This window comes from Pleomorphomonas sp. NRK KF1 (genome assembly GCF_023721755.1).
In the GTDB taxonomy this organism is placed as follows: domain Bacteria; phylum Pseudomonadota; class Alphaproteobacteria; order Rhizobiales; family Pleomorphomonadaceae; genus Pleomorphomonas.
Genome location: NZ_JAMDLH010000005.1, coordinates 56,221 through 282,162 on the forward strand (window position 1 = coordinate 56,221; position 225,942 = coordinate 282,162).

Consider the following 225,942-nt stretch of genomic DNA (forward strand, 5'->3'; position numbering starts at 1 on the left):
AAGGCGTTGGAGTTGCGGATGAGACCGGTGCGCGGGTTGGGACTGCCCGGCAGGCCAATGCCGACGCTCCCCGTCTCGCCGGTCGCCGTCTCCACGTGCTTCACCAGTTCGACCACCGCCCGGATCGAGGCGTCATAGTCCTCGCGCGGCGTCGGGATGCGGTGCCGGATAAGCTCGACGCCCAGGACATTGAGGCCGATCACCTCCATCTTCGTCCCGCCCCAGTCGATCCCGATGTACATTACCCTTCCTCCCTGAACCTCGCCTCAAGCCGCATTCCGCGACAATCGAGAGCAAATCAACTGCCGTCGAGTTTCTCGGCCCGACGAAGGTCGGGGAAGACCACCGACCACAAACCGGCAACGACGAGCGTGCCGACGCCGCCGAACACCACCGCCGGCACGGTGCCGATCAGCGCCGCCATGCTGCCGGCGCGGAACTCGCCGAGTTCGTTGGAGGCGCCGACGAACACCATGTTGACCGCCGAGACGCGACCGCGCAACTCGTCGGGTGTGGCGAGCTGGATGAGCGTCTCGCGCACGTAGACCGAGATCATGTCGCCGGCTCCCATCAGGCCGAGGCAGAGGATGGACAGCCACGGCGTCACCGACACGCCGAACACCACCGTTGCAAGGCCGAACAGCGCGACGCCCAGGAACATCTTCACGCCGGCCATGGCCTTGATCGGAAAGCGCGCCAGGAAGGCCGCCACCAGGATGGCGCCGATGCCGGGCGCTGCCCGCATCATGCCGAGACCGGCCGGACCGAGCACCAGGATGTCGGAGGCATAGACCGGCATCAGCGCCACGGCGCCGCCGAGCAGCACCGCGAAAAGATCGAGCGAGATGGCGCCGAGCACCAGCCGGTTGGAAAAGACATAGCGGAAGCCGGCCGACACCGCCTGCCAGGCAGGCTCCTTCTCGCCCTGCTTCACGATGATCGGCGGCATTGCCAGCATCAGCACCACAGCAGCAGCGAGCAGCACCACCGCCGTGCCGAAGGCGGCGAGCTCGGAAATCCCGTAGAGCAGACCACCGGCCACAGGCCCGCCGATGGCCGCAACCTGCCAGGATGACGACACCCAGCCGATGGCGTTGGCGAGCGCTTCGCGCGGCACGAGGTTCGGCACCACCGATTGCATGGCCGGCCCCATGAAGGCCCGGGCGATGCCCATCACCAGAAGGATGACATAGATCGGCATGACGCTCGGCGATGCCGTCCACGACAGCACGAACAGCCAGATGGCGGCGGCGGCTTCGATGCCGAAGCAGGCGATGATGATCAACCGGCGCGACACCCGGTCGGCCACCGTGCCGGTGATCAGCACCAGCAGAAAGGCCGGCAGGAACTGCATCAGCCCGACATAGCCGAGGGCCATCGGATCATGGGTGAGGTCGTAGACCTTCCAGCCGACGGCGACCACGACGATCTGAATGGCGAAGGTGGCGAACAGGCGGGCCAGCCAATAGAGAAGATAAGGCCGGTGGGCGAAGGCATTCGGCGAGGGCTGATGGCTCATGGGGGCACTCGGGCACCGCGGCTCGGGAGTGGCGGACGGTGACTTGTGATCCAGAACGGAGCGCCGAACAAGCCTCCCAAGCCGCCTTGCGGTTCGGTTGCGCAACCGACGCCGGCCGCTTCACACTTCCTCGCGCCGCGCCCGGCGTACGGCCAGCCGATGCCGCCCTTCCAGGAAGGCGAGCAGCGCCAGGGCGAAGAGAAGCGGCACCACGAAATAGATGAGACGAAACAGGATCAACGCGGCCGCGACATCCGGCCGGTGGGCGATGCCGAGCCCGGTCACCACCGTCGCCTCGAACACGCCGACGCCGCCGGGCGTGTTGGCGGCCATGCCGGCCAGAAAGCCGATGGAATAGGTGACGAGATAGCGGGCGGCGTCCGGCACCGCGTCGGGCGGCAGCAGGACGTAGAGCGTGCCGCACGCCGCGAGCAGGTCGAAGGCCCCGGCGAGCACCATGAGGAAGGCCGGCTTCGCCTTGGGCATGCGCACGACCATGCCGCTGACCCGGATCGCCCGCCGCTTGCGCGCCAGCCACAAGATGAAGCTCGAAAGAGCCACCAGGACGACGAGACCGACCAGACGGTCGATATAGTGGTGGGGGAAGACCGGGTATTGCGTCGTCGGCTCCAGCGTCAACGCAAGGCCGAGGACGAACAGGATGCCGGACCACATGGTCAGCCAGCTCATGACGATCAGCCTCGCCACCACCGAGAAGCTGACGCCGACCATGGAATAGATGCGGTAGCGGGCACCACCACCCGACAGCAGCGGAAAGCCGAGCGTGTTGGCGAAGACGTTGGCGATGAGCCCCCCGAACACCGCCCGCGCCAGACTGACCGAACTCGTATAGTTGAGGGCGTGAAGCGCCAGAAGGTCGTAGGTCGCCAACGCGGCAAGGCCGCAGAAGGTGAAGACGAAGGCCAGCACGAAGCGGTGGGCCGGCAGCGCCAGGGCGGCGTTGTGGATGTCGGCGAACGACATCTTGGTCGCCATATCCCACAGCACCCAGACGGCGCCGGCAATCAGCACCACGGCAATGACCGGACCAATCCACCTCACGGCAAGCGCAAACCGCCCCGGTGACGCCTCCGCGCTGGTATGGTCTTCGGTGGGATCGCTCAAGTCCTGTCGTCTCCATCAGGCAAGGCGGATCCGGGTGCGCGCGGCCCGAGCCTATGGTCTCTCATTTAGAGCGCCAGCCATCAAACGCAACCGCTTTTTCCGACGGGCAGAAATGACGGCGCGCAGGTCTGCCCGGCGGCACCGTCACCGTTCGTCGTCGACGTCATCGTCGTCGTTGCGGGGCATATCGAGGGTTTTGGACGGCGAACTGGGCTTGGCGGGCCGCCCCATTCTGCCGATATCCGCCTGGGATGCGTGCGCAACCGACGTCGCACCGGGCGTCGCCGCGTTTGCCTCCCCGGCGCCTTCGGCGAACCAGACCTTGGTCTGCGGGAAGGGAATCTCGATGCCGCGCTCGTCGAAGACCTGCTTGACGATCTCGCTGTAGAGACGCCCGGTGGCCCACTGTTCGCCGGGCAGCGTCTTGATGCGCGCCCTGACGGAGATGCTGCTCGGGCCGAAGGCGACGAGTCCGTGCATCTCCAGCGGGTCGAGAACGACAGCGCCGCGCGGGCTTTCCATCAGCCGGTCGAACGCTTCCTGCATGGCGGCCTTCACCGCCTCGATGTCTTCCTTGTAGGCGACGTCGATCACCGCCACGTGGAACGAGAAGCCGCGCATGGCATTGGAGACGCTGGTCACCGAGGAGAAGGGGACGATGTGATAGACCCCGTCCAGATCGCGAATGCCGACCGAGCGGATGGTCAGTCGGTCCACGGCGCCGGTGATCCCGGCCACAGTGACCACATCCCCCTCGTTCATGGCGTTCTCGAACTGGATGAAGGCGCCGGTGATGATGTCCTGCACCAGCTTCTGCGAGCCGAAGCCGACGGCAAGGCCGACGACGCCGGCACCGGCCACCAGCGGAGCGATATCGACGCCGAGCTGGGACAGCGTCAGCATGGCCGCGATGATCACGAGGACGATCGAGAACGCATTGCGGAACAGCGACAGCAGCGTGCGGGTCCGTGCGTTGGTGATTCGGCCGAGCGAGGGATTGAGACGATACTCGACCCAGCTCGAAGCGGCGAGCCATATGCCGCCGGCGGCGAGCAGGATGATGGCCGCCGACAGGATGCGGCCGACGGCCTCGGTCCCGCCGTCCGACTGGAACCAGGCAATGAGATCCATGACGCCCCAGCTCTGCAGCAGCACCGCCACCACGATCGCCACCAGCAGCATGCGCATGGCGCGGAAGAACAGCGGCACCATCATGTTGAGCCGCGCTTCCAGGAGGGGCAGCGTCTTCTTGACGTCGGCTGGCAGGCGGATGCCGCCGGAAATGGCATGGGACAGCAGGCTGTCGACGAGACCGCCGACGATGATGGCAAAGACCGTCTCGACCGTCGCCCAGGCCATGTAGTCCACGGCGTCGAACGGCCGGCTCACCCAGAGGACGAAGGCCACGGCCAGATAGACGATGACGATGACGTTCCAGCCGTGGATGAGAAGCGCCAGGATCGTGCGCAGGACCGAACTCTTCACCGGCTCGAGCAGGGGGAACAGGCCGTTCCTCACTTCTTCCCGCTTCACCGACACCAGGATCGTGGCGCCGATGAGCGTTATCAGAACGACGGCGAGGCGGAAGCCGATACCCACCGAAAAGCCGATCGCCTTGTTGACCAGCGGATGGGCCACCAGCACGCCATAACCAAGGAAACTGATCAGCCGGCTGAGCCACAGATACCAGAAGCGAGCAGTCGCCGGTTCCAGATTGACCACCTTGAGGGCGGGCCGGCGATACTGGAGAATCGAGGCAAGACAGCTTTTCAGGAACTCGATCAGCACGAAGGCATCGATGAAGAGGCTCTGCATCAGGTCCATGCGTCCGCCACCCGACGCGGCGATGGCATAGGCCGACGTGCCGAACCATGCGAGGCCGATCACGGCCCAATCGATGAGGAGAGCGAGGCCACTCCAGACCACCCGTCGCGGCAGAGGCTTGTTCCTGGCTGCCCTTTCGACGGCGCCAAGCGGAAAGCGGGCGATGAAGCGGGCAACCGTCAGCGTGGCGAAGGCGAAGACGATGAGGATGGCAAGCGCAAGGCCCTGCTCCTGCACCCCCTCCCAGTTGACCGCGGCGCTGCCATCGAAAAGGCGCGTCAGGTTGCCGAGGCCGCGACCGATTTTCAGCACCACCTCGACGACCTGTCGCGACAGATCCTGCGTCACCGACCCGATCTCGCGGGCGAGCGGCACGGTTGGAGCGTCGGTGGCCTCCGTCGCGGCCGCCTCGCCCGAAGGGGCAGCGGCATCGCCCGCTTCCGGCTGGGCCAGCTTCTCGAGTTCGCCGATCAGGGCGGCCCGCGCCGCGTCGTCCTTCAGGATATCGACCAGCGCCTTCGCCGCCTCCGGAGAGGTCGCGGGCGCCGCGGTCGAGGTGGTGTCTGCAGGCTGGGGCGTCAGCGAAAGGCCGGGAATGGTCTGCGCCGACGCGCCAACGGGAAGCGCGAGGACCAGAATCAGGGCGAGTAGTCGGAAAAAGGGCATGATTCGCTGGATCATCCGGCCAAACTGACGTCCTGTCTTGCCCAAAAGAGGGCAGGCGCGCAACCCAACCACTTGGGGCAACGCGCCTTCAACCCTCAAGTTCCTCCCGCAGCATCTCAAGCCGCAGCCATTCTTCCTCGGCAGCGGCCAAAGCCGCCTCGGTAGCCGCGAGCTTTTCGGTCGCCGCGGCGAACTGCTTGGGGTCGCGCCCGTAAAGGCCTGGATCGTCGAGCACGGCGTGAAGGCGCTTCGCCTCCTCCGACAACGCCTCGATCCGCCCCGGCAGCGTCTCAAGGGCATGCTTATCCTTGAAGCTGAGCTTCGAGCGAGCCTTGGGCGCGGCAGCCGTCGCCGCTTCCTTCTTCGGCGCAGCGGCGACCTTATCGGTCTTCCGCGCCTCGACGCCCTTGCCACGCTGGGCGAGCATATCGGTATAGCCGCCGGCATATTCGAGCCAGCGCCCGTCGCCCTCGCTCATCACCACCGAGGCGACGACGCGGTCGAGAAAGTCGCGGTCGTGGCTGATGACGATGATCGTGCCGCCATAGTCGGCGAGCAACTCCTCAAGCAGGTCGAGCGTTTCGAGATCGAGGTCGTTGGTCGGCTCGTCGAGCACCAGCATGTTGGACGGCTTGGCAAGCGCCCGCGCCAACATGACCCGGCCGCGCTCGCCGCCCGACAGCGCCGAGAGCGGCGTCCGCGCCTGTTCGGGAGAGAACAGGAAGTCCTTCATGTAGCCGATGACGTGGCGCTTCTCCTCGCCGATCACCACCCAGTCGCCCTTGCCCTCGGTGAGGGCATCGGCCAGCGTGGTCTCGGGATCGAGGCTGTCGCGCTTCTGCTCCAGCGTCTGCATGTCGAGGGAGAGACCGAGCTTGACGGTGCCGCTGTCGGGTTCAAGATCTCCGGTGAGGAGCCTCAACAGCGTTGTCTTGCCGGCGCCGTTCGGACCGACGATGCCGATGCGGTCGCCGCGCGCCACACGGATCGAGAAGTCCTTGACGATCGGCCGCTCGCCGAAGGCCTTGGAGATCGACTTGGCCTCGATCACCAGCTTGGACGACGCCTCGGCCTCGGCGGCCGCCATCTTGACCGAACCCTGCGGACCACGATGTTCGCGCTTTGCCTTGCGGAGGTCGGCAAGCATGTCGACGCGACGGACGTTGCGCTTGCGGCGGGCCGTGACGCCATAGCGCATCCAGTGCTCCTCCGCCTCGATCTTGCGGTCGAGCTTGACGAGCTCGCGCTCCTCCTCCTCCAGCACCTGGTCGCGCCAGGCTTCGAAATGGGAGAAGCCACGATCCAGCGTGCGCGTCACGCCGCGATCTAGCCAGACGGTGGTTCGCGACAGGTTCTCGAGGAACCGCCGGTCATGCGAGATCAGCACCATGGCCGACTTCATGCCCTTCAGCTCGCTTTCCAGCCATTCGATGGCCGGCAGGTCGAGATGGTTGGTCGGCTCGTCGAGCAGCAGGATATCGGGCTCGGGCGCCAGAACGTGAGCCAGGGCCGCCCGGCGCGTCTCGCCCCCGGACAAGGATGCCGTCGACTCGTTGCCGGTCATGCCGAGTTCGTTGAGAAGGTAGAGCGCCCGATAATGATCGTCGCCCGGCGCCAGACCTGATTCCACGTAGTCGAGCGTCGTCTTGAAGGCGGAGAGGTCGGGCTCCTGCTTGAGGTAGCGCACCGTCTTGCCGGGCTGGAAAAAGCGCTCGCCGTCATCGGCCTCGACGAGACCGGCGGCGATCTTGAGCAAGGTCGACTTGCCCGAGCCGTTTCGCCCCACCAGCGTGATGCGATCGCCCTCGCCCACCGTCAGGTCGGCGCCGGTGAGAAGCGGCGTTGCGCCGAAGGTCAGGCGAATGTTCTTGAGAAACAGAACCGGAGGAGAAGCCATGTCGGATATCGTTCCAGTCAGCCGCGCAGCGTGAAAGCGTCTTCGGCGAGACGCTCGACGATCTCGCGCAGTGCTTTCCTCGACGGACCGGCCGCCGCAACCTGCCGCGACACGTTGGGTAGCGTGCGCTTGGCGGCCGCCCGGCCGAAACGCGATCGGAGGTCGGCCATGGTGGCGCCCTGCGCACCGATGCCGGGCGCAAGGATCAGCGATGTCGGCAACCGCTCCAGCACCTCGTCGGCGTCGTCGAGCGTCGCCCCGACCACCGCGCCGCAAGGGCCATTGCCCGTCTTGCCGAGCGCATCCCGATTGAAGGCGGTGAGATCGTCGGCGAGCGCATCGGCCACCGTACGGTCGTCTTCCTGGCGGGCCGTCTGAAGCTGGATGCCATCGGGGTTCGACGAGCGCACGACGACGAAGAGGCCCGCCCCGTGCTCGACGGCGCGCTTGACCACCGGACTGAGCGAACCCGACCCCATGTAGGCGCCGAGCGTGATGGCATCGACGGGCGTGCCGGCATCCTCGCCGATCCAGGCGGCGGCATAGGCCTCGATGGTGTGGCCGATGTCCATCCGCTTGATATCGGCGATCACCAGCGCATCGGCCGAGCGGGCATGGCCGATCACCTCGGCCGCCGACTTCAGGCCCTGCCAGCCGAAGCGCTCGAAGAAGGCGATCTGCGGCTTGAACACGCCGACGAGGTCGCCCACCGCCTCGACCATCTCCAGGCCGAAGACGCGCACGCCCTCGGCGCTATAGGGCAGATCCCACGCCTTCAGCGTTTCCGGCGCCGGGTCGATGCCGACGGTGAGCGGCGAACGACGGTCGGCGACCGCCTCGAAACGATCGGCGAAGGAAATGACGGACATGTCGGCTCTCCGGATTGGGCTTTCGGCAGGCGATATAGCGCATCGCACGGAAAAGTGGGAACCGGTTTTCCGTGAAAGCGCGACCGTCGGGCGATTGATGCCTACACCGGCGCCTGGCGCAGGTACCAGCTTTTCGGCCTCGTCAGTCCCTGGAACCCCAGCGGCGACAGTGCGGCGCCGCGCCCGGTGTCCTTGACCCCGGTCCAGGTCAGCGCCGGATCGAGATAGTCGCAGCGGTTGGCGAACACGGTACCGGTTTCGAGTTCCTGACCGATCGCCTCGGCGGCGTCGAGATCCTCGGTCCAGAGCGAGCAGGTAAGCCCGTACTTGGAATCGTTCATCAGGGCCACCGCCTCGGCATCGTCCCTGACCTTCATGATGCCGACGGCCGGTCCGAAGGTTTCCTCTGTCATGAAGGCCATCTGGTGGTTGACGGAGGTCAGCACCTGCGGCGCGATGTAGGGTGTACCCTCAGCGTCGGTCGGGAACGACTTTGGGTCGACATGCGCGACCGCTCCGCCGCGCAGCGCCGCCGCGATCTGCTCTCGCACTGTCGCCGCGCCGCGTGCGCGCGCCATCGGCCCCAGCGTCACGGCAGGGTCCGTCGGATTGCCGAGCACGTATTTCCTGGCGAGGTCGACGAGACCGGCGACGAAGTCATCGTAGACCTTCTCGTGCACATAGACCCGCTCGATGCCGCAGCAACACTGCCCCGAATTGAAAAAGGCGCCGTCGGCGACATTCTCGATGGCAAAGTCCAGCTTGGCATCGGGCCGCACATAGGCCGGGTCCTTGCCGCCGAGCTCCAGATTGACGGCGATGAACGTTCCAACTGCCGCCCGCTCCATGGCCACGCCACCAGCCACGGAACCGGTGAAGGCCACCATGTCGGCCTTGCGGGCGGCGATGGCCGCCGCCGTCTGGTCGTGGCTGAGCACGATATGCTGGAACACGCCCTCCGGCAGGCCCGCCGCGTCGAAGGCATCCTGAAAGCGTTCCGCCACCAGAAGCGTCTGGTCGGAATGCTTCAGCACCACGGTGTTGCCGGCCATCAGCGCCGGCATCACCGAGTTGACGGTGGTGAGATAGGGATAGTTCCAGGGCGCCACCACGAAGACCACGCCAAGCGGCTCGCGATTGATGTAGCGATGGGCGCCACGCCCACCGAACTCAAGGCCGCTGTCGAGGGGCGCGAGGCTCGCAGCGGCGATGTTCGCCATGTGGCGCGTGCGCTGCTCGACGCCGTTGAGCTCGTATGGCGTGAAGCGGATCGGTCGCCCCATCTGCCAGGTCAGTTCCTCGGCGATGCGCGGCCGCATGGCCAGCATGGCATCGAGCGCCTTCAGGCAATAATCGATGCGCGTCTCGAGCGGCAGCCGCGCCCATCCCTTCTGGGCGTCGCGAGCGAGTCGGAACACGCGGTTCATCTCGGCTTCCGTGGCGATCGGCCGCTCGGCATAAACCGAGCCGTCCACAGGCGACACGAGCGTCATGAGGTCGGACATGAGAAGCGCTCCATTGGTTCCGGACCGACAACAGGATGCAGGCCCTGAGAGCGCCTATCTCTGCATGCCCGCACCCGGCGATCAAGGGAGAGCTCCGATAACGCAACGGGGCGCCGAAGAGGGCGCCCCGCAGACATTGTCTTGCCCTGAAGGCTCACTCCGCCGGAGCCGGCTCCTCCGTGCCGGGCCCACCCCCGCCGTTGGCATGGGCGATGGCGAACTCCTCTTCCGGCGACAGGATCAGCTTGTGGCGGCCGATGATCGCGAAATAGGCGATGGCAACGGCAAACCACACCGCCACCCAGAGCACGCCCTTGGAGAAGTTGGGATCCTGCACCTGATAATAGAGGGTGACCACGGCGATGACGATCGTCAGCACGGCGCCGGGAATGCCAAGCGGGCTCTTGTAGGGGCGCTCGATGTCCGGTTGGTTGATCCTGAGCATGATGAAGGAAATGGCCTGCATGATGTAGGAGAACATGGCGCCGAACACCGCCATGTTGAGCAGCACCGAACCGATCGCCGCTCCGCCCTCGGCAGCACCGAGCGAAAACCAGATCACCATCATGACCAACAGGCCGGCGATGGAGCCTGTGACCATGGCGACGTGCGGCGTCTTGTACCTGGCGTGGGTGAACGACAGGGCAGTCGGGAAATAGCCGGCGCGCGACAGCGAATAGACCTGCCGACCCTGCGCATAGAGGATGGTGTGGAACGAGGCGATCAGGCCGGTCAGCGCCACGATGCCAAGCACGACCACGCCGCCATCGCCGTAGACGGCACGGAAGCCGTCGAGCAGCGGTTCGAGCGAGGAGCCGAGGTGGAACGAACCGACACCGGCGACCGCCGGGTTGAGCAGCACGATCATGAAGGCCGAGAGGATCAGCGTGGAAATGCCGAGGATGATGCCCTTGGGCATGTCGCGCTTGGGATCGACCGATTCCTCGGCGGCCAGCGGCAGCTGCTCGATGGCAAGGAACAGCCAGACGGCGAAGGGCAACGTGGCGAGAACGCCGGAGAAGCCGAACGGGAACCACTCGCCACCGCCTTCCGGCAGCGCGATGGCGGCGCCATCGGGACCGACGCCGATGTTGAGCGCCCAGCGCGAAAAATCCATGTTCGGGATGGCGCTCACCCAGAAGAACACCAGGACCGCCAGCGACAACACCGTCACCACCAGCGTCACCTTGAACGAGAGCTCAAGTCCGAACACGTTCAGCCCCAGGAAGATCGCATAGAAAACGATCCAGACGAGCGGCGAATAGGCAGCGTCGAGGCCGAGGATGGAGTTTACGTAGGCGGTGATGAAGGTGACGATCACCGCCGGCGTGATGACATACTCGACATTCTCGCAAAGGCCGGTGATGAAACCGCCCCACGGCCCCATGGCCGTGCGTGCGAAAGAATAGGCGGCGCCGGTGTGCGGCAGCGCCGGGCTCATCTCGGCGATCGAGAAGGTCAGACCGAGGTACATGACGGCGATGATGGCGCCGGCGGCCAGCATGCCACCCCAGCCGCCGGTGGCAAAACCGAAGTTCCAGCCCGAGAAATGGCCGGAAATCACGGCGCCGACGCCCAGCGCCCAGAGCGACCAGATGCCGGCATAGCGCGACAGGTGTCGCTGCTCGAAATAGCTCGCGTCAGCCTTCTTGTAGCTGACGCTTCCTTCAGACGTGGACATTGAGTTCCCCTTTTCTTTTTCAGTGGCCCCACGCGCGGCACAACCTCAAGGCCGGTGCCCGTTCCCCGCCGAAGCGGGTCCCTGCGAACGGCAAGCGCGGAAGCTGAGGTTCTCTTTGCAAGGATCATGCTACTTTTGGCCAATAGCCGGTCGGTCTCCGCTTGCGCAAGAGCCACCCTGCGGCTAGCCGATAGCTTTGAGGGAACCCAAGGAGCAGCCCATGGCACCTATCATCTTCGTCCTGGGCGGCGCCCGTTCCGGCAAGAGCCGCTTCGCCGAACAGCGGACACGCGCTTTTGCCGCGAGTGAGAACGTCTACATAGCCACCGCCGAGTGCCGCGATGAGGAAATGGAAAAGCGGATCGCCCTCCACCGAGAGCGGCGAGGCGCCGACTGGCGGACGATCGAGGCGCCGCACCTGCTAACCGAGACCCTGTCCGCGGAAGCGAGAAGTGACCGGGCGATCCTCGTCGACTGCCTGACGCTCTGGCTGACCAACCGTCTGCTTGCCGACGCCGACCTTCAAGCCGAGGGCGACGGCCTTGCGACCGTACTCGGCGCGATCTCGGGACCGGTCGTCCTGGTATCGAACGAAGTCGGGTTGTCCATCGTCCCGGAGAACGCGCTCGCCCGTCGCTTCCGAGACGAAGCCGGCCGACTCAATCAGGCAATCGCCGCCGTTGCCGATGAAGCCTGGTTCGTTGCCGCCGGTCTGCCGCTGAGGCTGAAGTGATCCGAACGGCTGAGCATCTGAAGACACAATGCATCAGACCAACGGGGCGATTTGCTCGCAGGCAAGTGTGATATAAGTTTAATCAAAATTAACTATGACGAGGATGCAAAGGCCTGGGGAGTCACGGCCATCATGCATGATTTTGGGACATCGATGACGATTTCCATATGGCATGCGGCTTGCAGCCGGGTTTTTCGTGGCCTGCGCTGACGCTGAGCTTTGCGCTGGTTGCATGGGCTTCCCGCTTTTCAGGCAGGCGACTCGGCTTGCAGGATTAGGGGAAATCCACTAGCTTGGTAAATGTTTTGTTATCTCGGAGTGATCGTTGCGGCGGTTTGAGCCGGACCTTTTCCGAAGTTTTTTGAAGTTCATTTTGCCTTTTGGGGGATGTAATGCGTCTAACGGACCTTACCCAGGATTTTTCCAAGGGCGGCGCCGAGAGTTCGTCGGGATTGCGCAAACTGACGCCGGCCGAAGGCGGATCTTCCGCCCGCTATATGGCTTCCGCCAGCAAGGTACGCGTCACCTCAACGTCGGCCTTTTCGGCCGGTCAGGCGATGGCGTTGGCGTCCTTCGGCGGAGCCACTCTTGATCACGAAGAAGTCGAGACCCAAGTCAACTGGCGGCCCGCGCATCTCGTCGCGAAGCGGCTGGTCGATGTCGTAGGGGCCGCTTTCGGCCTGCTCCTGCTGTCTCCGCTTCTGATCGCGGTCGCCGCGATCATCAAGCTCACCAGCGTGGGGCCGGTATTCTTCCGCCAGGAGAGAACGGGGCTCGGCAACAAGCCCTTCCAGATTCTCAAGTTCCGGTCGATGTACACCGATCGCTGCGATCTTTCGGGCGTCGCCCAGACTGTTGCCGACGATCCCCGCGTAACGCCGATCGGCCGCATCATTCGCAAGACCAACATCGACGAGCTGCCGCAGCTCATCAACGTCCTGCTGGGCGACATGTCCCTGGTCGGCCCTCGCCCGCACGTCCCGGGCATGCTGGCCGCCGGCGTCCGCTACGAGGAACTCGTGATCGGCTACGAGCGCCGGCACGCCATGCGTCCCGGCATCACCGGCCTCGCTCAGGCCAACGGCTTGCGCGGCCCGACCACCGAGGTGGAGCCGTCGGTTATGCGCGTGGTGCGCGACATCGAGTATATTCGCAACTTCTCGATCTGGCTGGACATCCGCATCCTCTTCCGCACCGTGATCAACGAGATCCTGCGCGGCAAGGGATTCTAGCCGCTTCGTCGGCTTGAACTACGCCCCGCCGGCTTTCGACAACGAGGCGTAGAAATCGGAACATGACGGCCGGGTCGGTGCGCTTTTACAGTCTCACCCACATACGCGGGTTGTCCGGCGACTGCATCGCGATGAACCGATAACCGGTAGCACTCCAGGGCTTGACCAGGGAGTTGAGGTTATCCAGCACGAAGTCGCCGCGGTCGGTGCGCACCATCAACACCGCGTGAGACTCACCCCGCCGGGTCACGACGCTCGTCATCAAGAGGGACGAACTCGGAAATCCCTTGCGCAGCAGCGCGGCCCGCTTTGTCAGTGCGTAATCCTCGCAATCGCCCGAAGACCCGCCGATTTTCCAAACGTCGACGCGACCGGACTCGGCCTTCGGCCGCATCGCACCGTTGACTTGGCGATTGACGCGGTCAATCAAGGCGAGCGTCTCAATGGTCATCCGCACGTTGCCGGACGACACCCCCACATTACGCGCCCGCTGAACCTTGCAGGCGGACGGAATGGTTGCGCACATCACATAGAAGCCGGATGGACCAAGCGTGGCCCCCTTGGCATTGACCTTTCCGGCAACAGGCAAATCCAGGCTCTGCTTAGGAACATTCAGGAAGCCGGCCGAGGCCACCTGAGGAAAGAGCCCCACGACAGCGGAAACAACCAGCGTCCGGATCAACTTGTTCATGTCAACAAACTCCGCCAAGTCTTAAGTGGGGCCAGTTGACCATATTTCTTTTGAGATTCTGTTAGTCAGCGTGGACAACGAATTCGCATGACCAAGCAGAGAACTCGAAACAAATACAATTCAAATTTTAAGTAAATCCTCGGCTCAGACGTTAACCACATCCTGAAGTCGGAGCGGGCCGGCGAGGGTCGACAAAGGGAGGCAATCGAGGAACCAAGCACCGAGCTGACCGGAGAAAATTCCCGGATTTCTCTGCATTCCCAAGGCGCAGCGTCATTCGGCAGCGCACCCGGATACCAAATCAGGAAAAACACGCAGGAGACAGAAAACTCCCCTTGCACGCGCTCAACTACTTAATGTAAACTATCTGAAAATGTGGCGGCAGGTGGGAGCATCGACGCTCCAATTTGATGCAACTTTATAGGAGACAATCGATATGACCAGACTTTTCCTTTCCGCCTCGCTTGGCGCCGCGATGGCTTTGTCGTCAGTTGCGAACGGCTTTGCCGCCACCACGGCGACTGGCCTGATCAGCGAACTCCAGGGCACCGGTGTCGACACCGCTTACGTGACGGCCGCGCAGGGCGCCTGTTCGTCCGGCAGCGCCTCCCAGTGCATTCTGGCCCTTCAGGCGCTGTTGAATGCTCTGCCGGCCAATGTGCCCGCCAGCGTGGTGGCCGAGGTAACTGAGTACGTGACGACGACCGCCGGTAGCCGCGCGGATGTCGTGGCGAGCCCCCAGTTGGTCAGCCTCAACAATTCGCTCAGCGAACTTGGCGCATCTCAGGTCACCGGCTCCGTGACTCCCGATGATGGCGCGGCCAGCCCCGGCGCCTGATTGAGTTTGCCGCTGCGAGAACAGGGGCACACATGCCATCTCGAAAACCGTGGCTCTCGAAACACAGGGCCACGGTTTTTTTGTATCGACCCGTTGGTTGTGGGTTGGTGCTGAGTTTGTCATGGGCGAAGGTACTCTTCATTCAGGGGGGGAACCTTGCCCATACGGGACTAAATTTCGCGTACTTCTCGCACGACAGCGCCGCATTTCGCTCGGTATAGCTTGGTCGGCGGCGTGATTTCGGTCATAGTGATCGCGCGTGAGTAGATTCAAGGAAGTTTTCTCCAAATGGATTCATCCGAGTTCGATGTTCGCAACGCAATTGGTCTCGTCCGTCGCCAGATTTGGCTAATTCTTTCAACTGTTCTGATTATCGTCGGTTTGGCAGCCGTCTATGTTTTCCTGCAGACACCGACTTACACCGCGTCGACGCTGATCCTGGTCGACCCTCGCCAGAAGAACGCCCTCGACCCGGAAAGCCAGATGTCGCTTCTGCCCACCGACAACGCGCGGGTTGAAAGCGAAGTCGAGATTTTGAAGTCGCCGTCGACCCAGATCGAGGCGATCTCCCGTCTGGGCCTCGTCAAGGATCCCGAGTTCGGCGTCAGGCTCAGCACCGTCGACCGCTTGATGGTCTTCTTCAAGATCAAGACGATGGAAAACCTGCTGGCCGACACCGATGCCCAGTTGCGCTCTGTGCTGACCCGCTTTTCCGACAACATCACCATCGCCCGTCGCGGTCTGACCTACGTCATCAGCGTGTCCGCCACCTCGGCCGACCCCGCCAAGGCGGCGCTGATTGCCAATACCCTGTCGTCGACCTACATCGACGCCCAGGTTGACGCCAAGATTTCCAACGCCCTCAGCGTGCGCGACGCACTCAACCGGCGCCTCGTTCAGGCATCGACGACCATCAACGAGAACGAGAACCGCATCGACGCCTTCGTCAACGAGAACATCGAAAAGGTCTCGAACGAGAGCACTCGCGCCGACATCTCCGCCATGCGCGCCAGCCTGGAGGCTCTCAAGGCCGAGAGCGTGTCGGCACAGTCGTTGCAGGCGAGCGTTGCCACCCTCGCCGCCAACAAGGACTGGGACGGTATCGCCGCTCAATTGCGATCGGATACGGTCAGCCAGATCAAGGCCGAACGCGACAAGGTTCTGGCCGACATTGGCAATGTAGCCGCCGGCTCCAATCGGGAAAACAACCTGCGCGCCAGCCTCGCCGAACTCGACAAGCGCTTGGCCGATCAGGTGAATGTAGAACTCAGTACACTGTCCGATCGCGTCAAGACGGCCCAGCAGGAACAGGACCGGCTTCGCACCTCCATCCGCGACACCGTCCTATCCAGCAACCTTTCCAACGACGTCATGGTCAAGATCTACGAACTCCAGCAGGAGTCGTCGGTCGCCAAGACGCTTTACCAGGACCTGTTGCAACGCCTGCGCGGCGTGGAAACGCAGGCCGACCTGCAGCTCGCCGACAGCCGCATCGTGTCCTCGGCGCTCCCCCCCGACCAGCCGAGCGCGCCGAAGACCAAGCTGATCCTAACCCTGGCGCTCGTCGCAGGCCTGGGCCTGGGCTTGGGGTTGGCCTTCCTCAACGAGAACTTCATCGGCGGCTTCACCTCCGACCAGCAGTTCGAGGCGGTGCTCGGCGTGCCGGTCATCTCCTCCATTCCGCTGCTGTCGCGCGCCGGGCGCTCGATCACCGAGAGATCGCAGGTGGCTAGCGAGCTTCTCGACCATCCACTGACCGCCTACAGCGAGTCGATCCGGCGAATTCGGCTCGGCCTTGAGAACATGCTGAGGCGCAAGTTGCAGGATAAGGCCCGCGAGGGCGGGTTGATCGTCATGGTTGGCTCGGCCATCCCCGGCGAGGGCAAGACCACCACGGCCATCGCCATCGCCCGCGCCTTCGCGATGTCCGGCAAGCGCGTCCTCCTCGTCGACTGCGACCTCCGGCGTCCGTCCGTTGCCCCTTCCCTGGAGCTGACGCCGGAGAACGGTCTGGCCGACTACCTGACGCTGTCACTCGACTCCCAGTCCATCCGCCAGTTCGTCACCAAGGACAAGGTCCCGGGCCTCGACATGATTGTCGGCAAGAACACCCACCGAACCTCCACCGACAGTCTGATCGAAACGGCTCAGTTCAACCTTCTGATGGAGCTTGCCAAGGAGCGCTTCGAGATCATCGTGCTCGACACGCCGCCGATCCTGCCGGTCGTCGACGCCCAGTACCTTGCGACCCGCGCCGACATCGTCGCGCTGGTCGTTCACTGGGCTTCGACCTCCCAGCGCGACGTCCGCTCGGCCATCAACGACCTCAGGACCACCGCCGGCGATGACCTGCCGATCGCCGCCGTGCTATCCAAGGCCGAACTCGGCGTCGGATCCTATCGTAACAAGTACAATAGCTACTACTATTACGCGCCGGAAAGCTGATTGCGGCCAACCACCGGATTCTGTGTCCAAGAAGTGGGATAGCGGCGCCTCGGGCGTTCGCTGCCCATGTTTGCCGAGAAGCATTTCCGCCGCAGCGATCTCTATCCTGCGTTGACCTCCGGAGCCACCAAGACTAGAGCTTGCCATCCCCACGCTTGACGGAGCCGCCCGTGAAGCTCTTGCTGACACTGATCGTCGCTTGCTCCATCGTCTCGTCGCCCACACTCGCCGACGACTCGTCGAGCGCCGGAAGCCGCGCAGTCGCCGTCCGTGTAACCACCGCCAAGCTGGAACCGTACGCCGAAACGCTGATTCTGACCGGCGAGATCCGGGCACGCACGTCCTCCCAACTCTCGTTCCGTGTCTCCGGGCGGATCGCAGAACGATTTGTCGGGGTTGGCGATCACGTCAATGCTGGCGATCTCCTCGCCCGCCTCGATCCCAGCCAGCAGCAGGCTGACGTCGCCAACGCGGAGGCGGCGCTCGCTGCCGCACAAGCCGGCGCCCGTCAGGCCGTGTCGGCCTTCGATCGCCAAAAATCACTGCTCGACAAGGGCTTTACCACACAATCGGCATTCGATGCCGCCATGAAGGCGGTGCGGACGACCGCCGGTACGGTCGAATCCGCGCAGGCGGCTCTCGATATTGCCCGCGCCAATCTCGCCTACACCGAGCTTCGTGCCGACACCGACGGCGCCGTCACCACCCGAACGGCCGATGCAGGCGAGATTGCCGCCGCCGCTCGACCGATTTTCGTTATCGCCGACGATGGCCCGCGCGATGCTGTCTTCGACGTTTACGAGCAGCTGTTCCTGTCGATCAGCGAGTTGCCGGAGGTCACCGTCGGTCTCGTCAAGGATCCATCCCTCACGGTGTCGGGCAAGGTAAGGGAGATTTCCCCGACCGTCGAGACACGGACAGGCACCGTGCGCGTGAAGGTCGATGTCGGCACGCCGCCGGCGGCCATGAGTCTCGGCGCCCCGGTCACCGGCCGCATCGAAGGACGCAAGACGTCGGCCGTGTTACTGCCGGCCAGCGCGTTGGCCGAGAAAGACGGTGCCGCCGCGGTCTGGGTGGTGGCTCCCGACGGCAAGACTGCCGAGCGTCGTCCTGTCGGCATCCTCGCCTATACGACCAAGGACATTGTGGTCGAAACGGGGGTTGCCGAAGGCGATCGCGTCGTCACCGATGGCGTCAAGCTGCTCCGCCCCGGAGCGACCGTGGAGATCGTCGGGGAGGAGGCGCCATGACCCGCAGCTTGCTCCTCGCATTTCTGGCCGGCCTTGTGCTGGCCGCCTGTCAGGAAGAGACGGCGCCCCCACCGCCGGTGCGCCCCATCCTGTCGTCCCGGGTGGCGATCGATGCGGCCGACCAGCAGTCCTTCGTCGGAACGGTCGAAGCGCGCGACAAGGTCGATCTGGGATTTCAGGTCCTCGGCCGGCTGCTGACGAGAACCGTCGACGTCGGCGACACGGTTCGTTCCGGCGAGGTCATCGCCACCATTGATGCCACCACGCTCGATCTCGCCGTCCGGTCGGCCGAGGCCGCGCTCGGCAACCGGCGGGCCGAACGCGAGAACGCAGCAGCGACCGTCACCCGCGTCGAGGCATTGCGCGCCAGCGGAACCGCGGCGGAAGCCAGCCTGGAAGACGCTCGCACCGCCTATGACGCAGCGGACGCCGCCGTTCGCCAAGCGGAAGCCGATCTTGCCAAGGCGCGTGACGCGCTGGGATATGCGGAACTCAGGGCCGGCTTCGACGGCATCGTCACCGCAACCGGTGCCGAACCCGGCCAGACGGTGGCGGCCGGCGAAAGCATCGTCACCATCGCCAAACCCGATCCCCGCGACGCCGTCATCGACGTGCCCGACTGGCTGGTGAGCACGCTGCCCCCGGCCGCACCTTTCGTCGTCGCTCCCCAGATCGCCCCCGACCAGCCGATCCTGGGCCGGCTCAGGGAAATCGCACCCGACGCCGACCCCCTGACGCGCACCCGCCGCCTCAAGATCGCGTTGTCTGAGCCACCCAGCCTGTTCCGCCTCGGGACCACCGTCGAGGTGCGGGCCGACCGGCAGGCAAGCCCGAACATCACCCTGCCCGAAACGGCCATACTCACGCGAGACGGTGAGGCCTTCGTCTGGGTCGTCTCCGTCGACGAGACAAGCACCGCCCCTCGGCGCGAGGGCACCGTCGCCTTGAGGAAAGTGGCCACTGCGCCGGCTGATCAAGGGCGTCTCCGCATCGTCTCCGGGCTTTCCGCTGGTGAACGGGTTGCGATCGCGGGTGTTCACAGCCTTCAGGACGGCCAGCAGGTCATCGTGCCGGCGGACGGCCCGGGGGGCACCGAGGGAGACGCGCTGTGAAGAGGTTCAATCTCTCGGACTGGTCGCTCGATCACAAGTCCCTCGTCTGGTACTTCATGATCGTCTTCACGCTGTTCGGCGTGTTCTCCTACATCAATCTCGGCCGGGAGGAGGATCCCTCCTTCACCATCAAGACCATGGTGGTCCAGGCCTATTGGCCCGGCGCATCGGTCACCGAGATGACCCGACAGGTCACCGATCGCATCGAGAAGAAACTCCAGGAGCTGCCGAACCTCGATTTCACGCGCAACTTGACGCGCCCCGGCGTCACCACGGTCTTCGTCAACCTGCGCAACGACACCAAGGCGGCCGACGTCGACGGCACCTGGGTCAGGGTGCGCAATCTCGTCTCCGACATTCGCGCCGAACTGCCGGACGGCGTGGTCGGCCCGTTTTTCAACGACGACTTCGGCGACGTCTACGGCAATATCTACGCGCTGACCGCCGATGGCTTCACGCCGCGCCAGCTCCGCGACTATGCCGAGGATATTCGCACCCGCATCCTTTCGGTCGAGAACGTCGGCAAGGTCGACATCGTCGGCGCCGAGGACGAGGTCATCTACCTCGAGTTCTCGCCGCGTCAGCTCGCCGCCTACGGCGTCGACGAGAAGGCGGTGCTGACAACCCTTGCCGAACAGAACGCCGTCAATCCCTCGGGGACCATCGAGACCGGTTCCGAACGCGTGTCGGTCAGGGTGTCGGGCGAGTTCCGCTCGGAGAAAAGCATCGAGGCGGTCAATCTCCGCGTCAACGGGCGCTTCTTCCGCCTGTCCGACGTGGCGAAGATCACCCGTGGCTACGCCGATCCGCCAACCGAGCTGTTTCGCTACAACGGCGAACCGGCCATCGGCATCGCCATCGGCATGCGCGCTGGCGCCAACCTCCTGAAATTCGGTGACGCGCTTCGGACCGAGATGGCAAAGATCGAGGCCGAGCTGCCGATCGGCATCACCGTGCACCAGGTCGCCGATCAGCCGAAACTGGTGGAGAAGGCGGTGTCCGGCTTCACCCAGGCGCTGTTCGAGGCGGTCGCCATCGTTCTTCTGGTCAGCTTCGTCAGCCTCGGCCTCCGCGCCGGCGTTGTGGTGGCCTTGTCCATTCCGCTGGTGCTCGCCATCACCTTCATGGTGATGGAAGCGTCGGCCATCTCGCTGCAACGCGTGTCGCTCGGCGCGCTGATCATCGCGCTCGGCCTTCTGGTCGACGACGCCATGATCGCCGTCGAGATGATGGTCGCGCGCCTCGAGAAGGGCGACAGTCTCAGGAAGGCGGCCACCGCCGTCTACACCTCCACCGCCTTTCCGATGCTGACCGGCACGCTGGTGACGGTGGCCGGCTTCATTCCCGTCGGCCTCAACTCGTCGATGGCCGGCGAGTTCACTTTCACCATGTTCGTCGTCATCGCCGTATCGCTGCTGGTGTCCTGGATCGTTGCGGTCGTGTTCACGCCGCTCATCGGCGTAACCGTGCTCCCGGCGAAACTCAAGCACCAGAAGTCCGAGAAAACCGGCTTTACCAAGGGCTTCGAGCGTCTGCTCATCCTGGGGCTCCGCAATCGCATCATCGTCATCGGCCTGACACTCCTGGCCTTCGGTGCTTCGCTCTACGGTCTCACCCATGTCCAGCAGCAGTTCTTCCCCGACAGCGATCGCTCCGAGCTGATCGTCGATTTCACGCTGCCGCAGAACGCCGCCATCGAGGAAACGGCCCGCATCGTCTCCCGCTTCGAAACGGACATGCTGGCCGGCAAGGACGGCGTCGATCACTGGTCGTCCTATATCGGGCGCGGCGCGGTGCGCTTCCTGCTCACCTTCGACCAGGAACCGGCCGCCCCCTATTTCGGCCAGATCGTCGTCGTCACCCGGGACGAGGAAACGCGTGATCGCCTCAAGGCGGCGTTCTCCGACTATCTTCACCGTGCCTTCCCCGGCGTCGACAGCTTCGTCCGCCTCCTGGAAATCGGCCCGCCAGTCGGCCGGCCCGTCGCCTACCGTCTTTCGGGGCCGGATATCGAAAGCGTGCGGGAGGCTTCCGGCCGTCTCGCCGCCATCATCGCGACCAACCCTCACGTCGACAATGTCGCGGCCGACTGGGGCGAGCCCGGCCGCGTCGTCAAGGTCGACGTCATGCAAGACAAGGCGCGGCTGCTCGGCGTCTCCTCGCAGGACATCTCCAACGCGCTCTACAGCATCATCGGCGGCGCCACGGTCACCAAGATCCGCGACGACATCTACCAGATCGACGTCATCGGCCGGGCCGTGCCCGAAGAACGCAACTCCATCGAGACCCTGAAGAACCTCCAGCTCGCCACGCAGACCGGATCGAGCGTGCCGCTCGCCGCCGTCGCCAACCTGCATTATGAGCTTGAGCAGCCGGTGGTTTGGAGTCGCAACCGCCTGCCGACCGTCACCGTCAAGGCGGCGCGAGCCGACGCAACCCAGGCAGACACCATCGTCGATCAGCTACAGCCTGATATCGAGGCCTTCACCGCCACCCTGCCGGCAGGTTACAAGGTGGAAACGGCCGGTTCGGCCGAAGAGTCGCAGAAGGCGATGGCGCCGATCGTCGACGTCGTACCCTTGATGGCCTTCATCATGCTCACGGTGCTGATGATCCAGCTCCAGAGCTTCAGTCGCCTGGTGCTGGTGGTTGCGGTTGCGCCGCTGGCGTTGATCGGCGTGGTGGCAGCCCTTCTCCCGACGGGCGCACCGCTCGGCTTCGTCGCCATTCTCGGTGTGCTGGCGCTGATCGGCATCCTCATCCGAAACTCGGTGATCCTGGTCGACCAGATCGAGCGGTTGCGGGCCGAAGGCATGCCGGCATGGAATGCCGTGATCGAGGCGACCGGCCACCGCTTCCGGCCCATCGTGCTGACGGCATTGGCGGCCAGCCTCGGCCTCATTCCGATCGCCAACGAGGTGTTCTGGCAACCGATGGCCTTCGCCATGATGGGCGGCATCATCGTCGGCACGGCCCTGACGCTGATCTTCCTGCCGGCTCTCTACGTCACCTGGTTCCGCATCCGCGAGGAAAGGACCGAGGATCCGGCACCGGCCGCCCCTCTCGAAACCTAGCCACCGAAAGGGGCCGCGTTCTCCCGAGCGGCCCCGGCTCATAAGCCCGTCAGGCGGCGGACAGCGTTTTGCGCAGATCGTTGAGCTTGCCGACGCTGCCGGCGATGTCGTCGCGCGAGATGCAGGTCGTGCCGCCGACGAAGATGTCGACAAGACCGCTGCCATAGTCGCGGATATTCTGCGTGGACACCCGGCCATCGATGCTGATCGCCGTGTCGCAGCCGCGAGCGTCGATCAGCCCGCGCAACTCGCGGATCTTGCGGTCCGCGAAGGTGGCCTGCTTCTCGCCCTTGTTCCAGGCGTAACCGGGATTGATCAGCATCAGCAGAACGGCGTCGCACTTCTCGATGACGCAGTCGAGCATGCTCACCGGGGTCGCGGGCTTGAGCGCCACGCCGGCCCTGACGCCCTTGGCGCGGATTCGGTTGAGCTGGTTGTCGACATGCCGCTCCGATTCCTGGTGGAAGATCAGTTGCTCGACGCCGATGTCCATCAGCTCGTCGACAAAATAGTCGTTGTCGGTCGCCATCAGATGCACATCGAACTTCAGCTTGGTGAGTTGACGCAGACGACGAACGGTCTCGAGACCGAGCGGCAGACTGGGGCTGAAGTGACCATCGATGATGTCGACGTGCAGAACCTCGATGCCAGCCGCCTCGCAGGCTCTCACCTGGGCTTCCAGATTGCAGAGGTCGAGGCAGATCAGAGAGGGCGCCACGAGGCAGGAATTACGCCAGGAAAAGGTCATCGGACACCTTCCATTTTGATGAGAGACAGGATTTCGTCGCGCGTTGGCAAAGCGGTGATCGCTCCCTTGCGGCGCACGCAGAGCGAACCGGCCGCCGCCCCATAAGCGGCAGCGTCACGCAGCAAGTTGAGAGAAAGGTCGCCGACACACGACACCCCGCGATTGACGAGATGCGACAGGAAGGCGCCCCAGAAGGCATCGCCGGCACCGGTTGCGTCGACCGCCACGGCCGGCACCGGCGGCACGTCGATGGTCTCACCGGCGAAATGACAGCGCGCGCCACGCGCACCCAGCGTTTCAACGGCAACGGCGATGCCATGCGTTTTCAGACAACCGGCGAGTCCTGCCGCCCCACCGACCAGATGAACCTCTTCCTCGGACACCTTGAGGAGATCCACGAAGGGCAGCGCCTCGCCGATCCTGGCAATGGCATCGCGTTCATAGAACCAAAGCGGTGCCCGATAGTTGACGTCGAAGGATACAAGTTTGCTGCGCTCGCGGGCGAGGCGCAGTGCCTCGAGCGTCGCCTCGACGGATGGCGATCGAGACAGCGAGCACGAGCCGATGTGAACGATTGTCGCTGCGTCGACCACCTCGGGACGGATGTCTGCAGGGGTCAGCAGCATGTCGGCGCCCGGCTTACGAACGAATGTGAAGCTGCGCTCCCCATCCTTGCCGAGCGTGACGAAGGTCATTGTCGTCACCGCGTCGTCGGTCAGTCTTTTCAGCGCCACTTCGACGCCGTTCTCTTCGAGCGTTGCGACAAGAAAGCGGCCGAAGTCGTCATTGCCCATCATGCCAAGAAAGGCAGCCGATGCCCCGTTTCGCTTCGCGGCTATGGCGACATTGGCAGGCGCGCCGCCGGCATTGCGCAGATAGCTGCCCGGCTCCGAGCCGGGAAGAAAATCGATGACCATTTCGCCGATGCAAAGGAGATCCACAAGCCACACTCCTCTGGCCTTCTCGCCAGACTCTTGAACAAGCCCCACCGCCCGGGATCGGACGGAACCGGACTCGTCCGAGGATGCCGGACTTACGGCCATACCGATCCTCTGGCCGGTTCCTTACGGAGCCGGCCAAGGAAAGATGATGGCGGTTCGGACCAGCTAACGATCGTCAGGCAGCCGGCGGATACTCGGTGCACAGCAGCCGATAGGGCGCCTCGTCCTCCTCGATCTTCGGGAAGCGCGGATATTGTTCGAGGAAACGATTGTCGGTGTTGTCATCGTTGCACATGGAGACTTCACCGATCAGCACCGACCCCGTACCCGGTTCGACGATGAACTCGTGGTAGTAGTAGGGGTAGAAGGTGAGGCTCTCGCCCGGCTTGATGAGAATATCCTCGCCGGCCTTGACCTGGTAGCGGCGGCCGTCGCGGTTGATCTCGACATCAGTATCGGCCATCTCGCCATCCTTGGTGGCATTGTAGAGACGGAAGATCAGGTTGCCGCCACCACGATTGATGATGTCTTCCATCTTCGACCAATGGAAATGCATCGGGGACACCTGCCCCTCCTCGATCATGATGATCTTCTCGGCATAGGTCTTGGTGTACTTCTTGTTCTTGACGTTGCCGTTGCGCAGCGTGATCAGCGCAATGCCGAGTTCGGCATACTTGCCCATGCCATAGTCGGTGACGTCCCAGCCGAGCATGTTGTCGCGGATCTCGTCATACTCATGTCCGGCCGTCTTCCACTCTTCGGGTGTCCAATGCAGGAACGGCGGCAGCGCGAACCTGTAGTCGCCGAGCATCTGCTCCATACGGCGGATGGCGCCGTTGATTTCGGATCTTTTCATCAGGAGTTCCTCCAGTTCATCGGCGCGACAGCCGACGTGCTTCATTCTGAACGCGGTCGATATCCTCATCGCCGTCGAGAACGGTGATGGTCAGTTCGAAGGTTTCCTTGGCCTGCGGGGGCAGCATGTGCAGATCGCCGGCGGAGACATGATGCGGCCGGCCGTAGACCGACGAGTTGGCGGGCTCCAGGCCCACGGCGTAATCGCCGGCCGCCATCGACTTCCATTGCATGAAGTAGGGCAGCGCCTTGCGATTGAAGTCGAGGCGGACACCGAGCTTCAGCTCGGGGTTGACGAGGGCAGCGAAGGTGTTGCCCGCCGCGTCGGCGGCCAGCTCATGCAGGAACACGTACTCCGGCTCGTTTTCCAAAGGCGCCGCCACCGATGCCCAGTCGTCCAGGTGCGGCCGGCTGGTCTCGTCACGCGGGCGCGTCTCAAGGGCCGGCAGGACCAGGCGAGCCGCCTCCGACAACAACGGGTGACCGACATTGAAATGATAGAGCAGCATCAGCGGCTCGGGTCGAAACGCTTGGTTCTCGACTTCATCGACGATCCGGACGATGCGTTCGCCCAGACGGGTTTCGATCGATCGCCGCAACACGAGATTCTCGCCGAACAGCTCGGCTTCGCGGATCTCGCCGGACACGCGCAGCACGTAGTCGTCGCCATCCCAGAAGGCGTCGGCCGCCCGATGCTCGGCCGGCGTCGTGCGGATGCGCCCATGCATCGGGTAGTCCTTGCCATCCAGGGTGCAAGGCGCACAGATGTTCTCATAGCCCGCCGTGAAAAGCATGCCGCCCATGATCGACCGCTGGGCTTCCGCGCCATGCGTGTCGTAAGCGGTCCGACCGATCAGGCCCGGCTTCGACAGGAAGTTGAAGCCGACCCCGCGATAGCTGAAGTCGCCAATATCCAGCCCCTTGTCGGCCAGCACGTCGAAGGCGAGCGGTCCATTCCGGACCGCGTAGGCAGTGAGGCCGTCGGCCCTTCCCTCGCGGTAGGTCAGAGTGCGGACGGACGCCAGCTGCTGCATGCTCCCCGTCCGAGCCAGCATGTCTCGTTTGGAAAGGGTGGTCACTCGAGGTTGGCGTGGTATTGCCACAGCCCCTTCAGGTCGAGCTTGCGCTCGTCGATGATCATTTTGGCGACGATGTCGCCGAAGAGAAGCAGCGATTGCTCGAACAGCGAGGTCATCGGTTGCCGGGAATCGATCTCGTCATCGAGATAGAGCTTGGTGCGGACCGGAATGCGCACCATGAAATCGGCGACCTCCCGCATGTCCGATTGCGGATTGGACCCGATGTGCACCACCTTCGCCCCGACCGTCTTGGCCTTGCGCGCGATGGCCACGGGGAACAGCGACGACCCGCTGCCCGAGCCGACGATCAGGAGATCCTTCGGCGTAATGGCCGGTTCGGTGATGGCGCCCACATAGGTAATGGCGATACCGAGATGGGCGAAGCGCTTGGTCATCGCCTGCAGCGCCAGGAGCACGCGCCCGACGCCCACCACGAAGACCTTGTCGGCGGCGAGCAAGGCGTCGACGAAGGCCTGAACCTGGGCAGGATCGATCCGGTCGAGCGTCCGGGAAAGCTCCTCGACCACCAGATGCGAGGTGTCGCGGAACACGCTTTCATAGGGTTGCACGATGTTTCTCCGATGGAGTTCGACTTGAAGGGGAGAGGGCACGGCGGAGCGGAGGAGGAGGCGCGCCGTGCCCCGTCGTCGGCGGGGTCAGCCCCGCCGTGCGTTCATGGCCTGAACCTGGTAGATCAACACGGCGCCGAGGATCAGCAGGGCGCGGGCGACGTACTGCCAGTATTCGTCGATGTTGAGCAGCGTCATGCCGTTGAGCATGATCGACAGGAACAGCACGCCGACGAAGGTGCCCCAGACGCGGCCCTTGCCGCCCATCAGGCTGACGCCGCCGATGACGCAGGCGGTGATCACGGTGAACTCCCAGGTAACGCCGACCGTCGGGTTGCCGGCCTGGATCTGGCTCGACACCATGATCGCCGACAGCACGGTGAAGACGCCGATCATCGACATCACGGCCATGCGGATACCGAGCACGTTGATGCCCGAGAGCCGCGCCGACTCGGCGTTGCCGCCGACCGCGTAGGCCGACTTGCCGAAGACCGTGTAGCGCGAAATGAACCAGGTGATGATGAAGACCAGCAGGAAGACGAAGGCCTGGAAGGGAATGCCGAAAATGGCGCCCGAGCCGAAGAAGAAGAACCAATCCGGATAGGGCGTCACCGGGAAGCTGCCGGTCAGGAGGTAGGCGCCGCCGCGGAAGGCGGCCATCCAGGCCAGCGTGGTGATGAAGGTCGGCACGGCGAGCACATGGCGCACCCAGCCGGTGAACATGCCGGCGAGGATGGCGATGCCGAAGCAGAGCACGACGCCGATGACGATCGAGATCTCGGCCGACCAACCCGCGGTGGTCATGCTGTCGGTGACCACGGCGAGCAGGCAGCCGAAGAAGGCCAGCCCCGACCCGACGGAAATGTCGATTTCCCCGAGGATCAGCACGAACGTCATGCCGAAGGCGATGATGCCGGTCATGGCCGCGTTGCGCAGGATGTTCATCCAGTTGTCCCAGGTCGCGAAACCGGGGGCCGTGAAGGCCAGCAACAGGATGATCGCCAGCAAGATGGCTTCGAGCACGAAATCGGACAGCTTGAAGAAGGGCCGGCGCGTGGCGGCGAGAGGCGCAAAGCTGCCCTTGCCTTTGCCGGTAGTATCACTTGTGGTCATTTCGCCATCTCTCCCATGCACATGGCGTACAATGTCTCGATCGGCGTGTTCTCCGGCTCCAGGACTTCACCGATGAAGCGCCCCGCCTCCATGATCAGGATGCGATGGCAGACCTCCAGCAGCTCCTCGAGTTCGGAAGATACGAAGACGACGCTCAGCCCGCGGCGTGACAAGTCCCACATGATCTGGAAGATCTGCTGCTTGGCGACGATGTCGATGCCGCGCGTCGGCTCGTCGAAGAACACCACCTTGGGGTCGGTGTTGAGCCAATTGCCCACGACGACCTTCTGCTGATTGCCGCCCGACAGGGACTGCACCTCCTGCAAGGCGTCCGACACTTTGATCTGCAGGCGCCCGATCCACTTCTCGGCGACCGGCGCCTGCAGGAAGTGGCTGAGGAAGCCTCGCTGGCCGACTTCGTCGAGGCTGGCTAGGCACAGATTGTCCTCGATGGACATGATCTGGATAAGGCCTTCCTCCTTGCGATTTTCCATCGTCATGGCGAGGCCGAGCTTCTTCATGCGGGTCACCGTCGGTCGCCGCACCTCGGTTCCGTTCAGAACGATCGTGCCCCCGTCGATGGCGTCGGCACCGAAGATGCCGCGCAGCAACTCGCTGCGACCGGCGCCGAGCATGCCGGCGATACCGAGAATTTCTCCGGCGCGCAGATCGAAGCTGATGTCCTCGTACTTGTCCTTGCGGTGAAGGTCCGTGACCTTCAGGCGGATCTCCTCGCCGACCTTGAGGTCGGCCGGCCGACTCTGGAGGGTCGTCTCGCCGAACATCATGTCGACGATGACTTTCGGCGTGGCGACGTCGATCGGCACGGTCCCGACCAGCCGGCCGTCGCGCAGCACCGTCACGTAGTCGGCAACGCTGCGAATTTCGTTCAGCTTGTGGGTGATGAAGATGATCGCAACGCCCTTCTCGCGCAGCGACCGAACCACCTCAAGCAGGCTGTTGATCTCGTGGCGGGCGAGCGCGGAGGTCGGCTCGTCCAGAAGCAGGACGCGCGGATTGAGCGACATCGCCTTGGCGATCTCGATGACCTGGCGCTGGCCGACGGAAAGCTCGGAGATTTTCCGCGTGACGGGAATGTCGATCCTGAGCGATGTCAGGATGTCCTGGACGTGCGCGTTGGTCTTCTTCCAGTCGACGGTAATGTCGCCCGGCCCCATGGTGGGGAAACGACCGAGCATGATGTTTTCGGCCACCGTGAAGTCCAGGATCAGGCTGAGTTCCTGATAGACGACGGCGATGCCGGCCGCGTTGGCATCCGCCGGTCCCTTGAACCTGGCCTCGACGCCGTCGATCCGGATCTCGCCGGATGTCGGGACGACCGCTCCCGACAGGCATTTGACGAAGGTGCTCTTTCCCGACCCGTTCTTGCCCAGGAGGGCGTAGACTTTTCCGCCGTCGAAGGCGGCGGAAAAGTCGTCGAGAGCGAGGACCCCGGGATAGGCTTTCGTCAGATTGCTGATTTCAAGCTTTGCGGGTCCCATCATCCGTTCCTAACCTCGGTTACTTGACGGTCTTGGCGTACTCGGCAACCGCCTCGGGGTTGGCGCGCGAGAGCGTCAGGCCTGGAACGATGATCTCCTTGTCGACCGCCTCGCCCTTCAGCGACTTGATCGCGTTTTCCATGGCCAGCGCGCCGATCTTGAACGGATCCTGGGCGGTGGAGGCCTGGAGGATGTTGTCGTCCGACTTCAGGAAGCCGACGATCTGCTTGTCGAGATCGATGCCGAACACCGGGATCTTCTTGCCGGAGTTCTTGACGGCGAGAACCGCGCCGATCAGGCCACCGGCGTTGCAGCCGTACATGAGATCGATATCAGGATGAGCCGTGATAATGTCGGCAGCCTTCTTGATGGCCTCCTCCGCGACGGGCGAGGAAGCCTCGGCCACCAGCGTCACGCCGGGAATATCCTTGATTTCGTTCCAGAAACCGTCCTGGCGCGCATTGCTTTCCGGAGGGAGCTGGGCCTTGTAGTTGATGATGGCGACCTTGATCTCCTTCTTGTCGCCGTAGTGGGCCTTGATGTAGGCGGCAGCTTCCTTGCCGCTTCCGGCGCCGAGCAGGGTGTTGTCCGACATCACGGTGGACACCGGGAAGTCGGCAGCCAGCTTGTTGTTGAAGCTGACGATCTTGATGCCCTTGTCGTTGGCGGCCTTGACGGCCGGGATCGAGGCGGCAGCCGGATCGAGATAGGTGATGGCGATGGCATCGACGCCGCGCGCGGCGTAGGTGTTGACCACCTCGACTTCCTTGCTGATCTGGTTCGAGGTGTTGGACGTCAACAGGTTGACGCCTTCCTTCTCGGCCACCGACTTCATGCCGAGCAGCGTCGTCTTCATGAACTGGTCTTCCTGGAAGACGATACCGGCAACCGTGAACTTGTCAGCGGCCTGCGCGACGACAGGCAGCATGAAGACGGCAGCAAGCGCCGCCGTGACGAATTTCTTCATCGAAGAACCTCCCAAGGATCGCGGATAGTGACAGGTCGTCCCGTGCCGTTCACGGGAACCTCACCGTCTGGCGGCGTACCGAACCTCCCCGGCACGCGACGAAGACATATAGCACCGATTTTCGTATTCGCAATACAAAATCAAAAAATATTGAAAGTAACTTATAGTATATAATGCCAAAGAATCAGTTTATCGCGGCGTAAAGCCGCGTTTTAGGGAAATCTACATAAATCTAGATCAATCTATTGGCGATCGTCCCCCGACCCTTGAAGGGCTCGCACCGACTGCCGATGAACAATCTCCGTCCGAAGCATCGCGGCTTGGGAGGAGCCTTCTCCATTGATCTCGGCCAGCAGCAGATTCATCGCCAAACGGCCCAATTCATAGGTTGGGCGCCGTATGACGGTCAGAGGCGGTGTGAACACCGATACCCATGGCGGGTCGTCGAACAGGATCAGCGACAGATCTCGTCCGATTTCGAGACCGATCTCTCTTGCAGCGGCAATGCAGCCGATCGCCATCTCTTCGTTGGTCGCCAAAATGGCCGTCGGCCGCGGCTCGTCCTTGAGGATCGCCATCGCCGCCGCCCTGGCGTGCTGGAACTCGCCCCGGCTGTAGCGCATCCATTTGTGCGTGGGAGTGATCCCGGCCTCCGCCAGCCCGACGGTACCGCCATGCATGCGTGCTTCCGCCGTCCAGACGATATCCGGAGGCTCCTTGGTGGTGTGACCCACAGCCGCCGCCGTCGCCACCATCAGGCCGATGCGGCGATGGCCGCAGGCGACGAAGTGGCGAACCGCCTCGCGCGAAGCGGCAAAGTCGTCGGTGGTGACCGAACTGATCTTCAGCCCCTCGACATAACGGTCGAGCAGGACGATAGGCACCGAGAGACCGCCCTCCTCAGGCTGGAGATGGCTGAAGTGCCGACGGGACGAGGGAACCACCACCATGCCGTCGACGCGCTTTTCCACCAGCACGCGAATGGCGTCGCGCTCAGCCTCGAGATCGTCGCCGGTGTTGAGCACCAGGATCTGGTAGTCGGACGAAGCGGCGGTATCGATGATGGCGCGGATCGACGTGCTGAAGAAGGAGTTGGAGATGTCGGCGACAACCACGCCAATGGTCAACGTGCGCCCCGACCGCATGGAGCGCGCCAGTTCGTTGACTCGATAGTTGAGCGCCTCGGCGGCGGCCAGCACCTTGGCCCGAGTTTCCTTCGTGACCAGGCCATAGTTGCCAAGCGCCCGGGCGGCAGTCGCGCGCGACACGTTCGCACGTTGGGCGACATCGATCAGCCGCGCTCGCTTGCGCGCACCATCGCCGATATCGCCGGACTTGCCGTCGTCCATGCCTTCTTCTCCCCCGAACGGAAACGGGCCAATCGCCTGCGTCGTCAAATGAGAACGATCTCATTTCTGCGCGAACGTGTCACAGACACCCCGAGCTGTCAATACTGATGAAGTATCTATGTAGTCGGCCTCTTCTACGACTTTCGGAGGTACGCTAGACTACGAGTCACGCTTCCAGAGCGGTGAGGAGAGAGCCCCAGGCTTCGGCACGGCGGGAATCTACGCCCTGGACAAAGAAAGCGATGGGATCGAACTCATTCCAGCGGACAACAGTTCGCGCTCCGCACGACATTCACACTCCGGAAGAGGTCCGGAGCAAGGAGGACAATCAACATGAAGCTTCAGCTCGCGCTGGACGACATTTCGACCGACGAGGCACTGGCCCTGCTCGACCGCGTGCATCCGTTCATCGACATCGTCGAGGTCGGCACGCCGTTCCTGCTGGAGGAGGGACTGCGGCCCGTACGGCTCTTCCGGTCCCGTTACCCCGATCTGCCCGTGCTGGCCGATGCCAAGATCATGGACGCCGGCCACTACGAGGCTCGACAGGCCTTTGCCGCCGGTGCCGCCTACGTGACGGTGCTCGGCGTCACCGATCTCCTGACCGTCAAGGGATGTCTCGAGGTGGCGACCGAGTTCGGCGGCACGGTGGTCGCCGACATGATCTGCGTCGAGGATCTGCCGAAGCGGGTCCGGCAGTTGGAAGACCTCGGCATGAAGGCCCTGGCGGTCCACACCGGCGTCGATCAGCAGGCCGCCGGTCGCACGCCGGCCGACGAACTCGCGGTGATGAAGCAGGCGTCGCGACAGTCCGAGCTGTTCGTGGCCGGTGGCATCACCCCCGCGACGCTATCCCGATACATCGATCTCGGCGCCGATGTCGCCATCGTGGGGAGCGGCATCCGGCATGCCCCCGATCCGGTGAGCGCCGCCGAGGAGCTTGCCCGATTGGCGCGGCGTTGACGACAACAGAGGAAAGGGAAGAGATCATGAGCATAGCCGACTTCACCGGCACGATCCTCGACGAACTGCGCTCGGTCCTGTCGAGAGTTCCGGCGGCCGAGGCCGACGCCTTCGTCGCCGACATCCTGTCGGCAAGGCGGATCTTCGTGGCTGGCGCCGGACGGTCCGGCCTCGCCGGACGCGCCTTCGCCATGCGGCTGATGCACTTCGGCTTCGATGCCTTCGTGATCGGCGAGATCGCCACCCCGGCCTATTCGGCGGATGACCTGCTCGTTGTCTGCTCCGGATCGGGCGAGACGGGGAGCCTCGTGTCCATCGCGGAGAAGGCGCGGCGGATCGGCGGCAAGATCGCGCTGGTCACGATCGTTCCCGAGTCCAGCATCGGCAGGCTCGCTGACCGGCGCCTGACTCTGCCGGCACCGTCGCCAAAGGCGAAGGCCGGAGAAACGGTCCGGTCGGTCCAGCCTATGGGCTCGCTCTTCGAACAGGCGGTCCTGCTGTTCCTCGATGCCGTCGTCCTTGAGCTGATGTCGCGGCGCGGCGTAATCAGCGAAGAGATGTTCACCCGACACGCCAATCTGGAATAACGACTGACAAACGCCCATCGACGCGAAGCCGCCTCGCGGACGCGCAAAAGCCGACGACGTCAGATCGAAAGCGTCGGCCGGAAAGCGTCGCGGATCGTCTCGATCGCCGCGATGCGGCGGATTTCCGCCTCGACGAAGGCATCGTCCCTGAGGCGGGCCGGGCGCTCGATGGCGAGGCGGGCAACGATCCGGCCCGGGCGGCCGGACAGAACGACGGCCTGGTCGGCCAGCCGCACCGCCTCGGACAGGTCGTGCGTCACCAGCACCACCGTCACGCCACGCTCCTGTGCATCCAGGCGGACGAGTTGCTGCATCTCGCGCGACAGGCCGACATCGAGCGCCGAGAAGGCTTCATCGAGCAGCAAGAGGTCGGGCTCGACCGCGAGGGCGCGCGCCAGCGCCACCCGCTTCTTCATGCCGCCGGACAGCTGATGCGGATAAAGGCCGGCCTCGCTGTGACCGAGGCCCACCTTGACCAGCATCGAACGCGCCCGCGCGAGCCGGTCGGCCCGCGCCAGACGCGTTCCGGCGAGACCGAAGGCCACGTTGCCGCGCGCCGTCCGCCAGGGCAGAAGGAGCGGGTCCTGAAAGACGAAGGCGGGGCGCTCGAACGGCCGCTCGACACGGCCGGCGTCGGGGACGAGAAGACCGCCCAGGATATGAAGCAGCGTCGTCTTGCCCCTCCCCGACGGTCCGAGAATGGCGAGGACATTCCCCTTCGGCACCCAAATCTCGATGTCGTCGAGCACCCTCGCGCCGGCAAAGCCGTGCCCGATGCCGCTTGCCGTGAGCGCGCCCTCCTGGCTCATGCGGCCTCTCCCGGCAGGCCGCGCCGCCACGTCTCGAAATGCCGGCGGACCGGCTCGATGACGAGACGATCGACAACGAGCAGCAGAGCCACCACCACGATCACCCAGGCCATGGTCTTGGCGGTATCGACTTCGGCGCGGGCCGCCGCCAGGCCGTCGCCGATACCACCGGCGCCCGACAGCAGCTCGGCCATCACCGCCACCTTCCAGCTCATGGCCAGGGCCGTGCCGAGAGCCGGCAGCAGGTAGGACAGCACGTGCGGCAGGTAGACGTCGGCGATCATCGCCCCGAGCGGCACGCGGAAGGCGCGAGCCATCGTGCGGAGCCCGCCGTCGACCGTCCGCGTCCCTTGCGTCGCCGCCGCGAACACCACCGGCCCCACGGCGACCGCCACCGAGAAGGTGGCTGCGAGGCCTGACCCACCAAACCACAGGAGCGACAGCACTACCCAGGCGATGGCCGGCACGCCGATCAGCATGGTGGCCATCGGTTGAAGCATGGACCGGACCGGCATCGAGCGACCAGCGATCCCGCCCAAAAGCGAGCCGGTCAGCGTCGCGGCGAGAAAGCCCGAAAGTGCGTCGCGCGCCGTCGTGACGACGGCCGGCCACAGATCCCCACTGGCGGCAACATGCCCAAGGGCGGTCAACGTCGACAGAGGTGACGGCAACACGAAATCGCCATAGGCGCGATGGCCGATCTCCCACAATGTCACGACGATGGCGAGTCCCAGTGCCGCCCAGAGGCGTTCGCCACCGCCGACGAGCCGGCGCCAGGCGTTGTTCGCCATCTTCTATGATCCCCAATAGAAGGCAGCGTCCGGCAGATGGCCGGCGACAATGTCGGGCGACAACGTCATGAGAGCCCTGAAATAGGCTTCAAGGTCGGCCTTGGCATCGAGCGCCGACGCGACATTCAGCCGAAAGCGCGGCAGCGAGGCCTCGACGATGGGTACGGGCAGCTTCAGTGGATCGGCGATCAGAGCGGCCGCCGCCTTCGGCTCTTCCGCGACCCAACCTGCCGCCGCGACCGACGCGGCATGCAGCGCCGCGACGACATCGGGGTGGGCATCGAGGAAACGCTCGGTCACCGCGAGGCCGGCCTGCGGAATGCCGGCCGGCCGGCCGCTGTGGGCCGAGTAGAGTTCGGTTATGTCGAGGGCACGGGAAACGGAAACGCCTGCTTGTTTCGCCTTGATCTCGGCGGCGCTGGCCGCCGGTTCCGGCAGAACGGCGGCGTCGGCCTTGCCGGCCAGCAGCAGAGGCACAGCCTCGGCCGACGTGCCGACATAGGAAAGGGTAACGTCCCGGTCCGGATCGAGCCCGGCCGACTTGAGCACGAAACGGGTGAGAAGATCGGGCGCGTCGTTCTTGGCGCCAACCAGCAGTGTCTTGCCGCGAAGATCCTCGACGCTGTCGAGGCGCACGCCCTGGCCGGCAAAGACGTAGAGCAGCCCCCAGGTCAGCACGTTGACGAGCCGGACCCCGGCGCCGCGATTGAAGAGATTGGCGGCGGCATAGGTCGGCGCCGCGAACAGCGCCATGTCGCCCGAGACCACGCCCGCCCGCATCTGATCGGCCGTGCGCCAGACCTCGAAGCGCGCATCGCCGACCAGCGGCGTCAACGCTCCCGAGGCGACGGCGCGCGCCAGCACGACCGAGGGCGAGGCCGGCATGCCCCAGACCGTCAGGCGATCGAGGGTGGCGGCATCCGCCCGGGTCAGGGCCGGCAACCCGACAAGACCGGCCGCGATGGCCGCGCACTCGATGAAACGGCGGCGGCTCATGCCGACAGCCATGGAGGAAACTGTCATGATCGAACCTGAAATCGACGATCTGGCCACATCTTGAGAGGCGTTCTCATTACACTAGACCAATTCGCCCGCCGGGGAAATCGTTCGCCAAACATCGTGCATCGGAGGAACAACGAACTGGAAACCAAGATATTCCGATGATTTACGGATAGGGCTTCACCCTAATACGCAATAATGCGTAACACGAAAGCTGAGAACGGGAAGCATCTAAATCGAAAAAGAGAAAAAGCAACTACGTAGACCGCCTCGTTTGACTTTCCTCATTGCTGTTTGCATGGCAGATGCCTATGGAACGCATGATACGGACACATTTCCCCGAAGGTCGCTCGCCTGTGACAGACTTATGGGGGAACGCCCAACCAAATGGGGGTGGCAGCATGGCACAGGTTGTTTATGGCGTGTGGGACGGCGTCGTCCACGATTACCGCCAGGGAAAGGCCGTGGAGGGCGCGACGCCTCCCGATCTGAAGGACTTCGAGGTTTTCGACGAAGGCAACCCGATCCGCGCTTTCGTGGCCGATCGCGGCTTCTTCGTCTTTGACGAAAAGGTCAACCTGCTCGACACCTTCTGGCAGTATCTCAGCAAGGCCGCGGCGGAATCTTGCGGCAAGTGCACCCCCTGCCGCATGGGCACCGTCTTGGTGCGCGACGCGCTCGGCGCCATGCGCCGTGGCCTCGAGGCCGATCTCAGCCTCGACGAGATCGCCGCCATGGCCGAGCAGATGCGCGCCACCTCGCTCTGCGGTCTCGGCCAGTCCTGCGGCACCGCGCTCGGCAAGGCCATTGCCGCCTTCCGCGACGAGTTCGAGGCCGAACTCGCCACGAAGGAGCCGGCCCGTCAGCAGCACGCCATGAGCTACATGACGGCGCCCTGCATCGAGGCCTGTCCGTCCAAGGTCAACGTCCCCCGCTACATCGACTACATCCGCGACGGCAAGCCCGAGCATTCGCTCGGCGTCATCCTGCAGAAATACCCGATGGCCGCCACCTGCAGCCGCGTCTGCGTCCGCTTCTGCGAGGCGGCCTGCCGCCGCAAGATGGTCGACGAGGCGGTCGGCATCAAGATCCTGAAGCGCTATGTCGCCGAGTATCAGACCGGCGCCCATCCGCTGGTGTTCTCCAAGGAGATGATCGCCAACGTCCTGCCGGAAGATCAGCGCGTCGCCGTCGTCGGCGCCGGCCCGGCCGGCGTGTCCTGCGCCTATCACCTGTTGATGCGCGGCTATCACGTCGACATCTACGAGGCCCAGGGCGAGATGGGCGGCATGGCCGCCATCGGCATCCCGTCCTACCGCCTGCCGAAGGATGTTCTGCTCAACGAGATGAACGCCATCACCAAGCTTGGCGGCCGCTTCTTCTTCAACCAGCGCCTCGGCAAGGACTTCTCGGTCGATGACCTGATGCAGCGCGGCTACAAGTCGGTGTTCCTCGCCCTCGGTTGCCAGGAAGGCACCAAGATGGGTTGCGAGAACGAGGACACCAGCCTCGAGGGTTACGAGTCCGGCGTCGGCTTCCTGCTCAAGGTCCACGACCACGTGGCCGGCATCAAGACGCACGACATCGATGGCGAAGTGGTCGTCGTCGGCGGCGGCAACGTCGCCATGGACTGCGTCCGCTCGGCCATCCGCATGGGCGCCAAGAAGGTCCACCTCGTCTATCGTCGCACCGAGGCCGACATGCCGGCCGACCACGAGGAAGTCGTGGCCGCCCATGCCGAAGGCATCGAGTTCCACGTGCTGACCAACCCGCTCGCCATCATCTCGGAGAACGGCAAGGTCACCGGCGTCAAGCTCACCAAGATGGAGCAGACGGAAATGGACGCCAAGGGGCGCCGCAACGTGCGGCCGATCCCCGGCAGCGAGTACGTCATGCCCTGCTCGGTGGTGATCGCCGCCATCGGCCAGCAGGTCGACACCGGCTCGGTCAAGCCCGAGGACGGCGTCGAGATGAGCAAGTGGAACTGGGTCGTCGCCAACAAGGAGACGCTCGCCACGTCGCGGCCGGGCGTGTTCGCCGGTGGCGACTGCTACCTCGGCCCCTCGACGCTGATCGCCGCCATGGCCGACGGCCTCAAGGCCGCCCGCAACATCGACGACTACCTGCGCCGGGGTTCGACCCGCTTCTTCCCGCGCTCCCGCATGCGCAAGATCCTGGAGAACAACAAGCTGTTCTCCAACGATTGCATCGAGGTGCCGGTCAAGAACGAGTACCGCGTCCACCATCCGGAACTGTCGCCGGAAGTGCGCAAGACCATGTTCGGGGAAGTCGAGCAGATCATCAGCTCGGAGGACGCCTACAAGGAGTCCATGCGCTGCATGCGCTGCTACCGCATCTATTCCGTGATCACCGAACACTCCATCCCCGAAGGAGCGGCGTGAGACCATGTGCAACGTCGAAACCCTCATCCCCGTCGGCGCCGAGGCGACGATCAACGTCAAGATCAACGGCAAGGCCATCACGGCCTATCCGAACGAGACGATCCTCGCCGCCGCCCGCCGGCACGACTTCTACATCCCGACGCTGTGCGAGCTGGCGGATATCGACCACACGCCCGGCACCTGCCGCGTGTGCCTGGTCGAGATCCAGATGCCGGGCCAGGCCAACACCCACATGGTGACGGCCTGCAACACGCCGGTTAAGGAAGGCCTCGCCATCGAGACCCGCACCAAGAAGGTGCGCGACATGCAGAAGCTGCAGGTCGAACTCCTGATGGCCGACCACCTTCAGGACTGCGCGACCTGCATCCGTCACGGCTCTTGCGAGCTGCAGGACGTGGCGCAGTTCGTCGGCCTCAAGGAAAACCGCTTCTTCGACCCGATCCGCGTCGCCGCTCGCGAGGTCGACCGCTCGTCGCCCGCCATGGTTCGCGACATGACCAAGTGCATTCGCTGCCAGCGGTGCGTCGCGGTCTGCCGCAACTACCAGGAAGTCGACGCGCTAGTCGTCACCGGCACCGGCCTCGACACGGCGGTCGGCCTGCGTCACGGCAAGAACCAGAAGGACTCGACCTGCGTCACCTGCGGCCAGTGCGTGCTCGTCTGCCCGACCGGTGCCCTCGCCGAGAAGGACGAGACCGATCGCGTCCTCGACTACATCTACGATCCGGAGATCACCACCGTCCTCCAGTTCGCGCCGGCCATCCGCGTCGGCTTCGGCGAGGAGTTCGGCATGGCGCCGGGCACCAACGTCGAGGGGCAGATCATCGCCGCCGCTCGCAAGCTGGGTATTGACGTGGTGCTCGACACCAACTTCGGCGCCGACGTGGTGATCATGGAGGAAGGCACCGAGCTTCTGCATCGTCTGGGCGAGAAGAAGAAGCCGACCATCACCTCCTGCTGCCCGGCCTGGATCAACTTCGCCGAGATCCACTATCCGGAACTCCTGCCGATGCTGTCCTCCACCCGCTCCCCGCAGGCGGTGGTCGGCGCCATCGCCAAGAGCTATCTGCCGGGAAAGATGGGGCTCGATCCGAAGCAGATTCGCGTCATCTCCATCATGCCCTGCACGGCCAAGAAGGACGAGATCGTCCGGCCGCAGCTCGGCGAGGACGGAATGCCGGATGTCGACGTCGTGCTGACGACGCGCGAGTTCGCCCGTCTCCTGAAGCGCGAGGGACTTGATCTCTCCACCATGGAGAAGTCGACCTTCGACAACCCCTACATGAGCGAGTACACCGGCGCCGGCGCCATCTTCGGCACCACCGGCGGCGTCATGGAAGCGGCGCTCCGCACCGTCTACAAGGTCGTCAACGGCAAGGAACTCGACAAGATCGAACTGACCCAGCTGCGCGGCTTCGAGGGCGTGCGTTCGGCCACCGTCGACCTCGGCGGCAACATCGGCGAAGTGAAGATCGCCATGGCCCACGGCCTTGGCGAGACCCGCGCCCTGATGGAAGCGATCAAGGCCGGTGAAGCCGACTTCGACTTCATCGAGATCATGGCTTGCCCCGGCGGCTGCGTCGACGGCGGCGGCACGCTCCGCTCCAAGAAGCAGTACCTGCCCTACGCCCTCAAGCGGCGCGAAACGATGTTCAACATCGACCGCAACGCCAAGGTGCGTCAGTCGCACAACAACGAGCAGGTCAAGGCCCTCTACCGCGACTTCCTGGGTTCCCCGAACTCCGAGAAGGCGCATCACCTCCTCCACACGTTCTACAACGACCGCAAGGCCGAGATGGAACTGACGGTCAAGGAGATCTGGGGCGAGATCAAGATGAGCACCATGATCTACTGAGATCGGGCGCTCCGAGGGAATGGAGACCGGGCGGCGGGGCAACCTGCCGCCCGTTTTCTTTTGTCGCTCTCAAGAAAACCGCGAGAACACCAAGGCCGCGTTGACGCCGCCAAAGCCGAAGGCGTTGGAGAGCACGTGATCGACGGAGGCGGGGCGGGCTGCTCCGGCAACCAGATCGAATCCCTCCGCTTCGACCATCGGCCGCTCGATGTTGAGGCCGGCCGGCAGGGTCTGGTGGCGCAGCGTCAGGATCGAGAAGATCGCCTCGATGGCGCCGGCTGCCCCCAGCATATGCCCGGTGGCCGACTTGGTGGAACTGACGGGTACGCCACCGCCGGCCATACCGAACACCGACATGAGAGCGGCAAGCTCCGCCGCATCGCCAACCGGCGTCGAGGTGGCATGAGCGTTGACATAGCCGATGGCGCCGGGCTCAAGACCGGCCATCTCGAGCGCCAGCCGCATGGCGCGCGCCGCCTCGCGTCCATCCGACCATCCGGCAGTGACGTGATGGGCGTCGGTGGTCGTGCCATAGCCCGAAACGATGGCGTGTGGCGTCGCTCCGCGCGCCTCGGCATGCGACAGCTTTTCGATCACCAAGGCCGCCGCACCTTCGGACAAAACGAAACCGTCATGATCGGCATCGAAGGGCCGCGACGCCCGCCACGGTTCACCGTTGAAGTTGAACGACAGCGCCTTCGCCGCCGTGAACCCGCCGATGGCCACCGGATCGACGCAACCCTCGCTGCCACCGCAGAGCGCGATGTCCGCCTCGCCACTCCGGATCATGCGTACGGCGTCGCCGATCGCCTGGGCCGACGCGGCGCAGGCAGTGACCGGCGCGCCCGAGGGCCCACGAAAGCCGAAGCGGATCGACACCTGGCCGGCGGCGAGATTCGGCAGGAAGGATGGCACGACGAACGGCGACAACCGCCGGACGCCATCGGTTCGGACTGTCTCGCTCGCAGCGGTGATCGCCGGCACGCCGCCGACACCAGTGGCGATCACCGTCGCCGTCCGCATCCGTTCGGCCTCGCTCTCCGGATGCCAGCCCGCCTGTTCGAGCGCCTCCGATGCCGCCGCCATGGCGTAGTGGATGAAAAGGTCGGTGCGCCTGAGTTCACGCGGATCCATGGCGGTCTCGGGATCGAAGCCGCCCGGTTCGTCGCGCCCGGGAACGAGGCCGGCAATGCGGCACTTCCATCCCTCGGTGTCAAAGCGGTCGTTTCTCCGGATGCCACTGTCACCGGCGATCAGACGCTTCCAGATGGTCTCGACGCCGGCGCCCAGCGGAGACACCGCCCCCATACCAGTCACGACGATCGGCTCCTGCATGTCCGCCTCCATGTGTAGGAGCACTGTGCATATACACTATTGGAGTATGAGGCAAGCTGCCGTGACTGTCAGCGAGAGAACCGCCTGCTGATCTTGAGGTAGGTCTCGGTTTCTTCCGGTGAGCTGCTCCCCTTGAGAGCCGCCTGTGCCGCCTGCCATTCGAGGATCAAACGGTCGAGCAGCCGCTCGCCCTCCTCGGTCAGCTCACTAATCCGCGTATTGCCGCCAGCACTATCCAGTCGCCGCACCAGCCCCTTCGTTTCGAGCCGATCCAGATTGCGGATCAAGCTGGTGCGATCGAGATGGATGCGGGACGACAAAGCCCCCACCGTGGCGCCGGGATTGTAGCGAATGGCGGCGAGCAGCGAGAACTGCTGCACCGTGACACCGAACGGCTTCAGCTTGGCGTCGTAGCGCCGAACCAGCGCACGCGCCGCCGCAACGGTGTTGAGCACAAGGCAATTCGCAAGATCGTCGGGCAGAGACATGGGTCATGCTTGCACGCGCCGCGCGGCCAAAGTCAAGCAACACCCGGCAGGTGCGAGAAAGCCCCCGACCGCGGGATCGAGGGCTCTTCTCGTCATGGACGTTCAGATCAGCCGGCGTTGAGCGCCAGCACCCGGTTGACCGCCGACACCACAGCGGACAGCGACGCGGTGACGATGTTGGTGTTGATGCCGACGCCATGCAGCTTGCCGCCGGGATGCTTCAGCTCGACATAGGCGATGGCCGAGGCATCGGAGCCCTGCTGGAGCGAATGCTCGGAGTAGTCGGCCACCGACACGGGGATGCCGATGTAGACCGACAGCGCATGCACGAAACCGTCGATCGGACCGTTGCCGTGCCCCTCGATGGTGCGTGAAACGCCGCCGTCGACGATCTCGGCGACACAGATGCGCCGCCCCTTCACTTCCGTGTCCGGGAAAGTGTGGTGATCGACGAACTTGAGCCGACCGTCCGGCTGGTCGACGTAGAGCTGCATGAAGCGCTCGTAGATGCGCTGCGAACTGAGCTCGCGCCCCTCGCGGTCGGTGATCGCCTGGATGTCCTCGCGGAACTCCACCTGCAACGCGCGCGGCAGGTTGATGCCGTGGTCGTTCTGCATGAGGTAGGCGATGCCGCCCTTGCCCGACTGCGAGTTGATGCGGATGATCGCCTCGTAGGAGCGGCCGACGTCCTGCGGATCGATCGGCAGATAGGGCACTTCCCAGACGCCGGTGTTCGACGCCTTCATGGCCTTCAGGCCCTTGTTGATGGCGTCCTGGTGCGAGCCGGAGAAGGCGGTGTAGACGAGTTCGCCAACGTAAGGGTGCCGCTCGGGTACCTTCATCTGGTTGGAATACTCGAACACGTCGCGGATGCGCTCGATGTTCGAGCAGTCGAGGCCGGGATCGACCCCTTGCGTGAACATGTTGAGCGCCATGGTGACGACGTCGACGTTGCCGGTGCGCTCGCCGTTGCCGAACAGCGTGCCCTCGACGCGATCGGCGCCGGCCATCAGCGCCAGCTCGGCGGCGGCGACACCGGTGCCGCGATCGTTGTGCGGATGCAGCGAGATCAGCACGGAGTCGCGCCGGTCGATGTTGCGGCTCATCCACTCGATCTGGTCGGCGTAGACGTTGGGTGTCGCCATCTCGACGGTGGACGGCAGATTGAGGATCAGCTTGTTCTCCGGCGTCGGATCGATGATCTCGATCACCGCATTGGAGATTTCCAGCGCCACTTCCAGCTCGGTGCCGGTGAAACTCTCCGGCGAATACTCGAAGCGGAAGCCGCCACCGGCCTTGGCCGCCATGTCGGCGATCAGCTTGGCGCCGTCGACGGCGATCTGCTTGATCCCGGACACGTCCTTGCCGAACACCACGCGCCGCTGCAAATGACTGGTGGAATTGTAGAAATGGACGATCGGCTGCTTGGCACCCTGCAGAGCCTCGAAGGTGCGGACGATCAGCTCCGGCCGGCACTGCACCAGCACCTGCAGCGATACGTCGTCCGGCGCGCCACCTTCCTCCACGCACCAGCGGGCGAAGTCGAAGTCGGTCTGCGAAGCGGAAGGAAAGCCGATCTCGATTTCCTTGAAGCCCATCTCCAGCAGCAGGCGGAACATGTGGGCCTTGCGGTCGTGGCCCATGGGATCGACCAGCGCCTGATTGCCGTCGCGCAGGTCCACCGAGCACCAGATCGGCGCCTTGTCGATCACCTTGCCCGGCCAGGTGCGATCGCTGAGATTGATGGGGGTGAAAGGGCGGTACTTGGTGGAAGCGATGGGCATGCCCACCCGGTCGCGGCTCATCCCGTTCTGAAAGGTATCGGTCATGATGACTTCACTCGTCTCTGGCTGGCGCCTGGAGCCGGCCGCGTCGCTCATCGACGTCAGAAGGCGGCATCAGGCGCAAATAATCACACGTTGGGTTGAGTACGAGAGAGCTCATGGCCAGCGGCGGGCTATCGGCCGCCGGGCGCTCCCTCACTGGACCCGGCAACCGCAGATAAGGCCGAGACGAAGAAGCGAGCCGAGCATCCGTGCGCGATCCCCGGGGGCGGTGCCCTCGGCGGAGATATGGCGCGAGATGTCGTGCGTCGTGATCATGGAAAGGGCTATACCCGTAGAAATGCGACCTGACAAGGGCTCAGATGCCCCGCCAGCGCGTCAACGCTTCTCCAGGATCGACGCCGAGCCAGGTGAGCACGCGCGCCACCATCTCGCGGACCATGTCGTCGATGGTCTCGGGCTTGCTGTAGAAGGGCGGCACCGGCGGCGCCACCATGGCGCCCATGCGGGTCAGCATCAGCATGGAGTTGAGATGCGCCTCGGTCAGCGGCGCCTCGCGCGGCAGGACCACCAAACGCCGCCGCTCCTTCAGCATCACGTCGCCGGCCCGCGTCAGCAGGTTGTCACCGAAGCCGTGGGCGAGCGCCGAAAGCGTCCGCATCGAGCAGGGAACGACGGCCATGGCCTCGGCGCCGAACGAGCCGGAGGCGATCGAGGCGCCGAGGTTGTCGATGTCGTGCACGACGGCGGCAAGCCGCCGCAGCTCCTGGAGGCCGGCCGGCCCGAGCTCATGGGCGACGGTTCGCTCGCCGCCTGGCGTAATCACCAGATGCGTCTCGACGCCCGCCGCGCCGAGCTGCCGCAGAACCTCGCGTCCGAGCACTGCGCCCGAAGCGCCGCTGATGCCGACGACGACCTTCATGGTGTCGCTCCGAACAGCTCTGTCCAACGGGCGTCGACCGCCGTCTTCACCGCCTCGTCCATCGTCATCACCCGCCCCCACTCGCGGCTGGTCTCGGCGCCGATCTTGTTCGTCGCGTCGATGCCCATCTTGCCACCGAGGCCTTCGAGCGGCGAGGCGAAATCTAGGTGATCCATCGGGGTGCGGTTCAGCACCAACGTGTCGCGGGCCGGATCGGCACGCGTCGCCACCGCCCACATCACGTCCGACCACGAACGCACGTCAATGTCGTCGTCGACGACGATCACCATCTTGGTCATGGTGAACTGCGGCAGCAGCGACCAGAAGCCCATCATCACCCGCCGCGCTTGGCCGGCGAAGCGCTTGTCGATGGAGATGACCGCAACGCGATATGAGCATGTCTCCGGCGGCAGCCAGAGGTCGCGGATCTCCGGTATCGCCTCGATCAGCAGCGGCTTGAACACGTCTGCCAGCGCGTCGCCCATCACTGCCGGTTCGTCCGGCGCCCGTCCGGTGAAGGTGGTGAGATAGGGCGCCCCCTCGCGCACCCGCATCGCGGTGAGCCGGAACACGACATGCCGCTCCGGCGGATTGTAGTAGCCGGTATGATCGCCGAAGGGCCCTTCCATCGCCGTGTCGCCGGCGGTGATCGTCCCTTCGAGGACGATTTCGGCCGACGCCGGCACATGCAGCGGAATGGTCCGGCAAGCCGTCATGGAAAGGCGAGAGCCGGCAATCAGGCCGGCCAGCGACAGCTCCGTCACGCCCTCGGGAGCTGGCATGACGGTGGCCAGAATGGTCGCCGGATCGGCGCCGATCACCACCGCCACCGGCATGGTCTCGCCGGCCTTCAGCCATTGGCGATGATGCTGAGCGCCACCGCGCATCGGCAACCAGCGCATGATGGCGCTCGTCTTGTCGAGCACCTGCATGCGGTAGGCGCCAAGATTGTAGCTGTTGAGATCATCCGCGCCGGGCGCGCGGGTCACCACCAGGGGCCACGTGATCAGCGGACCGGCATCGCCCGGCCAGCAGGTCTGGATGGGGAGCGCCGAGAGATCGACGGGCAGGTCGCGCCAGCGACCGCGATCGCCGACGATCTTCGGCCGGGCGTTGAGCGCCGCGCGCGCCACCGGCCACAGGCTGGCAGTCTCGCCCAGCGAGCGCGGTGGCTTCGGCGAGCGCAGGAAGGCCATCATGCGGCCAAGCCGAGCAAGACCGGCCTCATCGGTGCCGAGCCCCGCCGCAACGCGCGCGCGGGTTCCGAACAGGTTGGCCACGACCGGCATGGAAGACGGCTTGCCGTCAACGGTAGGCTTGGAAAACCGGAGAACCGGCCCGCCCGCCTCGATCACCCGCCGATGAATCTCCGTGACTTCCAGCCGCATGTCGACCGGCGCCGCCACGTCACGGACATCTCCTTGCTTTTCCAGAAAATCGAGAAAACTGGTGAGATCGGGAAAGCGAGGCAGGCTGCGGCTGAACATTTCGACTATTCCGACATCTTCCATCAGGTGCGTCGCGAAAGGCCTCAGGCCCCACCCCTCTCTCCAGCTCTCCCCCACAAGGGGGGAGAGGGCTCCGATTGGTTCTTTCCAGAACTTGAGACGAACTCGGGTTCTGGATGTTTGCCTCAACGAACCCTCTCCCCCTTGTGGGGGAGAGCTGGAGAGAGGGGTGGCGAGCGCCCAGCGTTGACCACTCTCGCCAGAGACATAACACCTTCTCGCCAATCGAACAGACTGCCACAGGAAAAACCGGTGCGTCTTTGAGCTATGACAAAAACATGAGCAGCGGTCTGTCCTAAGCTCACCGTCTTAGAAATGGATAATGCGATGGCCGAACATTTCCGGGGCGAACTGCCCAGACTTCTCCGCATCCTGGCGGCGCCGGCCGGCTTTCTGCCGCTCGGGCCGGCGCTGACGCTGGCCGTCCGCCGATTCGCGCGTCGCAAGCCGGCCGTCTTCGACCGGTTGGGCGAGTACGGCAAGTGCTCGTTCCTGATCGAGCCATCCGACCTCGATTTCAGCTTCCTGATGGTGCCGGACGGGGTGCGCTCCGAAGTGAGATGCATGCGCCGCCGGGCCACCCAACCGGCGGACGTGACGGTGCGGGCACCCCTCCTCGTGCTGCTCGGCCTGCTCGATGGCACCCTCGACGGCGATGCCATGTTCTTCAACCGGGCGATTTCGGTCTCCGGACGCACCGACTCGCTGGTGGCGCTTCGCAACGCCATCGAGGACGCCGAGCTGACGCCGGCCGATTTCGTCGGCGCCACCGGCGGCCTCGGCAAGCTGGTCGATCGCTCGGTGATCGGCGGCCTCGGCCTTGCCCGCCGCTTCACCGGTTCGCCGATCCCCGGAGAGCCGTCATGAGTCTGGAACTGGTCTGCCCCGCCGGCACCCCGTCGGCCTTGCGCGCCGCCGTCGAGGCCGGCGCCCATTCGGTCTACTGCGGCTTCCGCGACGAGACCAACGCCCGCAACTTCCCCGGCCTCAATTTCTCGCCCGACGAGATGATCGAGGGCGTCCGCTTCGCCCACGCGCATGGCGCCAAGGTGCTGGTGGCGATCAACACCTTCGCCAAGGCCGGTGCCATGGATGCCTGGAAGGCGGCGCTCGCCAATGCCGAGAAGGCCGGTGCCGACGCGGTGATTCTCGCCGACCTCGCCGTGCTCGACCACGCGGCTACGCATCATCCCAACCTCCGCCTGCACCTCTCCGTGCAGGCGGCCGCGGCAACCCCCGAAGCCATCGCCTTCTACGCCGACACCTTCGGCGTCAAGCGCGTCGTCATGCCGCGCGTCCTCTCCGTCGAGGAGATCGCCAAGCTCAACGCCGCCATCGACGTGGAAACCGAGGCCTTCGTCTTCGGCGGCCTTTGCCCGATGACCGAGGGCCGCTGCTCGCTGTCGTCCTATGCCACCGGCAAATCGCCTAACCTTACCGGCGTCTGTTCACCGCCCGAGCATGTCGCCTATTCGGAAGACAGGAACGGAACGGCGACCCGCCTCAACGGTTTCACCATCGACCGCTTCGGCGCTGGCGAGCAGGCGGGTTACCCGACGCTGTGCAAGGGCCGCTTCGTGGCCGGCGGTAAGACCTCCTATCTCTTCGAGGACCCCGTCAGCCTCAACGCCGCGAGCCTGATCGCCGCCTTCGCCAAGGCTGGAATCACGGCGCTCAAGATCGAGGGGCGCCAGCGTGGCAAGGGCTATGTCACCGAGGTGGTGCGCACTTTCCGCGCCGCCGTGGACGCCATCGACGCCGGGGGCACCGAAGTCGAGGTCGGGCGCCTGCTCGCCGGCCTCGTCGAGGGCGGCCGCCAGACCTCGGGTGCCTACAAGAAGACGTGGCGCTGAGCCGGAGATGACAATGACCAAGACCGGCCTCACCCTCGGCCCCGTTCTCTTCAACTGGTCCCCCGACCGGCTTCGCGACTTCTACGCCCGCATCGCCGACGAGGCCGATGTCGATCGCGTCCATCTGGGCGAGGTCGTCTGCGGCAAGCGCCAGCCGTTCACCGACGGTCTCTGGCCGGAGCTGATCGAGCGGCTGCAGTCAGCGGGCAAGGAGGTCGTGCTATCGACCCTCGCCCTGCCCTACAATCCACGTGAGCGCGCTTCCGTCGTCGACTTCTGCAAGGTCGGCGAACTCGCCGAGATCAATGACCTCACCGCCCTGCCCTCCGTGGCCGGCAAGCCGTTCCTCGTCGGCCCCTTCGTCAACGTCTACAACGAGGGTGCCGCTCGTTTCCTGGCCGGACGCGGCGCCACCGGCATCTGCCTGCCGGTCGAGCTGCCGATCGCCTCTGTCGCCATCATCGCTGGCGCGCTGCCCGACGTGGAGTTCGAGCTGTTCGCCTTCGGCCGCTTGCCGTTGGCGCTCTCCGGCCGCTGCTACCACGCCCGCCTGCATGGACTGCACAAGGACGGCTGCCAGTTCGTCTGCGATCGCGACCCGGACGGCCTCTCCGTCGACACATTGGACGGCCAGCAGTTTCTCGCCATCAACGGCATACAGACACTGTCGAACGGCGTCGAAGCCTTCTGCCCGACACCGGAAAAACTCGCCGAGCTTGGCGTTCGCCGTCTGCGGCTGTCGCCCCACACCGTCGACATGGTGGCGGTCAGCCGCGTTTACCGGGCGCTGCTCGACGGCAAGGCCAGCCGAGGCGAAACGCTTGCCGCACTAAAGGGCCTGAACCTTCCCGGCGAACTCGTCGATGGCTTCACGCGCGGCCAGCCCGGGAGCGCCCGCGTGGAAATGGCATGACGAAGCTCGATCCGTTCCGCGTCGCCTTCGTTCTGGCGGCGCTGACGGCGCTCAGGGCAATCGGTCCGGATATAGCCCCTGGGATCGGCGATATTGCCACCCATCCCAACGAACTGATCTTCGGTTTCTTCAGCATCCAGCTGTTCGGGTTTCTGACCGTGGCGCTGCCGCGCTGGATCGGCCGGCCAATCACGCCGGTCCCGATGCTCTGGGCCGTTCTCGTCGCCCACGCAGCGACATTCGCCTGGGGGTGCGTCGATCTGGAACTGGCTGGTTTCCTGCGAGCTTTGGTGACGCTGTGCGGCGTCATTCTCCTGCTGTCGGTCACGCCACCCGGCAAGACGGCCGAAACGCTTCCCATTCTCGGCCTTGCCGCCCTGCATGGACTGCTCGGCATCCCGGTGTTCCTCTATGAATGGCCTGAGGCCACCATGGCCGGCCTCGCAGTCATCGTGCTGATCTGCATCGAGGTGTCGAACCGCATCGGCATCGCCGTGCTGGCGGTAGCGCGCGAGCGGGCGGGATATCCCAAACTCAAGCCCGTTCCGACCGTCATCGCCCTGCCGCAGCGTATGTTCACCATCCTGGCGCTGGCACTCTGGGGGCTGGGCTGGAACGCCGGTTGGCCGGCGCTGGCCGCCTTCCTGTTCGGCGTCGCCTGGCTCGTTCACATCCAGCCCTGGCGCATCAAGCCTTATGCCGGATGCGTCATTCTGGCGGTCGGCCTTCTCTGGAAGAGGCTCGCCTTTCTGCTCCTGGCGCTGATGGATCTCGGCATCGCCGACATTTCCCCTTTCGCCGTCATTCATGCCTTCGCCGTCGGCGGCCTGGTGACGCTCGCCATCGGCATCGCCACCTCCATCGTCCGCAAGAAGGACAAGCGATCCCTGATGCCCTCGCTGCTTGCCGACGTCATCTATGTGGCGATCGCCGGTGCGGCGATTGCCCGCGTCGGCGCTGCCATCGACTTCTCGCTCTACGATACGCTCATACCCCTGGCCCGATGGAGCTGGGCGGTCGCCTTCCTAGGGTACATTCTGTTTACGCTGCGCGGCGCCATCTGGCCGCCAGCCACGACCAAGGTATAGCCCAGCCGAGCACATGAAGACGCCGAAACGCCCACCATGCAAATACGGCAACCCAGACCGTAAAAAACCAACGTCTTGAAGAACATAGGTCAGCTTGAAAACTTGACCTTCTTCGGACTATTCTCGTTAACAAGAAGCGCGTAATTTCCCTTACGCAAGACAGGTCAGAAGCAGGCATTTCGAGCCGGCCACTGGAAAATCGATGCAGACCGACAACCCGTTGAGCGCAGTCGTCGAACGTCTCCTGAAAGATGGCCGTGGCCGTCTGCTCGGCCAGCGCTCGTTGCGCGCCGGGCAGATCGTCTATGGCGGCGACGAGGCCGCCGACGGCGATCTCCTGATCGTTCGTTCCGGTCGGCTGCGCTGCTTCACGTCGTTCGAGGGCAAGGAGCTGACGCTCTACATGCTGGAGGCCGGCGATGCGATTTACCTGCATGGCGGCGCCATGCTGGAAGTGCGCACGGCTTCCGATGTCGTGCTCGCCTCGCCCGCCGCCTTCCGGCAACTCGTGCTGGCCGAACCCGAGCTGGCGCTCGCCGTTTTGCCGGCCCTCGACCGTCTGGCGCAGAAGTCGATCCGCATGATCGAGGACATCGCCTTCCACGGCGTCAAGCATCGGCTCATCCGCGTGCTCTGCGACACCGCCGACAGGATCGGGCGTCCGGCCGAGGAAGGCATCGTCATCGACCATCTGCCCAACGCCGAGGATTTTGCCATGCAGATCGGCGCGACAAGGCAGTCGGTCTCAACCGTCATCGCCGAGCTGGTCCGCTCGGGCATCCTCTACCGCTTCGGCGGCGGTTCGATGGTGATCTCCGATCTCGGCCGTCTGCGCCGCGAGCTCGCCGACGTCCGCTGACGCCATTCCAGGAGTTTCCGACCATGTGCAGCGATTGCGGCTGCGGCAGCAAGGCCGCCACCACCACCATTCCCGTCGTCGAAAACCTCCTGTCGGAGAACGACCGGATCGCCTCCCATATCCGCGAACACCTCGACGCCCACGGCGTGCTGTCGATCAACCTGATGTCGTCGCCCGGTTCGGGCAAGACGCAGCTTCTCGAAGCGACCATCGCCGCGCTCCCGAAGGGCATTCGCGTCGCGGTCGTCGAGGGCGACCTTGAGACCGAGAACGACGCCGACCGCATCCGCCGTCACGGTGTGCCGGCGGTTCAGATCACCACCGGCGTCACCTGCCATCTCGACGCGGTGATGATCCACGACGCCTTGCATGTTCTCGATCTCGATGACATCGACGTGCTGTTCGTCGAGAATGTCGGCAACCTCGTCTGCCCCGCCGACTTCGACGTCGGCCAGCACCACGACGTCGTGCTGCTGTCGGTGACCGAAGGCGACGACAAGCCGGACAAGTACCCAGTGATCTTCCGCAAGGCCGACCTAGTGCTGCTCACCAAGACCGACCTGCTGCCGGCCATCGACGAATTCTCGACGGAGCGCGCCCGCGCCGCCGTCGGCCGCGTCCACGGCCCCGGCCCGGTGCTGGAAGTCTCGGCCAAGAAGGGCGCCGGCCTCGACGCCTGGACGCAATGGATCGTCGACCGCCTCGCCGAGCGGCGGCAGGCGATGGAGCGCGCCTGACGTTCAGCTCTTCGCCGCCTCAAAGCTCTCGATATAGAGTTCGCGTCCGGTCAGCACCTCGGCGTCGGACCCACCGCAGCCCGAGCAGACGAACTGGTACTTCTCCACCTGGAACACCGTGCCGCAGCTCCGGCATTTCGCGGTAACGCCGACCTCGTCGATGTCGAGCCGCGCGCCCTCTGCCAGGGTGCCTTCCGCGAAGATCTCGAAAGCCAGCCGGATCTGGCGGCTGTCGATGCCGCGCAGCTTGCCGATCTTCAGTCGAACGGCAACCACCCGATCGACGCCGTTCTGCTTGGCATGTTCGGTCAGGATACGCATCAGCCCTTCGACGACCGCGGTTTCATGCATCGACAAGTCCTCTCTAGTCTGTCCGCTTCATCTATCCCAATCGCTGCCTCGGTGGGAATACTTGTCCGTGAAATGACGAATTTTCCGGCCATTTGTTGCAAGCCACTCGCAACAAAAGGGAATCCCTTGGATTCTGCATGGCGGGAATGCACAAAGCTGTATCGGACATACTACTTAGAAAATGCCCTCAAATCGCCACTTAAATCCTTTTGAAGCACGCGATTCGAGACAGGTCCAAACGGCAGACAACAAAGCAAATATCTGATTTCTCTATCGTTTATATCCTGACAATAATATGAATGTAAATATCATTTTTACTTCCGACAGCAAAGCATTGGCGTCGTGGGAATGCGTATATGTCGGCTAGCCGACATACCCTAGTGGATGCTGTGATTAACGTCATCCATGACAGCCAAGATGCATGCCTGCGGAAGGATCTCCACTCATGCTCTCCCTCACTCAGATCGACCCGATGGCGCTGGCCTGGATGGGCGCGGTCTTCCTGTTCTTCGGCGAAGTCGCCGCCCTCATGAGCCTGCCGAGCCTGGTACGTGTCGTCGTCTGGTCGACCGTCGCCGAGATCGGTTACATCCTGATCGGTATCGGCCTCGGTGGTGAAGCCGGCCTGACCGGCGCCTACATGCACTTTGGCTATCAGGTCATCATGCGTGGCCTCGTGATTGCCGCCGGCTGGTACATCATCCGCCGCACCGGCTCGTCGCGCCTCGACGACCTCGCCGGCTCCGGCCATCGCATGCCGGTCGCCGCCACGTTGTTCGGCTTCGGCATGTTCTCCGTGATGGGCCTCTCGCCCTTCAAGGGATCCTTCTCCAAGTTCCTGGTGCTCTATGCCGCCATCGAGCAGGGCCACTGGGCCATCGCTCTGATCGGTACCGCCGCGTCGATCGTCGCCGCCTACTATTATCTGGTGGTGATCCAGCGCGTCTGCTTCGAGCATCCGGCGCGCCGCGTCGAGCTTGCCAGTGCTCCCGGCCTCGCCCTCCCCATCGCCTGGGCGCTCGCCGCCGTCACCGCGCTGATCTCGGTGTTCCCGCTGCCCTTCCAGCACGCCGCTGAAGCGCTGGCCGGTGCCGCCGGTGGCGTTCCCGAGTTCGAGTCGCCCTGGGCTCTGCTCGTTCTCGTGCCCTACATCGGCGCCTTCGCCGTCTACGGTCTCGGCCACGTTTCGAACCGCGCGCGCGACATCGGTGCCGTGATCCTCGCCGTTGCCACTCTAGCCCTCGTGGTGTTCGATACGAGCCTTGATCCGGCTTCCCGCGTCTTCGCGCTGGTGTTCGCCGGCATCTCCTCCGTGATGATCGTCTACTCCGTCGGCTACATGGCCCGCTCCGAGTGGACCAACCGCTACTACTTCTTCGCCTTCCTGATGATCGGCTCGCTGCTCGGCCTCACCACCGCGCACGAGATGGGCAACTTCTACGTCTACTGGGAGCTGATGACCTGGACCTCCTACTTCCTGGTCATTCACGAGCAGAACCAGAAGTCGCTCCGCGCCGGCCTCATCTACTTCATGATGTGCGCTTCCGGCGCCTATCTGATGCACTTCGGCATCCTGCTGACGCACGCCGAGATCGGTTCCTTCGAGTTCGCCGCGCTGGCCGAGAAGGTCGGTACGATCTCGCCGCTCGCCGGCCTCGTCATCGCGCTGTGCTTCTTCGCCGGTTTCGCGGTGAAGGCGGGCGTGTGGCCGGTCCATAGCTGGCTGCCCATCGCCCATCCGGCCGCGCCGTCGTCCATCTCCGGTCCGCTGTCCGGTATCCTGACCAAGGCCGGCGTGTTCGGCCTCGTCAAGGTGCTGTTCATCGTCATCGGCGTGCCGGCACTCTCGACCTTCACCGGTTGGGGCCTCAGCCTTGAAGTGGTTCTGATCGGCCTTGGCCTGATCACGCTCCTCTACGGCGAGATCCGCGCCCTGTTCGAGACCGAGATCAAGCGGATGCTGGCCTTCTCGACGCTCGCCCAAGTCGGCGAAATCGTCGCGGTGCTCGGCATCGGCACGGCGCTCGCCACCGACGCCAGCCTCCTGCACGTCACCAACCACGCGGTGATGAAGACCCTGCTGTTCTTCGCCGCCGGCGCCTTCATCATGCAGACGGGCCGGCGCAACATCGCCGACCTCGCCGGCATCGGCCGCGTCATGCCCTTCACGGCCGGCTGCTACGCGCTTGCCACCGTGTCGATCATGGGCCTGCCGCCCTTCTCGGGCTTCGTCTCGAAGTTCCTGATGGTCTACGCGGCGGCGGAAGCCGGCCACTACGAGGTGGCGACCGGCCTCCTGGTTGGCGGCATCATCGCCGTCGTCTACTATCTCCGCGTCGTCGGCATGCTGTTCTTCCGCCCCTGGACGGGTGAAGCCGGCATCAAGGAGGCCCCGCTCTCCATGCTGGTCGCCGTTGGCGTTCTCGCCGCCGCGATCATCTTCGGCGGCTTCGTGCCTTCGTTCCAGCTCGATCTCGTCGGTGCCGTCGGTGCCGAGGTGGCTGCTCGCAGCGGTCTTGCCGCAGCGGTTCTGCCGAGCCTCGTCATGACCTGGACGCTGCCTGCCACCATCGCCTTCCTCGGCGCCGTGGCGGTGTGGCTTGTTGGCCGCAAGTCGGTCCAGCAGGCCGGATGGCTTGCCGTGGCGGTGCTGGTCGTGGCCTTCCTGGCGGTCATCTTCACCGCTCCGGCCTACGACACTCTGTCCTTCTGGTTCGCGGTGCTGATCGCCGGCGTCGGCGCGCTCAACATGCTGCACGCCACCGCCTATCTGGCCCATAACCACGCCCAGCCGCGCTTCTTTGCGGCCTTCGGCATCATGATCGCCGGTCTCCTGGGCATGACGGCGGCCAAGGACATCTTCACCTTCTTCGGTTTCTGGGAGCTGATGTCGAGCTGGGCGCTCTGGGCGGCCATCATCCATGAGGAGAACGACGAGGCGCGGAGGGAAGGCTTCAAGTACTTCTTCTTCAACACCGTCGGCGCCTCCTTCATGTTCCTCGGCGTCGCGGCGCTCGCCGCACATGCCGGCACCTTCGATCTGGTCGAGATCGGCCAGAAGGCGCTCGACATGCCGCTCATGACGCTGGCCATCGGCATCGTCCCGGTGTTCATCGGCCTCGTCATGAAGGCTGCCATGCTGCCCGTCCGCATCGACGTGCAGATGCACCCGGCACTCGCCCCCACTCCGGTCTCCGGCTACATCTCGGCAGTCCTGCTGAAGTCGGGTCCGTGGGGTGTGCTGAAGCTGTTCAGCCTGTTCGGCGGCAGCGCGGTGTTCCTGCGCCTCGGCGGGGAGATCGGCGGCGTTCCGGCGCTGATGGACATCATCGCCATCATCGCGGGCATCACCGTCGTCTACGCCGGCGCCATGGCCGTGGTTCAGAACGGCATCAAGCTGTTGCTGATCTACTCCACCGTCAGCCAGCTCGGCTACGTGCTGATGGCGCTCTGCCTCGGCACCTCGCTCGGCGTTGCCGGCGGCCTGTTCCACTTCGTCAACCACATGTTCCTCAAGGACACGCTGTTCCTCGTGGCCGGCGCCGTCATGGTGAAGAGCCATGCCAGCCAGCTCGACGAACTCGGCGGCCTCGGCCGGAAGATGCCGATCACCTTCGGCTTCTTCCTGTTCGCGGGCCTGTCGCTGGCCGGCGTGCCGCCGCTCAATGGCTTCTCCTCGAAGTGGATGATCTTCTCCGCCGCCTTCGAGAGTGGCCACTGGGCGCTTGCCACGGGCGCCATGGTGTCGTCGCTGTTCACGCTCGCCGCCGTGCTGAAGTTCGCCCACGCCGCCTTCATGGGCGCGCCGACGGCGAAGGCCCTCGAGGCCGAGGAAGCGCCGCTGTCCATGCTGGTGCCCATGGGCATCCTGGTGGGCGCCAGCGTCCTGCTCGGCTTCTTCCCGGGCCTCGCCCTGGTGCCGATCGCCACAATGCAGACCGAACTCGGCCTCGCCCCGATCGACGCCTCGATCTTCGGCCCGCTGCCGGGCGCCGGTGGCTGGAGCCCGTTCGCCCTCAGCGTCCTGGTTCTGATCGTCGCGGCGTTGTTCATCCCCTGGATGCGCCTTGCCCACCGCGGCATCCAGAAGAGTGGCCTGCACTTCGCTGGCGCCACGCCCAATGACTTCCTGCCGGAGGCCGGCGGTCGTGTCGGCGCCGTCAACCTGTTCGAGTCCCCGACCGCTGCCATCCGCGGCCTCCTGGCGAGCAAGCCCGCCAAGGCCAAAGAACAGCACTGACGGGAGAGGAGAGACTCAATATGTCCAACCAGATCGCTATCTTGCTGGCGGTGCTCCTCTTCCCAGGTGGAGTCTTCGCCCTCGCCTTCGGCCTTGCCATGAAGGGTGTCGACCGCCGCGTCGCCGCCCGCCTGCAGAGCCGTGTCGGACCGCCGCTGTTGCAGCCGTTCTTCGATATCATCAAGCTCGGCTTCAAGCGCACCATGGTGCCGGCCGCCGCCAATCAGACGGTGTTCCTCTACACCCCGCTCGTCGGCGTCGTCTCCATGCTGATCGCCGCCGCCCTGGTGCCGATCACCTCGGTCTACGCGCCGGACCCCGCCATCGGCAACCTGCTGGTTCTGCTCTACCTGCTGATGATTCCCGGCATCGTGCTGATGATCGCCGGCTCGGCTTCCGGTTCGCCCTACGGCGCCATCGGCTTCTCCCGCGAGATGGCCCTGATGATCGCCTACGAGGGCCCGCTGGTGCTGATCGCCGCCGCCGTCGCCATCCGCACCGGAGTGGGCATGGGCGGCTGGGCCACCTTCTCGCTGAACGACATTGTCGCCTATCAGCAGGCCCACGGCTCCTTCCTGTTCGATCCGGTGATGTGGCCTGCGGTCGCCGCCTTCTGCTTCTTCTACCCGGCCAACCTCGGCATCGTTCCCTTCGACATCCCGGAGGCCGAAACCGAAGTGCTGGAAGGCCCGCTGCTTGAGTACTCCGGCCCGGTGCTGGCGTTGTTCAAGATCATGTCGGCGTTGAAGAAGGTGGTCGTTCTGAGCCTCGGCATCGCCCTGTTCTTCCCGGCTGCCCCCGCCAACATCGCCGCCGGCTTCCTGGTGTGGCTCATCAAGATGGCTGTGCTGATGCTGGTCGGCATCACCGCGGTCCGCCTGTCCATGGGCCGCATGCGCATCGACCAGGCCTTCGTGTTCTTTCTGAAGTGGCCGCTGCTGCTCGCCGTGGCGAGCCTCGCAGTCGTCGTCGTGGTTTGAGGAGGTCTAGATGGGCCTGATACCTGATTTCAAGCAGATCGCCACGCGCTCGCCCTGGATCTACCGGATCAACGCCGGCTCCTGCAACGGCTGCGACGTGGAAATGGCGACCACCGCCTTGATCCCCCGCTACGACATCGAGCGTCTCGGCTGCCAGTACTGCGGCAGTCCCAAGCACGCCGACATCGTGCTGATCTCCGGTCCGCTCACCGTCCGCGTCAAGGATGCCGTGCTGCGCATGTACGAGGAGATCCCAGATCCGAAGGTGACAGTGGCGGTCGGCGTCTGCCCGATCTCCGGCGGCATCTTCCGCGAAAGCTACGCCGTGCTGGCGCCGATCGACCAGTACATTCCGATCGACGTCAACGTGCCCGGCTGTCCGCCCCGGCCGCAGGCGATCATCGCCGGCGTCGCCAAGGCCATCGCAATCTGGCGCGAGCGTCTCTGAGGAAAGGTCCCAAGATGAACTTCCTGACGATTTTCGCCCGCAACCTGAAGCAGGGCCCTCAGACCGAAGCCTTCCCCCTGGGGCCGGCCTTCACGCCCGATCGCCTGCGCGGCCGTATCGAGTTCAAGGCGGAAAGCTGCGAAGGCTGCCGCATCTGCGAGCGCGTTTGCCCGGCCAACGCCATCCGCTTCGCCAAGACGCCCGACGGCATGACCTTCGACTGCTGGCACAACACCTGCGTTTTCTGCGGCAATTGCGAGTTCTATTGCCCGACGGACGCCATCCATCAGACCAACGACTGGGACCTCTCCCACGTCAATGCCGACAAGTTCGACATGGTGGAGCATGGCCTGATCCCCAACCAGACCTGCGTCGACTGCGGCGCCACGGCGCTCAATACGGCACCGATGGTGAAAAACGCCAAACCGCCGCTCAGTGCCGAGGAATATACTGAGCTGCGCGCGCGCTGCCCGAAGTGCCGCGCCAAGTATCTCAAGAACCGGAAGGTCCCAGCATGAGCCGCCTACCGCAAGACCTGGAAGCCCGCCTCACCGCCGCGGCGCCGGCCGGCATCGAGTACTCGGCCGACACCGACCAGTACGGCGTCACCGTCGCCTGGTTGGGTCTCGCCAGCGCTGCCGATCTGTCACCCGTCGCCGCCCTGCTCAAGGAGCTGGGTGCGCGCCTGTCCATGATCACCTGCACCCAGCCTTCCGCCCCCGAAGAGGAGGAGGAAGACGAGGACGAGGAGAGCGAGGACGGCGAAGAGAAGGCCGAGGCCGCTCCCAAGGAGACGCCCAAGACGTTCGGCGGCACGCCGCTCGACGGTACCTCCTACGAGATCGACTATCACTTCGACATCGCCGGCGACGCACTGACCATCATCGCTTATGTGCCGCAGGGTGGCAGCATCGCCTCGCTGACGCCGCTGTTCCGCAATGCCGACTGGCATGAGCGCGAAATGATGGAACTCTATGCCGTCAAGGTGACCGATCATCCCGATCCGCGTCGCCTGTTCCTCGACGCGTCCGTCGACGGCGCCGTCCTCGAGCGGCTGATTCCGTTCTCGACGCTGGTCAACGCCGCCAGCACCAAGGGCCTGTGGGAGCGCCTCACCGCCGCCGGAAAGAAGGGTGCAGCATGAGCACGCACGACGTACCCGAAACCTTCAGCATTCCCGTCGGCCCGCTTCACGTGGCCCTCGAGGAACCGATGTACTTCAAGATCGATGTGAAGGGCGAGACCGTCAGCCACATCGACATCAACGCCGGTCATGCCCACCGCGGCATCGAGTATCTGACCACCAAGCGGACGATGTACCAGAACGTGGTGCTGACCGAGCGCATCTGCTCGCTCTGCTCCAACAGTCATCCGCAGACCTTCGCCATGGCGGCCGAGAAGATCGCCGGCATCGAGGTCCCGGAGCGCGGCATCTACCTGCGCACCGTTGCCGACGAGATGAAGCGCGTCACCTCGCACCTGTTCAACGTGGCGCTGCTCGTCCACCTCGTGGGCTACGAAACCTACTTCATGCACATGATGCAGGTGCGCGAGATCGGCCAGGACATGCTGGAGTCGATCTTCGGTAATCGCCAGGACATCGGCGCCATGTGCATCGGTGGCGTCCGCTACGACCTTGACGACAAGTCGATCGCCTACATCAAGGGCGCTCTCGACAAGATCGAGGCCGAGACCAAGGACATCATCAAGACCTTCAAGACCAACGGCTCCATCCTGCGCCGCACCAAGGGCGTGGGCGTGCTCACCCATGCCGACGCCATCACCTGCGGTGTCGTCGGTCCGGTGGCCCGCGCCTCCGGCATCGACTACGACGTGCGCCGCGAAGCGCCGTATGCCGCCTATGATCGACTGCCGCTCGTGGTGCATTCGTTGACCGACGGCGACGTCTGGTCGCGCGCCATGGTCCGTCTCGAGGAAATCCTGACCTCGATCGACCTCCTGCGTGTCTGCCTGCGCGATCTGCCTGGCGGCCCGGTCAACATCAACGACCGCCCGGACATTCCGCCCGGACAGGCAGTGACCCGCAGCGAGGCGCCGCGTGGCGAGGTGATCTATTATCTCCGCACCAACGACACGCCGCAGCCCGAGCGCGTCAAGTGGCGTGTGCCGACGTTCATGAACTGGGATAGCCTGCGCTTCATGCTTCAGGACGCCAAGGTCGCGGACGTCGCCATGATCGTCAACAGCATCGATCCCTGCCTTTCCTGCACGGAACGCTGAGGACGGTCATCCGGGAAGTTGCCAACTTTTCGGATCACGCAAAAGCGCGAAAACTCAGCCGAGAGCAAGGGTGCTATCCGCTTGCTCCGGCAACCCGAGATCGGGGACGCACAAAAAACGGACAACGCGTTCCCGTGAACAACCAAGAGGAGTGACACCCATGGCCTTTATGATCGAGACGGACACCTGCACCTCCTGCGGCGCTTGCGAAGACGAATGCCCCAACAAGGCGATCAGCCATAAGGGCAAGGTCTATTCGATCAACGCCAAGAAGTGCACCGAGTGCGAAGGCCACTTCGACACGCAGCAGTGCGCCGAAGTCTGCCCGTCGGGCTCGTGCGTTCCGGCCGCCGCCTGAGGCAGCTTTTCCGAAGGCGCCGCGACCGGCGCCTTCCCACGATATCGAGAGGGAGCGGATGCCCATGGGCGCCGCTCCCTTTCTTTTGGACAGTGCGGCGACCGCAAGACGCGATGCGGGTCGCCAGTGGCCGATTACTCGATCATGATCCAGAGCGATCCATTGCCGAAGTGCAGGTCGAGGCGCCGGCTGAACCAGCGACCGTTCAGCACTCTCTCGATCAGATGCCGCTTGTCTGCCTCGGGGATCGACCCGTCGGCCTCCATCTCAGCCAGGACGTCGTCATAACGCGTCCGCTCCTCGGTCATCTCGATGATGGCCTTCTCCGCATCGGCATCGACCACGAGTTGGGTCGGACCGCTTGTCGCCGACACCCAAGGCTTCCATGCGACAAGGCCCTCGCCGTTGGGATCGCCGGTCCTCAGGAAGTTACCGAGGTAACGCCCCAGCTTGTCCGAGAGGTCGCGGGCGCCGGAGTTGTCGAAGGCAGCGGGGAAACTCGCCGAGAAGCCGCTGGTGGCCGACGTCACGAACGGGATCCATACGCCATGGAAGGAACCGTAGACCTTGGCCATGCGCTCGCCGACGATGGCGGGGTTGCCGCCCCATCCGATCCGCAGCGTGTAGAGGGGCGCCTTGTAGCTTGCGAACATCGCCTCCGCAGACTCCTGAGCGTTGAACAGCTCGTAAAGCTTGCTGCCGTAGTCGTTCGCGAAGGCGTAGGCCCGCAGCTTGGCGGCGTCGTCCATCAACTCGTCGTCCTTGAGGACGGCGAACTCAGGATCGCTGCGCGCGAAGAGCGAGAACTCCTTCGAGCTGGTCAGCATGATCAGCGGCACGGAGTTGTAGTTCGCCGTGGCAAAACCGTCCTTGGGCAGAACCGCCCCATCGCTGAAAAGGTGCGGGAACACCGTCATGCGGATACCGGCATTGGTCATGAGCCCTGCGAGACGGTCGGCAGCCAAACCGCGCAGATAACCGCCGACATCGGGAGAGGAGGTGAGCAGCCACTGATAGGCCTCGTCCTCATCCGCCTTGACCTTGTCGGCCACCACGAGCGGCGCCAGCGCCCTGGCCGTGAGCTTGGCGCTCGCCTGGCGATCGGCGATGGTCATGCCGCCACTGATGGAGATCGCCTTCTGGAACTGCCCCTTGAAAATCGGCGAGATCAGCATTGCCATGACGTCACGACCGCCCGCCGAGAAGCCTGAAACCGTGATGTTGCCGCCGTCGCCGCCAAAGGCATCAATGTTGGCCTTGATCCATTTCAACGACTGCGAGATGTCGAGAAGCGAGAAGTTGCCCGAGTTTTCCTCGGCGCTGCCGGTTCTGAGCGCCGGCAGGCCGTTGAACCCAAGCAAGCCAAGCCTGTAGTTGACGGAGACGACCACCGCGTTGACTGTCACAGCGAGGTGTCTGGCGTCGAGCTCCTGGCTGGTACCGCCCTGGTTGTTGCCGCCGTGGATGTAGACCAGCACCGGCAATCCGGTTTCCGGGCTGTTGGGGCGGTAGATGTCGAGCGTCAGGCAGTCTTCGCTGCCCACGAGCTTGCCGGCTTGGAGCTGCGGACAGAGGGCGCCGCCTTTGGTCGCATCAAAGCTGCCCGATGACGCTGCCAGCGGCTGAGGCGCCTTCCACCGAAGGGCGCCGACAGGCGGCTCGGCATAGGGAATGCCGAGCCAAAGCAGGGTCGCGCCGTCGTTGACCTCGCTGCCGGAAACCTTGCCGGATGTGAGATCCTGGACAGTTCCCTGACGGTAGGACGGCGCTCCGGCGGCCGGCGCCGCCCAAAGGGGGATGGCGAGCAGCAGCGCCCCCAGCAGAGTCGCGGCGAGCCGCGACGCAACCGTCTTTTCTTTCCGGAATTCCATGAATGGGTCCTCCCTTGTCGGCGGGCCTCCAGCACCGCTTTCAACTCCCTCCGGTGCAAGCATCCTCTCCAAATGCCCCGGAACTGCCTCGAAAGGCACGGTGCGGCTGCCGAAGGAGCCGCACCGCTTCCTGTCTGACGCGAACTGTGCCGTTCAGCCCTTCTTCTCGGCCTCCAACATGCGGTCGTTGTAGCCGAACAGATAGGTGGCGATGGCCGCGCCGAAATAGGCGACGGCGACGGTGATTAGGAAGGTGACGAAGCCCTCGCCCATGAACACCGGCAGGGTCAGCAGTCCCGGAGGCGCCATGGCATGGGAGGCGGCGCCCGCCACCGCAACCACCGCGCCGCCCAGAACGCCGGCGACGATGCCGATGATGAAGGGACGCTTGAAGCGCAGGTTGACGCCGTAGATCGCCGGCTCGGTGATGCCGAAGATGCCGGAGGCGGCGGCGGCGGCGGCGATCGCCTTCATCTGGGGATCCCTGGTCTTCAGGAACACGCCGAGCGTCGCGCCGGCCTGAGCGAAGATGGCGGGCGTGACCGAAGCGGCGAGGCCGTCCTGCTTGAACACCGTCATGTTGTTGAGCATGACCGGGACGAGCCCCCAATGCAGGCCGAAGATCACCAGGATCTGCCAAAGACCGCCGAAAATGGCGCCGGCCAGGATCGGATTCACGCCGAACAGCCAGATATAGGCGGAGGCGAAGGCGCCACTCAGCATGGTCGCGGCCGGGCCGATGACCAGCAGCGTCGCCGGAACGATCAGGCCGATGGAAATCATCGGACCGAGGAACGGCCGCACGGCGGAGTGCAGGATACCGACGCTGAACTTCTCGAGTTTCGACATTACGTAGATGGCAAGAATGATCGGGATGACCGTCGACGTGTAGTTGATCGGAACGAACGTAATCCCGAACATCGTGGTCGAGTCGCCCGCCTTGGCCAGCGCGATGATGTCGGGATAGATGAGCGCGCCGGCAATCACCATGGCCACATAGGGGTTGCATTCGAAGCGGCGAGCCGAGGTGACGGCGAGCAGCATCGGCAGGAAGTAGAACACGCTGTCCGACGCAGCGTTGAGCACGGCGTGCGTCCCCGAGGCCGGATCGAGCCAACCCGCGGCGGTGGCGATCATCATCAGGCCCTTCAGCATGCCGCCGCCGCACAGCGCGGTCAGCATCGGCGCGAAGATGCCGGAGATGGTGGCGATCGCCACGTCGAGCCATTGCTTGGGAGTCTTGCCGGTGCCTGCCTTTTCGCCCGGAACGGCCGCTTCCGTGGCCTGCACCTGGGCCGGCTTCGCGTCGGCATTGATGCTCGTCACCTTGCTGATGGCGTCGAACACGTCCGGGACGGTGTTGCCGATCACCACCTGATACTGGCCGCCGCTCTGCACCACGGCGACGACCCCCTTGATCGCCTGCAAGGCGGCCTTGTCGGCCTTAGCCTCGTCTTTCAACGTGAAGCGGAGCCGGGTGGCGCAATGCACCAGCGCGCTCACGTTGGCCTCGCCGCCGACAGCGGCGACGATGGCCTTTGCCATCCCATTCAGATCATTCGACACGGTAATCCCCCCAAAGAGACTCGCAGGTTCCTCGCTGCACTGCGTTCGATGGATGCGGAGCCGCTTTGACTGCCAAACGGGCAAAAAAAAACCTGAGCCGACCGACATTCGGTCGAACCCAGGTTTTGCCCGCGATCGCGGTTACAATCCCGACATCCATCTGGCGCACTGCCAGCTTGCATCAAGGCTAATTGGCGGTTACCGGAGCGTCAAGTAAGCATTTGTCCTCGTAGGAGTCCACGGTCTTCGGAGAGGCCACAAGTTCGGGGTGGCTGTACTTTCGACGCAAGACAAAGCGCGCCTCTTTGCAACCAAAGACCTTTCGCGAGAAACCTTCGGACGCTCGCAGTTGGGATTGCGTTGGATTTCGCCGCAAGATATGTTGGCAAAATGGATTGTAACCGCTTCGGCGGGCAAAACCTGACACCGTGCCGGGAGAGCGCGGAGTCGGGTTTTTTTGTGTTTGCCGGCCCGCTGGGCTGATCGGCGCGACAGTCCGGGGGAAACGCGAACACTGCGGGAGGGGGGCTTCCATGCGGATCGTCAAGGTATTCAACAACAACGTCGCCCTCGTAAAGGACGACACCGGCCATGAACTGGTGGTTCAAGGGCGAGGCTTGGCGTTCCAGGCCCGCCCCGGCGATCGCCTGGACCAGACGCTGGTCGAACGGCGCTTCCTGCCCGAAGCGACCGGGACGCCGGAACAGTTGGCCGAGCGAGTTGCCGACATCCCACCGGAACTCATCGCCGTTGCCGAGAAGATCCTGGCCCTCGGCCCCGATTTCGGCCTGGAGCTCGACCGCCGGGCCACCGTTGCGCTCGCCGACCACATTTCCATTGCCCTCCGACGGGCCGTCGCCGGTCAGATGCTCGACAATCCGCTCGAATGGGAAGTGCGCATCCTCTACCTGCGCGAGGTCAACCTGGGCCTGCATGCGCTCGACGTGATCCACCGGCATTCCGGCATCCGGCTGCCGCAAGGCGAAGCGGTGCCGCTCGCCCTGCATTTCGTCAACGCCCAGGCCGGCGCCCAGGTGCTGAGCGAAGCGGTGCGCACCGCCCGGCTCATCCGCGACATCCTCGCCATCATCGCCGACGAGTACGGCCCCGCCTTCGCCGCGCGCCCTCCCTACAGCGAAGCCCGCTTTGCGACGCACCTGCGCTACCTGTTCCTGAGCCACCTCGCCGGCAGCAAGCATGCGCCGCTGATCGCCGAACTGGCAAAGTCCTACCGCCAGGAAGAGCCGCGCGCCTTCACCTGCGCCACACGCATCGCCGACCACCTGACGAGCAAGATGGGCTGGCACATCGGCGACGATGAAACGGTCTATCTGGCGCTGCACATCCAGCGCATGACCGCCGTCGACAAGCCCGGTGTCACCTGAGGAACGCACCCGAGCAGCCACTCCGGCGAATTGCGGACACCCCACACCCTCCCTTGACAGCCGTGTTCCATCGTCATTAGCCTTCAGACAAATAACGCGGCGCCTGTCGCCGATACGGGATTGTGACCGCTTCGCGGGCAACACCCGAGCCAGCCGGAGGGATCCGGCTGCTCGGGTTTTTTTGTGCCCAAGTCTTCCCGTACCGGCCTCCCGCCGCCGACACGCAACGCAAGACAAGGACTCCCATCATGACGACTCTGAGCTTCCCGCAAGACTTCCTCTGGGGCGGCGCCATTGCTGCCAATCAGGCAGAAGGCGGCTGGAACGAGGGCGGCAAGGGGCTGTCGCTGTCGGATCTGACGCGAGGCGGCCTCCTGCACGGCAAGATCGATGCGACCGTCGACCCAACCGCCTACTATCCGTCCCACCAGGCGATCGACTTCTACCATCGCTATCCCCAGGACATCGCCCTGTTCGCCGAGATGGGCTTCAAGTGCCTCAGGACCTCGATCGCCTGGAGCCGCATCTTCCCGAAGGGTGACGAACAGGAACCGAACGAGGCGGGCCTCGCCTTCTACGACAACCTGTTCGACGAAATGCTGAGACACGGCATAAAGCCCGTCGTCACCCTGTCGCACTACGAGACACCGGTGCATCTGATCCGTGCCTACGGCGGCTGGACGAACCGCAAGCTGATCGCATTCTTCGAGCGCTACGTCCGCGTCATCTTCAAGCGCTTCGGAGGCAAGGTCGGCCACTTCATGGGCTTCAACGAGATCAACATGGCCTCGGTGATCCCGCTGGCCGCTGCCGCCATCGAAATCCCCGAGGGCCTTTCGGAAGCCGCCAGGCAGACGATGATCTTCCAGGCGACACACCACATGTTCGTCGCCTCGGCGCTCGCCGCCAAGGCCTGCCACGAACTGGCGCCGTCGGCCAGGTTCGGCTGCATGCTGCAGATGGGCGGCATCTATCCCGCCACCTGCAAGCCGGATGACGTCTTCGCCACCATGCAGGTACGCCGCCGCACCTTGCTCTATTCGGATGTTCTGCTGCGTGGCGCCTACCCCAGCTTCGCCTGGCGTCTGTTCGCCGAAGCCGGCATCCAGCTTGAAATCGCCGACGGCGACCTCGACATCATCAAGGCCCACACCGCCGACTTCTTCGGCTTCAGCTACTACTCAACCACCACCTTCACCGCCGACCTGCCCGTCATGGGACATACCGGCGGCATCGACGGCATCGACAATCCCTATCTCACCAAGTCCGACTGGGGGTGGGCGATCGATCCCAAGGGCTTGCGCTATGTCTGCAACGAGCTGTGGGACCGCTATCAGAAGCCGCTGTTCATCGTCGAGAACGGCCTCGGCGCCGTCGATGTCGTCAAGGACGACGGCAGCATCGAGGACGACTACCGCATTGCCTACCTCGACAGCCACCTGCGCGAGATCGCCGAGGCCATCGCCGATGGCTGCGAGATGATCGGCTACACGTGGTGGGGCCCCATCGACATCGTCAGCGCCGGCACCGGCGAGATGAGGAAGCGCTACGGTTTCATCCATGTCGACCGCGACAACGAAGGCCACGGCACGCTCCAGCGGCGACGCAAGAAGAGCTTCCACCACTACAAGGCCGTCATCGCCAGCAACGGCGCCTCGATCCTCGGCGATTGATGTCACCACCCGAGTAGCCGACCCAAGCAGATGAGGCCCACCGTGTCCGCTCTTCAGTTGCTATCCCCGCTCGCCGGCCGCAGCATGCCCCTCGCCGACAGTCCCGACCCTGTGTTCTCGGCTGGCCTGATCGGCAAGGGAATCGCGATCGATCCGAGCGTGGGCGAGCTAAGAGCCCCGTGCGACGGTACCGTGGCCGCGACGCATGCGTCGGGCCACGCCGTGACGGTCAGGTCCGACGGTGGCGCCGAGGTGCTGATCCATCTCGGCGTCGACACCGTCAACCTCGGCGGGGCCGGCTTCACGGTGCATGTCGTCGAAGGGCAGAGAGTGTCGGCCGGCGACCGGCTGGTCAGCTTCGACATCGCCGCCATCAAGCCGAACGTCACTTCCATGGTGTCGATGATGGTGGTAGCCAACGGCGAGGCCTTCTCCGTCGTCTCGACGGCAACCGGCCGCGACGTCGCCTTCGGCGAACCGGTGATGACGGTCGAGCCTGTGGACAACCGGTCTGCCGAAGCTGCCGGCGATGGCGAAGTGGTCGAACTGTCGCTGCCGCTCTCCATCGCCCATGGCCTGCACGCCCGCCCGGCGGCGGTGCTCGCCAACGCCGCCAAGGCGCACGGCGGCGCGGTAACCGTCACCTGCCGCGGCAACACAGCCAACGCCAAGAGCGTGGTCGCCCTGATGGGCCTCGGCACGCGTTTCGGCGACCTTCTGGAGATACGGATAGAAGGACCGGGCGCCGACGCTACGGCCGACAATCTGCTCGATCTCGTCCTGTCCGGCCTTGGCGACCCCATCGCCGATGGGCCGGCACCGGACGAGGAAACGACGCTTCCCGTTTCGAACCTCGCCGACAGCGCCCGGCGGCCCGGGGCGGAGAGAGAGCCCGACTTCGAGCCCGGAGCCAACGCCGTCATCCGTGGCCGTTCGGCCGTGGTCGGCCTCGCCGCCGGTTCTGTGACGCGACGCAATCGCGATGTCGTCGACCTGCCGCGCAACGGCGCCGGTGCGACCTCCGAACGCCAGCGCCTCGCCGCCGCGCTGGCAGCGGTGAAGGCGCGTCTTGCCGTCGAAGCCAACGGTCCCCACGGCGCCATTGCCGCCGCCCATCGAGAACTGCTCGACGACCCCGGCCTGATCGAGGCGGCCGAAGCCGACATCGCCGCCGGCCGTTCGGCGGAATGGGCCTGGAACGCCGCCTGCGTCGGTCAGGCCGAGTTGCTCGCCTCGCTTTCGGATGCCCGCATGGCCGAGCGTGCCGCCGACATGTGCGATATCGCGGCACAAGTACTGGCCGCGCTGGCCGGCCGCTCGGGCATTTCCGGCCTGTCGGCGCTGCCGGCCGGCTCCATCGTGCTCGCCGACGAGATACTGCCGTCGGAAATGGCCGGACTTGCGGTGGGTCACATCGCGGCCCTGCTGATGCGGAACGGTGGACCGACGTCGCACGCAGCGATCATCGCCGCCGGCCTCGGCATTCCCACCGTGGTCGCGCTGGGTGCCGACGCCGACCGCGTTCCCGATGGCGCCACCGTGGTGGTCGACGCCGGCCTCGGCCAGATCACCGTCTTTCCGAGCGATCAGGCCCTGGACCTGGCCAACAGGCGGATCGGCGAATGGGCCGACAGCCGGGCCATCCAGCGCGCCAATGCCCATGCGGACTGCCACCTGGCCGATGGCACCCGCATCGAGATCTTCGCCAATCTCGGCGAAGTGGGCGAAGGCGCACTGGCCGTCAGCGAGGGCGCCGAGGGCTGCGGCCTGCTGCGAACCGAGTTCCTGTTCCAGAAGCGCTCCTCGGCGCCAAGCGAGGATGAACAGCTCGCCCAGTATCAGGCCATAGCCGACGAGCTCGGCAGCCGCCCCCTGATCATCCGAACCCTCGACGTCGGCGGGGACAAGCCGCTCGCCTATCTCCCGCTGCCGAAGGAGGACAACCCGTTCCTTGGCCTGCGCGGCGTACGGGTATCCCTCGTCCAGCCGGACCTCTTGCGCACGCAGGTGCGCGCCATCCTCAGGGTCAAGCCTTATGGCGTCGCCCGCATCATGGTGCCGATGGTCGCATCGGTCGCGGAGATGATCGCCGTTCGTGCCATCGTCGATGAGGAAAGACAGGCCCTTGGCCGCGCAGAACCGATCGAGGTCGGCGCCATGATCGAGATTCCGGCTGCCGCCGTCGCCGCGGCGCAGCTCGCCGAGGTCTGCGACTTCTTCTCGGTCGGCACCAACGATCTCACGCAATATGCGCTTGCCATGGATCGCGGCAATCCCACGGTCGCGCCCGGCATCGATGCCCTGCATCCCGGCGTGCTCGGCCTGATAAGGCTCGCTGCCGAAGGGGCGACGAAACGCGGGCGCCTTCTGGCGGTATGCGGCGGCGCGGCGTCCGACCCGGTCTCGGCGCCGATCCTGGTCGGGCTCGGCGTGCGCGAACTCTCCGTCGCCCCGGCTGCCATTCCCGAGATCAAGGCAACCCTGTCGGCACTAACCTTGTCAAGGTGCGAGGCGGTCGCGGCCGCGGCGCTCCGAGCGACCGGAGCCGATGAGGTGAGAGCAATGGCCGCTATGAACTCCCCCGGCCAGCCGGACTAGCCTTGCCCTACCTGTCGGGATCCATGGCGTCGAGGAAGGTGGTCATGTCGTCCTCGCCGCCATCAGGCGCACTGCCGACCATGACGGCGACGGCAAAGGCGATGGCGGAGGAAGTCTCGGTGTGGGTCGCTGCGCCGGCCCGCAGGTTCATCACCAGCGTCGGGCAAAGGAACAGCGCGAGGCGGATGGCCTCTCGCCAGTCGGCCGGTAGCAAGCCGCGCGCCTTGAGGGTGGCGAGCAGCGGCCTCCAGACCAGCTCGGCCTTGGCCGCAAGCAACGTCCGCCGCAAATCGGTCAATGCCCAGTCGGTATCTATCGACAGCATCCCCTCGCCAAGCCTGACCGACGCTGAGAACCGCCGCGTCGCCTCGGCCGGATCGTAGAGCCAGAGCGGGTGAGCGAACACGTTGTGAAAGGTCGCCTTTGCCTCGGCCATCAGGGACGGCACATGTTCGCCGGCAAAGGCCGGATCGTAGAAGCTGAGCGTCGGCCCCTCGCCGTACCAGACGTTGGCGTTGTGTGCGTCGCCATGCGCCACCACGCCGCCGGCATCGGCGAGCAGTTCCGGCTTTAACCGAGCCCTCGCCGCGGCAAACAGTTCGCCGACCGTTTGGCGATAGGCGCGTCCGTTGATCACGAGACGGCGCGCCGCGAAATCGGCCCACGCAAGTTCGAGGCCCGGCAGGCGCACCGTCTGGCCGAGGTAGAAGCTCGCCAAGCGGCCACCGGGAAAGCGCCGCCCCGGCATGTCGACGAGGCGATCGTGAAACAGGCGATGGATCGGTTCGGCCGCCGCTTCGGCGGGCGTCAGCGGATGCAGACTGTCGAGATAAACGCGGGCGATCGCCGCATCGAGGCCACGCTCGGCAGTGACGGCATCCGCTTCGCCCGTCAGGTCCCGACGCCCGTCGAGCGCAGCGACATCGAGCGCCCTGAGCACGTCGGAGAAGCGCGGATCGGACCGGCGGCGATAGACCAGCACCTGCTCGCCCGGCAAGTTGGAGACGAACACCGGCATGTCCACCGGCAGGCCGGCACGAGCCAGGATGTCGGCGCGATAATACTCGCCTGTCATCGCCTCCTCGCCATCTTCCTGATGGAACTTGAAGAAATAGTCGGCGCCATCCGCCGAGAAGAAGCCGTTCAGCGAATTAAGGCTGTACTGGTCGCGATTGATGGCGACACCTTCGGCCACAAGACCGAACAGATCGGCGAAAAGCGCCGTCAGCGCAGCGGTCGCCGCGCCCTCGTCGGTGGAGGCTAGGCGACGGATCTCGGCAGTGCGGCTCGGTGCGATCATACCGTCCCCGGCTTGATGATGGTCTTGAGACCGACCGAACGACCGGCCAGAAGACGCTCGTAAGCAGCCGGCACGTCGGCGAGATGGATGGTCTCGTCGATCAGAGCCAACAGGCGGCTTTCCAGCTTCGGCATCAGGGCCACAGCCTCCGGCAACTCGGTGGTAAAGGCATGGCAGCCAGCAAGAGCGATTTCCCGCTCCACCAGCCTCACAGGGTCGACGGCAAGGCTGCCGTGGCCGATGCCGACCAGAGCCAGCGTTCCGCCCGGCGAAACGAGATCGAGAAGCCCATCGATAACTGCAGGGCTCCCGGTCGCATCGAGCACCGCCAGCAAAGAGGCACCGCCAAGCGCTGCCGAAACGGCATCGGCTGTGAGATCGACGACACGGGCTCCTGTCACCTCGGCCACGCGCGCCGCCCGGTCGGCATTGCGGTCGGCCACCAGCAACGGTCCGTCGTTCCGTTCGGCAAGGACGAGCGCGGCGAGACCGCCGATCGGCCCGCAACCAGCAATCAGCACCGGCGAACCAGCAGGCACGGCCAAGCGCTTCACCGCATGCAGCGCCACTGCCAATGGCTCGGCCATGGCGAGCGCGGCCGCCTCGACCTCGGCCGGCGCCTTGACCAGCAAGGTGGCAGGCAACACCACTTCCTCGGCAAAGCCGCCGTCGCAGGCCTCACCGACGAAGCCGAGCTTCTCGCAGACATTCGGCCGGCCGCCACGGCAAGCCGCGCAGACGCCGCAGGTGACGCGCGAATCCGCAACCACCGCATCGCCGACCGATAGGCCGACGACGCCCTCGCCCAGCACCCGCACCGTGCCGGCGAACTCATGGCCGGCCACCGACGGCGACCGGCTGATCCAGGGGCCGGTGCGGAAGTTGTGAAGGTCCGAGCCGCAGATGCCGGCGGCCGTCACGGCAATCCGAACCTCTTCGGACTTGGGAGCCGGAGGCGGCGCGATGTCTTCGACCCTCAGGTCGCCTGCTGCATAAAGGCGGACGGCCTTCATCACTCAGCCCTTGAGATAGGCGTCGCGCACCGACGACACCGCCTGTTCGTGCGAGGAGAAGCCCTCGTAGCGCGCCAGGACACGGGCGGTGTGGGCGAGTTCCGGATAGGCCCCAGCCGTCACGTAGCCGATCGACGCGCGCTTGACGAAGTCGAACACCGACAGCGGCCCCCAGGTGCGCGCCCAGCGGCTGGTCGGCAGCACGGCGTTGGGGCCGAGGCCGAAGTTGGCGATAGACACCGGCGTATACGGCCCCATCAGGATCTCCGCCGCCTCGGTGATCTTGCCGAGATGGGCGTAGGGGTCGGTGGACAGGATCTCGAGGTGCTCCGGCGCATAGGCGTTAACGAAGGCATGGCTCTCCTCGACCGACGAGGTCAGGATGATACCGCCGAAGGCACCACCGAGCACCTTCTTGGAGAACTCGACCCGCTGCGGCGTCATGCGCGCCCAGTGCTCGGGCAGAGCGGCCAGCGCCTCCTCGGCGACCCGGCGCGAGTGGGTGACGATATAGGCCGACGAATCCGGTCCATGCTCGGCCTCGATCAGCACGTCGAGGGCGGCGAGACCGCCATGCACGGTGTCGTCGGCGAAGATGATCGCCTCCGACGGGCCGGCGGGCAGGCCGGCATCGATGACGCCCGACAACAGGCGCTTGGCCGCCACCACCCACGGGCTGCCGGGGCCGACGATCTTCAGCGCCGGCTTCACCGTCTCAGTGCCGAAGGCGACGGCCGCCACGGCCTGCGCGCCGCCAACCTTGTAGACCGTCTCCACACCGGCGAGGCGGGCGGCAACCAGCGTTGCCGCATCGACCGAGCCATCCGGCGTCGGCGGGGTGACGATGGCGAGATCCGGCACACCGGCGACCACGGCCGGCACCGCCGTCATCATGGTCACCGACGGGAAGGCGCCCTTGCCGCGCGGAATGTAGAGCGCCACCGACTTGATGGGCGTCACCCGGTCACCGGCGAAGGCGCCGGGACGGATCTCCTTCAGCCACATCGCCTCGGGCTTCTGCTCCTCATGGAAGCGACGGATGTTCTCGATACCATAGCGGATCGCCTCCACCACCTCCGGCTCCACCGCCTTGAAGGCGGCGTCGAACTCGGCCTCGGTCGCCTTCAGTGCGCCGGGCTTGACCTCCGCCTTGTCGAGCTCGCGGGCGAAGCGATGAAGCGCCGCGTCACCTTCGGTCTTCACCGCCTCGATGATCGGACCGACCTTGTCGAGGAAGAAGGTGAGGTCGGTTTCCGAGCGCTTGAGCAGGGCGGCGCGGCCCGCTTCGTCGAGCTTGGCAAAGTCGTGGAAGGAAACGTCGGTCATGGGTGCGGTCCTCGAACGGCGGGCGCTTTTCGCGCCTTCATTTGGATTTCAGGAAAATGTCCAGCCCGACCAGCCAGTCGAGCAGCGCGATGGCGATGGCGGCGACGGCAATGAACACCACGGATATGGCGGCGAGATCGGGCGTGATGATCGAGCGGATGGAATTGTAGATCTGAACCGGCAGCGTGACGATGCGCGCGTCGACGAGCAGCAGCGACACCAGGAACTCGTTGAGCGCCAGGATGAACATCAGGAGCGCGCCGGTGATGATGCCGGGAGTCACGGCGGGAACGGTCACCGCCAGGAAGGTCGATAGCGGCGGCGCGCCGCAGTTGGCGGCGGCAAGTTCGAGATCCGGATCGAGGCCAGCGGCGCTGGCCGTCACCGCCCAGATCATGAATGGCAGATTGATCACCGCACAGGCGATCCCCACAGGCCACAGTTGGCCGAGCAGCCCCCACTTGCCGAAGATCAGCATCAGGCCGATGCCGGAGCCGATCAGCGGCACGGTGAACGGCAACAGCAGGTAGATTTGAACGCCCGCAGCGAAACGCACGCGATATTTCGCCAAGGCAATGCCGGCCAGCGTTCCCGTGGGGATGGAGATCGCCGTGCAGATGGTGGCGACGATCGCCGAACGGAAAAAGGCGTCGCGCAAATCGGTAGCGCCGGCAATCGCCGCATACCACTTGAGCGACAACCCCTCGGGCGGAAAGGTGATCATGTTGCCGGCGGTGAAGGACGCGCCGAGAACGACGAGCGTTGGCGCCGACAGCATCACCAGCGCGGCGATAACGAAGCCCCAGAGGGTCACGGCCTTGGATCGGTCGCCCTTCACTTCGACCTCCCCATGGCCAGCGTCCCGGCTCCGAACAAGGCGAACACAACGCCGACCATGATCGAGCCGACGGCGACCAGCAGCAGCGCCAGCGTCGCCCCCATGCCCTGATCCGAGGTCCGGAAGAACTGGTCGTAGATGGCGTTGGCGATGAAGTCCTGCGAGCCACCGCCGAGAATGGCAGGAATGGCGAAATCGGTGAGCGACAGCGTCATCACCACCAGCCCGGCGCCGATGAAACCGGGCTTGGCAAGCGGCAGCACGACGTGGATGAAGGTCCTCACCCAGTTGGCGCCCAGCGAACCGGCCGCCGACTCCATTTCTTCGGGAATGGCGGTGAGCGCCGGCGCCAACATCAGCACGGCAAACGGCAGCATGTACTGCACGAGGCCGAACAGCACGGCCGGATAGTTGTAGAGAAGCCGGATCGGCGCCACCCCGACAAGGCCAAGCGCCTCGTTGACCATGCCTTGCGAGCCCAGGATGATCAGCCAGCCATAGGCGCGCACCACCTGCCCGATGAAGAAGGGCAGGAACAGGGCGATCAGCAGGAACTTGCGCAGGGCCGCCGAGCGCGTCCGCACCATGACGTAGGAGTAGGGAAAGGCGAAGACGAGCGTGATCACCGTGACGATCAGCGAGCCGATCAGGCTGCGGCTCGCCACCGTGAAGAACAGCTTCTCAGTGAAGGCGCGATCGTAGTTCGCCAGCGAGTAATCATCTGATGGCAGGAAGGTCGCGGTGTCCAGCGTCCGGAACGAACCGTCGGCCATGTCCCAGAGGCCGAGCACCAGAAGCCCCACCAATACGACGGCCGGCATCAGCATCAGCCAGGGCACGGCAGCCGAGAAACTGCGCGGCCAGACGGCGGCAGCGACAGCCTCCACGGCATCCATCAGGCGCCAGGACAGGGGATAGGAGGTACGGCTCGGACGCATCGTTCGGTCTGGTCTTCCTGAAAGGCGGTCCGCCACTCCGAAAGCGACGGACCTTGCGAAAACGGAGCCTGGATCAGCCCTGCATGATTTCCTTGAACTTGCCGAACCACTCGCTCTCATGCTCGACCTGCACCTTGGAGGAGATGCGGATCAGCTTCTTGAAATCGGCTTCCGTGGTCGGATAGGACGGATCGCCAACAAGATCGGCCGGCGGATTGACGCCCGGCACCACCCCCGGCAGGCCGAGCCCGTCGAGCCAGACTTGCTGCGCATCCTTGGTGATGGCGAAGTTGATGTATTGCTTGGCCCAGTAGAGCTCGTTCTCCGGCAGCCCCTTCGGGATCCACAGGCCATCGGTATCGTACTTGGCGCCCTCTTCGGGAACGGTCCAGGCGATGTCGACGCCGTTCGCCTTGGCTTCGCGGGCATTGGTCGAGATGGTGCAGGCCGCGTCGATCTCGCCCTTCTGGAACCAGGCGGTGAAGTCCGGATCCTCGCCGAGCAGCGGCTCTTGCTCCTTGATCTTGGCGATGAAGTCCCAAGCCGCCTGCATGTTGTCCGGGATGTCCTCAAGCTTGCCGCCGCCGGCCACCTGGGCCGGGAAGTGGAAGCCGATGCCGTCGTTGTAGAGCGCGATGCGCCCCTTCAGCTTGGGATCGAGCAGATCCTTCCACGACTTCGGCGCGCCATCGGGGAAGGCGCTCGGCCGATAAGCCAGCACGTAGACGTAGCCGTAGGTGTTGACGATCGGATAGCCGTCGAGGCCGACCGGCTTGGCAAGCTCCGTCACGTTGGCAAGGTTGGACAGATCGGAGAGATCTTCCGTCACGCCACGCAAGGCCGACTTGGTGGCGTTGGTCGTCGTGTCCCAGTTGATGTGGATCGGCGGCACGCGCTTCTGCGCCACGGCGGCCCACACCTTGGGCTGGATTTCATTGTCTTCGGTCAGGTCGTGACGAACGGCGATGCCGGTCGCCTCGGTGAAGGGATCGGAAACGCCCTTCTTGAGGCTGTCGACCCAGGAGCCGCCCCAGGCGCGGACGATGATCTCCTTGGGCTTTTCCGGTTCGGCGGCGAAGGCGCGGCCGAACGGCATGCCGACGAGGCCGGCGGCACCGGCAAGGCCGACGCCCTGCAGGAAACGGCGACGGCCGAGATTGAGGAAGGGCTTGGACGGTCCAGTCATTGTCGTTCTCCTCTGGCTTTGCTTTCTTGGTGCTGGTCTGCTCAATCCCCGAAGACCAGTACATCCTTCACGTTCCACCCCAGCGCGACGGTCGAACCCACGTCGTGCTGGCTGTGGGTCACGGGGTCATGATCGAAGACGCGCAGCGTCGTCCCCCCGAGGTCGGGCACTGCCACCTCGTAGACGACCCGTTCGCCCTCGAAAATCGCATCGGTGACGGTTCCGCCGAACACCGTGTCGACATCGCCCAGCGTCTCACGTCCACCGCCGATCCGGATCTGCTCGGCCCTGAGGGCGCCCCGCGCCGAAACGCCGGCCGCCGGACGGAAGCCGTTGCCGGTCCGACCGGCAAGTCCGGGCCGTTCGAAGGCGATCAGGTCGCCGTCGACGCTCGCTACCACGCCGTCGATGAAGTTGGTGACGCCGATGAAGTTGGCGACGAAGGCATTCTTCGGCTGACGGTAGGTGGCTTCGGGCCGAGCCTTCTGCTGGATGCGCCCGTGGTCCATGACGATGATCTCGTCAGAAACCACCAGGGCCTCGCGCTGGTCGTGCGTCACGTTGATGGTGGTGACGTCGAGTTCGCGCTGGATGCGACGGAACTCCAGCTGCATCTCCTCGCGAAGCTTGCGGTCAAGCGCGGCAAGCGGCTCGTCGAGCAGCAGCAGGTCCGGCTCGAAGACGAGGGCGCGGGCGATGGCGACGCGCTGCTGCTGACCGCCGGAGAGCTCGTGGATGCGGCGGTCGCCCAGTTTCCCGAGCTTGACGAGATCGAGATAGCGGTGAACGCGGTCGGGAATGGTGCGCGCGTCGAACCGGCGCATCCTCAAGGGAAAGGCGACATTCTCGGCGGCCGTCATGTGCGGAAACAGGGCGAGTTTCTGAAACACCATGCCGATCGACCGCTTGTGCGGCGGCACGCTGCCGACGGCGAGGCCGTTGATGAACACTTCTCCCGAGGTCGGCCGGCCGAAACCCGCGATCATCCGGAGCAGCGTCGTCTTGCCCGAGCCCGACGGGCCGAGAATGGTGAGGAAACGACCCTTTTCCAGATCGAACGTGGCATCGCGCACCGCATGAACGCCGTCGAACACCATGTTGACGTCTCGAACCGACACCGCAAATGGTGCTTCGACTGCTGTCGCCGCTATGTGCGTCATCCCCGTACTCTCTGCCCTTACGTTTCGGCACCCCGTCCCCACAGGGAATGCCGCAGTACCATATACATCTCTAGACAGGCCGTCACTCGTCTATGGTGTCATTTTTATGCACGCCTCAAATTGAGGCAAGATAGCCGCCATCCACTGGAATGCATTGGCCTGTCACGTAGGCAGATGCATCGGATGCCAAGAAAATGACCGCACCAGCGAGATCGTCCAACGCTCCGAAGCGGCCGAGCGGGATCTTGGCCAGCATCGACGTCTGCCAGGCATCATTGCGGTAGAAGACGTCGGTCATCGCCGTCCGGAAGTAGCCGGGCGCCACGGCATTGACGCGGATCCCAAGGCCGGCCCACTCGGTAGCGAGCGCTTGCGTCATGCCGAGAATGCCGGCCTTCGACGAGCCATAGGGGACGGCGGTCGGCACGCCGACATAGCTGGTAAGGGAGGCAAGATTGACAATCGCACCACCCCGCCCGTCGGCCTGCATCCGCCGCGCTGCCGCCTGCGCCACAAAGAAGGCGCCCTTGAGATTGGTGTCGACCACCCGGTCCCAAACGTCCTCTTCGATATCGAGCGACGGCGTCACCTCCTCGTAGCCGGCATTGTTGACCACAATGTCCAGACCACCGAGATCCTCGGCGGCCCGCTCCACGACAGTCCGACTGCCGGCCACATCGCGCACATCATGAGCGAGCGCAACGACCTGCCGTCCAAGCGCTTCGATGGCAGCGGAGGTCTCGCCGAGCGAACTCGCGTTGCGGGCGGTAATGGCAACGTCGGCGCCGGCCCCGGCCAGCGCGACGGCAATAGCCTGGCCAATGCCGCGACTCGCCCCGGTCACCAGCGCCTTGCGACCTTCGAGATTGAAGAGAGCGAGCGGTGACATGGGAAAACTCCGGCAGAACAGAACACGCCGGCCCTCCCCGAGCAGCCAGCGGCCGGCAATGCACCATTTCCCGGCTATGATGTCCATAGACGTAATGCCGAATTTCGATGGCATATTCGGATTTCGCGCAGCTGTCTTGCGCAAGCTGATCATCGCCCGCAAAGGTGACGGCTTGCGAATAACTTGCATCGCGGCCGAGGTTGTCTATACATATGAACCCAACAATCACGTCAGGTACCGCGATGGCCACCCGCCTGTTCCGCAACGCCCGCCTCGTCACCATGGCCGCCCCCTTCGACATAATGCCGATGGAGCAGGCGGCGATCGTGTCCGTCGACGGCCGCATCGCCTACGCCGGCCCGGAAATCCAAGCACCGGCTATCCCGCCCGAAGCTGAAATCACCGATCTCGGCGGGCGGCTGGTCACGCCTGGTCTCATCGACTGCCACACCCATCTCGTCCACGGCGGCAACCGCGCGCATGAGTTCGAGCTGCGACTGGCGGGCGCCAGCTACGAAGAGATAGCCCACGCCGGCGGTGGCATCGTCTCGACCGTCACCGCCACCCGCTCCGCCGGCGAAGACGGATTGGTGGAAACCGCCCTGCCCCGGCTCGACCACCTGATCGCCCAGGGCGTCACCACGGTCGAAGTGAAGTCGGGCTACGGCCTCACCCTCGACAGCGAGCAAGCCCAACTCCGCGCCGCCCGCCGTCTTGCCGCAAAGCGCAAGGTGACGGTCAGCACGAGCTTTCTCGGCGCCCATGCGCTGCCACCCGAGTTCAAGAGCGATCGCGCCGGCTATCTGGCGCTGGTCCGCGACGAGATGCTGCCGGCCATGGCGTCGGAAGGACTGGCCGACTGCGTCGACGCCTTCTGCGAGAGCATTGCCTTCTCGCCCGAGGAAGTGGACGACCTGTTCACCGCCGCCCGGCGTCTGGGCCTCAAGGTCAGGCTTCACGCCGACCAGTTGTCCGATCTCGGCGGCGCGGCGCTCGCCGCCCGTCACGGCGCCCTGTCGGCCGATCATCTCGAACACACCGACGAGGCCGGCGCCGCCGCCATGGCCGCCGCCGGCACCGTTGCCGTGCTTTTGCCAGGCGCGTTCTACTTCATTCGCGAGACCAAGCTGCCGCCGGTCGACCATTTCCGCAAGCATGGCACGAAGATCGCCATCGCCACCGACTGCAACCCCGGCACGTCGCCGCTGACCTCGCCGCTGCTCGTCATGAACATGGCGGCGACACTGTTCCGCCTGACGGTGGCCGAATGCCTTGGCGGAATGACCATCCACGCCGCCGCCGCCCTCGGCCTTGCCGAGCACACCGGATCGATAGAGCCCGGCAAATGGTGCGACCTTGCTGTCTGGGACGTCGAACGGCCGGCCGAACTCGTCTACCGCATAGGCTTCAACCCGCTCGCCGCCCGCTACTGGAGAGGTGAATGAAAGACACTCCGATCCTACACCGTCTCGACCCCGGCGCGCTGCCGCTGTCGGTCTGGCGCGCCATCTATTTCGGCGACAGCGCAACCATCGACGCTGCCGCGCGCGGCCCGGTCGACAAGGCCGCCGCCGCCATCGAGGCGATCATCGGCAAGGGCGACCCGGTCTACGGCGTCAACACCGGCTTCGGCAAGCTCGCCTCGGTGCGCATCGACGCCGCCGATCTCGAAACGCTCCAGCGCAACATCGTGTTGTCGCACGCGGCCGGCGTCGGTGAGCCGCTTCCCGTGCCCGTGGTGCGCTTGATCATGGCGCTGAAGCTGGCCAGCCTTGCCCAGGGCGCCTCCGGCGTCCGTTGGGAAACGCTGGAGCAGCTCGCCGCCTGTCTCGAGCGCGGCCTGATCCCGGTCATCCCCGGCCAGGGTTCGGTCGGCGCCTCCGGCGATCTCGCCCCGCTCGCCCACATGACGGCGGCGCTGATGGGCGTCGGGCAGATGTTCGTCGACGGACGCCCCGTCGACGCCGCCGCCGCGCTGGAAGCCAACGGCCTCAGGCCGCTCGTTCTCGGCCCCAAGGAAGGGCTGGCGCTTCTCAATGGAACGCAAGTGTCGACGGCGCTGGCTCTGGCCGGCCTATTCGAGACCGAGCGCGTCTTCCAGGCTGCTCTCGTCACCGGCGCCCTTTCCGTCGACGCCGCCAAAGGCTCCGACGGCCCCTTCGATCCGCGCATCCATCTGTTGCGCCGCCACAAGGGTCAGATCGACGTTGCCGCCAGCCTGCGCGCCCTGCTGTCGGGCTCGGCCATCCGCGCCTCGCATCTCGACGACCACGGTCGCGTTCAGGATCCCTATTGCCTGCGCTGTCAGCCGCAGGTGATGGGCGCCTGCCTCGATCTTCTCCGGCAGGCAGCGGCAACGCTGAACGACGAGGCCAATGGCGTTTCCGACAACCCGCTGGTGTTCACCGATACCGGCGAGGTGATCTCGGGCGGCAACTTCCACGCCGAACCCGTGGCCTTTGCCGCCGACATCATCGCTCTCGCCATCTGCGAAATCGGCTCGATCGCCGAGCGGCGGATCGCCATGCTGGTCGACCCGGCGCTCAGCGGACTTCCGGCCTTCCTGACGCCGAAGCCCGGCCTCAACTCGGGCTTCATGATCCCGCAGGTGACGGCGGCGGCCCTCGTTTCCGAAAACAAGCAGATGGCCCATCCTGCCTCGGTCGACTCCATTCCGACGTCGGCAAACCAGGAAGACCACGTTTCCATGGCCGCCCACGGTGCCCGTCGCCTCCTCGCCATGGCGAGGAATGCCGCAAACGCCATCGGCATCGAGTATCTTGCCGCCGCGCAGGGCATCGGCTTCCACGCGCCGCTCGGCACCTCGAAGCCACTGGCCGCAACGATCGACCTGCTACGCGCCGACGTGCCCCGGCTCGCCGACGACCGACATTTCTCGCCGGACATGGAGGCGGCCACCCGCCTCGTCACCTCCGGCAAGCTCGCCGCCACTGTCGGAAGCAGCCTCCTGCCGGAACTGGTGCAAGAATGAGCGACGCGACAACCGATCCGGTCATCCGGCGCGGGAACGCGCCACTCGTTCTTTCCATGCCTCATGTCGGCACGGCGATCCCCGAGGATATCGAGGCGCGTCTCGTGTCGCCCTGGCTGGCGAGAAAGGACGCCGACTGGTGGATCGACCAGCTCTATGAGTTCGCCGGCGAGCTCGACGCCACCATCGTCCGCGCCCACTGGTCGCGCACCGTGATCGACCTCAATCGCGATCCCAGCGGCGCGTCGCTTTATCCGGGACAGGCCACCACCGGACTCTGCCCCGTCGAAAGCTTCGATGGCGAGCCGCTCTATCGCCCCGGAGAAGAGCCCGGAGCCGAGGAGATCGAGGCGCGTACCGATCTCTATTTCCGGCCCTACCATGAGGCACTGTCCGATGAGATTAGCCGGCTACGCAAATCGAATGAGCGGGTGGTTCTCTACGACTGCCACTCCATTCGTTCCGCCATTCCTCGCTTATTTGCCGGCAAAATACCGGTCTTCAATCTGGGCACCAACAGCGGTGCCGCCGCCGATTCCGACCTTATAGAGCGGGCTTGCGCCGCGATTGCCGCCTCCGGTCGCAGCCATGTTGTCGATGGCCGCTTCAAGGGTGGCTACATCACCCGTCATTATGGCCAGCCGGAGCACAGCGTCCATGCGCTGCAGATGGAGCTCGCCTGCCGCGGCTATATGCGCGAAAGTCTGGGCCCGGTCAGCGAGGCCAACTGGCCGATCGCCTTCGACCCCGTGTTCGCAGGACCGACGCGGCTGACGTTGCGAGCTGTACTGGTGGCCTGCTTGATCTTCGCAAGGGGCTGAGGCTCATTCGACGACCCGAAGCAAGCGCTTGGCGGATGGACCGGGCAGCGGGATGACATCGACGGCGACCGTCAGGCTATGGGCGCCCGAGGCGACGATGACGCCATCGAGCGGCGAAACGTCGGAATAGTCGCGTCCGATGGCGAGAACGAGATGATCCTCGCCGGCCATGATGCCGTTGGTCGGGTCAAGCCCCACCCAGCCGGCCTCCCCGCCACACCACACCTCCACCCAGGCATGGGTGGCATCTGCCCCCTCAAGCCTCTCCTTGCCGGGCGGCGGTTCGGTGCGGAGATAGCCGGAAACGTAGCGTGCCGGCAGCGCAATACCCCTGAGGCCGGCGATCATGACATGGGCGAAGTCCTGGCAGACGCCCTTTCTCGCGGCGAAAGCATCCGACGGCCTAGTGTCGGCATCCGTGGCGCCGAGCACATAGGCGAAATCTCCCTTGATCCGCTTCATGAGCTCGATCGCCCCTTCCAGCATGGATCGCCGAGCAGAGAACGACTGGGCGGCATAGCGGGTGATGGCGGCATCGAGAGGCACCGACGGCGAGACGAACAGACCATGCACCGGCGAGTCCGGGCCGAGGTCGCGGCTTGCCACCGCGAGTGTACGAACTTCGTCTGCCGATGGCGTCAGCGCGGCGAGATATGGCTCGACTGGCCGCACTTCCACCTCGGCTTCGAGGCGAACGACCAATTCGTCATGCGGTCGGTCAAGAGCGAAATGGCAGATGCGGTTGCCGAAGAAATCCAGGGTCTCCCGCCGCTCCGACGGCATGGGGGCGATGGAAAGCATCGCCTTGCGCACCGTCTGCCCCTTGCGGTCCACCGGCAACAGCCGGGCGACATGGCTCGAATAGGGGACTGCCGCCGCGTAGGCGTAGCGCGTCTGCTGGCGCAACTCGTAGATCATTCGAGTTCCTCCAGCCGCACTTCGCTGGGGCGTTGGGTGAAGAAGCGATCGGTCACAAGGCCGGACAGCCGCAACAACCGGTTGATGATCTTGTCGACATCCCGCGTTTCGAGCTTCTCGGCTGCCGTATTGGCGAGCCGCGCGTCAAGCTTGCGGGCAAGGCGCAGAAGCTCCACGGGGCGCCCGTCGACCCGGGTGGCCGGCAATGCCTCCAGATGCTCGACGATACGCGCCGTCTGGAAGGCGACCGAACGCGGGTTGGCATCGTCCAGCATCAAGAGGTCGATCACCGGCAAGGGGGCCGGTCGCATGACGTAGCGCCAGCGATAGGTGATCTGGCTGTCGCCTGCCTCAAGAGCGAGATCGAGCGCCTCGGTCGAGGGCGCTTCGAGGGCGAACTGACGGACCAAGCCCGCCGTGGTGAGCGCCCGCTCGATCCGGCGGCCGAGATCGAGGAACCGCCAGCCCATGGCGCGGTTCATGTTCTCCGAGGCAAGGCCGGCGAAGGCAGCAATGCGTCGCAGGCCGTGATTGACCTCGTCGAGCATCTGGACAGGGGTGAGGCGCCGCCGGCCCATGCTCTCGAACAGGACAGCGATTTCCGTCACCGCCCGGAAAGCGTCCGGCGCCAGGCGGTCGCGAATGGCCGAGCCGGCGGCCCGTGCCGCGCCGGTCAGCGCCGGCAGGCCGGAGGGAGACGCGGGGTCGCCCAGCGCCGCGGCGACAAGCTGGACCGGCGTCCCCTCGCGTTCGAGATCGATGGCGCCGATGAACCGCAAATGGTCGGTCAGCGCCCGGATGATCGGCTGGTCGGCATCGCCACCGGCCTCCACCAGTCTGTTGATAAGCGCGCGTAGAAGACGCAGGGTACCTTCCGACCGTTCCAGATAACGGGCGAGCCAATAGAGATTGTCCGCCGAACGCGACGGCAGCGTACCGGTGGATCGGCGAATGGATACGCGATCCGGTTGAGGCAGCAGCGAAACCTCTCTGACCGGCGCATCGGACAGAACCCAAACGTCGGCCGTCTCGGCCCCTTGCTGCATGGACACGAGGCGGGCGTCGCTCGACCCCGATATGCGGCAGAAACCGCCAGGCATCACCACCCAGTCCCGATCGCCGACGGCGGCCACGAACAGGCGCAGCACAAAAGGCTTGGGCACCAGGCGGTTGCCGTCCCAGACCGGCATGGTGGAAAGGCCGACATTCTCCTGGCCGACCACGTCGAGGCCGCGTGTCTCGATCAGATCCCGCGCCACCTGCCCCTCGGCCTTGGTCATGGCCGCGCCAAGCTTGCTCCAGAAGGGCAACCCCGGCAGAGGCCCGGAGAAGGCCGAGGCGATGGCCATGCGGTCGAAACCGGCGAGCACCGCCTGCCGCTCCGCCTCCTGCCCGCACCACCATGTGGCGAGGTTCGGCAGCGTCAGCTCCTCGCCGAGCAGATGCCGGCAGAGCGCCGGCATGAACCCCATCAGGGCCCGCGACTCGGCAACGCCGGAACCGAGCGCGTTGGTGACGTCGACATTTGCCGAGCGAACCGCCTGCACGAGGCCCGGCACACCGAGCGCCGAAGCCGTACGGAGTTCGAGGGGATCGGCAAAATCGCCGTCGAGGCGCCGCCACAGCGCATCGATGCGCTTGAGACCGGAAACCGTACGCACATAGACGGCATCGCCACGCACCGTCAGGTCGCCGCCTTCCACCAGCAGAAAGCCGAGGTAGCGGGCGAGATAGGCATGCTCGAAATAGGTCTCGTTGAGCCGGCCCGGCGTCAGCAGACCAACCCGCGCCTCGGCATTGGCGTTGAGGGCGCCGAGATCGTCGCGAAACGCCTGGAAGAACGGCGCGAGCCGCTCGACATTGAGCCCGCGCGCCACCTCCGGCAGTGCCCGCGTCACCGCCAACCGGTTCTCCAGCGCGTAGCCGGCGCCGGACGGCGCCTGCGCGCGGTCGCTCAGCACCCACCAGCGTCCATCGGGGCCCCGGCCGAGATCAACGGCGAAAAAGCGCAGGAAACGGCCGCCCTTCGGCACGACACCGACCATCGGTCTCAGAAAATCGGGACTTCCGGCAATGGCGGCGGCCGGTATCACGCCGTCGCGCGCAAGCCGCCCTGCACCATAGACATCGGCGAGCAGCGCCTCCGTGAGACGGGCGCGCTGAATGGCCCCGGCCGATAGCGCAGCCCACTCCGATTGGGAAATGAGAAGCGGCAGCGGCGTCAGCGGCCACGGCCGTTCGGCGCCGGCCGGGTCGTCATAGACGCGAAAGAACACGCCCGAGCTTTTGAGCTGCTGCTCTGTGCCGGCAAAGGCCTCGCGCACGCCATCCTCGCCGAGATCGGCGAGCCGCTGCAAAAAGGAAGGCCAGGGCCCGCGCAACGTGCCATCGGGCGCCATCATCTCGTCATAGGCGCCGGCAAGCGGCTTGTAGCCTCGCGTCAGCAAACCGGATCCGGCTTTCTGTCCGGCAGAGGGCGGATCGGGCTGAAGCTGACTCATCGGGTTTCCGGCGTGGGCGACAGTTGGGCTGTCAAGTTAAGCAGACCGGCGCGGCATCGCCAAGATGGCCACCCGTCGGTCCCGTTTCATATGCCGGTGGGCCGCCGGAGGTCGAGCGTCGTCGAGAACTCGCCCGGCACTTCCTCGACAGGCAGGTTCACAGCCCCCAGCGAATGCCCAAAGTCCTGAAAGCGCGCAAGCCGCCGCGCCTCGGCCTCGTAGGCGTTGACGGGGAAGGTCTCGTAGTTGCGACCACCGGGATGGGCGACGAAATAGGTGGCGCCGCCCAGCGAGCGCTTCGACCAGCGATCGGCGATTTCGAAGGTCAGCGGTGCATTGACCGGCAGCACCGGATGGATGCCGCTGGCCGGCTGCCACGCCTTGAAGCGAACACCGCCGACATAGTCCCCGATACGGCCGGCCGCAGCAACCGGCACGCGCCGCCCGTTGCAGGCAAGGACATGCCGGGCTGGATCGAAGCCGGAAACGCGCGCCTGCAACCTCTCCACCGAGCTGTCGACGAAGCGTACCGTGCCACCGGCGGCTCCCTGCTCGCCGGTGACATGCCAGGGCTCGAGCGCGCCCCTGAGTTCGAGGGATACGCCCTGCCGGTTGACGGTGCCGAAATAGGGAAAGCGGAATTCGCGCTGGGCGTCATACCAAACCGACTCCATGGGATAGCCGGCTCGGTTGAGGTCGGCGATCACCTCGAGAAAGTCCTGCCAGACGAAATGCTCCAGCATGAAGCGGTCGAACAGCGCCGTGCCGTGACGGGTGAAACTACCTTGCTGCGGCTCCTTCCAGAACCAGGCGATCAGCGCCCGGAGCAGAAGCTGCTGGGCGAGCGACATGCGCGCGTCCGGCGGCATCTCGAAAGATCGGAACTCGACAAGGCCCAGTCGACCTGTCGGACCGTCCGGCGAAAACAGCTTGTCGATGCAGATTTCCGAGCGGTGGGTGTTGCCGGTGACATCGGTCAGAAGATTGCGGAACAGGCGATCGACCAGCCAAGGCAAAGGCGCAGCCCCTTCGCCCGGCGCAGGTACCTGGGCAAGCGCGATCTCAAGCTCGTAGAGGGCGTCATGCCGCGCCTCGTCGATGCGCGGCGCCTGGCTCGTCGGCCCGATGAACAGACCCGAGAACAGGTAGCTGAGTGACGGATGTCGTTGCCAGTAGAGGACGAGGCTTTTGAGAAGGTCGGGCCGGCGAAGAAACGGGCTATCGGACGGTGACGCGCCGCCAACCACGACGTGGTTGCCACCGCCGGTGCCGGTGTGGCGGCCATCGATCATGAACTTGTCCGTGCCGAGGCGGGAGAGCCTCGCCTCCTCGTAGACCGTCGAGGTGATGGCAACGCAATCCCTCCAGCCGGCGGCCGGGTGGACGTTGACCTCGATGACGCCGGGATCGGGCGCAACTCGGATGACGTTGAGGCGCGGATCGTGCGGTGGCGGATAGCCCTCGATATGAACGGGCAGCCCGAGGTCCTCGGCCGTGGATTCCACAGCGGTGAGAAGCTCGAGGTAATCGTCCGCGCCGGCCACCGGTGGCATGAACACGCAGAGCCGGCCATTCCTAGGTTCGACGCTCATGGCCGTGCGGACGGCTTCGCCGTCGCCGGTCATCCACTGGTCGACGCGCGGATCGTCGGTTGCCTGCTCGCGGGAGTGCTCATAGGCCGTGGCCAGCTGATCGGGATCCGGCAGATCCGGGAGTTCGCCCATCAGGTCGCGATCGACATGGAAGGGATAGGCGGCCGGCGGCACCCATGGAAGCGAGGCGAGCGGCAAACGAAAGCCGGCCGGAGAGTCGCCCGGAAGAAGGTAGAGCTTGCCGCGCCGGAAGTTCCAGACCTCCGACAGCCAGCCCCTGCCGGCCGCTCCTTGCCAGCGCTGCACCGGCAGCACATAGGCGCTGGGCGTCCTAAGCCCCCGTTCGAACACCCGCGCGATGCGGGCGCGCTCCTCCGGATCGTCGAGTTTGCTGTCCTCGGCGGTGACATTGTCCGGCAACCCGGATTCCTTCAGTATCCAGTGGGCCGGGTCCTCGTAGGCCGGCACGGCGCAGCGACCGGACACGCCAAGCCGGCGGGCAATGCCACGAGCCAATGCGCAGGCGCCCTCCTCATTGGCCGGTGCGAGCTCGGCTTCCGGCGCGACGAGGTCGAGATTGCGCCAGATCGGCTTGCCGTCCTTGCGCCAGTAGAGCGAGAACGTCCAGCGCGGCAGGCTCTCGCCCGGGTACCACTTGCCTTGTCCATAGTGCAGGAAGCCGCCCGGCGCGAAGCGAGCGGCAAGGCGACGGATCAACTCATCGGCCCGGCCCCGCTTGGTGGGGCCGACGGCGGCTGTGTTCCACTCCTCCGACTGGTAGTCGTCGATCGAGACGAAGGTCGGCTCCCCCCCCATGGTGAGACGAACGTCGCCGGCCGCGAGATCGGCATCCACCGCCTCGCCCAACTGGTCGAGACGCTCCCAAGCGTCATCGGAGAAGGGCCAGGTGACTCGTGGTCGCTCGTCGATACGCGCGATCTTCATCTCGAAGAAGAACTCGGCCTTCGTGTCGGGCGGCGCGCTGAAGGAGCCGACGATGGGCGCCGCCGAGCGATAGTGCGGCGTGGCGGCGAGCGGAATATGGCTCTCTCCGGTCAAAAGACCCGAAGTGGGATCGAGGCCGATCCAGCCGGCGCCGGGAATGTAGACCTCCGCCCAGGCATGAAGATCGGTGAAATCGACGTCGGTGCCCGACGGACCGTCGAGCGCCTTGACGTCGGGCTTGAGCTGGATGAGGTAGCCCGAGACGAAACGAGCGGCGAGGCCGAGCCGGCGCAGAAGCTGCACCAGGAGCCAGCCGCTGTCGCGGCACGATCCCGCCCGGCGCGTCAGCGTCTCCTCGGGACTTTGCACGCCCGGCTCAAGACGGATCTCATAGCCGATGTGCTGCTGGAGCGCCTGATTCACCGCAACGACGAAATCCGTGGTCTGCTTGCGTTCGCGCGGAATCGCCGCGAGATAGGCCTCGAAGAGCTCCCCCTCCTCCTCGCATTCGAGAAACGGGGCAAGGTCCTTGGCGAGATCCGGCACGTAGGTGAACGGCCAGGTCTCGGCATAATCCTCGATGAAGAAATCGAACGGATTGTAGACCGCCATCTCGGCGAGCAGGTCGACGCTCACGGAGAATTCGGACGTCGGCTCGGGAAAGACGAACCGGGCCAGCCAGTTGCCGTGCGGATCCTGCTGCCAATTGACGAAGTGGTTCTCCGGCGTGACCTTCAGCGCATAGGCCGGCACGGCGGTGCGGCTGTGCGGCGCAGGCCTCAGACGCACCAACTGAGGAGAGAGAACGACCGGCTTGTCATAGACATAGCGGGTGACGTGCGTCAGCTTGGTCAGGACAGCCATCATCTCTCCCTGCGGTCGCATTGAGCGCGACCGCATTTAAGGGCGAAACAGCCATCCGGGAAAGCCCTGAGCTTGGGCTATACCTGCTCGCTTTCTAGGCAAACCGTCAGGACTTGCGCGACAGAGGATCGATGACGATGTCGTAGAGTTTGGAAACTGACGGCGTGGCGATCTCTTCGTAGAGCGCGCTGTCTGTCGGCAGCCCGGTGGCAGCGGCGTCGACAGGCGGCGGAACGACCCAGCGCAGGCGATCCCAGCCGCGGCTCTGCCCCTCGACCTTCAGCACCTCGACGAACTTGCGGCCGATGCCGCGGTTGCGGAACTCCGGCAGGACGTAGATGTCCTCGAGATGGCCGACCCGATGACCCGACATGGTGTCCGGCAGATCGAAGAACACGGCAAAGCCGACCAGCTCTTCATCGACGAAGGCACCCAGCACTTCCGTTGCCGGATCGACGGCGAGAAGCTCGGCGTAATACTCGTCCGGACGGCGCGGCGCCCCGCGCTTCATTGCCTGGGCATAGGCGGCGATGATCGGCGCCAGCTTGTGGGCGTCCGCCTGGGTGACAGCGGCAATCGTCAGCGACATGGTCAAAAGTCCCCCGGAAAAGCGACACTTACGCGTGACACCAGCATTACTTGCCCCATGCCGGCGGCTTGGGCAAGGCTGAGACGAAGCGAGTTGCGTTTTTTGTGGCGGAAGCGAGCATCGCCCGCTCACGGCGGCGTGACGGCCTCCGGGCTGGTCATCGCCGATCCCCGCCGCTATCGTCGCGACGGATTCGGGAAAGCTGGGAGGCAAGCCGCGATGAGCGACATCTTCGACCATTTCCATCGCCAGGCCGAGGCCTGCCGAGCCATGGGCTCCCCATTCACCGCCCGCCTTGCCGACCTCGCGCCCCGCTTTCTCGACCAGACGACGCTGACCGGCCGCCGCATCCTCGCCTGGAACGGTCACGCCGGCGAAGACGCCGTGCCGCTCCGCCTGTTCGGCGGCCTGCATCGTCTCGTCTTGACCCGACGCGACGCCGGCCTCGCAGCCGTCTACCCGCCGACCGACGTGTCGGACGAAACGCTCGCCGCCGCCGTCAGCGCCGCCATCGGCCGGCACGACCACGACCTTCATGACATCCTGATGAGCCCGCCGCAGACCAATGAGGTCGGCCGGTCGGCCATGCTTCTGCCCGGCTTCCTCTGGCTCGCCCGCCGCTTCGGTCCCAAGCTCGACATCCTGGAAATCGGCGCCAGCGCAGGCCTCAACCTTCACTGGGACGACTACGCCTATCGCTACGGCGATACCCGCTGGGGCAAGACGAAAGCCCCCCTCGAACTCGCCCCCGACTGTGACGCCCCGCCACCGCTCGATGCCGCCGTCGAGGTGGTTCGCCGCAGAGCCTGTGATCTTGCTCCACTCGATCCGGCCGACGCGGAACACCGCACGCGGCTTCTGTCCTATGTCTGGGCCGACCAGACGGAACGCAAGGCACGGCTCAACGCCGCCCTCGATCACGCCGCCGCCCGGCGCGAGCGTGTCGAGATGGCCGACGCCGCCGAATTCCTCGCCCGCGAACTGGCCAAACCGCCGGAAGACGGAGCGCTGCGTGTCGTCGTCCACTCGATCTTCTGGCAATACCTCGCCGATCCTGCCCGTCTCGGCATCCAGACAGCCATGCTGAGGGCTGCCGAGACGGCGCCGCTCGCCTGGCTGCGACTGGAGGCGGACGGCCAGACGCCCGGTGCCGGCCTCCTGGTCACGCTTTTCCCTTCGGGCGAGCACCACGTCCTGGCGCGCGGCGACTTCCATGGTCGCTGGCTGCGCTGGCTGGGCGAGCAATGAAAAAGGCCGGAGCGCCAGGCCCCGGCCTTTTCTTGCAAATGATCCCGCGCGCCGCAGCGCCACGTCACTTGAAGTCGCGGATGTCCACGAAGTGGCCGGCGATGGCCGCCGCCGCCGCCATGGCCGGCGACACAAGATGCGTGCGGCCCATATAGCCCTGACGTCCTTCGAAGTTGCGGTTCGAGGTGGAGGCGCAACGCTCGCCCGGCGCCAGCTTGTCGGGGTTCATGGCAAGGCACATCGAGCAGCCCGGCTCGCGCCACTCGAAACCCGCCTCGATGAAGATCTTGTCGAGGCCTTCCGCTTCCGCCTGTTCCTTGACGAGGCCGGACCCCGGCACGATCATCGCCAGCTTGATCGAGGAGGCCACCTTGCGCCCCTTGGCGACGGCGGCGGCAGCCCGGAGATCCTCGATGCGGCCATTGGTGCAGGAGCCGACAAACACCTTGTCGAGGGCGATGTCGGTCATCTTCTGGCCGGGCTTGAGACCCATGTAGTCGAGCGCGCGCCACTTGGAGGCGCGCTTGGTCTCATCGGCGATGGTGTCCGGATTGGGCACCACACCGGTGATCGCCACGACGTCCTCCGGGCTGGTGCCCCAACTGACGATCGGCGGCAGGCTGGCGGCATCCAGCGTCACCACCTTGTCGAAATGGGCGCCTTCGTCGGTATAGAGGGTCTTCCAGTAGGCCATGGCGCGTTCCAGCGCCTCGCCCGTCGGCGCCTTCGGGCGACCGGCGATATAGGCATAGGTCGTCTCGTCCGGCGCGATCAGGCCGGCACGGGCGCCACCCTCGATCGACATGTTGCAGACGGTCATGCGGCCTTCCATGGAAAGGTCGCGGATCGCCTCGCCGGCATATTCGATGACGTGGCCGGTACCACCGGCCGTGCCGATCTCGCCGATGATCGCCAGCACTATGTCCTTGGCAGTGACGCCGGCCGGCGCCTTGCCGTCGACGCGTACCAGCATGTTCTTCGCCTTCTTCTGGATCAGCGTCTGCGTGGCGAGCACATGCTCGACCTCGGAGGTGCCGATACCATGGGCGAGCGCGCCGAAGGCGCCATGCGTCGAGGTGTGGCTGTCACCGCAGACGATGGTCATGCCCGGCAGCGTGAAGCCCTGCTCGGGGCCAACCACGTGCACGACGCCCTGCCGCCTGTCGAGCTCGTTGTAATACTCGACGCCGAACTCGGCGGCGTTGATGGCGAGCTGGGCAACCTGGTCGCGGCTCTCGGGATCCTCGATGCCCTTGCTGCGGTCGGTGGTCGGCACGTTGTGGTCGACGACGGCAAGCGTCTTGCCCGGCTGGTGCACCTTGCGGCCAGCCGTCCTCAAGCCCTCGAAGGCCTGCGGGCTGGTCACCTCGTGCACGAGATGACGGTCGATGTAGAGCAACGACGTGCCGTCGGCCTGCGTCTCGACCACGTGGTCGTCGAAGATCTTGTCGTAGAGGGTACGGGGCTTGGCGGTCATGATGATCGGACTTTCGATTCCGTGGGGCGGGCGAACCTCACCCCTGATCTGTCTGGAAAGCAGTAGAAGGGTCCGGCAGCGCCGGCCATCATCTCAGGGCCGGAGTCGGCTGTCGCCGGTCTGCCGCGCCAGAAACCGCCACGGCAGGCGCGCGTGATCGTGGGCCGGGAAATAATCGGCCGACGTCGGCAGGCGCGTGATCTGCGGCTTCGCGTTCATGACCCGCTCTATACTGAAAAACCGGGGCGCCGACAATCGGCGATGTGATAGCATCCCGACAGAGAAGAGGACCGCAAGCATGACCCAACTGGCCGAGACGCCCATGAGCGTCGATCAGTTCCTGCACTGGCAGGAGACGCAGGAGGAGCGCCACGAGCTGGTGGATGGCCGGCCACGACTGATGACGGGCGGAAGCATTGCTCACGGCGATATTATCGGCAACGTCTTTTCTTCCCTTCGGGAATCTCTTCGCGACAAGCCGTGCAAGGCTCGTATGGAAGTGGCCGTCGCCACCCCCAGAGGAAACGTCCGCTATCCCGATGTCATGGTCGACTGCGGCCCGAGCGCCCCGGCAGACCATATCGCCACCGGACCGGCCGTGGTGATCGAAGTGGTGTCACCGGGCTCGCTCACCACCGACTATCTTCAGAAGCCGCGCGACTATGCCTCCATTCCGACCATCTCCACCTATGTCATCTTGAACCAGGACGTCATGCGTGCAGCTGTGCTGCGCCGGGCGGGAGGCGAACTCATCCTCGAGGGTGAGGCAATGGGACACGAAGGTCTAGTCGATCTGCCCGAAATTGGCGTGCGCCTATCCCTTGCCGACATTTACGAAGGCTTGGAGCTCAAGGAATAGCTCAAAAAAGAAGCGCCCAGCCTCGGGGGAAGGCTGGGCGCGGCGCTAGGGATCAGCGCGGGCCGGGAGGGGAGCCCGACCGACGGCCACCGCCGCTGGCGAGACGGGGGGCAGTGCCTTATGGGCGATGCCGTCATGACCATGATTTGGTGCGACATCCCCCGAAAACAAGAGCACCGGAGTTAACAACCCCGTGAGCGGCCCTCCGATCGCCGAAAGTCGAATACCTCAGCCGACCAGCGCCTCGAACTCGGCCAGGATTGCCGCGCCCATGGCGCGGGTGTCGACGGTGGCCTCGCCTTTCTGGGCGATGTCCTTGGTCCGAAGCCCCTTGCCGAGCACGCGGGCGATCGCCTCGTCCAGCTTGCCGGCGAGATCGATCAGGCCGAAGGAATAGCGCAGCGCCATGCCGAAAGAGGCGATCATGGCGATCGGGTTGGCCGCGCCGGTGCCGGCGATGTCGGGCGCCGAGCCGTGGACGGGCTCGTAGAGCGCCTTGCGCTTGCCGGTCGCCGCGTCGGGCGCGCCGAGCGAGGCCGAGGGCAGCATGCCCAGCGAACCGGTCAACATGGCGCCGATGTCGGAGAGAACGTCGCCGAACAGGTTGTCGGTCAGGATGACGTCGAACTGCTTGGGATAGCGGACGAGCTGCATGGCGCAGTTGTCGGCCAGGATATGATCGAGCTTGACGTCGGCATACTCTTCCTTGCCGACCTTGGTCACCACCTGGTTCCACAGCACGCCCGACTTCATGACGTTGCGCTTCTCGGCCGAGGAAACGCGGCCGTTGCGGGCCTTGGCGAGGTCGAAGGCGACGCGGGCGATGCGCTCGATCTCGTGGGTGGTGTAGACCTGCGTGTCGACGGCGCGCTTCTCGCCGTTCTCCAGCGTGACGATTTCCTTCGGCTCGCCGAAGTAGACGCCGCCGGTCAGCTCGCGCACGATCAGGATGTCGAGGCCTTCGACCACCTCGCGCTTCAGCGACGAGGCGTCGGCCAGCGCCGGATAGCAGATCGCCGGACGCAGGTTGGCGAACAGGCCGAGATCCTTGCGAAGACGCAGCAGACCGGCTTCGGGGCGGCAGTCATAGGGAACGCTGTCCCACTTGGGACCACCGACGGCACCGAACAGCACGGCATCGGCGGCAAGCGCCTTGGCCATGTCGGCCTCGGAGATGGCAGCGCCGTGGGCGTCATAGGCCGAACCGCCGACCAGACCGCGATCGAGCGAGAAGTCGGTCAGGCCCTTGCGGTTCAGAAACGCGATGATCGTCTCGACCTCGGCCATGATTTCCGGGCCGATGCCGTCGCCGGGCAGCAGGAACAGCGAATTCTTTGCCATCGTCGCATCCTCAAGAACAGAAAGCAGGGCGCACGGCCTCGTCCGGCCGGCTTCGGCCGTTAGCCGTAATCGCCTTGCCGTCAAGGTTCAAGGGGCAAGCGTACCGGAGAGGACGGTGAAATCTCCGCTCTCGTGATCGAGCACATGAAGTTCGCCCTCCGAGACGTCGAACCAGGCGCCATGCAGCGCCAGCGCGCCAGTCTCGACACGGTTCTTGACGAACGGATAGGCGAGAAGGTTCTTGAGCGACGACTTGATCGCTTCGTGCTCCAGCGCCGTGTAGCGCAGCCCCGGGGCGATCGCATGGTCGCACCGCACCCGCTCGGCAGTGTCGTCCAACACCGAAACCCACTTGCCGATGAAGTCGGTCGGCGTCAGGGGATCGCGGCTGTCGAGCGCCGCCGCGATACCGCCGCAGCGGCCGTGCCCCATCACCACGATATGGCGGACGGCGAGCGCCATCACGGCGAATTCGAGCGCGGCGGAGGTGCCATGCGTCTCACCGTCCGGTGTGTAGGGCGGCACGATGTTGGCGACGTTGCGGACGACGAAGATCTCGCCCGGACCGGCGTCGAAGATCACCTCGGGCGAAACGCGGCTGTCCGAGCAACCGATGATCATGATCCGCGGCTTCTGGCCCTCGGCGGCGAGCCGCTTGTAGCGCTCGTTCTCGCTTGGATACCGCCCCTCCCGGAAAGCCTCGTAGCCTGTCGTCAGACGCCCCGGGAAGGAGGCGGGGAGTTTCGGGCTGAGAGGAGCTTTCGGTTCGGTCATCGGCGAAAATCCGGCTGGAGGGACGGAGAGACGAAGTCTCCGCGGACGTGTTATACGGAAGTATACTTATAAGCGTCAATCATGGCGCGCTTCACAAGGTCTCGATCCCCGAGGGACGCGCGACGGGGCGGCGCGGCGTGGCGAGCCGACGAATGTCGACCATAGCCATCGGCCGAACCAGTGCCTCCTGCTGATCCACCAGTTCCAACTCGCGCCCGCCCGCCTTCACCGACCGGGCAATGACCTCGAAGGTCGAGGCCGATGCGACCGCGAGAGCCGCTTCCTCGGACGCGCCCCCGATCAGCCGCGACAGGAACAGGGCCGCGAACAGGTCGCCCGTCCCGTTGGGGGCGCCCTCGACCATCTGGTTCTCGGCAACGATGGTCTCGGTCGCCGTGACGAGCGCCGCCGCTATCTTTCCGCTCATCAGGGCCGGCGCCGAGGTGACGACGACACGCTTCGGTCCGAGAGCGCGGGCTGCCGAGGCGATCTCGCCCAGCGTCTCGACCGGCCGCCCCGTCAGCCAGCCAAGTTCGAAGCGATTGGGCGTTGCGATGTCGGCAATGGCGACCAGGCGATCGCGCTGGGCAGCAGCAACCGGTTCAGGAACATAGAGACCACCCGTACCGCCGGTGGTCATGTCACCGATGACGGGATCGGCGAGGTGAAGGGCCTGCGGATTGGCTGCCCTGACGGCGGCGACCAGCCCGGCAGCGGCGTCCGCCTGTCCGGCCGAACCGAGATATCCGGTGATGATGCCACCGACTTCCGACAGCCAGGGTGCGCGAGCAAGATCGGCGCAGAGCGCGGCGAAATCGGCTTCAGGCAAGGCCATGCGATGAGCGCGGCCGTGGCCGGGATGCCAGGGCAGGATGACCGTCGGCAAGGTCCATACGCGGTGACCGAGCCGCTCCAGCGCAAAGGCGGCGCGCGCGCCCACGGATCCACGGGCAACGAAGGAGGAAAGAACGATGACGGCGGGACGGCTCATGGTCGGCAGCTTTTCCCTTGCGGCGGCGACGGCTTGGCGAGGCGACGGCCCTCCGTTTAGCCTATGATCAATCGCCGCACACCTCGAATCAGCCGATGCCGACCGAAAAACCCGCCAACTCGATACATGACCTGTTCGGAGAGGCTGCCCCCCGCCCCGCTGCCGGCGGCGAAGTGGTGCAGGTTCTGACGCCGGTCGGTCTCGACCTGTCCTATTCCTACCGGGTACCGCACGGAATGGTGGTCGTGCCCGGCTCGATCGTTCAGGTGCCGCTCGGTCCGCGCAAGGTGGTCGGCGTCGTCACCGCCGAACCGGCGGAGCTCCAGGCCTCCTCGAACCGCCTGCGTCCCATCGAGATCGCCTTCGATGCGCCGCCGCTGACAGCGGAGATGCTCACCTTCGTCGACTGGGTCGCCCGCTACACGCTGACGCCGCGTGGCATGGTGATGCGAATGGTGCTGCGCGCGCCGGACGCGCTGGAGCCGGAACCGCCTTTGCGCGGGCTCGTGGCGACAAATGCCGCACCCGAGCGTCTCACCGACGCCCGCCGACGGGTGTTGGCGCTGCTCGCCGAGAACGAGGGACAAGCCTGGACGCGCGCAGGCCTCGCAGCAGCGGCTGGCGTCTCCCCGTCGGTCGTCGAGGGACTGGTGACTGCCGGCGCGCTGGCCGAAGTGGAACTGCCTCCCGGCCGGCCGTTTCGCACGCCCGATCCCGACTTCAATCCCATCGCCCTCACCCCCGACCAGACCGCCGCCGTTGCCCAACTGCGCGAAGCCCAGGACAACGGCGTGACGCTGATCGACGGCGTCACCGGCTCCGGCAAGACCGAGGTCTACCTGGAAGCGGTCGCCGACGCGCTGAGGGCCGGCCGGCAGGCGCTGATCCTGGTCCCGGAAATCGCGCTGACCCGCGCTTTCCTTGAGCGCTTCTCCGAGCGTTTCGGCGCCCTGCCGGCGGAATGGCATTCGGACGTCACCCCGAAGATGCGCGCCCGCACCTGGCGGGCGGTGGCTCTTGGCGAGGCGCGCGTTGTCGTCGGGGCTCGTTCGGCCCTGTTCCTGCCCTTTGCCGACCTCGGCCTGATCGTCGTCGACGAGGAACACGACGGCGCCTACAAGCAGGAAGAATGGGCTAGCTATCATGCCCGCGACATGGCGGTCGTGCGCGGTCGACTGGAAAAGGTCCCCGTCATCCTCGCCTCGGCGACGCCCTCGCTCGAAAGTCGCGTCAACGCCGAGCGCGGCCGTTATCGCCACTTGGTGCTGCCAGCCCGAGCCACGGGGCGCGATCTTCCCAGCCTTTACGCCATCGACATGCGCAAGGCCGGCCCGCCGCGCGGCCGCTTTCTCGCCCCCGGTCTCGTCGCCGCCATCCGCGAGGTGACTGAGCGCGGCGAACAGGCCATGCTGTTCCTCAATCGGCGCGGCTATGCGCCGCTCACGCTCTGCCGGTCCTGCGGCCACCGCTTCCAGTGCCCGCAATGTTCCGCCTGGCTGGTGGAACACCGCTTCAGGGGTCGGCTCGTCTGTCATCACTGCGGCCACACGGTTCCCCGGCCCGAGGCGTGCCCCTCCTGCGGTACGCTCGACAGCCTCGTCGCCTGCGGCCCCGGCGTCGAGCGCATCGCCGAGGAGATGCAAACCCTGCTCCCCGACAAGCGCACCGTGGTCCTGTCGTCGGACATCGGCGGCGGCATCCAGCGCCTCAAGGCGGAGTTCGAGGCGGTGGCCAAGGGCGAGTGCGACATCGTCGTCGGCACGCAGATGGTGGCCAAGGGGCACACCTTCCCCAAACTGACGCTGGTCGGCGTCGTCGATGCCGACCTGGGCCTGTCCCAAGGCGATCCGCGCGCCGCCGAACGCACTTTCCAGCTGCTGGCCCAGGTCACCGGGCGCGCCGGCCGCGTCATCGGCAAGGGTCTCGGCCTGCTCCAGACCTATGCGCCGGAAAGCCCGGTGATCGAAGCGCTCATATCGGGAGACGCCGAGCGCTTCTACCGGACGGAGCTTACCGAGCGTGAACGGTCGGCCATGCCGCCTTTCGGCCGCCTCGCGGCGATCCTGGTATCCGGCCCAACCAGGGAGCTGGCCGAGGACCACGCCCGCCACCTCGCCCGCATGGCGCCGCGAGATCCCTCCGTCGAGGTGCTGGGCCCGGCCGAGGCGGCGCTCGCCGTGGTGCGCGGCCGTCACCGCTTCCGCCTCATTGCCCACTCCGGCCGCGACACCGACCTTTCCGCCTACATGCGCGCCTGGATCGCCGCCGCCGACCGGCCGACGCGCGGCGTCGAGGCTTATGTCGACGTCGATCCGCAAAACTTCCTTTGATCGCCGCAAAACCGGCGCTCAACCCCACCTAAAACGATAAACTATTCGACTTTAGGATGAGGTTTTTTTAAGGGGATGTCCCAAGCGGCCATTTACCTAAGGATATCCGCGCAAAACGCGGAATTCCTGAATCCAGTGAACGCGTTGCGTGAGGGAAAGTCCTGTGATAGACGGAGCCAAGTTCGCTGCGGGGCCGTGCGCCGTGCCGCCGTCGTATTCTATTCTGCGAATTTCTTCAAAGCGTTCAAACGGGTGAACCTTTGATGGTTCGCACCGATGAGGGGTTCTTACGTGAGCGAAGCGGAAACGATGGTCTTCGGGGTCGCCGAGCGGTATGCAACGGCCCTGTTCGAACTGGCGAGCGAGACCGGCGAGCTCGATATCGTCGAGGCGGACATCGCCCGTTTCGAGACCCTCCGCCGGGAAAGCGCTGACCTTCGCCGACTGATGAAGTCGCTTGTCTTCAGCAACGAAGATCAGGTCCGGGCAATTGGCGCCGTGGTCGAGGCTGCCGGCCTTGGACAGACCCTGACCAACTTCATCAAGCTCGTCGCCTCCAACAACCGCCTTTCGGCGATGGCCGACATGTTTCGTGGCTTCCGTCAGTTGCTCGCTGACCGACGCGGCGAAGTGACGGCCGGCATCGCCTCGGCGATCCCCCTTTCCGACAGCCAGCTCGCCGACATCAAGCGCGCGCTGGCCGACATATCCGGCAAGTCGGTTCATGTTGAACTCGAGGTCGACCCGTCGTTGATCGGCGGTCTCGTCGTCAAACTGGGTTCGCGCATGATCGACACGTCGCTCAAAACGAAACTCGACGCACTCAAGATTGCATTGAAAGAGGTCGGCTGATGGATATCCGCGCCGCGGAAATTTCCGCAATCCTCAAGGAGCAGATCAAGAACTTCGGCCGCAACGCCGAAGTATCCGAGGTCGGCCAGGTTCTTTCCGTGGGTGACGGCATCGCCCGCGTCTACGGTCTCGACAACGTCCAGGCGGGCGAGATGGTCGAGTTCCCCGGCGGCATTCGCGGCATGGCGCTCAACCTCGAGAGCGACAACGTCGGCGTCGTCATCTTCGGCTCCGACCGCGACATCAAGGAAGGCGACACCGTCAAGCGGACCGGCGCCATCGTCGACGTGCCGGTCGGTCGTGGCCTGCTCGGCCGCGTCGTCGACGCCCTCGGCAATCCCATCGACGGCAAGGGCCCGATCGAGTACGAGACGCGCGCCCGCGTCGACGTCAAGGCGCCCGGCATCATCCCCCGCAAGTCGGTGCATGAGCCGATGTCGACCGGTCTCAAGGCCATCGACGCCATGATCCCGATCGGCCGTGGCCAGCGCGAGCTCGTCATCGGCGACCGCCAGACCGGCAAGACCGCGATCATTCTCGACACCTTCCTCAATCAGAAGTCCCTGCACGAGGGTGACGACGAGAAGCACAAGCTCTACTGCGTCTACGTCGCCATCGGCCAGAAGCGCTCCACCGTCGCCCAGTTCGTCAAGAAGCTGGAAGACGCCGGCGCGCTCAAGTACTCGATCGTCGTCGCCGCCACGGCCTCCGATCCGGCCCCGATGCAGTACATCGCCCCGTTCGCCGGTTGCGCCATGGGCGAGTATTTCCGCGACAACGGCATGCACGCGCTGATCGCCTACGACGACCTCACCAAGCAGGCCGTCGCCTACCGCCAGATGTCGCTGCTGCTGCGCCGTCCGCCGGGACGCGAAGCCTTCCCCGGCGACGTGTTCTACCTGCACTCCCGCCTGCTCGAGCGCGCCGCCAAGCTCAACGACGAGAATGGCTCCGGTTCGCTCACCGCCCTGCCGGTCATCGAGACCCAGGCCAACGACGTGTCGGCCTACATCCCGACCAACGTCATCTCGATCACCGACGGCCAGATCTTCCTTGAGACCTCGCTGTTCTACCAGGGCATCCGCCCGGCGGTGAACGTCGGCCTCTCGGTGTCGCGCGTCGGCTCGTCCGCCCAGATCAAGGCGATGAAGCAGGTTGCCGGCACCATCAAGGGCGAGCTTGCCCAGTATCGCGAGATGGCGGCCTTCGCTCAGTTCGGCTCCGACCTCGACGCGTCGACGCAGCGCCTGCTCAACCGTGGCGCCCGGCTGACCGAGCTCCTGAAGCAGCCGCAGTTCTCGCCGCTGAAGACGCAGGAAGAAGTGGCCGTGATCTTCGCCGGCGTGTCGGGCTTCCTCGATCCGCTGCCGCTCAGCAAGGTCCGTCCGTTCGAGGACGGCCTGCTCCGCTACCTGCGCGAGAAGCATTCCGACATCCTGGAGCGCATCTGGGCCGAGAAGCAGCTCTCCGACGAGCTTCGCGGCAAGCTCCACGACGCGATTTCCAATTTCGCCAGGACCTTTGCCTGACGCGAACGCCGGATGAACCGAGGGGGGCGAAAGCCGCCCTCCTCTCCCGCGCCCCGATGCCCCTCGGGCAGGAGCCGATATGGCCAGCTTGAAAGAACTCAAGAACCGCATCGCTTCGGTGAAGGCGACGCAGAAGATCACCAAGGCGATGCAGATGGTCGCCGCGGCGAAGCTTCGTCGCGCGCAGGAGGCGGCGGTCGCCGCCCGTCCCTACGCCCACCGTCTTGGCGCGGTGGTTGCCAACCTTGCCAGCGCCATGGCGGGCCGCGACGACGCACCGCTTCTTCTCGCCGGCACCGGACGCGACGAGGTCCACCTTCTCGTCGTCTGCACCGCCGAACGCGGCCTCTGCGGTGGCTTCAATTCGTCGATCGTCCGTCTGGCCCGCGAGCATGCCGCCAGCCTGCTCGCCGCCGGCAAGACCGTGAAGATCCTCACCGTCGGCAAGAAGGGCGCCGATGCCCTGAAGCGCGAGCACGGCAACCGCATGATCGACCGTGTCGAGCTTCGCGGCGTGAAGACTGTCGGCTTCGACATCGCCGTCGATCTCGGCAAGCGCATCGTCGACCTCTATGAGGCGGGCGAGTTCGACGTCTGCACGTTGTTCTACTCGGAATTCAAGTCGGTCATCCAGCAGATCCCCACGGCCAAGCAGTTGCTGCCTGTCAAGGTGGACGCACCGGCCGCCGCCCTGGAGACCGACTACGAGTTCGAGCCGGACGAGGCCGAAATCCTTGAAACCATGCTGCCGCGCTACATCTCGGTCACGCTGTTCTCCGCGCTCCTGGAGAACGCGGCCGGCGAGATGGGCGCCAAGATGACTGCCATGGACAACGCGACGCGTAACGCCGGCGAGATGATCGATCGTCTGTCGATCACCTACAACCGCACGCGTCAGGCCAAGATCACCACCGAACTCGTTGAAATCATTTCGGGCGCCGAGGCGCTCTGACCGTAACTCGATCAAGGACCACATCGATGGCTGAAACGCATATCGGACGGATCACCCAGGTCATCGGCGCCGTCGTCGACGTCAAGTTCGACGAACATCTGCCGGCGATCCTGAACGCGCTCGAGACGAAGAACGGTGAGCACCGCCTCGTGCTCGAGGTTGCCCAGCACCTCGGCGAGAACACCGTCCGCACCATCGCCATGGATACCACCGAGGGCCTCGTGCGCGGCCAGGAAGTGGTCGACACCGGCGCGCCGATCTCGGTGCCGGTGGGCGACGCCTGCCTCGGCCGCATCATGAACGTCATCGGCGAGCCGGTTGACGAAGTCGGCCCGATCGTCGGCGAGAGCAAGCGCGCCATCCACCAGGAAGCGCCCGACTACACCGACCAGTCGACGGAAGCCGAAATTCTGGTGACCGGCATCAAGGTCGTCGACCTGCTCGCGCCCTACGCCCGTGGCGGCAAAATCGGCCTGTTCGGCGGCGCCGGCGTCGGCAAGACCGTGCTGATCCAGGAGCTGATCAACAACGTCGCCAAGGCGCACGGCGGTTACTCGGTGTTCGCCGGCGTCGGCGAGCGTACCCGCGAGGGCAACGACCTCTATCACGAGATGATCGAGTCGGGCGTCAACAAGGATCCGCGCGAGCATGGCGGTTCGACCGACGGTTCCAAGTGCGCCCTCGTTTATGGCCAGATGAACGAGCCGCCGGGTGCCCGCGCCCGCGTCGCGCTGGCCGGTCTCACCGTCGCCGAGCATTTCCGCGACAAGGGCCAGGACGTGCTGTTCTTCGTGGACAACATCTTCCGCTTCACCCAGGCCGGTTCGGAAGTGTCGGCTCTGCTCGGCCGCATTCCTTCGGCGGTGGGCTACCAGCCGACGCTCGCCACCGACATGGGCGCGATGCAGGAACGCATCACCACCACCAACAAGGGTTCGATCACCTCGGTGCAGGCCATCTACGTGCCGGCCGACGACCTGACCGACCCGGCGCCGGCCACTTCGTTCGCCCATCTGGACGCCACGACCGTGCTGAACCGCGCCATCTCCGAGAAGGGCATCTACCCGGCCGTCGATCCGCTGGACTCGACCTCGCGCATGCTCGACCCGCAGATCGTCGGTGAAGAGCACTACGCCGTCGCCCGCCAGGTGCAGCAGATCCTGCAGAAGTACAAGGGTCTGCAGGACATCATCGCCATCCTCGGCATGGACGAGCTCTCGGAAGAGGACAAGCTGACGGTGGCGCGCGCCCGCAAGATCGAGCGATTCCTGAGCCAGCCGTTCCACGTCGCCGAAGTGTTCACCGGCTCGCCCGGCAAGCTCGTCGCTCTCGAAGACACGATCAAGGGCTTCAAGGGGCTCTGCGAAGGCCTCTACGACCATCTGCCGGAAGCGGCCTTCTACATGGTTGGCACCATCGACGATGCCGTCGAGAAGGCCCAGCGCCTCGCCGCTCAGGCGGCCTGATGATCTGATCGGGCGGGGCGGCCATGGCCGCCCGCCTTCTTCGGCGCCGTCGCGCCGGACCTATGCATTGACCGGCCAAAATGGCCGTCGGAGCGGTTCCCGAAGCTTGGAACTGCCAGAAAACACCGTTGGGAGCGCCGGATGGCAACCTTCAAGTTCGAGCTCGTCAGCCCTGAGCGCCTGATTCTGTCGATCGACGCCGATCAGGTGGACCTGCCCGGCAGCGAGGGCGACTTTGGCGTGCTCGCCGGTCACGCGCCGTTCCTGACCACGCTGAAGACCGGTATCGTCACCGTCAAGGCCGGCGGCGTTTCCAGCCGCATCTACGTGCGCGGCGGCTTTGCCGACGTCAACGCATCCGGCCTCAGCGTTCTGGCCGAGAAGGCGGTGCCGGAGGCCGAGTTCGATCCGGCCGTCGCCGCGTCGGAAGTGGCCGCCGCCGAAGCCGTTCTCGCCGAAGCGAAGAGCGAAGAGGCCAAGGATCGCGCGATCGCCGCGCTCGATCAGGCAAAGACCGCCATCGCCGCCCTCGCCTGACGGCCTGAGTGCATGCGAGAAACGCGACGGCAAGCCCTCATTCGGTGATGACGGCGTCGAACTGGTCGGTCGTTGCGAAGTATGCCGGCTTGATCTTCTCGAGCTTGCTTGAATCGATCACCAGATAGCTCAGGCCGGCGCGCGCCAGCACCGCCTGCTTGATCGGCACTTCATGAAAGTTCGAGCAGGTGGCGCCATGCTGCGAATGCAGCCCACCGGCCGACAAGAAGGCTTTGCTGATCCCCAGCCGCTCGACCGACCGGAGCGCCTCGTCGCCGGAAAAGGTCTGCGATGACGCGTGAAACAGCCCTCCCAGCAGAATCAGGTTGGTGTTCGGTCGCTTCATGACGCGCTCGGCAACGTTCATGGCGTAGGTGATGACGGTCAGCTTGCCGGACAGTGGCAGATATTCGGTCATCCGGGGCGTCGTGGTCCCGCAATCGATGAAGATCGTGTCGTCCGGCTCCACCAGCCGCGACGCCTTCTGGCACGCCAGATCCTTTGCCTCGGAATGGGTGTCGGCTTCTGCATCAAGACGATAGGTGGAGCGCTCGCTGCCCGCCGGCAGGATGTAGCCGCCGAGGTAGCTGAACAGATGCGGCGCCGATGCAAGGTCTCGCCGCACGGTCATTTCCGACACGCCGAGATGGCTTGCCGCATCGCTGAGATGCAGCACGCCAGCATCCTTCAACCTGTCATCGAGGCGCTCTAGGCGTTCGGCCTTCTTCACTGGATGTCCTCGCCGCTTGCAGGCCTTTCAATCCACCTTTCCCCTTGACTCGTCAAGGCCACTATGAAACCTTCCAAACAATTCTTGTTAGAATCATAACATCTCGGCCGGATGGAGGCCTGAAAGTGGAAGAATCAAAACACAATTCGGTTGGAAATTCGCAGACTCTGGCCGGCATGATCGACCACACGATTCTGAAGCCCGAAGCGACGAGGGTCGAGGTGGCGCGACTTTGCGAGGAGGCAATCGCCCATGGTTTCGCCTCGGTTTGCGTCAATGCCGTTCACGCCCGCTTCGTGGCCGATCGGCTGAAGGGCAGCAAAGTGAAGACTTGCGTCGTGGTCGGGTTCCCGCTCGGCGCCTCCGGGGCCGCCGCCAAGGCCGATGAAGCCTCTCGGGCCATCGCCGACGGAGCAGACGAGATCGACATGGTGATCGATGTTGGCGCTTTGCTCGAAGGCGATCTCGACCGCTTCCGCGCCGATATCGCCGCCGTCAGGCAGGCGACGGCCGGCAAGCTGCTGAAGGTCATCATCGAAACCTGTCTCTTGAACGACGCTCAGAAGGAAACGGCCTGCCAGATCTCCAAGGAGCTCGGCGCCGACTTCGTGAAGACATCCACCGGTTTCTCGACGGGTGGCGCGACTGTGGAGGATATCGCGCTGATGCGTCGGGTGGTCGGTCCGGACATGGGAGTGAAGGCTTCCGGCGGTGTTCGCACCGCCGAGACTGCGTGGGCCATGGTGGAAGCCGGGGCCACGCGCATAGGTGCCAGCGCCAGTATCGCCATTGTCGGCGGCGCCGGTAAGGGAGGCCCGGCCGGATACTGACGGGCCTTTGACAATCGATCTCTTGGGAGGAGACGACACAATGAGGAAGACACTGATATCGCTGGCCGCCGGCCTTTCCATGCTGGCTCTGCCGGCCTTCGCCGACGGCGTCGTCGACGTAAGCCAGGCCCGCAAGGACATCACGGCCGACGCCGCCGGCAAGACCTTCTCGATCGCCACGGTGGTCAAGGTCGACGGCATCGCCTGGTTCGATCGCATGCGCGATGGCGTCAAGCAGTTCGGCGACGACACCGGACACGACGTCTGGCAGGTCGGCCCGAGCCAGGCCGACGCGGCGGCTCAGGTGCAGCTGATCGAGAACCTGATCGCCCAGGGCGTCGACGCCATCTGCGTCGTTCCCTTCTCGGTGGAAGCCGTCGAGCCCGTGCTCCAGAAGGCTCGCGATCGCGGCATCGTGGTGATCGCCCACGAAGCCTCCAATCTCAAGAACGCTGACTACGTGCTCGAAGCCTTCGACAATAGGGCCTACGGCGCCAAGCTGATGGAAGTCCTCGGCAAGTCCATGGGCGGCAAGGGCAAGTACCTCGCCACCGTCGGCAGCCTGACCTCGCAGTCGCAGAACGAGTGGATCGACGGCGCCATCGCCTACCAGAAGGAACACTTCCCCGACATGGCGCTCGCCACCGAGCGTCTCGAGACCTATGACGACGCCAACACCGACTACAACCGCCTGTCCGAAGCCCTGACGACCTATCCGGACGTCACCGGCATCGTCGGCGGCCCGATGCCGACCTCGGCCGGCGCCGGTCGTCTGATCGCCGAACGCGGTCTCAAGGACAAGGTGTTCTTCGCCGGTACCGGCCTGCCGTCGGTGGCGGGCAAGTACCTGCAAGACGGCGACATCCAGTACATCCAGTTCTGGGATCCGGCCGTTGCCGCCTACGCCATGAACACGCTCGCCGTCATGGCGCTGAGCGAGAAGAAGGATGAGATCAAGGCCGGTCTCAACCTCGGCCTCAAGGGCTACGAGAGCCTGACGACGCCGGAAGGCGCCTCCCCCAACCTGCTCTATGGCCAGGGCTGGGTCGGCGTCACCAAGGACAACATGGCCGACTACAACTTCTGACGGACGATGTGGGGAGCGACGGCAAGTCCGCCGTTCCCCATGCCTTGCGTGACAATCCCGGTTCGACGAGGCGGCCCATGCGGCCGGCCCTCGCAGCCGCTCGCCACGCCATTCATCCCAAAGGTCGTTCCCGTTCGGAAATCGAAGCGCACACCATGGCCGAACCCCTGATCGAACTCCGCGCCGTCACAAAGCGCTTTCCTGGCATGAAGGCGCTCGACGGCGTCGATTTCCAGATCTTCCCCGCCGAAATCGTCTGCCTTGCCGGCGAGAACGGCTCCGGCAAATCCACCCTCATCAAGATCGTCTCCGGCGTCTACGACTTCGACGAAGGCGACCTCCTCATCGACGGCAAACCGGTGGCCGGTCTTGGTCCGCGCGACGCCATCGCCGCCGGCATCCAGGTCATCTACCAGGACTTCTCGCTGTTCCCCAGCCTGACCGTCGCCGAGAACCTCGCCCTCAACCGGCTGCTCAGCGAAGGCAAGACCTTCGTCGATCCCAAGCGTCGCCGCCAGCTCGGCGCCGAAGCCTTGGCCCGGCTCGACGTGGCGATCGATCTCGACGCCACGGTCGGCACCCTCTCGACCGCCGACCGACAGATCGTCGCTATCGCTCGCGCGCTGATGAGCGAGACGCGCCTCCTGATCATGGACGAGCCGACCACGGCGCTGACCGGCCGCGAGGTCGACCGCCTGTTCTCCATCGTCCGCGAAATCCAGGCCAAGGGCATCGCCGTGCTGTTCGTCAGCCACAAGATGCGCGAGATGCTGGAAATTTCCGAACGCATCACCGTCTTCCGCAACGGCCGCAAGGTCGAGGAAGGCCCGACCGGTGAATTCAACGAGGCGCGCATCACCCGCGCCATGACCGGCCACGACATCGGCCACGAGCGGCACGTCTGGACCGGCGACGACAGCGAGGAGCCCCGGCTTTCGGTGCGTGGCCTTTCCGTCGGAGACACCGTGCGCGGCGTCGATCTCGACCTTCACCGGGGCGAGATCGTCGGCCTCAGCGGCCTGCTCGGATCCGGTCGCACCGAGCTTGCCATGGCCCTGTTCGGCATGGAACCGCACAGCGGCGACATCCGCCTCGACGGCGCACCGCTCAGTCTGGAAAGCGTGCAGGACGCCGTCGCCGCCGGCATCGCCTATGTGCCTGAAGACCGCCTTTCCGAAGGCCTGTTCATGCGACAGCCGATCGCCCGCAACGTCATCGCCAGCGCCATCGGCAGGGCGACGCGCGGTCCGTTCCTCGACCATGAACGGCTCAACGCCCTGGCCGAACAGACCGTGTCCGACATGCGCATCGCCACGCCGGACATCGAAAAGCACGCCGGCCAGCTTTCCGGCGGCAATCAACAGCGCGTCGTCATCGGCCGCTGGTTGCTGACCAATCCCAAAGTGCTGATTCTCAACGGCCCCACCGTGGGCGTCGATGTCGGTTCCAAGGCCGAGATCCATCGGCGTATCCGCGAGTTGGCCGCCAGCACCGGTCTCGCCGTGCTGATGATCTCCGACGACGTGCCCGAACTCATTCAGAATTGCAATCGCATCCTGCTGATGCACCGGGGCGAGATCGTCGATCGACTCGACACGCGAAGCGTCGAAGAAGACGACATCCATGGCCGCCTGAAGGGTCTGCGCTGATGACCTCTGTTTCCAAACTTCTGCGCCGGTCCGAAACGGCGGTGCTCGCCATCCTCATCGTCGTGATGATCGTAATCGGCGTGATCAACCCGGCCTTCTGGCAGGCCGACAACCTGTTCAATCTTCTGAGGGCCAACGTCGTCATCGGCATCATGGCGCTCAGCGTGCTGACCGTGATGATTTCCGGCGGCATCGACGTCTCCTTCCCCGCCTTCGCCGTCGCCGCCATGTACCTGACGGTCATCGCCATGAATGCGATGGGCTATCAGGGCGTGGTTCTGCCGTTCATCGGCGCAACGGTGATCGGCCTTCTCTGCGGCCTGGCCAATGCCTTCTTCATCCACACCTTCCGGATGATCCCGCTGATCGTCACGCTCGGCTCGGCATCGGTGGTGCGCGGCCTGCTGCTCGGGCTTGTCGGCACGTCGATCATCAACATCGATCGCATGCCGCCCTCATTGATCGCCTTCGGCAGCAGCACCATCGAGATCGGCGGCAGCAAGCTGTCCCTGATGATCTTCATCTACCTCGGCATCGCCCTGCTGATGTGGCTGTTCCTGACGCGCACCATGGCCGGCCGCGCCATTTTCGCCTACGGCGACGATGCCGAGTCCGCCAAGCGCGTCGGCTTCAACACCCGCCGCACTGTCTATCTGGTCTACGGCCTTGCCGGCGCTCTGGCAGGCTTTGCCGGACTCCTTCACGCCTCGATGATCTGGCTCGCCAACCCGCGCGATTTCGTCGGCTACGAGCTCGACGTCATCGCCGCCGTGGTGCTGGGAGGCGCCTCGATCTTCGGTGGCCGTGGCTCGGTGTTCGGCACCATTCTCGGCGTCTTCATGCTGACGCTCATCAAGAACAGCCTGATCATCATGCGCATCGACAACACCTGGCAAGGCGTCGTCGTCGGTTGCGTCATCGTCATCGCCACGGCCCTCACCGCCTGGCGTGACCGCAAGGCGCTCGTGTGAAAGCCAGATCCATGAACAAGCTCACCGACCTCCGTCGCTTCGTCAATCGCGACAACAACATCCTCCAGCTCCTGATCATCACAGCGGTGATCTTTCTGCTGATGTCGGCGCTGGAGCCGAACAAGTTCCTGCGCTACTACAACTTCGAATCCATCAGCTTCATCTTTCCCGAGCTGGGTATCGTGGCCATCGCCATGATGCTGGCCATGCTGACCGGCGGCATCGACCTTTCGGTGATCGGCATCGCCAACCTCGCCGGCATCCTGGCCGGCGTGTTCTTCACCCGCCTCTACCCCGCCGCCCCCGAGGCCGGCGCGGCGGCCGAGCTGATGCGCGTCATCGCCGGCGTCGTCCTTGCGCTCGGCGTCGGGTTGCTCGCCGGCACCCTCAACGGCCTGCTGATCGCCAAGGTGAGGATCACGCCCATCCTCGCAACGCTCGGCACCGGGCAGATCTTCACCGGCCTCTGCATGGTGCTGACCGGCGGGCCGGCCATCGTGGGCTTTCCGGCGTGGTGGGGCTTCATCGGCAACGGCAAGATCCTGGGCATCGCCGTGCCGCTGGTCCTGTTCCTGGTGGTGGTCGTGGCGATCGCCGTCATGCTGACGAAGACGCCCTTCGGCCTCAACCTGTTCCTGATCGGCACCAACCCGCGCGCCGCCGTGTTCGCCGGCCTCCGAACGGAACGCATGGTGCTCTACTCCTACATGCTGAGTGGAACTCTGGCCGCTCTGGCCGGCATCGTGCTCTCGGGTCGCACCAACGCCGCCAAGTCCGACTACGGCACCTCCTATCTCCTCCAGGCGGTGCTCATCTCGGTGCTGGGCGGCACCAATCCGGCTGGCGGCAAGGGAACGGTGCTCGGCGTTTCCATCGCCGTCATCGCACTGATGCTGCTCGCCTCCGGCTTCCAGATGATGCGTTTCTCCAACCACCTCATCGATTTCATCTGGGGCGGCTTCCTGCTGCTCGTCATGGTGATCAACGTTTTGAGGAATCGCGGCAAATGACCCTCTTCCATCTCTCCCGCGCCGCCTTCGACGAGGTCGAGCGCCCGGCCGTCGAACACGCCTCGCTCAAGGCCAGCCTGTTCCGCTATTCCACCGGGATCGAGGCGATCCGTCTGGAAAACGCCCGTGGATCGCTGATCGTCCTACCCTATCTCGGACAGATGATCTGGCAAGCCGCCTTCGACGGCGTCGACCTGACCATGAAGAGCATCTTCAAGGCACCACGCCGCGTACCGACGATCGGCGAAACCTACGGCTGCTTCGCCTTCCACTCGGGCCTGCTGCGCAACGGCGTCCCCGGCCCCGCCGACAATCATCCTTCGCATGGCGAAATGCCCTGCGCCGCCATGGACTGGGCCGGTATCGAGACGGGCAGCGACGATCGCGGCGACTATCTCCGCGTCGTCGGCAGCTATGAGTACGCCATGGGCTTCGGGTCGCATTACGAAGCCCGTCCGTCAGTGACGCTGCGCGCCGGCTCCGCGCGCTTCGACATGGCGATGGAGGTGACGAACCTGTCGGCCGGCGACCCGATGGACCTCATGTATATGTGCCACGTCAACTACGCCTTCAGCGAGGGCGCCGAGATCCTGCAACAGGCGCCCTTCACGCCCGATCGCACGGCGACGCGCACGGCCGTGCCGGCACATGTGAGGCCCAACCCGGACTATCTGGCCCGCGTCGCTGCGCTGGCCGCCGACCCTGCCGGCAGCCGCGTCATCCGCAAGGCCGACGGCTACGACCCCGAGCAGGTGTTCTATCTGCGCGGCCTCGCCACCGACGCCGCCGGCGATACCCGCCTGATGATGCGCCGGCCCGAAGGCGATGCCTTCTTCGCCCGTTACAACACCACCGACTTCCCCAAGACGGTGCGGTGGATCCTGGCCGGTCACGACCAGCAGGTGGCCGCCTTCGCGCTGCCGTCGACCTGCGAGCCGGAAGGCTACACGGCGGAAAAGCAGAAGGGCAACGTCCGCAGCCTCGCCGCCGGCGAGACCGCCCGCTTCACCGTCGAGCTCGGCCATCTCGATGCCGGGGAATGCCGTCGAGAAGCCGAGCGCATGGCAGGCTGATCGCCGCCGCAAGCAACAGTCGGCCGCGCCCCGGGGACGGGCAGCGGACAACCGGAGGAAAAGATGTCGAAGATCGCCGTTGTCGGCTCCAACATGATGGACCTGATCACCTATGTGAACCGCATGCCGCTGCGCGGCGAGACCATCGAAGCGCCAACCTTCGAAATGGGCCACGGCGGCAAGGGCGCCAACCAGGCGATCGCGGCGGCAAGGCTCGGTTCGAGCGTCGCGATGGTGACCCGCGTCGGTGACGATGCCTTCGCCGACGCGACGATCGCCAACTTCCAGCGCAACGGCATCGACACCACCCACGTGTTGCGGACGTCGGGCCGCTCGTCGGGCGTGGCGCCGATCTTCGTGGAACCGTCGGGCGAGAACTCGATCCTGATCGTCAAGGGCGCCAACGCCGATCTGACGCCGGCCGACGTCGATGCCGCTATCCCTGTCCTCAAGGGATGCAAGCTGATCCTGATGCAGATGGAGGTCCCGGTCGAAACCGTCTACCACACGGTTCTCAAGGCCAAGGAACTCGGCGTGCCGACGCTGCTCAACCCTGCCCCCGCCGCCGCGGACCTCGACGTGGCGCGTCTTGCCGACCTTGCCTTCCTGACCCCCAACGAGACCGAGCTGGCAACGCTGACCGGCCTCCCGGTCAACAATGAGCATGAAGCGGAGGTGGCCGCGCGGTCGCTGATCGAACGCGGCATCGGCACAGTGGTGGTCACCATGGGCGGCCGAGGCGCCCTTCTGGTCGATGCCGCCGGCACGCGTCGGATCTCGCCGGTCAAGGTGGAGCCCGTCGACACCACAGGCGCCGGCGACGCCTTCATAGGCGCTTTCGCCCACTTCCATTCCGAAGGCTTGCCAATCTTCGAAGCGCTGACCGAAGCGGCGAAATATGCCGCCGACTCGATCACTCGGCGCGGCACTCAGCGTTCCTACGCGACACTGACCGATTTCCGCGCCCGGTTCCCCTGAGCGGCGCAAGCTCGACAGTCGTCACGTGCCGGCGATCCCCGCAAGGGCCGCCGGCATTTTTCCAGTGTCCATCCCTAGGGCCGGATGCCCGGCGGAAAGCACATGTTCCCCTTCCCGAGGGAACTGCCTTCCCTATCGTTCGTTGTGTCAATGCCAGCCAGCGGAAGATTGCTCCCCAAGACGCAATCTGCCGGAGGCTTGGCCATTCGCTTGAACGGTTTGCATGGGGGTAAGAAAATGGACGACGCAAGCATCGGCTGGATCGCAGCCATCATTATCGGCGGCCTCGCGGGCTGGATTGCCTCTGGACTGATGAAGACCGATACGGGTCTCTTCCTGAACATCGTGCTCGGAATCATCGGCGCGGCCATTGCGAGTTTCCTGTTCGGGATCCTCGGCATCTCGTTCGGCGGCTGGATCGGCTACCTGATCGCCGGCGTCCTTGGCGCCAGCATCCTGATCGGAGTCATCAGGGCAGTCAAACGATAGGTTTGGACAGCCGGAAAATGGCGTCCCGGAAGGGATTCGAACCCCTGACCTACGGTTTAGGAAACCGTTGCTCTATCCTGCTGAGCTACCGGGACGCGGTGCGGCCGGACCAAGCGTCCGGCCGCTTTGGCTCATCTAGCAAATCGAGGGCGGCTTTGACAGCCCCTTTTCGAAACCCGCATGCCATGATGGGAAGGCAGCCTTGTCATCGAGTGGGATAGGCATGTAGCGCGACATTCGCTAGAGTCGGATGCTTCTGAGACCCTTTCATGCTTCGACCGGTCGTCGCGCTCTGCCTTCTCATGTTCTTGTTGGCGGCCTCGCCGGCCGACTCCGAAGAAACATGCGCTGACGGATCTTTCACGCCGACCCATCGCGTCGAAGCCGCCCTCCCGCCTCGGGCGGCCACCATCCGTCCCGTGGTGACGTTGACCCCGCTGCAGGCGGCCAGCCCCGAGCTCGTCGTCGTTCTGGACGGCGTGGTTCTTCCGGCCAGGGCGGGCGCTTTGGCGCGGACCACTCAGACCGGAATCCTCTCTGACCTTCATGGCGTACCCACCGCGTTCGTCGCTTCGACCGAGGAACCGGACCGGCATGGACGCCTTCATGGCATCCTCCGTCTTGAGAACGGTGGCGGCCTGGCCGAACGGCTTCTCGCGGCAGGAGCCGGCGTCGCCGATGTGTCCTTTGCGCCCTGCGCCGCGCGCTTTCTTGCCGCCGAAGCCAAGGCGCGAGCGGAAAAACGTGGTATTTGGCGGCAAAGCCGGATATGGACAAACCTGAATGCGGCGGCAACTGGCCTGCCCGACTTCGTGCTCGGTCGTGGCAAGGTCGCCTCGATTGGCCGATCGGGCCGAACAACCTATATCAATTTCGGCGACAACTTCCGAACGGATGCCACGGTGCGCCTTCGAGAAGCCTTGACGTCGGCGCTGGTTGTCGCCGGACGACCACCGGAGAGCCTCTCCGGGCGGATGGTTGAGGTTCGTGGTTGGGCTCGCTGGCGCAACGGCCTCGATCTTGAACTCGATACGCCCGCAGCCTTGCGGCTGTTGGACGAAGCGGCAGAGAATGGAGCGGACTAGAAGGTGATGGTCGGACGGATGGGTAGAACGGGCAATCTCTGCTGGTTCGCGTCGAGAGCCGCAGCTCTGGCGATCGCCCTGTCGCTCGCCGGCTGTCTGGGGCTTTCCGGCGAGGATGGCGGCATTTCCGCCGAACAGCTGGCCGCCTCTGCCGTCCCGCAAGGCAAGATCGACCCCAACGAGGTGGCGATTGCCGAGCGGGAGCACCCCAAGATCGTCGCGGCCTTTGGCGGTACCTACGAGGATCGCGAGGCCGAACTGGCGATCGCCAGCGTCGTCGGGCGGCTGGTTGCCGCCAGCCCAGAGCCTTGGCGCAGCTATCGCGTCACCATCCTCAACTCACCGGCCGTCAACGCTTTCGCCCTTCCCGGCGGATACGTCTACGTCACGCGCGGTCTCCTGGCGCTGGCCAGCGACACGGCGGAAGTGGCCGCCGTGATCTCCCACGAGATGGCCCACGTCACGGCGCGGCACGCCTATCTGCGCGCCCAGAAGGCCGAGGCCGCCGCCGTGGCCAGCCAGGCCGTGCAGGACGTGGTGCAGGACCCGGCCGTCCAGCGCGTGGCCCTCGCCTCGACCCAGGTGTCGCTGGCTCGGTTCTCTCAGATTCAGGAGCTCGAGGCCGACCGAGTGGGTATCGCAACGCTGGCAAAGGCCGGCTTCGATCCGTTCGGTTCGCCCCGCTTCCTGACCTCGATGTCGCGTCTCGCGGCCTGGAAAAACGGCTTGCCCGAAGACGACACCGGCGCCATCGACTTCCTCTCTTCGCACCCGTCGACGCCCGAACGCCTCGCCCAGGCGCAAGAGGTCGCAAAGGCGACCGGCGTCACCAACGGCGAGGTCGACCGTGACGGCTATCTCTCGCGCATCGACGGCATCATGTATGGCGACGATCCGAACGAAGGCTACGTGCGCGGCCGTCAGTTCCTGCATGCCAAGCTGGGCTTCGCCTTCGAGGTCCCGGACGGCTTCCTGATCGACAACACGTCCAAGGCGGTGCTGGCCACCAATGCCGACGGCGTAGCCATGCGCTTCGACGGCGCCAACGTCGCCGCCGGAAGCGACCTCGTCGAGTATATCAACTCCGGCTGGGTCAACGGTCTTGACCGCCAGTCGGTGCGAACCGTGTCGATCGCCGGCCTGCCGGCCGCCGTCGCCTCTGCCTCGGCGCGCGGCTTCACCTACCGGATCGCGGTCGTTCGCTTCAACGACCAGGCCTTCCGCTTCCTGTTCGCGACGCGCGGCGACGCCGCCGTGCTCGACAGCACCTTTGCCTCCACCGTCGCATCCTTCCGCTCGCTGTCGGAGGCCGAGAAGGCGTCGCTGGCCCCGTTGCGCATCCGCGTCGTCACCGTGGCGGCGGGCGAGACCGCCGAAACACTCACCCGGCGGATGGTGCCGATGGACCGCGGCGTCATCCTGTTCAGGGCGCTCAACGGGCTGGCCGCCAACGAACAGCCGCGCCCCGGTACGCGCGTCAAGATCATCGTCGACCGCTGAACGCCCGACACTGTTCACCTTTCGAGAACAGTGCGGTGGCAATACGCAGTCCTGACAAACCGGCCGCCGCGTCCCATCTTGGGGTCACCAAGCGGGCGATCATTTTCGCCCCGATCAGGGAGACCCGCGATGATCACCATTCGCAAGGCCGAGGACCGCGGCCACACCGACGCCGGCTGGCTCGACAGCCACCACAGCTTTTCCTTCGGACACTATTTCGACCCCGCCGCCATGGGCTTTGGCCCTCTGCGGGTCATCAATGACGACCGTGTGGCCGGTGGCGGTGGCTTCCCGCCCCACCCGCATGCCGACATGGAAATCGTCTCCTACGTGCTGGAGGGTGCCTTGCAGCACCGCGACAGCATCGGAACCGGCTCCGTGATCCGCCCCGGCGACGTGCAACGCATGAGCGCCGGCACCGGCATCCGCCACAGCGAGTTCAACGCATCGGCCACCGATCCCGTTCACTTCCTGCAAATCTGGATTCTGCCGGAAGCCGACGGCTTCGCCCCATCCTATGAACAGAAGAGCTTCGGCGACGCCGAACTTGGCGACCGCCTGCGGCTGGTTGCCTCCCGGGACGGGCGCGACGGAGCGCTGACGCTCCATCGTGACGTGGACCTCTATGCCGGACGGCTCAAGGCGGGCACCGAGGTCGACCACGCCTTCGCGACCGGCCGCCTGGGCTGGCTGCAAGTGGCGCGCGGTAGCGTCACCGTCAATGGCCAGGATCTGAGGGAAGGCGACGGCGCCGCCATCGAGAGATCGCCCAACCTGTCCATCGTCGCCCAAGGCGACGCCGAGATCCTGCTGTTCGACATGGCCCGCTGAACCGGGAAAGGGCGCCGCCGAATGTAGCGGCGGCGCTCACTCGGCGAACCTGGCATTGAGATCATCGAGCACCGACGAGTCGCCATCATAACGGGAGCCGTCAAAGGTCAGCCGGATTGGGAAGGACCTGTTCTCGACTTGCTGGCTGTCCTCGCCGTTGAGGCAGGTGGCGGCGTAATCGATCACGATACCGATGTCCGCAAGGCCGTGGTGCTTCCGCTTTCGCGTCTCGAAGGCGGCCACGAGTTCGCGATGATCGAGCAGTTCGCACTGCTCCGTTGTCTCGGCCTGCGAGTAAAGATAAGGCCCGTCGTAGAGATCGACGAGTTCACCGCCGACCACACCGACCAGATGGAATGCGTCGAACCCCTCCTGGGAGTTGAAATGGCTGCTTCGCGTCACCGCCACAGGGCTGTCGGGGGCGGCGAGCAGCAGCCGATAGCCGTTTGTCGGTCCGCCGGGGTCAGTGGCGACCAGGAGACGGCCGAGCGGCCTGTAGGCCGGTTTGACCTCGGCCATCGTCACGACGCCTCCGCTCACGGCGGCCGCATAGGCTTTCCTGCCCTCCCCGATCACGGCGATGTCGGCAAAGTCGCGTGTTGAAATGTCGACGGCTCGATCCGCCGGTTCACCGGTGCCAGGGTCGCTGGCGGCCTCCACCGCTTCGCCACCGGCGAACCGATGACCGATGCCGTTCGCGCTGAGACCGGGATAAATGTCTCGCAGGACGTCGAGCGCTGTCGTCGTCGCTCCGGGAGTGAGAGGCGCGGTAAGGCAGACCCTCTCCGGCCCCGTCGCCAGGCAACTCCCCACCGCCACGGATCGAAACACTGTTCCACTGCGCCCGGCAGACATCGCCGCCGCCGGAAGCAGGCCCGCCAGAAAGGCAACGGTCAGCCACGCGCAAGTTGGCTTCGCCATACTCTCCCCCGTGATCGTCGCTCAACGCTCCCCCGCGCCGCGCGAAAAAGGCCCGGCAGGTCTCCCCGCCGGGCCTTGAAAAGAAACGGACAAAAGCGTCGGCGCCTATCTATCAGGCGGCTTCCGCCTCGTCTTCGCCTTCGTCGGCCACATCCTCGGCGGCATCGCCACGGGCGGCGATCCGCTTGGGGCTCTTGTTGAGGCTGTCCTCGATGCGGCGGATGGCCTCGGTTTCGGTGATGCGGGACACCGCCGAGATCTCGCGCGCCATGCGATCGAGAGCCGCCTCGTAGAGCTGACGCTCGGAATAGGACTGCTCGGGCTGGCTGGAGGCGCGGTGCAGGTCGCGCACGACCTCGGAAATGGCAACCAGATCGCCGGAGTTGATCTTGGCTTCGTATTCCTGGGCGCGACGGCTCCACATGGTGCGCTTGACACGAGCGCGGCCCTTGATGATCTCAAGCGCCTTGTCGACGGTGTCGTCCTCGGCAAGCTTGCGCATGCCGACCTGCTCGGCCTTCGCCATGGGGACGCGCAGGGTCATCTTGTCCTTCTCGAAGACGATGACATAGAGCTCCAGCTTCATGCCGGCGATTTCTTGCTCCTCGACGGCAACGATTTGGCCGACCCCATGGGCCGGATAGACGATGTGCTCGTTGGTCTTGAACCCATTACGGACAGCGGGTTTCTTCGCAGTGGCCATTCAGTCCATCCACTCCTCAGTGTCGGCGGCGACAAAATCACCCTCTCCTGCCGGGAGGCAGCAAGTGAGTAAGGGTAGATCATGAACTGCGAACCTCTAAGTTCGCTCCGCCGGCACGCTTTCGCGTTGTTTTCAGTCGATCTGGGGTTTCGCTTTCGGTCGCAGCGTACTATCTGCACACATGCCAAGACCGACACGAAGGCTTGCGCCTTAATGAAGGTCATAAAAAAGACCCCGTGCAGGGTCCCGCTGGCGACCGGAAGAATTCGTCGACTGTCAACGTTAGCTATAGCACAAAAACCACAAAAAACAAAGCAATATGACGCGGCACACCGCAAAAATGCGGCGTCACATGGCTGCATTGCCTATTCCGCAGGCTGGATGGCGCGGTTTTCTCAGCCGCCCTTGCCCGGCTTGGGCGAGAACAGCGTGGCCAGCTTGCCTTCCACGCCGTCATATTCCTTCGCTTCGGGCAGAGGATCGCGGCGGGCGGCGAGGTTGGGCCAGACGGCCGAATACTCGGCGTTGAGTTTCAACCAGTTGTCGAGACCTGGCTCGGTATCCGGCTTGATCGCCTCGGCCGGACACTCGGGCTCGCAGACGCCGCAATCGATACACTCGTCCGGATGGATGACGAGCATATTCTCACCCTCGTAGAAGCAATCGACCGGGCAGACTTCCACGCAGTCGGTGTACTTGCAGGCGATGCAGTTGTCGGTGACGACATAGGTCATGAGCGAATACCCTGATATCCACAGGCGAGGCGCCTGCTGCGTAACGAACTTCCACCGGCCGTTCAAGGCCGATCATCGGTCATTCTGGTCTGGATCGGTCAGTCTCTCGAAGCGGCGGCGGTCGCGCTTGGTCGGCCGCCCCTCGCCCACATCAACAACCGGCGCGACCGCCTCGGCGACCGGCGGCGGCGTCAGATCCTCGTAAAGCTCGGATGCCACCGAGAAGGAACCGCGCCGCTCCGCGAAGTCGAGCACCTTCAGCACCCTGACGCGGCCGTGCAGCCCAATGGTCAGGACATCGCCAGCCTTGACCGGCTGAGCGGGATCGTCGACCTTCCGCCCGTTGAGGCGTACGTGCCCGGAAGCGGCGAGCGCCTGGCCGAGCGTTCGCGTCTTGACCACCCGCGCGTAGACCAGCCACTTGTCTATCCGCTGCCGGCCGGAGACTGGTTCCTCGGACACGCCCGTCCGTTCTCCTACTTCTTTTTCTGCTGCTCGAGCGAAGCCTTGAGAGCGGCCAGCGCAGCGAACGGCGAGTTGGGATCGGCGACCTTCTCCTTGCGTGGCGGCCGATCGGCCGAGCGCTCGGCGTTCCGGTCGTTGGGACGACCATCCCGGCGATCGCCGAAGCGACGGTCTTCACGCCCCTCGCGTCGGTCGCCCTGCGGACGGCCCTGCCGACGGTCGTCTTGCGACCGCTGACCACGCCCGTCGGACGCCGCAGCCTCACCCGGCTCACCAGAGCGAGAAGACGCGCCCCGGTTCGGTCCGCCGCGGCGCTCGCCACGATGGTCATGTCTCTGATCGCCCCTGTGATCGCCATGCCGAGGCCGATCGCCACGCCCCGGACGCCACACGTCGACTTCGCGGTCTTCCAGAATTTCGGCCGGCGCCTCGGTTGCTTCTTCGGGCGACGCCACGGCTTCCGCGGTCACGCCTTCGGCTGGCGCCTCGACATCGGCTGCCGGCGCCTCAGCGTCAACGGCAGACGTCTCGACCGGCGCGACCTCGACGGGAGCCGCCTCGACAGGAGCCTCGACCGCGACAGGCTCGACCGCTGCATCGGTCGGGGCAGCCTCAATGGCCGCGCCATCGGCCGGCGCCTCGGCCTTCTGCGGCTTGACCGGCACCTTGATCGTCCGCTTCTCGGAACGATAGCCGAGACCGCGCAGGATCGAGGCGAAGTCCTCGCCCGAACAGCCGAGCAGCGACGTCATCGCCACGGTGACCATGAAGCCGCCGCCCTGCGGCAACGCACCCTCGGGCGGCGTGGCGCCATCGACCGACTTGAAAGCGATCAGCGGGCGGATGATGTCGGCGAGGCGTTCGAGAATGTCGAGGCGTACCGCCCGTTCGCCGGCGACCCGGAAGCCGACGAGACGATAGAGCGTCTTGTCAAAAGCCGGATCGACCTTGATCGAGGTACGACCGGAAGCCGAGAGCTGCGGCAGCTCCGCAAGGCCCGGCATGTCGAGCGTGCCGTGCTTCAACGCCCAGAGTTGGGCCACCAGCGCGGCAGGCGCCGGCTTGAGAAGTGCCGGAACGTAAATGTGGTAGGCGCCGAAGCGGACACCGTACTTGCGCATGACGGCGCGCTGCGTCTGGTCGAGCGCCTTGACGTCGTCGGCAATGTCGTGCCGCTCGACGGTACCGAGCGCTTCGACCATGCGGAAGGCGACGCCACGGGCGATACCCTCGAGATCGGCGGCGGTGCGCAGGTCGAACAGCGGCTTTAGGAGCGTCTGGATGTGAGCTCCCACCCACAGGTCGAGCCGGTCCTGCGCCTTTTCTCTGGAGGCGCCGGCAAGCTGCTCGTCGGCAAGCAGCATCACCTTGGGCGCCAGCGTATCGTCGCCAGCCACGATGCGCCCCACCGGCTCGCCGAGCCAGCGCAGACTGCCGTCCGTGGACAGGACGATTTCCTCGTTGGGCGCCTTGGAAATCTTCTCGGCGCGTTTGTCGAACTCTCCGGAGAGCGCCTGCTGGGCCGCCGCCTTCAGCGCCTTGGCCTCCGAGCCGTCGCCGCCCACTCCCTGGTCGGGCACGAAGCGGAAGCCGTGCAGCTCCCCGACCGCCTGCCCTTCGACGAGCACGCCGCCGGTACCGGTGATTTCAGCTTCGAGCATGTTGTTCTCTCTCAATCTCTTCAACAATACCGATGTCCGGCGATCCACGAAACGCTGGGTCAACCGGTCATGCAACGCATCCGACAGCCTGTCCTCGATGGCGCGCGTCTTCTCCCGCCAATGGCCGGGCGCAAACAGCCAGTCCGGTCGGTTGGCAACAAACGTCCATGTCCTGATGTCCGCCAAGCGCCGCGACAGCGTATCGATATCGCCATCCGTCCTGTCAGACAACCCGACCTGCCGTGCAAACCAATCGTCTGGAATCACGCCTTTTGCAATGAGGAATCGATAGAGTGCGACGATGAGATCACCGTGCTGGGCCGGCGATATCTTGCGGAAGTCCGGAACCTGGCAAACGTCCCAGAGAAGGGCCACCCGCTCGCGGCCGCGCGCCGCCACGGCCACGTCCTCGGCCCTCAGCGCAAAGTCGAGTGCCCGCTGGTCGTCGGACGGCAACGCCCGCGTCAACCCCTCGGCGCCCGGCGACATCTCGAGCGAGGCTCGGAGCGCATCGACCGACGAGAAGTCGAGATCGCCGTTGCGCCACTGGAACACGCGCACCGGCTCGAAATCATGCCCCTCGATGGCGGTGACGATGTCGTCGTCGAACGGCATCACCCGACCGGTGACGCCGAAGGTGCCGTCGTTGAGATAACGACCGGCCCGGCCGGCGATCTGGCCGAGCTCGGCCGCCGTCAGGCCGCGATACTGGTGGCCGTCGAACTTCCGCGCCTGGGCGAAGGCGACATGATCGACGTCGAGGTTGAGGCCCATGCCGATGGCGTCCGTCGCCACCAGGAAATCGACCTCGCCGTTCTGAAACAGCGCCACCTGCGCATTGCGGGTGCGGGGGGATAGTGCGCCCATCACAACCGCCGCGCCGCCCCTCTGGCGGCGGATCAGCTCGGCAACGGCGTAGACCTCGTCGGACGAGAAGGCGACGATCGCCGACCGCGGCGGCAGGCGTGTGATCTTCTTCGCGCCTGTGTAGGCAAGATGACTGAGACGCGGCCGTGAGGTGACGGCGATCCCTGGCAAGAGGCGCTCGATCAGTGGCCTCGCCGTCGCCGATCCCAGCAGCATCGTCTCCTGCCGACCGCGCACGTTGAGCAGCCTGTCGGTGAAGACGTGCCCACGCTCGATGTCGCCGGCAAGCTGCACCTCGTCGATGGCCACGAAGGCCACGTCGAGATCGCGCGGCATCGCCTCCACCGTCGCCACCCAGTAACGGGCGTCGCGCGGCACGATCTTCTCCTCGCCGGTAACCAGCGCCACCGCGCCAGCCCCGACGCGGGCGACGATGCGGCCATACACCTCGCGCGCCAGGAGACGCAGCGGCAAGCCGATGGCGCCGGAGCCATGGCTCAGCATCTTCTCGATGGCGAGGTGGGTCTTGCCGGTGTTGGTCGGCCCCAGCACCGCCGTTACTGCCCGGGCACGGGCGGGCGAGAACAAAGGGGCCGCTCGGACGATGTTCATGGGGTCCCGTTCGATTGCGCGATGAGGCCGTAGCTTTCCCTATACGAAAGACCGCCCGAGAGGCCAGAGAAAACCGGCGGAAGCATGGCAACCGGCAGAGAAGGAATCAAACAAGAACGAATGCGGGGCGAATCGCTACTTCAAAGAGATTCCGGATTCGTTCTCCACAAGATATGGAGAGGGCCAGAGTCTTCGCCGCGCTATGTTGAATCCGAAGACTCACCCTGCCGAGTCGTTCGATTCACCCCGGGAATCGCTGTCAAGCCCTCACCAAGAGCAAGACTCGAAATGGGAATCATGGTTAACCATTTTTACTTCCGCTAGGAAGTAGATCGGCGCTCGCGTTAACCATTTCGACAGAGCGGGAACGAACATGGACCGAATCGCTGACAGGGCGATGTTCTCACTTTGCCCCACCAACATATGCCGACGCACGGTCGCCGTGGCACAAGATGCCGATGCCGTCAGGCGCTTATCGCCGACAGACGTCACCGGAGCGTTAACGATATCAACCCAATTTGGCACAACTGTCCGCCAGGCAGACACGTGTGGAAAGGGCCAGCACCTCTTGGCACTGGCCCTCCGGACGATGAAACGGCCTCTTGCCGCTCTGATCGGCTTTCACCGGCTCGCGAGATCTAGCGCGAATAGGCGATCACCTGCCGGGCGTCGATGGCCTGAGGCGGTGCGTCATAAGGGGTGTACATGACAACGATCAGCGAGGTGCGCTGCCGCTTCTCGGTGATCGGCCCGCCGTAGTCATAGGTCTGAGTATAGACCGTCGATTGCCCCGACCGCCATGAACCCTCCCGGCGCATGACCGTCCGGGACATGGCGGGCGTGTGGCCGATCACCTCGGTTCCCGTCTCGGAGTCGGAATCGGCGATGATATAGTGGGTATAGCCCTTGGACAGGGTGAGCTCGGCCGCCCGGCGCTGCATCGAGTGGCGGCATCGGAGATGCCAAGATCCCCGCGGGCATCAATGTCGAGCTGATAGACCTTGCGTTGCAGCGCCAGCTCGTTTTGGGTAACGCAGCCAGACAGCAGGACCGCGAGAACGACAAATCTCAACGCGCGCGTTTATTCCCCCGACAACAACCCTCCTTCAGGTTGCGTCGGCAACATATCGCACGTCAAAAGCGTTTCCTAGGCAGTCAGAGCAACAAGATCGGGAACGAGCCGGTCGCCGCACTCGCATCCATGACGGCTTCAGTTGGCTGCCTGCTCGACCTTTCCAAGCTTGGCGCTGTCTCCGAACTGGGTTGCAACGACCAGAAGCATGCCGCGCATGGTCTTCACCGAAATCTTGCTCGGCACCATCACCCGCCCTTCGGCCATCGGCACGAACCAGACGTCGAGATCGCGGTTGTCGCGCATGTACTCGGTCGACTTGGTTCCCTCGCGATGACCGGCGACCGGCACCCAGCGCGCCGAGCAATGGACGGCATCCCCCTTGTAGCCGGGGATATCGACGCTGTCGGTACCGGTATAGCTGAGCTTGATGTCGTAGCGCGTCCAGCCATCGAACACCGGCAGGGTGCGATCGCAGACATCCTTGTCGTCACGGGCGACCGGCAGGATGGCGGCGGACAGCGGATCGACCACGCGCCGCTTGGCCGCCGACGTCACGGGTACTCTGTCCTCGCGCTCGATGAGTTCGGGAATTGCCCTGAGGCTGCGGACATTGCCGCCGCCGAGCGACATCGACACTTGCGTCACCGTGTCGCCACGGCTCATCAGTTCATAGGTGGACGGCACCAGAGAGCGGCCGACATATCCCTTCGCGTCGATGAAGCTCTCTTCCGAGCTGACGATGCGCGCAAGACCGGCGGTCGAAATATGCAGCTTGGCGGCATAGGCCCCCCGCTCCACCTTGATCGACAAGGATCCCTTGGCGATGCCTATTCCCATGAAGGACGCGGAATAGAGCGCCTGCACCTCGCCCTCGCGCGCAACGGCCGCGCCCGAAGGCGGCACGGCGGACAGCGCGGCGACGAAGGCCGCCGTCGCCATGGCGCCTTTCAAACGACGCGGGAGAGTTTCGATACGAACCACCACGGAACCTCCGTTTGCGGACGGCAAACCGTCCTCACCCCTCGGCCGCCGCCAAGCGGCCGGAACGACGTCTGGAAGAACATTCCGGCGGGCGACGCACCTGCCGGCGGGAGGGTGGCGGCCCTTCGGCCGGTCACCGTCCGCCGAATGATCGACTGACATGGTAACCGGATGGTTAACGTGGCGAAAGCCTCGTTGTTCCTGCCCCGGGAAATTCCGCCGACATCGGCCGCCCCCTGCCGGCGGCCAACAGCTTTTTTTGCCGGCTTCCGCTCGCTTCCGGGGTTGACGGAGCCAATGCCGACCGACTATAGGAACGCGACTTGAAACGGCGCCGTCGGCATGACGCAAGCGGCGCCTTGGCTTATTTCATCGCGAGGAGCGGCCACAAGGCCTCGATCCCGCGCCAACAGAAAAAGAGGGTATCCCGATGGCCCGGCGCTGCGAACTTACCGGCAAGGCCGTTCTGACGGGTAATAACGTCAGTCACGCCAACAACAGGACCAAGCGGCGCTTCCTGCCGAACCTCCTGGCTGTAACGCTCCTGTCCGACACGCTCGGTCAGTCGGTGCGCCTGCGCATCTCCGCCAACGCCCTGCGTTCGGTCGAGCATCGCGGTGGTCTCGATGCCTATCTCGCCAAGGCCGGTGACGACGAGCTGTCGCCGCGCGCCCGGCTGATCAAGAAGCAGATCGCCAAGAAGGCCGCCGAGGCCGCTGCCGCCTGAGTTTCAGGCCCAAGCAGTTCAGATTTAGCCGCGACGCCTGAAAACGGCGTCGCGGCTTTATTTATGTGTGCCGCAAGTGGTACACGTCATGCGAAACTGCGACCTCACGGTCCGTTTTCGATTCATAGCTCCAAAAGCCTGGTCTGTTCTGCCGGAGACCTTCTGGAATGTTCGATAGACGCCTCACCCCCTCGGTGCTGGCGATGGTCGCTACCGTCGTCGCATCCAATATTCTCGTCCAATACCCCTTCACGCCCTTCGGGCTCGGCGATCTCCTCACCTGGGGCGCCTTTACCTATCCGTTCGCTTTCCTGGTGACGGATCTGACCAACCGCTGGTTCGGCCCTCAGAAGACCCGCCGCGTCGTCTACGTCGGCTTTGCCATCGCCGTCGTCCTGTCGATCTGGCTGTCCGAACCGCGCATCGCGCTTGCCTCCGGCACCGCCTTCCTCTGCGCCCAGCTTCTCGACGTGACGCTGTTCAACCGGCTGCGCGCTGGCTCCTGGTGGCGGGCGCCGCTGGTCTCCTCGTCGATCGGATCGGCGGTGGACACCGCCATCTTCTTCTCCATTGCCTTCGCCGGCACGGGTCTGCCGTGGACCACCTGGGCGCTGGGCGACTTCTCGGTGAAGATGCTGGTCGCCATGGCTTCGCTCTTGCCCTACGCCAGCCTGATGAACTGGGTAAAGCCCTACCAGCCGGCCCGCAGCTGATCTGTCAGCTCAGGTCACCATCGGGAAGAAAATCGCCCCATCCGAGCTTGCCGACCGCCTTATAGGCGCGTCGGTCCCGACTGGGAACTCTCGCCTCGCGGGTCGTTCCATCGGCGTGGCAGAGACTGAAGGCGATCTCGTGCTTGGAAACGCGCGGCGGCCGTAGAATGCGGCCGCCGCTTTCACTTTCAGCCCCCGCCCCGGCCTCAAGCACGAGATAGGCGTAGCGCTCGTCCTCGAAGGGCACCGTGCCACCCTTAAGGCGCATGTGCGCGCGGCTCCGCTCGACACGCACCGACGTGTGGCACCAGTCGCCCGACGGCAGCGGACAGGGACCCGCGTGGGGACATGGCGCCAGAATGCGCGCACCAGCGGCCAGAGCGGACTGTCGCACCGCCATCAACCGGTCATGGTCGCGCGGCGTCCCCGGCTCCACGATCACCACCCGACCGGCCCGGCCGACCAGCCACGCCACCAGCGCCTCGGCGGCGACAAGATCGAGTTCCGTCAGGGCATAGGCGACGATCGCCAAGTCGAATGGCCCCTCGGGCAGACTTGACGGGCGGGCGATGTCACCCTGGCGAACATCGGCTTCGCGAAGCACAGCCGTCCCGGCACGCGCCAGATCGGCAGCCAAGGCGCGGAAATCGGCACTGGCTTCGATCATGGTCAGCGACGCGAGTTCCGGCCAGAGCGCCCCAGCCGCCCAACTTGCCGTCCCGGGCCCGGCACCGAGGTCGAGAATGGACCTCGGTACGAAATCCGGCCGAACCGCGACCAGCCGGTCGAACACAGCCGTAACCGCCGCATAGGTGGCGGGCATTCGGCTTGCCGCGTAGGCCGCGACGCCGGCCGCGTCGGGAACGGCTGTTCGCGATGGAAGATTGGCGCGATAGCCGGCCGACAGCCGCGCAGCCGCCGCACCAAGCTGCTCGGGCCGGATGCGCTCGGCCACGGCGCCGGCGAGAGCCGGAGGAAGGCGCTTGTCGCTCATGGCGCCGCGAGGCGGAACTCAAGATAGAGCGTCCGCTGCAGGAAGGCGCGATTGTCGTCGGAAATCAGGGATATCCTTGTCTCGCCCCCGGCCGTCCTCCAGATCGCCAGCCCCTCCATGTTGTCGATTTCCTCCGACATGCTGGCTTCAAGGAGCGTATCCCCGTCGATCACCGCTCCGGCTCGAATGTCGGAGAGCGAGAAGACGCGAATGCGGCAGCGAACCCCAGCCAGGAAGGAAAAGCTTCGTTCGAGAACATAGAGGCGGCCATCGGGACCGACCTTGGCGTCGGTGAGGTCGTAGCCATCGTCGCGGCGAACGCGAAAGGCGTATGGCGCCTTGCCGCCCACCACCCATCCGGGCGGATTGTCGGTCTTGGCGCCGCGCTCCGCGGCTTCGGCAAGAATGACGAAGCGCCCGCCAAGACCGTTGCCGGCCGGCAATGCTGCCACCGACTCGAGACCGCGATTGACCTGAAGCTGTCGAGTATCCTTTGGCAGATCGATGGCGGACAAAGGCCCGACAAAGCCGTCGTCATCCATCGGCCCAACCATCACCATCGGTCGTCCCTCGAAGGAAACGACACCGAATGGCCGGCCACGATCGCCGGGGTAGACATCGAGCGACTCGGTGTCGGAGGTCGACTTGGCGCGCGACAGTGTTCCCTTGGTGGTCCGCAATCGTCGAATCGAGGCAGACGACAGCCCGATCGGCCGGCCGCGAGAATCCCGCTCGACCTGCGCCTTGACCATAAGGCCATCATCGCTGAGCGCCAGAAAGCGCCGGCCACCATCCCCGATGGCCAGCCCGGAAAGGCCGCCGACTTCCCGCCGATCGGCACGCACTTCGAACCCACCGACATAGTCGAGACGGCCGAAGCGAACGCGCGACGGATCGGACGCGGAAAAGCCGGCAAGCGGCCGCGCAGTGATACGCGCCGCAATATCGGCGGCGGACGCGTGGAACGCCAGCGTGGAGAAGGCAAGCAAAGCGGAAGAAAGCGCCCGCCCGCCCCTCATGAAAGCCCCAGCGTCGAGATGCGTCGAGGCCTCGGCTTGTTGCCGGCCCGGATCGCCTTCTGGGTCGGCTGCTCTTCGAACAGCGCCGCCAGCTGGTCCGTCATGGCGCCGGCCAGTTCCTCTACGTCGACGATGGTCACCGCGCGCTTGTAGAAGCGCGTCACGTCGTGCCCGATGCCGATGGCGATCAGTTCCACCGGCGAGCGCTCCTCGATCTCCTCGATGACGTAGCGCAGATGGCGTTCGAGGTAGTTGCCGGGATTGACCGACAGCGTCGAATCGTCGACCGGCGCACCGTCGGAGATCATCATCAGGATGCGGCGGTTCTCCGAGCGAGCGAGCAGGCGCTGATGCGCCCAATCGAGCGCCTCGCCGTCGATGTTCTCCTTGAGAAGCCCCTCGCGCATCATCAGGCCGAGGTTGCGCCTTGCGCGCCGCCAGGGGGCATCGGCCGGCTTGTAGACGATGTGACGCAGGTCGTTGAGGCGACCCGGCCCGGCCGGCTTGCCGGCGGCGAGCCAGGCTTCGCGCGCCTGCCCGCCCTTCCAGGCCTTGGTGGTGAAGCCGAGGATCTCGACCTTGACGCCACACCGCTCCAGCGTGCGGGCGAGAATGTCGGCGCAGGCGGCGGCGACCGTGATCGGTCGGCCGCGCATCGAGCCGGAGTTGTCGATCAACAGCGTCACCACGGTGTCGCGGAAATCGGTGTCGCGCTCCATCTTGAAGGCGAGCGGCGCCAGCGGATCGGTGACGACACGGGTTATGCGCGCCGTATCGAGGATGCCTTCTTCGATATCGAAGTCCCAGGCGCGGTTCTGCTGCGCCATCAGGCGACGCTGCAGGCGGTTGGCAAGTCGCGCCACCACGCCGGCAAGGTTGGCGAGCTGCTTGTCGAGAAGCCCGCGCAGCCGATCGAGCTCGGCGCCGTCACAGACGTCTTCCGGCCGGGTGACCTCGTCGAACTTGGCGGTGAATACCTTGTAGTCGCTGACTGGCGGCTGGTTGGTGAACGGCAGCTCCGGCCGCTTGGCCTCGCCGGGATCGCTGGAGTCGTCCTCTTCGTTGAAGTCGCCGGGATCGTCCGACATCTCCGACTCGGAGTCCCCTTCCGAGGTTTCCTCGTCCTCGCCCGCCACTTCGCGCTCGCGGGCCGCCGTCTGGTCGGCTTCGGCGTCGTCGGCGGGTTCGGCCGAAGCTTCGCTGTCCTCTGCCTCCTGCTGTTCGCCGTCCTGATTCTCATTCTGCTCGGGATCGCTGCCGAGCTCGTCTCCCATCTCGAGGTTGACGAGCAGGTTGCGTGTCGCGCGGGCAAAGGCCTGCTGGCTGGAAATGGCATCGGTGAGGTCGGCCAGGTCATCACCGGCCCGCTCCTCGATGAAATCCCGCCAGGCTTCCACCAGCGCCTGGGCGCTCTTGGGCGGCGGCGCGCCGGTCAGCTTCTCGCGCACCATCAACGCCACCGCTTCGGACAGCGGCGCGTCATCGCGGTTCTCGATGTGCTGAAGGTTGGCGCGCAGATAGCGCTCCTCCAGCATGGCGGCAAGGTTCCCGGCGACACCGGGCATGACGCGGGCGCCGAGCGCTTCGCAGCGCGCCTGCTCCATCGCTTCGAACACCGCCTTGGCGCGCGGTCCCTCCGGCACGAAGGTGCGGTGCACCGTCTCGTTGTGACAGGCAAGGCGCAGGGCCAGCGCATCGCCAGCGCCGCGAGTGACGGCGACATCGAAGGCCGTCGGCCGGCGCGGCGGGTCCGGAACGCGCGCCTTGTGGCCGGCAAGCGACGGCCGATCGGCGGCGAACACCACTTCCAGCTCGCCATCGCCCGAGATCGCCCGCATCGCCGTCGTCACCGCCTTCTTGAGCGGTTCGATGACGATTTCCTTGCCTTTGGGCTGGTTGGAGGAGGACACGATGCTCCGTTCCCTAGTAGGAAGCTCCGTCGCAGTGCTTGATCGGCAGGGCGTCGAGGTCGACCCCGTCGAGGCAGCGGGCATTGACGGCAATGGATGGCGTACCGTCCGGCGCGGTACCAGCGGCGTAGGGCTGGATGCCGCACACCGGACAGAAGCGATGGACGATCCGCCCCGTGTTGAAACGGTATTCGGACACGCCGGCCTCGCCCACCGTCACCTGGAAGTCGCTTTCCGGCAGATAGGCGAGGAGATGGCCAACCCGACGGCAGCGGGAGCAGTTGCAGGCGACCAGCTCGCCGAGCGCGAGCTCGGCCGAGAACCGGATGTTGCCGCATTGGCAGCTGCCGCTGTAGCTCCGCTTGCTGGCCATCGCTCCCTCAGGTGAGCACCATGTTTGCCGCGCTCTCCGGCAATTCCTTGCCGAAGCAGCGCTGATAAAACTCGGCCACCTGCACCCGCTCGGTCTCGTCGCACTTGTTGAGGAAGGTGAGACGGAAGGCAAAGCCGACGTCGCCGAAGATCGAGGCGTTCTCGGCCCAGGTCAGCACCGTGCGCGGGCTCATCACCGTGGAGATGTCGCCGTTGACGAAGGCCGAGCGCGTCATGTCGGCGACGCGCACCATCTTCGACAGCGTGTCGCGGCCTTCCGGCCCCGTGAACGACTTGGCCTTGGCGGCGATGATGCCGACCTCGTGGTCGTGCGGCAGGTAGTTGAGCGTGGTGACGATCGACCAGCGGTCCATCTGGCCCTGGTTGATCTGCTGCGTGCCGTGATAGAGGCCCGAGGTATCGCCGAGGCCGACGGTGTTGGCCGTCGCGAACAGGCGGAAGGCCGGGTGCGGGCGGATGACGCGGTTCTGATCGAGCAGCGTCAGCTTGCCCGACACTTCCAGCACGCGCTGGATGACGAACATCACGTCAGGACGGCCGGCATCGTATTCGTCGAACACCAGCGCCACGTTGTTCTGCAGCGCCCACGGCAGGATGCCGTCGCGGAACTCGGTGATCTGCTTGCCATCGCGCAACACGATGGCGTCCTTGCCGACGAGATCGATACGGCTGATGTGGCTGTCGAGATTGACGCGCACCAGCGGCCAGTTGAGGCGAGCCGCCACCTGTTCGATATGCGTCGACTTGCCCGTGCCGTGATAGCCCGAGACCATCACGCGACGGTTATGCGCAAAGCCGGCGAGGATCGCGAGCGTGGTGGCGCGATCGAACAGGTAATCCGGATCAAGATCGGGAACGTGCTCGTCCGCCTTGGAATAGGCGGGCACTTCGATGTCGGTGTCGATACCGAACACCTCGCGGACCGAGACCCGGACATCGGGCAACGGCGCGTCATACGTCTGCTGAACCATGAGACCTCCTGGAGCGACCAAGCGGAGGGAGAAAGTCGCTCCGTCGAATCGGGAAAATGCGGCCGGTCAACAGAAACCGGCGGTCTTCAAGTAATTATAGGCTTGGATGATCTCTCGCAACCGTTCCTCTGACGACCGATCGCCGCCGTTGGCATCCGGATGGTGGCGTTTGACCATGATCTTGTACTGCGCCTTGATCTCTTCCTTGGAGACGCCGACCTCAAGATGCAACGTTTCGAAAGCACGCTGCGTCATCGGCGACACGCGTCGGCGCGGCTCCTCGGGCTCGGCCCGCATGCCGCCCGCGCGCGACCCGTGGAAGACGCCGAAGGGATCGTTGTAAGTCGGCTCGGCCGGTCGGCGGCGTTGGCCGGCGTTGGGGTCGGTCTGCCCCCAGCGGTTGACCGAGACCGTCCAGGTCGGGCGATGACCGGTCAGCGCATCCTTCTGGAAGGCGATGACATCGTCGTCTCCCATGCCGGAGAAGTAATTGTAGGACTTGTTGTAGAGCTGCACGTGCTCCAGGCAGAAGTGGTGATACTGCCCCTCGCGACCGCGGCCTTTCGGCGCGCGATAGGCGCCCGCGCTCTCGCAGCCCTCCCACTCGCAAGGCGGGAACTGGTCGCGGGCGACGCTTTCCTTGTCCGGCTTGATCCGGAGTTTGTCGAAGAGCTTGGAATAGGAATCCATGATCCGCCGATTATGGTCACTGGAAGCCGAGCCGGCAAGGCGTTGACAATCGTCTCGGCAGGTCGCCAGATACTTGATTGCTTCGCCCGCGCCAACCGACGAGGATGCCCGATGGCTTCGATGACCCCGCCCGCTTCCGACTGCAAGAGCCGCATCGAGGCGGCGCTCCTCGCCGAGCTGGCACCGTCGCACCTGAGCGTGATCGATGATAGCGAGCGCCACCGCGGACATGGCGGCTGGCGCGAGGGCGGCGAGACCCATTTCGTCGTAGAAGTGGTATCCGCCGCCTTCGAGGGCAAGACCCGCCTCGCCCGTCAGCGCCTCGTCATGGATGTCTTGAAGGCGGAGTTCGACACGGGACTGCACGCCCTCTCCGTCACCGCCCGCGCGCCGGGGGAGTGACTTCAGGCCTGACGCGCGTCACTCCGAGCGGAACACGTCATCGACCGGCCCGACCTTCAGCGCCGTGATGCGGTTCCTCTGTCGTCGGAGCACGCGAAAGCGGAAGCCGTGAAAGGTGAATGACTGACCGGGGTCGGGGATCATCCGCGCCTCGTGAATAACGAGACCGGCTATGGTCGTTGCTTCGTCGTCCGGCAGGCGCCAGTCCATCATGCGGTTGAGATCGCGGATCGGCACCGCCCCGTCCACCGAGGCCGAGCCATCGGGATAGGGACGAACGCCCTGCACCACCACGTCCTGCTCGTCGGCAATCTCGCCGACGATCTCCTCGAGGATATCCTCAAGGGTGACGAGGCCCTGAACTTCGCCATACTCGTCGACCACCAGCGCCAGGTGAAGCTTGCGCTTGAGAAACGCCCTGAGCTGGTCGGCGGCCAGCGTCGTGTCCGGCACGAACCAGGGTGGCGTCATCAGCGTCTCGACACAGACCCGGGCGGTGTCGCCGTCGGCCCGGTCGATGGCGCGCATGAGCTCCTTGGAATGCAGCACGCCGACGATGTTGTCCGGCTCGTCGCGCCACAAAGGATGGCGCGTGAACGGACTGGAGATCAGCGCTTTCAGAAGGTCTCCCACCGGCATGTCGATGTCGAAGGTGCGCATCTTGGTGCGATGCACCATGATGTCCGACAGCGGCAGCTCGCTGAGGTCGAGCACGCCGCCGACCATGTCGCGGTCGTCCTTGATCACGCCGCCCTCGCGATGCAGCAGGTCGACCGCTTCGCGGATTTCCTCGTGCGCCGTCCAGGCCGCCTCGCGCGGCGCCTTGCTGACGAGCCTCAATGGAGCGATCACAGCTTTCTCGATGCCGCCAATCAGCGGCTCCAAAAGGCGAGCCGACATCTCGATCGCCGGCAGGAGAACGAGTGCCGACCGTTCCGGCCTGAGCGACACCATGACGCGCGGCACCGCATCGAGCAGAATGGCGAGGACGATGCCGCCAACCGCCCATACGGCAAGGCGCATGGGATCGGCTTCGAACGACAGAACCGCCCGCGTTGCAAAGATGGTCAGCACCACCGTCGACACCTGACGCGCCAGACGAATGGCCGAAACCGCCCGCGCCCGCTCGGCGGTCAGTTCGACGAGGCGCTTGATCCGGCGATCACCGAGCCGCTCCATGTGATGCAGCTTGGTGCGATTGGAAGCGAGCAGGGACGACCCGGCCGCCGACAGGATCACCGTGATGACGACGAACAGGGCGACCGGCACGCCGGCAAATACCAGATCGACCAGCGACCCGCCCTGCCCGTTCATCAGGCCTGCCCCTCGCTGAGCTTGTCGGTCAGGAAGGCGCGCACCGCCTCGGCCGGCACGTCCTTGGCAATGAAGGCCTCGCCGATGCCGCGGCTCAGGATGAAGGTCAGGGAGCCGTTCTGCACCTTCTTGTCCTGCCCGATCAGATCCATGAAGGTCGAGACCGGCGGCGGCCCGCCGGGAATGTCGGACAGCTTGGTCGGCAACCCGACGTCGGCGAGATGGGCGCGGATTCGCCCGGCATCGTCCGCCGACATCTGATTGAGCCGCACCGAGAAATCATGGGCGAGTACCATGCCCAGCGATACCGCCTCGCCATGCACCACGGCGCCGCTGTAGCCGGCCGCCGTCTCGATGGCGTGCCCGAAGGTGTGACCGAGGTTGAGCAGCGCCCGGTCGCCGGTCTCGCGCTCGTCGCGGGCGACGATGGCGGCCTTGGAGCGGCAGGAAACGGCGATCGCCTCGGTTCGAGCCGGGCCACCGGCGAACACGTTGCGCCAGGTCTTCTCCAGCGAGGCGAAGAAGGCGGCGTTGTCGATCAGGCCGTATTTCACCACCTCGGCATAACCGGCGCGGAACTCACGCTCGGGCAGTGTATCGAGCACGCTGGTGTCGGCCAGAACGAGATCGGGCTGGTGGAACACACCGACGAGATTCTTGCCATGGCGGCTGTTGATGCCTGTCTTGCCGCCGACCGACGAATCCACTTGCGAGAGAAGCGTCGTCGGCACCTGCACGAAGCGCATGCCGCGCCGGACGACCCCCGCCACGAAGCCGGCGAGGTCGCCTACCACACCGCCTCCCAGCGCCACCACCGCATCGCCGCGCTCATAACGACCGCCGACCACCTGGTCGACAACCTGCTCGAACACGTCAAAACACTTGGAGGCCTCGCCGGCTGGAATCACGACGGCGCTGGCCGTGACGCCGGCCCGTCGCAGCGACTTCTCGAAAGCGACGAGATGCCGGCCCGACACGTTGGAATCGGTGATGATGCAGGCGCGTGCCTTCGGCAGCACGGCGCGGAACCACTTCCCGGCGTCGGCGACAAGTCCTTCGCCGATCAGGATGTCGTAGGACCGCTCTCCGAGCGACACCGGCACCTTGACGATGCCGTCCGTTTCCCCTTCAACCGTCATGTCATCCCCCGCCGTTTCCGGCCTCTGGCACCGTCACGGCGCCTTATGTTCTCGTCCTGTGTCCTCGACGAGCCAGGCCTCCAGGGCGGAAACCACCGCGTCGACCATGGCTTCGTGCGGCACGTCGACCGACTGAACGGTGAGATCCGCTTCGGCATAGACCGGATAGCGCGCATCTACCAGGGCTCGCAACGTCCCCTCGGGATCGGCCGTCTGCAGAAGCGGCCGCGTCGGCCGGCGGCGTACCCGCTCAAAAAGAAGTTCCCAGTCGGCCCTCAACCAGATCGATATGCCGGCGCCGCGGATTGCGGCCCGCGTCTCGGGATTCATGAAGGCGCCACCGCCGGTGGCTATGATCTGGCGCGGCTCACGCAAAAGACGAGCAATCACCCGCCGCTCGCCCTGGCGAAAGTAATCCTCGCCGTGCTCGGCGAAGATCTCGGACACCGTCTTCTTGGCCGCCTCTTCGATCGCCGTGTCGGCATCGATGAAGGTGAGGCCCAGCCGACCGGCGAGGCGCTTGCCCACCGACGTCTTGCCGGCGCCCATCATGCCCACCAGCACCACTGAGCGACCACCGAGCAATTCGACGATACGCGCATTGGCGCTGGCGCGCCGATGGGCGGCGTCGGTATCGCGGTTGCGGTTGGTCTTGACGTCGGTCATGAGAAGTCTCATGGGTTGGGGCGGCGCATCTGTCAAGCCGTTAGCGCCGCCGAGCGATCTTGCCGGACCGCACCCCCGAGCGGAACCATGCCGACCATCACACGCTTTCTCGGCTTCCTCCTCCTCCTGGCCGCCATCGCCACCGCGGCGGTGCTGGCGCTGGCGTTTCTGGTTACCCCGGAGCCACGGACCTTTACCGTTCCGATCGATCCCTCGGTGCTGTCGGAAGCCCGGCCGTTGTTGCCGCCGGCCACGCCGACACCGGATCCGGCCGTCACCGGTTCGGTCGAAAAGCCAGCTTCCGACCTGCCGCCCAACGCCCAATGAGCATCAGCGACGCCACACTGATCGAGACCTATCTCGAGGCGGCAAGTATCGAGAACGCGGCCTCGGACAATACGCTCGCCGCCTACCGCGCCGACCTCGACCTCTATGTCGGCTTTCTCTCCGGTCGCGGGCGCGGCCTTCTCGACGCCGCAACGGAGGATGTCGAGGATTTCGTTGCCGGGCTCGCCGCCGAAGGCTACGCCGCCGCCACCCAGGCCCGCCGCCTGTCCGCCGTCCGCCAGTTGCACAAGTTTCTCTATGCCGAAGGGCGACGAACCGACGACCCGACCGCTCGGGTGGACCGTCCGCGCACACGTCGTCCGCTGCCCAAGGTGCTCTCCGTCGATGAAGTCGGGCGGCTGATGGACGCGACGGCAGCCACGGCCGCCGAGCCCGTCGAGGACCAGGCCGAAGCGCTGCGTCGCGCCCGATTCTGGGCCATGCTGGAAACGCTTTACGCCTCCGGCCTGCGCGTCTCCGAACTCGTCTCGCTTCCGGCCGGCGCGATCCGCGAGGCCACCTCCGCCATCACCGTACGCGGCAAGGGTGCCAAGGATCGGCTGGTGCCGATCGGCGACACGGCGCGTACCGCCGTCCTTTTCTATCGCCGCCTTCTGAAGGCCAGCGGGCGGCATGCCGGTAGCCCGTTCCTGTTCCCGGCCAACTCCGAGACCGGCCATGTGACGCGCCAGAGTTTTGCACGCGAGCTGAAGGACGCCGCCGCTCGGCTGGGGATCGCGCCGGAGAAGGTATCGCCTCACGTCCTCCGCCATGCCTTTGCCAGCCATCTGCTCCAGAATGGCGCCGATCTCCGCATCGTCCAGGAGCTGCTCGGCCACGCCGACATCGGCACGACCGAGATCTACACCCATGTTCTAGAGCACCGCCTTGCCGCGCTCGTTGCCGATCATCATCCACTGTCAGAGCGATAACGGCCTTGGTATTGGCACGGAGATAGTCACAGAATTGCCGGCATTTGCGGCGATTGGCGTTGACAAGGCGACGATCGGAAGCCAAGTGTTCGCGGTCGCCGCACCTTTGGTTGTCCCTGGGGATCAAGACGGCGGCCGGGGCACCATGAAGAGAGCCGGATGAGAAGCTATCTCGACTTTGAGAAACCCATCGCCGACCTTGAGGGCAAGGTTCAGGAGCTAAAAGCCCTGGCCGACGGCGGATCCGCCCTTTCCATCGACGACGACATCGCCAAGCTCGAGACGAGCGCCGCTCAGGCGCTGGCCGACATCTATGCGCGCCTCACGCCATGGCAGAAGGCGCAGGTCGCCCGTCATCCCGACCGGCCGCATGCGGTCCACTACATCGAACAGTTGATTTCCGACTGGACTCCGCTCGCCGGTGACAGGAATTTCGGCGAGGACGCGGCGATCCTGGCCGGCCTCGGCAGCTTCCGCGGCCGCCCCGTTGCCGTGATCGGGCAGGAAAAGGGCCACGACACGCAGACGCGTATCCGCCACAACTTCGGCATGGCGCGGCCGGAAGGCTACCGCAAGGCCATCCGGATCATGGAACTGGCGGACCGGTTCAACCTCCCGGTGATCTCGCTCGTCGACACCGCCGGCGCCTATCCCGGCATCGGCGCCGAGGAGCGGGGCCAGGCCGAGGCCATTGCCCGCTCGACGCAAGCCTGCCTCCGGATCGGCGTACCGATCGTCTCGGTCGTCATCGGCGAAGGCGGCTCCGGCGGAGCCATCGCCATTGCCACGGCCAACCGCGTGTTCATGCTCGAACACTCCATCTATTCGGTCATTTCGCCCGAAGGCGCCGCCTCCATCCTCTGGAAGGACTCGGCCAAGGCGCAGGACGCGGCGATGAACATGCGCATCACCGCCCAGGATCTCGTCCGTTTCGGCATCATCGACGGCATCATCGACGAGCCGGTCGGCGGAGCCCATCGAGCGCCCGACCGGGTGGTCGAGGCGGTCGGTGGAGTGATCGAGGCGGCGTTCGCCACCTTCGACGGCAAGAGCCGCGACGAAATCCGTGCGGATCGCCGCCGCAAGTTCCTGGCGATCGGCCGCGACCTCAAGGTCTGAAATCGGGCGCCCCATGCATTTTCTGGCCGTCTTGCCATGAATTTCTCATGTTTTCATTGGAAACGGGGAGTTCGGCAAACGGATGAGCCGGCTTTCGGGGCATCAGCTTGGCCTTGATGCGACGGTAACCTTTCGGTAACCATGACCGTCGAGGATCGCTTCGTGATATGCTGTCCGGCGCTCGGGGGGACGGCCGGACGCCCCCTGCCAGCACCCGGACGGTGCCGCGGTGTCCATGAGTGAAACGGAGAGCATGACCTCGTTCCGCCCGAACCAGACCTTCCCTGGCATCTCCATGACCGGCCGACTTGCTCGCCTTGCCGGCGCCCTTGGTCTCGTCGCCCTCCTCGCCGCCTGTCAGGCCGACGAGATCGGTTATGGTTATGGTCCCAAGGACCAGCGCCCGGTGTCGGCGAAGACGCTTGAGCTCATCAAGAAGCTCAACATGAAGCTTTCTTCACCGGTGCTGATGCGCATCTTCAAGGAAGAGAACAAGTTCGAAGTCTGGAAAATGACTGCGAGCGGCCGCTACGAGCTGCTCAAGAGCTACGATATCTGCCGCTGGTCGGGCGATCTCGGGCCGAAGGTCAGGGAAGGCGACCGGCAGGCGCCGGAAGGCTTCTACTCCATTTCGCCCGGCCTGATGAACCCCAAGTCGGACTGGTATCTCGCTTTCAACACCGGTTTTCCGAACGCCTATGACCGGGCCAACGGCCGCACCGGCTCGGCGCTGATGGTGCATGGTTCCTGCTCGTCCCGCGGCTGCTATGCCATGACCGACCCGCAGATCCAGGAAATATACGCCTTGGCCCGCGAGGCTTTTCGCGGTGGCCAGAAGACGTTTCAGCTACAGGCCTTCCCATTCCGTCTGAACGGAAAGAACATGGCCAAGCACTGGAACGACCCCAACATGCCCTTCTGGAAGATGCTGAAGGAGGGCTACGACACCTTCGAGATGACCCGCAAGGAACCGAAGGTGGACGTTTGCGGCCGCAAGTACGTCTTCAACGCCAATCCCTCCCAGCCGCTCGACACGGTCGCCGCCTGCCCCGCCGACCTGGGGCAGCCCAAGGAGCTCGTCGCTTCGCTTCAGACCAGGGCCAAGGCCGACTATGCCGAGGCCGAGGTGCTGTTCGCAAAGCTCGAGGAAGACCGCAAGGCCGAGGAGGACAAGCGGATCCAGTTGGCGCTGGCCGCCGAGAAGCGCAAGGCCGATGCCGAAAAGGCCCGGGCCGACGCCGAGGCCGCCCGCATCGAAGCCGAGCGCAACCCGAGCGCCCTTGCCCGCCTGTTCGGCGCCGAACCCAACCCGGACGCCGGCATTACCGTGGGGCCGGTGATCGTACCGCCAACCGGCGCGCCGATGCCGATCGCCGACCCGCGCGGCCCTCGGATTCACGCCGTGGCCATGACCGAACCCGTCGAGCAGGAACGTGCCGGCGCCATTTCCCGCCTGTTTTCCTTCGTGACCGGCGACAAGAGCGAGACGGCTCCCACGGCGCCAGCTACCCCGGTCGCCGCCGCCGATCCCGGTGCGCTGGCGGCGCCAACGCCTCCCGTCGTCGCGCCCTCAAAGCCGAACGCGCCGACGGCACCCATCGTGCCCGTACCCCCACGCCCCGCGAACGTCGACCAACCGACCGCTATCGTTCCACAGCCTGCCGCTCAACCGGTCTGTGCGATGCCCGGCGCCATAGTGCCGGCCGGCACGCCGCCTTGCCCGGCCGTCGCAGCGACACCAACCGAGCAGGACAAGAACATTCTCGATCGCATCGGAAACTGGTTCTAGGCCGATCACCGGGCGATCGCCCATCAAATGCGCCCACCGGTCGTGGCCCGGTTGCCGCCTTTTTTGGTCTTCCGCTCCCAATGGGACCGGGTTAAGCTGCCTCCATGAGCACCCTTTCGATCGACGTCCAGCGCGCCGCCGTGGAGGATGCCGCGGACATCGCGGCAGTCCATGATGCGGCTTGGCGCTACGCCTATCGAGGACTTCTCGACGGCGTCGAGCTCGAACGGATGATCGAACGGCGCGGCCCTCACTGGTGGGCCAAGGCGATCTCCCGCAACGTCGCCATGCTCGTGGTCAAGGTGGAAGGCCGGGTTGTCGGCTATGCGACCTTGGGTCCAAGTCGCATGCGCGCGCTTCCTTTCCAGGGCGAGGTCTACGAGCTTTATCTTCATCCCGACATGCACGGCATCGGCCTGGGAAGAAGGTTGTTCGAGGAAGCCAGAGCGGCCCTGGCCGACATGCATCTCGACGGTCTGGTCGTTCGCGTCCTCGCGGCCAACGACGTTGGCGTCGGTTTCTATGAACGGCTCGGCGGCCAGGAAGTGGTCGGCTCCAGCGAGAAGATCGCCGGCCGCCTGGTGCCCGTCGTGGTCTATGCCTGGCCGCCGGTCGGACGAGGCTGAAAATCGGGCAGTTTGCCGCCCCTCCAGCGTTCGCTTCGCCTTGCTTTCGCCCCACCATTACGGATAAACACGTGCTCGCGACTTTGTTTCTTTTCAAGGATTAATCATGCGCATCGACGCCGTTCCCATCGGCAACAACCCGCCCGAGGACATCAACGTCATCATCGAGGTGCCGCTCGGTGGCGAGCCGATCAAGTACGAAATGGATAAGGCGGCCGGCGCCATGTACGTCGACCGCTTCCTCTACACGGCGATGCATTACCCTGGAAACTACGGCTTCGTGCCGCACACCCTGTCCGACGACGGCGATCCGATCGACGTGATGGTGGTCAACACTCGCGCCATCGTGCCCGGCGCCATCATGAACTGCCGCCCGATCGGCGTTCTCAAGATGCAGGACGAGAGCGGCCATGACGAGAAGATCATCGCCGTTCCCTCCAACAAGCTGACCACCCGTTACTCCAAGATCAAGACGGTCGACGACCTGCCCGAGATCACGGTTCACCAGATCGAGCACTTCTTCGAGCACTACAAGGATCTGGAGCCCGGAAAGTGGGTAAAGGTGATCGGCTGGGGCGGCGTCGACGAGGCGGCCGAGTTGATCCTTACGGCGATCGCCAACGGCAAGACCGACGCGGAAAAGTGATGCGGTGATGGCGGCCGCCGGCCGCCATTTCACTCCTGCGGATGGAAGACCAGCGCCACGCCGTTGATGCAGTAGCGCAGACCGGACGGTGGCGGCCCATCGTCGAACACATGGCCGAGGTGCGAGCCGCAGTGGGCGCAATGCACCTCGGTCCGCACCATAAAATGACTGCGGTCGACGGACGTCTCGACGGCGCCCGGCTCCGGCTCGTTGAAGCTCGGCCAACCGGTGCCGCTTTCGAACTTGTCGTTCGAAGCGAACAGCGGCGTGTCGCAGCCTGCGCAGTGGAACACGCCCCGCCGCTTCTCGTGAAGCAATGCGCAACTGCCCGGCACCTCGGTGCCGTGTCCGCGCATGACGCGATACTGCTCCGGGGTGAGCAGGCGCTGCCACTCCGCGTCGGTGCGCGTGATGGGGAAGGTCTCGACGGTCATGGCAGGCTCCCGTAAACGGTCTCGGCGACGATGCCGCTTCCTACGTGGGAACCCCTAGCATAGATCGCAAGTCAGCGACGGTCGACGCCTTCTTCACCGTCCGCCCCTTCGGATGGTTCGCCGCCGCCCGCGACTGTTTCCGCCGGCTTGTCCTGCGGGTCCACCCATTTGATCAGGAACACCCAGGCGGCGTAGACGAAGACACCGGCGGTCAACACCATCCACATCGGATCCTTGACCACGAAGTTCTCGTAGCAGGCCCAAGCTCCGGTCACCGCCACCAGCAGCACACGACGCCAAAGCGGCCGATAGAAGGGGTGATTTAGATCGGAAACGCGCTTCATCCGTCCTCCCGCCACCGGCCAGGCAGCCTTCATCATGGCGCCAGATGCCGGAACGCCCGGAACTTAGTGGATGGCGCGTTACGAGGCAACCTTGGGGCCTCGCCCGATCCTCTCCACCTCGTCGGGTGTTCCTCTCACGCAGTTTTGAGCCCCCACTCGTTACCTTGGTCGACTTCCCGTCGCATTCGCACTGGCAAATACCGGCCATCTACGCATAATCACCTAAACCATCACCCCATTCCAACCGATGACGGGAGCCCTGCCATGAAGGATCAATCGACGCTCTTCGACCACCCCGAGGGTTACGGCACCATCAGCCGCGCCCTGCACTGGCTGATGGCGGCGCTGTTCGCCTGGCAGTTTCTTTCCGCCATCCTGCATGCCGTCGATCGCGAAATGCCGGCTGCCCGCTTCTTCTGGTCGTGGCACATGTCGGTCGGCTTCCTGCTTCTGATCGCCGTCGTCCTGCGCGGCGCCTGGGCTCTCGTCAACCTCGGCAACCGGCCGGTCCATGCCGCCGGTCTTCTCGGCATCGCCGCTCGCCTGGGACACCTCGCCCTCTATCTCCTGATGCTGGCAGTCCCGGCGGTAGCCGTGCTCAGGGCCTATGGCAGCGGTCGCGGCCTTTCGGTCTTCGGCATCGAAGTGTTCGCCGGTGGCGGCGAGCGGATCCCGGAGTTGATGGCCCCGGCCAACGCCATGCATGGCCTGCTCGGCTGGGCGCTGCTCGCCCTGACGCTCGGCCATATCGGCATGGCGCTTGCCCATGCCTACCTCTGGCGTCAGGACACGCTGACGCGCATGGTGCGCGGCCGCCCCACCCCGATCATCGGAACGGAATAGCCCTCGGGCGGACCGGCGGCCGCTCAGTTGGCGATGCGGCAGCCGGTCGCCTTGTCGAACAGATGGAACGAACCGGGCGCCGGTTGCAGGGTGACGACATCACCTGACGTCGGACGGATACGCTTGTCCATGACGCGAGCGATGAGCTCGCCGGCCGCCGTTTCGACATGCACGTAGTATTCTGCGCCGAGCGCCTCGACCAGCCGGATGCGGCCGGCGAGCCCCGGCTCACCGGCATCGGCAATGCGGATATCCTCCGGGCGGACGCCGAGAAGCGATGTTCCGCCGTGATCGGACGGGCGCGCCCCGAGATCGAGAGTCCCGAAGGCGGGAGCCTGCCCTTCGGCGACCTCGATCATGTTCATCTTCGGTGATCCAAGGAAGCGGGCGACGAACAGATTGGCCGGCCGCTCGTAAAGTTCCTCCGGCGTACCGACCTGCATCAGGTTGTGGGTGTGGCCATCCTTGAGGGGCGCGAAGACGGCGATCCGGTCCCCCATGGTCATCGCTTCGGTCTGATCGTGCGTCACGTAGATCATGGTCGCGCGGATGCGCTCGCGAAGCTGCATGATCTCGCCGCGCATCGATACCCGAAGGTCGGCGTCGAGGTTAGACAGGGGCTCGTCGAACAGGAAGACCTCGGGGTGCCGGACGATCGCCCGCCCCAGGGCGACGCGCTGGCGCTGTCCGCCCGAAAGCTGGGCCGGCCGGCGGCCAAGATAGGGACCAAGGTCGAGAATGTCGGCGGCTTCCTTCACCCGCCGGGCGATCTCAGCAGCTGGCCGTCCCGCCATCTTCAGCGGGAAGCCGATGTTGCCGGCCACCGTCATGTGCGGATAGAGCGCATAGCTCTGGAACACCATGGCGACGTTGCGGTCCGACGGCGCAAGCCCGGTCACCGAGCGGCCACCGATCCGAATATCGCCGGAAGTCGTTTCCTCAAGACCGGCAATCATCCGGAGCGCGGTGGACTTGCCGCAGCCGGACGGCCCCACGAAGACGATGAACTCGCCATCGTCGACCTTGAGGTCGAGGCCGGCGATCACGCCAACCTTGCCGAAGGACTTGGCAACGGACTTGAACTCGATCTCGGCCATGGTCGTTTCCCGGAATTCTCGAGGCGAAGAGGGGATAGGGGTCAGCCCTTGACGGCGCCGGCGGTCATCGACCGGCCGATCTGGCGATACATCAGAAGGCCGAGGATGAGGGGCGGCAGCGTCGCCAGGATCATGACGGCGGCCGCCACGCCCCAACGCACGCCACCGCCAGAGGCGGCGAAAAAGAACGAGGCACCGACCGACACCGGCGTTGCGCTGTTGGTGGTCAGCATCAGGCCGAACAGGAACTCGTTCCACGAATAGATGAAGGCCAGCACCGACGACGCCGCGACGACGTTGAGGGACATCGGTGCCACGACATAGACGAGAAGCCGCAACGTACCCGCACCGTCGACGCGACCGGCTTCCTCGATCTCCAGCGGAAGATCGGCAATCGAGGAGGCGAACAGCACCAATACGAGCGGCACGTTGACGAGGCAGAGAATGAGGGCAAGGCCGAAGCGCGTGTCGAGCAGGCCGACCTGCTGGTACATCAGGTAGATCGGAATGGCGAAGATGATCAGCGGCACGGCGCGGAGATTGACGGCGAGCGGCAGCAGCCAGCTCCTGCCCACGCCAAAGCGCGCCATGGCATAGGCGGCGGGGAAGGCCAGAGCGATGGCGAGAACCGAGCCGATCAGCGAGGCCACGAGGCTGTTGGTGAGGAAATGCAGGATGTCGAAGCGGTCGGCCATGGCGAACACGGCCGCGTAGTTGTCGAGCGTCGGCGCCTCGATGAACAGCGAGGCGTTGGTCATGATCTCCGCCTCGCTCTTCAGCGAGGTGACCAGCGTCGCGATCACCGGGAAGTTCAGGATCACCACGGCAGCGATGAACACCAGCCACCGCAGGGCGTTGACGAGGGGCTTCCTCATAGCGGCGCCTTTCTGGCAGTGAGGCCGTTGATCACCCAAAGCACCACGAAGGATGCCACGAGCAGCAACATCGAGGCGGCAACGGCGAGGCCTATGTCGCCCACCTTGAAGAAGGCCTGGTAGATGTAGATGCTCATCGACGTCGTCGAACCGCCAGCTCCCGGCCCGACCAGGGTGTAGAGGTTGTCGAACACGCGAAAGCTGTCGATGAAGCGGATGAAGAAGGTGATCCCGATCGCCGGCATCATCAGCGGCAGGTCGATGTTGAGGAACAACCGTCGTCCGCGGGCCCCGTCCAGCGCCGCCGCCTCGCGAACATCCGGCGAGATCGCTGCGTAGGACGAGTGCAAGATCAAGAGCGCGAACGGCGTCCATTGCAGCGTCTCCACGACCACCAGCGTCGTGAAGGCCCAGTCGCGGCCGAGGAATGCGGGAAAATCACCGTACCATTCGAGGAGGTAGTACGGCACCGCACCGACGAACTCATGCAGGATCAGCCGGTACATCAGGCCGACCAGCGCCGGCGCCACCATCATCGGCAGCATCAGCAAGGCGATCAGCCAGGGTCGTTTTGCGAACAGCGGCGCCAGAAACACGGCAAGCCCGAGGCCAGCCACCACCTGGATGACGGAGACGATCAGTCCGAAGCGCAGGGAGAACCACGCGGCGGCCCAGAACTCCGGATCGGCGATGGCCTTGGCATAGTTGGACAGGCCGATCGGTTCCGGCGCGCGAATGTTCTCGAAGCCGACGCGCGAGATCGAATAGATGATGTCGAGAACGAGCGGGAACCCGAGAAGGGCGATGAGAAAGGCCGTGAGCGGGGCGATCAGAAGGCGCCCCTCGAAACGGGAAGTCCGCGGCATACGGGTCTCGTCCTCGAAAGATCGGCGACGGCGGAAAGGTGCCGCGCGCCGGCCGGGGGGAAACCGGCGCGCGGAGTGGCGGCGCGGCGCTGCTGGCTCAATTATCTACCGCAACCCGCCGGAGTTGGGACAGGGGCGGTCAGGCCGCCACCGTCCAGATATGATCAGGGTTTCAGGAGTTCGGCCATGCCCGACTTGGTCGCAGCGAGCGCTTCGTCGAGCGATTTGTCGCCAGCCCAGTAGGCGGTGAATTCCTTGGCCTGCAACTCGTAGACCTGCAACGCCTTGGCCGCCGTGCCACCATGCATGACGAAGCCATAAGCGCCGGCGAACTGGCCGAGCTTGACGAGGTCGGGCCGTTCGGCGCTGACCTTGGCCACCACCTCGTCGCTGAGCGCCGGCGAGCCGCCGGCCTTGGCATAGATCTCCATGGCATCGGGCGTGCCAAGCCAGTTCAGGAACCTGACGGCGCCCTCCTTGTTCTTGGACGCCTTGTTGATGCCAAGACCGAGACCGTGGATATGGGTGAAGCGCCCCTCCGGGCCGGCAGGTGGCGCGACGGTGCCGATCTTGCCGGCGACGGCGGGCGTCTTCTCCTTGTTGTCGAGATCGCCGAAAGCGGCGTTCCACTGCACCATCGTGGCCACCTGGCCGGCGCCGAAGGCGGCGTTGGACTCGGCAAATTCGTAGGTGGTCGAGTCCTTGGGCGACGTGCCCTCGTCATAGAGCTTCTTGTAGATGTCGAGCGCCGTGCGATAGGCGGGGCTGTCGACGGTGATCTCGCCCTTGTCGTTCATCCAGTCGCCGCCCTGGGCGCGCGCGACCGAATGCCAGACCATCATGTTGAACAAGAGGTTCTTCATCTGGAGAACCGTGCCATAGCGGGTCGGGCTGTCCGAGTTGATCGACTTGGTGAAGAACAGCGCCGTCGCCATCCAGTCTTCCCAGGTCCAGGCGTCCGGGTCCTTTGGCTCGAGCTTCTTGCCGAGATACTTCTCGGAAATCTCGCCGTATTTCGCCTTCCAGTCGGCGTCGGACAGCAGCTTCTCGATGAGGTCGGTGCGGTAGTACATGAAGTGCAACGACAGGTCGGTCGGGATGCCGTACTGCTTGCCGTCATACTGCATGGTCGCCAGCACCTTCTCGGGGAAGGTCGCCTTGTCCGCGTCCGGCAGCGTGATCGGATCCATGAACGGCGCATAGCGACCGAGCGCGTATGTGGCGAGAAGGTTGACGTCGAAGTCGGTCGAGCCGGCGGCGAGATCGGCGGCCAGCTTGTCGAAGAAGCCATCGCGATTGAAGAAGATCAGCTTCACCTTGTCGGCGTCGGAAGCTGTGGCGTTGTAGGCGTCCGCCGCCTTGCGCAGGCCAGCCTCCTCAGGTCCTCCCGGCCATCCGAGAACGGTCACCTCGGCCATGGCTCCGGTCACACCCAACGCCGCGAACAGGGCGGCACTGGTCAGAAGGGTTTTCAGTCGCGTCATTTTGTGTCCCCTTGGATTCTATAATGTGCGACGGGCGAGATCGGCGGCGCCGATCACGCCAGCGGATTTTCCGAGAGCCGCGGCGCGGATCTCGGGCTTCAGGTGTGGCGGCAGATGCGCCAGCCGCGCTTCGAGGCGCGCGCGATAGCCGTCGGCCAGGCCGACGCCACCGCCGACGACCATGACGGCCGGATCGAACAGCAGTTGCAGGTTCTCAAGAAGCCGCGCGACCACATCGACCGAGCGGTCGACCACGGCGGACGCCCAGGCCTCGCCACGCGCCGCAGCGGCGAAGACGGCCGGCGCGTCGACGGAGTGGCCGAGCGCCGCAGCCGCATCGGCCAGAAAGCTGCCGCTCGCCAGCGTTTCGAGCGGGACCCCGGCCGTCTCGTGAGTGAAGCCGACCGAGCCGGCGACACCACCGCGACCGACGAGCAAGCGCCCACCGATGACGGCGCCGCCACCAATCCCCGTGGAGACGGTGACGAACACAAGATCGCGGCCGGCACCGGCGCCGAAGCGGTACTCGCCCCAGGCAGCCGCCTGCGCGTCATTGTGGAGCACCACCGACCTGCCGAGGCGCTCCGCCAATGCGTCGGCCAACGGATAGTTCGACGACACCGGCAGCGTACCGGGGTTGAGCGCCGACCAGCGGCCACCATGCACGACGCCCGTGACCGCGCCGCCCACGGCGCCATACCGACCCTGCCAGGGAGCCGCCAGCTCGGCGATGGCGTCGCACCAGTCATCCGGATCGACCTGCCTGTCCGTGCCTTGCTCGCGCCGGTCTACGACACGGTCGCCATCGACCAGAGCTACCAGCGTCTTGGTGCCGCCGAGATCGAAGGCCAGTGCCGGTTGGGTGGCAGCGGCGCGGGCCACATCGATGGCATCGGCAAACCAGCGCGCGATGTGCTCGGGACGGGTGATGGCCGAACCGACGACGACGCCGTGGGCGCCGAGCCGGATCGCTTCCGCCGCCTGTTCCGGTACGCGGATGCGCCCTTCAGCGATCACTGGCCGGCCAAGCCGCACGGCGGCGGCGAGCAATGGAAAGTCTGGCTCCGACGGCTCCGGGCCGCCGGTATATCCGGACATGGTGGTGCCCACGACATCGACGCCGAGCGCCACCACCGCCCTCGCTTCCTCGATGGTCGAGATGTCGGCCATGGCGAGTTTGCCTCGGGCATGCACGGCCTTGCAGAGATCGGCCACAGGCACGGGACGAACCCGATCGGTCGCATCGAAGGCAATGATGTCGGCGCCGGCGTCGGCCAGCGCGATGACATCGTCCAGAAAGGGCGTGATCCGGATCGGTGAGGTATCGAGATCGCGCTTGATAAGACCGATGATCGGCGCGTCCGTCGCCGCCCTGACCGCCTTGAGATTGGCGATGCCCTCGATCCGAAGCCCTCGACCGCCCGAGGCCAGGGCAGCCAGCGCGAAGCCGACCACCTGATCGGGGTGATCCAGCGGCCCCTCCGGCACCGGCTGACAGGAAACGACGAGCGATGAGGCAAAACGCTGGAGGCAGTCGGACACGGTTTCCTCGCTGCTGTTCACTGGAAGAGTGGTAGCAGCGAAAGAACCAGTCAGCAACCAGTTTGGACTAAAGGCCTATAATTTGCTCAACTGGTATCAAAGTGATCACATTCAATCCTGAGCGCGCAGCTCAACCAAAAAGTCGTAGCGCTCCCCGCAATAATAGGTGCGCGTGAACTCCACGGGGGTGCCGTCGGCCGTGAAGCAGCGACGCTCGGCAACCAGTAACGGCGCGCCGATCTCCAGGTGGAGCAGGCGCCCGTCCTCGATACCAGCCACAGCGGCGCGCAGCCGCTGCAAGGCCCTGACAGGCCGACGGTTTCGCTCGGCCAGCACGTCGTAGAGCGAACCCGTGACAACCTCCGGGTCGTCCAGCACGTCGGCCGGCACCACGGCGTGTTCGATGGCCATCGGCATGCCGTCGCCGGTTCTGAGGCGCTTCAGGCGGCAGACGCGGGCACCCACCGACAGATGAAGCGCCATGATCTCGGCCGGCGAGGCGGGGCCGACTTCCCGGCTGATCCACGTCATACCCGGTTCGATGCCGCGCGAGCGCATGTCCTCGGAAAAGGACGTGAGGGCGGACAGCGGCTTCTCGACTCGCTCGGCCACGGCGGTACGCGCGCCGTGGCGGCGAATCAGCACGCCGTCGCCGACCAGCGTCTCGATGGCCTTTCGCACCGACGTGCGGGAGACGTCGATCGCCTCCGCGAAGTCTCGTTCCCCAGGGAGAACGTCGCCAGTCCCGAGCACCCCTTCGGTAATCGCCTGTCTGAGCGCCGACGCGAGGTCACGATAGATGACGCCACTCGAATGCCGGTCGAGAGCGCCGCGAAGAAACTGGATGAGGGGCATTTGGCTGAGCGCGAAGTCGGACATTGGCCTGCGGAGCGATCTTGAGTTGTGCGTCCGATGTATCAGGTCGGTTCCGAAAGAGAAACACGGCGAGAGGTCACGATGGCGGCGCGTTCCCGCCCAACAATCGCCACCGGCTGCCGGCACCATCCGGAAACGCGAAAAAAGGAAGTTGGTGCCCCAGGCCGGACTCGAACCAGCACGTTCTCGCGAACAACAGATTTTGAGTCTGCCGCGTCTACCATTTCGCCACTGGGGCAGCGGAGGCGGACTATACCGGTCGGCGTTCAGCCGTCAACGGTCGATCGGAAAAAGATCGCTTCCGAAAGAGCTTCGTAGGCTAAGCGCCGTGCTTAACAAGGCGGAAAGGTCCCGCGCTTACTGTAGTCATCTCACTTGCCAGGAATCCGATCATGCCCATGCGTTTGCCCCCAGCCTCTCCGTCCGCCACATCCGGCGGCGCCCAGGCGATCCTGGGCGGCCGTCGCCTCGTCGGGCACCTCATGGGACGGCGCACCGTGACCCAGTCGATCATTGGCGAAAGCGACTACCCGACGTCGGACGAAACCCGTCCGGTGGCTCTCGTCGTTGACGACAGCCCGATCGCCCGCATGTTGATCGCCAGCATCCTGGAGTCCTTCGAGGTCGATGTGTACGAAGCGGGTGGCAGCGCCGAGGCGCAATCGGTCGTCGCCACCTGCCGGCCGGATGTCGTCATCGTCGACTGGACGTTGCGCTCGGAAACCGCGACCGACGTCCTCGACGCTCTTGAGGCCCGCTTTAGCGGCGAACTGCCGCCGGTTGTCATGATCAGCGCCTCGGCGCGCATGCCGACCGAGCTTCGCGCCACCGCGACGCTTCGCAAACCCTTCACGCCGCGCGAACTCTACGCAGCGCTCGCCGCTGCCTTCTCGGGCAAGGGAAGCGGCGCCGCCGAGGCCTGAGCGGATCCGGCAGCGCCTTTGTCATCACCTGATGGTCAGACCGACCGACGGCGCAAAGCCGCTTGTGGCGCCCATCAGCGTGCCACCGGCGGCGACAACGGGCGGATGGGCCAGGATCAGGCACCAGAACACCTTGTACTTGGAGTTCGGGTTGTAGGCGGTAGCGATGCCCATCAGGCTCATGTCCGGGTCCTTCATGCCGCGATCATGCGGCGGCGATTGCCGCCATCCCGAGAACGCCTCGGCCAACGTGTGATAGCCCGCCGCGACGTTTTCGCCGGCGTTGGAGAAAGGATAGCCATAGCTCTTGAGGCGCGTGCCGAGCAGGGAATGGCCGTCCACGTCGTGGCCCATCTTGTCGGCGGCCGCCATCTTCCTCGCATAGTCCTCGGCGATTCGGTTGAGACGCGGATCCAGCGTCAAAGGCGCGATGCCCGATTGCGCACGATACTGATTGAGCATGGCCAGCGCCTTGGTCTCGTCGACCCGAGCCGTCGGCGAGGCAAGGTCCTCGTAGAAGGTCGGCTTGGGTGGCGGTGGCGGTGCACTCTGGCAGGCGGCAAGAAACAATGCCGCGCAAAGCGGCAGGAAGGCGAAGGCGCGTCCGGACACGGGAATCTCCATGAAGGCTCGATCGGCAAACCGATCGGCAGGTGGATTTGCCAGCAAGAACACGAACGGATGGTTAAATTTCGGCAAGCCCTGGACATCGCGCAAGAGGCTGAATGGCTCTCGCCTTCGCCGTTGCCGGCATGCTAGGCTGACATTTCTCCGCAATTGTCCGTAGAGAGGTCAACCCTTGTCCGCCCTTGAAGAGATTGCCGCCATCGCCGGCGAAGCCGTGCTCTGGCGTCGCGATCTGCATCGCCGTCCCGAACTGCTCTACGCTCTCGACGAGACCTCCGCCTTTGTTGCCGGAAAGCTCGGCGCTTTCGGCCTCGACGAGGTCGTGACCGGCGTCGGAGGCTGCGGGGTCGTCGGCGTGCTCCGGGGGCGGCCGGGCAACCGGGCCGTGGCCCTGCGCGCCGACATGGACGCCTTGCCGATCGAGGAAATCACAGGGGCTCCCTGGGCCTCCCAGACGCCCGGGACCATGCATGCCTGCGGCCACGACGGCCATACGGCGACCCTCCTCGCCGCCGCACGCCATCTCGCGGCCGATCGCGATTTTACCGGCACGGTCGTTTTCGTGTTCCAGCCGGCCGAAGAGGGTGGCGCCGGAGCCCGGGCGATGATCGAGGATGGCCTGTTCCAACGGTTCCCAGTGGACGAGATCTACGGAATCCACAACCTGCCAGGACTGCCGGTGGGCCGCTTCGCCGTACGCCCCGGCGCCATCATGGCCTCCACCGACCGCTTCTACATTGATATCCTCGGTCGGGGCGGACACGCCGCCCGCCCGCACGAGACCATCGACCCCATTCTGGTGGGCGCCCAGATGGTCACGGCCCTCCAGTCGATCGTGGCGCGCAACACCGATCCGCTCGCCTCGGGCGTCGTCTCGGTGACGACGTTCCATGCCGGCAACACCGACAACGTCATTCCGCAGACCGCTCGCCTGTCGGGAACGGTCCGCGCGCTTGATGAGAAGGTTCGCGCGGACCTCGAGGCGTCGGTCGGCCGCATCGCAACGGCCGTCGCTTCGACGTTCGGCGCCGAAGCACGCGTCGCCTACGAGCGCGGTTATCCGGTGACCGTAAACCACGTGGCGCCCGCAGGACGGGTTGGCGATGTCGTCGAAGGCCTCTTCGGCAGCAAGGCCATCAACCGGACCGGGGCGCCGTTGATGGCGGCGGAAGACTTCTCCTACTACCTCGAGCGCGTACCCGGCGCCTACTTCTTCATGGGTAACGGTCCTTCGGCCGGCCTCCACCACCCCGCCTACGATTTCGCGGACGACGCCATCGCTCCGGGCGCTGCCGTCTGGGCCGCCTTGGCCAAGGCAAGCCTTGCCGCCGCGACGTGATCCGATCACCGCTTAATGCTTTGGGAACGACCGCCTTCTAGGCTGTCCGAGCGGTCGATGCGGACCGCCCGGAGGGCATGATGCTCCGTCTCCTGTGGTTGGTATTGGCGGCAACGGTGGTGATCGGATTCTTCGCGCCCGAGCTGCAGCGACTTGCAACTTTGCCGGAAGCCAAGGACACCCCCGCGCCGGCCGCCAAACCGAAGCCCGCCCTCCCGTTCGGCAGGGTCGAAATCGCCGCCGACGGTCGCGGCCACTTCGTCTTTACCGGTCGCGTCAACGGCCGGCCACTGTCCATGCTGGCCGACACCGGGGCGACCCTGGTGGCCCTGCGCGCGTCCGACGCCCGAACCGCCGGCCTGATTGTTCTTCCCGGCGACTATACGGCGAAGGTGTCAACCGCCGGCGGCGTTGCCGAGGCCGCCCGTGTCCGCCTTCGCGAGATCGAAGTCGGCGATATCAGGGTGAGCAATGTCGATGCCTTGGTCCTGTCCGATGAGCAACTCGCCACCAATCTCTTGGGAATGAGCTTCCTCAGCCGCCTCAAGGCCTTCTCAATCGAGAACGGACGCCTTGTCCTCAGCCAGTAAACGCCTCGCCACCTTGCAGCCAAGAGGGCGCAAGACATTCCGGCGAAGATGCGGCGGAAACCTACTCGGCGGTCTTCGACTTCATCGCCGTCTGCATGCGCTCGGCCGCACCGCGCAGGGTAATCCTGACGAGAACGGTCCCGCTCTCATCCTTCTCCACGCCAGAGAGCTGGCCGTCGACGCGGGCTACGGCGGCCTTGAGGGCGGCGAGCGCCAGGTTGCTGTCGGCCGCGCAAGCCCCCTTGGCCCCAGCGGCGGCGCGCACCTGCACCTGCAGGCCGGCGGTCTCGAAGTCGATGCCCCTCAGGTCGATCTTCATGTCGACCGGCAGGGTGCCAAGCTCCGTATAGGCGGCAAAGGCGGCAAAACGCACCACGGATCGAAGGTTGTCCTTGCCGCCGGCAAGCTCCGGATCCTCGCCCTCGACCTCGAAGAGCTGCACGGCCCCGGCTTCCTTGGCCGCATCGAGCCATTCGCGCACGAAGTCGGCGACCTGCACGTGCTCGCGCTCCTTCTTGCCGCCTCCCATCAACGCGAGGCAGGCTTCCAGCATCTGCTTGTACTCGAAGACCCGCACGGTGGATCGGGTTACTTCATCCATGCCGGACTTGAGCGCGGCCTCCGCCGCGATGCGTGCGCCGTAGATCGCGCTGATGTCGACGCCGACAAGAACGTTGACCGGCGCCCGCGTTTCCGCGCCAAGCACCAGTGAAGCCATCAGCGCCTGCTTCGGCCCGTTCGGCGTCGGAAACTCCACGGCCCGGATACCGCTCTTGTAGGTTTCGACGTAGGCCTTGAGGCCGAGACGCGCCCCACTCGTCACGTCGCGGAGCATCAGCGGCGACACCTCGTTGGTTCGAAGAATATCACGGCCGAACAGGCGGGCGCAGGACGGGTTGGCGAAGAAGGGGTGTCCATCGGTGTTGATCTGCAACACCGCGAAGGGGGAGGACTCGATGATGGTATCGGCAACCATGACGCGCGTCCGCCAAACGTCCGCTAGCATCGAACGAAGACACTCGAAGGCGAAGGTCAGCTTGCCGACCTCGCCACCCCAAGACCGAAGCGGTTGGCCGCGATCGGCCGAGGCGGGATCATGCAGCATGGCCTCGACACCCGCCCGAACCCGACGCAAAGGCCACCACACCATCATCAACATGACAAGCTCGGTGACGCCGGCCGCCGCCATTCCGCCCCCGAGCGCAATCGTGACCGCCCGTTCGTCGCGGACCGTCTCGAGGCTGGTGATTTCTCCGACGTCCACCCTCAGGAAGATGTGAAAGGGTGTCTGCGATGCCTCCGGCGGATAGTAGAAGTCGGCCTTGGCGCTACCGGCCGGGCGGAACACGGTACGCCCCGTGCGCATGACGGCGTTGAAAGTCGCCTCGACGCGCTCACCGAACACCTGTTGTTCATGCCCGGAGCCATCGTAGAGCCCGCCGCCACGAATGGCGCCGATCACCACCAACCGCTCGGCAACTCGGGTGATCTCGTCGGCCTTGCTCTGGAAGCGAGGATCGATTGCCGCGGACAGGATCTTGCCCACATCGGCATAGCGTCGTTCGAGATACCGTTCGTCGTCGTGGTCGCGCACGACGCTGGTAATCGAAAGAAGAGCGGCGACCACCGCGCCGAATGCCAGTATCGACGGCCTGAGGATCGTGGAGATGTGGAAAGCCGCTGATGCCACAGGATGTGTTCTCTTGAGGAAAGGCTCCAGATCGCAGTTTCTCGATCCTACCAGCCCCGTGTTGCCGGCTCGTTAACTGCCATATCGCCGGCAGTTGCCGGGTAAAGCTGCCACGGCAAGCGACGCCTAACCGGTAAAGGTGATCGTGTTTCCCTGGCGTGGCTTCAGAAAGAACACGTGCTCGAGATTATAGACGGTACTGCCCGTGATGCTCTTCATGACGTTGGCGAAGGGCGAGGTGAAGGCGTAGGTGACCCGCCCCACGACGACCTCGTCGCCGACCGTTGCAATGGTATCGGGAACCGCGAGCCCGGCGGGCGGAGCCACATTGACCGTCGCGGCCGTATCGTGGCGCGCCTTCGACCATGCGACCTTCTGTCCCGACGAGGTAATGTCGACAACGACCAGAACGACCTTCGCCACGGAGGCGTCGTAGGGCTCGATAATGGCTGTTGTCGCGTCGAATATGTTGTTCATCATCGCCGAGCTGATCGAGCTCTGCTGGGCGACGAGATCGGATATGGTGCTGGCCGCCCGGCTGACCTTGCGATCGACGATCAGCGCCGTCGTCACCTCGCCGCAACCGGCATAGATGATCAGCATCAGCGGCAGGATCAGCGCGAACTCCACAGCCGACACGCCCCGACGCTCGACCGCGAAGCGCCCGACGAGCCGACCGAGCCGCACCCCGAGCTGGCCGAACCGCGCTACCATGGGAATGGCTCCGTCTGAAAGGCGACGACGGCGCCGAGCAACTGTTCGCCGTTCGCCAGCCTCGTGCTGCTGCGCGCCAGCATGTTGAACAGAACCGGCCAAGCGTAGAAGCTGCGGACCACGATGATCTCGTTCTTGTTGCCGTTGGTGTACTGCGTCGACGTTATGTTGCCATCCTCGTCAAGCGGACTGGTTGGCGCGTAGGACGTGAAGCTCGAATAGGATTGCACGTCGACGTAAAGGCGCGTCTCGCAATCGACGAGGTTGACCATGCCCTCGCAGACCTTGGTCTTGAACTGCTCCTGGGAAAGTGACTGCGCCTTGGCCTCGCCCGTCCGGATCAGGCGGGAAGCCGACACGGTGGCGGTGTCGAGCAACTGACCGACGAAGAACATCAGCGCCATTTCGAGAATGGCGAACAGCAGCAGGAAGAACGGAATCGAGACGATGGCGAACTCCACCGCCACCGCGCCACGACGATCGGACAGAAGCCGCCCATGCGGAGACGCGCCATCTCCGGCCGTACCGGTGGGGCGATTACGATGGAAGGGCCAGATCCTGCGCAATGAGGCTTCTCCCGCTGCGAATAGGCTCGCAAGAACGGAGTGTGCCCCCGAACACCTTACCAAGCAGTGTAACCGATCGTGAACTATTGGCTGTTCGGCGCGGCGGGAACCGAGGCGCCCGAGGAGTTTCCGCTCGCACCGGTCGCCGTGGTGGTCGGGGCGCCGCTGCCCGAGCCATTGTGCTGGGCAACCTGCCCGAGAATGCCGCCGAAGTGTTGCGAGTCGTCGCCCGGCACGGCAGCCGGCTGGCAATCCGGCAAACAGCTCAGGGATTGCCGCTTGGCTCCCTTGTAGACGGTAACCAGATTCTCCGTCGCTGCAAGCACGGCGAGCTGGACGTCGGTGATGGTCTCGCCCTGCTCGTCAAGAACGATGAGGTTGGTCTGGCCATAGGCTCGACCGGTGACGATCAGCGTCTGCGCATCCTGCAATGTCGCATCGGCGATCGCCGGGTTGCCGATCACGATCGTGCTCGCCGGGGCGGCGAGGCGATAGATCCGGGCCTGGTCGAGCTCGACCTTCACCATGTCGGCGGCGCCGCTGGCGACGGGCGCGCCGACCGTTCCAATCACCACGGCCGCAAGAAGAGCCGAACGCACGAGCCTTGAGGACATGGGACGCTCCGGTAACCATCTGTTCACCGAGATCATCCCGAAAGTTGGTAAACAAAGCGCCAACGCTATCGCACTTCTCGGCGTTTCGGACTGATGCAGCCCGGCGGAGTGCAGCGACCGTTTCAAAATGGACTTGTCGCTAGCCTTCGCGAAGCAACGAAAAGAAGCCTTTTCTGGACCTCCTTGGTATTTGCCGGCTCTCGACGCAAGGTAAATGAAGAGTTTTCTGCCCAGCAGTTCAGTTAACTTTAACCATCCAACGACTTCCACCGATAGAGGCGAGTTTCTACGATCACCTTAACTCACTGGAAACAGCTGGCGGTCTAGATTGATCGCGGTTCAGACGGGTCAGGCGAAAATAGACCATCGAACCTGTGCTGTCAGATATGTGAGCTTAGGAGTACCTCAAATGAAGGCTCTCGTTTCGCGTTTCCTTAAGGACGAGTCCGGCGCCACCGCCATCGAATACGGCCTGATCGCCTCGCTGATCGCCGTTGCCATCATCACCGCCGCCACCACGCTCGGCACTAACATCAGCGCCACGTTCAATAAAATCACCACCGAGCTCAACAAGTCGGGGACGACTGGCACCGGCACCGGCACATAATCCAGTCCAGGCAAGACGATCCAAGCGATCGGGGAAGACGCCTACCTGAGGCGTTCTCCTCGTGGGAGCCTTGGAAGTCGGATTTCCCAAAGGGGAGGCCAAAACGGCCTCCCCTTTTTTGGTTCCCGGAAGGTCACCACTGTTCAGGGGCCATTTACCCTGTTTGGCTAGTCTCGCTCGCCGTCCCCCTTCTGGAAGGCACCCTGGAGACCAACCGCCTTGAACATCGCCGCCTCCCTCCTTAGTGCCGTCTTTCCCATCGTGGTCACGGTCGCCGCCTGTTACGACTTCCTGACCATGCAAATCCCCAACAGATTTCCAGCGGTACTCGCCATCGCCTTTCTTGCCTTGGCGTTTCTGATCGGTCTGCCACTTCCGACGATCGGCCTCCATGTTGTTATCGGCATCGGTCTCCTCGTCGGGACCTTTGCCCTGTTTGCCTTCGGCTATCTCGGTGGAGGCGACGCCAAGCTCGCCTCGGCCATCGCACTCTGGCTAGGCATTGAACAGGCTCTACCTTTCCTGATCCTGACCGCTTTGTTCGGCGGTGCGCTGTCGCTCGCCATATTGAGCTTTCGATCCCTACCGCTTCCCGGTTTCATGCTTGGCTGGACTCCGGCCCAGCGCCTGCACGAGAAGGGGGCCGGCATTCCCTACGGTGTGGCGATCGCCGCGGCCGCACTGATGGTTTTCCCCGATACCCTTTGGTTCACCGTCTTCGCTTCGATGTGACGTCAAGGAAGTCCATTTCCCGACGAGTCCCGAACGGCCGAAACAAACCGAGACGATTTCAAACACCTTATTAACCATAAATTCAGCGTTACCCCGTGTACTTGGACGTCGAATGGAACGTTCGTCGTCCTGCGTCGCGAGGCAACATCATGCGCCCGATCCAATTGATCATTTTGCTCGTCGCTGGTGTCGCCGCCGCTGGCGCCGGCCTCATCGCGACACGGATCGGCACCCGCGACACCGCTGCGCCGCAGGAAGTGGCGGTCCAGCCCGCCGCCCCTCCGATCGACCTCGAAGACGTTCTCGTCGCGGCCAGGGACATCGGAATCGGCAAGGGTATCGACGCCGACAGCCTCGTCTGGAAACCCTGGCCCAAGGACGGATTGAGCGAGGGTTATATCCAGCGATCGGGTGAGCCGGACGCCGTCACCGATCTCAAGGGCATGCTGGCGCGCACACCCATCCTCGCCGGCGAACCCATCCGCAAGGCCAAGCTGGTGCGATCGGATCGCGGTTTCCTGTCCGCCGTGCTGCCCGAGGGCATGCGCGCCGTGGCAGTTCGCGTCAACGCCGCCTCGACGGCCGGCGGCTTCATCCTGCCGGAAGACCGCGTCGACATCCTGCTGGTGCGCCAGAAGGACGCCAACGAGGCCGTGGCCGAGACCATCCTCACCGATGTGAGGGTGCTGGCCATCGACCAGTCGGTACAGCAGACCGGCGACGACAAGCAGCCATCGATGGTCGCGCAAAACACGGCAACGCTGGAGCTCACACCCGACCAGACCGAACTCGTCACCCAGGCTCAGCAGATCGGTTCGATCTCACTGGCGCTGCGTCCGCTCGTCGACGCCAACCAGCCCGCCGCACGGCAACGCAAGCCGACCGGCATCGCCGTCGTGAAATTCGGTGTCGTCTCCCGCGTCACGGCTCAGCAAGCGCCATGATCAAAAAGCTTCGACCGATCGCAACTCCAGGAACCCCGGTCATGAACCGCTGCCTAGCGCTGATTCTTCCTCTCGCGGGCCTTCTTGTCGCCAGCCTCGCGGATACGCCGGCCCGGGCCGCCGATCCTGCCGCCATTCGTTCGGTGAGCGAGATCGAGGGGCGGGTCGTCAATCTCGGCCTCAACAAGTCGATGGTGATCGACCTGCCCGAGGACATCCGCGATGTCCTGGTGTCCAACCCGGCCGTCGCCGACGCAGTGGTGCGCAACAACCGGAAGATCTACCTGATCGGCATGAGCGTCGGCGAAGCCAACGTCTTCCTGTTCGGCGATGGCAACCGCCAGATCGCCCATTTCGAGCTGGTCATTGGCCGCGACACCGTTGGCCTCGAAAGCACGCTCGCCGAGGTGATTCCCGGCTCGCATATCAAGGCGCAGTCGCTCGGCGACTCGCTCGTGCTGTCGGGCACGGTAACCTCCCCGGAAGCGGCGGCGACGGCTGCGACTATCGCGGCCAAGTTCGTCGGCTCGAGCGACAAGATCGTCAACTCGATCACCGTCTCCGGTTCCGACCAAGTCAATCTTCGCGTTGTCATCGCCGAAGTGGAAAAGAACACCGTCCGGAAACTCGGCATCGACATGGCCGGCACGGTGGGCGCCGTTGCCGCTGCGAGTTCCCCCAACAACCTCGCCTACAATCTGGCGGGGCTATCGTCCGATTCCACCAAGTTGTTCGGCATAACCGATGGGTCCGCCAGCTCGGCGGTCAACATCGGAACCGACCGCTTTACCATGATGATCAACGCCCTGAAGACGCAGGGCGTGGTCCGAACGCTGGCCGAACCGAACGTCACCGCCATCTCCGGTCAGCCGGCCAAAGTGGTGGTGGGCGGCGAGATCCCCTACACGCTGGTCAGCGACAACGGCAACACGATCAACTTCAAGGAATACGGCGTCATTCTGAAGTTTACGCCGGTGGTGCTGAGTTCCGGGCGCATCAGCCTCAACATCAACACCGAGGTGAGCGACATCGACACCTCGCTCAGCTCCAGCGTGCCCGCCCTGAAGAAACGCGGCGCAGAGACCACGGTCGAAGTCCCGTCGGGCGGCGCCATCGCCATCGGCGGACTGCTGCGCGACAACATCTCCAAGACCATCAACGGCACGCCGGGTCTGTCCGATCTGCCGATTCTCGGCGCGCTGTTCAAGAGCGATGCCTACCAACGCCAGCAGACCGAACTGGTGGTTTTCGTGACGCCCTATCTCGTGAAACCGACCGCGCCTTCCGCGATCACCCGGCCCGATCAGAACCTCAACTTCCAGGCCGATGCCCAGAGCTATTTCCTGAACCAGATCAATCGTATCTACCGCGTCAACGGCGCCGCTTCCGGTTCCTACCAGGGCCGCTACGGCTTCTCCTATGAATGAGCCGGCGCAGCGGAGGAGTGCCATGCAGGCGATGAACTTCCTTACCCGTCACAAGAGACTGCTACGCCGGTCCGCGAGGCCGGCAGCGATCGTCTTGGTGCTCGCATTGTCCGCCTGCAACCAGAAGGGCCAAGCGCTGACGGACGGTCTGCCGGTCGATGGCTACCGCACCGCCTATCCGATCGCCGTTACCGAGGCGCCGCAGACGCTCGACATCCCGGTCGGGACCGGCACCGGAGGCCTTTCGCCCGAGCTTCGTGCCGTCGTGGCCGACTTCGGCGCCGACGCCGCGCGAAACGCAACCGGGCCTGTCGTCGTGATGACGCCTGCGGGATCGGTCAACCAAGCCGCCGCCGATTATCTCGCCCGCCAGATCCGGACCACGCTCAAGCAGTCGGGCGTCGCGCCAACCTATCTGAGGTCGCAGACCTACGCCGTCGCCGATGCCCGTATTCCCGCGCCGATCCGGCTCGGCTTCACGCGCATCAAGGCCGTCAGCCCACCTTGCGGCCGTTGGACGACCGACATCATGCCCGACAATCAGAAGGGCGATGACGGCGCCGAGTTCGGCTGCGCCACCCAGGCCAATCTCGCGGCCATGGTGGAAAATCCGAACGACCTCCTGATGCCTCGGGCCGAGACACCGGTGCGCGGCTGGCAGCGCTGGGACATGTTGCAGAAGGCAGCCAAGGGATCGAGCCCGTCGGCTACCTATCCGACTTCGACCTTCTAGGAATCCGACGGCCATGACCACCGACGACACGCTCGTTCCCCCCTCTTCCGGCCGCGCCGCCGATTCAGACGGACTGAAGCCGGTGCCGCGCATCGCCATTCAGGCCTTCTGCGAGACACCGGAAATCGCCGATGTGCTGGAACAGGCGGCCGCTGATCGCCGCATGGCCAAGGCGCATGTCAAGGTGCATCAGGGTGGCGTCGCCGCCGCTCTTGATTTCTATGCCGCTGCGCCGACACCGAACCTGCTGTTCGTGGAAACGCGCGAGCGGCGTGAACAGGTACTGGACCAAGTGGACCAGCTGGCCACCGTCTGCGACGCCGGGACCAAGGTGGTGCTGATCGGCCATCACAACGACGTCGCCCTCTATCGCGACCTGATGCGGCGCGGCGTCTCCGAATACATGGTCGCCCCCTTCGACCTTTACGACGTCATCCGCGAGATCGGCGAGATCTACTTGGCGCCGGATGTGAAGCCGGTGGGACGGACCATCGCCTTCGTCGGCGCACGCGGCGGGTCCGGCTCGTCCACCGTCGCTCACAACGTCGCCTTCGCCCTGTCGCGAAACTTCGACGGGGGTGTCGTCCTGGCCGACCTCGATCTGCCGTTCGGCACGGCGAGCCTCGATTTCAACCAGGAACCCGCGCAGACGCTTGCCGATGCGCTCGCCGCCGGCGAGCGGGTCGACGACGTCTTTCTCGACCGGTTGCTGGCCAAATGCGCCGACAACCTTAGCCTGCTCGCCGCACCGGCAACGCTCGATCGCTCCTTCGATCACGACGAGATGGCCTTCGAGCCGATTGTCGATGCCGCCCGCGTCAGCGCTCCGGCCGTCATCCTCGACCTGCCACACGTCTGGACGGCCTGGGTCCGCCGGCTTCTCGGCGCCGCCGACGAGGTGGTGATCACCGCCATGCCGGACCTCGCCTCTCTCAGGAACGCCAAGAATCTCATCGACCAGCTGAAGATTGCCCGGCCGAACGACGAGGCGCCGCGCCTCGTCATCAACCAGGTGGGACTGCCGAAGCGCCCCGAGATCAAGCCCGCCGACTTCCAGAAGGCGCTGCAGCTCGAACCGGCCGCCATCATCCCCTTCGATGCCGCCCTGTTCGGCACGGCGACCAACAACGGCCAGATGCTCGCCGAGATCAACGCGCGGTCACCGATCGCGCAGATCTTCGAAACGCTCGCCGCGCGGCTGACCGGCCGCACGACGGTGCGCAGCGGCCGCAAGTCGGCGCTCAGTCCCCTGCTCGCCCGTCTGCCGCGCCTCAAGGCGCACTGACGGTCAGGACGCGGAGAGGTTCAATGTCCTTTGGCAAGCGTGGCTCTTTCGGTTCGGCACAGGAGAAACCGGCTGCGGCCCCGGCAGCGCGGGTCGTCGAGGCTGCGCCCGTCGTCGCTCCGGCGGCCAAGCCGGCGCCTGCCCCCGCCGCCCGCTCCGCGCCTCCGGCGCCGGAGGTGCAGGAACGGCGCAAGTCCGACAGCTACTACGACACCAAGTCGTCGATCTTCTCGGCGCTGATCGAGACCATCGATCTCAGCCAGCTCGCTAAGCTCGACATCGAGACGGCGCGCGAGGAAATCCGCGACATCGTCGGCGACATCATCTCGCTGAAGGCGGTGGTGATGTCGATCTCCGAGCAGGAAGAGCTGCTCGACGACATCTGCAACGACGTTCTCGGCTACGGTCCGCTCGAACCGCTGCTGGCGCGCGACGATATCGCCGACATCATGGTCAACGGGGCCAACGCCACCTTCATCGAAGTCGGCGGCAAGATGGTCAAGACCGGCGTGCGGTTCCGCGACAACGTGCAGCTGATGAACATCTGCCAGCGCATCGTCAGCCAGATCGGCCGCCGCGTCGACGAAGCGTCGCCGATCTGCGACGCCCGCCTTCCCGACGGCAGCCGCGTCAACGTCATTGCACCGCCACTCGCCATCGACGGCCCGACACTGACCATCCGCAAGTTCAAGAAGGACAAGCTGACGCTGCCGCAGCTGGTCAAGTTCGGCTCGATCACGCCAGAAGGCGCCACCATTCTCGAAATCATCGGTCGCTGCCGCTGTAACGTGTTGATTTCGGGCGGTACCGGCTCGGGCAAGACGACATTGCTCAACTGCCTTACCGCCTACATCGAGCCGACCGAACGCGTGATCACCTGCGAGGACGCCGCCGAGCTTCAATTGCAGCAGCCGCATGTCGTCCGCCTCGAAACGCGCCCGCCCAACCTCGAGGGCGAAGGCCAGGTGACCATGCGCGATCTCGTGAAGAACTGCCTGCGCATGCGTCCCGAGCGGATCATCGTCGGCGAAGTGCGCGGACCAGAGGCCTTCGACCTGCTGCAGGCGATGAACACCGGCCACGACGGCTCGATGGGCACGCTGCACGCCAACACACCGCGCGAGGCAATCTCCCGTATCGAATCGATGATTTCCATGGGCGGCTACACGCTGCCGTCCAAGACGGTGCGCGAGATGATCGTCACGTCGATCGACGTCATCATTCAGGCGGCGCGCCTCAGGGATGGCTCGCGCCGTATCACCCACATTACCGAAGTGGTCGGCCTCGAGGGCGACGTGGTGATCACCCAGGACCTGTTCGTCTACGACATCGTCGGAGAGGAAAGCGACGGCCGGCTGATCGGTCAGCATCGCTCCACCGGCATCGGCCGTCCGAAGTTCTGGGATCGTGCGCGCTACTACGGCGAGGAGCGTCGTCTCGCCGCCGCGCTCGACGCCTCCGAGGCGCCAGCACCGTCAGGCGCATATAGCTGATCGAGCGGCGGCAACAGGGAGAAAGAGCATGGAGATCGACATCCGCATCCTTGCGATGATGGGCCTCGTCGGCTTCTCGATCGCCGCCTTGCTCTACGGCTTTCTCTACGGCCGCATCGAGCGACAGGCATCGGCCGAACGGCGCAGGACACTGGTGGCGGCACCAGCCGTCGATATCGATCGAACCAAGACGACCGCCACTCCGAGCGCCCGCCGTCGCAACGTCCAGGAAACGCTGAAGGAGCTGGAAGCCAAGCAGAAGCACAAGGCGTCCAAGTCCACCAACCCGCCGATGCAGCTCCGGCTTGCTCAGGCCGGGCTCAGCCTGACCATCGTTCGCTTTTACATCTATAGCACCATGACCGGCCTCATCATCTCGGTGGCCTGCTTGCTCGTCGGCCTGCCGGTCTTCCTAGTGCTCGGCGCCGGTTTCGTCGGCGCCGTTGGCCTGCCTCGCTTTCTGGTCAACTTCATCCGCAAGCGCCGTCACGCTGCCTTCATCGACGAACTCGCCAACGCCGTCGAGGTGATCGTCCGGGGCGTCAAGGCCGGCCTGCCGCTCAACGACTGCCTCAGGATGATTGCCAGCGAAGCCAAGGAGCCGGTCAAGAGCGAGTTTCGCACCGTGGTCGAGGCGATGCAGCTCGGCATGCCGATCGACGAGGCGGTCACTCGTATGTACGAACGCGTTCCGCTGCCGGAGACCAACTTCTTCGGCATCGTGCTGTCCATTCAGTCGAAGGCAGGCGGCAACCTGTCCGAGGCCCTCGGCAATCTCGCCAAGGTGCTGCGCGAGCGCAAGAAGATGCGCGCCAAGATCCAGGCCATGAGCATGGAGGCGAAATCCTCGGCCGGCATCATCGGTTCCCTGCCGATCATCGTCACCGTTCTCGTCTACCTCACCAGCCCCGATTACATCATGGTGCTGTTCGTCACGCCGATCGGACAGGTCGTCCTCGGCATTTCCATTCTCTGGATGCTGATCGGTGTCTTCGTCATGAAGCGCATGATCGCCTTCGACTTCTGAGAGGCATCATGGGCGCACTCATCGACACCCTGCGCGATCCGGTGGCCTTGATGGCCATTCTGGTATCGCTCGCCATCTTCGCCACCATTCTCAGCCTGGCCATGCCCCTCCTGTCGAGCGACCGGTTGCCGGCGCGCATGCGCGCGGTGGCCGACGAGCGCGAGAAGATCCGCCAGCGCGAGCGCGCCCGTCTCGCCGAGGAGGGACGCGGCTCGCTGCGCGGCAAGGAATCCAAGGCGTACATGCGCAGCCTCGTCGAACGACTGTCGCTCAGAAAGGCGCTGCTCGACGACAAGGGCGAGGAAAAGCTGAAACAGGCCGGCTTCCGCAGCGAGGCGGCCACCACCACCTTCCTGTTCGCCCGTTTCGTGCTGCCTTTCGGCTTTCTGATCCTGGCGATCTTTTACGTCTTCATCGTCTTGAAGATCGATCGCCCCCTGCCCTTCAAGGTGGGCATATGCCTGGTCATCGCCTACGCCGGGTTTTATCTGCCGATCATCTTCGTCTCCAACGCCCTGCAGAAGCGCCAGCAATCGATCAAGCGGGCCTTCCCCGATTCTCTCGATCTGCTCTTGATCTGCGTCGAAAGCGGCATGTCGATCGAGCACGCGTTCCGGCGCGTCTCCGAGGAGATCGGCAGCCAGTCGCTGCCGCTGGCCGAGGAGCTCAGCCTGACCACGGCCGAACTGTCCTTCCTGCCCGATCGTCGGCAAGCCTATGAGAATCTGGCCAACCGCACCGGCCTCGACGGCGTCAAGGCGGTCTGCCTCGCGCTGATCCAGTCCGAACGCTACGGCACGCCGCTCGGCCAGACCTTGCGCGTGCTCAGCCAGGAAAACCGCGACATGCGGATGAACGAAGCGGAAAAAAAGGCGGCGGCGCTGCCGCCCAAGCTGACCGTGCCGATGATCGTCTTCTTCCTGCCGGTCCTGTTCGCCGTCATCATGGCGCCGGCCATCATCAAGATCAGCTCGCTGTAAGCACTACCTTCGCAAACCGAAAAGCCCCGGTCGGTCGCCGGGGCTTTTCTTTATGCGACTATATTGCCGTGCTTACTTGGTACCGTACATGCGGTCACCGGCATCGCCGAGACCGGGCACGATGTAGCCCTTCTCGTTGAGGTGGCTGTCGATGGCAGCCGTGAACACCGGCACGTCCGGGTGCGCGTCGGTAAAGTTCTTGATGCCTTCAGGCGCTGCGAGAAGGCAGACGAAGCGAATGTCGCGAGCGCCGCGTTCCTTCAGCTTGTCGACGGCGGCGATCGACGAGTTGCCGGTGGCCAGCATCGGGTCGACCACGATGGTAAGGCGGTCGGACAGATCGGCCGGAGCCTTGAAGTAGTATTCGACCGGTTGCAGCGTCTCATGGTCGCGGTAGATGCCGATGTGAGACACGCGGGCCGCCGGCACCAGATCAAGCATGCCCTCGAGCAAGCCGTTGCCGGCGCGCAGCACCGAAGCGAACACCAGCTTCTTGCCCTCCAGCGTCGGTGCCACCATGGTCTGAAGCGGCGTCTCGATTTCCACCTCGGTAAGCGCCAGGTCGCGCGTCACTTCGTAGCAGAGAAGCGTCGAGATCTCGCGCAACAGCCGCCGGAAGCTCGCTGTCGAGGTTTCCTGCTTGCGCATGATGGTAAGCTTGTGCTGCACCAGCGGATGATCGATGACCTTGACGCTCATGGGTTCCTCGCGGACGTTGGGTTTTGGCGACCATAGAGACTCGGAGCCGCCTCCGAAACCGGCATTTTCCCCGATCTCCACCAGATTCCGGCTCACAGCCGGGCGAGAAGCCGCGCTTTGGTTGCCGCGTCGCAAAAGGCATCCTCGACCGCCGTGCGCGTCACCATGGCAAGGTCAGCCTCGGTCAGACCGAACGTGTCGCGCGCCACACGATACTCATGGCCGACCGACGTCCAGAAGAACGGCGGATCGTCGGTGTTGAGCGAATGGCGCACGCCTGCCGTCCGCAGTGCCGGCAATGGATGGTCGGCGTAGCTCTCGTAAACGCCAAGCGTGACATTGGACACCGGACAGACCTCAAGGTGGATGCCCTCATCGACAATGCGGCGAACGAGATCGGCATTCTCGATGGCGCGCACGCCATGGCCGATGCGCTTCACCGGAATGGCGTCGAGCGTTGCCGCCACTCCCTCCCAGGAACACCACTCGCCGGCATGACAGGTGAGCGGCAGACCAGCCTCGGAAGCGATCTGGAACGCGGGAGCGAACTCGTGTGGAGCATGAAGGCGCTCTTCGCCGGCCATGCCGAAGCCAACGACCTCCGGCACAAGGTTGTTCACGGCCATGCGTGCCGCTTCGACGCCCCGCTCGGGACCGTAGTGACGCTCGATGAGCGGGATCAGACGACCGACGATACCGGTCGCCGCCTCGGCCCGGCGCAATCCCTCAACAATTCCGTCGAGATAAGCGCGATAGCCGAGACCTGAGCGTTCGCCGAAGTCCGGCGACACGAAAAACTCCGTGTAGATGGAGCCGGCCGCAGCGGCCTGACGCTGGTAGACCTCGGCGATCTCGGCGAAATCCTCGGGGGTCCGGAAGACGGAGGCTGCAAGGTCGTAGGCGACGAGAAAGGCGGAGAAGTCCGTCCAGAGGTAGCGCCCTTCCGCGTCGAACAGGCGCGACACGTCTACCCCGTAGCGAGCCGCGTTGCGGCGGACGAGATCCGGCGCGGCGCCGGCTTCGAGATGAACGTGAAGTTCGGCCTTCGGCACCGAAGGCACGGCGGTCGGTTCGGTCATGGGTCGTCTTTCAGATCAGAGAGCGGCCATGCAGGCCGGGCGCAAGGCCAAGCCAGGCGGCAACGGTTTCGGCCATGTCGGCGAAGGTGTCAGGCCGTCCGGCCGACCCGGGCGGCACGCCCCGCCCGGCGAATAGCGCCGGCACGCGCTCGCGCGTGTGGTCGCTGCCGCGCCATGTCGGATCGCAGCCATGGTCGGCGGTGATGAGCAGCATGTCGCCCTCGCCCATCGCCGCCTCCACCTCCGGCAGACGCCGGTCGAAGGCTTCGAGGCAGGCGGCGTAGCCGGCAACGTCGCGCCGATGGCCATATTCGGTGTCAAAGTCGACCAGATTGACGAAGACGAGATCGCCGGCGCCGGCTTCGCCAAGGGCGGCGATGCCGAGATCGAGGTTGCCGTCGTTGGACTTGCCCTTGCGGGTGATGGTGATGTTCTGATGGGCGAAGATGTCGCCGATCTTGCCGATGCCATAGACCTTGCCGCCGGCCGCCTCGACGCGGGTGAGCAGCGTCGGTTCCGGCGGCGGCACGGCATAGTCGCGCCGGTTGGCGGTGCGCTTGAAGGTCTCTCTGGTCTCGCCGACGAAAGGACGGGCGATGACCCGCCCGACGCGGTAGGGATCGACCAGTTTGCGGGCGATCTCGCAGTCGGCCAAGAGTTTGGCGAGGCCGAAATGCGTCTCGTGAGCGGCGATCTGCAGCACCGAGTCGGCCGAGGTGTAGACGATCGGCTTGCCGGTACGGATATGCTCCTCGCCAAAGCGATCGATGATCGCGGTGCCGGACGCGTGGCAATTGCCAAGAATGCCCGGCACGCCGGTCTCGCGCACATAGGCGTCGATGAGGTCGGCCGGGAAGCTCGGCGGTTCCGGCGGGAAGTAACCCCACTCGAAGGGCACGGGAACGCCGGCGATCTCCCAGTGGCCGGACGGCGTGTCCTTGCCGCTCGACACTTCGGCGGGCGCGGCATAGCGCCCCTCGGCAGTGGTTCGAACGAAGCCGGCCGGCTTCTGCCCGGTCGCAAGCTCGGCGGCAAGCCCCAGACCGAGCCGCTCAAGATTGGGCAGCAACAGCGGGCCCGACCGCAAGCCGGCCTGGTCACCCCGGCCAGCCGCGCATTCGGCGGCGATATGGCCGAGCGTATCGGAACCCTCGTCGCCAAAGCGGGCGGCATCTGGCGCACCGCCGATGCCGAAACTGTCGAGCACGATGATGATGGCCCGTTTCATGGTTCCTCCCCGGCGCCCGAATGGCACCTCACCCTTGTCCGTCAGTCCCTGGGGCAGCGCCGTCCGCGACCGCCCCTTGGGAAGGCTTAGCCATCGACCCGTTCGATCACCGGCGAGCCGCGCTCCGGCCGATCGCCGAACCGATAGGCGGCAACCAGGGCTGCCGACGCGGCATCGGCTGCCGCCTCGCTCGCCGCATGGACGAAGCCGAGCGGATGGTCGGGACCGACGTTCTCGCCAAGACCGGCCAGCGCCGAAAAGCCGACCGACGGGTCGATCGGGTCCTGCGGCCGGGTGCGACCGCCACCGAGCCCGACGACGGCGACGCCGATCGCCCGTGCGTCAATGGCCGCGATCGTGCCGGCGTCCGGCGCATAGACCGGCTTCACCACCGGTGCCTTGGCCAGATAGCTGTCGGCCTTGGTGACGAAGTCGATCGGCCCGCCGAGCGCGCTGACCATGCTGCCGAAAATCTCGGCCGCCCGCCCCGAAGTGAAAGCCTCCTCGATCGCCACCCGCGCCTCGGCAAGGTCGGGCCTGAGGCCGCCGATCACCAACATTTCGGCCGACAGCGCGACCGTCACCTCCCACATGCGCGGATCGATGCGCTTGCCGGTGAGGAAATCCACGGCGAGCTGCACTTCCAGCGCGTTGCCGGCGGCGGTTCCGAGCGGCTCGTTCATGTCGGTGATCAGGCCGACGGTCGGCAGGCCGGCGCCATTCGCCACGTGGACGAGGCTTTCGGCCAGGGCGCGCGAGTCCTCAAGCGTCGCCATGAAGGCACCGGTGCCGGTCTTGACGTCAAGGACGAGGCCATGGAGACCGGCGGCGAGCTTCTTCGAGAGGATCGAGGCGGTGATGAGATCGATGCTCTCGACCGTGCCGGTAACGTCGCGGACGGAATAGACCCGCTTGTCGGCCGGCGCGAGATCGGCGGTCTGGCCGATGACGGCGCAGCCGACCTCGCGCACCACTTTGCGAAACAGCTCGTTGTCCGGCTGCGTCTTGTAGCCGGGCACCGTATCGAGCTTGTCGAGGGTGCCGCCGGTATGGCCGAGGCCGCGACCGGAGATCATCGGCACGTAACCGCCGCAGGCAGCAATGGCCGGCGCCAGCATCAACGACACGGTATCGCCGATGCCACCGGTCGAATGCTTGTCGAGGGCCGGTCCCGGCAGATCGGACCAGTCGAGCACGGTGCCGGAGTCGCGCATGGCGAGCGTCAGCGCCACCCGCTCGTCGATGGTCATGCCCCGGAAGAAGGTGGCCATGGCAAAGGCCGCCACCTGCCCCTCGGTGACCGAGCCTGCCGTCAGCCCCTCGACCATGAAGGCGATCTCTTCGCGGCTCAGAACCCCGCCATCGCGTTTGCGGCGGATGATTTCCTGCGGCAGGAAGCTCATGAGGAAGCTCCATAGGCGGCAACGACGCGCGGCAGCATGCGCCGGAGCTTGTCGGCTCCCTTCGGCGCCGCTTCCTTCACCTCCTCATGGCTGAGCTCCTGATCGGTGAGCCCGGCGGCCGGGTTGGTGACGGTGGAAACGGCGGCCACTTCGAGGCCCATGTAGCGGGCGAGGATCACCTCCGGCACCGTCGACATGCCCACGGCGTCGCCGCCGAGGATCTTGGCGGCGCGGATCTCGGCCGGCGTCTCGAAGGACGGGCCGGTGAACCAGACGTAGACGCCGGAATGCAGCGTGATGCCCTCGGCGGCGGCGGCCTCGCGGAACAGCTTCTGAAGCCGAAGGTCATAGGCCTGCGACATGCCGACGAAGCGTTCGTCACCCAGCTCGCCGACCAGCGGGTTGGAGCCGGTGAAGTTGATGTGATCGGTGATCAGCATCAGCTCGCCCGGCCCGACCTCAAGATGCAGGCCGCCCGCCGCGTTGGTCAGGATCACCGCCTTGCAGCCGATCAGCTTCAGCACCTCGATCGGCGTCTTCATGATCGCCGCTTCGCCGTGTTCATAGTAATGGGCGCGACCGGACAGGACCGCCACGGGCTGGCCGGCAATGCGGCCGATGACCAGCTCGCCCTTGTGGCTGGAGACGGTGGATACCGGGAAGCCGGGCAGGTCGGCGAAGGAGAAGCGGACCGCGTCCTCGACGCTGTCGGCAAACGAGCCGAGACCGGAGCCTAGCACCATGCCGACGATCGGCTTCAGATCCGTCTTGGCAGCGATCATCGCCGCCGCGCGGGCAGCGTTGGAAACTTCGGACATGTTCGTTCACTCCTCAAGAACGAAACCGGCCGGCAACAGCTCGGCCATTGTGAAACGCTGGCTGGCGCCCTCGGGATCGGCAGCCCAGACTTCTGTGGACGGGGAGGCCGCGAACTCCATGAGGCGCTGACGGCAGCCGCCACAGGGTGTGCAGAAGCGGCCGCCCGGCACGCGTTCGCCGTCAATGCGGTTTGCCACCACCACGGCACGAACGATGCGCTTGGCGCCGCCCATCACCAGATGGCCGATGGCCGTCGTCTCGGCGCACCAGCCTTCCGGAAAGGCGGCGTTCTCAACGTTGCAGCCGGCGTAGATGTTGCCGTCGTCGGCGAGCAACGCCGCGCCGACGGCATAGTTGGAATAGGGTGCGTGCGCCTTGGCGCGAGCGGCGCTCGCGGCTGTGAACAACCTGTGGAAATCGTCCATCTCAGCGCTCCTTGACGTAGGGCACGCCGCCGGCCTTCGGCGGCCGGGCCACGCCGATGAAGCCGGCGAGCAGAACGCAGGTCAGCACATAGGGCAATGCCTGGAAGATCTGCACCGGCACCTCGCCGATGCCCGGCACGCTCTTGCCCTGCATGAAGTTGGCGAAGGCGTCGAGGAAACCGAACAGCAAACAGGCCAGCATAACCGGCACCGGCCGCCACTTGGCGAAGATCAGCGCGGCGAGCGCGATGTAGCCCTTGCCGGCCGACATGTCCTTCACGAACCCCGCCGACTGGGCGATGGAGAGATAAGTGCCCGCGCAGCCGCAGAGAATGCCGGCGCAGATGGTCGCGCGATAGCGCAGGAAGGTGACCGAGATGCCGGCGGTATCGACGGCGCCCGGATTTTCGCCTACCGCGCGGAGGCGCAGGCCGAAGCGTGTGCGATAGAGCACCCACCAGGAGGCCGGCACGGCAAGGAAGGCCAGGTAGGTCAGGATGTTGTGGCCGGAAATGATGTTGGCATAGAAGCGGCCGAGGAAGCCGGTGTCCCGGAGCTCGGCGGCATAGGGGAAGACGATCTCGGTGAAGCGTGCCGAGGCGGCGAGCGGCGGCGTGCGGCCACCCTGGCTGAACCAGGCCTGCCCCAGCACCGCTGTCAGGCCTGACGCCAGGAAGTTGATGGCGACGCCCGAGACGATCTGGTTGCCGCGATTGGTGATCGACGCGAAGCCGTGGATCAGCGAGATCAGCACCGACACGGTGATGCCGGCGAGAAGGCCAAGCCAGGGTGAGCCGGTCATGAAGGCGGCGACGGCGGCGGCGAAGGCCGAAAACAGCATCTTGCCTTCGAGGCCGATGTCGAACACGCCGGCCCGCTCGGTGAACAGACCCGCCAGCGCGGTGAAGATCAGCGGGATCGACAGGCGAATGGTCGAGCCGAGGATCGAGATGAGGTCAAGGTTTTCCATGGATCTCCTCCTCAGGCCTTGCCGAACCGCTGCCACACCCGGACGATGGCCGGGCGGAACAGGTATTCGAGGGCGCCGGCGAACAGGATCACCAGACCCTGGATGACGACGATCATGTCGCGAGTGATCTTCGGCATGTCGAAGGACAGGGCGTCGCCGCCCTGATAGAGCACGCCGAACAGGATGGCGGCGAGCACGATGCCGAGCGGATGGCTGCGCCCCATCAACGACACGGCGATGCCGACGAAACCGGCGCCACCGACGAACTCCACTTGCAGGCGGGCCGAAGCGCCGAGCACCGGATTGAGCGCCATCATGCCGGCAAGACCGCCGGAGATCAGCATGGTGATGATCACCGTCTTCACATAGGGAATGCCGGCGTAGATCGCGGCCGTCGGGCTGGCGCCCAGCGTACGGATCTCGTAGCCGAGCTTGGTCCGCCAGATCAGCACCCAGACCACGACACACATGAAAAGCGCGATGAGGAAGGACACGTTGAACGGCGCCGGGCCGAGCTTGCCGCCAAACATGGCGATCAGCCAGTCGAGCTTGGGCAACTGGCCGCCTTCCAGGAAGACGCGGGTTTCCGGCGCCATCTTGCCCGGCACGATCAGCACGTGGACGAGCAGATAGACCATCATCGCCGCGCCGATGAAGTTGAACATGATGGTGGTGATGACGATGTGGCTGCCGCGCTTGGCCTGCAGCCAAGCCGGGATCAGCGCCCAGGCGGCGCCGAAGATCGCCGCGCCGGCCACGGCGAACGGCATCGTCACGTACCAGGGCACGTAATGGTCGAGCGCCAGCGAGGCGAGCGCCGCGCCGAGGCCGCCGACATAGGCCTGGCCTTCCGAGCCGATGTTGAACAGGCCAGCATGATAGGCGACCGCCACCGACAGGCCGGTGAAGATGAAGTTGGTGGCATAGTACAGCGTGAAGCCGATGCCTTCGCCATTGCCGAGGGCGCCCTGCAGCAGCAGCGTCACGGCATCGAGCGGACTTTCCCCGATGAACCAGACGACGACGCCGGAGATCAGGAAGGCGACCACGAGGTTGAGAAACGGCATCAGGCCGTAGGTGATCCAGTTGGGAAGCGGAACGGACGCGGTGCTCATCTCGGCCTCACGCGGCAATGCCGGCCATCATCAGGCCGAGTGTCTGTTCACCGGTATCCGGCGTTTTCTCGCCAACCACGCGGCCGGCGAACATCACGAGGATGCGGTCGGAAAGGGAGCGGATCTCATCGAGTTCCACCGACACCAGGAGCACCGCTTTGCCGGCGTCGCGCATGGCGATCAGCCGACGGTGGATGAACTCGATGGCACCGATGTCGACGCCGCGCGTCGGCTGTCCCACCACAAGAAGCGCCGGGTCGCGTTCGATCTCGCGGGCGACGACGATCTTCTGCTGGTTGCCGCCGGAGAAATTGGCTGTCTTCAGCCGGCAGTTGGGCGGGCGAATGTCGTATTTCTCGATCTTGGCCTTGGCATCCTCGCGACAGGCGTCGAGATCGAGCAGCGGTCCCCGGCCGTAGCGGGAGTCGCGATGATAGCCGAGAACCGAGTTCTCGCTTTCCTCGAACCCCAGCACGAGGCCCATGTGATGCCGGTCTTCGGGAATGTGGCCGAGGCCGAGCGCCCTTAGACGGGCGGAATCGAAGCCTGTGACCGGCTTGCCGTGGATCAGGATTTCGCCTGACGCCGGCTTGCGGATGCCGGTGATCGCCTCCAGAAGCTCCGACTGGCCGTTGCCGGCGACGCCGGCAATGCCGACCACCTCGCCGGCCCGCACGTCGAACGAGACGTTGTCGACCATGGTCACGCCGCGACCGTCCTTGACGGTGAGGTTGCGAACCGACAGCACGATATCGCTCGGCGCCGCCGGTCCCTTCTCGACACGCAGCAGCACGCGGCGGCCGACCATCAGTTCGGCAAGCTCCTCGACCGTCGTCTCGGTGGTTCGCCGGGTCGCCACCATCTCGCCGCGCCGCATCACCGAAACCGTGTCGGTAATGGCCATGATCTCGCGGAGTTTGTGGGTGATCAGAACGATGGTCTTGCCCTGGTCGCGCAGCACGCCCAGAATCTTGAACAGGTGATCCGCCTCGGCCGGCGTCAGCACGCCCGTGGGTTCGTCGAGGATCAGGATCTCGGCGCCGCGATAGAGCGCCTTCAGGATCTCCACACGCTGCTGCAAGCCGACCGGCAGTTCCTCGATGATCGCGTCGGGATCGACCTCAAGCCCGTAGTCGGTTTCAAGGCGCTTCAGCGCCGACCGCGCTTCGGAAACGCCGCGGCCGAGCAGTGCGCCGCCTTCGACGCCGAGGATGACGTTCTCGAGCACGGAGAAATTCTCGACCAGCATGAAATGCTGATGGACCATGCCGATGCCGGCGGTAATGGCCGCCTGGCTGTCATCGATCACGGTGGCCTGGCCATTGATGCGGATCGAACCGGCGTCGGCATGGTAGAAGCCGTAGAGGATCGACATCAGCGTCGACTTGCCGGCGCCATTTTCGCCGATGATGCCGTGGATCGAGCCCTTGGCGACGGTGAGGTTGATGTTCTTGTTGGCGTGGACGGCGCCAAACTTCTTGTCGATGCCGATCAGTTCGATGGCGGGCGCTGCGGTCGGTGTTGGGCTCACGGCTTGACGGCTCCGGATACGAAAAAGGCGCAAGGCACGCCCGAAAAACCGGCCATGCCTTGCGCCCTCATGACGGTGAAATCACTTCGGGCAGGAGTTGTCCGACATGTAGTCGTGCACCTTGACCGCGCCGGAGACGATGTCGGTCTTGGCCTTCTCGACCGCCGCCAGGATTTCCGGCGTGATCAGAGGCTTGTTGTTGTCGTCGTAGGCCCAGGCGACGCCGTCTTCCTTGATGCCCAGCGCCTGCACGCCGGCCGTGAACTTGTCGGTCTTGGCGTCGGTGAAGGCGTTGTAGACGGCGAGATCGACGCGCTTGACCATCGAGGTCAGCACCGAACCCGGATGCAGATAGTTCTGGTTGCTGTCGACGCCGATCGAATACTTGCCCTGGTCGGCCGCCGTCTGCAGCACGCCGATGCCCGAGGCGCCAGCCGCCGCGTAGATCACGTCCGCGCCCTGATCGATCTGGCCCTTGGCGAGCTCGCCGCCGCGCACCGGGTCGCTCCAGGCGGCGCCGGTGGTGCCGACGTAGTTCTGAAGGACCTCGTTACCGGCCTTGGCAGCGCGGGCGCCCTGCTCGTAACCGCACTCGAACTTGCGGATCAGCGGAATGTCCATGCCGCCGACGAAGCCGACCTTTCCGGTCTTCGAGAACAGGCCGGCGACGGTGCCGACGAGGTAGGAGCCTTCCTCTTCCTTGTAGACCACCGAGCGAACATTCGGCTTGTCGACGACGGCGTCGACGATGACGAACTTGGTGTCGGGGAACTCGGTCGCCACCTTCTCGATGGCCGAGGTCCAGGCGAAGGAAACGGCCACAACCGGATTGAAGCCCTTGGAGGCGAAGTTGCGGATCGCCTGTTCGCCCTGGGTGTCGCCGGTCGGCTCGAAATCGCGGTACTCGATGCCGGTTTCGGCCTTGAACTTCTCCGCGCCGCCATAGGCCGCTTCGTTGAAGGACTTGTCGAACTTGCCACCGGTTCCGTAGACGAGCGCCGGCTTGACGTCCGCGGCCATGGCCGTGCTCGCCAGCATGGCTGCGACAAAGGTAGCGCCGATCAGTTTGTTGATCATCGTGTTCCTCACCCCTTTTGGAAGGAGCCCCCGTTCGGGCTGGTCGGCGGAGGAAACCCCAATTGCCCCTCCCCCGAGTGGCGCATACCTAAGCATGCTTTCTACGCGTTTGCATCGTCTTTCTTCTGTTTTTGACCAAATGGACAATATTGATGCACAACGCTTTCGGGGAAGGCAGCCGCTGCCGGATAACGCGTCAGCAACTGCGGAATCGCGCCGCTCCGCCGCTGTGGCATGGCGTAGCGCGCCGATATCACGGCGCAACCCACCAAGCCGACTTTACGTGTTTGCCCCTAGATTAGCCTGATAACAGCCCCTCGCAGCCGAAATTTCCGAGGAGCGAGGCGCAAAACCAATACCGTTTCAGGGGGAAAGGCGCTAAGAGCGTGCCCAGCGAGTTCCCTGCTGCACCCGAAGGACACGATGACCGCGCCCATCGCAACCGCCATCGCCCCGGCCATTGCGCTCGTCGCCCACGACGCCAGGAAGGACGAGATGGTCGCCTTCGCTCGCGCCCACGAGCGGCGGCTGTCGGACTTCCGCCTGTTCGCCACCGGCACCACTGGCGGCAGGATCCGGGAAGCCTGCCCCGCTCTCGACGTCACCCGACTGAAAAGCGGCCCGCTCGGCGGCGACCAGCAGATCGGCGCCATGATCGCCGAGGGGCGGCTCAGCGGCCTCATCTTCTTCATAGATCCCCTGTCGCCGATGCCGCACGACGTCGACGTCAAGGCGCTCACCCGCCTGTCGGTCGTCTACGACATTCCGATGGCGCTCAACCGTGCAACGGCGGAGCTTCTGATCCGCGCCGACGGCTTTGCCCCCCTCTCTCCCGTTTCCTCCGACTGAGCGAAGATCACGATGTCCCAGAGCGTTTCCAACGTCGTCACCTTTCCGGTCCTGTTCGCCGACATCGGCGGCACCAACGCCCGCTTTGCCCTCCTCGTCGATGCCGAGGGTGAAATCCGTCACTTCGATACCGTCGAGACGCGACTGTTTCCGACCATCGAGGACGCCATCCAGGGCGCAGTGATCGATGCCGGCGCCCCCGTCCCGAAGTCGCTTGTCTTTGCGCTGGCCGGCCCCATCGGCGAGGAGAGTACCCAGCTCACCAACTGCCCGTGGGTCGTTACCCCGAAGCGTCTCGTCGAACGCTTCAGGCTTGAGCACGTCATCCTGTTCAACGATTTCGAGGCGCTCGGCCTTTGCCTGCCCGGCCTGAAGCCGAAGGATCTCGTCGCCGTCGGTGGCACCCTGCCGCCGGAGCGCGGGACCAAGGTGGTAATTGGCCCCGGCACCGGCCTCGGCGCCGCCGGTCTGGTCGACGCAGCCGGCCTTTGGGTGCCGGTTCCCGGCGAGGGCGGACACATCGACCTCGCTCCGGTGACGGCCCGCGACTACGACATCTGGCCGCACATCGAGCGAGCCGGTGGCCGGGTCACCGGCGAGACCATCATTTGCGGCTCCGGTCTCCTGCGCCTTTACCGGGCGGTCGCCGCCGCCGGCAAAGCCCTCCCGGCCTGCGACACCCCGGCCGCCGTCACCGCCGCCGCCGAGGCGGGCGACCCGATGGCCGTCGAAACGGTTGCGCTGTTCGCCGAGCACCTCGGCCGCATTGCCGGCAACCTTGCCCTGACCTTCCTCTCCCATGGCGGCGTCTATCTGGCCGGCGGAATCGCGCCGCGCATCGTCAAGGTGCTGCAGCAGGGGGGCTTCCGGGCCGCCTTCGAGGACAAGTACCCCCACCAGGGACTTATGGCCTCGCTACCGACGGCGATCATCGTCCACGACCGTCCGGCGCTCGCCGGCCTCGTCGATTTCGCCCGCCGTCCGAACACCTTCGGCCTTCGCCTCGACGGCCGACACTGGCGCGGTTGAGCCACGTCGTCAGGGAATGCAGCGGCCGTCACGCCCCGGCCGGCAGGAGGAGCGCGGCGCGACGGCCGGCGTCGCGACGCTTCCGGATTTCCCGAGCGCACCGAGGTCGAGCGGTCCTCCGGTAGGAAGAGGCGAGCGCCCAACTTCCTTCTCTCGCCGTGGCGCGGACTGGGCGTCGGCCGGTCTTGCAAGAGGAAGGGGCGTGACGACCGCCGGTGCGGCGGCTTGCACGGGCAGCGTGTCTGCCGGCCCGGATGGTTCGGCAAGTTGGTCGATCATTGATGTCATGGCGTCCGGCTTGACGGCTTCGAGCTTCGGGACAGTCCCCTCGCCTTCGACCAGACGGGCGAAGCCGCCTTTCATGGTTGCCAGGCGCGCATACCCCCAGGTTGGGTCGGCCGGAAGACCCGGCAGATCGGGATAGAGGCGAGGCGCGGCAAGCGGGCCGACGATGGCCACCGGCACCTCGAAATCGGGATATCCATCCAGTTTCGGCTTGAGCCGCAGATCCAGGGCGCCGTTCCCAAGGCGGAGACTGCCGGCGCCCGCCAGATGAAGATCGCCGGCAGCGAAGGCGAGGTCATCGCTCGTCACGACGCCCTTTGACAGCTTCAACTGGCCGGACAGGGTATCGAAGCCGACCCGTCGCGCATCCGATCCGAAGCCGCGTTGTACGGCGCGGGCCACGCGGCCGAGCAACGCCACGGGATCGACGCCGTCGAGAACGCCGCGCGAGACCGAGAAGCCGGCAGTGCCGATGGCCGAGTTGAATAGGTCTCGCTGTGTCCGCCCTTCGGCAACGATATCTGCGACAAGACCGAACTCACCGTCGGCGACAGTGCCGATCAGCGGCGCAAGGCTGGCGAGGCGCGCGCCCTCCAAACGCCCCTTGACGGTGAAGGTTGGCCGGCTGCCGGCCTTGACTGTCAGCGTCGCCGCGCCACTGCCACCGCCAAGTGACAATCGGGAGAGCTCGATTTCGGCCCTCTTGTCGTCCAGGCGAAGATCGACAGGGGCGGCGGCGGCGGCCAACAGGCCGGCCGCGATGCCCCCTGCTTCGATACGCAAATCGGCGTCGACCCCGAGTGATCGAGTGGCTCCGGACAGGGTGCCGGCAACGGCGCCGGCCAGCGCCGAAATGTCGATGGTATCGCCGCTGAGGCGCCCGGTGAGTCGGCCACGATCGCCGGAGGTGGTCAGATCAAGCACACCGGCAAAGGCGCTGTCTCCAAGCAACAGGCGTGCGTCGGCCATCGTCAGGCGTCCGACACCGGCTTCGAACTGCCCATCCAGAGAGGCATTCGGCGGCAGATCGGCAACCCCCACAAGCGTTGGAAGCCGGCGAGTCGTCAAAGCCAGACTGCCGTCTGCAGCAACGGCAACGGGATCAATCGTGCCGTCGAACGCAATGGAGAGCGCCGGTCCATCGAGCTTGGCCAGGACCGGCGACGCACCACCCTCGATCAGCCGGCGCGGTGCCGCCTCGACCTCGAATGTGGCGACACCCGACGACGCCTTCGCCTGCCCGGTCAGCCGCGCCGGCTTGTCGAGGCCTATAATGGAAAGATCGGCGGAAAGATCGCTCAATGCCGGCAACGCCACCTTGCCGACGAGCGGCAGTTGTCGGAGAAATCCGTCGCGAAGCCGGCCGGCACCGTCAATGGCGAGTGTCGCCGCCAGCTCTTCGGCCGACTGCCCATAGGCCGACATGCGGAGATCCGCCGAAAGGCGGCCCGTAAGCGGCGAGGCGACGCCCGCCATTGCCGCAACGTCGGCAACCGAGACATTCTTGGCGGCCAGGGAAGCACCGAGCCGCCGGCCTTCGTCGGCGGGCAAGAGATCAACCCGACCGGACACCACGCCTTCACCCACCGACCCGTCGATACGCGCACCGAAGCGCCCCTCGCGGTCAACGGCGGTAACGCGAATCTTGCGAAGGCTACCGCCGGGGAAAGCCATTTCTGCAAGCTTCAGGTCGAAACCGGCATCGAAGGGCGCAGCACCGCCGAGCGGATCGAACCCGATCCGGCTCGCAAGCGCGGCCAACGCCGTCAGGGAGCTCGCCGGTAGTCGCCCGAAATCGGCATGGACATCGACGGATGCACGCGGCCCGGCAAGATCGTACGCTGCGGACAGACGCCCCGTGCTGCCAAAGAGGCTGGCGGTGGCGTCGACCATCTCGACCCGACCGGACGATAGCGTGATGGCGCCCTCGAGCTTTACCGCTCCGGAAGGGCCACCGAGCGTGGCGGCGTCCGGCACCGAAAGGTCGAGGCGGCCGGCAAAGGCACCGCCCGCCAACCCGCCGTCGAGACCAAGATTCAGCGCCGGAGCGACAAGCTGCGCCCGTGTGGCGCCCGCCGATCCCGCCTCGACCGTCAGCGACAGTGGAGTGCCATTCAGCGTTGCCTTGAAGGAAAGACGATCGGCATCGCCCGCACGACTGGCCGACGCCACCACCCCATCAAGGCTGGCTTCCGCGCCGCGCGCGGAAAACGTAAGCCGCCCGTCCAGTGCCTGAAAATGCCGGGCGGAAGCGCGATCGGCAAGGCCGGCCAGGGCACCGATCGCCTTGGCCGGGTCGAGATCGCCTTCCCCGAGCGAAAGACGCAGAACCGGCCGTTCGACCGTCACGCCGCTGAGTTCGGACGAACCGGACAGAAAGGGCACGGGATTGAGGGCGAGCAGAAGCCGATCGGCATGCACAGTGCCCAGACCGTCGGGCAATTCGATCCCGACGTCTGAGGCCACGACGCGGGGCGTCGGCAGCAGTTGCAAGTCGGCCTCGCCGATTCTGACCGTCGTGCCGGTGTCCGCCTCAAACGCGGCGATCGTCGGCTCCACGAACTTGTCGAGCGGAAAAAGAGGCGCCATCGCCAGGCGCAACGCCAGGACGACCAGCACCAGCCCCGACAAGGCCGTGATGACGCGAATCATGCCTCCCCGATCCCTCGACGCCCGCTCGGCACGCACCGTGATCTCCTCCGAAAGCCGGTGCAAGTTTATACAATACCAGTCCTTTCGGGCTTTGGCACCTTTCTCCGGCTATCCGTTGGGAGAAGCGTTCTGCCGCACTGCAAAATCGAATAAGTGCGGGGCAAAAGACTTGGCTGCACCGCATCATTGCCCATATGCTGGCTAAGCCGCGATGGAGCGCGGCGACGCGGCAAGAGGCTCCCGATGTCCAGGACAAGGCAGGGTACCGTCATCCGGAAGTATGCCAATCGCCGTCTCTACGACACGGGGACGTCGAGCTATGTCACCCTGCAAGACCTCGCCGCCATGGTGCGCGCCAATGTCGATTTCGTGGTGATCGACGCCCGAAGCGATCAGGACATTACCCACGAGGTACTGACCCAGATCATCCTCGAGGAGGAAACGCGCGGACCCCATCTTTTGCCGGTGAACTTTCTTCGCCAGCTCATCCGCTTCTACGGCGACGAGTTGCAGGCGATGGTGCCTGCCTTCCTCGAGTACTCCATCGGCCAGTTCGCCCGAGAACAGGGCAAAATGCGCGGCATCGCCGGCGAAGCGCTGGGCGCACCGGCCCTCAGCGAGAAGCTGGGTGAGCAGGTTCGCCTGAACGCGGAGTCCTTCGAGCGTGCCGTCCGCGCCGCCCTGCCCGGTGAAGGCCCGGACAATCAGACGCCCCCCGCCGAAAACCGAGCCTCCGACATCGACGCCCTGCGCGACGAGCTGGAAGCCATGCGGCGGCGGCTCGACCGGCTGGCGCCGGAAACCGAATAAACCCGTTCAGGCCGGCGCGATGACAACCGGCCCACGCAGCCAGCCCTCGTCATCGAGGCCATCCAGCACCGTGGCGCCCGGTCCCACCCGCAGGCGTGGCTCCCCGATCAGCTTTCCCTGGAAGGCGGTAATGCCGAGCTCGGCGAGCAGAGCCGCCGATGCTTCGTCCTGCACGAACTCGGCCACCGTGCGGATGCCGAAGTGGCCTGCAAGCGTTGTCAAAGCCTTGACGAAGACGACCGCGTCGGCGTCATGCCCGATATCGCGGATGAACGCACCATCGATCTTCAGCCAGTCCGGCTTGATGTCGCGCAGCATCCGAAGCGAGGTGTGGCCCGAGCCGAAGTCGTCGATGGCGATGCGGCAGCCTATATCGCGCACCGTGGCGACCATGTGCCGGAGATCGTCCAAGCGCGACAACGCCGCCGTCTCCGTGATCTCGATGGTCAACCGCCTGAGCGCGTCGCCGTCGCGGCGGGCACCGGCCACCAGCATGCTGAGCCAGGCCGGATCGGCCAGCGTTTCCGGCGACACGTTGACGGAGAGCCTGAGGGACGCCGAAGACTGGAGATCGGCCATCACCAGCGTCAGTGCCCGCATGTCGAGCCGGCGAATGAAGCCGAGCTTTTCGGCCGCTTCCACGTAAGGGCCGCCAGAGACGATCTCCTCCGACGGCAGGACCAGTCGGCTGAGCGCCTCGTAGGAAATGATCGTCCGGTCGACGGCCGAGGCGATCGGCTGGTAGGCCAGCACGAAACGATCCTCGGCAAGTCCTCGCTGGATGGTCTCGGCGACTTCGACGTTGCGGCGGCGGAGGGCATCGCGGGCGGCCGAGGGCTCGTAAAGAGTGAGATGGCGGTCGACGTCGCGCCGCGCATCGCCCAGCGCCTCCTCCGCCCGGTTGGCGGCCATGGCGCCGGTGAGCGCGTGATGAGGCAGCATCACCGCGCCGATGGCGACATCGGCACGGACGGAGGCGCCATCGCAGTCGATCGCCTCGTCGCGCACCGCATCGCGGAATCGTTCCGCGGCAATGATCAGCGCATGCTCGTCGCAATCATTGAGGATGGCGCCGAACTTGTGGCCCGAGAACGAGCCGAACACGTCGCCCTGTCGCATCCGGCGCAGAATGCGCTCGCCGGCGACGTCGATCACCCGGTCGCCAGCCTCGTAGCCGAAGTTGGCGTTGATACGGCCAATGTCGAGCACGGCAATGATCAGAAACACCGCCGAGCCCCCCTCGGCTTCCAGCAGCTTCAGTCGATCGTCGAGGCTTTGCAGCAACTCGTCACGGTCGAGCCGCCGATCCGGCCCGTAGAGACGAATGGGCGCGGTCGTCTCCGTATCTCGCGGCAGGACGCGGACGGTGCCACGGGCTCCGAGCGCCGGTTGTCCGGCTGGCCCATACCAGCTGCCGCTCTCCTCGACGCGTATGCCCTGCGGCTTGCCTCCACGCGGCATCAAATCGTAGACGAGCCGATAGTCGGGGCTTATTCGGTCTTCCGGCAACACGGGGGGCGGTGTCGCTGCAAGTCTCAGCGTTTCCGCCTGCGGCCCGATCAGGCGATGGAGTGAACGGCCAGAGAGTGGCACTTCATAGGCGGGAAGATCCAGGACCTCGCCGGCATTCGAGGACCAGCGCAAGCGGTCCTCTGCGTAGTTGTGGTCGAAAGCGGCTATGCCCGCTGCCGCCATCGCCGCGCTGATGCAGTCGACGCCTGCCAGCCTGTGTCCATCCGGTGAAACGAGATCGTCATCCATCTGTCGCCGTCCTCGCCGTTTTGGAACACCTACCGCAACGCCCCTACCAGGTGAACCGCGTTTTTGTTCCGTCCGTCAACGATCCACGCGCGAAATGCAGAGACCATCGGCTCTTTTTCCGAAGCTGGTCTTGCGCATTAAGTCTTTCTTAACCATTCTCAGGATCTGGCGCGCCGGTTGCTGGGCAACCCTCGAGTCGACACGACTTGTGCCGCAACGGCACAGTTCCTGAAAGGCCCGTGACCATGATCGGATCGGTAGGCTCCATCGGCGGAAGCGTCGGCGGCCAAAGCCTCGAAAGGGCGGCCCGCCGCGCGTCCGGTCGTTATGTCGAAGCGGCGGAGCGCGCCTCCGCCGACAGCGACAACCAGCGGTCCTTCGCCCTCGTTGATCCTCGCGCCGAGACCGGGAGCAGGACCGGCCATCGCTCCACCGCACCATCGGCGAACAGCTCCGCCTCGGCCCCCTTCGTGGCTCAACTCGCTGCCCTGGGCCTCGGCGATGCCGGCAGCGGCGAACGCCGCGTCCGCCGCGACCCCTTGCAGATCGTCGCCCGAGCCGACGCGCTTTATCGCGACGGCTATCGCCGCGTCACAGACCTCGAGCCCGGCTTCTTCGGAACCGCCGAGTACTGATCCCGCCCCCCCAAAAAACAAAAAGGCCGGCGCAATGCACCGGCTCTTTTCAAGTCGATCCCGGCCGCCATCGACGGCCGAGCGGATCCTTCTCGTCAGGCTTCCTTGGGGGCCAGGATCTGGCGACCGCGGTACATGCCGGTCTTGAGGTCGACGTGATGGGGACGACGCAGCTCACCCGAGGTCTTGTCCTCGACGTAGGTCGGCTGCTTCAGGGCATCGGCGGACCGACGCATGCCACGCCTGGACGGCGAGGTCTTTCGCTTGGGAACTGCCATTGTCTTCTACTCCATCGCCCGCTCGGAAGGGAGAACCGCAATGGTCCACCATTCGGGCGCGCGGGCGCTCGTTCCTAAAGATGCGGCCTTATACAGACTGATGCGCCACTTTGCCAGTGCCTGCCCGGAAAAAAGTGCGCGCTCCGTCGCAATCCCGATGGGCAGTCGTCACGACTTCAGGCACTCGACATAGGCACCGGACTGACTGACCCGACGCTCGATGATGCGGGCCAGGGTCTTCTGTGCCCGACTTGGCTTCAAAGGGTTGCGAATGGCAGGATTGGGCAGCGCGGCGGCGATCAGCGCCGCCTCGCGCCGGCTCAGCTTCGACGCCGACTTCTTGTAGTAATACTGGGCAGCCGCCTCGACGCCGTAAACGTTAGGGCCAAGTTCGGCGATGTTTAGGTAGATCTCCAGCGTCCGCCGCTTCGACCAGACGAGGTCGGCATAAAGGGCGAGCGGGATCTCCAGGCCTTTGCGGATGTAGGAGCGAGACGGCCACAGGAAGACGTTCTTCACCGTCTGCATCGTGATGGTGCTCGCCCCGCGGTTGGGGCCACCATCGCGGCTCAGCACCGATCGAAGCTGTTCCCAGTCGACGCCGTCATGAAAGCAGAACTGGCCGTCCTCGCTCATCACCACAGCCTGCCTCATGCTCGGTGCGATGTCGTCGAGATCGACCCACTGGCGACTGTAGCCCTGGAAACTGAGAAGATCGCCGACCATCAACGTCGATACCGGACGAACGAAAATGTAGAGCGGCGTCAGAACGAAGGGCAGGATGACGACCACCGCTGCGGCGATCGACAGCCTTCTGAGCCAGATCCGCCAGCCAGATCGCCTCACAGCAGCCGCCTCCTCGTCGTCCGCCATCGACTCGCCCTCGGCCATCGCCTCGCTGAGATCGCTCATGCCCCACCGCCTGTCGCCTCCTCATAAACCAACCGCGTCGGGCCGGCAAACGAGGGATAAGACGGTTGTTGCCCACCCCGCGCGCCGCGATCGCAGATCAATCTGCGCGACAGCCTGTCGATGCGGCAGTTGCTCGCATTTTATACAGACATGCCAAAAATTTGACATGGCGCAAATTGAGGCAACATGAGACCTTTGACTTGTGAGCGCTGCTTCGTCGGTCTTCCGTCTGGATCTTCCTCCTGATCCACCGTGGCACTCCAGCTTTCCTCCCAGAACTCAGGCCGGTAACCCCGGCCTGTTTTTTTGTGCGGAATCCCCTGGCGGCAAGCATGGAAAAGCCGGGGATCGCTCCCCGGCCTTCCGCCCCCTGCTTTTATCCTTGGTTAGTCGTCGCCCATGGCAACCAGCGTCGCGTTGCCGCCAGCCGCCGCCGTGTTGATCGACACCACCTGTTCCAGGGCAAACCGGGTGAGATAGTTCGGGCCACCCGCCTTGGGGCCGGTTCCGGACAGACCCGACCCACCGAAGGGCTGGGAGCCGACCACCGCGCCGATCATGTTCCGGTTGACGTAGACGTTGCCGACCGGAAGTCGCTCGACGATGCGCTTCACCGTCGCCTCGATGCGCGAATGAATGCCCAGGGTCAGGCCATAGCCGCTCACCGCGATGCTCTCGATAACCCTGTCGAGATCCTTCGCCTTGTAGCGGACGACGTGCAGCACCGGACCGAACACCTCGCGATCCAGGGCCGCCGCGTCGGGCAGTTCGATGATCGTCGGCGCGAAGTAGGTTCCCCCGGCCAGCGTTCCGTCCGGCACGTCACCCGAGAACAGCACGCTGTCCTTGCCCTTCCATGCCGCCACGTGAACGGCGAGCTTTTCGGTCTGCTCACGATCGATGATCGGCCCAACGTCGGTATCCGGCCGTCGCGGGTCGCCGACCTTGAGCTCCGCCGCCGCGCCCTTGACGAGGTCGATCATGTGGTCGGCGACATCTTCCTGCACGAACAGCAACCGCAGCGCCGAGCAGCGCTGGCCAGCCGAGCGGAAGGCGGAGGTGATGACGTCGTCGGTCACCTGCTCGCCGAGCGCCGTGGCATCGACGATCATGGCATTGAGGCCACCGGTCTCGGCGATCAGCGGCACGATCGGCCCACGCTTGGCGGCCAGCGTCCGATTGATGGCAAAGGCGGTGTCGGTGGAACCGGTGAAGGCGACGCCGGCGATGCGCGGATCGGCGGTCAATGCGGCTCCGGCCGTCCCGTCGCCGACGAGAAGGGCCAGCGCCGAAACCGGCACACCAGCCTCGTGCAGCAGCCGCACTGCCATGGCGCCGGTCAGCGGAGTCTGCTCGGCGGGCTTGGCGACAACGGTGTTGCCGGCCGCGAGCGCAGCGACCGTCTGTCCCATGAAGATGGCGAGCGGGAAGTTCCAGGGGGCGATGGCCGCGAATACGCCCCGACCACGGTAGGCCAGCCGGTTTTCCTCGCCGGTCGGCCCGGGCATGGCGATGGGCGAGACAAACAGTCTCCGCGCCTCGGCGGCATAGTAGCGACAGAAATCGACCGCCTCGCGCACTTCCGCAATGCCGTCGGACAGTGTCTTGCCGGCTTCGAGGCCGAGCACGGCAAGGTAGGCGGGGAGCCTGTCCTCGAGAAGATCGGCCGCCCGCTCGAGCACTGCCGCACGGGTCTCGGCCGGCGTTTCGGACCACTGCCGGAAGCCCGCGACGGCCGACGCCACAGCCTTCCCGGCGACCTGGGCATCGGCGTCGATCGCCTGCCCGATCGCCGTCTTGCCATCCACCGGTGACAAAAGAATGCGCGGCGAACCGGCAACGTCCGCGCCATCGATAATCGAGGCGGCCGTGCCGAAATCGCTTCCTGCCGCGGCGATGGCGGCCAGCAACGGTTCGAGCGCCTGTTCGTCGGCCAGTTCCATCCCGCGCGAGTTGCGACGGGCGCCGAACAGATCGGCAGGCAGCGGAATGCGGGCATGACGGGCGCGTTCGCCGCCATCCAGCACGTCGGCGGGACGCTTCAGCAAGGTCGAGATCTCCACTTTGGCATCGCCGACGGCGGCGACGAAGGACGAGTTGGCGCCGTTTTCCAGAAGGCGGCGAACGAGATAGGCGAGAAGGTCCTTGTGACCGCCGACGGGCGCATAGATGCGGCAGGGCTGACCGCCCGTCTCGGTCACCTCGCGGTAGAGCGTGTCGCCCATGCCGTGCAGCCGCTGGAACTCGAAATGACGGTCGGCACCGGCGATCTCCGACACCTCGGCCACCGTCAGCGCGTTGTGCGTCGCGAACTGCGGATAGAGACGCGGACGGGCGCTGAGCAGCTTGTCGGCACAGACGAGATAGGAGAGGTCCGTCGACGCCTTGCGGGTGAACAGCGGATAGTCGTCAAGGCCGCGCTCCTGGCCCCGCTTCATCTCGGTATCCCAATAGGCGCCCTTGACGAGCCGAACCATGAACCGACGATTCAGGCTCTCGGCGAGCTCGATCATGTAGTCGATCACCGCCGGCGCCCGCTTCTGGTAGGCCTGCACGGCAAGGCCGAAACCGTCCCAGCCGGCCAGCGAGGGATCGTCGGCAACGGCGGCGATGACGTCGAGCGACAGCTTGAGGCGATCCGCCTCCTCGGCATCGACCGTCAGGTTGAGATCGTGGGCCTTCGCAGCCCGCGACAGTTCCAGGAGCTTCGGCACCAGTTCGGTCATCACGCGCTCGGCATTCAGCGCCTCGTAGCGCGGATGCAAAGCCGACAGCTTCACCGAAATGCCAGGCCGGGCCGGCAGAGCCTCGGAACCGGCCGACCGGCCGATCGCCTCGATCGCCTTGGCATAGTCGGCGAAGTAACGCTCCGCGTCGGCCGCCGTGCGGGCGCCCTCGCCCAGCATGTCATAGGAGTGGCGATAGCCCTTGCCGGCAAGTCCACGGGCGCGCGACAGCGCCGCCTCGATCGAGGTGCCCAGCACGAACTGGTGTCCCATGATCTTCATCGCCTGCCGCGTGGCGGCGCGCACCGGCGGCATGCCCAGGCGCTTGACGAGGCCGGTGATGACGTTCTCTGGCGTTTCCCCAGGCTGCAGCACCCGCGTCGTGACGCCAAGCGCCCAACCCGACGCGGCCACCAGCCAGGGATCCTCGCCCTTTCCATGAAAGCCGAAGGCGGCCGAGGCGAGCTTGTCCTCGATCAGCTTGTCGGCGGTAGCGCCATCGGGCACGCGCAAGAGTGCCTCGGCCATCACCATGATGGCGAGCCCCTCGCGCGTCGTCAGCGAATAGGCCTTCAGAAAATCCTCGACACCGCCGATGGCCGACTTGCCATCGCGAATGGCAGTAATGAGGCGACTGGCATGCGCATCGACGCGCGCCCGCGCCTCGGGGCTCTCGGGTCGCGCTGTCAGGAGACGCCGGACCACCTCCGTTTCGTCTTCCGCATAGGGCGACGAGAAACACGGAGCCCGGCGGGGCTCGGAAAGAACTGCAGACATCTGATCTCCGGAAGGTTGCCGCCTTGAGACGGCGGCTTTTGCTTATGTTCCGCAGGATAGCAGCAGGCTTTCGGTGACACTCTCCTTATTGAGGAATAGAATCCGGGCTATTCGCGGAATGAACCGTTTGTTACCGTGAAAATTCCGGATTGACCGGTCTTGGGAGCTTGCAATGGCGACAACAGGGGCTGACCGTTCTCATCGCAGCCAGGATATTCCCGGCCTCGATCGCATCGACCGCCGAATTCTCGCCGCACTTCAGGAAGACGGCCGGATCACCAACCTGGAACTGGCTGAGAAGATAGGCATGTCTGCGACGGCCACCGCCGAACGCGTCAAACGACTGTCGCGCGATGGATTCATTCTCGGCTATACAGCGCGCCTCGACCCTCTGCACCTTCAGCGTGGCCTGCTGGTCTTCGTCGAGATCAAGCTCGACCGCATGAATCCCGAGGTGTTCACCACCTTTGCCGCCGCAGTAAAGAGGGCGCCGGAAGTCCTCGAATGCCACCTGATCGCCGGCGGTTTCGACTATCTGGTCAAGGCACGCGTCCGCGACATGGAGGCCTACCGCGAGTTCCTGTCCGAGGTCCTGATGACGCTACCGGGGGTGCGGGAAACGCACACCTACCCGGTGATGGAGGAGGTGAAGAACACCACCGTCCTGCCGATATGATACGTTTTCCGCGCCTTGACCGGAGAGAGAGGCTGGCGCTACCACAGCGACCGCCTCTTGTCCGATCGGAGCCCCGATGACCGCCGCATTCGACATCGCCCTTTCCGACTTCGCTTCCGCGCTGGAGGCCGGTCTTGCGGTGCGTCTCGAACCGATCCCGCGTCCCGGCGAAGTCGCCCGGCCGGCGCGTCTTCTGGAGGCGATGCGACATGCGGTGCTGGCCGGCGGCAAGCGCCTCAGGCCCTTCCTGCTCAGCGAGGTCGCCCGCCTTCTCGATCCCAGCCTGACGATCGATGCGCTGATGCCCGCGGCGACGGCCATCGAGTGCCTGCACTGCTATTCGCTGGTTCACGACGACCTGCCGGCCATGGACGACGATGCGCTCAGGCGCGGCCGCCCGACCGTCCACGTCGCCTTTGACGAAGCAACGGCAATCCTGGCCGGCGACGCTCTCCTGACGCTGGCCTTCGACCTCCTTGCCGACCCTGCCTGCCACACCGACCCGGCGATCCGCGCGGCCCTCGTGCTCGATCTCGCCCGCGCCGGTGGCCTTGGCGGCATGGTCGGCGGCCAGATGCTGGACCTCGCGGCCGAAGGACGCTTTGGGGACGGAGCGCGACCCGACGAAGCCGACATTCGCAAGCTGCAGGCGATGAAGACCGGCGCGCTCATCCGCGCCGCCACGGTCATGGGCGCCCGGCTTGGTGGCGCGAGTGACGACGAACTGCGCCGCTTCGCGCGCTTCGGCGACATTCTCGGCCTCGCCTTCCAGCTCGCCGACGATCTTCTCGACGTCACCGCCACCGAAAGCGAGATGGGCAAGGCCGTCGCCAAGGATGCGGCCCACGGCAAGGGGACGCTGGTGGCCCGTCTCGGCATCGATGCCGTGCGCGCCGAGCTCGACCGGCTCGTCAGCGAGGCGACGGACCTGCTCGCCCCCTGGGGCACGCGGTCTGAAACGCTCGCCGCCGCCGCCCGGTTCGTCGCCGACCGGAGGCGTTAAACCCAGCGATTTACTCCGCCGCCGGCTTGCGGTTGGCGCCATCACCGAACCGCTGCTCGATATAGTCGAGCACCAGTGACTGGAAGTCGCGGGCGATGGTCGGTCCACGCAGCGTGGCCGCCTTCTGCCCATCGATGAACACCGGCGCCGCCGGGTTCTCGCCGGTGCCCGGCAGGGATATGCCGATGTCGGCGTGCTTGGATTCGCCGGGGCCGTTGACGATGCAGCCCATCACCGCCACCTGCAGCGCCTCGACGCCGGGATAGCGCTGCCGCCACTCTGGCATGGCGTCGCGGATCTGGTCCTGAATGGTCTTGGCCAGTTCCTGGAACACGGTGGAGGTGGTCCGACCACAACCCGGACAGGCGGCGACGATCGGCACGAAGCTGCGGAAGCCCATGACCTGCAACAGCTCCTGGGCCACCATCACCTCGCGCGTGCGGTCGCCGCCCGGCTCCGGCGTCAGCGACACGCGAATGGTGTCGCCGATGCCATGCTGCAGGAGGTAGCCCATCGAGGCCGACGAGGCGACGACGCCCTTGGTGCCCATGCCGGCCTCGGTAAGGCCGAGGTGCAGCGCATAGTCGCCGCGCGTGGCCAGATCGCCATAGACGGCGATCAGATCCTGAACCTGGCTGACCTTGGCTGACAGCACGATGCGGTCGCGCGGAAGGCCGATCTCCTCGGCGCGGGCGGCAGAGAGCAGCGCCGACTGCACCATGGCTTCGCGCATCACCTCCTGCGCCGTCATCGGCGAGCCCTTGGCCTTGTTCTCGTCCATCAGGCGCGTCGCCAGCTCCTGGTCGAGCGAGCCCCAGTTGACGCCGATCCGCACCGCCTTGCCATGGCGGGCGGCGATCTCGACGATGTCGCTGAAATGCCGGTCGCGCTTGGCGCGGACACCGACGTTGCCGGGGTTGATGCGATACTTGGCGAGCGCCTCGGCACAGGCCGGAAAATCGGCGAGCAACCGATGGCCGATGAAATGGAAGTCGCCGATCAGCGGCACGTCGACGCCGACGCGGTCGAGCCGCTCGCGAATGCGGGGCACGGCGGCGGCGCTTTCGTCGCGGTCGACGGTGATGCGCACCAGCTCCGAGCCGGCCCGCGCCAACGCCATCACCTGCGCCACCGTGGCGTCGATGTCGGCGGTGTCCGTGTTGGTCATCGATTGAACGACCACCGGCGCATCGCCGCCGATGGTCACCTTGCCAACCACGACGGGAACCGAGCGGCGGCGCGGCGCCGGACCGAAGGAACTCAGCATGCAATCCTCAACTGTGGCTGTGCGAATGGTCGTGGCGGCGTTCACCCGACTGGCAGGCAGCGCAAAGACCGCGAATCTCCAGAACAGATGCCGACGGCGTAAATCCCTCGGCCGCCGCGATGCGGGAGAGCAGGCCGCCGAGTTCGGCCGGCTCGGCCTCGGTCGCCGAACCACACCCCTCGCAGAGCAGGAACACCAGCGGCGCCTCCGGGGCGGACGCGGCATGCCCATGCTCCTCGATGCAGGCGAGGAAGGCATTTCGGCTCTCGATCCGGTGCGCAAACCGGTGGGCGACCAGAAAATCAAGGGCGCGATAGACCGAAATCGGGCTTGGCCGACGCGCCTTCCCGGCGATGCGGTCCATGATCTCGTAGGCCGACACCGGCGCGTGGCTTTCCAGCATCGCTTCCAGCACCTGCCGCCGCTGTTCGGTGAGACGCAGCCCCTCGTCGCGGCAGCGTTCCTCGGCGCGCGCGACGGCGCGGCTGCGGCAGGCTTGATGGTCGTGGTCGGAATCGTCGAGCAAGGTTCTCTCCAAGCGTCAAGGACAGTATATAGTCGGCCACGTCCTCCGGAGAAAGACTGATTGTCGTTCCGACCGGATCGTCTTTGCCAGCCAGAGGCCCTCCATGCGCTTTCCAGCCGTCGACCGCAGCATCCTCATCACCGGCGCTTCATCGGGCATCGGCCTTGCCGCCGCCACCACGATGGCCGGGCGCGGCTGGCGAGTATTCGCGACGGTGCGCCGCGACGAGGACCGGCAGAGGCTCGCCCACATTGCCGGCGTCACGCCGCTTCTCATGGATTACGCCGATCCTGCCTCGATCGCCGCCACGGCAGATGCCGTGCTCGAAGCAACCGGCGACCGGCTCGGCGCCCTCTACAACAACGGCGCCTACGGCCAGCCCGGCGCCCTGGAGGATCTTTCGACCGAGGTGCTGCGGCACGTCTTCGAGGTCAACGTGCTTGGCTGGCACGACCTCACCCGCCGGCTGATCCCCGCCATGCGGCGGGCCCGCGCCGGACGCGTCGTCATGTGCTCGTCGATCCTCGGTTTCCTGTCGATGCCCTATCGAGGCGCCTACAACGCCTCAAAGCACGCCATCGAAGGGCTTGCAGACAGTTGGCGACTGGAGCTGATCGATGCCGGCATCCACGTCGCCACCATCCAGCCGGGACCGATCGCCACCAACTTCTCGTCGACCGCCATGAAGAAGTTCCACGACAACGTCGACGTCGAGGGCTCCGCCAACGCCGAGGGCTATCGGCAGCGCCTCGCCGACATGCAGCGGCCGCCCGAGGCGTCCTTCTTCCGCAAGCCGCCCGAGGCCGTGGTGGATTGCCTCGTCCACGCCTGCGAATCAGAGCGGCCGCGTCCCTACTATCGGGTGACCTGGCTCACCAAGGGCGCAGCGGTGGTCAAGCACCTCCTGCCGGCCTCTTGGTTCGTCGGCTTGCTGCACCGCGCGGCCAGGGCGGGCAATTGATCAATGAAGGCAAAGATTTGGCGAGGTAATCGGGCGGACGAAACCCATCCGGGGCATTGCCTGCGAAACGGGCGGAAAACCTTGGCTTCCGGCTTCACATCAGCGACATCATCGGCGTAGAGTATCCCTTGCGTGGGGTGGGCTGGGACGCCCGCCTCGGTGAAGGAGAGCGTGAGGTGACGATCGCCGTCTCGCCGGACGCACACCCGGCGCTGGTGTTGAATGCGGATTACCGCCCGCTGAGTTATTTCCCCTTGTCGCTCTGGTCCTGGCAGGATGCGATCAAGGCGGTCTTTCTCGACCGGGTCAATATCGTCTCCGAATACGACGTGCTGGTGCGCAGCCCGAGTTTCGAGTTCCACCTGCCATCGGTCGTTTCGCTGAAGACCTTCGTCAAGCCGTCGCGCCAGCCGGCCTTCACCCGCTTCAACGTTTTCCTGCGTGACCGCTTCGAGTGCCAGTATTGCGGCAGCCGCGAGGACCTGACCTTCGATCACCTGATCCCGCGCTCCAAGGGCGGCCAGACCACCTGGGAGAACGTCGTCGCCGCCTGTTCGCCCTGCAATCTCAAAAAGGCCGACAAGACGGTATCGGAAGTGGGAATGACGCTCGCCGGCAAGCCCTTTGCGCCGACCGTGCACGACCTTCACAACAATGGCCGGCTGTTTCCGCCCAACCATCTTCATGAAAGCTGGCTGGACTTTCTCTATTGGGACGTCGAACTCGATCCTTGATGCGTGGTGACTATGCCCGCAACTGCCCGGCGGCCTGCTGTTCGCGGACGACGCGGCGCAGGATTTCGGAGCGGACCGTTGGAGCGCCAAAATAGTAGCCTTGCAGCTCGTGGCAGCCGGCCTGCTTCAGCGCTTCGGCCTCCTCCGCCATCTCGATGCCTTCGGCCGTCACCTCGGCACCCAGCGTTTCCGCCAGCGCCACCGCCGCCTGCACGAGGCTCTGCGACGCCGGGTCACGGATGACGTCGATCACCACGGACCGGTCGATCTTCACCTTGTCGAAGGCGAACCGGCGCAGATAGGCCACCGACGAGAAACCGGTACCGAAATCGTCGAGCGCCACCGACACGCCAAGCGCATGCAAGGCCTCGACGCTGCGGCGCGCCCGCTCCGGTTCGGACACCAGGAAGCTTTCGGTAATGTCGAGTTCAAGCCGATCGGGCGGCATTCCCGCCGTCTTCAGAATGGCTTCGAGTGCGTCCGGGAAACCGGGGTCGTGGAACTGGGCGGCGAAGACGTTGACGACCATCTTGAGGTCGCCGAAGGCGCGGGCATCGCGGGCGACGCGGCGCAACACATAGGTGCCGATCAGGTCGCTCATCCCTGCTTCTTCGGCAATGGCGAGGAACACCGCCGGGCTGACCGGGCCGGCTGGGCGGATCCAGCGGACCAGCGCTTCGACGGCAGAGATGCTGCCCGTCTTCGCAGAGACGACCGGCTGGTAATGCACCTGAAGGCCGTCGCTCGCCACCGCCTCTCGCAGTTCAGCGGCCAGGGTCGCCCGCGCCTGGCGATCGGCGTCCATGCCGGCATCGTAGAGATCGACACGATTCTTGCCGCCAGCCTTGGCGACATACATGGCAACGTCGGCCCGTCGCACCAACTCGCCCGGGGTGAGCTCGCCGTCGACATCCGCGGCGACGCCAACCGAGCAGCCGACCTTCACCATGCGCCCCTCGAAATCGAATGCTTCATCGAGGAAATCGACGAAGCTGTCGCCGAGTGCGCGCGCCCGTTCGACCGCCTGCGCCCCTTCGACCACCACGGCAAACTCGTCACCGCCGAGCCGCGCCAGTACGCCGCTGTCGCCGACCAGCGTTCGGAAGCCCGCCGCCGTCGCCCGGATCAGCCGGTCGCCGACATCGTGACCGTAGGTGTCGTTCACTTCCTTGAAGCCATCCAGGTCGGCGAACAAGACGGCGATCGCATGGCTCGGGTCCGCATAAGCCTCGGCGAGCCGCTGGTTGAAGGAGGCGCGGTTCGGCAGACCGGACAGTGGGTCGTGGCTCGCCGCGTGACGGGCCGTCGTTTCGTCATGACGGAGGCCGCTCATCATCTTCCAGATGGTGACGACCAGCACGCCCATCACCACGAACAACAGGAAAAGCACCGCAAGCACCGGCAGGCGGGCGCGTTCCATCGCCTCGGTTCCGGAAACGCGCGGTTCCCAGCCGATGGAACCGAGAACAACGCCCGACGCCGAGACCAGCGGCACGGCATCTTCCCCCAAAAGCGCCGGGCCGAATGTCAGATGCCGGACGCCGAGCGCGTCGGCCATGGCCATGAACTGCGCCCCGGTCATCGACCGACCGACAAGAAGATAGCGGGGGGATCCTGGCGCCGAGGGCGCCCCGGTACGCCTCTTGATCTCATGCAATCCGACCACCAGCGGACCGAGACGCGACTGGACGAAACCGGAGGTCGGCTGGCGCGCCGTCTGGCCGGCGGCGGCAATGATGGCGGCGACATCGGCACGGCTGATGCCGATCCCGTCCGGTCCGACCAGCCGTCCCGCATGGTAGGTGCGGATCGGCACGCCATCGGCGCCGACAATCGACAACGTGTCGAAAACACGTTCATCCCTGTCAGGACGAACCACCTCGCCATCCAGCAGACCGGGGTTCTCTCCATCCAGGTTGGCAGCATTCCAGACGGCGAACTCGGTGGCGGCGAGCCCCATCCGGGTCAGAGCGTCGTCCTTCAGCACGTCGACCACGCGTGCAATCCCGCGCCGATCGATGTCATTCACCTCCGCCGCCATGCGCGCCATGGCGAGGTAAACCACCGCCGCCGCGGCAAGCGCCGTCAACGCGGTCGGTACGACCACGCCAAAGACAAACTCCATCCAGCGACGATTGGCGAAAAACAAGGCAACGATCCGTCGGTTCTATCTTGCGGAGATTAGCGCGATACCGTTAAAGGCTCGCAAACTCGTCCGGCATCCTCAGGGGAAACACCGATCCGTTCGCTTGCCATTGAGCAGCATGCGGAACTGCCGGAAAAGCCGGGGAAGTCATGCCAAACCGCACGCGCGCCACCATGATCGGCCTGACCGCAATTCTCATGTGGTCGACGCTCGGCGTCTTCACCGGCGGTTCGGGAGCCGTGCCGCCCTTCCTCCTGAACGCCTTCTGTTTGGGTCTTTCCGGCTCGGTCGCCTCCATCTGGCTGGTTGCCAGGGGACGCACCGCCGTTCTGAGGCAGCCCCCCAGGGTCTGGATCGTGGGAACGCTCGGCCTGTTCGGCTACCACGCCCTCTACTTCACCGCCCTGCGTACGGCGCCGCTGGTCGAGGCCGGCCTGATCAACTATCTCTGGCCACTTCTGATCGTTCTGTTTTCCGGCCTCCTGCCCGGCGAGCGGCTACGCCCCCATCATCTCGCCGGTGTCGTCCTGGGCTTTCTCGGCGCCGCGCTTCTGGTGACGGCCGGTCAATCTCTGACCCTCGATGGCGGTTACGCCTTCGGTTACCTCGCCGCATTCTTCGCCGCCGTCGTCTGGGCCAGTTACTCGGTCATCTCGCGCCGCTTCGCCGGTGTCCCTTCGGAGGCTGTCGCCGGCTTCTGCATCGCCGCCGCCATCCTGAGCCTTCTCTGCCATGTCGCTTTCGAGGAAACGGTGCTGCCGTCCTCAGCCCTGGAGTGGTCTATGGTGGCACTCCTCGGCGCCTTCCCGGTCGGCCTCGCCTTCTTCGTCTGGGATCATGGCGTCAAGCACGGCAACATCCAGCTCATCGGCACCGCCGCCTATGCGACGCCGGTTCTGTCGACCCTGCTGCTCACCCTCACCGGCTACGGAACGCTGGGCCTGACCACGGCCATCGCCTGCGTCCTCGTCACGCTCGGAGCCATCGTCGCAGCCTGGGACTCCCTGCCCTTCCGGCGGCGGCTGGCCAGGCGAGCCATCACCTGAAGCTGTCCTTCCGCTTGCGCAGCTCGGCGAACACATCCACGGCAGGCTGACCCGACAGTCCCAGCCGTTCGGCCAGCCGGGGGTCGCCAGCTCTCAGGAACGGGTTTGTCAGGAGCTCCCGATCGAGCGTCACCGGCACCGTCGGGCGGTCGGCAGCGCGAAGCGCTTCCACCTCCGCGAGCCGCTCGGCAAGCGCCGCGTTGTCAGGATCGACCGTCAGCGCGAAACGTCCGTTCGACGCCGTATACTCGTGCCCAGGATAGATGGCCGTCTCCGCCGGCAAGGACGCGAGCCGGAGAAGCGAATCCCACATGTCGGCTGCGCTGCCTTCGAACAGACGACCGCAGCCAAGAGAGAACAGCGTATCGCCGCAAAACAGCGCCCGTGCTTCGGGCGAATGGTAGACGATATGGCCGCGCGTATGCCCCGGCGTGGCAATCACGCGAAAACCGAGCGAACCGACCGAGAAGGTCTCCCCATCTTCCACCGAGCGGTCGAGAGGTGGCAGGCGATGGGCGTCGGCGGCCGCGCCGATGAGCTGCGCGCCGGTGCGCTCGACGATCGCGGCGGCGCCTTCGATATGGTCATGGTGGTGATGGGTGAGAAGCAGGGCGTCGAGCCGCCCACCCGACGCTTCGACGGCCGAGAGGATGGGCGCCGCCTCCGGAGCATCGACGACCACCGCCGCGCCGCTGTCCTCGTCGCGAAGGAGATAGGCGTAGTTGTCGCTGAGACAGGCGATGACGTGGACCTTCGGAACCATCGGGAGCCTCCTTTACCGCCCGCGCGAAAAAAGACGGCGGCCGCCATTGCGATAGGATCACAGTCGATCAATATGGCGGAAAGGGCAAGGGCGCCCCGGAGCCATGCATGTTTCTGGACGTTGTCGACCTCAGGGACTTCTATTCGAGCGATCTCGGCCGCGTCATCCGGCCCATCCTCGCCGACCATTTCCGGAAAATCTGGCCGAGCGTGTCCGGCGACCGGCTGGCCGGGCTCGGCTTCGCGACCCCTTATCTCGCGCCCTTTCGCGAGGAGGCCGACCGCACGCTGGCGCTGATGCCGGCTGCGCAGGGCGCGGTCAATTGGCCGGCCGGCGGTCCATCCGCCTCGGCGCTGGTCTGCGACGACATGCTGCCGCTCCCCGATGCATCGATCGATCGGCTGCTGATCGTCCACGCGCTTGAAATGGCCAACGATCCGGCCGAACTGCTCAAGGAAGCCTGGCGGGTGCTGTCGCCGGGCGGCAGGGTGCTGGCGGTGGTGCCGAACCGGCGCGGCCTCTGGGCCCGCGTCGACACCTCACCCTTCGGCTATGGCCGCCCCTTCTCGCGCGGCCAGATCACCAAGCTCCTGCGCGAAACCTCGTTCTCTCCAACGGCCTGGGATGAGGCCCTCTACGTGATGCCGGTGCCGCGCCGGCACTTCATGCATGCCAGCACCCGCTGGGAGGCGATCGGCGCGCGTCTATGGCCGGCCTTCGCCGGTGTCATCCTTGTAGAAGCGGCCAAGCACCTGCATCAGGGCGTACCCGTAATCCGCCGTGTCCGGTCAACAGCCATCAGGCCGGTGCTTCTGCCCTCGCCCGCCGGCCTGCCGAGCCCGCATCGCACCGGTCCGTCCGGCTGATGGCTCGCTACCGGTCTTCGCGCGACAGCAGGAACACCGCCTGCGCGCCCAGAAGATTCCAGACGATCCACGGCAGGCTGAACGGCAGGCGCTTGCCGGTGCCGTCGAGAACGATCGCCTGATCCACATGGGCTCCCACGTCCTTGGCCAGTTCGACAAAATCGCGGATGGTGCAGAAATGGATGTTGGGCGTATCGTACCAGGAATAGGGCAGACGCTTGCTGACCGGCATGCGCCCGAGAAACATCAGGCGGAAGCGCACGTCGAGGTGGCCGAAATTCGGCAGCGACACCACGACGCGTCGACCGATGCGCAGCATCTCGTCGAGCACCCGGCGAGCGTTGCGCGTCGCCTGGATGGTGTGGCTGAGCACCACATAGTCGAAGGATTGGTCTGGATACTGGACGAGATCGCTGTCGGCATCGCCCTGAATTACGGAAAGACCGCGCGAAACGGCCGCGTTGACGCCGTCCTGGCTGATCTCGATACCCCGCGCGTCGACGCCGCGCGTCCGCTCCAGCAATTCCAGCAGCGCGCCATCGCCGCAGCCGATGTCGAGCACGCGCGAGCTCGGCTCGATCAACCCGGCGATCAGGCGAAGGTCGATGCGGACGTCGGAGGTGAGGTCGGCGAGGTCGGTCATCGTGCTTCCTCCGCCGTCGGGCCGGCTATGCCGCGCGCCCGGGCCGCGCCGGTCAGGAAGCCGCGCACGATGCGGAACTGTTCGGGAATGTCGAGCAGAAAACTGTCGTGTCCGCGGTCGCTTTCGATCTCCACGAAGCTGACCGGCGCCCCCGCCGCGTTGAGCGCATGCACCACGGCGCGGCTTTCCGAGGTCGGGTACAGCCAGTCGGACGTGAACGACAGCACGCAGAAGCGCGTCTTCGTTCCCTTGAAGACGTTGGCCAGAACGCCGCCGTGGTCGGCCGCGAGATCGAAATAGTCGGTGGCACGGGTGACATATAGATAGGAGTTGGCGTCGAAGCGGTCGACGAACGTCATGCCCTGATGGCGAAGGTAGCTTTCGATCTGGAAGTCGGCATCGAAGCCGAAGGCCAACGCGTCGCGATCCTGCAGGTTGCGACCGAACTTCTGGTGCAGCGAGCGGTCGGACATGTAGGTGATGTGGGCGGCCATGCGCGCAACGGCGAGCCCCTTCTTGGGGTTCCGCCCTTCCTCGAGATAGCGGCCGCCGCACCAGTCGGGATCGGCCATCACCGCCTGCCGCCCCACCTCGTGGAAGGCGATGTTCTGCGAGGAATGGCGGTAGCTGGTGGCGATGGCCACCACCGAGAACACCCGCTCCGGATAGCTGACCGCCCATTGCAGCGCCTGCATGCCGCCCATCGAGCCACCGACCACGGCGAACAGCTTGTCGATACCGAGCCCGGTGACCAGCATGGCCTGCGCCCGGACCATGTCGGCAATCGTCACGACCGGCAGGTCGAGGCCATAGGGGCGGCCGGTATCGGGATTGGTGCTGGCCGGCCCGGTGGTGCCAAGACAACCGCCGAGCACGTTGGAACAGATGACGAAGAAGCGATCGGTATCGATCGGCTTGCCCGGCCCGACCATCAGCGTCCACCAGCCCGGCTTGCCGGTCACCGGATTGGTGCTGGCGACATGCTGGTCGCCAGTCAGCGCGTGGCAGATCAGGATGGCGTTGGAGCGGTCGTCATTGAGCTCGCCGTAGGTCTGGTAGGCAATCTGCCAGGGCGCGATCGCCGGGCCGGCGTCGAGCGTCAGCGGCGCGTCCGTGCCGAAACGCATGACGAGGCTCGAAGGATTGTCGGCCTCGCTGCGGCGCAGGCTCGCCTGCGCATCGGTCTCGGTAAGGGGAGCGTCCAGCATCGTCACTTCATTATCCGGCAGCTTTCGCGCGGCAGGCGCGATGCCCGCCGCCACGAAGGTGGTTAGCTATCGGAACGGGGAGATCAAATGTCAAGAAAATCGGCATCCGGGCTATCGGAAGCCGCAGCCTACCGAGCGCTTCGACGGATGGCGCGAACCAGATCGCGGGCCTGCACCTTGGCGCTCTGCTGGTCTCCCTCGCCGAGCATGCCGCAAGCCTTCTCGAAGTTGTCGCGGTCGTCTTTGGCAACAGGCCGCTCGCCAATCGCCGCGACGACGATGCGAAGGGCGCAGGCCCGCACCGGGTCCACCTTGAAGGCGCCATAGCATCCATCGGCGAGACAGAAGGCGAAATTCCTCAGCGAGGGGATGTCGCCGGCAAGCGCCTTCGGCCACTGCGGCGCCAGCGCGGTCTGCTGGCCCGGGCAGGCGGCATTGTTCGCGGTGGCGCAGTTGGCGAGAAGATCGGCATACTCGGGCACGCCGTCGGCGGCGAAAACCGGGGCAGCGACGAAAGCCAGAACAAGGGCAACCAGAAGCGAGCGCATGGGCAGTTCTCGTATCACCCCAAGTATTCGCGAAGCATGCCGACGACGCAAGATCGCCCTTCAGCCCGCCCTGTTCCGGAAAGCTGCCGGCGGGCGACCGAACGCGGCGCGAAAGCGACGGGTGAACTCGGACAGATCGTAAAAGCCATTGTCGAGCGCGATGTCGATCACCCTGCCTCCTCCGGCCTCAAGTGCCGCCGCCGCCCGAGCGAGGCGATACCCGATGAGATAAGCATGCGGTGGCTGCCCCACGACCCGCCGAAACACCCTGAGGAACTGATGGCGCCCGAGGCCGACCAGCCTCGCCAGATCGCCGAGGCTGAGCTGTTCGTCATGGTGCGCGTGCATGTGATCGAGTACAGCGGCGATCCGTCGCTCGTCGCGCGATGTCACCGCCGGTTCCACGCCATCCTCGCCCGAAAAGGCCGCGCCAAGCAGATCGAGGGCCAGCGCTTCGGCCGAAAGCCCCTTCAGCTTGCCGCCGGCCAGTTGTCGGGCCGCATGAAGCCGACCGGTTCTTGCCGCGACCGGCGGCAGACGCGGCCGAGAGAAGGTGGGGCGGCGAAGCCTGCCGAAATCCGCCACCGTTTCCTCGACGAGTTCGGCCGAAAACTGAAACGACAGGCACCGATCCCCCCGGCAGGCCTCGTGCGAACAGCGATAGGCGCCTCCGGGATTGCCGAGTAACAGCGAGCCGGGCGTCATCAAGGCCCGCCCCAACCCGGAACGATAGGCGAAGACGCCATCGAGCACCGCCGACACCGATAGGTCTTCATGCGCTTCCTCGAACGGTCGGTCCTCCGGCCCGGCGTCGCAGATGACCTCGACCGCGCGCCACCCCTCGCCAGCCGCTGCCAGGCGCTCTCCGGGAACCGGCTTGTCTTTTTCGATCGGCATGATCGTCACGATATCAACTTTCCCCAAGCGTGGCGACTGTCCGGGGGCTTAGGCCAATCGCGCCCCAGGTTTTCCCTCCGCGAGAAAGGAACCGCACATGCCATCCCTTCAAAAGCCCTTCGTCGACCGTCTCGTCTCCGAGGCGGCTTCCTCCGACATCCCCGAGGACCAGCGCCTGTTCGAGCCACTTGTCGGAAGCTGGGATCTGGTGGTGACCTGGTACGACCGTGCCGGCGCAGTCATCCGCCGAGAAAACGGCGAATGGCATTTCGTCCGCGTCTTGAACGGGCTTGGCATTCAGGACGTCTGGATAGTGCCCGGTCCGTCTGAACGGGCTGCAGGTAAAGGGCCTTACGAGTACGGCACGTCGATCCGCTTCTACGATCCGGGCATCGCCGCGTGGCGCTCGACCTGGATCGGCCCGATGCACGGCGTGGTCGTCCCCTTCATCGGTCGCCGCACCGACGACGGCATCGTTCTGGAAACGCAGACGGGTGATCCGATGCACTGGAGTTTTCACGACATCACCGCCGATCGCTTCATTTGGAAAAACCACAAGAACGATGGCGGCTGGCGCCTCGTGCAGGACTTCATCGCAACGAGACATCGTTGAGCCGGTCAGACCAGCTCGGTGCTTTCATCGATCTCAACGCCCATCGCTTTGAGATGACCGAAGAAAACAGCGGGATCGACATAGAGGCCTTGCGGGAGAAGGCCGGGACGGCGCGCGCCCCCGGTCATCTCTCTCACGCAAGCCGCCGCCGCGATGGCCGTCAACTCGTAAGGATCGTCATGGCTAACCCGGAGACGGACCGTCATCGGCTTTCCCTTGTGAACGCCCCGACCGTCGCATACCAGCACCACCCATTCCTCACGGCGCGTCCAGCGCTTCAGCGCTGCGAAGAACCCGGCGACGGCCAGAGGTCGCAACGGCGGCAGCAAGGCCGCCAGCATCGTCGCCGGCAAGACCGCGTAATCGATGACCAGCCCGAAACCACCTATGTAGAAGCCCGTCTCGGTCAGTTGGGGAAGCCGGTCAGGCAGGCACCGCAGTTCCTCGATCCCCATGGCGATCGTCTGTCGCCGTCCGAGCGGAGATCCGAAATCGAAGTCGCGGGCATTGCGCCAGGATCTCATCCAACGCTTCTCGACGAAAACACTGGGGTCCATCTCTCGCAGTTCGCTCACGAAGTCCTCGGCGGCGCCGGGGCCGAAGCTCAGACGCGACCAGTCGACGTTGAAACTGGCGTAGACTGGCGCATGGGTGAGATCGACGGCGGAGGCGAGATGCCGGATCATCGCGGCCGGCAGTCCGGGGTGAAAGCCGCCATCACTGACGAACTGCAGGCCATGCCGGAGGACATCCGGCTCGATCGCCCTGAGCGCCCGCCACTTGGCCGCCGACGACAGGTGAGTGTCGAAATAGTCGATGCCGAGTGTCAGCGCCACACTTGCCACGACGGAAGCATCGCCAGTCGAGGAGGTGGCCGACACCACCAGGTCGGCACCCGACAAAGCCGCCAGAAGGCCGGCGCGGTCGGAGCTGTCGGCGCGAACGCCGACCAGCGTCGCGCCTGTCTCGGCGGCGATGCGGGCGGCGGCATCGTCCACCGACGCCTTGGTGCGCCCCATCAGACGGAGATCGTAATCCCCGGTCCGGGCAAGCAGACGCGCCAGGCGCCGTCCGGTGTTGCCGGCGCCGCCCAGGATGGCGATGGTCGCCCTTGCCATGAAATCCCCCCTCGACGGTTGCCGTCGCTCAAGGGAAGTCTGGGCGCGTCGCACCCAACCATCGAGACGGATGACTACTTAGGCTTGCCTTCAATCCAGCCCGACCATGCGTCTGATATCCGCGACCGTGGTGCCTGCGGCTCGCAAGGCAGCCAGACCTTCCGACTTCCGCGACTTCGACAGCTTGCGGCCATCGGCGTCGACGATCAGCCGATGATGATGATAGCGTGGTGCCGGCAGCCCCAGCAGCGTCTGGAGCAGGCGATGGACGGCCGTTGCGAAATAGAGATCTCGACCGCGCACCACATCCGTCACCCCCTGAAGCGCATCGTCGACCACCACGGCGAGATGGTAGGCGGCAGGTGTGAACTTGCCCGCAAGCACGATGTCGCCCCAGGCGGTGGGATCGGCGATCACCATCGCTCCCGGACCGTCGAGACTGTCGCCGAACTCCTGCCAGGAGAGAGAGCCTGCAAGGTGGACCGCCTTCGCCATATCGAGCCGCAAGGCATTCGGCTGGCCGGCTGCGACGAGCGCAGCAACGTCCTGGACCGGTCTGTCGCGGTCGATTCCCGGATAGAGCGGTGCGCCGTCAGGGTCGCGCGGCCACGGCTGACCGCTACGCGCTTCCTCCGAACGAATCGCCTCGGCGATCTCCGCGCGACTGAGAAACGAGCGATAGACGAGGCCGAGACCGGTCAACCGGTCGAGGGCAGCGGCATAATCGTCCGCATGCTCAGACTGACGACGAACGGGCCGTTCGTAGACGATGCCGAGCCAGTCGATATCATCCAGAATGGCGCGCTCATGCTCCGGCCGGGCGCGGGTGATGTCGACGTCCTCGACGCGGACCAGCATGCGACCGCCGCTCTCGGCGGCCATGTCGGAATTGAGAAGCGCCGACAGGGCGTGACCGAGGTGCAGCGGTCCGTTGGGCGAAGGTGCGAAGCGGAAAACGGGGACGGTCATCTCTCAGCTGTCGGCGGATGGTCGGCGCTGCTGCCGGCTTCTGACGGGCCGGACAGTATACGTCTTGAATGCTGAAGTCTCGTGCCGAAGGAGGAACCGGATGCGCCTCATCCTAACCGAAGCCGACATGATCGAAGGCCTCGACTATCTCGAACGCATCGACCCGCGCCTCGCCCCGGTCAGGGTGACGGCCGGTCCGGTCGACATCCGCTATCGACCGCCCGGCTTCGAGGGCATCGCCCGCATCGTCGTTGCGCAGCAACTGTCGGTCTCCAGCGCCGATGCCATCTGGGGCAGGTTCGAGACGCTGCTCGGCGCGGCGACCGCCGACAACTACCTCCGCCAGGACGAGGAGGCGTTGCGCACCGCCGGGCTGTCGCGCGGCAAGGTCAGGACGCTACGCGCCCTCGCCGAGGCCGCGGCCGACGGTCTGGATCTCGAAGGGCTTGCCGACGAACGACCCGAAGTGGCAACCGAGAAACTGACGGCCATCCACGGCATTGGTCGCTGGACGGCCGAGATATTCCTGCTGTTCTGCGCGCGCAACGCCGACGTACTGCCCGCCGGAGATCTGGCGCTTCAGGTGGCGGCCGCCGAGGCGCTGGCGCTGGACGGACGCCCCAGCGAAAAGGAATTACGGGCGATATCAGAGCTTTGGTCACCCTGGCGCGGCGTTGCGGCCAAGCTGCTTTGGGCCTATTACAAGGCAATGCGACAGGGCAGGAACGTCCTCCCGGTCTGAACCGATCCCGGAGGAGACTTCCATGGCCGAAATCGACGGTCCGCGCCTCGACCCCGCAGATGGCAAGGCCGACGCTCTCGTCGTCCTGCTCCACGGCTATGGCGCCAACGGCGAGGATCTCTATGACATCGCCGAGAGCTGGGCGCCCTTCCTGCCCGGCGTAGCATTCGTCTCGCCGCATGCGCCCCAGGCCTGCCCGATGGTACCGGGCGGGCGCCAGTGGTTCCCGCTCACCATGCGCGACGACTCCGAACGCTGGACAGGCGTTCTTGCGGCCGGCCCCGATCTCGATCGATTCCTGGACGCCGAGCTCGAACGTTGGGGCGTGTCGCCCGACCGCCTCGTGCTGGTCGGCTTCAGCCAGGGCACCATGATGGCGCTGCATGTCGGCCTCAGGCGCAAGCTGGCGCCAGCGCTGATCGTCGGCTACTCCGGCTACCTTGCCGGCGCCGATCATCTCGGCGAGATCTCGGCGAGACCGAAGGTACTGCTTGTCCACGGTACCGCCGATCAGGTCCTGCCCGTCGAAAGCAGCCGCAACGCCGCCGCCGCGCTCACCGCCGCCGGGCTTCCCGTATCGCTGCATCTTTCGCCCGGCCTCGGCCACGGGATCGATCGCATGGGTCTCGTTCTCGGCCTCAGGACCATTGCCGAGGCGCTCGACATCGATCTTCCCGGCGGGGGCTGACGATCTGTGCATCACGACCGTCGCAGCCCATTGACGGATTGAGCCTCCTCCCCAACTACGCGAATATGCGGAGGATGGTTTTGCCTGGAGGCAGCATGGTTCGGCTCAATCGTATCTATACCCGTACCGGCGACGACGGTTCGAGCGGTCTTTCCACCGGCGAGCGCCGGCTGAAGAACGACCCGCGCTTCGAGGCGATCGGCAGTGTCGACGAGACGAACGCCGCCATTGGGGTCGCCCGCCTGCATGTCGACGAGTATCCCGATCTCGACCTGATGCTGGGTGCAATCCAGAACGACCTATTCGATCTCGGGGCCGATCTCGCCACGCCGGAAGCGGATACGCCGCCGGCCTTCGAGCCCTTGCGCATCCTGCCCGTTCAGGTCGAACGGCTGGAAAAGGAAATCGACTATCTGAACCGCAGCCTCGCGCCGCTCACCACCTTCGTTCTGCCGGGCGGCAGTGCCGCCGCCGCCCATCTGCACGTGGCGCGCACCGTCTGCCGAAGGGCCGAGCGAGTGACGGTGACGCTGGCCCGAACGGATGGCGAGCCGGTCAATCCGGAAGCGGTTCGCTATCTCAACCGCCTGTCCGACTTCCTGTTCGTGGCAAGCCGGTGGGCCAACGATCTCGGTGGTCGCGACGTGTTGTGGGTACCTGGCCAGAACCGGGAGTGAAAGGCGAGATCAGGCGATCTTCTCGGCTGGGGAGCGCCCAACCAGAGCCCGCGCCACGGCGGTGCGAATCTCGGCAAGCGTGAACGGCTTGGACACGACGTCGTTCACCAGGCTGTCGAGGCCGAAGGCCCGTTCCCGCTGATCGGCGAAGCCGGTCATCAGCAGGATGGAGAGGTTCGGGTAATCCCTGGCAACGGCCAGCGCCAAGGCGATGCCGTCCATGACCGGCATCATGATGTCCGAGAGCAGCAGCTCGAAATCGCCTCGTTGCGCGGTGAGGATCTCCAGCGCGATACCTCCGTCCTCGGCCTCGGTGATCTCATGACCGTCGAGTTCCAGCGCCCTCTTCACGAAGGCCCGGACCGACTCGTCGTCTTCGGTCAGCAGAATGCGCGCCATGGCCGCCCCCAGGGCACTCCCGTTGGAATCAAGACAATTTCGATACGATTGTTACACAACTGGGCTATCGGCACCAGATGCCTGCACTTATTCGGTAACGACACCGACAAAGGGCAACTCGCGGTAGGCGTGAGCGGCATCCATGCCATAGCCGACCACGAACACGTCGGCGCAGGAGAAGCCGACGATATCGGCTTCGATCTCGGCCTTGCGCTTGCCAGGCTTGTCGAGCAGGACCGCGACCTTGACTTCCTTCGCCCCCCGATCCTCGGTGAGACGGCGGGCGAAGGCCAGAGTACGGCCCGATTCAAGAATATCGTCGATGATCAGCACCGAGCGGCCGGCGACGTCGGTATCGATGTCGCGGATGATCTTGACGATGCCGGATGACGTGGTGCCGGTGCCGTAGCTCGACAGCATCATGAACTCCACCTGCGGCGCGAGGCCTTCACGGTGCAAGGCGCGCAGAAGGTCGGCGGCGAACATGAAGCTGCCCTTGAGGATGGCGATCACCATGAGATCTTCAGGCTGCGCGGCGGCGATCTCCTTGGCGATGGCGTCGACGCGCGCGGCGATCGTCTCTTCCGAAAACAGCACGTCGATGGTCTTGCCCGTCATCCCGGTATCCTCATGAGGTCGCGACGGCCAATGAGCCCGGGTCCGGCGCGAACCGGCAGGGGCGCGCATCCGGAACCGTCGCAAAGCCCCGGCCGCTTTCGGGCGGAGCTATATTACGGCTGACGCTGGTCTGTAAACCGCACTTCCACGGTCACCGACGCTTCTGGAGGCGCCAGCAGACGCGTCTTGAAGTGCACCTTGCCCATCTGATCGATACTGAGTTGCGGCAAGGCATAGTTCCAGGCGTAGACATCGCGCCCGGTCGACGATTTGAGCGTGACGCGAACTGCCGGCAAACCCTTGGACTCGCTGTCGAGGTTGACGATGTCGCCTTCGACCAGCAACACCGGCGTCGACCCATCCATCTCCTGGCGGGCCGTGACGTCCTGAAAATCGAGGCCTCGCAGATTGACCTTCAGGCCGAGCAACTCGTAGATCCCCGCCAAATCGGGAAGCGTGGCCACGATCCGTTCGCGACCGACCACGCCGACCACGCAGAACATCACGAGAAAGCCGATCAGCAACACCGAAGCGACGGGCGTCGACAGGTGCCGGTCGATCATGACGAAGGTCGAGGTGCCACGCCGGGCCTTCTTGCCTCGCGACGCCTTGCTGCGCCGCCCCTCGAAACCGGCGGGTGGGGCCTCAATGGTGGCGGAAGCATCGGCTTCGACCGAGGGAGACGTTCTGTCATCGTCCGCCGGCGGCGTCTCCTCATCCGCCGCTCCGGTTGCAAACAAGTCGTCGATCGACGACTGATCGTTGCCTTTGTCTTCCGCGTCGAGCTGAGTGTCCCCGGACGCTTCCTCGGCGTTTTCTTCGGGGCCTGATGCGAAGAGATCGTCGATCGCCGATTGATCGTTGCCGCCATCGTCCTCGCCCGTCGCTGTCTCTGCGTCGAAGGCGCTGCCCGGCCCCGTCCCGGCGATGGCATCTCGCCACTCGTCCTCGCTCGGCTCGGGGCCGTCCATGTCTGACCGCGCGGTCGGCGCAGTCGCGATTGGTGCGTCCGGATAATCGTTGGGCGTGGCGTGCCAGACGGTACCGCAACGGGCACAACGCACCTTGCGGCCGGTAACGCCGAGCGTGCCGTCGGCAATCTGATACCCCGTCTCGCAGGCGGGGCAGACAATTCTCATCTTCGGCCCCCGATCGGCCGCCTGCCAATCCACAACGGGAAGCGGACGACGCGCCTCCCGCGCCGCCACGGCGGCTTTTCCAAGGGATGGCGGCAACATGCTTAATGAAACGTTAAGGACAAGGGCTGCAACATCAATTATGAGGTCTGCAACACTGACAAGACGCCACAAACCGGCTTCCTGTGCCAAAGATAGCGTGCGTTGTAGGTCTTTCGCGACAACGACTCGAAGGATGAGAAACGGAGCGAAAGCCTGAGGGCCGGAGGCCCGCCGGCGACTGAGGCGGGATGAAACACGAAGCCGCATGCGGCTTCCGGCGCCAAGCGGCGCCGCGCGGAGCGGGTCTTTCGTGGCAAAGCCCCGAAAGACGTAAAGCGGAGCGAAAGCCTGAGGGCCGGAGGTCCGCCGGCGACTGAGGCGGAAAGAGTTATGATCAGGTTCGAAAATGTCGGCCTCCGCTACGGAACAGGACCGGAGGTGCTGAGCGATCTGACGTTCTCGATCGCCCCGCACTCCTTTCAGTTCCTGACCGGCCCTTCCGGCGCGGGCAAGACGACATTGATCCGCCTGCTATTCCTCAACCTGAAGCCGACGCGCGGCCTCATTTCCATTTTCGGCAAGGACACCGCCCTTCTGAAGCGCGCCGACATGCCGGCCTTGCGTCGCCGCATCGGGGTCGTCTTCCAGGATTTCCGCCTGCTCGACCACCTCACCACCTACGAGAACGTGGCACTGCCTTACCGGGTGCTTGGCAAGGACGAGGCGAGCTATCGCGCCGACGTCGTCGATCTCCTGGACTGGGTCGGCCTCGGCGACAGGAAGCACGTCTATCCGCCGGTGCTGTCCGGCGGCGAGAAGCAACGCGCAGCCATCGCCCGCGCCCTGATCACCAAGCCGGAATTCCTCCTCGCCGACGAGCCCACCGGCAATGTCGATCCGCCGCTCGCCCGCCGCCTGCTGCGCCTCTTCCTGGAACTCAATCGCCTCGGCACCGCCGTGCTCATAGCCACCCACGACATCGGCCTGATGGACCAGCTCGACGCGCGGCGCATGGTCATCGAGAACGGCCACCTCGAGATCTACGAATGAAGACGCCGATCCCCAGACCCAAGAGAAGGGCCACCGCATCCAAGGCGAGGCCGGGCGGCGATACGACCCTCGCATCACCGATCGTGCCGCCGCAGGCCATCGCCGGTCGCACGCTGGTGCTGGTCATCGCCATCATGACCTTCCTGGCGGGCTTCACCATCGCCGTCGTCTCGGTGATCGACCGAGCGGCCGACGCCTGGGCTTCCGACATCGGTCGCGAAGTAACCATCGAGATCAGGCCGCTCGACGGCGTCGCCATCGACGCCGAGGTGGAGAAGGCGGTAGCGCTGGCGCAGGAGTTTCCCGGCGTCGGCGGCGCCAGGGCGATCACCGAGGCTGAGACGCAGCGTCTGCTGGAGCCTTGGCTCGGGCCGGACACCGATCTCTCGGCCCTGCCTGTACCCCGCCTGGTCATCGTATCGATCGACGACGCGGCAAGCTTCGGCGTCAAGGCGCTGTCCGATGCAGTGGGGCGCGATATCCGCGGTGGCAGCGTCGACGACCACGCCCTCTGGGTCGATCGCCTCTCGGCCATGGCGTCCTCCATGGTGTTCGCAGGCGTCGGCCTGATGAGTTTGATGCTCGTCGCACTTATCCTATCGGTGGTGTTCGCAACGCGCGCCGCCATGGCGGGAAACCGCGACGTCATCGAGGTACTGCATTTCTGCGGCGCCGAGGACCGTTTCATCGCCGGACAGTTCCAGAGACGTTTCCTGCTGTTCGGCATCGAGGGCGGCGCCATCGGCGGCGCGCTGGCGCTCCTCGCCATGGGGATTGCAGCCTGGGCGATCGGTGGCTCGGCCGGGCGGCCGGGCGCCGACCAGATCGAGGCAATGTTCGGCCGTTTCGAGCTTCCCGGCACGGCCTATGCCCTGGTGCTCTCGCTTGTCGTGGCGGTGGCGCTTCTGACCGCGCTCACATCGCGCCTGGCCGTGCGGCGGTCGCTGTCGGCGCTCGACTGAGCGATCGAACGGGAGGTGACCCGGATTTGTCAATCGTCGGCCGATTTCCTAAAATGAACCCATGATGGAATCGTCCGCTCCCACGAGAGAGACGGCAGGCCGGCCCGAGGAAGCCGTCGGCGAGCGCACCCGCGCCCGCCGGTCGATCGGCATCATCGTCATTGCCGCGCTGCTCATCGGCAGCGGTTTCTTCTTCGGCGGATTCTTCCGCTTCGTCGACACCATCGTCAACTACCAGACGCCGTCGCCGCTCGCCGCCGACGGCATCGTCGTGCTGACCGGCGGCGCAGAGCGCATCACCGGCGCCGTCGAACTGATGACCGCCGGCAAGGCGCGGCGCCTCCTGATCTCCGGCGTTCATCCGGACACCTCGGCATCCCGACTCGGCCGCATGGTCGAAGCGGAACCGGACATGATGGCCTGCTGCGTCGATCTCGACCGGCGCGCCGCCAACACGATCGGCAACGCACTTGAAACGGCCAAGTGGGCGCGCCGAAACGGCTTCCTGTCGCTGATCGTCGTCACCTCGGCCTACCACATGCCCCGTTCCATGCTGGAACTGTCGCATGCCATGCCGGACATTCGCCTCATCCCCTATCCGGTCACGCGGCCTGGCCTCACGCTCGGCAACTGGTCGGAAGACCGTAGCGTAATCGTGCTTCTCCTGCAGGAATACCTGAAGTATACGGCAACGCGCCTCCGGCTGTCGCTTGGCGGCATAGACGGCCTCGCCGACGTCATCGGCGGTGCGTTCGGTTAGGCATTCGCCAGAAGAGCTGGAAGTCGATTCATGCTGATCCGGTCCTATCTCTACAGCTTCGCCTTCTTCTCGGTCACCACCATCATGGCCATTCTCGGCGCCCCCTTTGCCCTCGGAGGCCATCGGGGCGTGATGATCGTCGTCAAGTCTTGGACATGGACGCTGATCCGCCTGCACGGCCTGATTACCGGCACGCGCCACGAGTATCGCCATCTCGAGCGCATCCCGCCGGGCGGCTTCATCCTTGCGTCCAAGCATCAGTCGACCTTCGAGACACTGGCGCTCGTGCCGCTGCTTGCCGACCCCGCCTTCATCCTGAAGCGGGAGTTGACCTGGATTCCGGTGTTCGGCTGGTGGCTGAAGCTCGCCGGCAACATCGCCATCGACCGTGGCAGCCCGACGGCCGCGCTCAGGAAGGTGATCGAGGGCACGCGCGCCGCCGTCGCCGCCGGCCGTCAGGTGATCATCTTCCCGGAAGGAACCCGCGCCGAGGCCGGCGCGAAGCCGGACTACAAACAGGGCATCGCCCAGATCTACAAGTCGCTCGACGTGCCGGTCGTGCCGGTCGCCCACAATGCCGGTACCGTCTGGCCGCGCAAGGCGCGCGTGCATCGTCGCGGCACCATCGTGGTCGAGTTCCTCGACCCCATCCCACCCGGTCTCAAGCCACGCGACATGTTCCAACAGCTGGAAAGCGGCATCGAGACCGCCTGCGACCGGCTGCTGGTGGAAGCGGCGGCACGGGGCGACGATCTGCCGGCAACGGCGCGAGCGCGGGTCGCAGAACTCACGACGTCGGAAACCGCCACCCGGGCCGACGCCTGAATGCCGATCCGGTAGTCAACCCGGCGGGACCGAACGCGGCGCCATGAGTGCGGCGACCACCTGTTCGAGCGCCCGGTCACGGATACCCATATCCTGCAGCCGCCTCAGCGTGGCGGTCACGTAGTCGACATTCGGCCCCATCTCGCCGGAACTCCTGCGTATGATGTCGAGTATCTGCTCGAACGCGAGACCGCCGGCATATTGCTCGTGGGCCTGGTTGGCGACGTAGACCAGCGCGCCGACCGTCTCTCCGGTCAGGAGACGCGCCGGCCGGACGACTTCGTGATAGACCATGGAGATCTGCTCGCGCGCCCGGAGATAGGCGATGACCGCCTCCCGGTTCGCCTCGGCCACCTCGAAGGCGACGCCGTGACAGGACCCGCCGCGATCGAGGCCGAACACCAGACCGGGGTTTTCCGGCGTGCCGCGATAATGCGTCGAACGAATGCAGAGAGCCCGACGGACGCCATGCATCCGCGCCTGTACCGCTCTCAGATGCGGAAAGCCGGGATTCCACATCAACGAGCCGTAGCCGAACACCCAGATGCTCGCATCCATCCTTCCGCTCCGTTTCGACCTGACGAAATGCGTAGCATTCCAACCGGCGAATGCAACGTCAGCGAGGACGATTCCATCTTTCGCCATATTACTCTAGTGCTGTTCAACCAACACATGACCCAAGCCGGGAACAACCGAGCCCATCGCGGCTGACCGGCCCCGGCGTGGATCGGATGCACGCGACCGTGCATTCGTGAAGGGAAGACGAACAGTGCGTCCGCGCGGGCGCCGGTGCCTTGCGGGGGAAACGCCATGAAGCGAACGATACGGGTGGCCCTCTGGACGATCGTCGTAGCCGCCGTCCTGTGGACGGGCGTCTGGTTCGGCGCTCGCTGGTGGCTCGCCGACACCGTTCGCAAGTCCGTCGCCGACCTCGCGGCGACAAACGGGATCGTCGTCAGTTGCACCGAACAGACCATCGGAGGATGGCCATTCCGGCTGGTTCTCACCTGTGGCGATGGCCTGGCCGTGTCGCTTCCCGATGGAGGCCGGTTCGAAACCGCCGCCGCGCGCGGCGAGGGCTCCGTCTTCTATCCGCGCCGCCTCGATTTCCACTTCGATGCGCCGACGTCCTATACCGCCCCCGACGGTCGGCGGCTCGGCCTGACTGCCAGCGAGTTTGCCGCGACCATCGGCTTTTCCGGCGGCCGTGCCGATCGGCTCGTCCTACGAACGGAAGACCTCTCGGCAACGGGCCCGTTGGCCGGCGGAACCGAAGGAAAGCTGACGATCGGGCGCGGCGATCTGATGCTGGCGCGCGTCGACAAGCGTCCGGACGACGCTGACATCGCGGCCACCATCGACGGGCTCGGTCTGACGGTTGGCAACACGGCGTTGACGCCCCTGCCCCTCCGCCTGACGCTGGCGGCCACACTTGCCCAGGCCGACATGGCCGTGGCCGGTCCTGTGGCGATGGCCGGCTGGAAGGCGGCGGGCGGCAAGCTGACGTTGCATCGTCTTGCCGCCGAACTCGGCGGCGCCACGCTCACCCTCGACGGCGAAGGAACCGTATCCGAGACAGGTCTCATTGACGCCGAGGGTCAGGTAACGGGGCGGAATCTCAACGCCTTGGCGGCCTCCGCCACGGGCGGCGGTGGCCTGACGCCCGAACTCGCCGGCCTCGTCATGGCCTTCGTCTTCATGGGCACGGCCGCCGACGATGGCGGTCGCTCCATCGGCCTCAAGGTTGAAGACGGCATCGTCTCGGCCAACGGCCGGCAAATCGGCCGGATCGCCCCGCTATTCTGACGGCGGCTTCGGCTGCGCCTTGTGGGAGCGGCCGAAGTCGGCCTCCGGCGCGTCCTGACCCAGCGTCAGAATGCCGCGCCGGATCGAGCGCGTGCGGCTGAACAGGTCATAGAGACGATCTCCCTCGCCCCACCGGATTTGCCGCTGCAAGGCGAACAGATCTTCCTGAAAGCGCCCGAGCACTTCCAGCACGGCGTCCTTGTTGTGCAGGAACACATCGCGCCACATGGTGGGATCGGAAGCGGCGATACGCGTGAAATCGCGAAAGCCACCGGCCGAGAACTTCATCACTTCCGACTCGGTGACCTTTTCGAGATCGGCGGCCGTACCGACGATGTTGTAGGCGATGAGATGCGGCAGGTGACTGGTGATGGCCAGCACCAGATCGTGCCGCTCCGCGCTCATGCACTCGACGTTGGCGCCCATGCCGGCCCAGAAGGCGACGAGCCGGTCGAGTGCCTTGGGGTCGGTATCCTCATCCGGACAGACGATCGACCAGCGATTGACGAAGAGCTCGGGAAAACCGGCGTCAGGTCCCGAATACTCGGTACCGGCGACCGGATGGGCGGGGATGAAGTGGACATTGGCCGGCAGGTAGGGCTTCATCTGCCGGACAACCGATCCCTTGACGGAGCCGACGTCGGAGACGACGGCACCGGGCTTGAGATGGGGGGCGATCGCCTTAGCAATCGCCTCCGCCGCGCCCACGGGCACGCAAGCGATGACGAGATCGGCATCCACCACCGCATCGCCAGCGTTGTCGCAATAGCTGTCGCCGAGCGTTAGTTCCTCGGCCCGCTTCAGGATGACGGGCGACTGATCGGAAATGACGATCTCGTCCACGAGACCGTTGAGGCGGGCCGCCCGGGCGATCGACGAGCCGATCAGGCCGATGCCGATGATGGCGAGACGGTGAAACACGGCGTCGGTCATGCGGACCCCTTCATGAAAGCCGTCAGCACCTCGACGAGCCGGCGGCAGGCCTCTTCCGACCCCACGGTCATCCGAAGTGCGTTGGGCAGCCCGTAGCCGCCCACCTTGCGCACCACCACGCCTTCGGCCAACAACGTCTTGTCGGCGGCATCAGCCGTCTTGCCGGTCTCGGGAAAGTGCACCAACAGGAAGTTGGCGACGGAGGGCGTGACCGTCAGCCCCAGCTTGCCAAGTTCGGTGGCGAGCCAGGCGCTCCAGCGGGTGTTGTGCTCGACCGCGGCCTCCACGAAAGCTCGGTCGCGCATGCCCGCGGTGCCGGCGGCGATCGCCGCTCCGTTGAGGTTGAACGGGCCGCGCACCCGCTCCAGAACGTCGACGACAGCCTTGGGGCCATAGAGCCAGCCGATGCGCAGAGCCGCGAGCCCGTGGATTTTCGAGAAGGTGCGCGTCATCACCACGTTCTCGGCCGAGGCGACCAGCTCGATGCCGCTTTCGTAGTCGTTACGACGGACGTACTCGGCATAGGCGGCGTCGAGCACCAGCAGGACGTTGCCCGGCAAGCCCGCATGCAGCCGCCGCACCTCGGCCATCGGAATGTAGGTTCCGGTGGGATTGTTGGGATTGGCGAGGAAGATCATCCGAGTCCGTGGTGTCACGGCGGCGAGGATGGCGTCGACGTCCGTGGTGTAGGCCGTCTCCTTCGCCACCACCGGCGTCGCGCCCGCAGCGAGGATGGAGATGCGATAGACCAGGAAACCATGCTCGGAGTAGATCGCCTCGTCGCCGGGCGACAGATAGCACTCGGCGAGAAGATGGAGGAGTTCGTCCGAACCGTTGCCGCAAATGACGCGATCGACGTTGAGGCCATGCGTCTCCGCGATCGCTTGTCGCAACTCGGTCGACGATCCGTCGGGATAGAGCTCAAGCTTGCTCGCCATCCGCTGGTAGGCTTCGACAGCCTTCGGGCTCGGCCCAAGCGGCGTCTCGTTGGACGAGAGCTTGTAGAGCTTCTTGCCCGGCGCCGCCTTCGACCCGCCGGGAACATAGAGGTCGATATCGAGAATGCCGCTGCGGGGAACGGGCGCGAGAGTTGTATCGGACATGGAAGAACGCCTCGAAAATACCGGCGCCCGTCATACGGCAGGCATGGCGACCGCGCAAAGGAAAAGCTCAATTGACCGGACCGCCGCTCCTGAGAGCTCACCCCAGCAGCCAGGCCCAGAAGGTCGTGGTCACCACGCCGACGGCGGTCGTGATGGTGATCGACGACGATGCGAGACCGTGTCCGACGCCGAAGCGGTTGGCGATCAGCCAGGCGTTGATGCCGGTCGGCACCGACGAGGTCAGCACCAGCGCCGCCGTCCAGGTCGCGTCGAGGCCGAGAAGGCGGCTCGCCGCGTAGACCGAGGCCGGCAACAGGAAGAGCTTGAAGAGAGACGTGACCAGCGCCGGCCGAACACCATCGGAAATGCCATATTTCATCAACGCCATGCCGAGCGAGATCAGGGCCGCCGAACCGGCGATGTCGCCGATGTCGTTCACGACGATGCCGACGACGCCGGTGAGGGGCAAACCCGAGAGCTGCCATAGCGAGCCGAGCACCAGGCCGACCACCAGCGGATTGCGCACAAGGTTGCGGCCGACCTGCCCGAGAACGGCGCTGACCGGCTGAGGTGGCCGACCGCCGGTCTGCCGTTCGGCCTGTTCCATCAATATGGTGCCGGCGATCATCATCACCGGCAGGTGGGCGCAGAGCAGGATGGACAAGGCCACGACGCCGTCGTCGCCGACGATGCGCTGGACGAGCGGCAGGCCGATGAACAGGTTGTTGGCAAAGGCTGAACTGACGCCGGCCAGCACGCCGATACGGGCGTCGCGACCGAAAAATCGCGTCACCGCGTAGTGTCCGGCGGCCCAGGTGACGGCAACGCCGGAGAAATAAGCCACCCAGATCGTCCAGGGCGAACTGCCCTCGACATGCGCCGTCGCCACTGTCTTGAACAGCAGCGTCGGCATGGCGATGGTGAAGACGAAATCCGACAGACCGTCGCCGACTTCCGCCTTCATCACGCCGAATCGGACGAGGAGATATCCGATCAGGATCAGCAGGAAGATGGGCAGAACGTCGAGGGCAATGGCGATCACGGGCGGCAACCGGCGCTGGAGCCGAGAGAGGCCGGCGGCCATCGCGGCGCGTCGGAGATCGGCGGAGAATTAGACTTTCTGCCTACTCTTCCTTGATCGGCGCCCGCAAGGTCGAAACAGTGCGGATCGGTTCGCCCCCGACACGGCCTCGCTTGCCTCCCGAGAACGGGGGTGACACACTCCCGACCATGTTCGAGAAAATCGTCATGCTGAAATATCTCGTCGCCGCCACAGTACTTGCCGGCTCGGCCCTGCCCGCCGCCGCCTTCGAGCTGTCCTTCAGGTGGGGAGCCACGCCGGCCTGCGACAACGGCCGCCCCTCGGTGGTGGACAGCCCGGAGTTCGCCCTCGCCAACGTGCCGCCGGGAACCCGCGTCATCGCCTTCACGATGCTCGATCTCAACGCCCCGGGCTTCCGGCACGGTGGCGGAACCATTCCCTACGACGGCAACGATCTGGTGCCGGCCGGCGCTTTCCGCTATCTCGGTCCTTGCCCGCCGGCCGGGCCGCATCGCTATATGTGGACGGCCACCGCCCGGGACCGTGGCACAACGTTCGGCCGCACCCTCGGCGAAGCGTCCGCCACCCGTTCGTTCCCAGACTGACCGAGACGAGACAATGATCGCGGAGACCCCCGAAGCACGCATCGATGCGCTCGAGGAAAAGATCGCCTACCAGGATCAGGTGATCGAGGACCTCAACACGGCCGTCACCGACCAGTGGAAGGAAATCGACACGATGAAGCGTCTCGTCGCGAGCCTCCTCGACGAGGTCAAGGAAATGGAACTCGCAGCGCGGGCGACGGCCGGCCGCGAACCGCCGCCGCCACACTATTGAGCGGTTGGCCGCCGCCTCAGGCGGCGCGCATCTCGTGCATCAGGCGGTCGACCTCGGCCTGCAGCGCCTTGGTGTCGCCGAGCATCCGGCGCGCCTGAGCCGCCACTTCCTGCGACTTCGAGTCGGACGCCTCGGCATTCTCCATCAGACGCATCATGTCCGAGGCGAGACCGCCGACGGCGGTAAGCGTCGAGGAAATGGCGCGGGTGATTTCGGAAACGGCCGCGTTCTGCTGGTCCAGCGTCGCAGCGATCGACGACGCCACTTCGTTGACCCGTTCGATCGACTGCTCGACGGTACTGGTGGCGGACACCGCTTCGCCCGTTGCCGACTGGATGACGCCGATGCGCCGGGAGATCTCGTCGGTGGCCTTCGACGTCTGGGCGGCGAGCTGCTTGACTTCGGATGCCACGACGGCAAAGCCTTTGCCCGCCTCGCCGGCGCGCGCCGCCTCGATGGTGGCGTTCAGCGCCAGAAGATTGGTCTGGTCGGCGATCTCCTGGATCAGCGCCACCACCTTGCCAATCTCGCTCGACGCCTCGTCGAGACCGCGGATGACCTCGGTGGCCCGCGCCGTCTCGCGCACGGCGCCGCTCGATATCTCGGCAGCCTTGTCGACCTGGCTGACGATCTCGGCGATCGACGCCGACAGTTCCTCGGCGGCGCTCGACACCGCCTGCACGTTGTCCTTCGCCTGCCTGCCGGCTTCGGCCGAAGCCTCAGCCTGACGACGGGTATGATCCGACACGGCGAGCAAGTCCGATGCGACTCGTTCGAAACCGGTCGCGGTGCTTTCGATGCCGGCCGACGTCTCGCGGAACGAACGGTCGAATCCGTCGGCGAGCCCGGTCAACGCATCGCGACGCGACCGTTCCATCGCGGCAGCCCTCGCAACCTCGGCTTCCGCCTCCGCGGCGATCCGCTCGCGCTGAAGGTCGCGGAAGCGCGCCACGGCACGGCCGATCAGCCCGATTTCATCCTTGCGGGTCGCGCCCGAAATCTCGGCGTCGAGATCGCCGCCCTGAAGCCGATCCATCGAACGGGTAAGGCGAGACAGAGGCCCGGCGATGCCACGCGCCACGACGAACGACAGCGCCCCCAGCATCAGCAGGGAAACGAGGGTGATGAGGCCAATGCGTCGGGTGCTTGCGGCAAGCGACGCCTCGATGTCGGCAACGTGAAAGCCGGTGCCGAGCATCCAGTTCCAACCTTCGACAGTCATCGCATAGGCGAGCTTCAGCGACGGTTCCTTGTCGCCGGGCTTGACCCACAGGTACTCGTAATTACCGCCGCCGGCCTTGGCGATCGCCAGCATGTCGCGGATGATCGGCTTGCCGTTGACATCCTTCATGTCGATGAGGCTCTTGCCCTCGAGTTCCGGCTTGCCCGGCAAGAGGACGTTTGTGCCATCCGCTTCGTAGATGAAGAAATAGTTCTTGTCCGGGCCGAACCGCACCGACCTCAGGACCGCCTTGGCCGCCTCCTGTGCGTCGGCCAGGCTCATCTCGCCCTTCGCCGCACGATCTCTGAATCCTTCGATCATCGACTGGGCGGTCTGGACCTGATCCTGAAGAGCAAGTTTCTTCTGGCCCAACAGCTCGGAGCGAAGATCGGAGTAACCCAGATAACCGATCGTTGCGAGTCCGACGATCGCCAACACAACGATGGCGGCGATCTTGGCGGATACTGAGTGAATGCTGAACATGTTTGCTGGCCTCGGCGGCATGACCCGCAGATTGGGATAATTCCCGTTTAGGCGACGGCCGTTAACTTTGGCTTACAGAACAGGTTCAGTATGCGGAATTATTGTCAGAAGTAACTAAACTCGCATTCCCGAGTAGAGTTAACCGACGAGGCCACCCTCCTCTTCGATGAATCGCACGACGTCCATCACGTTGTGGTTGCGGCGGACGTCCGTGAACACGAAAGGACGCCCTTTGCGCATCAGCTTGGCGTCGCGATCCATCACATCAAGCGACGCGCCGACGTGTGGCGCAAGGTCGATCTTGTTGATCACCAGGAGATCGGAACGAGTGATGCCCGGTCCACCTTTGCGGGGAATCTTGTCGCCAGCCGAGACGTCGATGACATAGATCGTCAGGTCCGCGAGTTCCGGCGAGAAGGTGGCCGCCAGATTGTCGCCGCCGGATTCGATCAGGATGAGATCGAGACCGGGGAACTTCTGGTTCATGTCGGCGATGGCGGCGAGGTTGATCGACGCATCTTCGCGGATCGCCGTATGGGGGCAACCGCCGGTCTCGACGCCGGCGATGCGCTCGGATGGCAGAGCTCCCGAGCGGGTGAGGAACTCCGCATCCTCGCGGGTGTAGATGTCATTGGTGATGGCGGCGATCTCATAGCGGTCGCGAAGGGCCTTGCAGAGCGCGTCCATCAGCGCGGTCTTGCCCGACCCGACCGGGCCGCCGACACCGACGCGTAGGGGACCGTTGGCAGTCTTGGTCATGAGCGGAACAACCTCGTGTACTGTGTTTCATGGGCCATGGAGGCGATATCGGCGCGCAACGCGGTGCCACCGATGTCATCGAGCGAGGCGGCCAGCGCATCGGCAGCGACGGCGGAGACGACCGGGGCGAGATCCCGGATCGTCTTCTGCCCGTCGGTCTGTCCGAGCGGCACGGCGCGCACGGCCGCCGAAACGAGATTGGCGGCGAAGGCGGTGAGATAGGCCTCGGTGGTTTCGGGCAGCGGCAGGCGATGATCCGCCGCCGCCGCCGCCACCGCCACGGGATAGGCGACCGGGTCAGGCGCAAACCGGCCGGCAAGATCGACAAGCGACGGAGCGCCCCAGGTGTCGGCAATGGCCGTCGCAAAGGCGCGTCCCTGCGCACCGCTTTCGAGCCGGCGCTCCTTGGAGGGCTGGAGCGCGTAGGCGAACTCGGCCACTTCGGCGAGTTCGTCCGCTCGCCCCTCGGCGGCAAAGCGGAATGCCGAGGCCAACAGGATGGCGTCGCTCCGGCCTGCGCCATGGCGCAGGATGTCCGACAGCCAGGCGGTCAGCGTGGCCGCCGTGGTGACGGTGCCGTCTTCCACCGCCCATTCCAAACCATGGCTGTAGGTGAAGGCGCCGACCGGGAAGGCCGGCGACAACCACGTCATCAAGCGGGACAATGCCGCCCCGGCCGAAGGCTCACTCATGCTTGTGGCTGTGTCCGTGGGCATGATCGTGCCCATGCGCGTGGTCGTGGCCGCAACCGCAATGGTCGCCATGGGCGTGCTCGTGGTGGTGATGCGCGCCGGCGTCGCCATGGTCGTGATGATGGCGCTCCGGCCCGTGCTCGTGGGTGTGTTCATGCGCCCCGTGGTCGTGATGATCGTGCCCATGAACGTCGCCATGGCCGTAGGCGCCCCCTTCGGGATCGAACGCCGCCAGCACGGGTTCCACGACGGCGCCCAGCCCTTTCAGCATATCCTCGATGACATGGTCGTAGCGAATGCGTAGCCGATCGCCGAGAAACTGCGCCGGCAGGTGCCGGTTGCCGAGATGCCAGGCAACGCGGACAAGTTCTGTCGGGCTGGCGGCGGTGATCTCCAGCAGACGTTCGGGAACCGCCTGCACCAGGATCAGCCGACCGTCCTCAAGCTCAAGGGCATCGCCATCCTTCATCACGGTCGCTTCCTTGAGGTCCAGGAGAAACACCGTCTTGCCAACGCAGCGCATGACGAGGCGGCGGCGATGACGATCGTCACGTTCCAGCGCAAGCGTGTCGGCCGGTGTTCCGGACCAGGTTCCGGCGGGAAGGATGCGTGTAGCGGTGATCATGGAGAAATCCTCGACCTCAGGTCAGCGTCTGGCCGGCGAGCTTAGTCGAATACGGTCCCGAGGCAAGGGCGGACGCCCGCCGGGTAACGGCAGGCGCGGTAGCTCAAAACAGGAAATACCGCTGCGCCATCGGCAACACGTCGGCGGGCGCACAGGTGAGCAGTTCACCATCGGCCCGCACCTCGTAGGTTTCGGGGTCGACCTCGATCTCGGGCGTCGCCGAGTTGTGGATCAGCGAGGCCTTGGAAATGCCGCCGCGCGTGTTTTCGACCGGCAGCACCACCCGGTCGAGGCCGAGCCGTTCCTTGATGCCGTTCTCATAGGCGTAGCGCGAGACGAAGGTGACCGACGAGCGGGTCATCGCCTTGCCGAAGGCGCCGAACATCGGCCGGTAGTGCACCGGCTGCGGAGTCGGAATGGACGCATTGGGGTCGCCCATGGCGGCGGCGGCGATGGTGCCCATCTTCAGCACCAGGTCGGGCTTCACGCCGAAGAAGGCGGGCGTCCACAACACGAGGTCGGCGAGCTTGCCCACTTCCACCGAACCGACGTGCTTGGAGAGGCCCTGCGCGATGGCCGGGTTGATGGTCACCTTGGCGATGTAGCGCTTTACGCGGAAATTGTCGGCATCGGTGCCGACGTCCTCGGGCAACGCTCCGCGCTGCACCTTCATCTTGTGCGCCGTCTGGAAGGTGCGGATGACCACTTCGCCGATGCGCCCCATGGCCTGGCTGTCGGAGGAGATGATCGAGAAGGCGCCCATATCGTGCAGGATGTCTTCCGCCGCGATGGTCTCCTTGCGGATGCGGCTCTCGGCAAAGGCGACATCCTCGGGGATCGAGCCATCAAGGTGATGGCAGACCATCAGCATGTCCAGGTGCTCGTCGAGCGTGTTGCGCGTGTAGGGGCGCGTCGGGTTGGTCGACGACGGGAGCACGTTGGAAAGGCCGGCCACCTTGATGATGTCGGGCGCGTGACCACCACCGGCGCCCTCGGTGTGGTAGGCGTGGATGGTGCGCCCCTTGAAGGCGGCGATGGTATCCTCGACAAAGCCGCTTTCGTTGAGCGTGTCGGTGTGGATCATCACCTGCACGTCGTAATCGTCGGCCACCGACAGGCAATTGTCGATGGCGGCCGGCGTGGTGCCCCAGTCCTCGTGCAGCTTCAGGCCACAGGCGCCGGCCTTGACCTGTTCGATCAGCGCCGCCGGCAGCGACGCGTTGCCCTTGCCGGAGAAGGCGAGGTTCATCGGCAGCCCCTCGGCCGCCTCGATCATCCGGGCGATGTGCCAGGGGCCGGGCGTACAGGTGGTGGCGGCCGTACCGGTGGCGGGACCGGTGCCGCCCCCGAGCATGGTGGTGATGCCGGCGTAGAGCGCCTCGTCCACCTGCTGAGGGCAGATGAAATGGATATGGGTGTCGAGTGCACCGGCCGTCAGGATCTTGCCTTCGCCGGCGATCGCCTCGGTGCCGGGGCCGACGATGATGGTGACGCCGGGCTGCACATCCGGGTTGCCGGCCTTGCCGATGCCGGAAATGCGACCGTCGGTGATGCCGACGTCGGCCTTGTAAATGCCGGAGTGATCGATGATCAGCGCGTTGGTGATGACGGTGTCGACCGCGCCCTCGGCCCGACTCGCCTGGCTCTGGCCCATGCCGTCGCGGATCACCTTGCCGCCGCCGAACTTCACCTCTTCGCCGTAGATGGTGAAATCCTTCTCGACCTTGACGAACAGTTCGGTGTCGGCGAGGCGCACCTTGTCGCCGACGGTCGGACCGAACATGTCGGCATAGGCGGCGCGGGACATGCGGTAGGGCATCTTGTCAGTCTCCCGAAGAGAGCAGCTTGAAACTTTGGTGTCCGGCCGCCTCGCGGTCGAACGAAGAATGGGCCGGCGAGCGCGAGACGCTCAGAGCTTTCCCATCACCGCCTGACGGAAGCCGTAGACCTCGCCCTTTCCGGCGTAGGGTACCAGCGTCACCGAGCGGCTTTGGCCGGGCTCGAAGCGAACGGCGGTACCGGCGGGAATGTCGAGCCTGTGGCCGCGCGCCTTGTCGCGGTCGAAGACCAACGCCGGATTGGTCTCGGCAAAATGATAGTGGCTGCCAACCTGCACCGGCCGGTCGCCGGAGTTGGCAACGTCCAGCACCAGCATTGGACGGTCGGCGTTGAGCTCGATATCGCCCGCTTCGGGGATGACTTCACCAGGGATCATGGTCGTTCCTTTCAGGCGGCGCGAGGCGCGCAGGGCTCGCCCTTGAAGACACGGACGGTGGATGGCGGGTTGGCTGCAAGCTTCTCGGCCGGTCGAATCGGCCGACGCACCAGTTCACCGCCGCAGTTGGGGCAGACGCCGTTCAGCACGCCGCTCGCGCACGCCGGGCACCACGTGCACTCGAAGGAGCAGATATAGGCCTCCGCGGCCGGCGGCAGGTCGCGGTCGCAGCACTCGCAGTTGGGACGAAGCTCAAGGGCCATGGGCTCACCTGATCGGTTCGTGAACGGTGACGAGCTTGGTGCCGTCGGGGAAGGTGGCTTCCACCTGTACGTCGTGGATCATCTCGGCGATGCCCTCCATCACCTGCTCGCGGCTGAGCACCGTGGCGCCGCCGGCCATCAGCTCGGCCACCGTGCGGCCGTCGCGGGCGCCCTCGACGACATAGTCGGTGATGAGGGCCACCGCCTCGGGATAGTTCAGCTTGACGCCCCGCTCGAGGCGATTGCGCGCCACCATGGCGGCGAGGCTGACGAGCAGCTTGTCCTTTTCGCGCGGCGTCAGATTCATGGGTCTTCCTCGTCTCAAATCGACCAGGCGCGCGGCAGCGGCCAGCCGGTGAGGGTTTCGATCAGGGGTTCGAGAATGGCCCGCAGACGGCGACCGTCAAGGGCAAGACAACGTATGGACAAAAGTTCCTCGAAGGCCGAAGCGCCCGCTTCGATTCCGTCGCCCGCGAGCGACGAAATCAGATCCCGCGAGCGATCGAGCCAGGACGACGCATCGGGTGCCGCTACCAGGATGCTGGCAAAGGCACGGGCACCGCCACCTGTGGCGCCCCCCTCCAGGATCGAGCGGCTGTCGCCCGAAAGGCGCAAGGCATCGGCATAGACGAGCCGCCCATCGCGCCTGACACGCCAGTGATCGAAGAGTTCGACGGTCGTGACCTCCTCGCCCATCGCGGTGCGGCCGAGCACGACGCTTTCCACCGCAACGAGGCGGGCATCGCTCGCGAGATCCACGTCGAGCCGGCGACGAAGGCCTGCGCCGTCGAAGACGATGGTCTCCTGCGGCAGCCATCGTGCATTGGCGCCGGCCTCGACGATCAGCCGGTTATCGATGTGACCGAGGCCATCCGAGCGGCGATAGATGCGCTCGGCGGCCTGGGTGGTGATCGTCGCCGTCGTCCCTCTGCCGAAGCGGGCCTCGAAGGAAAGGCGGTCGCCACCGGTCACACCGCCAGCGCTGTTCAGAAAAACCGCCGTCGGTCCCGAGCCGTCATAGACTTTCGGCAACCGCACCTTGGCCGAACCATCCTGGAAAAGGTCGGCGAGGCGTGTTTCCTCGCCCTCGCCGATCCGTCGCAACGAGAAGGCCACGCGCGCCGTCCCCTCGGCTCGTTCGAGCCGGGGCATCTCTGCGCGAGGCGCCGCGACGATCGACAGGTCTGGCAAACTCTTTCCCCAAGCTTTGCCGACAGGCGCGGCAATTGCCCGCAATGTGGCAAAAGGCCCGCCAGCGGGCGAGCCTAAAACTTGGGCAGACGAGACTCTAAATCAGCCAATCCGGCACATGATCCAGCCCGATAAGGTCGTCGTAGGACGGACGCGGGCGCACGACCGCCCAGCGGTCGCCATCGACCAGCACCTCCGGCACCAGAAGACGGGAGTTGTAGGTGCCCGATTGAACAGCGCCATAGGCGCCGGCCGAGAACACGGCGAAGAGTTCGCCCGAACGCGCCACCGGCAGGTTGCGGTCGCGCGCCAGATAGTCGCCGCTCTCGCAGACCGGCCCGACCACGTCGACCTTCTCCTGCTCGACGCCGGCGGGCCGTTCGTCGACCGGCTTGATCTCGTGATAGGCGTCGTAGAGGGTCGGCCGCACCAGATCGTTCATGGCGGCATCGACGATGACGAAGGTCTTGGCCTTGCCGCGCTTCACATACTGGACCTCGGTGACGAGGATGCCGGCATTGCCGACGATGAAGCGCCCCGGCTCGATCAAGACCTCGCAATCGAGCGCCCTGGTGTGGCGGCGCACCACCTCGACATAGGCCGCCGGATGCGGCGGCGGCGTATTGTCGGCCTTGTAGGGAATGCCGAGACCACCGCCGAGGTCCACATGGCGAATGGCATGACCGGCGGCGCGCAGGGCGGCCACGAGGTCGCCGAGCCGGGCGAAGGCGGCGTCGAACGGCTCGAGATCGGTGATCTGCGAACCGATGTGCATGTCGATGCCGGCAACCTCGAGGCCCGGCAGCGCGGCGGCGCGGGCGTAGACCTCAACGGCTTCCTTCCAGGGAATGCCGAACTTGTCCTCGGCCTTGCCGGTGGAGATCTTGGCATGGGTGCGAGCGTCGACATCCGGGTTGATGCGAAGCGACACCGGCGCCGTCTTGCCGAGGCGGGTCGCAACGGCCGAAAGGCGCTCAAGCTCCGGCTCGCTCTCGACGTTGAAACACTTGATACCCTCGGAAAGGGCGTACTCGATCTCGCGCACCGTCTTGGCAACGCCTGAGAAGACGATCTTGTCGGCCGGAATGCCGGCGGCGCGCGCCCGGCGCAACTCGCCCTCCGAGACCACGT

210 protein-coding genes and 2 tRNA genes (2 of these 212 cut by a window edge) are annotated in these 225,942 nt (G+C 65.3%); 92 read left to right on the forward strand and 120 right to left on the reverse strand.

Annotated elements, in window-relative coordinates; translation table 11 throughout:
• The 8 genes from M4J39_RS13660 to M4J39_RS13695 form a co-directional block, all read right to left on the reverse strand.
• Nucleotides 1-242 carry the start of an ROK family protein gene (locus M4J39_RS13660; RefSeq protein WP_251728782.1) on the reverse strand. Its footprint begins 688 nt before the window's first position, so 242 of the gene's 930 nt are visible here — the first part of the coding sequence; the start codon lies at nt 240-242; the stop codon falls past the left edge of the window.
• Between the two features lie 56 nt (nt 243-298).
• Nucleotides 299-1,519, reverse strand: coding sequence for an MFS transporter (locus M4J39_RS13665; RefSeq protein ID WP_251728784.1), 1,221 nt, complete (start codon nt 1,517-1,519; stop codon nt 299-301).
• Nucleotides 1,520-1,639: 120 nt separating this feature from the next.
• Complete coding sequence (locus M4J39_RS13670; RefSeq protein WP_251728786.1) at nt 1,640-2,644, reverse strand: hypothetical protein; 1,005 nt, start codon at nt 2,642-2,644, stop codon at nt 1,640-1,642.
• 144 nt (nt 2,645-2,788) lie between these two features.
• The gene (locus M4J39_RS13675; protein WP_251728794.1) at nt 2,789-5,134 is read right to left on the reverse strand and encodes a mechanosensitive ion channel domain-containing protein; all 2,346 of its coding nucleotides are present in this window, start codon (nt 5,132-5,134) and stop codon (nt 2,789-2,791) included.
• An 88-nt stretch (nt 5,135-5,222) separates the two neighbouring features.
• A complete protein-coding gene (locus M4J39_RS13680; RefSeq protein WP_251728796.1) occupies nt 5,223-7,031 on the reverse strand; it encodes an ABC-F family ATP-binding cassette domain-containing protein in 1,809 nt (602 codons plus the stop codon).
• A 17-nt stretch (nt 7,032-7,048) separates the two neighbouring features.
• Entirely contained in the window at nt 7,049-7,900 is an 852-nt protein-coding gene (gene pyrF, locus M4J39_RS13685) for an orotidine-5'-phosphate decarboxylase (RefSeq protein ID WP_251728798.1), read from the reverse strand.
• Nucleotides 7,901-8,001: 101 nt separating this feature from the next.
• Nucleotides 8,002-9,405 (reverse strand): aldehyde dehydrogenase family protein, encoded by a 1,404-nt coding sequence (locus tag M4J39_RS13690; protein WP_251728800.1) that lies wholly within the window; start codon nt 9,403-9,405, stop codon nt 8,002-8,004.
• Nucleotides 9,406-9,559: 154 nt separating this feature from the next.
• Nucleotides 9,560-11,086, reverse strand: a complete 1,527-nt coding sequence (locus tag M4J39_RS13695) for an amino acid permease (RefSeq protein ID WP_251728802.1) — start codon at nt 11,084-11,086, stop codon at nt 9,560-9,562.
• Nucleotides 11,087-11,306: 220 nt separating this feature from the next.
• Between M4J39_RS13695 and cobU the strand changes: the two genes are divergently transcribed.
• Together cobU and M4J39_RS13705 are read left to right on the forward strand one after the other, a co-directional pair.
• On the forward strand, nt 11,307-11,819 hold the full coding sequence (gene cobU, locus M4J39_RS13700) for a bifunctional adenosylcobinamide kinase/adenosylcobinamide-phosphate guanylyltransferase (protein WP_251728804.1): 513 nt from the start codon (nt 11,307-11,309) through the stop codon (nt 11,817-11,819).
• Nucleotides 11,820-12,211: 392 nt separating this feature from the next.
• Entirely contained in the window at nt 12,212-13,051 is an 840-nt protein-coding gene (locus M4J39_RS13705) for a sugar transferase (protein ID WP_251728806.1), read from the forward strand.
• A gap of 85 nt (nt 13,052-13,136) precedes the next feature.
• Here M4J39_RS13705 and M4J39_RS13710 read toward each other — a convergent pair whose 3' ends face one another.
• Nucleotides 13,137-13,742 (reverse strand): transglutaminase-like cysteine peptidase, encoded by a 606-nt coding sequence (locus tag M4J39_RS13710; RefSeq protein WP_251728808.1) that lies wholly within the window; start codon nt 13,740-13,742, stop codon nt 13,137-13,139.
• A 436-nt stretch (nt 13,743-14,178) separates the two neighbouring features.
• On the opposite strand from M4J39_RS13710, the gene M4J39_RS13715 reads away from it, so the two are divergent.
• From M4J39_RS13715 to M4J39_RS13735, 5 genes are all read left to right on the forward strand, one after another.
• Nucleotides 14,179-14,580 carry a hypothetical protein gene (locus M4J39_RS13715; protein ID WP_251728810.1) on the forward strand — a complete coding sequence of 134 codons (402 nt, stop codon included), beginning with the start codon at nt 14,179-14,181 and terminating at the stop codon, nt 14,578-14,580.
• A 288-nt stretch (nt 14,581-14,868) separates the two neighbouring features.
• A complete protein-coding gene (locus tag M4J39_RS13720) occupies nt 14,869-17,025 on the forward strand; it encodes a Wzz/FepE/Etk N-terminal domain-containing protein (RefSeq protein WP_251728812.1) in 2,157 nt (718 codons plus the stop codon).
• A 170-nt stretch (nt 17,026-17,195) separates the two neighbouring features.
• Nucleotides 17,196-18,275, forward strand: coding sequence for an efflux RND transporter periplasmic adaptor subunit (locus M4J39_RS13725; protein ID WP_251728814.1), 1,080 nt, complete (start codon nt 17,196-17,198; stop codon nt 18,273-18,275).
• The gene (locus M4J39_RS13730; protein ID WP_251728816.1) at nt 18,272-19,387 is read left to right on the forward strand and encodes an efflux RND transporter periplasmic adaptor subunit; all 1,116 of its coding nucleotides are present in this window, start codon (nt 18,272-18,274) and stop codon (nt 19,385-19,387) included. The genes M4J39_RS13725 and M4J39_RS13730 overlap by 4 nt, the downstream gene beginning before the upstream one ends.
• The gene (locus tag M4J39_RS13735) at nt 19,384-22,461 is read left to right on the forward strand and encodes an efflux RND transporter permease subunit (RefSeq protein WP_371875450.1); all 3,078 of its coding nucleotides are present in this window, start codon (nt 19,384-19,386) and stop codon (nt 22,459-22,461) included. The genes M4J39_RS13730 and M4J39_RS13735 overlap by 4 nt, the downstream gene beginning before the upstream one ends.
• Nucleotides 22,462-22,510: 49 nt before the next feature.
• Here the strand turns inward: M4J39_RS13735 and M4J39_RS13740 are convergent, their stop codons facing one another.
• The 9 genes from M4J39_RS13740 to M4J39_RS13780 form a co-directional block, all read right to left on the reverse strand.
• Nucleotides 22,511-23,209 carry a ribulose-phosphate 3-epimerase gene (locus M4J39_RS13740; protein ID WP_251728818.1) on the reverse strand — a complete coding sequence of 233 codons (699 nt, stop codon included), beginning with the start codon at nt 23,207-23,209 and terminating at the stop codon, nt 22,511-22,513.
• Nucleotides 23,206-24,150: a PfkB family carbohydrate kinase gene (locus M4J39_RS13745; RefSeq protein WP_251728820.1), complete on the reverse strand. Its 945-nt coding sequence runs from the start codon at nt 24,148-24,150 to the stop codon at nt 23,206-23,208. The genes M4J39_RS13740 and M4J39_RS13745 overlap by 4 nt, the downstream gene beginning before the upstream one ends.
• Nucleotides 24,151-24,325: 175 nt before the next feature.
• The gene (locus M4J39_RS13750; RefSeq protein WP_251728822.1) at nt 24,326-25,006 is read right to left on the reverse strand and encodes a D-lyxose/D-mannose family sugar isomerase; all 681 of its coding nucleotides are present in this window, start codon (nt 25,004-25,006) and stop codon (nt 24,326-24,328) included.
• A gap of 16 nt (nt 25,007-25,022) precedes the next feature.
• Complete coding sequence (locus M4J39_RS13755) at nt 25,023-26,039, reverse strand: aldose 1-epimerase family protein (protein ID WP_251728823.1); 1,017 nt, start codon at nt 26,037-26,039, stop codon at nt 25,023-25,025.
• A gap of 41 nt (nt 26,040-26,080) precedes the next feature.
• The gene (gene hxlB / locus M4J39_RS13760; RefSeq protein WP_251728825.1) at nt 26,081-26,653 is read right to left on the reverse strand and encodes a 6-phospho-3-hexuloisomerase; all 573 of its coding nucleotides are present in this window, start codon (nt 26,651-26,653) and stop codon (nt 26,081-26,083) included.
• 87 nt (nt 26,654-26,740) lie between these two features.
• Nucleotides 26,741-27,766 carry an ABC transporter permease gene (locus M4J39_RS13765; RefSeq protein WP_251728827.1) on the reverse strand — a complete coding sequence of 342 codons (1,026 nt, stop codon included), beginning with the start codon at nt 27,764-27,766 and terminating at the stop codon, nt 26,741-26,743.
• Complete coding sequence (locus M4J39_RS13770; protein ID WP_251728829.1) at nt 27,763-29,271, reverse strand: sugar ABC transporter ATP-binding protein; 1,509 nt, start codon at nt 29,269-29,271, stop codon at nt 27,763-27,765. Before M4J39_RS13770 ends, M4J39_RS13765 begins: the two co-directional genes overlap by 4 nt.
• Nucleotides 29,272-29,287: 16 nt before the next feature.
• A complete protein-coding gene (locus tag M4J39_RS13775) occupies nt 29,288-30,235 on the reverse strand; it encodes a substrate-binding domain-containing protein (RefSeq protein WP_251728831.1) in 948 nt (315 codons plus the stop codon).
• A 242-nt stretch (nt 30,236-30,477) separates the two neighbouring features.
• On the reverse strand, nt 30,478-31,584 hold the full coding sequence (locus tag M4J39_RS13780; RefSeq protein WP_251728833.1) for a LacI family DNA-binding transcriptional regulator: 1,107 nt from the start codon (nt 31,582-31,584) through the stop codon (nt 30,478-30,480).
• A 333-nt stretch (nt 31,585-31,917) separates the two neighbouring features.
• Here M4J39_RS13780 and hxlA point away from each other — a divergent pair, with 333 nt between their 5' ends.
• Nucleotides 31,918-32,547 (forward strand): 3-hexulose-6-phosphate synthase, encoded by a 630-nt coding sequence (gene hxlA / locus M4J39_RS13785; protein ID WP_251728835.1) that lies wholly within the window; start codon nt 31,918-31,920, stop codon nt 32,545-32,547.
• Between the two features lie 26 nt (nt 32,548-32,573).
• Nucleotides 32,574-33,134, forward strand: coding sequence for a 6-phospho-3-hexuloisomerase (gene hxlB / locus M4J39_RS13790; RefSeq protein ID WP_251728837.1), 561 nt, complete (start codon nt 32,574-32,576; stop codon nt 33,132-33,134).
• 59 nt (nt 33,135-33,193) lie between these two features.
• Here the strand turns inward: hxlB (M4J39_RS13790) and M4J39_RS13795 are convergent, their stop codons facing one another.
• Genes M4J39_RS13795 through M4J39_RS13805 form a run of 3 tightly spaced genes read right to left on the reverse strand, consistent with a single transcriptional unit; the run spans nt 33,194 to nt 35,757 of the window.
• Nucleotides 33,194-33,943 carry an ABC transporter ATP-binding protein gene (locus tag M4J39_RS13795; protein WP_251728839.1) on the reverse strand — a complete coding sequence of 250 codons (750 nt, stop codon included), beginning with the start codon at nt 33,941-33,943 and terminating at the stop codon, nt 33,194-33,196.
• A complete protein-coding gene (locus M4J39_RS13800; protein WP_251728841.1) occupies nt 33,940-34,734 on the reverse strand; it encodes an ABC transporter permease in 795 nt (264 codons plus the stop codon). The genes M4J39_RS13795 and M4J39_RS13800 overlap by 4 nt, the downstream gene beginning before the upstream one ends.
• 3 nt (nt 34,735-34,737) lie before the next feature.
• Complete coding sequence (locus tag M4J39_RS13805) at nt 34,738-35,757, reverse strand: ABC transporter substrate-binding protein (RefSeq protein ID WP_251728843.1); 1,020 nt, start codon at nt 35,755-35,757, stop codon at nt 34,738-34,740.
• Between the two features lie 377 nt (nt 35,758-36,134).
• On the opposite strand from M4J39_RS13805, the gene M4J39_RS13810 reads away from it, so the two are divergent.
• Both M4J39_RS13810 and M4J39_RS13815 read left to right on the forward strand, forming a co-directional pair.
• On the forward strand, nt 36,135-38,135 hold the full coding sequence (locus M4J39_RS13810; RefSeq protein ID WP_251728845.1) for an FAD-dependent oxidoreductase: 2,001 nt from the start codon (nt 36,135-36,137) through the stop codon (nt 38,133-38,135).
• Nucleotides 38,136-38,139: 4 nt separating this feature from the next.
• Nucleotides 38,140-39,990, forward strand: a complete 1,851-nt coding sequence (locus M4J39_RS13815) for a [FeFe] hydrogenase, group A (protein WP_251728854.1) — start codon at nt 38,140-38,142, stop codon at nt 39,988-39,990.
• A 69-nt stretch (nt 39,991-40,059) separates the two neighbouring features.
• Here M4J39_RS13815 and fabF read toward each other — a convergent pair whose 3' ends face one another.
• The 5 genes from fabF to M4J39_RS13840 form a co-directional block, all read right to left on the reverse strand.
• A complete protein-coding gene (fabF, locus tag M4J39_RS13820) occupies nt 40,060-41,325 on the reverse strand; it encodes a beta-ketoacyl-ACP synthase II (protein ID WP_251728856.1) in 1,266 nt (421 codons plus the stop codon).
• Between the two features lie 68 nt (nt 41,326-41,393).
• A complete protein-coding gene (locus tag M4J39_RS13825) occupies nt 41,394-41,813 on the reverse strand; it encodes a MarR family winged helix-turn-helix transcriptional regulator (RefSeq protein ID WP_251728865.1) in 420 nt (139 codons plus the stop codon).
• A gap of 107 nt (nt 41,814-41,920) precedes the next feature.
• On the reverse strand, nt 41,921-43,642 hold the full coding sequence (gene leuA, locus M4J39_RS13830) for a 2-isopropylmalate synthase (RefSeq protein ID WP_251728867.1): 1,722 nt from the start codon (nt 43,640-43,642) through the stop codon (nt 41,921-41,923).
• A gap of 313 nt (nt 43,643-43,955) precedes the next feature.
• Nucleotides 43,956-44,519, reverse strand: a complete 564-nt coding sequence (locus M4J39_RS13835) for a UbiX family flavin prenyltransferase (protein ID WP_251728869.1) — start codon at nt 44,517-44,519, stop codon at nt 43,956-43,958.
• Entirely contained in the window at nt 44,516-46,006 is a 1,491-nt protein-coding gene (locus M4J39_RS13840) for a UbiD family decarboxylase (RefSeq protein WP_251728870.1), read from the reverse strand. Before M4J39_RS13840 ends, M4J39_RS13835 begins: the two co-directional genes overlap by 4 nt.
• Nucleotides 46,007-46,354: 348 nt before the next feature.
• Between M4J39_RS13840 and M4J39_RS13845 the strand changes: the two genes are divergently transcribed.
• The 6 genes from M4J39_RS13845 (at nt 46,355) to hypB (ending at nt 51,477) form a co-directional block, all read left to right on the forward strand.
• Nucleotides 46,355-46,894, forward strand: coding sequence for an SCP2 sterol-binding domain-containing protein (locus tag M4J39_RS13845; RefSeq protein WP_251728879.1), 540 nt, complete (start codon nt 46,355-46,357; stop codon nt 46,892-46,894).
• The gene (locus M4J39_RS13850; protein ID WP_251728881.1) at nt 46,891-47,880 is read left to right on the forward strand and encodes a peptidase U32 family protein; all 990 of its coding nucleotides are present in this window, start codon (nt 46,891-46,893) and stop codon (nt 47,878-47,880) included. Before M4J39_RS13845 ends, M4J39_RS13850 begins: the two co-directional genes overlap by 4 nt.
• Before the next feature lie 13 nt (nt 47,881-47,893).
• Complete coding sequence (locus tag M4J39_RS13855; protein WP_251728883.1) at nt 47,894-48,793, forward strand: U32 family peptidase; 900 nt, start codon at nt 47,894-47,896, stop codon at nt 48,791-48,793.
• Nucleotides 48,790-49,881: an NnrS family protein gene (locus M4J39_RS13860; protein ID WP_251728885.1), complete on the forward strand. Its 1,092-nt coding sequence runs from the start codon at nt 48,790-48,792 to the stop codon at nt 49,879-49,881. The genes M4J39_RS13855 and M4J39_RS13860 overlap by 4 nt, the downstream gene beginning before the upstream one ends.
• Nucleotides 49,882-50,083: 202 nt before the next feature.
• Entirely contained in the window at nt 50,084-50,740 is a 657-nt protein-coding gene (locus M4J39_RS13865; RefSeq protein ID WP_251728886.1) for a Crp/Fnr family transcriptional regulator, read from the forward strand.
• 23 nt (nt 50,741-50,763) lie between these two features.
• The gene (gene hypB / locus M4J39_RS13870; RefSeq protein WP_251728888.1) at nt 50,764-51,477 is read left to right on the forward strand and encodes a hydrogenase nickel incorporation protein HypB; all 714 of its coding nucleotides are present in this window, start codon (nt 50,764-50,766) and stop codon (nt 51,475-51,477) included.
• Nucleotides 51,478-51,480: 3 nt separating this feature from the next.
• On the opposite strand, the gene hypA is transcribed toward hypB, so the two are convergent.
• On the reverse strand, nt 51,481-51,828 hold the full coding sequence (gene hypA / locus M4J39_RS13875) for a hydrogenase maturation nickel metallochaperone HypA (protein WP_251728890.1): 348 nt from the start codon (nt 51,826-51,828) through the stop codon (nt 51,481-51,483).
• Between the two features lie 445 nt (nt 51,829-52,273).
• Here hypA and M4J39_RS13880 point away from each other — a divergent pair, with 445 nt between their 5' ends.
• The 7 genes from M4J39_RS13880 (at nt 52,274) to M4J39_RS13910 (ending at nt 60,095) form a co-directional block, all read left to right on the forward strand.
• Nucleotides 52,274-56,068, forward strand: coding sequence for a proton-conducting transporter membrane subunit (locus M4J39_RS13880; RefSeq protein WP_251728892.1), 3,795 nt, complete (start codon nt 52,274-52,276; stop codon nt 56,066-56,068).
• A 20-nt stretch (nt 56,069-56,088) separates the two neighbouring features.
• Nucleotides 56,089-57,048, forward strand: a complete 960-nt coding sequence (locus tag M4J39_RS13885; RefSeq protein WP_251728894.1) for a respiratory chain complex I subunit 1 family protein — start codon at nt 56,089-56,091, stop codon at nt 57,046-57,048.
• A 10-nt stretch (nt 57,049-57,058) separates the two neighbouring features.
• Entirely contained in the window at nt 57,059-57,496 is a 438-nt protein-coding gene (locus tag M4J39_RS13890; protein WP_251728896.1) for an NADH-quinone oxidoreductase subunit B family protein, read from the forward strand.
• Nucleotides 57,497-57,510: 14 nt separating this feature from the next.
• Nucleotides 57,511-58,014, forward strand: a complete 504-nt coding sequence (locus M4J39_RS13895) for a 4Fe-4S binding protein (protein WP_251728898.1) — start codon at nt 57,511-57,513, stop codon at nt 58,012-58,014.
• Nucleotides 58,011-58,640: an NADH-quinone oxidoreductase subunit C gene (locus tag M4J39_RS13900; protein ID WP_251728900.1), complete on the forward strand. Its 630-nt coding sequence runs from the start codon at nt 58,011-58,013 to the stop codon at nt 58,638-58,640. The genes M4J39_RS13895 and M4J39_RS13900 overlap by 4 nt, the downstream gene beginning before the upstream one ends.
• On the forward strand, nt 58,637-59,737 hold the full coding sequence (locus M4J39_RS13905) for a nickel-dependent hydrogenase large subunit (RefSeq protein WP_251728901.1): 1,101 nt from the start codon (nt 58,637-58,639) through the stop codon (nt 59,735-59,737). The genes M4J39_RS13900 and M4J39_RS13905 overlap by 4 nt, the downstream gene beginning before the upstream one ends.
• 160 nt (nt 59,738-59,897) lie before the next feature.
• Nucleotides 59,898-60,095 carry a 4Fe-4S dicluster domain-containing protein gene (locus tag M4J39_RS13910; protein WP_251728903.1) on the forward strand — a complete coding sequence of 66 codons (198 nt, stop codon included), beginning with the start codon at nt 59,898-59,900 and terminating at the stop codon, nt 60,093-60,095.
• A 134-nt stretch (nt 60,096-60,229) separates the two neighbouring features.
• On the opposite strand, the gene M4J39_RS13915 is transcribed toward M4J39_RS13910, so the two are convergent.
• Both M4J39_RS13915 and M4J39_RS13920 read right to left on the reverse strand, forming a co-directional pair.
• Nucleotides 60,230-61,966 (reverse strand): carboxylesterase family protein, encoded by a 1,737-nt coding sequence (locus tag M4J39_RS13915; RefSeq protein ID WP_251728905.1) that lies wholly within the window; start codon nt 61,964-61,966, stop codon nt 60,230-60,232.
• A 153-nt stretch (nt 61,967-62,119) separates the two neighbouring features.
• Nucleotides 62,120-63,532: a PTS transporter subunit EIIC gene (locus tag M4J39_RS13920; protein WP_251728907.1), complete on the reverse strand. Its 1,413-nt coding sequence runs from the start codon at nt 63,530-63,532 to the stop codon at nt 62,120-62,122.
• 533 nt (nt 63,533-64,065) lie between these two features.
• Between M4J39_RS13920 and M4J39_RS13925 the strand changes: the two genes are divergently transcribed.
• From M4J39_RS13925 to ptsP, 3 genes are all read left to right on the forward strand, one after another.
• A complete protein-coding gene (locus tag M4J39_RS13925; RefSeq protein ID WP_251728909.1) occupies nt 64,066-64,917 on the forward strand; it encodes a PRD domain-containing protein in 852 nt (283 codons plus the stop codon).
• 248 nt (nt 64,918-65,165) lie between these two features.
• Complete coding sequence (locus M4J39_RS13930; protein WP_251728910.1) at nt 65,166-66,590, forward strand: family 1 glycosylhydrolase; 1,425 nt, start codon at nt 65,166-65,168, stop codon at nt 66,588-66,590.
• Nucleotides 66,591-66,632: 42 nt separating this feature from the next.
• Nucleotides 66,633-69,188: a phosphoenolpyruvate--protein phosphotransferase gene (gene ptsP / locus M4J39_RS13935; RefSeq protein WP_251728912.1), complete on the forward strand. Its 2,556-nt coding sequence runs from the start codon at nt 66,633-66,635 to the stop codon at nt 69,186-69,188.
• 7 nt (nt 69,189-69,195) lie between these two features.
• Here ptsP and M4J39_RS13940 read toward each other — a convergent pair whose 3' ends face one another.
• From M4J39_RS13940 to M4J39_RS13975, 8 genes are all read right to left on the reverse strand, one after another.
• Complete coding sequence (locus M4J39_RS13940) at nt 69,196-70,488, reverse strand: hypothetical protein (RefSeq protein ID WP_251728914.1); 1,293 nt, start codon at nt 70,486-70,488, stop codon at nt 69,196-69,198.
• On the reverse strand, nt 70,485-71,501 hold the full coding sequence (locus tag M4J39_RS13945; RefSeq protein WP_251728916.1) for a zinc-binding dehydrogenase: 1,017 nt from the start codon (nt 71,499-71,501) through the stop codon (nt 70,485-70,487). The genes M4J39_RS13940 and M4J39_RS13945 overlap by 4 nt, the downstream gene beginning before the upstream one ends.
• 3 nt (nt 71,502-71,504) lie before the next feature.
• Complete coding sequence (gene hisD / locus M4J39_RS13950; protein WP_251728918.1) at nt 71,505-72,827, reverse strand: histidinol dehydrogenase; 1,323 nt, start codon at nt 72,825-72,827, stop codon at nt 71,505-71,507.
• A gap of 37 nt (nt 72,828-72,864) precedes the next feature.
• Entirely contained in the window at nt 72,865-73,605 is a 741-nt protein-coding gene (locus tag M4J39_RS13955) for an ABC transporter permease (RefSeq protein ID WP_254004930.1), read from the reverse strand.
• 56 nt (nt 73,606-73,661) lie between these two features.
• Nucleotides 73,662-74,603, reverse strand: a complete 942-nt coding sequence (locus tag M4J39_RS13960; RefSeq protein WP_251728922.1) for an ABC transporter permease — start codon at nt 74,601-74,603, stop codon at nt 73,662-73,664.
• 73 nt (nt 74,604-74,676) lie between these two features.
• Nucleotides 74,677-75,789, reverse strand: coding sequence for a PotD/PotF family extracellular solute-binding protein (locus M4J39_RS13965; RefSeq protein ID WP_251728924.1), 1,113 nt, complete (start codon nt 75,787-75,789; stop codon nt 74,677-74,679).
• Nucleotides 75,790-75,830: 41 nt separating this feature from the next.
• Nucleotides 75,831-76,949: an ABC transporter ATP-binding protein gene (locus M4J39_RS13970; protein ID WP_251728926.1), complete on the reverse strand. Its 1,119-nt coding sequence runs from the start codon at nt 76,947-76,949 to the stop codon at nt 75,831-75,833.
• 115 nt (nt 76,950-77,064) lie between these two features.
• The gene (locus M4J39_RS13975; protein WP_251728928.1) at nt 77,065-77,838 is read right to left on the reverse strand and encodes an SDR family NAD(P)-dependent oxidoreductase; all 774 of its coding nucleotides are present in this window, start codon (nt 77,836-77,838) and stop codon (nt 77,065-77,067) included.
• A gap of 242 nt (nt 77,839-78,080) precedes the next feature.
• Between M4J39_RS13975 and hutI the strand changes: the two genes are divergently transcribed.
• Genes hutI through hutG form a run of 3 tightly spaced genes read left to right on the forward strand, consistent with a single transcriptional unit; the run spans nt 78,081 to nt 81,651 of the window.
• Complete coding sequence (hutI, locus tag M4J39_RS13980; RefSeq protein ID WP_251728930.1) at nt 78,081-79,283, forward strand: imidazolonepropionase; 1,203 nt, start codon at nt 78,081-78,083, stop codon at nt 79,281-79,283.
• Nucleotides 79,280-80,830, forward strand: coding sequence for a histidine ammonia-lyase (gene hutH / locus M4J39_RS13985; RefSeq protein ID WP_251728932.1), 1,551 nt, complete (start codon nt 79,280-79,282; stop codon nt 80,828-80,830). The genes hutI and hutH overlap by 4 nt, the downstream gene beginning before the upstream one ends.
• Nucleotides 80,827-81,651, forward strand: a complete 825-nt coding sequence (gene hutG, locus M4J39_RS13990; RefSeq protein ID WP_251728934.1) for an N-formylglutamate deformylase — start codon at nt 80,827-80,829, stop codon at nt 81,649-81,651. Before hutH ends, hutG begins: the two co-directional genes overlap by 4 nt.
• A gap of 3 nt (nt 81,652-81,654) precedes the next feature.
• Here hutG and M4J39_RS13995 read toward each other — a convergent pair whose 3' ends face one another.
• From M4J39_RS13995 to M4J39_RS14010, 4 genes are all read right to left on the reverse strand, one after another.
• A complete protein-coding gene (locus M4J39_RS13995) occupies nt 81,655-82,569 on the reverse strand; it encodes a transglutaminase family protein (protein WP_251728936.1) in 915 nt (304 codons plus the stop codon).
• Nucleotides 82,566-85,070 carry a circularly permuted type 2 ATP-grasp protein gene (locus M4J39_RS14000; protein WP_251728938.1) on the reverse strand — a complete coding sequence of 835 codons (2,505 nt, stop codon included), beginning with the start codon at nt 85,068-85,070 and terminating at the stop codon, nt 82,566-82,568. The genes M4J39_RS13995 and M4J39_RS14000 overlap by 4 nt, the downstream gene beginning before the upstream one ends.
• Before the next feature lie 86 nt (nt 85,071-85,156).
• A complete protein-coding gene (locus tag M4J39_RS14005; protein ID WP_251729256.1) occupies nt 85,157-88,471 on the reverse strand; it encodes a DUF2126 domain-containing protein in 3,315 nt (1,104 codons plus the stop codon).
• Between the two features lie 106 nt (nt 88,472-88,577).
• The gene (locus M4J39_RS14010) at nt 88,578-89,060 is read right to left on the reverse strand and encodes a GNAT family N-acetyltransferase (protein ID WP_251728940.1); all 483 of its coding nucleotides are present in this window, start codon (nt 89,058-89,060) and stop codon (nt 88,578-88,580) included.
• A gap of 219 nt (nt 89,061-89,279) precedes the next feature.
• Between M4J39_RS14010 and M4J39_RS14015 the strand changes: the two genes are divergently transcribed.
• The gene (locus M4J39_RS14015; protein ID WP_251728942.1) at nt 89,280-90,308 is read left to right on the forward strand and encodes a DUF2332 domain-containing protein; all 1,029 of its coding nucleotides are present in this window, start codon (nt 89,280-89,282) and stop codon (nt 90,306-90,308) included.
• A 64-nt stretch (nt 90,309-90,372) separates the two neighbouring features.
• On the opposite strand, the gene leuC is transcribed toward M4J39_RS14015, so the two are convergent.
• Both leuC and M4J39_RS22930 read right to left on the reverse strand, forming a co-directional pair.
• The gene (leuC, locus tag M4J39_RS14020; RefSeq protein WP_251728944.1) at nt 90,373-91,785 is read right to left on the reverse strand and encodes a 3-isopropylmalate dehydratase large subunit; all 1,413 of its coding nucleotides are present in this window, start codon (nt 91,783-91,785) and stop codon (nt 90,373-90,375) included.
• Nucleotides 91,786-91,878: 93 nt separating this feature from the next.
• A complete protein-coding gene (locus M4J39_RS22930; protein ID WP_256469760.1) occupies nt 91,879-92,004 on the reverse strand; it encodes a hypothetical protein in 126 nt (41 codons plus the stop codon).
• Nucleotides 92,005-92,083: 79 nt separating this feature from the next.
• On the opposite strand from M4J39_RS22930, the gene M4J39_RS14025 reads away from it, so the two are divergent.
• A complete protein-coding gene (locus tag M4J39_RS14025; protein WP_251728946.1) occupies nt 92,084-92,644 on the forward strand; it encodes a Uma2 family endonuclease in 561 nt (186 codons plus the stop codon).
• Nucleotides 92,645-92,872: 228 nt separating this feature from the next.
• Here the strand turns inward: M4J39_RS14025 and leuB are convergent, their stop codons facing one another.
• The 3 genes from leuB to pdxY form a co-directional block, all read right to left on the reverse strand.
• Nucleotides 92,873-93,985, reverse strand: coding sequence for a 3-isopropylmalate dehydrogenase (leuB, locus tag M4J39_RS14030; RefSeq protein ID WP_251728948.1), 1,113 nt, complete (start codon nt 93,983-93,985; stop codon nt 92,873-92,875).
• An 87-nt stretch (nt 93,986-94,072) separates the two neighbouring features.
• Nucleotides 94,073-94,759: a carbonic anhydrase gene (locus tag M4J39_RS14035; protein ID WP_251728950.1), complete on the reverse strand. Its 687-nt coding sequence runs from the start codon at nt 94,757-94,759 to the stop codon at nt 94,073-94,075.
• 91 nt (nt 94,760-94,850) lie between these two features.
• Nucleotides 94,851-95,750 carry a pyridoxal kinase gene (pdxY, locus tag M4J39_RS14040; RefSeq protein ID WP_251728952.1) on the reverse strand — a complete coding sequence of 300 codons (900 nt, stop codon included), beginning with the start codon at nt 95,748-95,750 and terminating at the stop codon, nt 94,851-94,853.
• 95 nt (nt 95,751-95,845) lie between these two features.
• Between pdxY and M4J39_RS14045 the strand changes: the two genes are divergently transcribed.
• The 6 genes from M4J39_RS14045 to M4J39_RS14070 all read left to right on the forward strand — a co-directional run bounded on the left by M4J39_RS14045 (nt 95,846) and on the right by M4J39_RS14070 (nt 103,416).
• On the forward strand, nt 95,846-98,080 hold the full coding sequence (locus tag M4J39_RS14045) for a primosomal protein N' (protein WP_251728954.1): 2,235 nt from the start codon (nt 95,846-95,848) through the stop codon (nt 98,078-98,080).
• 291 nt (nt 98,081-98,371) lie between these two features.
• A complete protein-coding gene (locus M4J39_RS14050; protein WP_371875451.1) occupies nt 98,372-98,932 on the forward strand; it encodes a F0F1 ATP synthase subunit delta in 561 nt (186 codons plus the stop codon).
• Nucleotides 98,932-100,461 (forward strand): F0F1 ATP synthase subunit alpha, encoded by a 1,530-nt coding sequence (gene atpA / locus M4J39_RS14055; protein WP_251728957.1) that lies wholly within the window; start codon nt 98,932-98,934, stop codon nt 100,459-100,461. Before M4J39_RS14050 ends, atpA begins: the two co-directional genes overlap by 1 nt.
• 79 nt (nt 100,462-100,540) lie before the next feature.
• Entirely contained in the window at nt 100,541-101,413 is an 873-nt protein-coding gene (locus M4J39_RS14060; RefSeq protein ID WP_251728959.1) for a F0F1 ATP synthase subunit gamma, read from the forward strand.
• A gap of 26 nt (nt 101,414-101,439) precedes the next feature.
• Nucleotides 101,440-102,879, forward strand: a complete 1,440-nt coding sequence (gene atpD, locus M4J39_RS14065) for a F0F1 ATP synthase subunit beta (RefSeq protein WP_251728961.1) — start codon at nt 101,440-101,442, stop codon at nt 102,877-102,879.
• A gap of 141 nt (nt 102,880-103,020) precedes the next feature.
• Nucleotides 103,021-103,416, forward strand: coding sequence for a F0F1 ATP synthase subunit epsilon (locus M4J39_RS14070; protein WP_251728963.1), 396 nt, complete (start codon nt 103,021-103,023; stop codon nt 103,414-103,416).
• A 37-nt stretch (nt 103,417-103,453) separates the two neighbouring features.
• Here M4J39_RS14070 and M4J39_RS14075 read toward each other — a convergent pair whose 3' ends face one another.
• Nucleotides 103,454-104,146, reverse strand: coding sequence for a DeoR family transcriptional regulator (locus tag M4J39_RS14075; RefSeq protein ID WP_251728965.1), 693 nt, complete (start codon nt 104,144-104,146; stop codon nt 103,454-103,456).
• A gap of 176 nt (nt 104,147-104,322) precedes the next feature.
• Here M4J39_RS14075 and deoC point away from each other — a divergent pair, with 176 nt between their 5' ends.
• The 8 genes from deoC (at nt 104,323) to M4J39_RS14115 (ending at nt 112,233) form a co-directional block, all read left to right on the forward strand.
• Nucleotides 104,323-104,976: a deoxyribose-phosphate aldolase gene (gene deoC / locus M4J39_RS14080; protein WP_251728967.1), complete on the forward strand. Its 654-nt coding sequence runs from the start codon at nt 104,323-104,325 to the stop codon at nt 104,974-104,976.
• A 40-nt stretch (nt 104,977-105,016) separates the two neighbouring features.
• A complete protein-coding gene (locus tag M4J39_RS14085) occupies nt 105,017-106,063 on the forward strand; it encodes an autoinducer 2 ABC transporter substrate-binding protein (RefSeq protein WP_251728968.1) in 1,047 nt (348 codons plus the stop codon).
• A gap of 77 nt (nt 106,064-106,140) precedes the next feature.
• Complete coding sequence (locus M4J39_RS14090) at nt 106,141-107,712, forward strand: sugar ABC transporter ATP-binding protein (protein WP_371875452.1); 1,572 nt, start codon at nt 106,141-106,143, stop codon at nt 107,710-107,712.
• Nucleotides 107,712-108,683 (forward strand): ABC transporter permease, encoded by a 972-nt coding sequence (locus M4J39_RS14095; protein WP_251728970.1) that lies wholly within the window; start codon nt 107,712-107,714, stop codon nt 108,681-108,683. The genes M4J39_RS14090 and M4J39_RS14095 overlap by 1 nt, the downstream gene beginning before the upstream one ends.
• Nucleotides 108,684-108,694: 11 nt before the next feature.
• The gene (locus tag M4J39_RS14100) at nt 108,695-109,693 is read left to right on the forward strand and encodes an ABC transporter permease (protein ID WP_251728972.1); all 999 of its coding nucleotides are present in this window, start codon (nt 108,695-108,697) and stop codon (nt 109,691-109,693) included.
• The gene (locus tag M4J39_RS14105) at nt 109,690-110,766 is read left to right on the forward strand and encodes an aldose 1-epimerase family protein (protein ID WP_251728974.1); all 1,077 of its coding nucleotides are present in this window, start codon (nt 109,690-109,692) and stop codon (nt 110,764-110,766) included. Before M4J39_RS14100 ends, M4J39_RS14105 begins: the two co-directional genes overlap by 4 nt.
• Nucleotides 110,767-110,829: 63 nt before the next feature.
• On the forward strand, nt 110,830-111,744 hold the full coding sequence (gene rbsK / locus M4J39_RS14110) for a ribokinase (RefSeq protein WP_251728976.1): 915 nt from the start codon (nt 110,830-110,832) through the stop codon (nt 111,742-111,744).
• Between the two features lie 237 nt (nt 111,745-111,981).
• Entirely contained in the window at nt 111,982-112,233 is a 252-nt protein-coding gene (locus M4J39_RS14115) for a GlsB/YeaQ/YmgE family stress response membrane protein (RefSeq protein WP_251729259.1), read from the forward strand.
• An 18-nt stretch (nt 112,234-112,251) separates the two neighbouring features.
• Here the strand turns inward: M4J39_RS14115 and M4J39_RS14120 are convergent.
• Nucleotides 112,252-112,328: transfer RNA gene (locus tag M4J39_RS14120), tRNA-Arg, on the reverse strand.
• A gap of 174 nt (nt 112,329-112,502) precedes the next feature.
• On the opposite strand from M4J39_RS14120, the gene M4J39_RS14125 reads away from it, so the two are divergent.
• The 3 genes from M4J39_RS14125 to M4J39_RS14135 all read left to right on the forward strand — a co-directional run bounded on the left by M4J39_RS14125 (nt 112,503) and on the right by M4J39_RS14135 (nt 115,649).
• Nucleotides 112,503-113,318 (forward strand): hypothetical protein, encoded by an 816-nt coding sequence (locus M4J39_RS14125; protein ID WP_251728977.1) that lies wholly within the window; start codon nt 112,503-112,505, stop codon nt 113,316-113,318.
• 18 nt (nt 113,319-113,336) lie between these two features.
• On the forward strand, nt 113,337-114,818 hold the full coding sequence (locus tag M4J39_RS14130; RefSeq protein ID WP_251728979.1) for a M48 family metalloprotease: 1,482 nt from the start codon (nt 113,337-113,339) through the stop codon (nt 114,816-114,818).
• A 129-nt stretch (nt 114,819-114,947) separates the two neighbouring features.
• On the forward strand, nt 114,948-115,649 hold the full coding sequence (locus M4J39_RS14135) for a pirin family protein (protein WP_251728981.1): 702 nt from the start codon (nt 114,948-114,950) through the stop codon (nt 115,647-115,649).
• A 36-nt stretch (nt 115,650-115,685) separates the two neighbouring features.
• Here the strand turns inward: M4J39_RS14135 and M4J39_RS14140 are convergent, their stop codons facing one another.
• From M4J39_RS14140 to M4J39_RS14170, 7 genes are all read right to left on the reverse strand, one after another.
• The gene (locus M4J39_RS14140; RefSeq protein WP_251728983.1) at nt 115,686-116,570 is read right to left on the reverse strand and encodes a hypothetical protein; all 885 of its coding nucleotides are present in this window, start codon (nt 116,568-116,570) and stop codon (nt 115,686-115,688) included.
• Between the two features lie 112 nt (nt 116,571-116,682).
• A complete protein-coding gene (locus M4J39_RS14145) occupies nt 116,683-117,273 on the reverse strand; it encodes a CarD family transcriptional regulator (protein ID WP_251728985.1) in 591 nt (196 codons plus the stop codon).
• Between the two features lie 395 nt (nt 117,274-117,668).
• The gene (gene fdxA / locus M4J39_RS14150) at nt 117,669-118,007 is read right to left on the reverse strand and encodes a ferredoxin FdxA (protein WP_251728986.1); all 339 of its coding nucleotides are present in this window, start codon (nt 118,005-118,007) and stop codon (nt 117,669-117,671) included.
• Nucleotides 118,008-118,079: 72 nt separating this feature from the next.
• Nucleotides 118,080-118,469: a S4 domain-containing protein gene (locus M4J39_RS14155; protein WP_251728988.1), complete on the reverse strand. Its 390-nt coding sequence runs from the start codon at nt 118,467-118,469 to the stop codon at nt 118,080-118,082.
• A 14-nt stretch (nt 118,470-118,483) separates the two neighbouring features.
• Complete coding sequence (locus tag M4J39_RS14160; RefSeq protein ID WP_251728990.1) at nt 118,484-121,612, reverse strand: helicase-related protein; 3,129 nt, start codon at nt 121,610-121,612, stop codon at nt 118,484-118,486.
• A 638-nt stretch (nt 121,613-122,250) separates the two neighbouring features.
• Nucleotides 122,251-122,553, reverse strand: a complete 303-nt coding sequence (locus tag M4J39_RS14165) for a hypothetical protein (RefSeq protein ID WP_251728992.1) — start codon at nt 122,551-122,553, stop codon at nt 122,251-122,253.
• Between the two features lie 269 nt (nt 122,554-122,822).
• The gene (locus M4J39_RS14170; protein WP_251728994.1) at nt 122,823-123,668 is read right to left on the reverse strand and encodes a DUF3108 domain-containing protein; all 846 of its coding nucleotides are present in this window, start codon (nt 123,666-123,668) and stop codon (nt 122,823-122,825) included.
• 430 nt (nt 123,669-124,098) lie between these two features.
• Here M4J39_RS14170 and rpmB point away from each other — a divergent pair, with 430 nt between their 5' ends.
• Both rpmB and M4J39_RS14180 read left to right on the forward strand, forming a co-directional pair.
• Entirely contained in the window at nt 124,099-124,395 is a 297-nt protein-coding gene (rpmB, locus tag M4J39_RS14175) for a 50S ribosomal protein L28 (protein WP_100080416.1), read from the forward strand.
• A 167-nt stretch (nt 124,396-124,562) separates the two neighbouring features.
• The gene (locus M4J39_RS14180; RefSeq protein WP_251728996.1) at nt 124,563-125,108 is read left to right on the forward strand and encodes a queuosine precursor transporter; all 546 of its coding nucleotides are present in this window, start codon (nt 124,563-124,565) and stop codon (nt 125,106-125,108) included.
• Nucleotides 125,109-125,112: 4 nt separating this feature from the next.
• On the opposite strand, the gene M4J39_RS14185 is transcribed toward M4J39_RS14180, so the two are convergent.
• The 6 genes from M4J39_RS14185 to M4J39_RS14210 all read right to left on the reverse strand — a co-directional run bounded on the left by M4J39_RS14185 (nt 125,113) and on the right by M4J39_RS14210 (nt 131,085).
• Nucleotides 125,113-126,102: a small ribosomal subunit Rsm22 family protein gene (locus M4J39_RS14185; protein ID WP_251728997.1), complete on the reverse strand. Its 990-nt coding sequence runs from the start codon at nt 126,100-126,102 to the stop codon at nt 125,113-125,115.
• Nucleotides 126,099-127,121: an esterase-like activity of phytase family protein gene (locus tag M4J39_RS14190; RefSeq protein WP_251728999.1), complete on the reverse strand. Its 1,023-nt coding sequence runs from the start codon at nt 127,119-127,121 to the stop codon at nt 126,099-126,101. The genes M4J39_RS14185 and M4J39_RS14190 overlap by 4 nt, the downstream gene beginning before the upstream one ends.
• Nucleotides 127,118-129,034, reverse strand: a complete 1,917-nt coding sequence (cobT, locus tag M4J39_RS14195) for a cobaltochelatase subunit CobT (RefSeq protein ID WP_251729260.1) — start codon at nt 129,032-129,034, stop codon at nt 127,118-127,120. The genes M4J39_RS14190 and cobT overlap by 4 nt, the downstream gene beginning before the upstream one ends.
• Before the next feature lie 10 nt (nt 129,035-129,044).
• Nucleotides 129,045-129,404, reverse strand: a complete 360-nt coding sequence (locus M4J39_RS14200; RefSeq protein ID WP_251729003.1) for a GFA family protein — start codon at nt 129,402-129,404, stop codon at nt 129,045-129,047.
• A 7-nt stretch (nt 129,405-129,411) separates the two neighbouring features.
• Nucleotides 129,412-130,395 carry a cobaltochelatase subunit CobS gene (cobS, locus tag M4J39_RS14205; RefSeq protein WP_251729005.1) on the reverse strand — a complete coding sequence of 328 codons (984 nt, stop codon included), beginning with the start codon at nt 130,393-130,395 and terminating at the stop codon, nt 129,412-129,414.
• A gap of 66 nt (nt 130,396-130,461) precedes the next feature.
• Nucleotides 130,462-131,085, reverse strand: a complete 624-nt coding sequence (locus tag M4J39_RS14210) for a J domain-containing protein (RefSeq protein WP_251729007.1) — start codon at nt 131,083-131,085, stop codon at nt 130,462-130,464.
• Nucleotides 131,086-131,196: 111 nt separating this feature from the next.
• On the opposite strand from M4J39_RS14210, the gene M4J39_RS14215 reads away from it, so the two are divergent.
• On the forward strand, nt 131,197-131,487 hold the full coding sequence (locus M4J39_RS14215) for a BolA family protein (protein ID WP_371875453.1): 291 nt from the start codon (nt 131,197-131,199) through the stop codon (nt 131,485-131,487).
• An 18-nt stretch (nt 131,488-131,505) separates the two neighbouring features.
• Here the strand turns inward: M4J39_RS14215 and M4J39_RS14220 are convergent, their stop codons facing one another.
• The 3 genes from M4J39_RS14220 to M4J39_RS14230 are packed head-to-tail and all read right to left on the reverse strand — an operon-like array spanning nt 131,506 to nt 134,606.
• Nucleotides 131,506-132,801, reverse strand: coding sequence for an HlyC/CorC family transporter (locus tag M4J39_RS14220; protein WP_251729009.1), 1,296 nt, complete (start codon nt 132,799-132,801; stop codon nt 131,506-131,508).
• Nucleotides 132,801-133,940, reverse strand: a complete 1,140-nt coding sequence (aroB, locus tag M4J39_RS14225; RefSeq protein ID WP_251729011.1) for a 3-dehydroquinate synthase — start codon at nt 133,938-133,940, stop codon at nt 132,801-132,803. The genes M4J39_RS14220 and aroB overlap by 1 nt, the downstream gene beginning before the upstream one ends.
• A 33-nt stretch (nt 133,941-133,973) precedes the next feature.
• Entirely contained in the window at nt 133,974-134,606 is a 633-nt protein-coding gene (locus M4J39_RS14230) for a shikimate kinase (RefSeq protein WP_251729013.1), read from the reverse strand.
• An 87-nt stretch (nt 134,607-134,693) separates the two neighbouring features.
• Here M4J39_RS14230 and M4J39_RS14235 point away from each other — a divergent pair, with 87 nt between their 5' ends.
• From M4J39_RS14235 to ppa, 6 genes are all read left to right on the forward strand, one after another.
• Nucleotides 134,694-134,933, forward strand: a complete 240-nt coding sequence (locus M4J39_RS14235; RefSeq protein WP_251729015.1) for a hypothetical protein — start codon at nt 134,694-134,696, stop codon at nt 134,931-134,933.
• On the forward strand, nt 134,930-135,865 hold the full coding sequence (locus M4J39_RS14240; protein WP_251729017.1) for a site-specific tyrosine recombinase XerD: 936 nt from the start codon (nt 134,930-134,932) through the stop codon (nt 135,863-135,865). The genes M4J39_RS14235 and M4J39_RS14240 overlap by 4 nt, the downstream gene beginning before the upstream one ends.
• A gap of 159 nt (nt 135,866-136,024) precedes the next feature.
• The gene (locus M4J39_RS14245) at nt 136,025-136,984 is read left to right on the forward strand and encodes an acetyl-CoA carboxylase carboxyltransferase subunit alpha (RefSeq protein WP_251729019.1); all 960 of its coding nucleotides are present in this window, start codon (nt 136,025-136,027) and stop codon (nt 136,982-136,984) included.
• A 253-nt stretch (nt 136,985-137,237) separates the two neighbouring features.
• Complete coding sequence (locus M4J39_RS14250) at nt 137,238-138,773, forward strand: L,D-transpeptidase family protein (RefSeq protein WP_251729021.1); 1,536 nt, start codon at nt 137,238-137,240, stop codon at nt 138,771-138,773.
• A 104-nt stretch (nt 138,774-138,877) separates the two neighbouring features.
• Complete coding sequence (locus M4J39_RS14255; RefSeq protein ID WP_251729022.1) at nt 138,878-139,399, forward strand: GNAT family N-acetyltransferase; 522 nt, start codon at nt 138,878-138,880, stop codon at nt 139,397-139,399.
• 106 nt (nt 139,400-139,505) lie between these two features.
• Nucleotides 139,506-140,045 carry an inorganic diphosphatase gene (gene ppa / locus M4J39_RS14260; RefSeq protein ID WP_251729024.1) on the forward strand — a complete coding sequence of 180 codons (540 nt, stop codon included), beginning with the start codon at nt 139,506-139,508 and terminating at the stop codon, nt 140,043-140,045.
• Between the two features lie 29 nt (nt 140,046-140,074).
• Here the strand turns inward: ppa and msrB are convergent, their stop codons facing one another.
• Nucleotides 140,075-140,479 carry a peptide-methionine (R)-S-oxide reductase MsrB gene (msrB, locus tag M4J39_RS14265; RefSeq protein ID WP_251729026.1) on the reverse strand — a complete coding sequence of 135 codons (405 nt, stop codon included), beginning with the start codon at nt 140,477-140,479 and terminating at the stop codon, nt 140,075-140,077.
• 71 nt (nt 140,480-140,550) lie between these two features.
• Nucleotides 140,551-140,823 carry a hypothetical protein gene (locus tag M4J39_RS14270; RefSeq protein ID WP_251729034.1) on the reverse strand — a complete coding sequence of 91 codons (273 nt, stop codon included), beginning with the start codon at nt 140,821-140,823 and terminating at the stop codon, nt 140,551-140,553.
• Between the two features lie 264 nt (nt 140,824-141,087).
• Here M4J39_RS14270 and M4J39_RS14275 point away from each other — a divergent pair, with 264 nt between their 5' ends.
• Nucleotides 141,088-141,666, forward strand: coding sequence for a cytochrome b (locus M4J39_RS14275; protein WP_251729036.1), 579 nt, complete (start codon nt 141,088-141,090; stop codon nt 141,664-141,666).
• Between the two features lie 23 nt (nt 141,667-141,689).
• Here the strand turns inward: M4J39_RS14275 and M4J39_RS14280 are convergent, their stop codons facing one another.
• From M4J39_RS14280 to M4J39_RS14310, 7 genes are all read right to left on the reverse strand, one after another.
• Nucleotides 141,690-142,763, reverse strand: a complete 1,074-nt coding sequence (locus M4J39_RS14280) for an ABC transporter ATP-binding protein (protein ID WP_251729038.1) — start codon at nt 142,761-142,763, stop codon at nt 141,690-141,692.
• A gap of 41 nt (nt 142,764-142,804) precedes the next feature.
• Nucleotides 142,805-143,638, reverse strand: a complete 834-nt coding sequence (locus M4J39_RS14285; protein ID WP_251729040.1) for a carbohydrate ABC transporter permease — start codon at nt 143,636-143,638, stop codon at nt 142,805-142,807.
• On the reverse strand, nt 143,635-144,504 hold the full coding sequence (locus M4J39_RS14290) for a carbohydrate ABC transporter permease (protein WP_251729042.1): 870 nt from the start codon (nt 144,502-144,504) through the stop codon (nt 143,635-143,637). Before M4J39_RS14290 ends, M4J39_RS14285 begins: the two co-directional genes overlap by 4 nt.
• A 164-nt stretch (nt 144,505-144,668) precedes the next feature.
• Nucleotides 144,669-145,988 carry a sugar ABC transporter substrate-binding protein gene (locus tag M4J39_RS14295; RefSeq protein ID WP_251729050.1) on the reverse strand — a complete coding sequence of 440 codons (1,320 nt, stop codon included), beginning with the start codon at nt 145,986-145,988 and terminating at the stop codon, nt 144,669-144,671.
• A gap of 18 nt (nt 145,989-146,006) precedes the next feature.
• Entirely contained in the window at nt 146,007-147,530 is a 1,524-nt protein-coding gene (locus M4J39_RS14300) for a putative N-acetylmannosamine-6-phosphate 2-epimerase (protein WP_251729052.1), read from the reverse strand.
• 111 nt (nt 147,531-147,641) lie between these two features.
• On the reverse strand, nt 147,642-148,409 hold the full coding sequence (locus M4J39_RS14305; protein ID WP_251729054.1) for a GntR family transcriptional regulator: 768 nt from the start codon (nt 148,407-148,409) through the stop codon (nt 147,642-147,644).
• A 149-nt stretch (nt 148,410-148,558) separates the two neighbouring features.
• A tRNA-Leu gene (locus M4J39_RS14310) sits at nt 148,559-148,644 on the reverse strand.
• Nucleotides 148,645-148,798: 154 nt separating this feature from the next.
• Here M4J39_RS14310 and M4J39_RS14315 point away from each other — a divergent pair.
• A complete protein-coding gene (locus M4J39_RS14315; protein ID WP_251729056.1) occupies nt 148,799-149,329 on the forward strand; it encodes a response regulator in 531 nt (176 codons plus the stop codon).
• A gap of 24 nt (nt 149,330-149,353) precedes the next feature.
• Here the strand turns inward: M4J39_RS14315 and M4J39_RS14320 are convergent, their stop codons facing one another.
• Nucleotides 149,354-149,941, reverse strand: coding sequence for a CAP domain-containing protein (locus M4J39_RS14320; RefSeq protein ID WP_251729058.1), 588 nt, complete (start codon nt 149,939-149,941; stop codon nt 149,354-149,356).
• A gap of 187 nt (nt 149,942-150,128) precedes the next feature.
• On the opposite strand from M4J39_RS14320, the gene M4J39_RS14325 reads away from it, so the two are divergent.
• Complete coding sequence (locus M4J39_RS14325) at nt 150,129-151,295, forward strand: amidohydrolase (protein WP_251729060.1); 1,167 nt, start codon at nt 150,129-150,131, stop codon at nt 151,293-151,295.
• Nucleotides 151,296-151,372: 77 nt separating this feature from the next.
• Complete coding sequence (locus tag M4J39_RS14330; RefSeq protein ID WP_251729062.1) at nt 151,373-151,885, forward strand: TIGR02281 family clan AA aspartic protease; 513 nt, start codon at nt 151,373-151,375, stop codon at nt 151,883-151,885.
• A 61-nt stretch (nt 151,886-151,946) separates the two neighbouring features.
• Here M4J39_RS14330 and M4J39_RS14335 read toward each other — a convergent pair whose 3' ends face one another.
• The 4 genes from M4J39_RS14335 to M4J39_RS14350 all read right to left on the reverse strand — a co-directional run bounded on the left by M4J39_RS14335 (nt 151,947) and on the right by M4J39_RS14350 (nt 155,469).
• Nucleotides 151,947-153,575, reverse strand: a complete 1,629-nt coding sequence (locus M4J39_RS14335) for a hypothetical protein (protein ID WP_251729064.1) — start codon at nt 153,573-153,575, stop codon at nt 151,947-151,949.
• Nucleotides 153,576-153,701: 126 nt separating this feature from the next.
• Nucleotides 153,702-154,289 carry a TadE/TadG family type IV pilus assembly protein gene (locus M4J39_RS14340; protein ID WP_251729066.1) on the reverse strand — a complete coding sequence of 196 codons (588 nt, stop codon included), beginning with the start codon at nt 154,287-154,289 and terminating at the stop codon, nt 153,702-153,704.
• Nucleotides 154,283-154,855, reverse strand: a complete 573-nt coding sequence (locus M4J39_RS14345; protein WP_251729068.1) for a TadE/TadG family type IV pilus assembly protein — start codon at nt 154,853-154,855, stop codon at nt 154,283-154,285. The genes M4J39_RS14340 and M4J39_RS14345 overlap by 7 nt, the downstream gene beginning before the upstream one ends.
• Before the next feature lie 83 nt (nt 154,856-154,938).
• Nucleotides 154,939-155,469, reverse strand: a complete 531-nt coding sequence (locus M4J39_RS14350) for a pilus assembly protein N-terminal domain-containing protein (protein ID WP_251729070.1) — start codon at nt 155,467-155,469, stop codon at nt 154,939-154,941.
• Nucleotides 155,470-155,878: 409 nt separating this feature from the next.
• Between M4J39_RS14350 and M4J39_RS14355 the strand changes: the two genes are divergently transcribed.
• From M4J39_RS14355 to M4J39_RS14395, 9 genes are all read left to right on the forward strand, one after another.
• The gene (locus M4J39_RS14355; protein ID WP_251729072.1) at nt 155,879-156,076 is read left to right on the forward strand and encodes a Flp family type IVb pilin; all 198 of its coding nucleotides are present in this window, start codon (nt 155,879-155,881) and stop codon (nt 156,074-156,076) included.
• Nucleotides 156,077-156,295: 219 nt separating this feature from the next.
• Nucleotides 156,296-156,808 (forward strand): prepilin peptidase, encoded by a 513-nt coding sequence (locus M4J39_RS14360; protein ID WP_251729074.1) that lies wholly within the window; start codon nt 156,296-156,298, stop codon nt 156,806-156,808.
• Nucleotides 156,809-156,957: 149 nt separating this feature from the next.
• Nucleotides 156,958-157,752, forward strand: coding sequence for a Flp pilus assembly protein CpaB (gene cpaB / locus M4J39_RS14365; protein WP_251729076.1), 795 nt, complete (start codon nt 156,958-156,960; stop codon nt 157,750-157,752).
• Nucleotides 157,753-157,793: 41 nt separating this feature from the next.
• Nucleotides 157,794-159,179 (forward strand): type II and III secretion system protein family protein, encoded by a 1,386-nt coding sequence (locus M4J39_RS14370; RefSeq protein WP_251729078.1) that lies wholly within the window; start codon nt 157,794-157,796, stop codon nt 159,177-159,179.
• Nucleotides 159,180-159,201: 22 nt separating this feature from the next.
• Nucleotides 159,202-159,912, forward strand: coding sequence for a CpaD family pilus assembly protein (locus tag M4J39_RS14375; RefSeq protein WP_251729080.1), 711 nt, complete (start codon nt 159,202-159,204; stop codon nt 159,910-159,912).
• A gap of 13 nt (nt 159,913-159,925) precedes the next feature.
• Nucleotides 159,926-161,197: a CpaE family protein gene (locus M4J39_RS14380; protein ID WP_251729082.1), complete on the forward strand. Its 1,272-nt coding sequence runs from the start codon at nt 159,926-159,928 to the stop codon at nt 161,195-161,197.
• Nucleotides 161,198-161,220: 23 nt separating this feature from the next.
• Entirely contained in the window at nt 161,221-162,690 is a 1,470-nt protein-coding gene (locus M4J39_RS14385) for a CpaF family protein (protein ID WP_251729084.1), read from the forward strand.
• A 28-nt stretch (nt 162,691-162,718) separates the two neighbouring features.
• On the forward strand, nt 162,719-163,717 hold the full coding sequence (locus tag M4J39_RS14390) for a type II secretion system F family protein (RefSeq protein WP_251729087.1): 999 nt from the start codon (nt 162,719-162,721) through the stop codon (nt 163,715-163,717).
• Between the two features lie 5 nt (nt 163,718-163,722).
• Complete coding sequence (locus tag M4J39_RS14395; protein ID WP_371875458.1) at nt 163,723-164,697, forward strand: type II secretion system F family protein; 975 nt, start codon at nt 163,723-163,725, stop codon at nt 164,695-164,697.
• Between the two features lie 72 nt (nt 164,698-164,769).
• Here M4J39_RS14395 and upp read toward each other — a convergent pair whose 3' ends face one another.
• The 10 genes from upp to M4J39_RS14445 form a co-directional block, all read right to left on the reverse strand.
• Nucleotides 164,770-165,396 (reverse strand): uracil phosphoribosyltransferase, encoded by a 627-nt coding sequence (upp, locus tag M4J39_RS14400; RefSeq protein ID WP_251729091.1) that lies wholly within the window; start codon nt 165,394-165,396, stop codon nt 164,770-164,772.
• 92 nt (nt 165,397-165,488) lie between these two features.
• A complete protein-coding gene (add, locus tag M4J39_RS14405; RefSeq protein WP_251729262.1) occupies nt 165,489-166,448 on the reverse strand; it encodes an adenosine deaminase in 960 nt (319 codons plus the stop codon).
• A 37-nt stretch (nt 166,449-166,485) separates the two neighbouring features.
• Complete coding sequence (locus M4J39_RS14410) at nt 166,486-167,703, reverse strand: phosphopentomutase (RefSeq protein ID WP_251729094.1); 1,218 nt, start codon at nt 167,701-167,703, stop codon at nt 166,486-166,488.
• 86 nt (nt 167,704-167,789) lie between these two features.
• A complete protein-coding gene (gene deoA, locus M4J39_RS14415) occupies nt 167,790-169,106 on the reverse strand; it encodes a thymidine phosphorylase (protein WP_251729096.1) in 1,317 nt (438 codons plus the stop codon).
• Complete coding sequence (locus tag M4J39_RS14420; RefSeq protein WP_251729098.1) at nt 169,103-169,924, reverse strand: purine-nucleoside phosphorylase; 822 nt, start codon at nt 169,922-169,924, stop codon at nt 169,103-169,105. Before M4J39_RS14420 ends, deoA begins: the two co-directional genes overlap by 4 nt.
• 6 nt (nt 169,925-169,930) lie before the next feature.
• Entirely contained in the window at nt 169,931-170,350 is a 420-nt protein-coding gene (locus M4J39_RS14425; RefSeq protein ID WP_251729102.1) for a cytidine deaminase, read from the reverse strand.
• A 1-nt stretch (nt 170,351) separates the two neighbouring features.
• Nucleotides 170,352-171,320, reverse strand: coding sequence for an ABC transporter permease (locus tag M4J39_RS14430; RefSeq protein ID WP_251729103.1), 969 nt, complete (start codon nt 171,318-171,320; stop codon nt 170,352-170,354).
• A gap of 11 nt (nt 171,321-171,331) precedes the next feature.
• On the reverse strand, nt 171,332-172,435 hold the full coding sequence (locus M4J39_RS14435; protein ID WP_251729104.1) for an ABC transporter permease: 1,104 nt from the start codon (nt 172,433-172,435) through the stop codon (nt 171,332-171,334).
• Nucleotides 172,436-172,442: 7 nt separating this feature from the next.
• Complete coding sequence (locus M4J39_RS14440) at nt 172,443-173,966, reverse strand: ATP-binding cassette domain-containing protein (protein ID WP_251729105.1); 1,524 nt, start codon at nt 173,964-173,966, stop codon at nt 172,443-172,445.
• Between the two features lie 81 nt (nt 173,967-174,047).
• On the reverse strand, nt 174,048-175,043 hold the full coding sequence (locus M4J39_RS14445; protein ID WP_251729106.1) for a BMP family protein: 996 nt from the start codon (nt 175,041-175,043) through the stop codon (nt 174,048-174,050).
• A 423-nt stretch (nt 175,044-175,466) separates the two neighbouring features.
• On the opposite strand from M4J39_RS14445, the gene M4J39_RS14450 reads away from it, so the two are divergent.
• Together M4J39_RS14450 and glk are read left to right on the forward strand one after the other, a co-directional pair.
• On the forward strand, nt 175,467-175,892 hold the full coding sequence (locus tag M4J39_RS14450) for a methylglyoxal synthase (protein WP_251729107.1): 426 nt from the start codon (nt 175,467-175,469) through the stop codon (nt 175,890-175,892).
• A gap of 12 nt (nt 175,893-175,904) precedes the next feature.
• Nucleotides 175,905-176,921 (forward strand): glucokinase, encoded by a 1,017-nt coding sequence (gene glk, locus M4J39_RS14455; protein ID WP_251729108.1) that lies wholly within the window; start codon nt 175,905-175,907, stop codon nt 176,919-176,921.
• 9 nt (nt 176,922-176,930) lie between these two features.
• Here glk and M4J39_RS14460 read toward each other — a convergent pair whose 3' ends face one another.
• Nucleotides 176,931-179,858, reverse strand: coding sequence for an AsmA-like C-terminal region-containing protein (locus M4J39_RS14460; protein ID WP_251729109.1), 2,928 nt, complete (start codon nt 179,856-179,858; stop codon nt 176,931-176,933).
• Nucleotides 179,859-180,101: 243 nt separating this feature from the next.
• Here M4J39_RS14460 and phaR point away from each other — a divergent pair, with 243 nt between their 5' ends.
• Nucleotides 180,102-180,668 (forward strand): polyhydroxyalkanoate synthesis repressor PhaR, encoded by a 567-nt coding sequence (gene phaR / locus M4J39_RS14465; protein WP_251729110.1) that lies wholly within the window; start codon nt 180,102-180,104, stop codon nt 180,666-180,668.
• Between the two features lie 6 nt (nt 180,669-180,674).
• Here the strand turns inward: phaR and M4J39_RS14470 are convergent, their stop codons facing one another.
• Nucleotides 180,675-182,429: an EAL domain-containing protein gene (locus M4J39_RS14470; protein WP_251729111.1), complete on the reverse strand. Its 1,755-nt coding sequence runs from the start codon at nt 182,427-182,429 to the stop codon at nt 180,675-180,677.
• Between the two features lie 239 nt (nt 182,430-182,668).
• On the opposite strand from M4J39_RS14470, the gene M4J39_RS14475 reads away from it, so the two are divergent.
• The gene (locus M4J39_RS14475; RefSeq protein ID WP_251729112.1) at nt 182,669-183,064 is read left to right on the forward strand and encodes a hypothetical protein; all 396 of its coding nucleotides are present in this window, start codon (nt 182,669-182,671) and stop codon (nt 183,062-183,064) included.
• Nucleotides 183,065-183,159: 95 nt separating this feature from the next.
• On the opposite strand, the gene rpmF is transcribed toward M4J39_RS14475, so the two are convergent.
• The 3 genes from rpmF to putA all read right to left on the reverse strand — a co-directional run bounded on the left by rpmF (nt 183,160) and on the right by putA (nt 187,757).
• A complete protein-coding gene (gene rpmF, locus M4J39_RS14480; protein WP_251729113.1) occupies nt 183,160-183,342 on the reverse strand; it encodes a 50S ribosomal protein L32 in 183 nt (60 codons plus the stop codon).
• A 168-nt stretch (nt 183,343-183,510) separates the two neighbouring features.
• Entirely contained in the window at nt 183,511-184,254 is a 744-nt protein-coding gene (gene mtgA / locus M4J39_RS14485; protein ID WP_251729114.1) for a monofunctional biosynthetic peptidoglycan transglycosylase, read from the reverse strand.
• Between the two features lie 386 nt (nt 184,255-184,640).
• Complete coding sequence (gene putA, locus M4J39_RS14490) at nt 184,641-187,757, reverse strand: bifunctional proline dehydrogenase/L-glutamate gamma-semialdehyde dehydrogenase PutA (protein ID WP_251729115.1); 3,117 nt, start codon at nt 187,755-187,757, stop codon at nt 184,641-184,643.
• A 172-nt stretch (nt 187,758-187,929) separates the two neighbouring features.
• Here putA and M4J39_RS14495 point away from each other — a divergent pair, with 172 nt between their 5' ends.
• The gene (locus M4J39_RS14495) at nt 187,930-188,433 is read left to right on the forward strand and encodes an Lrp/AsnC ligand binding domain-containing protein (protein WP_251729116.1); all 504 of its coding nucleotides are present in this window, start codon (nt 187,930-187,932) and stop codon (nt 188,431-188,433) included.
• Between the two features lie 76 nt (nt 188,434-188,509).
• Nucleotides 188,510-189,436 carry a polyprenyl synthetase family protein gene (locus tag M4J39_RS14500; RefSeq protein ID WP_251729117.1) on the forward strand — a complete coding sequence of 309 codons (927 nt, stop codon included), beginning with the start codon at nt 188,510-188,512 and terminating at the stop codon, nt 189,434-189,436.
• Nucleotides 189,437-189,446: 10 nt separating this feature from the next.
• On the opposite strand, the gene ispG is transcribed toward M4J39_RS14500, so the two are convergent.
• Both ispG and M4J39_RS14510 read right to left on the reverse strand, forming a co-directional pair.
• Nucleotides 189,447-190,703 carry a flavodoxin-dependent (E)-4-hydroxy-3-methylbut-2-enyl-diphosphate synthase gene (ispG, locus tag M4J39_RS14505; protein ID WP_371875454.1) on the reverse strand — a complete coding sequence of 419 codons (1,257 nt, stop codon included), beginning with the start codon at nt 190,701-190,703 and terminating at the stop codon, nt 189,447-189,449.
• Between the two features lie 7 nt (nt 190,704-190,710).
• Nucleotides 190,711-191,229 (reverse strand): Fur family transcriptional regulator, encoded by a 519-nt coding sequence (locus M4J39_RS14510; protein WP_251729118.1) that lies wholly within the window; start codon nt 191,227-191,229, stop codon nt 190,711-190,713.
• 103 nt (nt 191,230-191,332) lie between these two features.
• On the opposite strand from M4J39_RS14510, the gene M4J39_RS14515 reads away from it, so the two are divergent.
• Both M4J39_RS14515 and M4J39_RS14520 read left to right on the forward strand, forming a co-directional pair.
• Nucleotides 191,333-192,190 (forward strand): SDR family NAD(P)-dependent oxidoreductase, encoded by an 858-nt coding sequence (locus M4J39_RS14515; protein ID WP_251729119.1) that lies wholly within the window; start codon nt 191,333-191,335, stop codon nt 192,188-192,190.
• Nucleotides 192,191-192,366: 176 nt separating this feature from the next.
• The gene (locus M4J39_RS14520) at nt 192,367-192,924 is read left to right on the forward strand and encodes an HNH endonuclease (protein WP_251729120.1); all 558 of its coding nucleotides are present in this window, start codon (nt 192,367-192,369) and stop codon (nt 192,922-192,924) included.
• 10 nt (nt 192,925-192,934) lie between these two features.
• Here M4J39_RS14520 and M4J39_RS23090 read toward each other — a convergent pair whose 3' ends face one another.
• Complete coding sequence (locus tag M4J39_RS23090) at nt 192,935-195,031, reverse strand: EAL domain-containing protein (protein ID WP_251729121.1); 2,097 nt, start codon at nt 195,029-195,031, stop codon at nt 192,935-192,937.
• A gap of 188 nt (nt 195,032-195,219) precedes the next feature.
• Between M4J39_RS23090 and M4J39_RS14530 the strand changes: the two genes are divergently transcribed.
• The gene (locus tag M4J39_RS14530) at nt 195,220-196,116 is read left to right on the forward strand and encodes a DMT family transporter (RefSeq protein ID WP_251729122.1); all 897 of its coding nucleotides are present in this window, start codon (nt 195,220-195,222) and stop codon (nt 196,114-196,116) included.
• Here M4J39_RS14530 and gloB read toward each other — a convergent pair.
• The gene (gene gloB, locus M4J39_RS14535; protein ID WP_251729123.1) at nt 196,109-196,879 is read right to left on the reverse strand and encodes a hydroxyacylglutathione hydrolase; all 771 of its coding nucleotides are present in this window, start codon (nt 196,877-196,879) and stop codon (nt 196,109-196,111) included. The genes M4J39_RS14530 and gloB overlap by 8 nt on opposite strands.
• Nucleotides 196,880-196,986: 107 nt before the next feature.
• Here gloB and M4J39_RS14540 point away from each other — a divergent pair, with 107 nt between their 5' ends.
• A complete protein-coding gene (locus tag M4J39_RS14540; RefSeq protein WP_251729124.1) occupies nt 196,987-197,745 on the forward strand; it encodes a class I SAM-dependent methyltransferase in 759 nt (252 codons plus the stop codon).
• Between the two features lie 7 nt (nt 197,746-197,752).
• Here M4J39_RS14540 and metW read toward each other — a convergent pair whose 3' ends face one another.
• The 4 genes from metW to M4J39_RS14560 all read right to left on the reverse strand — a co-directional run bounded on the left by metW (nt 197,753) and on the right by M4J39_RS14560 (nt 201,041).
• On the reverse strand, nt 197,753-198,388 hold the full coding sequence (metW, locus tag M4J39_RS14545) for a methionine biosynthesis protein MetW (RefSeq protein ID WP_251729125.1): 636 nt from the start codon (nt 198,386-198,388) through the stop codon (nt 197,753-197,755).
• A complete protein-coding gene (locus M4J39_RS14550; protein ID WP_251729126.1) occupies nt 198,385-199,596 on the reverse strand; it encodes a homoserine O-acetyltransferase in 1,212 nt (403 codons plus the stop codon). Before M4J39_RS14550 ends, metW begins: the two co-directional genes overlap by 4 nt.
• 128 nt (nt 199,597-199,724) lie before the next feature.
• Nucleotides 199,725-200,144 (reverse strand): hypothetical protein, encoded by a 420-nt coding sequence (locus M4J39_RS14555; RefSeq protein WP_251729127.1) that lies wholly within the window; start codon nt 200,142-200,144, stop codon nt 199,725-199,727.
• Nucleotides 200,145-200,204: 60 nt separating this feature from the next.
• A complete protein-coding gene (locus M4J39_RS14560) occupies nt 200,205-201,041 on the reverse strand; it encodes a helix-turn-helix domain-containing protein (RefSeq protein ID WP_251729128.1) in 837 nt (278 codons plus the stop codon).
• A 97-nt stretch (nt 201,042-201,138) separates the two neighbouring features.
• Here M4J39_RS14560 and M4J39_RS14565 point away from each other — a divergent pair, with 97 nt between their 5' ends.
• Nucleotides 201,139-201,654 (forward strand): hypothetical protein, encoded by a 516-nt coding sequence (locus M4J39_RS14565; RefSeq protein WP_251729129.1) that lies wholly within the window; start codon nt 201,139-201,141, stop codon nt 201,652-201,654.
• Nucleotides 201,655-201,659: 5 nt separating this feature from the next.
• Here the strand turns inward: M4J39_RS14565 and M4J39_RS14570 are convergent, their stop codons facing one another.
• Nucleotides 201,660-202,772 (reverse strand): saccharopine dehydrogenase NADP-binding domain-containing protein, encoded by a 1,113-nt coding sequence (locus M4J39_RS14570; RefSeq protein ID WP_251729130.1) that lies wholly within the window; start codon nt 202,770-202,772, stop codon nt 201,660-201,662.
• A gap of 90 nt (nt 202,773-202,862) precedes the next feature.
• Complete coding sequence (gene gluQRS / locus M4J39_RS14575; protein ID WP_251729131.1) at nt 202,863-203,741, reverse strand: tRNA glutamyl-Q(34) synthetase GluQRS; 879 nt, start codon at nt 203,739-203,741, stop codon at nt 202,863-202,865.
• Nucleotides 203,742-203,841: 100 nt separating this feature from the next.
• Here gluQRS and M4J39_RS14580 point away from each other — a divergent pair, with 100 nt between their 5' ends.
• From M4J39_RS14580 to M4J39_RS14590, 3 genes are all read left to right on the forward strand, one after another.
• Nucleotides 203,842-204,483 carry a DNA-3-methyladenine glycosylase gene (locus M4J39_RS14580; protein WP_251729132.1) on the forward strand — a complete coding sequence of 214 codons (642 nt, stop codon included), beginning with the start codon at nt 203,842-203,844 and terminating at the stop codon, nt 204,481-204,483.
• Between the two features lie 22 nt (nt 204,484-204,505).
• A complete protein-coding gene (locus M4J39_RS14585) occupies nt 204,506-205,171 on the forward strand; it encodes an alpha/beta hydrolase (protein ID WP_251729133.1) in 666 nt (221 codons plus the stop codon).
• Between the two features lie 95 nt (nt 205,172-205,266).
• Nucleotides 205,267-205,848, forward strand: coding sequence for a cob(I)yrinic acid a,c-diamide adenosyltransferase (locus tag M4J39_RS14590; RefSeq protein ID WP_251729134.1), 582 nt, complete (start codon nt 205,267-205,269; stop codon nt 205,846-205,848).
• A 9-nt stretch (nt 205,849-205,857) separates the two neighbouring features.
• On the opposite strand, the gene M4J39_RS14595 is transcribed toward M4J39_RS14590, so the two are convergent.
• From M4J39_RS14595 to M4J39_RS14605, 3 genes are all read right to left on the reverse strand, one after another.
• Nucleotides 205,858-206,247: a response regulator gene (locus M4J39_RS14595; protein WP_251729135.1), complete on the reverse strand. Its 390-nt coding sequence runs from the start codon at nt 206,245-206,247 to the stop codon at nt 205,858-205,860.
• A gap of 87 nt (nt 206,248-206,334) precedes the next feature.
• Nucleotides 206,335-206,865 (reverse strand): hypoxanthine phosphoribosyltransferase, encoded by a 531-nt coding sequence (gene hpt / locus M4J39_RS14600; protein WP_251729136.1) that lies wholly within the window; start codon nt 206,863-206,865, stop codon nt 206,335-206,337.
• Between the two features lie 113 nt (nt 206,866-206,978).
• Nucleotides 206,979-208,310, reverse strand: a complete 1,332-nt coding sequence (locus M4J39_RS14605; RefSeq protein ID WP_251729137.1) for an MJ0042-type zinc finger domain-containing protein — start codon at nt 208,308-208,310, stop codon at nt 206,979-206,981.
• 123 nt (nt 208,311-208,433) lie between these two features.
• Here M4J39_RS14605 and ftsE point away from each other — a divergent pair, with 123 nt between their 5' ends.
• From ftsE to M4J39_RS14625, 4 genes are all read left to right on the forward strand, one after another.
• Nucleotides 208,434-209,093 (forward strand): cell division ATP-binding protein FtsE, encoded by a 660-nt coding sequence (gene ftsE / locus M4J39_RS14610; protein WP_251729138.1) that lies wholly within the window; start codon nt 208,434-208,436, stop codon nt 209,091-209,093.
• Nucleotides 209,090-210,055, forward strand: a complete 966-nt coding sequence (locus tag M4J39_RS14615; RefSeq protein WP_251729139.1) for an ABC transporter permease — start codon at nt 209,090-209,092, stop codon at nt 210,053-210,055. Before ftsE ends, M4J39_RS14615 begins: the two co-directional genes overlap by 4 nt.
• Before the next feature lie 61 nt (nt 210,056-210,116).
• Nucleotides 210,117-210,815 (forward strand): YdcF family protein, encoded by a 699-nt coding sequence (locus M4J39_RS14620; RefSeq protein WP_251729140.1) that lies wholly within the window; start codon nt 210,117-210,119, stop codon nt 210,813-210,815.
• 30 nt (nt 210,816-210,845) lie between these two features.
• The gene (locus M4J39_RS14625) at nt 210,846-211,640 is read left to right on the forward strand and encodes a 1-acyl-sn-glycerol-3-phosphate acyltransferase (protein ID WP_251729141.1); all 795 of its coding nucleotides are present in this window, start codon (nt 210,846-210,848) and stop codon (nt 211,638-211,640) included.
• A 15-nt stretch (nt 211,641-211,655) separates the two neighbouring features.
• On the opposite strand, the gene M4J39_RS14630 is transcribed toward M4J39_RS14625, so the two are convergent.
• Nucleotides 211,656-212,198 (reverse strand): gamma-glutamylcyclotransferase, encoded by a 543-nt coding sequence (locus M4J39_RS14630; RefSeq protein ID WP_251729142.1) that lies wholly within the window; start codon nt 212,196-212,198, stop codon nt 211,656-211,658.
• Nucleotides 212,199-212,450: 252 nt separating this feature from the next.
• Between M4J39_RS14630 and M4J39_RS14635 the strand changes: the two genes are divergently transcribed.
• Nucleotides 212,451-213,446 carry a DUF2125 domain-containing protein gene (locus M4J39_RS14635; RefSeq protein WP_251729143.1) on the forward strand — a complete coding sequence of 332 codons (996 nt, stop codon included), beginning with the start codon at nt 212,451-212,453 and terminating at the stop codon, nt 213,444-213,446.
• On the opposite strand, the gene M4J39_RS14640 is transcribed toward M4J39_RS14635, so the two are convergent.
• From M4J39_RS14640 to M4J39_RS14650, 3 genes are all read right to left on the reverse strand, one after another.
• Entirely contained in the window at nt 213,438-214,379 is a 942-nt protein-coding gene (locus tag M4J39_RS14640; protein ID WP_251729144.1) for a prephenate/arogenate dehydrogenase family protein, read from the reverse strand. The genes M4J39_RS14635 and M4J39_RS14640 overlap by 9 nt on opposite strands.
• Nucleotides 214,376-215,482, reverse strand: coding sequence for a histidinol-phosphate transaminase (gene hisC / locus M4J39_RS14645; protein ID WP_251729145.1), 1,107 nt, complete (start codon nt 215,480-215,482; stop codon nt 214,376-214,378). Before hisC ends, M4J39_RS14640 begins: the two co-directional genes overlap by 4 nt.
• Before the next feature lie 97 nt (nt 215,483-215,579).
• Nucleotides 215,580-216,524: an AEC family transporter gene (locus M4J39_RS14650; protein ID WP_251729264.1), complete on the reverse strand. Its 945-nt coding sequence runs from the start codon at nt 216,522-216,524 to the stop codon at nt 215,580-215,582.
• Between the two features lie 206 nt (nt 216,525-216,730).
• On the opposite strand from M4J39_RS14650, the gene M4J39_RS14655 reads away from it, so the two are divergent.
• On the forward strand, nt 216,731-217,129 hold the full coding sequence (locus M4J39_RS14655) for a YbhB/YbcL family Raf kinase inhibitor-like protein (protein WP_251729146.1): 399 nt from the start codon (nt 216,731-216,733) through the stop codon (nt 217,127-217,129).
• Between the two features lie 13 nt (nt 217,130-217,142).
• Nucleotides 217,143-217,361 carry a SlyX family protein gene (locus M4J39_RS14660; RefSeq protein WP_251729147.1) on the forward strand — a complete coding sequence of 73 codons (219 nt, stop codon included), beginning with the start codon at nt 217,143-217,145 and terminating at the stop codon, nt 217,359-217,361.
• Nucleotides 217,362-217,377: 16 nt separating this feature from the next.
• On the opposite strand, the gene M4J39_RS14665 is transcribed toward M4J39_RS14660, so the two are convergent.
• The 10 genes from M4J39_RS14665 to lysA form a co-directional block, all read right to left on the reverse strand.
• Nucleotides 217,378-219,066, reverse strand: coding sequence for a methyl-accepting chemotaxis protein (locus M4J39_RS14665; RefSeq protein ID WP_251729148.1), 1,689 nt, complete (start codon nt 219,064-219,066; stop codon nt 217,378-217,380).
• 138 nt (nt 219,067-219,204) lie between these two features.
• Complete coding sequence (gene ureG / locus M4J39_RS14670; protein WP_251729149.1) at nt 219,205-219,825, reverse strand: urease accessory protein UreG; 621 nt, start codon at nt 219,823-219,825, stop codon at nt 219,205-219,207.
• The gene (locus M4J39_RS14675) at nt 219,822-220,517 is read right to left on the reverse strand and encodes an urease accessory protein UreF (RefSeq protein ID WP_251729150.1); all 696 of its coding nucleotides are present in this window, start codon (nt 220,515-220,517) and stop codon (nt 219,822-219,824) included. Before M4J39_RS14675 ends, ureG begins: the two co-directional genes overlap by 4 nt.
• Nucleotides 220,510-221,142: an urease accessory protein UreE gene (locus tag M4J39_RS14680; RefSeq protein ID WP_251729151.1), complete on the reverse strand. Its 633-nt coding sequence runs from the start codon at nt 221,140-221,142 to the stop codon at nt 220,510-220,512. Before M4J39_RS14680 ends, M4J39_RS14675 begins: the two co-directional genes overlap by 8 nt.
• 103 nt (nt 221,143-221,245) lie before the next feature.
• The gene (ureC, locus tag M4J39_RS14685) at nt 221,246-222,961 is read right to left on the reverse strand and encodes an urease subunit alpha (protein WP_251729152.1); all 1,716 of its coding nucleotides are present in this window, start codon (nt 222,959-222,961) and stop codon (nt 221,246-221,248) included.
• Nucleotides 222,962-223,051: 90 nt separating this feature from the next.
• Nucleotides 223,052-223,357: an urease subunit beta gene (locus M4J39_RS14690; protein ID WP_251729153.1), complete on the reverse strand. Its 306-nt coding sequence runs from the start codon at nt 223,355-223,357 to the stop codon at nt 223,052-223,054.
• Between the two features lie 11 nt (nt 223,358-223,368).
• Nucleotides 223,369-223,620 carry a DUF1272 domain-containing protein gene (locus M4J39_RS14695; protein ID WP_251729154.1) on the reverse strand — a complete coding sequence of 84 codons (252 nt, stop codon included), beginning with the start codon at nt 223,618-223,620 and terminating at the stop codon, nt 223,369-223,371.
• A 4-nt stretch (nt 223,621-223,624) separates the two neighbouring features.
• Nucleotides 223,625-223,927: an urease subunit gamma gene (locus tag M4J39_RS14700; RefSeq protein ID WP_251729155.1), complete on the reverse strand. Its 303-nt coding sequence runs from the start codon at nt 223,925-223,927 to the stop codon at nt 223,625-223,627.
• 14 nt (nt 223,928-223,941) lie between these two features.
• Nucleotides 223,942-224,811 (reverse strand): urease accessory protein UreD, encoded by an 870-nt coding sequence (locus tag M4J39_RS14705; RefSeq protein WP_251729156.1) that lies wholly within the window; start codon nt 224,809-224,811, stop codon nt 223,942-223,944.
• A 97-nt stretch (nt 224,812-224,908) separates the two neighbouring features.
• Nucleotides 224,909-225,942 carry the 3' portion of a diaminopimelate decarboxylase gene (gene lysA / locus M4J39_RS14710; protein WP_251729157.1) on the reverse strand. It continues 235 nt past the right edge of the window, so the window shows 1,034 of its 1,269 coding nt (coding positions 236-1,269); its start codon lies off the right edge, out of view; it ends in the stop codon at nt 224,909-224,911.

Excerpts from the sequence above, each read along its gene's own strand:
- M4J39_RS13665 (WP_251728784.1), bottom strand. The coding sequence starts at position 1,519 with ATGAGCCATCAGCCCTCGCCGAATGCCTTCGCCCACCGGCCTTATCTT.
- M4J39_RS13675 (WP_251728794.1), bottom strand. The coding sequence starts at position 5,134 with ATGCCCTTTTTCCGACTACTCGCCCTGATTCTGGTCCTCGCGCTTCCC.
- M4J39_RS13680 (WP_251728796.1), bottom strand. The coding sequence starts at position 7,031 with ATGGCTTCTCCTCCGGTTCTGTTTCTCAAGAACATTCGCCTGACCTTC.
- pyrF (WP_251728798.1), bottom strand. The coding sequence starts at position 7,900 with ATGTCCGTCATTTCCTTCGCCGATCGTTTCGAGGCGGTCGCCGACCGT.
- M4J39_RS13690 (WP_251728800.1), bottom strand. The coding sequence starts at position 9,405 with ATGTCCGACCTCATGACGCTCGTGTCGCCTGTGGACGGCTCGGTTTAT.
- M4J39_RS13695 (WP_251728802.1), bottom strand. The coding sequence starts at position 11,086 with ATGTCCACGTCTGAAGGAAGCGTCAGCTACAAGAAGGCTGACGCGAGC.
- cobU (WP_251728804.1), top strand. The coding sequence starts at position 11,307 with ATGGCACCTATCATCTTCGTCCTGGGCGGCGCCCGTTCCGGCAAGAGC.
- M4J39_RS13705 (WP_251728806.1), top strand. The coding sequence starts at position 12,212 with ATGCGTCTAACGGACCTTACCCAGGATTTTTCCAAGGGCGGCGCCGAG.
- M4J39_RS13710 (WP_251728808.1), bottom strand. The coding sequence starts at position 13,742 with ATGAACAAGTTGATCCGGACGCTGGTTGTTTCCGCTGTCGTGGGGCTC.
- M4J39_RS13715 (WP_251728810.1), top strand. The coding sequence starts at position 14,179 with ATGACCAGACTTTTCCTTTCCGCCTCGCTTGGCGCCGCGATGGCTTTG.
- M4J39_RS13720 (WP_251728812.1), top strand. The coding sequence starts at position 14,869 with ATGGATTCATCCGAGTTCGATGTTCGCAACGCAATTGGTCTCGTCCGT.
- M4J39_RS13730 (WP_251728816.1), top strand. The coding sequence starts at position 18,272 with ATGACCCGCAGCTTGCTCCTCGCATTTCTGGCCGGCCTTGTGCTGGCC.
- M4J39_RS13740 (WP_251728818.1), bottom strand. The coding sequence starts at position 23,209 with ATGACCTTTTCCTGGCGTAATTCCTGCCTCGTGGCGCCCTCTCTGATC.
- M4J39_RS13750 (WP_251728822.1), bottom strand. The coding sequence starts at position 25,006 with ATGAAAAGATCCGAAATCAACGGCGCCATCCGCCGTATGGAGCAGATG.
- M4J39_RS13755 (WP_251728823.1), bottom strand. The coding sequence starts at position 26,039 with ATGCAGCAGCTGGCGTCCGTCCGCACTCTGACCTACCGCGAGGGAAGG.
- M4J39_RS13765 (WP_251728827.1), bottom strand. The coding sequence starts at position 27,766 with ATGACCACAAGTGATACTACCGGCAAAGGCAAGGGCAGCTTTGCGCCT.
- M4J39_RS13770 (WP_251728829.1), bottom strand. The coding sequence starts at position 29,271 with ATGATGGGACCCGCAAAGCTTGAAATCAGCAATCTGACGAAAGCCTAT.
- M4J39_RS13775 (WP_251728831.1), bottom strand. The coding sequence starts at position 30,235 with ATGAAGAAATTCGTCACGGCGGCGCTTGCTGCCGTCTTCATGCTGCCT.
- M4J39_RS13780 (WP_251728833.1), bottom strand. The coding sequence starts at position 31,584 with ATGGACGACGGCAAGTCCGGCGATATCGGCGATGGTGCGCGCAAGCGA.
- hxlA (WP_251728835.1), top strand. The coding sequence starts at position 31,918 with ATGAAGCTTCAGCTCGCGCTGGACGACATTTCGACCGACGAGGCACTG.
- hxlB (WP_251728837.1), top strand. The coding sequence starts at position 32,574 with ATGAGCATAGCCGACTTCACCGGCACGATCCTCGACGAACTGCGCTCG.
- M4J39_RS13795 (WP_251728839.1), bottom strand. The coding sequence starts at position 33,943 with ATGAGCCAGGAGGGCGCGCTCACGGCAAGCGGCATCGGGCACGGCTTT.
- M4J39_RS13800 (WP_251728841.1), bottom strand. The coding sequence starts at position 34,734 with ATGGCGAACAACGCCTGGCGCCGGCTCGTCGGCGGTGGCGAACGCCTC.
- M4J39_RS13805 (WP_251728843.1), bottom strand. The coding sequence starts at position 35,757 with ATGACAGTTTCCTCCATGGCTGTCGGCATGAGCCGCCGCCGTTTCATC.
- M4J39_RS13810 (WP_251728845.1), top strand. The coding sequence starts at position 36,135 with ATGGCACAGGTTGTTTATGGCGTGTGGGACGGCGTCGTCCACGATTAC.
- M4J39_RS13815 (WP_251728854.1), top strand. The coding sequence starts at position 38,140 with ATGTGCAACGTCGAAACCCTCATCCCCGTCGGCGCCGAGGCGACGATC.
- fabF (WP_251728856.1), bottom strand. The coding sequence starts at position 41,325 with ATGCAGGAGCCGATCGTCGTGACTGGTATGGGGGCGGTGTCTCCGCTG.
- M4J39_RS13825 (WP_251728865.1), bottom strand. The coding sequence starts at position 41,813 with ATGTCTCTGCCCGACGATCTTGCGAATTGCCTTGTGCTCAACACCGTT.
- leuA (WP_251728867.1), bottom strand. The coding sequence starts at position 43,642 with ATGACCGATACCTTTCAGAACGGGATGAGCCGCGACCGGGTGGGCATG.
- M4J39_RS13835 (WP_251728869.1), bottom strand. The coding sequence starts at position 44,519 with ATGAAGGTCGTCGTCGGCATCAGCGGCGCTTCGGGCGCAGTGCTCGGA.
- M4J39_RS13840 (WP_251728870.1), bottom strand. The coding sequence starts at position 46,006 with ATGTTCAGCCGCAGCCTGCCTCGCTTTCCCGATCTCACCAGTTTTCTC.
- M4J39_RS13845 (WP_251728879.1), top strand. The coding sequence starts at position 46,355 with ATGGCCGAACATTTCCGGGGCGAACTGCCCAGACTTCTCCGCATCCTG.
- M4J39_RS13850 (WP_251728881.1), top strand. The coding sequence starts at position 46,891 with ATGAGTCTGGAACTGGTCTGCCCCGCCGGCACCCCGTCGGCCTTGCGC.
- M4J39_RS13855 (WP_251728883.1), top strand. The coding sequence starts at position 47,894 with ATGACCAAGACCGGCCTCACCCTCGGCCCCGTTCTCTTCAACTGGTCC.
- M4J39_RS13860 (WP_251728885.1), top strand. The coding sequence starts at position 48,790 with ATGACGAAGCTCGATCCGTTCCGCGTCGCCTTCGTTCTGGCGGCGCTG.
- M4J39_RS13865 (WP_251728886.1), top strand. The coding sequence starts at position 50,084 with ATGCAGACCGACAACCCGTTGAGCGCAGTCGTCGAACGTCTCCTGAAA.
- hypB (WP_251728888.1), top strand. The coding sequence starts at position 50,764 with ATGTGCAGCGATTGCGGCTGCGGCAGCAAGGCCGCCACCACCACCATT.
- hypA (WP_251728890.1), bottom strand. The coding sequence starts at position 51,828 with ATGCATGAAACCGCGGTCGTCGAAGGGCTGATGCGTATCCTGACCGAA.
- M4J39_RS13880 (WP_251728892.1), top strand. The coding sequence starts at position 52,274 with ATGCTCTCCCTCACTCAGATCGACCCGATGGCGCTGGCCTGGATGGGC.
- M4J39_RS13885 (WP_251728894.1), top strand. The coding sequence starts at position 56,089 with ATGTCCAACCAGATCGCTATCTTGCTGGCGGTGCTCCTCTTCCCAGGT.
- M4J39_RS13890 (WP_251728896.1), top strand. The coding sequence starts at position 57,059 with ATGGGCCTGATACCTGATTTCAAGCAGATCGCCACGCGCTCGCCCTGG.
- M4J39_RS13895 (WP_251728898.1), top strand. The coding sequence starts at position 57,511 with ATGAACTTCCTGACGATTTTCGCCCGCAACCTGAAGCAGGGCCCTCAG.
- M4J39_RS13900 (WP_251728900.1), top strand. The coding sequence starts at position 58,011 with ATGAGCCGCCTACCGCAAGACCTGGAAGCCCGCCTCACCGCCGCGGCG.
- M4J39_RS13905 (WP_251728901.1), top strand. The coding sequence starts at position 58,637 with ATGAGCACGCACGACGTACCCGAAACCTTCAGCATTCCCGTCGGCCCG.
- M4J39_RS13910 (WP_251728903.1), top strand. The coding sequence starts at position 59,898 with ATGGCCTTTATGATCGAGACGGACACCTGCACCTCCTGCGGCGCTTGC.
- M4J39_RS13915 (WP_251728905.1), bottom strand. The coding sequence starts at position 61,966 with ATGGAATTCCGGAAAGAAAAGACGGTTGCGTCGCGGCTCGCCGCGACT.
- M4J39_RS13925 (WP_251728909.1), top strand. The coding sequence starts at position 64,066 with ATGCGGATCGTCAAGGTATTCAACAACAACGTCGCCCTCGTAAAGGAC.
- M4J39_RS13930 (WP_251728910.1), top strand. The coding sequence starts at position 65,166 with ATGACGACTCTGAGCTTCCCGCAAGACTTCCTCTGGGGCGGCGCCATT.
- M4J39_RS13940 (WP_251728914.1), bottom strand. The coding sequence starts at position 70,488 with ATGATCGCACCGAGCCGCACTGCCGAGATCCGTCGCCTAGCCTCCACC.
- M4J39_RS13945 (WP_251728916.1), bottom strand. The coding sequence starts at position 71,501 with ATGAAGGCCGTCCGCCTTTATGCAGCAGGCGACCTGAGGGTCGAAGAC.
- hisD (WP_251728918.1), bottom strand. The coding sequence starts at position 72,827 with ATGACCGACGTTTCCTTCCACGACTTTGCCAAGCTCGACGAAGCGGGC.
- M4J39_RS13955 (WP_254004930.1), bottom strand. The coding sequence starts at position 73,605 with ATGCTGTCGGCGCCAACGCTCGTCGTTCTCGGCGCGTCCTTCACCGCC.
- M4J39_RS13960 (WP_251728922.1), bottom strand. The coding sequence starts at position 74,603 with ATGCGTCCGAGCCGTACCTCCTATCCCCTGTCCTGGCGCCTGATGGAT.
- M4J39_RS13965 (WP_251728924.1), bottom strand. The coding sequence starts at position 75,789 with ATGACTGGACCGTCCAAGCCCTTCCTCAATCTCGGCCGTCGCCGTTTC.
- M4J39_RS13970 (WP_251728926.1), bottom strand. The coding sequence starts at position 76,949 with ATGACGCACATAGCGGCGACAGCAGTCGAAGCACCATTTGCGGTGTCG.
- M4J39_RS13975 (WP_251728928.1), bottom strand. The coding sequence starts at position 77,838 with ATGTCACCGCTCGCTCTCTTCAATCTCGAAGGTCGCAAGGCGCTGGTG.
- hutI (WP_251728930.1), top strand. The coding sequence starts at position 78,081 with ATGGCCACCCGCCTGTTCCGCAACGCCCGCCTCGTCACCATGGCCGCC.
- hutH (WP_251728932.1), top strand. The coding sequence starts at position 79,280 with ATGAAAGACACTCCGATCCTACACCGTCTCGACCCCGGCGCGCTGCCG.
- hutG (WP_251728934.1), top strand. The coding sequence starts at position 80,827 with ATGAGCGACGCGACAACCGATCCGGTCATCCGGCGCGGGAACGCGCCA.
- M4J39_RS13995 (WP_251728936.1), bottom strand. The coding sequence starts at position 82,569 with ATGATCTACGAGTTGCGCCAGCAGACGCGCTACGCCTACGCGGCGGCA.
- M4J39_RS14000 (WP_251728938.1), bottom strand. The coding sequence starts at position 85,070 with ATGAGTCAGCTTCAGCCCGATCCGCCCTCTGCCGGACAGAAAGCCGGA.
- M4J39_RS14005 (WP_251729256.1), bottom strand. The coding sequence starts at position 88,471 with ATGGCTGTCCTGACCAAGCTGACGCACGTCACCCGCTATGTCTATGAC.
- M4J39_RS14010 (WP_251728940.1), bottom strand. The coding sequence starts at position 89,060 with ATGTCGCTGACGATTGCCGCTGTCACCCAGGCGGACGCCCACAAGCTG.
- M4J39_RS14015 (WP_251728942.1), top strand. The coding sequence starts at position 89,280 with ATGAGCGACATCTTCGACCATTTCCATCGCCAGGCCGAGGCCTGCCGA.
- leuC (WP_251728944.1), bottom strand. The coding sequence starts at position 91,785 with ATGACCGCCAAGCCCCGTACCCTCTACGACAAGATCTTCGACGACCAC.
- M4J39_RS22930 (WP_256469760.1), bottom strand. The coding sequence starts at position 92,004 with ATGAACGCGAAGCCGCAGATCACGCGCCTGCCGACGTCGGCCGATTAT.
- M4J39_RS14025 (WP_251728946.1), top strand. The coding sequence starts at position 92,084 with ATGACCCAACTGGCCGAGACGCCCATGAGCGTCGATCAGTTCCTGCAC.
- leuB (WP_251728948.1), bottom strand. The coding sequence starts at position 93,985 with ATGGCAAAGAATTCGCTGTTCCTGCTGCCCGGCGACGGCATCGGCCCG.
- M4J39_RS14035 (WP_251728950.1), bottom strand. The coding sequence starts at position 94,759 with ATGACCGAACCGAAAGCTCCTCTCAGCCCGAAACTCCCCGCCTCCTTC.
- pdxY (WP_251728952.1), bottom strand. The coding sequence starts at position 95,750 with ATGAGCCGTCCCGCCGTCATCGTTCTTTCCTCCTTCGTTGCCCGTGGA.
- M4J39_RS14045 (WP_251728954.1), top strand. The coding sequence starts at position 95,846 with ATGCCGACCGAAAAACCCGCCAACTCGATACATGACCTGTTCGGAGAG.
- atpA (WP_251728957.1), top strand. The coding sequence starts at position 98,932 with ATGGATATCCGCGCCGCGGAAATTTCCGCAATCCTCAAGGAGCAGATC.
- M4J39_RS14060 (WP_251728959.1), top strand. The coding sequence starts at position 100,541 with ATGGCCAGCTTGAAAGAACTCAAGAACCGCATCGCTTCGGTGAAGGCG.
- atpD (WP_251728961.1), top strand. The coding sequence starts at position 101,440 with ATGGCTGAAACGCATATCGGACGGATCACCCAGGTCATCGGCGCCGTC.
- M4J39_RS14070 (WP_251728963.1), top strand. The coding sequence starts at position 103,021 with ATGGCAACCTTCAAGTTCGAGCTCGTCAGCCCTGAGCGCCTGATTCTG.
- deoC (WP_251728967.1), top strand. The coding sequence starts at position 104,323 with ATGATCGACCACACGATTCTGAAGCCCGAAGCGACGAGGGTCGAGGTG.
- M4J39_RS14085 (WP_251728968.1), top strand. The coding sequence starts at position 105,017 with ATGAGGAAGACACTGATATCGCTGGCCGCCGGCCTTTCCATGCTGGCT.
- M4J39_RS14090 (WP_371875452.1), top strand. The coding sequence starts at position 106,141 with ATGCGGCCGGCCCTCGCAGCCGCTCGCCACGCCATTCATCCCAAAGGT.
- M4J39_RS14095 (WP_251728970.1), top strand. The coding sequence starts at position 107,712 with ATGACCTCTGTTTCCAAACTTCTGCGCCGGTCCGAAACGGCGGTGCTC.
- M4J39_RS14100 (WP_251728972.1), top strand. The coding sequence starts at position 108,695 with ATGAACAAGCTCACCGACCTCCGTCGCTTCGTCAATCGCGACAACAAC.
- M4J39_RS14105 (WP_251728974.1), top strand. The coding sequence starts at position 109,690 with ATGACCCTCTTCCATCTCTCCCGCGCCGCCTTCGACGAGGTCGAGCGC.
- rbsK (WP_251728976.1), top strand. The coding sequence starts at position 110,830 with ATGTCGAAGATCGCCGTTGTCGGCTCCAACATGATGGACCTGATCACC.
- M4J39_RS14115 (WP_251729259.1), top strand. The coding sequence starts at position 111,982 with ATGGACGACGCAAGCATCGGCTGGATCGCAGCCATCATTATCGGCGGC.
- M4J39_RS14125 (WP_251728977.1), top strand. The coding sequence starts at position 112,503 with ATGCTTCGACCGGTCGTCGCGCTCTGCCTTCTCATGTTCTTGTTGGCG.
- M4J39_RS14130 (WP_251728979.1), top strand. The coding sequence starts at position 113,337 with ATGGGTAGAACGGGCAATCTCTGCTGGTTCGCGTCGAGAGCCGCAGCT.
- M4J39_RS14135 (WP_251728981.1), top strand. The coding sequence starts at position 114,948 with ATGATCACCATTCGCAAGGCCGAGGACCGCGGCCACACCGACGCCGGC.
- M4J39_RS14140 (WP_251728983.1), bottom strand. The coding sequence starts at position 116,570 with ATGGCGAAGCCAACTTGCGCGTGGCTGACCGTTGCCTTTCTGGCGGGC.
- M4J39_RS14145 (WP_251728985.1), bottom strand. The coding sequence starts at position 117,273 with ATGGCCACTGCGAAGAAACCCGCTGTCCGTAATGGGTTCAAGACCAAC.
- fdxA (WP_251728986.1), bottom strand. The coding sequence starts at position 118,007 with ATGACCTATGTCGTCACCGACAACTGCATCGCCTGCAAGTACACCGAC.
- M4J39_RS14160 (WP_251728990.1), bottom strand. The coding sequence starts at position 121,612 with ATGAACATCGTCCGAGCGGCCCCTTTGTTCTCGCCCGCCCGTGCCCGG.
- M4J39_RS14165 (WP_251728992.1), bottom strand. The coding sequence starts at position 122,553 with ATGCAGCGCCGGGCGGCCGAGCTCACCCTGTCCAAGGGCTATACCCAC.
- rpmB (WP_100080416.1), top strand. The coding sequence starts at position 124,099 with ATGGCCCGGCGCTGCGAACTTACCGGCAAGGCCGTTCTGACGGGTAAT.
- M4J39_RS14180 (WP_251728996.1), top strand. The coding sequence starts at position 124,563 with ATGTTCGATAGACGCCTCACCCCCTCGGTGCTGGCGATGGTCGCTACC.
- M4J39_RS14185 (WP_251728997.1), bottom strand. The coding sequence starts at position 126,102 with ATGAGCGACAAGCGCCTTCCTCCGGCTCTCGCCGGCGCCGTGGCCGAG.
- M4J39_RS14190 (WP_251728999.1), bottom strand. The coding sequence starts at position 127,121 with ATGAGGGGCGGGCGGGCGCTTTCTTCCGCTTTGCTTGCCTTCTCCACG.
- M4J39_RS14200 (WP_251729003.1), bottom strand. The coding sequence starts at position 129,404 with ATGGCCAGCAAGCGGAGCTACAGCGGCAGCTGCCAATGCGGCAACATC.
- cobS (WP_251729005.1), bottom strand. The coding sequence starts at position 130,395 with ATGGTTCAGCAGACGTATGACGCGCCGTTGCCCGATGTCCGGGTCTCG.
- M4J39_RS14210 (WP_251729007.1), bottom strand. The coding sequence starts at position 131,085 with ATGGATTCCTATTCCAAGCTCTTCGACAAACTCCGGATCAAGCCGGAC.
- M4J39_RS14215 (WP_371875453.1), top strand. The coding sequence starts at position 131,197 with ATGGCTTCGATGACCCCGCCCGCTTCCGACTGCAAGAGCCGCATCGAG.
- M4J39_RS14220 (WP_251729009.1), bottom strand. The coding sequence starts at position 132,801 with ATGAACGGGCAGGGCGGGTCGCTGGTCGATCTGGTATTTGCCGGCGTG.
- aroB (WP_251729011.1), bottom strand. The coding sequence starts at position 133,940 with ATGACGGTTGAAGGGGAAACGGACGGCATCGTCAAGGTGCCGGTGTCG.
- M4J39_RS14230 (WP_251729013.1), bottom strand. The coding sequence starts at position 134,606 with ATGACCGACGTCAAGACCAACCGCAACCGCGATACCGACGCCGCCCAT.
- M4J39_RS14235 (WP_251729015.1), top strand. The coding sequence starts at position 134,694 with ATGCCGACCATCACACGCTTTCTCGGCTTCCTCCTCCTCCTGGCCGCC.
- M4J39_RS14240 (WP_251729017.1), top strand. The coding sequence starts at position 134,930 with ATGAGCATCAGCGACGCCACACTGATCGAGACCTATCTCGAGGCGGCA.
- M4J39_RS14245 (WP_251729019.1), top strand. The coding sequence starts at position 136,025 with ATGAGAAGCTATCTCGACTTTGAGAAACCCATCGCCGACCTTGAGGGC.
- M4J39_RS14250 (WP_251729021.1), top strand. The coding sequence starts at position 137,238 with ATGACCTCGTTCCGCCCGAACCAGACCTTCCCTGGCATCTCCATGACC.
- M4J39_RS14255 (WP_251729022.1), top strand. The coding sequence starts at position 138,878 with ATGAGCACCCTTTCGATCGACGTCCAGCGCGCCGCCGTGGAGGATGCC.
- ppa (WP_251729024.1), top strand. The coding sequence starts at position 139,506 with ATGCGCATCGACGCCGTTCCCATCGGCAACAACCCGCCCGAGGACATC.
- msrB (WP_251729026.1), bottom strand. The coding sequence starts at position 140,479 with ATGACCGTCGAGACCTTCCCCATCACGCGCACCGACGCGGAGTGGCAG.
- M4J39_RS14270 (WP_251729034.1), bottom strand. The coding sequence starts at position 140,823 with ATGAAGCGCGTTTCCGATCTAAATCACCCCTTCTATCGGCCGCTTTGG.
- M4J39_RS14275 (WP_251729036.1), top strand. The coding sequence starts at position 141,088 with ATGAAGGATCAATCGACGCTCTTCGACCACCCCGAGGGTTACGGCACC.
- M4J39_RS14280 (WP_251729038.1), bottom strand. The coding sequence starts at position 142,763 with ATGGCCGAGATCGAGTTCAAGTCCGTTGCCAAGTCCTTCGGCAAGGTT.
- M4J39_RS14285 (WP_251729040.1), bottom strand. The coding sequence starts at position 143,638 with ATGAGGAAGCCCCTCGTCAACGCCCTGCGGTGGCTGGTGTTCATCGCT.
- M4J39_RS14290 (WP_251729042.1), bottom strand. The coding sequence starts at position 144,504 with ATGCCGCGGACTTCCCGTTTCGAGGGGCGCCTTCTGATCGCCCCGCTC.
- M4J39_RS14295 (WP_251729050.1), bottom strand. The coding sequence starts at position 145,988 with ATGACGCGACTGAAAACCCTTCTGACCAGTGCCGCCCTGTTCGCGGCG.
- M4J39_RS14305 (WP_251729054.1), bottom strand. The coding sequence starts at position 148,409 with ATGTCCGACTTCGCGCTCAGCCAAATGCCCCTCATCCAGTTTCTTCGC.
- M4J39_RS14315 (WP_251729056.1), top strand. The coding sequence starts at position 148,799 with ATGCCCATGCGTTTGCCCCCAGCCTCTCCGTCCGCCACATCCGGCGGC.
- M4J39_RS14330 (WP_251729062.1), top strand. The coding sequence starts at position 151,373 with ATGATGCTCCGTCTCCTGTGGTTGGTATTGGCGGCAACGGTGGTGATC.
- M4J39_RS14340 (WP_251729066.1), bottom strand. The coding sequence starts at position 154,289 with ATGGTAGCGCGGTTCGGCCAGCTCGGGGTGCGGCTCGGTCGGCTCGTC.
- M4J39_RS14350 (WP_251729070.1), bottom strand. The coding sequence starts at position 155,469 with ATGTCCTCAAGGCTCGTGCGTTCGGCTCTTCTTGCGGCCGTGGTGATT.
- M4J39_RS14355 (WP_251729072.1), top strand. The coding sequence starts at position 155,879 with ATGAAGGCTCTCGTTTCGCGTTTCCTTAAGGACGAGTCCGGCGCCACC.
- cpaB (WP_251729076.1), top strand. The coding sequence starts at position 156,958 with ATGCGCCCGATCCAATTGATCATTTTGCTCGTCGCTGGTGTCGCCGCC.
- M4J39_RS14370 (WP_251729078.1), top strand. The coding sequence starts at position 157,794 with ATGAACCGCTGCCTAGCGCTGATTCTTCCTCTCGCGGGCCTTCTTGTC.
- M4J39_RS14375 (WP_251729080.1), top strand. The coding sequence starts at position 159,202 with ATGCAGGCGATGAACTTCCTTACCCGTCACAAGAGACTGCTACGCCGG.
- M4J39_RS14380 (WP_251729082.1), top strand. The coding sequence starts at position 159,926 with ATGACCACCGACGACACGCTCGTTCCCCCCTCTTCCGGCCGCGCCGCC.
- M4J39_RS14385 (WP_251729084.1), top strand. The coding sequence starts at position 161,221 with ATGTCCTTTGGCAAGCGTGGCTCTTTCGGTTCGGCACAGGAGAAACCG.
- M4J39_RS14390 (WP_251729087.1), top strand. The coding sequence starts at position 162,719 with ATGGAGATCGACATCCGCATCCTTGCGATGATGGGCCTCGTCGGCTTC.
- upp (WP_251729091.1), bottom strand. The coding sequence starts at position 165,396 with ATGAGCGTCAAGGTCATCGATCATCCGCTGGTGCAGCACAAGCTTACC.
- M4J39_RS14410 (WP_251729094.1), bottom strand. The coding sequence starts at position 167,703 with ATGAAACGGGCCATCATCATCGTGCTCGACAGTTTCGGCATCGGCGGT.
- deoA (WP_251729096.1), bottom strand. The coding sequence starts at position 169,106 with ATGAGCTTCCTGCCGCAGGAAATCATCCGCCGCAAACGCGATGGCGGG.
- M4J39_RS14420 (WP_251729098.1), bottom strand. The coding sequence starts at position 169,924 with ATGTCCGAAGTTTCCAACGCTGCCCGCGCGGCGGCGATGATCGCTGCC.
- M4J39_RS14425 (WP_251729102.1), bottom strand. The coding sequence starts at position 170,350 with ATGGACGATTTCCACAGGTTGTTCACAGCCGCGAGCGCCGCTCGCGCC.
- M4J39_RS14430 (WP_251729103.1), bottom strand. The coding sequence starts at position 171,320 with ATGGAAAACCTTGACCTCATCTCGATCCTCGGCTCGACCATTCGCCTG.
- M4J39_RS14435 (WP_251729104.1), bottom strand. The coding sequence starts at position 172,435 with ATGAGCACCGCGTCCGTTCCGCTTCCCAACTGGATCACCTACGGCCTG.
- M4J39_RS14445 (WP_251729106.1), bottom strand. The coding sequence starts at position 175,043 with ATGATCAACAAACTGATCGGCGCTACCTTTGTCGCAGCCATGCTGGCG.
- M4J39_RS14450 (WP_251729107.1), top strand. The coding sequence starts at position 175,467 with ATGACCGCGCCCATCGCAACCGCCATCGCCCCGGCCATTGCGCTCGTC.
- glk (WP_251729108.1), top strand. The coding sequence starts at position 175,905 with ATGTCCCAGAGCGTTTCCAACGTCGTCACCTTTCCGGTCCTGTTCGCC.
- M4J39_RS14460 (WP_251729109.1), bottom strand. The coding sequence starts at position 179,858 with ATGATTCGCGTCATCACGGCCTTGTCGGGGCTGGTGCTGGTCGTCCTG.
- phaR (WP_251729110.1), top strand. The coding sequence starts at position 180,102 with ATGTCCAGGACAAGGCAGGGTACCGTCATCCGGAAGTATGCCAATCGC.
- M4J39_RS14470 (WP_251729111.1), bottom strand. The coding sequence starts at position 182,429 with ATGGATGACGATCTCGTTTCACCGGATGGACACAGGCTGGCAGGCGTC.
- rpmF (WP_251729113.1), bottom strand. The coding sequence starts at position 183,342 with ATGGCAGTTCCCAAGCGAAAGACCTCGCCGTCCAGGCGTGGCATGCGT.
- mtgA (WP_251729114.1), bottom strand. The coding sequence starts at position 184,254 with ATGAGCGATCTCAGCGAGGCGATGGCCGAGGGCGAGTCGATGGCGGAC.
- putA (WP_251729115.1), bottom strand. The coding sequence starts at position 187,757 with ATGTCTGCAGTTCTTTCCGAGCCCCGCCGGGCTCCGTGTTTCTCGTCG.
- M4J39_RS14495 (WP_251729116.1), top strand. The coding sequence starts at position 187,930 with ATGGCGACAACAGGGGCTGACCGTTCTCATCGCAGCCAGGATATTCCC.
- M4J39_RS14500 (WP_251729117.1), top strand. The coding sequence starts at position 188,510 with ATGACCGCCGCATTCGACATCGCCCTTTCCGACTTCGCTTCCGCGCTG.
- ispG (WP_371875454.1), bottom strand. The coding sequence starts at position 190,703 with ATGCTGAGTTCCTTCGGTCCGGCGCCGCGCCGCCGCTCGGTTCCCGTC.
- M4J39_RS14515 (WP_251729119.1), top strand. The coding sequence starts at position 191,333 with ATGCGCTTTCCAGCCGTCGACCGCAGCATCCTCATCACCGGCGCTTCA.
- M4J39_RS14530 (WP_251729122.1), top strand. The coding sequence starts at position 195,220 with ATGCCAAACCGCACGCGCGCCACCATGATCGGCCTGACCGCAATTCTC.
- gloB (WP_251729123.1), bottom strand. The coding sequence starts at position 196,879 with ATGGTTCCGAAGGTCCACGTCATCGCCTGTCTCAGCGACAACTACGCC.
- M4J39_RS14540 (WP_251729124.1), top strand. The coding sequence starts at position 196,987 with ATGTTTCTGGACGTTGTCGACCTCAGGGACTTCTATTCGAGCGATCTC.
- metW (WP_251729125.1), bottom strand. The coding sequence starts at position 198,388 with ATGACCGACCTCGCCGACCTCACCTCCGACGTCCGCATCGACCTTCGC.
- M4J39_RS14550 (WP_251729126.1), bottom strand. The coding sequence starts at position 199,596 with ATGCTGGACGCTCCCCTTACCGAGACCGATGCGCAGGCGAGCCTGCGC.
- M4J39_RS14555 (WP_251729127.1), bottom strand. The coding sequence starts at position 200,144 with ATGCGCTCGCTTCTGGTTGCCCTTGTTCTGGCTTTCGTCGCTGCCCCG.
- M4J39_RS14560 (WP_251729128.1), bottom strand. The coding sequence starts at position 201,041 with ATGCCGATCGAAAAAGACAAGCCGGTTCCCGGAGAGCGCCTGGCAGCG.
- M4J39_RS14565 (WP_251729129.1), top strand. The coding sequence starts at position 201,139 with ATGCCATCCCTTCAAAAGCCCTTCGTCGACCGTCTCGTCTCCGAGGCG.
- M4J39_RS14570 (WP_251729130.1), bottom strand. The coding sequence starts at position 202,772 with ATGGCAAGGGCGACCATCGCCATCCTGGGCGGCGCCGGCAACACCGGA.
- gluQRS (WP_251729131.1), bottom strand. The coding sequence starts at position 203,741 with ATGACCGTCCCCGTTTTCCGCTTCGCACCTTCGCCCAACGGACCGCTG.
- M4J39_RS14580 (WP_251729132.1), top strand. The coding sequence starts at position 203,842 with ATGCGCCTCATCCTAACCGAAGCCGACATGATCGAAGGCCTCGACTAT.
- M4J39_RS14585 (WP_251729133.1), top strand. The coding sequence starts at position 204,506 with ATGGCCGAAATCGACGGTCCGCGCCTCGACCCCGCAGATGGCAAGGCC.
- M4J39_RS14590 (WP_251729134.1), top strand. The coding sequence starts at position 205,267 with ATGGTTCGGCTCAATCGTATCTATACCCGTACCGGCGACGACGGTTCG.
- M4J39_RS14595 (WP_251729135.1), bottom strand. The coding sequence starts at position 206,247 with ATGGCGCGCATTCTGCTGACCGAAGACGACGAGTCGGTCCGGGCCTTC.
- hpt (WP_251729136.1), bottom strand. The coding sequence starts at position 206,865 with ATGACGGGCAAGACCATCGACGTGCTGTTTTCGGAAGAGACGATCGCC.
- M4J39_RS14605 (WP_251729137.1), bottom strand. The coding sequence starts at position 208,310 with ATGCGGCTTCGTGTTTCATCCCGCCTCAGTCGCCGGCGGGCCTCCGGC.
- ftsE (WP_251729138.1), top strand. The coding sequence starts at position 208,434 with ATGATCAGGTTCGAAAATGTCGGCCTCCGCTACGGAACAGGACCGGAG.
- M4J39_RS14615 (WP_251729139.1), top strand. The coding sequence starts at position 209,090 with ATGAAGACGCCGATCCCCAGACCCAAGAGAAGGGCCACCGCATCCAAG.
- M4J39_RS14620 (WP_251729140.1), top strand. The coding sequence starts at position 210,117 with ATGATGGAATCGTCCGCTCCCACGAGAGAGACGGCAGGCCGGCCCGAG.
- M4J39_RS14625 (WP_251729141.1), top strand. The coding sequence starts at position 210,846 with ATGCTGATCCGGTCCTATCTCTACAGCTTCGCCTTCTTCTCGGTCACC.
- M4J39_RS14630 (WP_251729142.1), bottom strand. The coding sequence starts at position 212,198 with ATGGATGCGAGCATCTGGGTGTTCGGCTACGGCTCGTTGATGTGGAAT.
- M4J39_RS14635 (WP_251729143.1), top strand. The coding sequence starts at position 212,451 with ATGAAGCGAACGATACGGGTGGCCCTCTGGACGATCGTCGTAGCCGCC.
- M4J39_RS14640 (WP_251729144.1), bottom strand. The coding sequence starts at position 214,379 with ATGACCGACGCCGTGTTTCACCGTCTCGCCATCATCGGCATCGGCCTG.
- hisC (WP_251729145.1), bottom strand. The coding sequence starts at position 215,482 with ATGTCCGATACAACTCTCGCGCCCGTTCCCCGCAGCGGCATTCTCGAT.
- M4J39_RS14655 (WP_251729146.1), top strand. The coding sequence starts at position 216,731 with ATGCTGAAATATCTCGTCGCCGCCACAGTACTTGCCGGCTCGGCCCTG.
- M4J39_RS14660 (WP_251729147.1), top strand. The coding sequence starts at position 217,143 with ATGATCGCGGAGACCCCCGAAGCACGCATCGATGCGCTCGAGGAAAAG.
- M4J39_RS14665 (WP_251729148.1), bottom strand. The coding sequence starts at position 219,066 with ATGTTCAGCATTCACTCAGTATCCGCCAAGATCGCCGCCATCGTTGTG.
- ureG (WP_251729149.1), bottom strand. The coding sequence starts at position 219,825 with ATGACCAAGACTGCCAACGGTCCCCTACGCGTCGGTGTCGGCGGCCCG.
- M4J39_RS14675 (WP_251729150.1), bottom strand. The coding sequence starts at position 220,517 with ATGAGTGAGCCTTCGGCCGGGGCGGCATTGTCCCGCTTGATGACGTGG.
- M4J39_RS14680 (WP_251729151.1), bottom strand. The coding sequence starts at position 221,142 with ATGATCACCGCTACACGCATCCTTCCCGCCGGAACCTGGTCCGGAACA.
- ureC (WP_251729152.1), bottom strand. The coding sequence starts at position 222,961 with ATGCCCTACCGCATGTCCCGCGCCGCCTATGCCGACATGTTCGGTCCG.
- M4J39_RS14690 (WP_251729153.1), bottom strand. The coding sequence starts at position 223,357 with ATGATCCCTGGTGAAGTCATCCCCGAAGCGGGCGATATCGAGCTCAAC.
- M4J39_RS14695 (WP_251729154.1), bottom strand. The coding sequence starts at position 223,620 with ATGGCCCTTGAGCTTCGTCCCAACTGCGAGTGCTGCGACCGCGACCTG.
- M4J39_RS14700 (WP_251729155.1), bottom strand. The coding sequence starts at position 223,927 with ATGAATCTGACGCCGCGCGAAAAGGACAAGCTGCTCGTCAGCCTCGCC.